The organism is Microcoleus sp. FACHB-SPT15 (assembly GCF_014849525.1).
Classification (GTDB): Bacteria; Cyanobacteriota; Cyanobacteriia; order Cyanobacteriales; family Coleofasciculaceae; genus Symplocastrum; species Symplocastrum torsivum.
Map to the genome: position 1 here is coordinate 1 of NZ_JACJNU010000028.1, position 230,686 is coordinate 230,686.

Consider the following 230,686-nt stretch of genomic DNA (forward strand, 5'->3'; position numbering starts at 1 on the left):
TCTGGCTTTCATCGACTACTTTAACCGAACGATGGCTAAACCATTTCAATGGAAGTTCAAGGGTTACCCAGTACCGGGCTGAAGTGGTTAGTTACTTCTGCCGGGATGCACTAGTGCAAGCGGAATGGCACTCTCCTGAAGCAACATTTATTAAGTCTCTTGCCAAAATGCTATGAGGGCAGCGCATTTGCCCCTGACGTTAATTGGTAGAAGCAGAGCCAGAACTTACGCACAGACGCGACGCATGGTAGGGGCGCAAAGCTTTCATTGGTGTCAACTTAAGACAAGAGCGACTCGAAGTCGCGGCTAAACAAACGAAGTCCGCCTGCGCGGACTAAGGAATGCAATGACGAGCAGAGTAAAATTCGTCAGCGGCATGCACAAGAGTATGAGTATGATTTGGCGCTTCGACGCAGCTTAGATGACGAGGAATATCAGCAGAACCAGAAGAGTTTATATAAGCAACTGGAAGATGCCAAACAACAGCAGGAACAACAGTGGACTGAGCGAGAAAAAGCGATCGCAGAACGAGAAAAACAGTTTGAAGAACTCAAAACCAAGGTAGAAGCCTTTGAGAAGGACAAGGAAACTGCGATCAAAAAGGCTAAAGAAGAGGGCAAAGGCATTGCCAACTCTCAGGTAAAAGTGAAGGCAAATTTGCAAAACAAGGATGTAGAAGGCAACAAGCGCTTCTACGAACTGAGGATTCAGTCGCTAGAACAGACAATCCAGGCTTCAGAAACACGAATTCAAAACCTCTCGAAACAATTAGATGCTGCCCTGAAACAAGTACAGGATTTAGCCGTCAAGGCAATCGAGGGTGCTTCAAATATCAGTTCCTATCAGGCATTTAAAGAAATTGCACTGGAGCAAGCGAAAGCGCAATTGAAGGGTAAGTAAGGTTTGTGGTAATTTAGGGGACGATCAAGTTGCCTTCCAGGGAGAGGCTGTACGTGTACTCTCCCGACAAACACCATCATCCCGTAACGATGCAAAGCCCTGAGGATAGGCTTTCTGCTTGTAGAAAGAAAAAGCTGAGTTTGAATAGAAACCCCAAATCAGCTAATCTAACTGTTCAAAGCACAATTCAATCTGGAGATATGAATAAGAAGCTTGTCCTAGCTCTGCTTTCGAGTCCTACTATTTTTGGCTCAATGCTGTCTATGCTAGTAACGGTTAACCCCGTCCATGCAGCAGAACCACTAACTTCTGCCACAGATAGTCCCTCCTGTATATCCAATTCTCCAGCCAGTCGTTTAACCTGTGCGCGTTTTTCGCAAACGACTCAAATTGCTAGCACAGGCTCTATCACTGAAGCACAGGTAGCTAGCTTTGATTCGTCATCTTCAGAGCCGCCAATGCTCAATTTTACAGAAGAAGAGAGTGATGCGGCTGTCCAACTCTTTGGCTGTGACTGTATTGTTTGTATCAATGCGATCCGTCAGATGCGTGGTCTAGCTCCAGTTTCGTAAGCTAGTAACTGGGGACGTGAAACCCTAGCTCAAAGAGGATTTGCACAAGTGTTTGGCTTAGAAATTGGGGGCAAAAACTTACTTGAAACGCAATGGCAAGGAACGCTGAATGATTATGTAACAGCGATCGCTTGGTCGCCTACGAGTGAGATTCTTGCCGCCAGTTCAGCGATTGGTGAAGTGAGGCTGTGGATGCCTGGTGCATTTACCGCCTTACAAACTAGCACCAGTGAATCCATAGATAGCCTTGGCTTCTCCCCAGATGGACAATTTCTCGCCGCAGGTGGACAGGATGGACAGGTAAGAATTTGGCATTTACCACCAGATTCTAATAATATCTCTGCCGAACTTCGCCCCACTACACTGTCCTCCCCTCACTCACTTTGGGTTGAAAAGCTGGATTGGAGTCCCATCGGGAACCAACTAGCGTTTAGTAGTGGGCGTTCTGTGCAGATTTGGGATGCTGATTTAGGTGAAGTTACAGCAACTCTAAATTTTGCGGCATCCTCAGTTCTCGGTATCCATTGGCGTCCGGATGGACAGTATTTAGCGGTTTGTGGTCATCGAGGGGTTAAGGTTTGGAATGCCCAAAACTGGGATGATGCTCCCTATAGTTTGGATATACGCGCTGCTAGTATTGCGATCGCCTGGTCAACGGATAATCAGTATCTCGCCTCTGGCAACATGGATCGCACCCTCACGGTTTTGGAATGGAATAACCCTGACCCGTGGGTGATGCGGGGGTTTGCTGGTAAGATTCGTAGTGCTACCTGGTCGGAACCCTTGACACCCGTCGGTGCCCCGTTGCTGGCCGCGTCCTGCGCTCAAAGTATCACAGTATGGGAAAAGCAACTCGATGAGTCAGCAGGGTGGGAAGCGAGGGTATTAGATCTGCATGAGGGAATTGTGCAGGCGATCGCATTTCAACCCGGTTCTTTCCTCTTAGCCTCAGCCGCTGACGATGGTTACCTCTGTCTGTGGCAAGACGCTGAGCAAGTTGCCCAAATCTTGGAAGGAGCAACGGCTGGATTCTCTTGTCTTGCTTGGCATCCCCAAGGACAAAGACGAACACAAGGATTGCCATTACTAGCGGCTGGTGGTCAGAATGGTGAATTGTTAATTTGGGAAAAAGCTGAGTAAGCTGATGTGCTTTTAAATTCTCTATTAGATTGAGTTACTTTTTCTTGACTATTGACCGCTTAATTAAACAAATTAATTATCTTTTGCTTAATTTATATTAATGTCCATGTGCGATCGCGCGTGAGCAAGACCAATTACTCGGTAGTGCAGAAGGCCATCCCATGCGTAGCGCCTCAGGACAAATGGTATGAATTGTCAACTGGCAGTCAATCAACTGGAAGCCGTCTTTTTCTACTTGCTTCATCCCTTGCTTCAAAATCGAATCATTTTCAAATTCAATCGTCCAGTTGCATTGAATACAAACTAGATGATGATGATGATGGGGGAAAGGCTGATTGAGTTCGTAATGCTTATGTCCTTCTGCCAATTCCAGTTCTCGTAAGATGCCCATCCGCGACATTAACTTGACGCTGCGGTAGATTGTAGACAAACTGATTAATTCACCACGTTGATGCAATAAATCGTGAAGTTCTTCAGCGCTCAGATGGTCACCTTTAGGAAGATTTTGAAAGACGTGTAGAATCGTTTCCCGTTGCGGAGTTAAACGCCAACCACGGGAATTTAGCTCGGATTTGAGTGAAGCCGCTGTGTAGGGAGCCATAATAACCCTCTCAAAAAAAACCCATTATTGACAATGATAGTTATCTCATGTCTTACTTGCAACAAAATCAGCTAATTGAGAATGAATCGCATTGCATTGTTGAGAACTGTTGAAAAGCTTGTCGCTACTCCAATCACCGTGTAATTGTTCTTAGAATGGTAGTGGTAATTGTTTTTCGGTATACCAGTCATCTGAGTACACATTTGGTAGGAAAAGGCACCCCGACTGCTAGGAGTAGTAGTTAATTCACAAAGCGCACAGCCAATACCATTCTCCTGGGTTTAGCTGATTATTCTATAAGCAACACTGGACTACAGGTCAGCATCCTGTCACCACCCCTCAAGCCAAGATTATTGATATGTCCAAGTACGACTCATATTTAAGATGTTCGTTTTGCGGTAAGTCTTCTGAGCAGGTACGCAAATTGATTGCCGGGCCTGGCGTCTACATTTGTGATGAATGTGTGGAACTGTGCAACGAAATCTTAGATGAGGAACTGCTCAACTCCTCCAATGACAATGACACAGCCATTCAACCGACGCTGAACTCTGAACAACCGCCAAAGCCACAAAAAAGCGCCAACCATCGTGCTTGGCATCTCCTTCACAAGCCAACCGAAATCAAGCAAGCGTTGGACACTCACGTTATTGGTCAACAGCAAGCGAAAAAAGTCCTTTCTGTTGCCGTTTATAACCATTACAAGCGTCTTAGCGTTGATCAGAATAATGGTGGCAAAACCGTCCCTGAGGACTCGATCAAACTGCAAAAGTCGAACATCCTTCTGATCGGTCCTACGGGGTGCGGCAAAACACTGTTAGCGCAAACGCTTGCCTCTCAACTGGATGTCCCCTTTGCTGTCGCTGATGCCACGACCCTAACGGAAGCCGGATATGTTGGGGACGATGTAGAAAATATTTTGTTACGACTGTTACAAGTTGCGGATTTTGATGTTGAGACAGCAGAGCAAGGCATTATCTATATTGACGAAATTGACAAAATTGCTCGTAAGAGTGAAAACCCGTCAATTACGCGGGATGTTTCAGGCGAGGGTGTCCAGCAAGCTTTACTAAAGATTTTGGAAGGGACGGTGGTGAACGTACCGCCTCAAGGTGGACGGAAGCATCCCTATCAGGAGTGCATTCAAATTGACACCAGTAATATTCTCTTCATTTGTGGTGGTGCCTTTGTTGGTTTAGACAAAGTAGTAGAGCAACGGACTGGGAAGAAATCAATTGGTTTTGTGCAACCAGGTGAGGCGCAAGCACCGCAAGAGCTATCAGCAGAACTATTCAAGCACTTGGAACCAGAGGATTTGGTGAAGTTTGGTCTAATTCCAGAACTGATTGGACGCTTACCTGTAATTACAGCCGTAGAAGCACTGGATGAAGAAGCTTTGATGGCAATCTTGACACAACCTCGCAATGCTTTGGTGAAGCAATATCAAAAATTACTCAAGATGGATAATGTCCGTTTAGAGTTTCAGTCCGATGCCCTAAAAGCGATCGCACAAGAAGCCTTTCGACGCAAAACTGGCGCAAGAGCCTTGCGCGGCATCTTGGAAGAACTCATGCTAGATGTCATGTATGAGTTACCCTCCCGTAAGGATATCAATCGCTGCACCATTACACGGGAGATGGTAGAAAAACGCTCCACGGCTGAACTACTAGTACATCCCTCCTGGTTACTGAAACCTGAATCGGCTTAAGTGGTTGTTGGTTGTTGGTTTTTAGTGGTTGGTTGTTGGTGGTCAGTAGAAACAATTAACTGACCACTGACAAAAAGACAAAGCGATCGCGTTGGACTTCATATTAGGCACCATGAGCTATCGTTCACTAACGTTGCAAGGAAAATCCCTTTCCCCTGCCACCTACAACCTAACCCCTTCTTTCCGATCAAATATTCCATTCAGCTAGCGCGATCGCAATTCCCTGTTTTAAGGCGGGTGTCAGTTGCTCATTATTGGCTAGCTGTTCTAATTGCTGATGGGCATGGGGAAAGTTTTTTAGGGCAGCGATCGCATGAAGCCTTACAGTATCAGTTGGATCTGCGAGTAGCTCAACTAATGCCTCCATTGCACAAACTTCTCCTAACTGGCCCCAAGCAAGGGCAAGCGCTTGTTTAACGATTGCAACCTGTCGTGCTGGGTTTTGTGAGTTGAGATCGAGGAGAATCTGGGCAGCTTTTGCCCTGAGAACTGGCTCCTCTACCTGTCCTAGCACTCTGATGATTTCCTGACTGCACTCTATGGAGGCTGTGTCAAGGGCTTGCTGCAAGTAGTCCAAGCTCTTAGGTGTTCCTACCCAACTCATTGCTCGGATGAGATCAATTTGAATGGGAGCAGGAGTAGCGGGTGACTGGAGTACCTTAAACAAAGCATCAGCCGCTTCATCCGTTCCCATGCGCCCTAATGCGATCGCAGCTTGCTGGCAAACATCCGGGTTGAAGTCATAAAGTAGCGGTTTTAGCTGGTTTAGTAAGTCTAATTCTTCCCGTAGATCAGAGCGCAAGCCTAAACCAATTACGGCTTCCTTTCTCACCACTGCGGCGTGATCTTTTAAAGCCTTGAGGAGAACTGGGGGAATTCTAGAGTCGTGGAAGCTACTCAGGGCTTCAATTGCCGTTGAACGTACTGCCACTTGAGGGTCGTCAACAACACCTAATAGAGGAGTAATAATTTCCGGACGACGGATTTGGGAAAGTGCTGTAGTCGCAAGCAACCGGGAATTTGGCTCTGACAATAAATTTGCTAGAGCCTCAATTGCTGAATCACCGAGGCTAGAAAGTGCGGTTGCTGCCATGTCCGTTAAGTCTTCATCCTCAGCCGTCTTCAGCAAATCGACTAATGTCGTAATCACCGTGGGATCATTAAATTCTCCAAGGATGCGAGCCGTAAACCAGCGCACTTCCAAGTCGGCTTCGTCGTCTTCTAGAATACCTATCAATGGTGCGATCGCAATTGACCCTAGCTTGGGAAATACCTTCGCAACCTCCCAGCGATCTTGAAAATCACCCGCTTCAAGAACCTCCAACGCTAACTTCAACACCTGCTCTAAATCAGATTCATTCAGTGGTGCTGAATCCGCATCGGCATCTTTGGCTTTCTTACCCAGTGGTAGTTGCTGCAAGAATTGATTGAGCGATGACCAATTACCCTGCTGTGCCGCAGCGGTTGCTTGTTCTAAAACATTTGTCATTATTCAAAGTTTTTGTTGTTTGCGGCGAGATAAATTTACTTTGACCGAGGTTCGAGTATCGCGCAAGTCCCATGTCACCTCCAGATGCCCAGTTTATAGAAAACGCCTGTATATCCCACGTCTTTCAATCGTCGGATATAAGGCGGCTCAGCGGAGGGACGGAGCTGACCCATAAATCTTGCAACGAAGCCACAAAACTTAATCAGCGACCTTATGTGAAGTTGGTTAATCTAAGAAGCGTGGAAGTTAGGTCGAAGCCATGATTGTTTACGAGTTTAAAGTTAAGGGAAAAGAGGCTCAATATCGCGCCATAGATGAGGCAATTCGTACCAGCCAATTCATTCAAAACAAGTGCTTGCGCTATTGGATGGATAACAAGGGTTTGCGCCAATATGACCTCAATAAATATTGCGCTGTACTAGCGTCTGAATTCCCCTTTGCTGAAGAACTCAATTCAATGGCAAGACAATCTGCGGCAGAACGAACTTGGAGCGCAATTGCTCGATTTTTCGACAATTGCAAAAAGAAAGTCAAGGGAAAGAAAGGTTTTCCAAAATACAAAAAGCATTGCCGCTCAGTTGAATATAAAACTAGCGGCTGGAAACTTTCGTCAAATCGGAAGGCTATTACTTTCCGGGATGGTAAGAGCATAGGGACTCTCAAGCTTAAGGGAACCTATGACCTTAATTACTATGACATTAAGCAGATTAAACGAGTTCGATTGCTCCGCAGGGCTGATGGATACTACGCCCAATTTGCCGTTGATGCCAGAGTTAGAGTAGAGACTGAACCTACAGGGCAAGTTATTGGCATTGACCTAGGGCTTAATTTCTTCATTGCCGATAACAAAGGTAATACCGAGAAGTCCCCCCAGTTCTACAGAAAGTCAGAGCGTCAGCTCAACCGAGCTAATCGTAAAAAGTCCAAGAAGTTCGTTAAAGGTGGCTTACCGCAGTCTAAAAACTACCACAGAGCTAGAAATCGATACGCTCGAAAACATTTAAGAGTAAGTAGGCAGCGAAAAGAGTATTGCAAGCGAGTTGCGTACTCCGTGATCCAATCTAACGATTTGGTAGCCTATGAAGACTTGAATGTGAAAGGGCTAGTAAAGAATCGACATCTAGCTAAATCTATCAGTGATGCAGGTTGGTCAACATTTCGTCAATGGTTAGAGTATTTCGGGCATAAGTATGGGAAAGTCACGATTGCTGTACCTCCCCATAACACAAGTCAGAATTGCTCTAGCTGTGGCTCTAAAGTGAAGAAGTCCCTATCAACAAGAACTCATGTTTGTCCAGACTGCGGGTTAATTGAAGATAGAGATACAAATGCCGCGAAGAACATCCTGAAATTAGCACTATGTACGGTAGGGCATACCGGAACTTACGCTTGGGGAGATTTGCCCTCTTGGGCGGTTGGAGCAATCCTGTCGTCTAACGGCGAGTTGTTGAACCAAGAATCCCACGCGCTTTAGCCGTGGGAGTGTCAAGATTGAGAATGAAGCGATCGCAAAATGAAATGGACAGTACTAAGCCAAAACTAAGGTTTTCTCTCATTGCAGGACTCTTTATCCTGTTTTGTTGCGCTTGTTTTTTCCTGACTCGCTTAGATCAAGCAGCAGCAAGCCCAATGTCTCTAGATGGTCTAACTCACTTAAGAGCAATGGCACAACAGTCTGTCCCTTATGACACCGCCCTGAGTAATGGTAAGCCAACTCTGGTTGAGTTTTATGCTGATTGGTGTACTAGTTGTCAGGCATTAGCTCCCAGCGTTACCAAGTTCCATGAGCAATATGGTTCGCAGGTTAACTTTGTCATGCTGAATGTTGACGAATCTCAATGGCGTCAAGCAGTCCAGCAGTATCATGTCAGAGGTGTACCCCAACTTTTCTTCATCACACCCGATCTTCAGGTACTCAAAACCTTAATTGGTAAAGTACCAGAACCAATCCTTGCCCAGTATTTAGAGCAACTGGTGAATCCGACGTTGTAGAGACAGCTAGAAAAATTTACTCTGTGTCATCGTCGGGAGGACAGCAATGCTGTCCCCCCGACAGTTCATTTTTTGGAAGTCCTTGCTATAAATACTTGTCCAAAGTAGCTGCTTCAGAGCCGCTTCGCTAACAGGAGAATTCTGAACTCCTGTCCTATATTCTTCTTGTTCACTGTATGGGTCTGCACCCCTGTATCTACCTTAAGAATGAATCATTCTTTCTCAAAATCAAAAAATGCATCAATACTATGCATTTTCTTCATGAATAGAAATATTTTGTAACTAAACATACAAAATATACTATCTAGCTTACATAACCTTATGTGCAATGAGCAACCGAATCAGCGCTCCAGACCAACTTCAGGCATTTGAGCGCTACGCACTAAGGATAAACCTATGACAAGCGCAGCCACGCCAGCAGCAAGCCTAAACAAATTTGAAAAATTTAAAGCCCAAAAAGATGGCCTTGCAGTAAAGGCACAACTCGATCAATTTGCCCAACTCGGCTGGGAAGCGGTTGATGAAACAGACCGAGATCATCGGTTGAAGTGGGTCGGAGTTTTCTTCCGCCCTGTTACCCCTGGTAAGTTTATGTTGCGGATGCGTTTACCCAATGGCATTCTTACCAGTGTTCAAATGCGGGTACTCGCCGAAGTGGTGCAGCGCTATGGCGAAGATGGCAATGCAGACATTACCACTCGGCAGAACCTTCAACTACGAGGTATCCGACTCGAAGATATTCCAGATATTTTCAATCGGTTTCACTCAGTAGGCTTAACCTCGGTGCAATCGGGGATGGATAATGTCCGCAATATCACCGGTTCTCCGGTTGCTGGGATTGATGCCGATGAGTTGTTTGACACACGGGAGTTGGTACAGCAGGTTCAAGACATGATCACCAATGGTGGTGAAGGGAACCCAGAATTTACCAACCTACCCCGAAAATTTAATATTGCGATCGCAGGCGGACGTGACAACTGCGTCCACGCGGAAATCAACGACCTCGCCTTTGTTCCAGCCTATAAATATGGCGTACTGGGCTTTAACGTTGTCGTTGGTGGCTTCTTCTCCGCCAAGCGCTGTGACGCAGCAATTCCCCTCAATGCCTGGGTTACACCAGATACGGTCGTAGCGCTAAGCCGTGCCGTCTTAGAAGTCTACCGCGACCACGGTTTAAGAGCGAATCGGCAAAAAGCACGGTTGATGTGGCTAATTGACGAATGGGGGATTGAAAAATTCCGGGCAGTTGTAGAAGAGCAACTCGGTCACGCTCTACAAACCGCTGCTGAAAAAGATGAGATTGACTGGGAAAAGCGCGACCACATTGGTGTTTTTCCGCAAAAGCAATCAGGTTTGAACTACGTCGGTTTGCACATCCCCGTTGGACGCCTCTATGCCGAGGATATGTTCGACCTAGCCCGTATGGCTGAAGTCTACGGTAATGGTGAAATTCGTCTCACCGTTGAACAAAACGTGATTATCCCCAATGTTCCAGATTCTCGCTTAGATGCCCTCCTCGCTGAACCCATACTGGAACGCTTCTCCATCAACCCAGACCCTCTAACCCAAGCCTTAGTGTCTTGCACGGGTTCACAATTTTGTAACTTTGCCTTGATTGAAACAAAAAATCGTGCCCTAGCAATGATCAAGGCACTGGAAGCCGAACTTTCCCTGCCACGTCCAGTTCGGATTCACTGGACAGGTTGCCCCAACTCTTGCGGCCAGCCACAAGTCGCCGACATTGGTCTGATGGGTACGAAGGTACGCAAAAACGGTCAAGCCGCCGAAGGCGTTGATCTCTACATGGGTGGCAAAGTTGGCAAAGATGCCCAACTCGGTACCTGTGTCCAAAAGGGCATTGCTTGCGAAGATTTGAAGCCCTTGTTGCGAGACTTACTCATTGAACAATTTGGAGCTAAACCACGGCAGGAAGCCGCTGTTTCGTCCTAAAGTCATCCCACTTGTCAAGGCAACGCTTAAGTCCATCCTTACGTTCCAACCGTAGCACCGCAACTGGGAAACGCTTCAACTACCGCCATAAAACCACTACAAGCCATCAATACACAATGACAAAGTTCACCAGACGGCAATTTATCATCACCGCAGGCGCAGCCACCGCAACCTCTCTCTTGGCTCACGGTTGTTCCTCTGGCCCGACCTCGAAATCAAGTGCTGGCAACACTCAAGCTGCCAACCTCAGCCCCGCTGATACTCCAGAAGTTACGACCGCCAAGCTGGGATTTATTGCCCTGACCGATGCTGCACCGTTGATTGTTGCGAAGGAAAACGGCTTGTTTGAGAAGTACGGCATGAAGGATGTCGAGGTCGTCAAGCAAGCCTCTTGGCCGGTTACTCGCGACAACATAGAGTTGGGTTCTGCTAGTGGTGGTATTGATGGAGCGCATATCTTGTCCCCCATGCCTTACCTGATGTCTTTGGGTAAGATTACCAAGCAGCCTGTGCCGATGTACATCCTGGCACGGTTGAATACCAACGGTCAGGCAATTTCTGTTGCGAATACTTACAAAGACTTGAAAGTTGGCTTAGATAGCAAGGCACTCAAGGAGGCTTTTTCCAAAGCTAAATCTTCTGGCAAAGAACTTAAGGCAGCGATAACCTTTCCGGGTGGCACCCATGACCTCTGGATGCGCTACTGGCTAGCCGCTGGTGGCATTAATCCAGACACCGATATTTCTACAATCCCCGTGCCACCGCCTCAGATGGTGGCGAATATGAAAGTCGGTGGGATGGAAGCTTTTTGTGTCGGTGAACCTTGGAACGCACAGCTAGTTAATCAAAAGGAAGGTTATACCGCTCTGATTACCGGGGAACTGTGGAAAGACCATCCTGAGAAAGCCTTATCCATGCGGGCGGATTGGGTGGATAAGAATCCCAAGGCAGCTAAGGCTATCCTCATGGCGGTGCAAGAAGCCCAACAGTGGTGTGATAAGCCGGAAAATAAAGCAGAGATGGTCAAAATCGTCTCGAAGCGCCAGTGGTTCAAGGTTCCAGAAAAAGACATTATTGAGCGCGCCAAAGGCAATATTGACTATGGTGATGGTCGCACTCAACAGAACAGCCCTCTATTAATGAAGTTCTGGGCAGATAATGCGTCCTATCCCTTCAAGAGTCATGATGCTTGGTTCCTCACAGAAGAAATTCGTTGGGGCTATCTTCCCGCTGATACAGATATCAAGGGAATCATTGATAAAGTAAACCGGGAAGATTTGTGGAAAGAAGCGGCAAAGGCGATTGGTGTTGCCGATGCTGATATCCCAACTAGTACGTCCCGTGGGGTTGAAACGTTCTTCGATGGAGTCAAATTTGATCCAGAAGATACAGCAGGATATTTGAAGAGCCTCAAGATTAAGAAAGCATAAGCTAGCGACAACTAGGGATTTTGCATTGGGCTAGCAACTAAACCTTTATTCAAAATCCCAACACATTTCGGTTCCACTCCACGACTTTTAAAAGGAAAATGACAGCAAATCTTGAAAGCCGCTCTCGGCGCACTGCTCGGCAAAATTCTCCGCTTTCTCTAATCCAGAAGCACTCTCAAAAGATTATCCGCCCGTTGGTTGCCCTAGCTATTTTTCTTGTAATCTGGCAACTCCTGTGCATGAGTCCTGATTCAAATTTACCCAGTCCGATTACGGTTTTTCAGGACACTTGGGACCCTCTGATTATCAATCCCTTCTTTGATAACGGTGGTACAGATAAAGGGTTAGGATTACAGATTGCCGCGAGCTTAGGACGAGTTGCGATCGGGTTTACTCTGTCTACGATTGTCGGGATTGGGCTAGGGATTTTAATTGGCAGCAATAAATTCATGTATGACGCGCTAGACCCGCTTTTTCAGGTCTTGCGGACAATCCCTCCTCTTGCTTGGTTACCTATTTCACTAGCCGCCTTTCGCGATAGCCAACCTTCTGCAATTTTTGTAATTTTCATTACAGCAATTTGGCCAATTATTATTAACACCACAGTGGGTGTGCAACAGATTCCTCAAGATTACCGAAACGTTGCCAAGGTGTTGCGTTTATCACGCCAAAAGTATTTCTTCAAAGTTCTCTTTCCAGCCGCCGTTCCCTACATTTTTACAGGCTTACGAATTGGAATTGGATTATCTTGGTTGGCGATTATCGCGGCAGAGATGTTAGTTGGTGGTGTGGGAATCGGGTTCTTTATTTGGGACGCTTACAACAGTTCCGCTATCAGTGAAATCATCCTGGCGCTTGTCTACGTGGGGGTTGTTGGTTTGCTCCTAGACAGACTTGTTGCTTTTGTCGCCAGTAAAGTTGTGCCAGAAGAACAGAAATAACGGTGCTAATAGCTGTTAGCTAAGAGATTGAACCAATAGCGATTAGCCAGTGAACACTCTCACAATAAGCAATTATCATGTCTGTATTTGTTGAAGTAGACCATGTAGACCGGATATTTCCCCTGCCTAATGGTGGCAGCTATGTTGCCCTCAGAAATATTGAACTGAAAATCAAACAAGGAGAGTTTATTTCCTTAATTGGACATTCAGGTTGTGGTAAATCCACGCTTTTGAATATCGTTGCAGGTTTGGATAAACCGACTCATGGCGGTGTCATTCTGGAAGGACGGCAAGTAACGCAACCCGGCCCCGATCGCATGGTGGTATTCCAGAACTACTCGCTACTCCCCTGGCTAAGCGTTCGTGAAAACATCGCCTTGGGTGTGGACGAAGTAATGGCAAATCGTCCAGCCAGCGAACGCAAAGAGATTATTGAACATCATATTGATTTAGTCGGGCTGCGACACGCCGCGAAGAAGCGACCCGGTGAGCTTTCAGGAGGGATGAAACAGCGAGTTGCGATCGCACGCGCCCTCGCCCTGCGCCCGAAGTTGTTGCTCTTGGATGAACCCTTTGGTGCATTAGATGCCCTAACCCGTGGTGGTTTGCAAGAGCAGTTGATGAAAATCTGCGAAGAAAGCCGCGTCACCTGCATCATGGTCACTCACGATGTTGATGAAGCGTTGTTGCTCTCTGACCGGATTGTGATGCTGACCAATGGGCCAGAATCTCACATTGGGCAAATTCTCGATGTAGACATTCCGCGCCCTCGCCAACGTATGGAAGTCGTAAATCATCCCAGCTACTACAGCTACCGGAATGAGATGATTTACTTCCTCAACCAGCAGAAGAAAGCCAAGCTGCGTCAATCGAAGAAGCCACAAGTTATTGCCCGTAATGGCTTGGAAAAAATCAATCTGGAAATTGGCTTTATTCCCCTCACCGATTGTGCGCCCTTAGTCGTTGCGAAAGAAAAAGGCTTCTTTGAGAAACACGGGTTAGAAGAAGTCACATTAAACCGCGAACCCAGTTGGAAAGCGATCGCAAAAGGGATGGTCACCGGACGACTCGATGCTGCCCAGATGGTCGCGGGGATGCCCATGTCCCTGACACTAGGGGCGGGTAATAACACGCCAGTGCCAATGGTAAGTGCTTTAGCACTGTCCCGTAACGGCAATGCCATTACCCTCAGTAAGCGGTTATACGACCAAGGCGTTCGTACCTTGGCTGACTTCAAAGCAGCCCTGCAAGCGACTCCTGATAAGGTTCACACCTTGGGTGTCGTCTATCCATCCTCAATGCAAAACTTGATGCTGCGCTACTGGCTAGCATCCGGTGGAATTGACCCCGATCGGGATGTCAGTTTGACAGTAATTCCGCCGCCGCAGATGATCTCGAATCTGAAAGCGGGAAACATTGATGGTTACTGTGTGGGTGAACCCTGGAACTCCCGTGCTGTCAATGAAGGGCATGGTTTTGTCATCAGGACAGATGCAGATATTTTTCCTGGACACATTGAAAAAGTTCTAGGAGTCCGGGAAGAGTGGGCGAATAAGTATCCAGAAACTCACCTTGCCCTCGTCAAAGCTTTATTGGAAGCGTGTGAATATTGCGATGACCTACGCAACCGAGAAGAGATTGTTGGTTTACTGGCTCAAGACCAATACGTTGGCGCTTTAGCCGAGGATATTCGTCCGGGATTCATCGACCCATACGATTGGGGAACCAACGCTGAACCCAAAACGATACAGCGCTACAACCAGTTCTTTGTTGAGCAAACCAACTATCCCGAACGAGTAGAAATCCTCTGGGTCATGACTCAGATGGCACGTTGGGGACTAACTCCCTTCCCGAAAAACTGGCTAAACATTATCGAGCGTGTTCGGCGGGCGGACATCTTTGGTGAAGCGGCACGGCAGTTGGAATTCGCAGATTTTGGACGCGATCGCGACCCAATCCAACTATTTGACGGCACGATCTTCGACCCCGATAACCCGATCGCCTACCTCAATAGTTTGGAAATCAAACGTGAGATTCGCGTCGAAGAAATCGACATTGATGCTGTCGCTGCCTCAGTTGCTTAAGTTTTGACTTTTGACTTGCTGACTACGTTCCCTATTGAACTCTTCATTCCCCCTACAATCATGACTGCTCTCAACACTAATACCCTTCTCAACTCAGAAACCCAAATCCAAAGTCCAAAGGCGAAAACTAGCGAACCGTTTCTGGTGATTGAGGATGTTGCCAAAGTTTATCCCACGCCGAATGGTCCCTATACAGTTCTCACTGGCGTTAACCTAACCGTTAAAGAAGGCGAGTTTGTTTGCCTGATTGGTCACTCTGGCTGTGGTAAGTCAACGCTGCTGAATATGGTGGCAGGTTTCTCGCAACCCAGTCATGGGAATGTGTTGTTGAAAAATCAGCGCGTGACTGAGCCTGGGCCAGACCGAATGATGGTGTTTCAAAATTACGCCCTACTGCCTTGGCTGAGTGCGTTTGAGAACGTCTACCTCGGAGTTGATTCAGTTTATCCCAACAAAACCCAAGCCGAGAAGCGAGCAATTGCGCGGGAGCATTTGGAGATGGTGGGACTGACTGAGGCAATGGATAAGAAGCCTTCGCAGTTATCGGGGGGGATGAAGCAACGAGTTGCGATCGCGCGTGCTTTATCAATTCGCCCGGAAATCTTGATTTTGGACGAACCCTTTGGTGCCTTGGATGCCATCACGAAAGAAGAACTACAGGAAGAACTGCTAAAAATTTGGCGTGACCATCAAGTTACCGTCCTGATGATTACTCACGATATTGATGAGGCTCTTTTCCTCGCTGACCGACTCGTGATGATGACCAACGGGCCTGCGGCTCATATTGGTGAAGTGATGGATATTCCCTTCAAGCGTCCTAGAAATCGCGCTCGGATTATGGAAGACCCAAAGTACTACGAACTGCGTAACTACGCCCTAGACTTCCTGTACCGTCGCTTTGCCCATGATGATGCAGCCGCATAGAGATTGAAAGTAAGGAGTTGAGGAGTCAGGAGTTGCAGGAGTTGAAAGGAGTTCAGGATGGAGGAGTTGAAAGGAGTTCAGAAAGCAATTCGGATGGGGATTCAGACCCCACCTGAAAGTAAGCCACTGAACAAAGTGAGCGTGGGGAATTATAACCCCTGCTGCCTATCGGTCGCTCCTATCTCCAGGCAAGTCCAGGATTCAGAAGAATTCTGAACTCCTTTGGCTTTAACTCATCAGGGATGACCAATCGGAGGAATTGTGGTGGATAGTATCAAAACCCTTTGCCCTTACTGTGGCGTTGGTTGCGGCTTGGAAGTAACACCCCCAGCGCAACAGGGAAAAGAAACCAATCGAGATAGTGAAGGGACACCAGCTTGGAAAGTGCGAGGCGATCGCACCCATCCCTCAAGTCTTGGTATGGTTTGTGTCAAAGGGGCAACTGTTACTGAGGCAACTCACAAAAGCCGATTGCGCTATCCGATGATGCGTGATTCCTTAGATGAGCCATTCGTGCGCGTCACTTGGGAAGAAGCTCTCCAGCGAGTGGTGAGCCGACTTCAGCGTGTTGTCACAACTGCCGGGGCTGATGCAATGTGTATGTATGGCTCCGGTCAGCTACAAACTGAAGACTACTACGTTGCCCAGAAGCTGCTCAAAGGCTGTCTGGGTACGAATAACTTTGATTCCAATTCCCGGCTGTGTATGTCCTCAGCCGTTACTGGTTATACCCAAAGCTTGGGTTCCGATGGCCCCCCCTGCTGCTATGAAGATTTGGAATTAACTGATTGTGCTTTTTTGATCGGTACCAATGCGGCTGAGTGTCACCCGATTGTTTTCAATCGTCTGGCAAAACATCACAAGAAAAATCGCCAGGTGAAGATGATTGTGGTAGACCCTCGCCGGACACCCACAGCGGAAGCGGCTGACTTGCATCTGGCAATTCGACCCGGTACAGATATTGATTTACTTAATGGAATTGCCTACTTAGTGCTGCGTTGGGGCAAGATTGACAACTTATTTATTGACGAATGTACCGCGAATTTCCATGCTTTTGCGGAGATAGTTCGCCACTATCCCCCGCACATCGTTGCTCAACGGTGTGGCATTGCAGAGAGTGAACTCGAAACGGCGGCTCGATACTGGAGCCAGTCTAATCGCGTCCTCTCGATGTGGTCGATGGGTGTCAATCAGTCTTCTGAAGGTACAGCGAAGGTGCGTACCCTAATTAACTTACACCTGATGACAGGTCAAATTGGTAAGCCAGGGTGTGGTCCGTTTTCCCTTACAGGTCAACCGAACGCGATGGGAGGACGGGAAACAGGGGGATTGTGCCATATCTTACCGGGCTATCGGTCAGTAAAAAATCCCCAACATCGAGCAGAACTTGAGGAGTTTTGGGGGCTAAAACCCGGACAAATTTCACCTTATCCCGGTCGCACGGCTTGGGAGATTATTCGGGGATTAGAAACTGGGGATGTGAAGTTTCTCTGGATTACGGCGACTAATCCGGTGGTGAGCTTGCCTGACTTGGAACGAGTAAAAGCGGCTTTGAGGCGAAGCACCTCCGGTGCCGCTTCGCTAACGCCTTTTACGGTTTACCAGGAAGCCTATTACCCAACAGAAACCACTGCCTACGCTCATGTCCTACTCCCAAGCGCACAGTGGGGCGAGAAAACTGGCACGATGACTAACTCTGAGCGAATGGTCACACTCTGCCAAGCCTTTTGCCACCCCCCTGGAGAAGCGAAAGCGGATTGGGAAATCTTTGCTGAAGTAGGACGGCGATTGGGTTTTGCCGACAAGTTTTCTTTCCAAACCTCGGCTGAAGTTTACGCAGAATATGTTCAGTTGACGAAAGGACGAGTCTGTGATGTATCGGGTATTAGTCACGAGCGTCTCAAGCAAGAAGGCCCCTTACAATGGCCGTGCCCTGAACAAGGGAGTGGGGAAGGGAATTCTCCCAAACGGCTCTATACTGATTTACGCTTCTCTACTCCTGACGGACGCGCTCAGTTCGCCGCTTATCATTCACGAGGACTGGCAGAACCACCTGATCCAAATTATCCCTTAGTCTTGACAACGGGACGGCTTTATGGTCATTGGCACACCCAAACCCGCACAGGGCGCATCCCGAAGATTCAGCAGATGCATCCTAATCCCTTTATTGAAATTCACCCTCGTGATGCTAAGGCGTTAGGAATTAAAGATCAAAGCTGGGTAGAAGTGCGATCGCGTCGTGGTAAAAGTCGTTTTCCTGCCAAAGTGACAAAAGCGATCGCACCTGGTACTGTCTTCGTACCGATTCACTGGGGCGCACTCTGGGCAGACAATGCCGAAGCCAACGCCCTCACTCATCCAGAATCCTGTCCTGAGTCTCACCAACCAGAACTGAAAGCCTGTGCTGTACAGCTTGTGCCAATCCAGAGCCACTCTAGTATTGCAAACGATTTACTTCAACCTTCGCAATCAAGTATCCTCACAGCATCCCCTTCAGTGTAAAGCCAGTAGAAGAGATGCGGTGGTTTCAAAAATTATCTAAACGAGTTGAGAGTGTTACCGGGGTTGAAAATTTTCTCTATTTTCTCGATAGAACAGAAAGCCTGGTTGCCAAGCTTCTTTCACTAGCAATGGTGCTAGTACTAATATTCACTGTCTTTGACCTCGGTGTATATTTAGTAATAGCACTATTCACACTTTCTCCAGAAGTTCGTTCTGAAAAGTCATTCATCCTTGAAGTTTTCGGACTATTTTTGAATGTGTTGATTGCCTTGGAACTAATGGAAAATATCACCGCTTACCTACGCAAGCACGTAGTTCAGGTTGAGCTGGTATTTATCACAGCTTTGATTGCTGGCGCTCGTAAAATTATCATTCTGGATTTTGAAAAAGTCTCCGGTGGGCAATTGCTTGGCTTAGCGGCAGCAGTTCTGTCCCTTTCAATTAGTTATTGGATTATGCGACAGGCTAATGTCAGAAATCATTGAGTAGTAAAGCGTTTATCTCATGACTAACTTCTTTCAATTTGAAGCAGATTTTGTTGATTCCCTGCGCTGTATTCCCATGCAAGTCCGGATGAAATTAGATACCTGTGGTACAAAACTCAAGCTAACGCATTGGCACCAGTTTACCCAGGAAGAACGTCAGGAACTTGTAGAGAAACCTTGTACAACAGTAGAAGAAATTCAAACCTATCGAGAAGATATACAAAATTTGGTGATAAACCATACTGGCACACCAGCATCTGACCTTCCTATTGAAGATAATCCGGCATGGATGGATGCAACAACAATTCCACCGACTGTTCAAGAGAAAGTCCAAGAATTGGGTGTATCTTTAACATTACAAAACTGGGCATCCCTAACATCCACTCAACGTTTTGCACTGATTAAACTTAGCCGTCCTAGCCATGAAAATAAAAACTTCCTCCCTGCCCTCAAGGAGTTTCAGTTAGTTTAATCAACAAGATTGCAAAACCCAACGACGGAAGAGTTCAACAATGATGCGCCAGGAACCATCGTACTCTTGAACTACATCGTGGCGCGTCAGAGTCTTGATGGCTTCTTGCAACGTTTCCTCCTGTAGGGGCGCACAGCTGTGCGCCCCTACAGTTTTATCTAATTTGATTTCCGACCATCTTGAAGAATCGGAAAAACTTTTCCGGATATTTCTAATAAATCGGAGCTGATTTTCTGGGACTTAACGAAGAGTAGATAATACGATGTTTTTAGTTGCAAGTTTGCCGCTTTAAACCTTGACAAAAACACTCTCAAAACCTATGCTTCAGTCACCAGAAAAGCAGCCTCAGGCACAGCAACCGCAAGCTAATCAGTTACAGTATAACCCAACAGCGATCGCTAATCCAGAACAAAGTATTGGCACAGCTTCAGTTGTAACTACTCCATCGCTTGGACAATTAGACACAGTAGCATTAGTTCAATACGGAGGTATCGCCGTCGCAATCATCTTAGCTTTTGCTATTTTCATGCTTGCCTTGGCTGAATATAACAAGGTCTTCATGCCTGTAATACTTCAGAAGCGAGACGGAAAGAATCAATAAAGTCCTTAAGGTATTTACCGTAGGGGTGCAATTAATTGCACTCCTGCAATACCGAACCTACAAAAATTGCCTCTTTAAAAAATAAATCTAACTATTAAAGAACTTTACCCATTGTGTTGCTCTCTCACCCAAGCTCGAAAAGCCCGTAAAGTTGCTGTTTCCCCATCTACTAAACTCTGGTGGATAAACCTGGGAATAGCATCTAAAGGCATCCAAGGAAAAGTTGGACTCTGACTAACAGATTGATACTCTTCCTTTGATTGTTGTAGAACAAAAACTTGTAATTTATTTCCGTTATAGTGCCAAAATTCTGGGACACCAATCGCTGCATAAATGGGTTGCTTATTTAGAGAACCACTGGTGATATCAATTTCTAACACTAAATCTGGAGGCGGGTCATTATCTAAGTCAATTTCTTGTTTACTTCTGACAAGGGGTTCATTTTGGAGATAGTAACAAGAGTCAGGTTCTGCTCCTTTTAGCTTTTTACTTCGCTTCAGGGTTAAAGAACCAAATCTCTTAAGATTTAGATTTAATTCATCAGCGATCGCACCAATTATACTTTCAATAAAGCGGTTATTATTCTCATGCCGTCCTAACGGTGTCATTATTTCTAACACTCCTTCATCGTAAGCCAAGCGAGAGGTGCGGTTATCTCCTAATTCTTTGAGTAATTGCTCAAATGTTTGCCAACTTATATTGGACAAGATTACTCGTTGTTCAGCCAGTTCAATAGTTAGTGTTTGCATGAGTTATTACCTTAAGAAGTTGACCTTAAAAAAATAAAAATTATTTTGATTGGTGAGGTGCGATCGCTACTAGTCCTACTTCTGTCTAATCGCACTCCGGAACTCAGTTACAGCATCATACTGGTAGACCGGAGTTCAAAGTCCCCCAGAATTGGGGGATTTAGGGGGCGAGAAAGACTTTTGTATACACCGTAGCTTTACAAGGGCGTAGGGGGGTGGATTTTGGATTAAAGGTTTGCTGGCGAACCATAACCTCCGCCTCCAGGTGTTTCAATTGTAAACATCTCTCCCGCCTCCATCTCCACAACAGCCGTGCTGCCTAATTCCTCTATGGTTCCATCGCTACGTTCAACATAATTCCGTCCCAAAGCACCTGCTTCACCACCTTGTAAACCATAAGGAGGAACAACGCGATGACTTGAGAGAATTGCCGCCGTCATCGGTTCGAGGAAACGTAGGCGACGGATAACACCATTCCCACCGTGATGTTCCCCTTTCCCGCCACTATTAGGGCGAATTCCGAAGCTTACTAAGAGAACAGGGAACCGCCATTCCAACACTTCGGGGTCAGTTAGGCGAGAATTAGTCATGTGAGTGTGGACTGCATCGGTGCCATCGAAATCCGCACCTGCACCGGAACCTCCACAAATGGTTTCATAGTATTGATAGCGTCCATTGCCGAAAGTGAAGTTATTCATCGTTCCCTGAGATGCTGCCAGCACTCCCAGCGCACCATACAATGCATCGGTAATTGCCTGAGAAGTCTCGACATTTCCTGCAACTACGGCGGCAGGATAACGGGGATTGAGCATACAGCCTTCGGGAATGATGATTTCCAGAGGTTTGAGACAACCTGCATTGAGAGGAATATCGTCATTTACCAAGGTGCGGAAGACATAGAGGACTGCTGCTTTGCAAACAGCAGATGGTGCATTGAAATTACTCTGTAGTTGAGGTGAAGTGCCAGTAAAATCAATCTTGGCGTTGCGGTTGTTGTGGTTGATGGTAATCGTCACCTGAATTTGGCTGCCATCGTCCAACTTAGCCGTGAAGCTACCATCTTTGAGTGATGCGATCGCACGTCGTACCGATACCTCTGCATTATCCTGCACATGACCCATGTAAGCTTGCACAGTTTCTAACGAGTATTGCTTCACCATCCGCCGCAACTCTTGCACACCGCGTTCATTTGCCGCAATTTGAGCTTGCAAGTCTGCAATGTTTTGCTCCAGATTTCGGACAGGATAAGTGCCAGATGAGAGTAATTGCCGTAGTTCCTCTTCCCGGAAATGACCTTGCTCAACTAACTTGAAGTTATCTAGTAATATCCCTTCTTGCTCAACCGTTGTACTAGTGGGAGGCATTGAACCAGGGGTAATGCCGCCGACGTCTGCATGGTGTCCTCGTGAGGCGACGTAGAAGAGAGGGAGATCGGGAGAGGAGGAGATGGAGTAAGTGGGGGAGTCTTCAACAAATACTGGGGTAATAACGGTGACATCGGGAAGGTGAGTGCCGCCGTTGTAGGGGTTGTTTAGCACATAAACATCTCCTGGTTTGAGAGTGTTGCCGTAGGCTTCAATTAAACTACCCACGCTTTCACTCATTGAGCCTAGATGTACAGGAATATGGGGTGCATTGGCAACTAACTGTCCTTGTTGGTCGAAGATGGCGCAGGAGAAATCTAAGCGTTCCTTGATGTTGACAGAGGAACTGGTATTTTGCAGGGTAATTCCCATTTGCTCGGCAATTGAGCGAAATAGGTTATTGAAAATTTCTAATAATACTGGATCGACGTTAGTGCCGACTTCTACACTCTCATCTAGGGGTTTGATTCGCTTCAGGACTAAATGATTGCGCTGCGTTAATTCAGCTTGCCAACCGGGTTCAATAACATTTGTACCCGTTGCTTCAATAATCAAAGCCGGACTAGAAATACAATCTCCCGGTTGTAAATCCTCTCGCTGAAACACAGGTGTTTCGTGCCACGCGCCTGCTGTATACATCTGAACAGTTGCAACGGATTCTGGGTTAGCCTCTGTCTTTCGCTCAATGACTGGTTCTTCTGTAGTAAACGTCTTTTGCACCACCTCAACCGAAACTGCCTCAACAATTAACCCCTTCTCCGGTGCAATGAAACCATACTGTTGCTGATGCGCCTCTTCAAATTGCTGCTTCATTGCCGCAACATTGCCGAAACTGACAATTAAGGCTGTATCTGTCCCCTCATATCGGAGGTGAACCCTCTGAAAGAGTTGAATCTCTTCCTCGTCCTTAGTGTTGTCGAGGTTTAATTCCTGCTTTGCCTCTGTTGCTAACTCTTCCAACAACTGCGGTAAGGGTGCAACGCCTTGCGCCCCTACGTTGACCAAATCCTCACTGAGTTTGGCTTCTACGGCTCGTTCCCGCAACACCCGCACATCTGCCAAACCCATTCCGTAAGCCGACAACACGCCAGCAAAGGGATGAATAAACACCTGCTTCATCCCCAAAGCATCAGCAATTAAGCAAGCGTGTTGTCCACCCGCACCACCAAAGCAGCAAAGGGTGTAGTCCGAAACGTCATAGCCACGCTGAAGGGAGATTTTCTTAATCGCATTTGCCATTTTCTCAACTGCGATCGCAAGAAATCCAGCCGCCACCTGTTCTGGTGTCCGGTTATCCCCAATTTCTGCTGTCAATTGCTGGAACTTCTGCCGTACCACCTCAGCATCCAACGGCAAATCGCCATTCAAACCAAACACTTTGGGGAAGAACTCCGGCTGCAACTTCCCCACCATCACATTGGCATCTGTCACGGTTAAAGGGCCACCCTTTGAGTAAGAGGCAGGGCCAGGATTTGCCCCAGCCGACTCTGGACCAACCCGATAACGTGCCCCATCATATTGCAGAATTGAACCGCCGCCTGCCGCTACCGTGTGAATTGACATCATTGGCGTTCGCAACCGCACACCTGCAATTTCTGTCTCAAACGTGCGCTCATATTCTCCGTTGTAGTGAGCGACATCGGTAGACGTACCGCCCATGTCAAAGCTGATGATTTTTTTGAAGCCTGCGATCGCACTTGTCTGCACTGCCCCCACAATGCCACCCGCAGGACCCGATAAAATACTGTCTTTCCCCTGAAACGCTGTAGCATCCGTCAGTCCACCATTAGATTGCATGAATTGCAAAGACACAGCATCCGGTGTTCCTACCCCACCTAACTGACCAGCAACCTGGTCTACATAGCGGCGCAAAATAGGTGATAAATAGGCATCAACAACAGTTGTGTCGCCTCTGCTCACTAGCTTCATTAAGGGGCTAATTTCGTGGGATACTGAAACTTGAGAAAAACCAATCTCTAATGCTATGGTGGCTACTTCCTTCTCATGAGCCGGATAGCGGTAGCCATGCATAAAAGCGATCGCACAACTGCGGATTCCAGCCTCGTAAGCTTCCTGCAAAGACTTCCTAACTTCCTCAAGATTGACAGGAATTAACTCTTCACCTTGATCGCTATAGCGTTCCTCTACCTCAATCACCCGCTCATACAGCATTTCTGGCAGGATAATCTGACGAGCAAAGATATCCGGGCGGTTTTGATAGCCAATACGCAGCGCATCTCGGAAACCTTTGGTGATTACAAGGACAACGGCATCCCCTTTTCGTTCCAGTAGCGCATTCGTCGCTACCGTTGTCCCCATCTTCACCACTTCAATCTGCTCAGCCGGAATCGGAGCATCAGCCGGAATCCCCAAGATTTCTCGAATCCCCTGCACTGGCGCATCGGTGTAGCGTTCCGGGTTCTCCGACAGCAGCTTGTGAATGATTAACTGCCCATCCGGACGCTGCGCCACGATATCAGTAAAGGTTCCTCCCCGATCAATCCAGAATTGCCAACGGTTATCTCCAGGTAAAGATGCATTCATGGAGTTCCTCAATTAAAGTTGATGCAATTTAGCTCATTATTACAATGATGAATCAGCATGGGTGTCCCTGATATTCTTTCGTCCGAGTACGCACACAACCCGTATCCCTACTACAAGCATATGCGGGACGACTATCCTGTTTTGTTCCATCCGGCAACCCAGAGTTACATAATCAGCCGCTATGCAGACATAGAGCAAGCGTTAAAAAATCCGATCTTTTCTAACCGCAGCTATGAGTGGCAAGTAGAGCCAATTCACGGTAGAACCATCATCCAAATGGAAGGTAGAGAACACGCTACCCATCGCAACTTGCTGAATCCAACTTTTCGAGGGCGCGACCTCCAGCAGAAGTTTCTGCCAATAATCGAAAAGAACGCACGGGAACTCATTGATGCTTTCAAAGAGCGAGGTGAGGTTGATTTATATAGCGAGTTCGCCACGCGCTTTTCTATGAACGTGATTGTGGATATGCTGGGTCTATCGAGAGCTGATCAGGAATACTACCGCAGGTGGTATGACTCTATAATTGCCTTGACTACAAATGTGACTCAGGATGCTGAAGTGACTGCGGCTGCCATGCGAGCCAAAGATGAGTTTCAAGACCACATCCTACCGATCATCCACGAACGCCGAACCAATCCGGGCGATGATTTGCTATCCACGCTTTGTCAAGCTCAAATTGATGGTGTGCAGATGACTGACGAAGAGATTCGAGCCTTTTGTAGCCTCCTATTGGACGCAGGCGGACTGACGACCGATAAGGCAATATCCAATCTCATCAAGAACTTGCTCGAACACCCCGACCAACTCGAACAGGTGCGCCAGGATCGTACCCTGATTGACCAAGCCTTCGCTGAAACGCTTCGGTATTCGCCCCCGGTACATATCATTATCCGGATGACAACTGAGGATGTCGAAGTGTCAGGGACGACGATTCCTGCGAACGCTAATGTGATGTGCTTAATTGGTGCCGCTAACCGGGACGATCGCAAATACAAAGAACCCGATACCTTCAGCATCTTCCGGGACGACCTTGATGTCAAACGCGCCTACGGTGGAGATGCAAATCACTTAGCTTTTGGGATAGGTCGCCATTTTTGTGTCGGCTCGATGCTGGCACGTGCGGAAGTAACCATCGCCACCAATCTGCTGTTGGATGAGATGCGCGACATTGCCTTCAAAGACGGCTTTACACCCCAGGAAGAAGGAATCTTTCTACGTGCTTGTGAGAAGCTAGAAGTCAGGTTTATGCCGTTTAAAGTTTCCGGAAACGCTACAAGCCGCCCTCAATGAACTGGCTAATGCCGCACCCGGCTAGGTACGCCAAGTTGCATTCCATAGGTAGGTCATCATAATGGAGCCGAATGATATAGCTACCCGATATGATCAAATTGCCCAATGGTGGCAGACTGAACATCAAGATTCGCCATACGGCATCGCACAATTGGAGAGGGCTATCAAATTTACTTCGTTAAGGCACTCAGCTCTTGATGTCGGGTGTGGAAGTAGCGGACGTTTTATCGACATCTTATCCCAGCATGGCTTTCAGGCTGAAGGACTTGATATTTCTAGAGAAATGATACATTTAGCCCGTAAGCTGCATCCAGAAATCGCATTCTACAGGGAAGACATCTGCTGTTGGATTCCTCCTAAACGCTACAGTTTGATTTCTGCTTGGGACAGCACATTTCATCTGCCGCTAAATGCACAAGAGCCTGTCGCGAGAAAACTATGCGATGCTCTTGAACCCGATGGGGTGTTCCTGTTTTCATGTGGTGGTGGACATACAAACAGTGAGATTTCGGGGGCATTTCAAGGTCAAGATTTTGAGTACAGCACTTTGGGAGTAGATGCTTTCCTGCGGATTCTGACTGAACATCATTGCACATGCCGCCATCTTGAATATGACCAATATCCCGAAAATCATGTTTATATCATTGCACAAAAAACCTAAGCAATCATTGCAGCTTTCGTCTCTTGAAAAATAGACAACTAAAATTATTTGTAGACTCTAATGCCTTATTTAACCAATTCAAAAGACATCCAAGATTTGATGGCTAGCTATGCTCAATCCCAAATCCTTTGGATTGATACAGAAGTTGCAGACCATCAAACTCGCAAACCGAAAGTATCTTTAATTCAGGTCTTAGATGACCCTACTGACTTAACAGGTGAACAAGTTTCTATTCTAGATGTTCTCGATCACCCAGAACTGATAGACTATTTTGTTGACAAAATCATTGTGAATCCTGCTGTTGAAAAGGTATTTCATAATGCCAGTTATGACTTAAAGCTACTGGGCAAAGCCAAAGCTCAAAATGTTACCTGCACATTAGAACTTGCAAAAAAAATTCCCTACTACCTGTTGCAAGTCCGCAATCTGCAACTCAAAACCTTAGCAGAAGAACTATGCTACTTTCCACCCGTGGATAAAACCGAGCAAACTAGCGACTGGGGGGTGCGTCCCCTAACAGCTAGTCAACTTCACTACGCTAAGATGGACGCAATTTATGTAGCGCATGTGCATCAACAACTACTGAAGCTGAATCGGCGCAGTGAACCCGATCCAGCTTCAGAAGATTTAACGGCACTTAGCGATCGCTATCAGCAGATTGCCTATCAATGGAAGCTGCTTGATACAGAAATGACACATCTCCAAGAACGTCTGAAAAAAGCAATGCAAGCGCAGAACGTTTCAGAAACAGAAGTTTTTGAGCTGTCGAGTTACCAGCGAACTAGTAAGAAAGTTCAGTTTGACCAACTAGCGAAACTCGCACAAGCGAAGGGAATTGAATTAGATTTCCCCGTTGCCCTCACACAAAAGCTTCAGAAAGAACTGGGGGTTATGATTGAACAACTGCAAGTAGAAGAGGATGTAACGACAAATTGGCGGCTCTCAGTCAAAGATCAGAATGATGAGGAACTACCGTTTTAGAACAAAGATTTAACATTTATTTCCGAAACAAAGTTCTGCTATCGCTTTAACATTCATAACGGACTACTCTAGTTCAGGAGATGGGTGGTATGCTTGCTGATTTGTTAAGTCGTAAACAGACTCACTTTGTTTTGTGGCGTCCTGGAGCATTAGAACCTGCTCCTACTTTGTACATTGGTAACTTTAAAACTGGGAATTTACAATCATTTGAGAACTTTCGAGAAATTCCCCTAACCCAATCTGAGCAATACCCTGAATTGTGGGAGATTCCAGCACAAAATTGTGGTTTAACGTCAGGACAGGTGTACTTCTATTGGTTTAAGGTACAAGATACTAATGCCTACAACAGTACACCCTGCATTCTTTACTGCTCAGACCCCCTAGCCTGGACTGTTGACCGCCGTATTACTGCCCCCGCCCCTGTACAGACTGATGGAACAACAAGTAATGACCCTGCTAGTGTTGTGCTGTATCACAATGGTCAGCTAATTGCGTGTGACCCAAAGGGGCAAACGGCAAACTGGGAAGGAGATGCTCCAGTAGATAGGCTGCCTAACAATAATCAGTTAGTAATTTACGAGTTACCCACTCGCTGGACTCGGATTGGGGCTGAGGGAGAAAAGGCAATTGGTACTGGTACGTTTCGCGATGTGCTGTCGTTGTTGAACACAGAAGAAATTGCTCCTGATTTTCCAAATATTTATACTTTAGACAAGGGTCATGCTCATCTCGTTGAGTTGGGCGTTAATGCTTTGGAATTGTTACCCCCGGCAGATAGTGATGACAATCTGCAATGGGGTTATGGGACAGCGAACTATTTTGCCGCAGATTTTAACTTAGGACACCCAGATTCCCAAGCTGCGCCTACGGCTTCGACTGATTTAGTAGAACTGATTAAGGCGTGTCATCAGCAGGGAGTGCGCTTTTTTTATGATGCGGTGATGGCATTCTCCCGAAATAATCCTTATAGCAATATTAATTTTTCAGATTTCTACATTCACTATGGTAGTGGCGACCCAGAACAAAGTGGTCGAGAAGGTTTTGGGGGAGATTTGTTTAAGTACAACTATTACGTGGAGGGCTATCACCCAATTACAGGAAAACGCGATCGCTTTGTGCCTGCCCGTGAATACATGAAACTCCACATCGCTCACTGGATTGATTACTATCGAGTTGATGGACTGCGCTTGGATAGCGTTAACAATGTTGGAAACTACGACTTTTTGCAGGAGTTCAAAGATTATTCGCGATCGCTTTGGGTAGAACGTGGAGGAAAAGGTGAAGACTTCCTCGTTGTTGGCGAAGAGTTAAGTGTACCTCTCGCCCTAGTTCAGCAAAATCGACTAGATGGGTTGTGGAACGAACGGTTTAAGCACATCTTGCGACAGGTAATTTTAGGTAAGAGTGCTGGTGACGAACCCAGCTTTGAATGGAGTGTTCGCAAACTCATTGACTGTCGCCTCTTAGGGTTCAGCGATGGTTCTCAGGCAGTGAACTACGTCACGTCTCATGATGTGGAGGGCTTTGGTAACGAACGCCTCTACAACTACCTGGAAAACAACGGAATTGTCCAAAAAGAAAAATACATCAAACTTGCCTTTGTCTGTCTGCTTACAGCCGTTGGGATTCCGATGATTTTGGCAGGTGAAGAATTTGCTGACGCACATGACCTTTCACCCGATGAAGTCAAAGACAAACAAGTTGACCCGGTTAACTACGCCCGCTTAGACGATGATTGGCGTAAAGACATCTTTGATTATGTAGCGAGACTGGTTCGTTTGCGGACAAGCGCCAAAGCGTTAGCAGTGAATGAAACCCAATTTATTCATGCTGATTTCAGTGAAGGGAAACGGGTTGTTGTTTGGCAGCGAGGTGAGGGGGAAGAGTTAGTGGTTGTTGTGGCAAATTTTTCGGACTACGGCACACCCAATGAAGCTGAGTATGTAATCCCCAACTGGCCTAGTAAACCCGCCCATAAGCAATGGCGAGAAGTCACGCAAGACCGAGTAGTTCCTGATGCCCAGGCGGGTAGAGAACCAATTTTTCCTTGGGAAGCAAAAGTTTACACATTCGTATAGGGAAACTGAATCAACTGGTTTTCCTGATGGAATGCTTCTTTAGCAGGAGGTACTTAAGTATCAAATCAACCAACCTGGTAGAAGCTGTTAGTAGAAACTCATAGAATATATAAATACCAATGACAGGTAGCTGACCTCATAGGTAAAAACAATGAAACTAGGAATGCTTGCAACTACTGCAATCACGACCACCTTCCTGATTCCTGCCTTCTCGGTAGGCTCAGCAAACGCGCAGGCGTGTGAGGAAATGCTTTCGATCAGGAATGTAGTGGTCTTTTGCAAAAAATCTGATCGAAGCGCAGAAATTAACAAAATCTATCGTGAAGTTTTGGGGCGCGATGCCGAACCCGAAGGCTTAAGGGCATGGTCTCAGGAACTAAGTAGAAGTACCCTCAAGAAAATTCGCCGTGAAATTGCTGAGAGTGATGAAGCTAGACGCGCACTGAACCACATTTATCAGGAAGTACTGGGTCGCGATGTTGATAGTAGCGGGTTGAAGACCTTTACCAAGAACTTGAAAAAGGATTGGTCACTCCATGATGTACGTTCATCTATTGAAGAGAGTGAAGAGGCAAGGCAGAGAGTAGGGTAATTGCACCAAGTTAATTTTGATGGACTACAAACAAATTCCTCAATCTATCTTAGATTGAATGCTAGTGACTTAAGCGAAAATTAGTCGTTTGCGATCAAACCCAGATTGGGGGACGTTGCCCCCCAAACCCCCTCCTCACCTTCGCTCCGTTGGGGGCAGAGTGCCGCCCCCAGTCCCCCTGCACAAGGTGTTATCGGTACTGATAAGGGTGCAGTTTATTAGTGTTATTGAATAAAGCACAACTTTAATCGAGAAATTTTTGGACTGCTGGACTCGCTCATTTCCCTTAAGTCAGTGCCATTCGTCTTAGATTTGAGGCAAAGGAGGATGCCTAGTTGCGTCCTTCTCGTTTTTATCGCAGAAAGCCTAGAAGAAGGTTCCAGGGCAGGAGGCAGACGGCACTTTGTTTAGGTTGGTTTCACGGGGCTAATTTTTCTTCAAAGAGAGCGAATTCCACGTTCTAAGCCGCGTGTAATGCCAGTAAGAAAGTCTAAGTCAAGAGTTGCGATCGCATCACTTGCTTTGTGATAGTGAGGATTTCGCATAAATGCTGTATCCGTTACCATCATTGCTCGATAACCCTTGTCCCAAAATGAGGCATGATCACTCAGTCGTGTCTGGCTAACCATTAAACCTCGATTTGGTACAGGTAACCACTCACTCGGTACTCCAACGTTACGGATATTACGACTGAGGTGAATTAAGTCAGGAATTGTTGGCAAATTGCCAATCAATGCAATGAAATCACCGCGATTTGGGTAGAACCGTTCCAATCCTGCCGGGTAACGTTGCGAGTGAGGGGCCTGATTACGATAACCCAGCATTTCTAGAGAAAGCATCAGGCGTAATGGCTGCTGTTGTTGCCGCAAGTCAGCGGCATATTGGGCACTTCCGAGTAAGCCGTATTCTTCCATATCAAATGCTACTAGCTGGATTGGGTAACTCGCTGGTTCCGTTGCGAAGGCTTTTGCCAACTCCAACAAGGCAGCAACACCTGTTGCATTATCATCGGCACCTGGGGTTCCAGGCACAGCGTCATAATGAGCACCAATTAATATTGGCGGTTTCTGTTTACGGCGACTAGTGGCGTTTGCAGGAAGATTGAGGATGAAATTCTGATGAGTTTGCCCGCGAATTGTAAATTCGTGGGTTTGTATTTCTCCCCATTGTTCTAACTCTTGGCGTATGTATTGCTGGACATAAGAATGCCCAGCTTTTGCAAGATAGGGATCGCGATCGCGTACTATCTGCGTCAGGTGTGTGTGCAGAGATTCTTTTAAGTCCAAGATTTTCTTCTCCTGTTGTTATGGGTAGTGTGAGTTAAGGAGTGTCAGCATCCAGCACAAGTGCGATCGCTTTTGCCACAATTAGAGTGAATTAAGCCCATAGACCTAGATACAGCAAGGAAAACAAAAAAGCTGATACGCGACAAGCTGACGGCGTTCTGCTATATAGGAAAGAAATCAGCTATATTCTCAGTAAACACTAACGCTGTGACCAGGTGGAGAGTAGCATAACTATTCCTGTATCAAATTTCAGATATAGTGGTAGCTCCTCTTGTAGTAAAGAAAGCGCTAGGTTAGTTGCAATAAATGATAAAGCTGATGGGCTTGCGCTAGATGGCAAATGAGGAACATCTTGCTTTGCTCAGGCAAGGGGTAGAGGCTTGGAATGAGTGGAAGGCAAATAACCCTGATATAAGACCTGATCTCAGCTTTGCGACAGGCAGTGGGATAATTATCAGGGAGGCAAAACTTAGTGGTGTAGACCTCAGTCGCGCTGATTTAAGTAGAGCTGATCTCAGTCGCGCTGACTTGATAGGGTCAAACTTAAGCGAGGCACACCTCAAAGAAGCATACCTGAGTGAGGCTGACTTGATTGGGGCAAACCTGTGTGAAGCATATCTTGGTGGAGCTGACCTGATTGGAAGTAATCTCATTGGAGCCAACTTAACTGAGGCGTATCTGAGTGGCGCTGACCTTAGTAAGGCAAATCTGAGTGGAGCCGACCTCGTTGGCGCAAAACTCATTGGAGCAAAGCTCAGTGGGACAAATTTGAGTGGAGCAAAACTCACTGGTGCTAACCTCAGCGGCGCATACCTTAAGGAGGCAAACCTCAAGGGAGCAAACCTCAAGGATGCCAACCTCACAGGAGCCAACCTCACAGGAGCCAACCTTCAAAGGACAAAAGCACTAGATACCAATTTCAACAAAGCTACCTTAACCGGAGCTTGCTTAGAAGATTGGCATACCAACAGTACGACCAATCTTGAGGATGTAATTTGTGATTATGTCTACCTAGGAGCTGAGCAACAGGAACGCACGCCAACTCAGGGAAAATTTGCACCAGGAGAATTTACAAAGTTATTTCAAAAAGCTTTAGAAACCATTGATTTGATATTCCAAAATGGCATTGACTGGAGAGCTTTTTTCGTTGCTTTTCAAAAGCTACAAATTGAGAGCAGTACTTTAGGACTATCTCTTCAATCACTTGAAAATAGGACTAATGGCGCTTTTATTATTCGGATAAATGTTAACCCTGAGGTGAATAAGGAAGATATCGAAAATCACCTAAGACAAGAGTATGAATCTGCACTGAAATCGATAAATAAGGAATATCGATATCAGTTACAAGCCAGTTATGAACAGATAGCTCTCTATCGCCAGCAATGTGCAGACTTGACGGAAATTGTTAGAGTATTGGCGATGAACCCGGTTAATGTTGAGATTAAAGCTTTAACAGAAGATAAAACAGTATCAGATGCTTCTATGAATGGTCAGTCGGGTAGTAATCTTGTCCGCTTTGCTAATCCCATCCAAATTAGCAACAGCCAGCTCTCTATTCAATACGATTACATATCTAGGCAAACTCAAAACCTAAGAGAAACAGCAGCGAGAATTCAGAAGTTACTACAACAACTAGAGCAAAATTATCCTACTAGTACGCCATTAGAAAAACAGATAGTAGTACTTGAAGTTGTTAAGAAAATTGAGAGCAATCCAGCTTTGAAACAATGGGTGGTGCGGATTGTAAACGAATTTGACACTCAAGACTTGAAAAAGCTAGTTGATCATCCTCTAGTTAATGTTTTAATGGCAGCTTTGGAAGGCTATCTGGAAGTAGACTAATACGGTTAGGAGCAAATATAGCGGTTTCCTGGAAAGATGAGGTACAGCGGGAGGTGTGTGAAACTTGCGTAGAAAGAGCCAGGAAACAAAAAAGCTGATAGCTTTATGCTATCAAGGGCTAAAGGGTAATAAGGAAGACTTACCTTGATATTGAAAGACTTCAAAAACTTAGCGCTTGGCAAGACTTTGCCGCGTTTGCTTGGTCACTTTACTTAAGCCCACTTGGTCGAGGAGAGTGAGGAAATCTTCGGATAGAGAAATCCTGGAATTCGGGCTTTGAGTAGCGATCAGAGCGAGGGCATCATACCAGAGTCCGGCTTGGGCATAAACGGCTGCGCGATCGCGGACTGCCAAAGATGACTCTGTTGCCCTCATCCCCATGGTTGCACGAGTGTTAGCCCCATTAGCTGACAATTGCTCCTCCAAAGCGGGTGGTATCGGTACGCGCTCAATCCAGCTATAAAAATAGGGATTTGCCGAAGGGCGCTTCGCGTTACAAACCACGGTAACAGACCAAGTGTAGATTTTTCCCGTTACAAGTTCTGGTCGGTCTTTGGGAAGTTCTAGCTGTACAATCCCAGCTTGGGGTGAGTCAATCTGTTTGACAAATACGGGTTGAGCAACTCCAGGTTCTACCAAGCTGAACTTCATCGGTACTGATACAGCTTGCGACAAGTGCCAGAAGAAGGTGGGATGACTTAACGTCGTCTGTGCTGTGTAATCCTTGGACGGAATCAACAGCGTTACTAAGTCTCCTGGTAAAGACTCATTACAACCGCGTGAACCCGATCCTTGGCTTCGTCGTGGGTTCCTCGCAACTGGCGGAACATAACGCATTCGTGAGCCTGTGGCTTGACTCAGCAACAGGGTTTTGTTGCCCTGCACAGCCGTTTCCTGGGATGGACTTGTCTTAGCGACCTGATTAGCAACGCTAGTTTGCACTAAGTCTAAATCCCTGAAGGGTTCACTAGCTATTGAAGGCACGTTGACAAAACCAAGTAGCTGCACGGAAGTGAGCAAGGCTGTGCCTGCCACGGTAATGGCGAATTGTTGGGAAGTTGCCATATCGGTTAAGTGCTACTTTCGAGTTTAGTTTCCTAACATAATTTTCAGTAACTGTAGTAGTTCACCCTCATTATCGAAATCTATCTTAACTGCTACTACAATCTAGTAGCGAAACTATCGTAAAACTTGATAAATTGCTGTAGGCTGCTCACGACCCTTGAGAATCATAGAACCAAGGACTTTTGTAGAAAAAAATTCTTTAATATATTGATAAGTTTCCTCGTTAATTAAGATTCGGCACACGCCACCATCTAGCGATTTATCGTAACTCTCCAACCGGGCTGCAATATTAACGGTATCTCCAAGGGTGGTGTAGTCTAGCCTCTGAGAACTGCCCAAGCTACCCGTCACCACATTGCCCGTCGCAATCCCAATTCGCATCGCTGTTTTCGGGCGCCCTTCCTGCTGCCATTGGTGATTGAGTATGTCGAGTCGGTCTGCCATCGCTAAAGCACAGGAGACAGCCGCGATCGCATCTGAAGCGATCTGATCAGTGGTAAGACGCTGAATCGGCACGCCAAATACAGCCATCACAGCATCCCCCATAAATTTATCAATAACGCCGTCATGGTTCAAAACCACCTGCGCCATCGCCTCCATATAGTCATTGAGCCAAGACATCAGGGTTTCTGGGTCAATCACTTCCGCAACAGAACTAAATCCCCGAAGGTCTGAAAACAGCACCGTAGCCGTCATTTGCCGACCTCGAATCCGTCCTTCTTTGAGTAGTTCCTGGCGATTGTGCCAAATCGCTTGGGCAATCTGTGGTGTGACATGACGCCCAAACAAATTCATCACGGTTTGCCGATTTTCCGACTCAACATTGGCGATGTAGCCTGTAATTGCTGTTGCAGACCCTAATAACGCTAAGAGTGGCGGCACTACTGGTATCCACCAACCACCGATTAAAAAGGCGAGGTAACTACCCCCGACTAAACCAACTCCAACCACTAACAAGCCGAGAATTGTCCAAACAGACAGTACCTTCCTCACACCAGCAGCATCTCGCAACATCCAACACACGACAGCACCCGTACAAGACCAAAGAAAAATCCACACCCCTTCCATTGGTTCAGACCAAGTTTTAATTGAAGGACGCCCTTCTAGGGCAGCACTGAGAATATGGCTAACAATATTGGCTTGAACTTCAACTCCAGGAGTGCGTGCAGCAGTCGTAATTTCATCACCACTGTAAGGGGTGTAAAAAAAATCATTGAGACTGCTTGCTGTGGAACCAATTAAAACAATGCGATTCTTCAGCAAATCTGGTGAAATCTGATCGTGTAACACCTCAGACATCGACACAGTACGGAATTGTCCAGCCGCGCCACGATAATTCAACAAAAATTGGTAGCCACCGTCATCGGCATTGATGTAGCCGCCATCATTGGCAATAAATGGTCGAAAAACCGCTTTTCCCCACTGAAAAACTCTGGGATCATTGGTTGTGGGTTGAGAATAAATCTTTTGAGCTTCTAAATAAAACCAAGCAAGGCGCAAGCCAAAGGAATCTACAGTTTGACCCTCTTTTTCTAAAAAGAGCATTCCCCGTCGCAACTTGCCATCAGCATCGACAACCAAGTTATTCGCCGCAACTTGATCTCGTTGTGCAAGGACTGGCGGTGGTGCGATCGCAGAATTTGGGTCTTCGTCGTTAAGCTTTTCAATGCCAACGAGGTTAGGGGTTGTCTCAAAAACCTTTTTTAATGCCGGATAACCGGGTTCAACGGGTAAGTCTCGGTAAAGGTCAAGACCAATCGCCGTTGGTTTTTGGGCTTTGATTTTCTCGATTAACTGGGCAAGTATGGCATCGGGGATCGGCCACTGCCTTGCCTGTTTTAAATCCGCTTCATTAATCCCGACAATGACAAGGCGCTCATCTGTCGGTTCTAGGGGACGCCAGCGAAAAAACTGATCCAGTGCTGCCCATTCCCAATGTTGCAAGCTGCCACTCAAGCGTAAGGCGATCGCAATTCCGGCAACGGTTGGTGCAATGATCCAGACACCGCGCCATTCCCAGATCTGAGTTGCGAGGTGTCTGGCTGTGCCATCTTGGTCGTCATTACCCTTATCAATTGGCTTTGTTACCGAACGTGCTGCTGCTTCGTCGCGACGAGCCGTCATCAACGGCGTTTTGACCTGGGCAAGAGGTAGCCGTGACACAACAGACCAAAGGCGACGGAGATTCATAGCAGGAGGAGATGATTAGTTTTCTGTAGCCTGAACACTGCTATTACAGATTAAGTCCTGAGGCTGGGCGGTTGCGACTAGTTGAGGCATCGTACCCACAATAATACGTCCATCTCTGGTCACTGTCATGCCCTGTGCTTCCTGAATTGGGTCGCCGAGTTTCCAGGAGGTAGGAGGTGGGGATGAAGGATTGGGGATTGGGGAAGAAGCTTGTTGTTGAGGAAGTGGTTGCAGCCCTTGAACTGTACTGAGTTGATATTGACCGCTAATTGCTTCGTAGGGATTTTGGGGTAAGCCTCCGGTGCCTGTAACGGTGAAGCTACCTTGTTCGACATTGCGACGGGCGAGACAACTAGATGCGATCGCTTGTTCGGTATCAATAAAATTAGCATTCAGTTGGTTGAGGTCGCCCTGGACGTTGACATCTGGGGTATTCAGTTCGACAATGCCACTTAATTCAGGAGTTTTCCCGAAGGCAGTAATGTCACTCTCTGAGGTTAAGGCTTCACGGAATTCTGTACCGAAGATGGCTTGGGCGTTGACGGTAATTCTCCCTCCGGAACCTTGAGGAGCATTGGCAGTGATGTCACTGTTTTCTAGAGCGACTAAGGTGTCTGTGTCGATGACAATATTGCCGCCCTGGCTACCAAGCTCTGCTGTTGCAGTGATCTGACTTTGGTTACGCAACTGCAAGTTCTGCGATTGTAGGGTAATATTGCCTCCCTCGTTCCCTTCAGCGGCGGCTGTTATGGTTCCGCGATCTAGAGAGATAGAGTTAGCCACAACATCAATTTTGCCAGCCATGCCGGATGCATCTCCCGAACTAGCTACCAATAATCCAGCTCCATCCTCAATCACCAGATTTCCAGTAGTAATTTCTAGGTTTCCCCCCTGACCGGATGAGATTGTTGAGACATCTAAAGAACTAGGGAAAGTACCATTTAAGGCACTACCTGTCAACCTTACAGACTCAGTGGCATTTACTACTAGGCTCCCACCCAGCCCACCACCAGCCGTTCCTGCTTGGATCACAGCTCCGTTCTGGAGCGTCAGCCGTTGAGTAGATATCAATGCATTTCCTGAGTTGCCATCACCAATGGTATTGGCAACTATTGCTGTTTGAAGAGACACACCATTGTCCAACGTGAGTGGTGTTGCACTAATCAAATCTATAGAGTCGGAAGCAAATATTCTAAGATTTCCTCCCTGACGTGATCCGAACGTGGTGGTGGATATGATCGCGTTATCTTCCATCACTAACTGAGCAGTGTCAATTGCTAGCAGATTCCCCTCCTCTCCAGTCGCTTCCTGCCCAGCCAGCGTGAAAATTCCTGTAGCACTGAGGTTTACAGCATCTGAGACGTTTAGCGTTAAGTCCCCAGCTCGCCCTGATTTGAATGTATAGCTTGCAACAAATGCACCATTAGTAGCCGTGAACTGTCGTGTGTTGATCGTAATATCTCCAGCCTTACCAGAGCCTTCGCTTAGGGTAAAGATGCCATTACGCAATTCAAAAGGATCGAAATCGCCGAATGCGAAGGGAATTGCATCAGCTACATAAGTTCCTAATCCCGTGATTTGGACTGATTCAATGGCATTGATCTGTATACCCTCTCCTGGCTGCGACCCCAATGTGTTCGACAAGAGACGCGACCCACCATCAAGCGTAACGTTGCGACCCTGTACCTGGATAGCGCCGCCGCCCTCCCCGCTAGTATTGACGGAAGTGCCTTGAGACAGTTGTATGTCTTGAAAATTTTGGACTCCTCTATAGTCCAAGTCCCAACCTTTAGGGATAGAAGTCAGGTTGACAAAATCTGAGCCAGCGATGCTGCCTAATTCAACTCGTCCTGCTGGTGCTATTAAATTTCCACCCTGTAAGGTGACGTTACCTCCAACCAGTGTGAGCGTTTTTCCGGGTGACATCCGGAGATTAGAACCTTGTACTAATATTTCTCCAGATGTAGTACCAAATCCCAGCCCAACCGGAACATTTACAGTTAATAGGGGCGAAGTTTGGGGACTGGACGCATTAAATTGAGTACCATCTGCAAAATCAACAGAGTTCGCTGTTGTCGCTAAAAATGAACCCTTTAAGTCAAGACTGGCAGTTTGCCCAAAGATAATGCCGTTCGGGTTCAGCAACAAGAGATTGGCATCGCCCAAAACTCCAAGGGTGCCAAAAATGTTGGAAGGGTGGTCTCCTGTGACACGACTGAAAATATTTTTAATCTCTGCTGGATTGGTAAAATACGCTCCCTGTCCTGTCGTAACGTTGAACTCTAGAAAGCTGTGGAACAAGTTTGTCCCTCGAATTGCCCCCCCATCAATCTGATCACTGGGAAGACCGTTGATTAAAACATTACGTTGAATAGTAGAGCTTTCATCTCCCAATGTTGCATCTGGCGTAATCTGAGCTAAGACTGCATTTCCAGAGGGAATAAGGCTCAGGAATAAAGCCGTAGTAACCTCTAACAACCGCCAACGTGTTCTCTCAAAAGTTGAATGTTTGGACAACACTTCACATTTAGCCTCGTTGTGGGCTGTATCGCTCAGGCTTTGAGTCAGCTTCATACCTTATACAACTTAATAGTTTCTATCTACTAAGTGATTAGTCTGGCATATAAGCTTTAAGGTCTAATAGTGGTTGCTTTTGGTTTGAGCGCTATTAGTGTAATACGCTAGTCGGGAGGCTAAATGTAAGGACAAACAAGACATTCCTTGATTAGAAGGCTATTCCAACTGACTGAAAGAGCATCTGAGTACCGAGCTTAGACAAAATTGATTTCAGAGAAGCTAGCTCTTCAGGAGTAAGGGTTTTTAGGATTTCTTTTTCTGTATCTGTCAAAGCTGCTCCGAACCTGGAGAGAGCATCTTCAATGCCAATATCTGCGGCATTATTGAGAACAGCTTCGAGAGCGACTGCCCTCGCTTGCTGCTCTTGCAATGCTTTCGCTACCTCGTTTAGATCAATATCAGTCATAAACCCTCTGGTAAATATTCTAAAGACTGAATGAGCTTAAATAAAAAAGCTTTTTCTGACAAGAAATTTTAACTTTTCGTAAGGAATATCTATTCCTAACAGGAGTTAAATAAGTATTAGTTATTTTTTTGCGCTAGCTTTGTATAAAATTTAGTCCAACCTAGTAATGTTGCGATCGCAGATTTGAGTATTGTTCTATACAAAAAATCGTTTGAGCCATAGCGATCAATCAACTCTATTATTGGCTTGCGGTGTTCTTGGTCTACTTCTACATGGTATAAAATTGTCCTCAACCCTTCATCTGGAATCGAAAATCTTTGCCCTAGCTCATAGATAGCGGCAGGTGAACTATTGTATCCCTCTAATACAAATACATATCCCAAGATTGAAACAGGGTGAGCTGTAGCCATCAGCGCAAATTGCACCCCCAGCATTTCAAGGATTACCTCATCAGCAATCAGGTTCTCAAGTTCAGATTGGCGAAAACCAATGGCTATCAGATCGTCTAAGAACCATTTATGATGATCTTTTTCTTCTGGAGCATGGGTTTTCGCCCAATCAATAAAAGGAGCAAGATTTTCATCATCCCGTAAGACAGCTTGTTCAGCCGCAAAATTGAGCAATGCCTCAGAAGCTTTGGTCGTCAAATAGCTCTGCACAAAGTATTGCAGACATCCATCCCGTTGCTTCTTAGTGAGCAAGTTTTCCCACTTTAAAGTTTGGAGAATTTGATAGGGTCTGATGGTGTCAGCAAGAGCATTGGCACTGTTCGTTGAGGTGCTAGTTTGGATATTTAACATAGGAATGAAACGGTAAACTAAACTACTTAGATGTTCAAGCTTCAGAGTCCCGACTTCTCTGAGCATTCGGGAATCTCGCCTTTACAAAGCAAAGCTTGAGCTTAAGGATTTTGTTCTTCCTTAAAAGGAACGGCTAAACTTAAAAGCGAATTATCTTCTCGAAGCATCAGTCCTCCTTCGATTAAAGGTTGAAGAATTTCCTCAATTTCTGGGATAGACAGCTCTTTATTAAGTTGTTCTTTAGCCACCTGCCGTAAGGAATTAATTGAACGAATGGCATCACAAGCCAGGTAAAGAGTTCGTTGAGGCTCTGTTAGATTGACTAAAAACTGCTTAGCAACGGGTCGTAGATCCCAAATCTGTAAGTTTGTCCCCTTATCTATAGAATAAAGAGCGCTAGTTTCAGAGGCTGCTTTCCAAACAGCTACCTGCTCTTTGATAACTTTGGTATAACTCTCTACATCTTGTGGGTGACAATATTTGAAGGTGAAATAATAAGCCAGGTTTGCTACCACCTCTGGTGAAAACGGATAGATATAATGGTAAGCTGGATAAGGGATAATCTCTGCAAAGCCAAACTGCTCAGGATGATCAAAATTCGGGCTAAAGCGATCAACACGAATAGTTGTAGCGGATTCGGGAGGTTTCAGATGAGTCAGCAAGGGAATAATTTCTGACATCTGTGCGTAATCCTCCGGCGTTTCTCCAGGAAATCCCCACAGCAAATTCCAGAATGGAGTCACGCCAAACTCCTTGCACCATTTAAGCAACTGAATGTTCTGTAAACCTTTTACGCCTTTACGCATAATCTCAAGAACATGATTGCTAAAGCTCTCAATTCCCGGCTGAATCATCGTAATTCCAGCATCTCGTAAAAGGCGAATTTGCTCCTTTCTCAGATTTGCCTTAACTTCGTAAAACAGTTCTAAGTTAAGCTGCCGTTCAGCCAGTTCTGGAATCAAGTCTTTAAAGTACTTCATGTCCAGAATATTATCGACCACTGAGACGGCATAACCCGGATATTTGTCAGCCAAATGAACCAGTTCATCCAAAGCACGAGTCGCTGACTTACTCCGGTATGCCATCTCGGTTCCATTGAGTCCGCAGAATGTACAATGCTGTCTTTCTCCCCACCAACATCCCCGCGATGTTTCAAAAAGCAATCGAGGTTGATAGCTGTCATTGAGGTGAGAACGAACCGTTTCCCACTCTAAGAAGTAATCATCATAATCAGGAAATGGTAGAGCATCGACATCATGTAGGGTAGGCGCATTAAGATTCAGGTGATTACTGGCATCGATGTTGTCGCGTGTATAAACTCCCTGTAAATCAGCTACAGGTTTCTTCTCCAAAATCCGACGCACAAATTCAGGAAATACTTGATCTCCTTCACCCGACATAATCGCATCAATAAAAGAAAATTGACGGATATTTTCAATTGCCATGATACCTTGACAATTCGCGCCACCAAATTCGATAAATACATCAGGAGCCTGAGCTTTAATACGCTTAGCCAGAGACAAAGCGGCAACGTGTTGATGGAAAGTACTAGTAAAAACAACCAGACGCGGTTTGTAGCTAAGAACTTCATTGAGGCATTGATTCAGAAAATCATTGACTAAACGACGCGCCTGAAGAATTTCCTGAATAAAGCTATCTGAAAGCGGCTTGATTTGAGGGTATGCCTCTTTGTGTGCTGGAGAACGTCCCCGCAGTACATCTTCAATAAAGTTTTCTACATTATCTGGAGTTGAGTCAAACAGCGCCTCAGCAAATATCCATTCTCCCACCAGATCGCAAATCGAAACGTTCCTACCATCTGTGATCTCAGTGTAGAAGGAACCCCCAACAAGTTGAGCAAATCTGAGTGTGAAATAGCAAACTTTTGTTGAGATATTGAGGGGAGCTAGCGACGCTTTTAATAAGCCCAGTCCAATCGAAGGAAGCAGAGGGCCGAATGGCATATTAATAAATACAACATCTGCTTTTGGGTATTGATGCACTGTCATGGTTTGCTATCCCTGAGAAGATTATCAAGACTGCTAGAGAAGAAGAACACTATCCTCTATAACCAATTACCAATAAGAACAAACGGTGACCAAACGGCTGGATGGTTGTAGTTTACATCCGTAATCATCTTGATTTGGGCAATTCTTAGAGCTTCTGCTTTACTGATATTGGGTTGACGCAACTGGCTGTAGAATTCCTCAATTAATGGAACAGTCGCTTCGTCGTTAATGTACCACAGCGTTGCTAAAGCACTTTCCACACCCGCACGAACAGCAACCCCAGCAATTCCTAAGGCTGAGCGGTTGTCACCTGTCGCGGTTTGACAGGCACTCAGCGTTAGCAATTCTACAGATTTTCTGCCGTTGCGAAAACGTAGAAGTTTGTCGATTTGCTCAATACTAATTCGTTGGTCAAATCCTACGAGAAATGTACTTTCTGCATCCACACCAAACTTGCCGTGAGTGGCGATGTGAACAATGGGGAAACTCTTTTTTTGTAATTGTGCTTGCAAGTTTGGCAGAGTAAAGGCTTCATCAAGTAGTTCTGTACCGCCTAAAATCTTATTCACCGCTGTTACCTCTGCCTCGACATTGGTGAGAGGAGCAAAAGGCGATCGCTCAACCGTTAGCCCTAGACTCAGTGCTTCTAAATTACTGTGATCTAGAGGCTTACGAGCAGTAAGAGTGAGACTCGGTGCGATCGCAATCGGGTATTTCTGTATCAAAAATTCTTTCCCATCATGCAGTGCTGCCATCGGCACTTTTCGCAAAGCCCCATCGTTGATGAATAGAAGAGTTGTCGGTTGGGTTGCCGCTAAGTCAGCTTCCATCGGGCGAATCAACAGATCGTAAATCTTCTGAACTTTTGGGATATATTCTTCAGTTGCCCGTGATTCTAGGAAGTAGCGCAACTGGTTAATTTCTGCCTCAATCTCCGGCTTGCTAATCGCCGCACGATAATTCGTGAGTGAACCATTAGGCGATCGCAAAATCATTTGAGTTTGCTTATTCAAAATCACCGAATACACCACAACTGTATTGATATCAGTTAAGCTGCTACTCCCCTCACTTTCCGCCAGAGCAACCTGCACACACTCATCTCCAAAGAAGTTCTGCAACTCGGCTAGTTTCAGGAGTTCCAGAGTATCAACGACTTTCTCGACGTTTGATTTAGGGCTTTGGTTCGCTCCTAACCTCTGCTGCGCGATTAGTCGCTCCTTACCCTCCTCACCAAGGGGGGAATATGATGAAAAATTTTTATTCTTACCAGGCTCAGGAGATTCAAGCAACAGTTCCATCAACTCTCGATAAACTGGCTCTACCTGTTCAGTGAAATCAAATTGCAATTCTCGATTAGCTGCAACAATGTCACCCCGAATACTTTGTAATGTTGCGATCGCTTGTTCATAAGCTGCGATCGCTTGTTCACGAGCATCCATGCTTTTGAGAAGCCGTCCAGCTTGCCACTGCCAGCGATACAGGCTATCTGGCGCATTGACTTGCTGAGCAGCAAACTGAGCCGTGCGAGTTAGTTCCATCGCCTTGGCATAGTCCCCTGCGTCTTCTTGCAGTTTCCCCAAGCTACCAACGGCAAAGGATTCTGCCCTAGAATCCCCAATCGCTCTAGCAACAGCCAGCGCTTGCTCTAAAACCTGGACAGACTCCTGACTTTCTACAGACTCGTGACGGCGAAAACTCTCTGCAAGGTTAATCAGAGCATAAGCTTTCTCTCGCGAATCTGGAGCCTTACTCAACAACTCCCTCAGCCGATTCCAATTACTCTCAATTAAATCCTGGTTAGGAGATTGGGGTAAATCTTTCCCATTCCCCACCTCTAACAGGTGAGTGAGATTTAGCAATGCCCTAACCTCTTCCAACACGGCTACACCTCTAGCCGTTTGCACACTTTGCTCAAAAAACGTTCTTGCCTCAGCTCGATCTTGAGTCGCCGCTTGGGTTAAGCGGATAACTTCTTTCTCATCACCTTCTGAATCTGCAACATTGGCTTGATAGCTAGAGCGAAGGGCTTTGCTCACGTAAACATTGCCCAGGTTATTTAACGCTGTGGCAACGTAACTGACATTATTCAATTCACGGGCGATTTTCAGTGTTGTCTCATGAGCAGCCAAGGCTTTCTCATAGTCACCTAAAGCCCAGTACGCATTCCCTAACGCTCCTTGCGCTGCCGATTCCGTTAAGCGCTCGCGGTTTTGCTGTGCTAGTTCAATTGCCGATTCTAAGAGAGTAATCGCTCGTCGATGTTGTCCCAAACTGCTGTAAGCTTGTGCTTGCTCGGTTAACAGTCCCGCTAAGGGTTGGCGAGTCGTTGCATCGGCTTGAGAGCGGTAAATTTTAATCGCTTCATCCCAATATGCGATCGCTCGATCTATTTGACCTGTTTGCCGATAAGCTAGCGCTAGGTTAGTGTAAATAATCGCCCTTTCTTTTACCTCAGAAATTTGAGGCAGTGCTTCTTCCCACAGGGCAATCGCTTCCATGAATTTTCCAGCCTGATAGCGTTCAATTCCTTGCTGAACGGTAGGACTATAGGGTTGTACACCCTTATTCAGCATGGATGACACAAGGGTTTGCCTTGCTAAAACAGTTGGTTGCTCGGCTTGCCCAGTTGAGCAAGTGTGGAAAACAAGGCAAAAAACGAGACTAGCTAGCCATAAAACACTAAACCGATGCCAATACCGCCAATTTTGGAACATTAGTCGAGTATCTGACGAAATATAATCGTATTTTATTCAGTAGATTGGACAGTGTCCGTAAAGATGCAGATATTTCTTAATTCGGATAGTCATCGTTAACAGCCCCATGAGACTTAACGTGATCGTGCTGGGTACAGGTTTGTTGTACCTGAGTTGGAGTTCTGTTGCACTTGCTCAATTAGGAAATGATGATTTTGTGAGGGCGGTGCCCCCCTGTCCACCCTCTAGGGAGTGTTTTCAAACTTCCCCATTAAATTCAGATCCCCCCCAGCCCCCCTTTTTAAGGGGGGAGAATTCAGTCCAAGATTCGGACGTGAAATTCCACGTTCCTCAAATAGCCCAGATTAATCCTGATATTCCTCCTGGAGTCTTAGAACCGACTCGTCCAACGCTATCTCCTCTACCTGCCCTACCGTCAGAAACTCCCACACCATCACCGTCACTGACTCCACCCGAACTCCCACTCACTCCATCACCAGAAATAGGAGTCACCGTCAAGGTAGAACGAATTGAGGTGTTGGGAAGTACAGTCTTTTCAGCAGATGAAGTGCAAGCTGCCGTTGCCTCATTTGTTGGGAAGGAGGCTACGTTTGAAGAACTCTTAGCGATTCGCACTGCCATTACAGATTTATATACAACCAAAGGCTACACCACATCTGGCGCATTTTTGCCAGCCCAGGATTTAACAGATGGTGTGGTGCGAATTCAGGTAATAGAAGGGGCGATAGAATCGATTGATGTTCAGGGATTGAAGCGTTTGCAAACTAGCTACATACGCGATCGCATTGCCTTAGCGACTGGCGCACCGATCAATCTCCGCCGCTTAGAAGAAGCGTTGCAACTGTTGCAAGACAATCCCCTCATTCGTAGCGTGCAAGCCGAACTTTCAACAGGAAGCGCACCCGGATTGAGCACTCTAACACTCAATGTCACAGAGGCGCAGCCAATCACAGCATCTGTTGTGGTGGAAAATCGTGATTCTCCGAGTGTTGGGGAATTGCGGGGAACGGTTGTGATCGCACATAATAATCTACTGGGTTTTGGCGATCGCTTTAGTGCTAGTTATGGCATTACTGAAGGCATCGACAGCTATAACCTCAGCTACGGGATTCCCGTAAATCCCCGTGAAGGCACCCTGAGTTTAAGTTATAGCAATGACGATAGTCGAATTGTTGAAGACCCGTTTTCCGATCTTGATATTAGGGCAGAGTCTTACACCCTTTCCCTTAATTTTCGGCAACCGCTTGTTCTTACTCCGACAAGTGAGTTTAGTCTCTCACTCGCACTTGACTTGCGCCAAAGTGAAACATTTTTACTAGACGATATTCCCTATTCATTTTCTGAGGGACCAGAAAATGGTAAGTCCAAAATAACAGCACTACGGTTTAGTCAGGACTGGACTAATCGCTCAACTACCCAGGTTTTAGCAGCGCGATCGCAATTTAGTTTTGGATTAGATGCCTTGGGAGCAACTGTTAATGACAGTGGTACAGATGCCCAGTTTATCAGTTGGTTAGGGCAGTTTCAGTGGGTTAAAGCATTAGGTGGAGATGTAATTTTAGTTGCCCGTACTGGCGCTCAACTCTCCTTTGACTCACTCTTACCCATTGAACAATTTAGTATCGGTGGTGTTGATACAGTACGAGGCTATCGCCAAAATCAACGAGTTGCTGACAATGGTGTTGTTGGTTCAGTGGAAGTGCGCTTTCCCATTATTCGTGACTCAAATGGAATTGGCACAATCCAACTCGCTCCTTTCTTTGATATTGGTACAGCTTGGAACAACAAGGGTCAAATTCTTAGCCCTAGTACCCTAGCTAGCATTGGTTTAGGCTTACGCTGGCAACTTAATCCTTCTTTTTCTGCAACTTTAGATTGGGGAATTCCTCTTATTTCTGTCAGCGATGAAGGTAATACGCTTCAAGACAATGGCATTACTTTCTCGCTACGCTTTCAACCTTTTTAGAATATGTAGTTAACTATTACGAAATTGTATTCAAGTCTTTAACTATTTATTTATGCAATTAAGCTACTCCACATCTAGTTTGCATTAGCGTTGTTGACAAAAATCTTGTGGGATGGGCATCTTGCCCCTCCCAATCATGCAAGTTAAATGTGGAATAGCTTATTCACTTTTGACAGTGACAAGCCAACAGCCAACAGTGAACAAAAACCGTAATATAGTACTTTTCAGTTGGATGAGGTACAGATCAGGTTATGAAACAAGGGAGACAAGAAAAAAAAAGCTGATAGCTGACTGCTTTCTGCTATAGTTTACGACATCGAAGCACCTGTAGAAGCCAGTAGTTCACCGAGTTGCATTAACTTACTCGAAACAGTTGGCTCAGCACTTGCAGCGGCACTTTTAGTTTGTGAACCGAGGGAGACTAAAACTTTACTAATAGCAGAATTGGTGGCAGTGCCGCTTGTTAATAGGTGCTTCAGTTCTTCTAGATCGCTAGCAATTTGCGTAGCGCCTAAGCTCCTCATCTGCTGTTCAAAGTCACCAATTAAACTTAGCGCTTCCATAGGAGGTATAGAGGTCAAACCGCCTTGAAAAGCTGTAATTGTTTGTTCGAGGTTAGTTGTTGATGATACTGCCATGGGATGTTCCCCCAATTACTTAGATCTACCATCAATAGTATTTATCTCCGTTGGTACGCTTGTACTTCCTTAGACATAAGATAGCTGAATAAATTTAGGTAGAAATTTGCCCATCAACCACCTCTTCAAATCCTCACAAAAGGGGATGAGGGCTACTAAAGTAATGTTTTAGTGCTTGGCGTGAAGAGTGCGATCGCTTTTTTTTTGCCCAGATGTTAAACTTTTGTATACTCTTCTTGATAGAAGTACAGCTATAACAGCCCTAAGTAAAAGTATAAAGTTTTTACTTAATATCTGATATAACACTTGTTAATTTTTGCAATAAAAACTAAAAATGTTCTTCGCACTGTATAAAATCTAGCTCATCAGTAGTTACCGTCAAAATTGGGCAGAGATTGAAACTATTTACCCAATTTTCATAAAGCTCATTTAGTTCTGCTAAGTAGGTCGGACTAATAGTGAGGTCATAGGTATAACCCCGTTGATTGATTCGTCGCATCAATGTAGGGACAGAAGCTCGAAGATAAACGACTAAATGAGGTAGTGGTAATAGACTAACTAAGCCATTGTATAAGTTACGGTACAACTGCCAATCCCGTTCACTTATATAACCCTTTTTATAGAGATTGAAGGCAAAGATGTCTCCATCTTCATAAATACTTCGGTCTTGTACTAATGAATTAGGACAGTCTAATAAAGCACGAGAGTTGCGTAATTTGCACGTCAAGAAAAACATTTGGGAATGGAAACTCCATTGAAAAGCATCCTGATAAAAGTCAGCAAGATAGGGATTGTCTTCTGCTTGTTCAAAGATAGGTTCCCAGCCTAACCGTTGAGCCAGCCGAGAGGTTAAGCTTGACTTGCCAGCTCCAATATTCCCGGCAAGAGCAACAAAATACTTCACCCGATCAGTCTCCCAGAATGGCATCATCAACAACTATAAGGGGATGGTGGACGAGTTCATCTGTCTGATGAAAATCGGCAGAGGAAGCAGGGGAAGCAAAAGAGACAAGGGAGCGAGTTGGGAAAAATCTGCAACAAGCTTATAGATTTGCTCAAGTTTCGGAGCAATAAGCGCTACAAGAGTAGACAAGAACAAATGAAGGGTGCGATTAACGATATAACTGAGTCGTGAAATATGCTTGGTGTTTCTTTATGAACATACGCACACTCCAGACTACGCCCTTCACCGACCAAAAGCCCGGTACATCCGGTCTACGCAAGCCCGTTACGGTCTTTCAGAAGCCCAATTACCTGGAAAACTTTGTCCAGTCAATCTTTGACGCTCTTGAGAGCTACAAGGGTCAGACGCTAGTTCTTGGCGGCGATGGTCGCTACTACAACCGTACAGCGATTCAGACCATCTTAAAAATGGCAGCCGCGAATGGGTTCGGGCGAGTCAAAGTGGGTCGTGGTGGAATCCTCTCTACCCCAGCCGCTTCCTGTGTTATCCGCCAGTCCCAAGCCTTCGGCGGCATTATCCTCTCAGCTAGTCACAATCCAGGTGGCCCAGAGGGAGATTTTGGCATCAAGTACAACACCAGCAATGGTGGGCCAGCACCAGAAAAAGTAACCGAGTCCATCTATGACCGCAGTAAAGTTATCGACACTTACCACATCCTGGAAGCCCCAGATGTTGATTTAGATAAGCTGGGTGAATTTCAACTAGGAAGCGCAGTCGTGGAGGTGATTGACCCAGTTGAGCCTTACACCCAATTGATGGAGTCTCTGTTTGATTTTGATCGAATCCGTGAACTCCTAACTTCTGGAAAATTCCGGTTGTGTGTTGATTCAATGCACGCGGTAACGGGGCCTTATGCCAAAGCGATCATTGAGGAACGGTTAGGCGCACCAGCAGGGACGGTACTCAATGGCATACCCCTAGAGGACTTCGGCGGTGGTCATCCTGATCCCAATCTGGTGTATGCCCATGACCTAGTAGAGGTTCTCTACGGAACTGATGCACCGGACTTTGGCGCGGCTTCGGATGGAGATGGCGATCGCAATATGATTTTGGGACAACGATTTTTCGTTACTCCTAGCGATAGCCTAGCGGTATTAACGGCTAATGCTCATCTGGTTCCCGGTTATCGCCAGGGTATCGCTGGAGTCGCCCGTTCTATGCCCACAAGTGCGGCTGTAGACAGAGTTGCGGCTCAAGCTGGAATCGACTGCTACGAAACCCCTACAGGCTGGAAATTTTTTGGCAATCTGCTTGATGCAGACAAAGTAACCTTATGCGGTGAAGAGAGTTTTGGCACTGGCTCAAACCATGTACGTGAGAAGGACGGGTTATGGGCAGTGCTGTTCTGGCTCAACATCCTAGCGGTGCGTTCTGAGTCCGTTGAGCAAATTGTCCGCAGTCACTGGCAAACCTATGGGCGAAATTACTACTCGCGCCATGACTACGAAGGCGTAGATGCTGATCGAGCGTCTGAACTGATGGCACGTCTTGGGCAGCTATCGCCAGAACTCAAAGGCAAGCAATATGGTCAGTATGAAGTCGATTACAGCGACAACTTTAGCTACACTGACCCCGTGGATGATAGTGTCAGCAAAAATCAGGGCATCCGGATTGGCTTTACTGATGGCTCTCGCATCGTTTTCCGACTTTCGGGTACGGGAACGCAAGGGGCAACACTCCGGCTTTATGTAGAAAGCTATGAACCGGATTCAAGCAAGCATGATCAGGATACACAAGAAGCACTGGCACCCCTGATTGCGATCGCCGAAGAGATTGCCCAAATTCGTAACTTTACGCAGCGGGAGGCTCCAACAGTAATTACATAAGCCATGTTTGTAGACGCTTGAAGAACCCCTCCCCAAGCTTCTCTGCGCGGGGAGGAATTTGAACACATCAATAACTTTTGGCGATCGCTTTTTTCGTCTGGATGCAATAGCCTATCTGCTAAACAGGTTTTGTAGTATAGAAGCAGCAGTCAGCTTTCAGCCAAATAGCTCTGGCTAAGGGTCATAGCCTCCGTTGATGTCTTAATCTGGTATAACAATAGAAATCTCTGGGTTGAATGTAGCTAAGCACCAACAAATAACCGAAAGCGATCGCAATAGGCTGAGTCAGCAATTTTACGACCGTAAGTAGTATGAGAATCCGAACTACCTATTTAGCCAGTCTTCACCCACTCGAATAGTTAGCTCAGAATCAATGTCGCCCGTAGAAGATGCCTCTACTTGACCGAGTGCTAACACTTTTTTGAGAGCTGCTGCTGCTTCTAAATCACCTTGCTGGACAATAATCTGAGTCTGGCGTAGCTGGTCAGGCCAATCCTGAACAATATAAACGTTATGAAAATCCTTTTCTGCTAGATATTGAGCAACACGTTGACCAAGTTGTGGGTCATTGGTTGCATTTTGAATCGCAATGCGTACCTGATTGGGTGAGCGACTGATAGCATCCAAGGAACTCCACGATGGAGTTTGCTGGAAATACTCTCGCATTACTCGGTCTCGTCCCGCCTCATCCATAATCCAATAACTAGCGACGTACTCATTGAGTTCGCTAAATCGACCCGGTAAGAGTACCATCTTGAAGGCATCTTGCTCTAGGTCAAGACCAAAACCTACAAGAGCAAGCATTTCTTCCAAACTGAGATTTGTATCAATATACTGCTGCATCACCCGAATGATCTGCGGTAATCGAGGTAATACAGTAGGGTTAACCACACGTTGACGCAGTGCTTTGAGGAGTGCTTGCTGCCGCTGTACCCGACCAATATCGCCATACTGATCTTTGCGGAACCGGGCAAACTGTTCGGCTTGGTCACCATTCAACGTTTGCCAGCCTTTGTCTAAATCAATTTTCAAATTTTGAGTGACATCTTCATACTCCATCTGGTAGGGGACAAAGACCTCAACGCCGCCTACAAGGTCTACCAGTTCACGAAAAGCATCTGTGGTAACGCGCACATATCTGTCAATTGGAACATCGTTTAAACTGCGACTCACAACTCGTGCTGTTAAGGCAGGCCCCCCCTCAACATTGGCATCGTTGATTTTCGCCATTCCGATGCCTGGGATTTCTACTTGAGTATCCCGTGGAATTGAGAGCATCCTCACCGTGTTATCTGCCGGATTCAGCCGCAAGAGCAACATCGTATCACTGCGACCGGAAAACACTTGCGGTGAACTCTTGGGGATACCTGGAACTCGATCGATTCCCATGACGAGGATGTTGACAGGTCGTGCCAAGTCGTACTGGAAGCCTCGACGCCACAGTTCTTTAGCACCTGTACCTTGAGTTAGAGGGGCAATTAGAGGTGACAACGGCGTAATCAATGCTAGTGTTGCCCCCAAGGTGGCAGAAATTGTGGCTGTAAATATAAAAGCAGCACTCCAGAGAAACCACCGAATGTAGCGACGACGAGGGAAGTCGTCTCTTTTAGAATCAGGATGAGAGTTTTTTTCCTCTGCATTGTTAGGTGGTGGCTGAGGTGGTTCAGCTTCACCACCATCAACACCATCGGCATGGAAATCGGTCTGACTATTGCTAGAACCTGTGGACGATTTGAGTCCCAAGCTCGTTGGAGACTGTTCTACACTGTCTTTCACCCTCACCTCACGTTTAACAACCGCAGCTGTGCGTACAGTTTATATGCTGAAATCTCATGCAGGATTATAACGTCAGCGCCTCAATCTCTGTCTAGTGACCCAAGTTGCTAGGAGAGGCTGAGTCAGCCAGAGGACATGAGAATAAAATCTCCATCCTAAAAGGTCTAGGCTAACATTTAAAATTTTTCAACCGTGGTTTCCCTAGAGTCCTGAGTCGAAGTCAGGTGATTTCCGTAAATTTTCTGTTTTTAGAGTTCCCAGAGCTGAGTTATTGTGTAGCCGATGATATGTTACCTGCTACATCAGATGCAATGGATGTTAAAAACATGAAAGTCATAAATCAGGTAGAGTTTAGCCAATTCATTCGTGAATTTCGGCAGTCAATGGGACTGACACAAGAGCAGTTTGCAGCTTTTTTGGGTGTGACATACCCAACAATTAACCGTTGGGAGAATGGACGCACGAGTCCTTCTCCGATGGCGCTGAAGCTAATTGAGCAGAAGCTTAATGAGATAAGCGATCGCACAAGCCAGTTATCTCAGCTATATATTAGGGAGTAGTGATGTCTCGTAGAAGTTTTGTCAGATCCCTGTTAGAGACCAGCAAAGTTATTCGTTTTCTGCATCGCTCCCTGAACCAAAGCTTTTTAAAGTTGCGTTACCTACATAGACATAGACAGAAAAAGAGAAACAACATACCGATAGCAAAAGCTTCACCAGCAGCTAACCCTAGTAATGAAGCCGCGCGGCTAGAGGCACTCCAGCGTTACGAGATTCTTGATACTCCCCCAGAAGATGCCTTTGATGATCTGACGGCTTTAGCTTCCTTTATTTGCGGTACCCCGATTGCCTTAGTTAGCCTAATTGATAGCAATCGTCAGTGGTTCAAATCAAAAGTCGGTTTAGAAGCCACAGAAACACCAAGGGAACTAGCCTTCTGCGCCCATGCGATTCTCTCTCCTAGTGAGCCGTTCATTGTGCCCAATGCATTAGATGATGAGCGGTTTGCCACCAATCCCTTGGTAGTATCTGACCCAGACATCCGGTTTTATGCAGGAGTTCCCTTGGTGACAGCTGATAACTATCCCCTTGGTACTTTATGTGTGATTGATCGGATTCCACGCCGTCTAAATCGTGAGCAAATTGACGCTCTGAGAGCTTTGGGGCGACAAGTTATTACCCAGATGGATCTGAGAATTAAGCTGGAAAAAGAAAAGGAACTCAATGAACTCAAATCTCGCTTTGTCAGCATGACCTCTCACGAATTCCGCACTCCCTTAACAACAATCATGGGTTCTGCTGACTTACTAGAATATTACAGTGATAAATGGTCTAAGGAAAAAAAACAGAGCCATCTCCAGCGCATTCAAAACGCTGTCCAACACATGACTCTGTTGCTAGATGATGTACTGCTAATTGGTAAAGCCGACGCTGGAAAGCTAAAATTTAATCCCTCTCCTCTTGATTTGAAACAATTCTGCCTCGATCTGATCGAAGAATTGCAACCGAATGTTAGCAACCACCATAGCCTGACTTTCGTCAATCACGCTCAAGACATTAAGGCAAACCTTGATCAAAAACTGCTAAGGCACATTCTTAGCAACTTACTGAGCAATGCTATTAAGTATTCACCGGATGGCGGCACAGTTAATTTTGAACTGTTTTGTCAAGAGGGTGGGTTGATTTTCCAGATTCAAGATTTTGGCATCGGTATCCCAGAAAAAGACCTACCTCACTTGTTTGAGTCATTTTATCGAGCCAATAATGTTGGTGATATTCCTGGGACAGGACTTGGGCTAGCGATTGTCAAAAGGTTTGTCGATTTCCAGGATGGCAAGATTGCCGTCGAAAGTGAAGTTGGCGTAGGGACAAGATTTACAGTACAGATTCCTTTTCATCCAGTCGCTAACTATAGCAGTTAGCCGTCAGCTATCAGCTTTTTTCTTTTCCTTCCTCCCTACGCAAGTTTTACACACCTACCGCTGTAGATGTTTGTTATGGCTTGACAAATACTTAAGGAACGAATAACCAAAAGTTACCTACTCCCGTTATCAACCTCGTTTGTACAAACGCTCAGAACGGATTTGACGACCATTCTGTAAAACCTTTACTTGAGTAGCGCTGACATAGTAGGAATAGTTGCCGTTATCAGCACGATACCAGCCGTCACGAGTACTACGAGCAGGGAGCCGAACCGTAACGGTAGGATTCTGCTTAGATTGCCCTAAGTAAAATAACCGACCATTCTCCAAACAGACATTTACAAGAAAGTTTGCCGTCTCCCCTTCAATAACAGCTTCATCACTACATATCCCTCCAGTCCATACAGACATAGACGTAGGAGGTGCAAAGTTAAGGGGTTCAGGAGCGTTGGCAACAGGTTGTGGTGCTGGAATCTTCCCTGATACTAAGGGTGGTAATCTAGGGAAAGGGTCAGCTGATTGAAAACCGTCAGGATAAATTTCAAAGTGGAGATGAGAACCTGTGCTATTACCTGTAGTACCCATCTCAGCAATAACTTGACCTTGCCTGACTTGTTGACCTTTTCTCACCAACAGGCGTTTGTTGTGACCATAGACAGTAACGCTCCCATCGCTATGCTGAAGTTCTATAGAATTACCTAATCCATCATCACCCCAACCTGCAAAGGTAACTTCACCTGATGCAGCGGCAACAATTGGAGTCCCAGAAGGGCCTGCAATGTCCAGCCCTTCGTGAGTAGCCTTAAAACCTTGAGTAATATCTCCTTGCGCCGGCCACATATAGACAGCAGAGTTTGAACGGTAGCGTGTGGCAACGGAATTAGTGGTTGGCTGAGTGAGAACCGAAGGACTTACCCATACCACTGCACTGCATGAGATTAACCCCATCAAACTGGTTGAAAGCAATCGAGAGATAGTGCCTTTTCTCATAAAATCAAACTATTGAGAAGAACAACCTAGAAAGAGCTTGCTAGTCTATATAGTTTCACTCTTAGATAGAGAAATCAGGATAATAAATTATTGAGTTAGTAGATTTATACAAAAGCGATCGCACAGCTTATCGTATTTACTTAGATATAAGCTCTCTAACATCCAAATCATCCTAAAATCGTTACTTTAGTTTTAATTGTTCTGGCTACTGGCTAGCTAGCGCTACCTGATTCAACAGTTTGTATAAAAAACTACAAAGAGGAATTTAGATTATAAACTTAGTCATGCTGAATCCTTGCGGAAAAACTGCTTCAAAATCTCACCAGGCTTACGATCCCAGGTATCGAGATGATTATAGATTAGAGCATCTTTAGTGAGTTTGTAGGTAGAGTCACCATTGAAGAAGATGCTAGCTTTCCAGGGAACGCGCAGAGTCCCACGAACTGTCCAGGTCGCTTTTATGATGTCTTCAGCTAGCTGCGAAACATCATGCAAATCGAAGTGAATTTCTGTAAAAAATAGCTGAGCGTGAAATCGTAGAGTCCAGAAGATGATGCGATAGTTAAATTTCCATTTGAATCGATTAACGGGGTCTTGAAAGTAGATGTCCTTCGTATAAATCTCGTAAGAGATGTCTTTCTCGAATAGTGTTGGCAGGTCATTATAAAGTGTTTCAATGACTCTTTCTACCTGCAACTCATACTGGCTTTTGCTCAAATTTTCAGAAGTCGTCACTGATTCCCTCCCTGCCACATCACTTTTAAATCATTGTGCCTTGTTCCAGGATTATCCTCAACAAGGGGCAGAAAGCCGTCAGCTATCAGCTATCAGCTTTTTTGTTTTCCTTGTTCTGTCTCTTGTTTTACACACCTGAGCTGTACCTCATCTCTCATCTTTTAGCAATCGACCGAGAATTGAAATTCCCTGTTCAATCGCATCGGGATTGAGGGAAAAACTCAAACGCATCGCATTGTAGCCCTGACGATTTGGGAAAAACCAGGTTCCGTCAGCAAAAAGAACATGATGCGCCAGCGCCGCCTGACAAATGGCTGGCATCGATATATCTGAAGGGATTTGTACCCACAGGAAAATCCCTCCATTAGGAACTGTCCAAGATGCCTCAGGTGGAAAGTAGCGCTCTAAAGCACTTAGCATGGCATTTCTACCTTGTCGGTGTTTATTCTGTAAGTGAGAGATGCGACGACGGTAATGCCCTGAAGCTAAATATTCACTAACAATAGATTGGGCTACTGTCGAGACATGATAGTCATGAAGCAGCTTGCATTCGACCAAAGGCTGATAATGCTTGCCTGTCACCACCATGTAGCCGACTCTGATACCGGGCATCAACGTTTTTGAGAAGGTGCCAATATAGGTCACGATGTCCTGTTGGTCTAACGCTTTGATTGGTGGTGGTGCGGGTTCAAAGTTTAAGCCTTCATAAGCGTTATCTTCGAGAATTGCACAGTTGTAGCGCTGGGCTAGTCGCAACAATAAGGAGCGATGAGCTTGAGAGGTGGTCACTCCTGTCGGGTTATGCAGAGTGCTGACAGTGTAGATTAGTTTGGGACGATGCGTGTGGAGGTACTGCTCTAGTAGCTCTAGATTCATCCCTTCTGCTGTCATGGGAATGCCAATAACTCTGGCTTTTAAACTTGAGAGAATCGCTAGTATCCCGTGATAAGTGGGACTCTCGACAATCACCCAATCTCCGGGTTGCACATAGTAATGGAGTGCTAGAGATAACGCTTGTTTAGAGCCATTCGTAATAATCAAATTCTCTGGTGTTACCTCTAGTCCTTGCTGCACCAGCATTCTGCTAATTTGTTGCCGTAGGGCTAACTGTCCGTGAGGCAGGTCGTAATTAAATAAGGTAGACCCTACCTGCTTCATGGCGCGTCTTGCAATGGTTTGCAAATCCTCTAACCCTGAGCTGGAGGGGAAACCAATACCCAGGTTAATCATTCCTGCCTGCTGCTGTGCAGAAACTGAGGTTACATAGAAATCAAAGAATGTTCCTCCTTGTTGCTCTGACAGAATCACCTCTTGGGGTGGGGCAAAGTGACTCGTAGATTGGGGACAAGCAATTGGTGGTGAACTGACAAAGTAGCCAGAGCCTTGACGAGCATGAATTAGCCCATCGGCTTCTAGGACACTATACGCTTCAATGACAGTTAGTTTGTTGACCTGTGCAGTTTCAGCGAGGGAGCGAATTGAGGGAAGTTGGTCTCCAGGCTGTAGTGCGCCTGATTCTATCAGACGACGAATGCGATCGCGTATCTGCAAATAAACGGCTTGGGCGGAGTTCCGGTCTAAAGGAATTTTCACGGTGCCAAGTCCCTCTTGAAAGTGAATGATGCTCTAGATGATTTTCTGAACTATATCCGATTTTCTATGTCTCTTGGCTGGTACAGTTTTGCTGAGTTTTACTAGAACACTTTAATAATACCAAAACTGTACTACTAAAACTTTTTGAATTTGTACCTTATCAACTCAATAGTTCTGAAAGAAAGTAGAGATAACAAACTCATCTTTTAGGAGGAGTAGCGGCAATGAAAACTTCTAACGCAGAATTTAATGTATTTGATAACTCCTTATACGGTCAGCCTAAAAAACTGCCACTAGGTTCTGTACTTAAAAATCTTTTGCAAGTATTTATCCAATTATTTGCTAATGGTGATGAGCTAAGAATTTGGATAACAACAGACCGCTATGGAAATAAATCTTGGCACGCTTACGATACAGTAAGCGATCGCTCAACGATTCAAAGTTCCGAAGCTGAGCTTCGGACATGGATTGAGCAACGGTACTACAACTAAGCTTTATTTCGGTCTGAGAACCTTGTTTTCAAGCTGCTTACTCTTGCTATAATTGCCCTGTATCAACAAGTGACGTTGCAGGGCAATCGACTAATTTGCTTACGAATAACTTAAGGCTTAAATAAATGAAACCCCACTTTCATGCTGAATCCTACAAATTATACAAACAAAATTATTCCAGCATTAAAGACACTCTTCTACCGTTTATAATGTGGTTCTGGCGTTTCAGTATTTTCTATGGAAAGTTTGTCAGCCGTTCAATAGATATTGACAAATAGTAAGTTTAAAAGAAACTTTATTTTGGTTTCTCTTTTCCACGTTTCTCTATTCATATACTTGAATATATAAGTATATTACTATTCATTAGACTGATAAATTGGTTCTTGTAAAAAAGAATACCTCTAACGACTCTACTCTTTTGTATCATTGATATTCATTTATTTAATTTCCCAGAATAATGCTACGCTTGTATGATTTTTTGCCTTCTGGAAACGGCTACAAAGTTCGTCTTTTACTTACACAGCTTGGTATTCCATTTGAGCGAATAGAACTCAATATCCTTAAGGGGGAAACCCGAACACCTGAGTTCTTAAGCAAAAACTCAAATGGTCGTATCCCCCTTTTGGAGACGGAAGCCGGAGAATTTCTCTCAGAATCCAATGCTATCCTCTTCTATCTAAGCGAAGGAACTGAGTTTTTTCCAAATGAGCGTTGGGAACGAGCAAAAGTGCTGCAATGGCTATTTTTTGAACAGTATAGTCATGAGCCTTATATCGCGACCTCCAGATTTTGGATTGCTGAACTGGGTAAAGCAGAAGAGTATCGGGAGGCACTTAACCAAAAGCGCGAACCGGGTTATGCTGCGCTCAAGGTTATGGAAAAACATCTAATGAATCACCAGTTCTTTGTTGGTGAGCGTTATACCATTGCAGACATCGCCTTGTTTGCTTATACTCATGTGGCGGATGAAGGTGGTTTCGATTTGACAGGATTTCCTTGCATATTGGCTTGGCTGGAACGAGTCAAAGCTCAGCCCAAGCATATTAGCATCACACAAACCTAGACACTACGTATAAGAGCTGCGAAGGCATCCAGAAATAACATAATCATTATTTAGGTACGGGGCGAACAGTGTTCACCCTGATTTTTGTTGTGTCATAAGATTTGCTGAAGTTCCGGGCAAGCTAATGCGTGAAGGTGATGTACTGAAGTTCTACTTTAAAGACGCAAACGTTAAAAAGATGCCATAAAAACCAGATTCCTTGCCCGGTTATGCAAAAATTGAGGGATTCTCTGAAGCAATTTACAGAATACTGCCGCACAGACTCTACAAGCGCGACATCTGCAACTGCTTATGATCACTATTCCTGGTTACCAAGTTCTCACCCAAATCTACGAAAGTTCTAATTCGCTTGTCTATCGAGGCATTCGAGAACTCGATAACCAAGCAGTTATCTTCAAGGTTCTGAAACAAGATTATCTTACCGTCAATGAACTTACTCGGTATAAGCAGGAATATGAAATCACCAGTAGCTTGAATCTAGAGGGTATAGTCAAGGCTTACAGCTTAGAACCCTATCAGAGGACTTTGATCATTATCTTTGAAGATTTTGGTGGAGTATCCTTAGCGCAGTTGCTTAATGAGCAACCGTTGACGCTTTTAGAATTCCTAAAAATTACCATTAAGATAACTGAGATTTTAAGTGCTATTCATAGGGCTAACATCATCCACAAAGATATTAACCCATCTAATATTGTCTTTAATCCAGCTACCGAACAACTTAAACTCATCGACTTTGGTATTTCCACTGTACTAAGCCGTGAAAATCCTACACTCAAAAATCCAAATGTTTTAGAAGGTACATTACCCTATATGTCGCCTGAGCAAACTGGTAGGATGAACCGCTCACTGGATTACCGAACTGATTTTTACTCGTTGGGTGTCACCTTTTATGATCTACTGACAAATAAATTGCCTTTCGATACTACAGATGCACTAGAGTTGGTTCATTGCCATATCGCTAAACAACCAATACCTCCTCATCAAATTAATCCAAATATTCCCCAAGTTGTTTCAGATATAGTAATGAAATTATTAGAGAAGACAGCTGAGGAGCGCTATCAGAGCGCTTGGGGACTAAAAGCTGATTTAGAAGAATGTTTGATACAAATGCAGTTTCTTGGCGAAGTCTTGGACTTTCCCCTTGCTCGTCAAGATATTTCTGACAAGTTTCAAATCCCGCAAAAACTTTACGGTAGGGAACGAGAGATTGAAACTCTTCTCACCTCTTTTAAGCGAGTTGCAATAGGGCAAAGAGAGAGAGAGGAAGATGAGGAGAATGAGGATATAGAAAGAGGGGGAGAAGAAAATCCTCAATTTCCAGCTTCCAATACCGAATCTAAAATCCAAAATTCGGCTCACATCCCCCACTCTAAAATTGAAATGATGCTAATTTCCGGTTATTCCGGGATTGGCAAATCAGCGTTAGTTGCAGAGATTTATAAACCCATTACTCAGAAACGAGGCTATTTCATATCTGGTAAATTTGACCAATATAAACGTAACATTCCTTATGCCGCAATAGTTGATGCTTTTCAAGGGTTAGTTAGGCAACTGTTAACTGAAAGCGAAGCACAGCTTCAGCAATGGCAGGAAAAACTCTTAGCCGCTTTGGAACCTAACGGACAAGTAATTATTGATGTTATTCCTGAAGTAGAACTGATTATCGGCAAGCAACCTGCGGTTCCAGAACTCACTCCAGCAGAAGCTCAAAATCGCTTTAATTTGGTATTTCAAAACTTTATTAAAGTTTTTACTAACCCTTTACATCCCTTAGTAATATTTTTGGATGATTTGCAGTGGGCAGATGGTGCATCGTTGAAGTTGATACACATGCTAATGACTTCCTCAGATAGCCAACATCTATTTCTAATAGGAGCTTATCGAGATAATGAAGTCAGTACGGCTCATCCTTTGATGATTACTCTTAAAAAGATTAAAGAAGCTGAGGTGGTTGTTAATGAAATTTTTCTAAAACCTTTGGAATTGTCTACTGTCAATCAGCTCATTTCAGATACTCTTAAACTTAGCACAGATATAACTCTATCATTATCAAAATTAGTACTAGAAAAAACTGGGGGTAATCCGTTTTTCCTAATTGAGTTCTTAAAATCTCTTTATACAGATGGACTATTAAATTTTATTCCCCCTCAGTCTCTCCTGAGCAAAAAGAGTAGCAAAGAAGGATGGGAGTGGAATTTAGACAAAATTCGCTTGGCTAGCATTACTGATAATGTTGTAGAACTGATGGCTCTTAAAATTCAAAAGTTGCCCAGTAGTACGCAACGGGTTTTAAAGTTGGCGGCTTGTATTGGTAATCAGTTTGAGCTTGAAACGTTAGCTCTTGTTGATGAACAGTCACTTAGGGAAACAGCCACTTCTTTACATGCAGCCGTTGCTGAAGGTTTAATCTTACCCTTGGGTGATGCCTACAAGTCTATTGAATTAGATGTACCTCAATCATCAAATAATCTAACTGTTGAGTATAAATTTGTTCATGACAGGATTCAGCAAGCAGCTTATTCTCTAATTCCTGATGAGTCTAAGCAATTAATGCATCGGCAAGTTGGGCAATTGCTCCTACAGAATACTCCACTAGACGAACGAGAGGAGAAAATCTTTGACATCGTTAACCAGTTAAACCTAGGATTAGCCTTCATTAATCATCAGTCAGAACGAAATGAACTTGCCCAACTTAATCTAATAGCCAGTAAAAAAGCAAAAACGGCAACGGCTTATGAACCTTCGTTCAAATACCTGCTAGTTGGCTTAGCACTATTGGAGGTACAGCATTGGCAAACTCAATATGAATTGGCTCTAGCACTATATATAAAAGCAGCAGAAGTAGCCTACCTCTACAGGAATTTCGAGGAAATGGAGCGATTAGCAGAGGTAGTGCTGCAACAAGCTAAAACAGTGCTAGACAAAGTGAAAGTCTATGAAGTGAGAATTCAAGCTTATATAGCGCAGGATAAACCCAAAGAAGCGGTGAGTACGGCTCTAACAGTGCTAAAGCTTTTGGAGATAAACCTTCCTAAAGAACCCAGGAGGTTTCAAATTGCGATCGCTTTGTGGCAAACAAAATTAGCTTTGGTAGGAAAACCAATTGAGGATTTAATCAACCTCCCTCAAATGACAGATCCAATCAAGCTAGCAGCAATGCGGATTCTCTGTAGTGTAATTTCTGCTGCTTCTTTTAGTAGCCCTAAATTGTTTCCCCTGATTGCCCTTAAAGCTCTCAACTTATCCCTGAAATATGGCAACACCTCTTTATCTACCTATGCCTATGCAACTTACGGACAAATTTTATCTGGAGTAGTAGGAAACATTGATGCTGGTTATCAATTTGGTCAACTCGCACTTGCTTTACTATCACAGCTTAACACGAGAGAACTTAAAGCTAAAGTCTTACTAGTCGTTAATGATTTTATAATTCATTGGCGAGAGCATGTAAGAGAAACGTTAGACCCTTTTGTAGAAGCTTACAAAGGAGGATTAGAAACAGGTGATTTGGAATTTACTGCACGTTCAGCAATGGTGTATTCTTACCATTCCTATTTTATAGGCAAAGAACTAACGAGCCTTGAGCAGGAGATAAAAAACTATAGTGATATTATCAAGCAACTCAAGCAAACTAAATTCATTTATATGAATGAGAGATATCGTCAAGTTGTCTTAAACTTGATGGGGAAAACTGAAAACCCCTGTCGTTTGGTTGGGGAAGCTTATGATGAAGAGATATTGCTACCTCTTCATATTCAGTCTAATGACAGAAATGCAATTTTCAATGTATATCTACACAAAGCTATTCTCTGCTATACATTTCAAGATTATTTAGAGGCATTTGAAAATATCCGTAAAGCCGAAAAATACTTGGATAATGCAACCGGGTTGCTACTTGTTCCTATCTATTATTTTTATAATTCTCTAATTAAATTATCGGTTTTAACTCATTCTCTTGCCTTCAAACCTAATGTTCTACTCAAAAAAGTACTAGCAAACCAGAAAAAACTCAAAAACTGGTCAAGTTATGCGCCAATGAATCACCTGCATAAGTTTTATTTGGTGGAAGCAGAGCGGTATCATTTTTTGGGTCAAGATACTCAAGCTATGGAGAATTATGATCGCGCTATCTCATTGGCTAAAGACAATGGCTATCTTAATGAAGAAGCACTTGCTCATGAACTCGCTGCCAGGTTTTATCTAGGCAAAGGTAAAGTGAAGATTGCTCAAGTCTATATGCAGGATGCTTATTATTGCTATCTAACTTGGGGTGCTACAGCTAAAACTAAGGATTTAGCTCAACGATATCCACAGTTAATTGCGTCTAGCAGTATCAGAGTTCAAGGTAAAACCACAGCACAACTAGGTACTCGTAATAGTTCCGGTGAAGTATCAGGTGAGGTACTCGATTTAGCCACTGTAATGAAAGCCTCACAAACAATTTACGAGGATATTGTGCTGGAAAAGCTACTGGTAAACTTGATGAAAATCCTCATTGAGAATGCTGGAGCGGAAAAAGGATTCTTAATTTTAGAAACCAAAGGTAAATTGCTGATTGAAGCAGAAGGTGTCGTGGGTTCTGATCAGGTTACTGTTTTACAGTCAATTCCTGTTGAGAACAATCAGTTTGTTTCCGCAACCATCATCAATTATGTGGCTCGAACAAGAGAAAGTGTTGTCTTAAATAACGCTACCCAGGAAGGTAAATTTACCAACGATTCTTACATCAAGGAACACCAACCAAAATCCATCCTTTGTAACCCATTGATTAATCAAGGAAAACTTAGCGGTATTGTCTATTTAGAAAATAATCTCATTTTAGGCGCGTTTACACCAGACAGAATTCAGGTGTTAAATATGCTATCTGTTCAAGCTGCCATTTCTATTAAAAATTCTCGTTTCTATAATCAACTAGCAGAACTAAACAAGGCTTATGAACGCTTTGTTCCCCGTCAGTTTCTCCAGTTTTTAGATAAAGAAAGCATTGTTGATGTTCAATTAGGCGACCAAGTCCAGCAGGAGATGTCTATTCTCTTTGCTGACATCCGTGCTTTCACGAGTTTGAGCGAAACTCTAACTCCCCAGGACAATTTCAAATTCATTAATGCCTATCTGTCTCGTATGGAATCGGTGATTATTGAAAACCAGGGATTTATTGATAAATATATAGGTGATGCGATTATGGCACTATTTAGCGGTGAGGCAGATAATGCTGTTAAAGCCGGGATTGCTATGCTACACCGTCTAACTGACTACAATCAACATCGCATTAATTCTGGCTATATACCGATAAAAATTGGGATTGGCATCAATACGGGTTCGTTAATGCTAGGGACAGTCGGCGGACAAAACCGGATGGACGGTACAGTGATTAGTGATGCAGTCAATTTAGCCTCACGTCTGGAAACCTTGACGAAAAATTATGGAGTTTCTTTATTAATCTCCCACCAGACTTTGGCGCGTTTGCAAAACCCAATGGAATATAATCTCCGTTTCATTGAGCAAGTGAAAGTTAAGGGAAAGTCCAAAGCTATAGCAGTCTTTGAAGTGTTTGATGGAGACGAACCTGAAATTAAAGAGAGTAAGTTAGCTACAAAAGCTTGTTTTGAAGAAGGTTTGTTTCTCTACCATCAGCACGCTTTCCCGGAAGCCGCACAATGTTTTGAAGCAGTCTTAAGCCTTAATCCAAGAGACACGGTTGCTCAAGTCTATCAATCACGCTGTAGGTTGGAAGCTGTCTAGGTTCCTCAGCATCTAGTTAGTATGTTGAACTAGGTTCTACTACATTTAACGAGACGCAAGAGTTAGTAATAAGTCTCAGTCTATAGCAATAAGAGACTCAGGAATCCAGCACACCCAGCCTAAAGAGCACTACCACAAACGACTAAATCTCTTTACTATATAAATAAGTGTAGATTTCAAAACTGGATATGCGAGATTTATTTCGTGGCTATTACAAGCCTACGCCAGAAGAGTTAGCCAAAATCTGGCAGCAGTGTATCTTTTCTTTCGATGCCAATGTTTTGTTGCATATCTATAGTTACACTCCCGAAACGCAAGAGAGATTTTTTGAGATTATTAATGGCTTAAATGAGCGAATCTGGATACCTCATCAAGTTGCTTATGAATACCAGAAAAACCGCTTGTATGTTATTTCTGACCAAATTAAAGCCTATGCAGACATCGAAAGTATCTTAAACAAGAATTTCTATAATTTAAGGACTGAGCTATTCAAAGACTATAAGCGCCATCCTTTCCTTAACACGCAGGAAATTTTAGAACATCTGGAAAATTCAATTGAAGAAATTAAAGCAAAAATAAAGCTAGCCCAATCCAATCATCCCAACTATCTCGAAAAAGATGACCTTCGAGAAATACTGACTGATTTATTAGAAGGGAAGGTTGGCAAACCCTATTGTGAGGATGAACTAGAAAATATTTATCAAAAAGCGGAGAAACGATTCAGTTATAAAAGACCCCCAGGATACAAGGATGCGAAGAAGCCTGTCCCTAAAAATTATGGTGATGTTGTTCTTTGGTTCCAGTTAATTGACTACGCGAGAGTTCAGCAAAAACCGATTATCTTTGTTACCGATGATGATAAAGAAGACTGGTGGCTAAAGTATGATGGGGAAACGGTTGAACCTAGACCGGATTTGATTCAAGAAATCATATCTGAGGTTGGGGTAGAAGATTTTAAATTTTATATGTATCACAGCGCTCAATTTATTGATTATGCAGAGAAGTTTCTCAATCTACCAGTGAAGCCAGAAGCTGTGAAAGAAGCAAGAGAAATAATGCTTCAGGATTCAGCGACTAAGCGCATCCCTATTGAGTCTAACTATCTCCGTAGTGTTGGCTATGATTCGTCAACTCAAGTGCTTGAAATTGAGTTTCGTAGGGGAGAAGTTTATCAGTATATTGACGTTCCTCCTACGGTTTATACAGAGTTAATGAATGCTCCATCGCATGGAAGATATTTTAATACTAATATTAAGGAAGTTTACTCGTGTCGCAAGCTGGGTTAAGAAACAAACTGCTGTGTAAACTTGACTTGACGCTTAAGTATTATCTGCTGCTTTGTAAGTCCGAGAGCCAGGGGCTTGCAGGATTCTTCCCCAACTAGCAGAGCAGGATTTCTGCTTATGGATGTTGGGACAAGTTAAAAGCGATCGCCTTTGCCTTTCCACAGTGCCTTCTAGTAATTACCCGTCTTGATGGCTGTGGCAGTAGACAGAGTACCTATTGCTTAAACAAGCTTCTTCATATTGAAGAATAGAGGCTTATGTCCCTTTAGTGCTGTGTGCCTATTTGCACAACCTCTTTGTCATTCCGCAAACCTCGAAGAACTCAAGCTTCTTACCCCTCAAACCTCAATATTTAGTGAGTATCCGAAAGATCAGTATTTACTCTGAGCCAATTAGCCTAAGAAAGTGTCATAGATAGTTATAGGTACTGATTTTTCGAGATTTACACTGAGATTGCTGTGTTCATTAATACTTTGTTGAAGGGAAATATTAGAAAAGCGGACTTATACCGAGTTGCATTCAAAGATGGTACACCCAGTCGATAGAGAGTTGGGGAAAAGAATGTACTACATTTGACCGCAACTTGGTATTAACAACGGAAGGCACAGACTATTTATTGAGCCAACGTTGAACTTTAGCCACGACTAGCAGCGAATTGTCAAGGGACAGATTTTGAACAGTGTATGCTGAACCATTTGAACGACTTCTTCTCCGGAAACTTCATGTCTCATGGACATTGCTATCTCTGGAAGCCAGAATTGGTGTGGTTGCACGCCGCGTCGGACTTTTTGATTGCACTGTCCTACTACTCAATTCCCCTACTGCTAGTCTATTTTGTGCGTCGGCGTCACGATGTTCCATTTCAGGGGATTTTCTTCTTATTTAGTACCTTCATTTTGTCCTGTGGCACTACCCACTTGCTAGAAATCTGGACGCTCTGGCACCCTTACTATTGGGTAACAGGTTTCATGAAAGCGGTTACTGCGATCGCATCTTTGTACACCGCTTCCGAATTAGTATCCCTGCTCCCACAAGCATTAGCCTTACCAAGTCCTGCCCAATTGGAAGCTGCCAACTATGCTCTAGAAAAGGAAATTGCTGAGCATCGGCAAACTGTAGCAGCACTCAAGCAATCACAACAACGCTTATCCCTCTTGGTGCAGCAAACACCGCTAGCTGTCATTGAATGGAATCTTGATTGCGAAGTGAGTGAGTGGAACCCTGCTGCCGAGACAATGTTTGGCTATAACAAGAGTGAAGCGAGAGGGCAACATGCCACCACATTGATGGTGCCTGGATGTGACAAAGAACAGTTCAACAAGATTTGGCAAGACCTCTTGAATTGTCAAAGCGGAAGCTGTAACAGTAACCAGCACTATACGCCAGATGGCAGAAGTCTATTTTGCGAATGGTACAACATTCCTTTAATTGAACCAAACGGCTCCTGCGTCGGAGTTGCGTCCTTGGTGCAGGACATCACTAAGCGTAAAGAGGCAGAGGATGTCTTACGTCGGGCGAATGAAGAATTAGAACAACGGGTAGAGAAACGAACCAACGAACTTTTCCAAGCCAATGAAGTTTTGCAAGCAGAAATGATTGAGCGTCAGTTGGCAGAGTCAGCACTCTGGGAAAGTGAGGCACGCTTGCATACGGTGGTCACCAAAGCACCGATTATTTTATATGCTACCGATAGTAACGGTAAGCTCAAACTTTTAGAAGGCAGGGGACTTGAGCGTTTAGGCCATCAGCCGGGTACATTCCTGAGAGAGTCAGACTTTGACCTGTACCGTGACCAACTAAAGATACGAGAAAATCTTCTCGATGTCCTTCAAAGTAGCGATCGCTCTTGGATTGTCAACGTCGGTGACTCGGTGTATGAAAACCGCGCAACCCCAGTACGAGACAAAAACGACCAAGTCACAGGCTTAATTGGTGTAGCCACTGATATCACCCAACGTCAGCAAGCCGAATCTACCTTAGCCGAACGCGAACGTTACCTAGCTGCCTTAGTGGAAGTTCAGCACCGCTTATTGTCACTCAAAGGGGAGGAAAACTACTATACACCAATCCTAGAACTGCTCGGTCAAGCGGCTAACGCTAGTCATGTTTATGTCTTTGAGAACTCCTACGACACCAACGGGCAACTGCTACTCAGCAAGCGCGGACAGTGGAAAGCAACCACACCCTTCTCCAACCCAGAGACATCCTCACCTCAGAATCTACCCTACAACGAATCTGTACCTCGTTGGGCAAAGGTATTGGCAAAGGGTAAAACGATAATGGGACGGGTGAGTGAATTTCCTGATCAAGAGCGTGTGGTTTTGGAGCGTATTGGGTTTTTATCTCTCTTAGTTTTACCCCTAATGGTGAATGAGCAGTTTTTTGGATTTATCGTCTTCGCCAACTGTGAAGAAGCACGAGTCTGGTCAGCCTCACAAGTCGATTTGTTAAGAGCCGCCGCCGCCGCACTCTCTCTACAGCACGAGCGTTCTAAAGCTGAGGTTGCTCTCCGACAATCAGAAGCCCAGCTTAGAGAGCAAGCGACTCAACTCGAACAAACCCTACACCAGCTCAAGAAAGCCCAAGCCCAACTCGTGCAAAGCGAAAAAATGTCAAGTTTGGGATTGATGGTTGCAGGAATTGCTCACGAGATTAATAATCCCGTCTGCTTTGTTTATGGCAATCTAACCCCGGCTGGCGAATATATTCAGGAACTACTCGATCTAGTAGACCTTTACCGAAAGCACTATCCGGTTCCAGTACCAGCTATTTGTGACTACACAGAAGAGATTGACTTAGACTTCCTGATGGAAGATTTGCCCGACCTTCTAGAATCGATGAAAGTGGGAGCCGAGCGTATCCGTGATATTGTCGCCTCTTTACGGACGTTCTCGCGGCTGGATGAGGCAAAAATGAAGCACGTCAATATCCACGAAGGTCTCGACAGCACCCTTCTAATTTTGCAGCACCGACTTAGAGAGAAACCAGGACACCCTAAGATTCAGGTGATTAAAAAGTACGCCACCCTACCATTAATCGAATGTTATGCAGGGCAACTCAACCAAGTGTTTACCAACATCCTGGCTAATGCCATTGATGCTCTGGAGTCCCACACCGTCAGCAGTGAGCAAGTAGAGAGTGAGATATTAAGTCCTCCTTCCTCACCTTGTATCCAGATTTGTACTGAAATCGTAGATAGTTTGGAATCACATCAAGACTCAAAAAGCGTAGTCATCCGTATTCGTGACAATGGGCCTGGGATGACGGAGTCAGTGCGGCTTCGGCTGTTTGACCCCTTCTTTACGACAAAACCTGTCGGTCAAGGTACAGGTCTTGGATTGTCGATTAGCTATCAAATTGTAGTAGCAGAACACCGTGGGGAATTACGCTGCGTATCGGCACCGGGGCAAGGAACTGAGTTTTGTATTCAAATTCCAATTCAGCAGCCTAGTGTGAAATCAACGGCTAACAGTAGTCTTATCCCAGAATTACAGACGTTTCTAACAAAAGAGCGCCAACTTTTCGAGTATCCAGTGCAGTCCATAGAATAAGGGGTTTATCACCTTAAAAGCTTGCTCTAGGAACAGCCTACTTAGTGCTGAACATCGGGTGATTCGCTAGAGGGGGGCAACGTTAGGCACGCAAGTTTAATGTCAACAGGGACGTGAGGCTTATTTGAACTGCGGGTTGGGGATTAGGCATTGGGACAGTTCAGATAGGGATTCAACGCCTGTTTTCATAGGAGGTCGATTTGTCTCCCTTAAGGAAGACGACAGTCTACTTCCTGATCACAACTATGTATAGATGATGACAAGACTTCTGGATAGTTGTTGGCATCCTTCACAAGTCAAAGTAGGAATTGGCAATGTATTTAGAAAGAAGCCGTGTTTTAGTGGTGGATGATTTTTTAGATAATTTGTTTATGTTACAAATTGTTTTAGAAGAAGAAGGTTATGACGTAGAACTAGCGGAGAGTGGTCGTAGTGCTTTAGAAAAAATCTTTGCTTCACCACCGAACTTAGTACTGCTTGATGTGATGATGCCTGAAATGAATGGTATTGATGTAACGCTATCAATTCGAGAGCATGAGCAGCTTGCAACACTTCCGATTGTGCTGGTTACAGCGTATGAGGAAGAATTTGTCAAACAGGGGTTGTTAGCGGGAGCCAATGACTGGATGCGTAAACCTGTTAATTTCCCCGAACTTCTAGAGAAAGTCCAAGGTTTCTGTAGAGTGTAACGGGGAGCAGATATTTTCCTGCCGAAGGAAAAAAGCGATCGCTATCCTTTGACAACACCAACTGTATAAGCTTCCCGAATCTGCTCAACCCAATTGCAGAGATTATCTGTATTCAGACGGTAACTCAACGGATGGGCAATCAGCCGTGCTGTACTCTCAAACAGCGTATCAATCTCAATCAAGCCATTCTCTTGCAACGTCCGACCTGTTGAAACCAAATCAACAATCGCCTCCGACATCCCTGTGATTGGGCCGAGTTCTACAGAACCGTAGAGTGGAATAATTTCTACTGGTAAATCCAGGTTATTAAAATACTCGCGAGCGCAGTGAACAAACTTGGAGGCAACGCGACCGTGAGGTGGTAGTTCCAAAGAACGTCGATAAGAGCTAGAAGCTCGTACTGCTACCGACATCCGGCATTTTCCAAACTGTAAATCTGCTAAATTAGCAACCTGAGACGCTTTCTCCCGCAGGACATCGTAACCAACAATTCCTAATTGGGCTTGACCATATTCCACATAAACCGGAACATCTTGCGCTCGTACTAGCAAGGCTTTAGCTGTGCCAGTAGGATCTTGAATCTGGAGTTGACGGCTTTTTGGGTCAAGAAAAGCACTAAAGTCTAAGCCAACCGATTGTAGGAGGCGGATGCTGTCAGAAAAAAGAGCGCCTTTTGGCAATGCGACAGTAATCATGAAAAAATTAGGTTCACGAGGAACAACTCGTATTAATAAATTAGTCAAGTTTTGTTATTTTATATGACCCAGCTCACTCTAGTTATTGGGAATAAGAATTATTCGTCATGGTCATTGCGTCCTTGGCTAGCCATGAAACAAGCTGGACTAAACTTTGCAGAGATACGCATTCCCTTAGATACACCAACATCACATCAGGAAATTCGACGTTATTCTCCATCAGGCAGAGTGCCAGTTTTGCTGCACAACGACCTGACTATCTGGGAATCTCTAGCAATTTGTGAATATCTTGCAGAGGGCTTTGCACCAAACCTATGGCCAGAGGATACAGCAGCACGGGCACTAGCTCGCTCAGTTAGCACTGAAATGCACTCTGGCTTTGTAAGTCTACGCCAAAATATGCCGATGGATTGCCGTTCTCGACACCCTGGTTTGGGGATGAATGCGAGTGTGCAAGCCGATGTCGATCGCATTACGGCGATTTGGCGTGAATGTCGTGAAAAGTTTGGGGATGGTGGAGATTTGCTCTTTGGACATTTCACGATCGCAGATGCAATGTTTGCCCCTGTAGTCTCGCGGTTCGTCACCTATGAGGTGCATTTAGATTCAGTTGCACAGGCTTATGCTGAGGCAGTTTGGGCACTTCCAGCGATGCAGGAATGGGTACTAGCTGCAAACAACGAGGTCGAAAGCATTGAGACTATTCAGCATTAAGGGAAGGATAATAAAAGCTAGATAGGTGAAAGCTGATAGCTAGCACAATGCGAATCCTTTTAGTTGATGACGAAGTTGAGCTGACTGACCCATTGAGTCGAGTATTGAGTCGTGAGGGTTATGGTGTTGATGTCGCTTACGATGGAGCATCGGGTAGGAGGTTAGCATCACAAGACATTTATGACTTGTTGATTTTGGATTGGATGCTGCCACAACTGTCGGGTTTGGCAATTTGTCAGCAATTGCGATCGCAAGGACGCACCACACCCGTTCTCTTTCTGACAGCGAAAGACACTCTAGATGATCGAGTACAGGGATTAGATGCGGGTGCTGATGACTATCTAGTTAAACCATTTGAACTGCGGGAGTTACTCGCAAGAGTTCGCGCCCTCTTACGGCGTTCTGCGGCTACAGACACCAGTACCAGTCAACGCCTACGAGTAGCAGGACTAGAACTCGACTTGGACAATCAGCTAGCTTATCGCAGTGAACGCTTGATTGAATTGTCAGAAAAAGAAAGTCAATTGCTGGAATACTTTATGCGCCACAGTGGGCAATTATTGACTCACGGGCAAATTTATCAACACTTGTGGGTAGAAGACGAACAGCCGAGTAGTAATGTTGTTGCGGCTTTAATTCGTTTGTTGCGTCGCAAAATTGAGGCAAAGGGTGAAACGCCGCTAATCCACACAGTCTACGGTAAAGGTTATCGCTTTGGAGATAGTGGTTAGAAGCTATCAACTATACGGTGCAAGCTTTTTATCAATCTCAACTTAATTAAAACAGGCGATTGAAACTGCGGAAGATTAACTCGACTGTGGCTGAGGAGTTTATCCGGCTGTATTTAGGTAGTGATTCAGTTGGGGATGAATTGAGTCCAAACAAACTCAGCCGATGCGATCGCATCGGCTGAGCCAGGGTAGAAACTTCGCTTAGTTTTGCAGGGCGACAGCTCTAACGGTTCTGTATCCGTTACTTGACAAACAGCATTTCTTGATAGGTCGGTAAAGGCCAGAAATCATCGGCTACTTCCTCTTCAAGCGCATCGGCATATTCTCGTACCTTGTCCATTAACGGACGAATTGTTTGGGCAGAATATTGCATGTGGTCTTCCAGCGATGCAAAATCGTGTTTGCCCATCGCCGCACTAAGTTTGCTGACGTTATCCATCATCAATTGAATCAGCGATGCCACTTTTTCGGCGCTTTCCTTGTCCAATTCGATGCCAATTGCCTTGGAGTTGGCGATCGCTGTGGACAGTTCAGATAGATAGCGAACCGCAGCCGGGTAGATGATGGTTTTTGCCATACTCACCACTAGTTTGGCTTCGACTTCAATCGCCAGCGTATACTGTTCGGCATAAACCTCAAATCGGCTTTCTAGCTCAATTGGCGTGAGTACACCGAGTCGGTTGAATAGTTCTTCGATATGATCGGCTTTTAAGACGGGTAACGCATCGGCTGTCGTCCGCAGGTCAGCTAAACCCCGTTCTTCAACCGCCATTTTGTGCCATTCTTCCGAATAGCCGTTGCCACCAAACACCACGGCGCTGTGCTTGTCCATCACCTCTTTGAGAACGGTTTTGGCAGCAGCATTGAGGTCAGTTCCCTTTGCCATCTCGCTCTCTAAGGTATCGGCAATCCAGGTCAAGGAATCTGCCATGATCGTGTTCATCGCCACGAGTGGACCCGAAACAGACTGACCCGAACCGACCGCCCGGAACTCAAATCGGTTGCCCGTAAAGGCAAAGGGCGAGGTGCGGTTGCGATCGCCAGGATCTTTGGGGAACACTGGCAACGTGTCTACGCCGAGTTCCATTACCCCAGCGTGGGCAGAACTGGTTGGCTGTCCCTGGCTAATTTGCTCAAACACCTGCTCTAGTTGCGTTCCCAGATAAACCGAGATGATTGCAGGGGGAGCCTCATTCGCACCCAAGCGATGATCATTACTAGCTGTGGCAACAACTGCCCGCATCAGTGTGCCATACTTATGCACACCCCGAATCACCGCCCCACAGAACAGCAAAAATTGCATATTCGCATCGGGAGTATCGCCTGGATCGAGCAAATTGCCCTGAGTGGCATTGCCAACCGACCAGTTGACGTGTTTCCCGGAACCATTAATTCCAGCAAACGGCTTCTCGTGCAAGAGGCAGACAAAGCCATGTTTCTTCGCCGTACTCTTGAGGATGGTCATTGTCAACTGCTGGTGATCGCTAGCCACATTCGCGGCTTCAAAAACTGGCGCAATCTCAAACTGACCCGGAGCCACTTCGTTGTGGCGAGTTTTAGCCGGAATGCCTAGCCGATACATTTTCTCTTCTACGTCCTGCATGAACACTTGGACGCGATCGGGAATGGCACCAAAGTAGTGATCATCAAATTGCTGACCTTTTGCCGGGGGTTTGCCAAATAGGGTTCTGCCTGTTAGCAGCAAATCGGGACGACTATGGGCAAAATGAGCATCAACCAAAAAGTATTCTTGCTCTGGACCACAACTGGAGTTGACTGGCGCAACTTCCGTGTGTCCCAACAGATGAAGCAGGCGGGTTGCGGCTTTGTTCATCGCTGCATTCGAGCGCAACAAGGGCGTTTTCTTATCTAGGGCAACACCTGTCCAAGAGATGAACACGGTGGGAATGCACAAGGTGACGCCATTGTCAGTTTCCATCACATAGGCAGGACTGGTGACATCCCACGCCGTATAGCCGCGCGCTTCAAAGGTAGAACGCAGTCCACCATTGGGAAAGGACGAGCCATCCGGTTCACCCTGCACTAGAACTTTCCCGGTAAATTCAGTAATGACGCTGCCATCCCCTTGCACCGAAATGAAACCGTCATGCTTTTCAGCCGTCGCATTCGTCATTGGGTAAAAGACGTGCGCGTAATACAATGCCCCTTTAGACGTTGCCCAATCTTTCATCGCAGCGGCAACGGTACCCGCGATCGATACATCCAGCTTTCCGCCTGTTTGGATCGTATTCTTAACAGATTTATAGACATCTTTGGGCAAGCTTGCCTGCATCTTGCTCAGCGTAAATACATCCGTTGCCCACAGCGCTTCTAGTCGCTGCGGCATCTTGGGCGGTAAGGGTTTGCGATCGGTGACTTGAGAGACAGCTTGAACGCGCAATTCATGGGTCATGATGATTGATTCCTAAAAATGTGGGGTTTATGTGAGCGTGCAACATCGACTCTCGCAACTGTGAGGACAACGTTGTTAATAACATTCACCGTGGGTGAATGCTTAATACACTTGTGGGACAAAGAACTGCTCGTTGCGGGGCGGACGCACATAGTCATGAGGGGCGCTCTTGCGAGGCGGCAGTTCCAGGGGTTCCGGAGTCATATCCACATAGGGAATTTTGCTCAAAAAATGGCTAATGCAGTTGAGGCGAGCGCGCTTTTTGTCGTCTGCTTCCACTGTGAACCAAGGGGCTTCGGGAATGTTGGTGTGGGCAAACATCGCGTCTTTTGCCTGAGAATATTGCACCCAGCGATCGCGTGACTCCAGATCCATTGGACTCAGTTTCCAGCGACGAGCCGGATCGGTCGTGCGAGACTGGAAGCGGCGCTCCTGCTCCTCATCACTCACCGAGAACCAATACTTCAACAAAACAATGCCAGATCTGACCAGCATCCGCTCGAATTCTGGACAGGTTTGCATGAATTCCTGGTACTGTTCATCGGTGCAGAAGCCCATAACGTGCTCAACTCCGGCACGGTTATACCAACTGCGATCAAAACAGACGATTTCACCCGCAGTAGGAAGATGCAGCACATAGCGCTGGAAGTACCATTCGGTCTTTTCGCGATCGCTGGGTGTCCCCAATGCTACGACTCGACAGCCACGTGGATTCAGCGGTTCGGTGATGCGCCTAATCGTGCCTCCCTTACCTGCGGCATCGCGCCCTTCAAAAAGGATGACAATGCGGGCACCTGTATGCTTTACCCAATATTGCATTTTTACCAGTTCTACCTGTAGGCGGGCAAGTTCTTTTTTGTACTCTTTCTTAGAGAGCTTAGAACCGCTTTCGCGCTCAGATGTATGGTAAATCCCTTTCAGTTCTGGGGTTTTGCTCAGCTTGGCTTTTTTCTTGCCCTTATGCTTTTTTTTCTTGTTCTTGGTTTCTTTCGGTTCTGCGGCTAGAGGCTCTAGCGTTGCGGTTGGCGAATGGCTACCGTTCAGATTTTCGGTTTCCATGATTGTCCCTACATGACATGAGAGGGGTACGGAGCAAGTAACAGCGAACTGATGGAAATTGGGGACGCAAAGTTCAAGAAAAACACAGCCTTTGAATCTGCACTGAATCTGGAAACCTGATAGTTGCTGAATTCTGAGGCAATGTATCACAAACTGAGGCTTACAACCTTACAACACCCTTAAAGTCCTGAAAAATTTCTTAGACAGATGTAACAGAAAATTTAATTAAACTCTCAACCAGTAATCGCTATGCCCCACTAAAGGTATCTCCTACTCGCCTATAGTAGGAACAGAAAAATAAGACTTTTGTATCGAAAGCAACTAAAGAAGCACACTCATCAAACCGTGGAAAACTTACTGTAGTTTCTGTAGTTTCGTCCAAAGTAGCTTGTGAAAACTATGAACAATGACAATCACTAATCGGTAACTGCAACTTCTTTTCCATTACCTATTATCAAAAAGGCGATCGCTTTTTCATGAAAATTGGGTCTAGCTTCTGCTTAGCAGACACCCGATTTTTTAAACCAGGCATCTTATAAGCGGAAACTAGACCCAGCTAGTTCTTAGGCTAAATTATCCCTTTAGCGTTTGCCCCGATAAGGCACTTTGCTCAGGTAATCAATGTTAGACGCTGAGACATTTTGTGCATAGTTGCCCTTGGAATTGACGTTTGCCGCCATATCGCGATACTTGCGAGGGTCGCCTTCCTGAAGTTGACGCTCCTGGTACTTACGGCTGTAGAACTTCTCCACCGTAAAGCGCCAGTCGGTTTTAACCGTACCAACAACTTCGCGGTAGTCTTCGCCGTAGCGGGGAGTCACCAAGTTAATCGGACGACCTTCCATGCGCTTGCGCTGGTAAGGCACAGTGTAATCACCAAACGCTTCGGTATACTCTTCGCTGTCAATCAGGGCATCCACAAAACCATAGAAGCCAAGAGTGCCAATCTTAATTGACCAAGCAATCTCTTCATCTTTGTTGTATGGCGCACGACCTAGGAAGCGCTTGAGGCAAACTTCAACAAGCCGATAGTTGTTATTGCTCTCAACCACCAAGCGATAAAATGCTTCAGACTTCGCGATACCACGAACAAAGTCGCGCACCGTGAGTGTCCGGTTCTTAAGCTGAGATTCCAAAGTTTTCTGACGATTCACTTGGAGAACAGCGTGTTCACTGTAAAGCTGGCGATAAACAGCGTTAATCAGCTCAAGTATTTCAGCCGCAGAATTGGTGTCTTCCAAACGATAAATGTACGGAGTATCTTCGTCTTCGTCAGCTACTCCAAAGCTACGAACCCTCACATTTTGGGTTGTGGGCTTGTATTGCAGTAATGGCAATGCCATGTAAAAATCCCCCTTTTAGACTATTACAAAAACTTATCAGATTTCAGCGTTTTTGTTGATGCCCATAATTCAATTTGAGCATGATTTGACCGCCTACAAAACTTTTGCTTGATTGCCCCAAGATTAACGCAGTGGGAAACTAGCAGAAGTGTCAACGGAAACAGGTACTCCCGATGGCGTATCCCGTGTCATATCAGGAATCTTGATATTATCTGTCTGTACCGTCACCGTATTAGTCATGGCTTTTGGCTTAATTGACCTTGCCATATCCAGGAAGTTACTAACAGCGCCCCACTTGTAACGCTCATCTTCCTGTTTGTCGCGCCAATATTCACCATAGCGAGGTGTTACTAGGTTAAAGGGACGACCTTTATAGCGACGGCGTTGATAAGGAACCGTGTTTTCACCAAAGTTTTCCAGGTACTCTGGGCTATCAACCAAGGCATCCACAAAACCGCCCCAACCTAAGGTTGCGATTTTGATTGACCAGGCAATCTCTTCATCTTTGTTGTAAGGTTCACGACCTAACAAGCGTTTGAGCGTCAGTTCAACGACTCGATAGTTAGAATTTGGCTCAACAACTAAGCGATAAAATGCATCAGATTTTGCCACACCTCGAACAAAATCACGCACAGTAATCGCACGATTTTTTAGCTGAGATTCCAAGCTAGTCTGACGATTAGATTTGAGGATTTCATGTTCACTCAAAACTTGTCGGTAAACTGCCCAGATTAATTCCAGAACATCATTCTGATCCAGGCAGTCTTCTGTACGATAAATCCGAGGGGTATCTTCACTGGGGACTTCATAACCTGAAACTCGCTGGTTCTGCGAGGAGGGTTTGTAGTTTAAGAGAGGTATTGACATTGGGATAGTTGTTAGTAGTGAGTTGTTAGTCAGTTGTCTTGTACTAATTGACCAATGACGTTGTTAAGTTGTGGGTCTTCTGTAAAGGTAGCGGTAGGGTAGAGCAACTTCATTACGACCGATAACAGGTTGTGGGGTCGCAACTTTGCGGGTCATGTCGGGAAGTGGTCTACTTGTCGCTTGAGAAATTGCCCGATCTCTTGTCCGTTGATAGTTGACTCCACCAGGGCTGATACTCCGCGCCATTGATAAAAAGGTGTCGGGAATGGCTTGGCGAACTCCCCGTTGTGCTGATTGACCAGAGACTTGAGCTTGATAGTAAGAACCCTCGAAACTAATCTGACGCGCCCGCCAGTAATCACTGTAGCGGGGGTTGACCAGGTTAAATGGGCGGTCTTTATAGCGACGACGCTGATAAGGCACAATCGTATCACCGAAGTTTTGGCGATATTCTTCGCTATCAACTACGGCATCAATAAAGCCAGATAAGCCTTTGGTTGCAATCACAATTGACCAAGCAATTTGCTCGTCTTTGTTATAGGTAGCGCGACCGAGAAAGCGCTTGAAGGTAATATCAACTAAGCGATAGTTAGAGTTAGTGTCTGCAACCAGTGTCCGATAAACATCGGTTTTACCTAGTCCTCGGATAAAATCGCGCACGGAGATAGCCCGATTTTTTAGCTGAGATTCTAGGTAGGGTTGCCGATATGTTTCGAGAATCAGATGTTCACTAAAAATTTGGCGGTAGCCTGCCCAAATCAACTCCTTAATCTCGAAGTCTTCACTAGTTGGAGTTAGGCGGTAATATTGGAAATCATCTTCGTCGGGAACTTCGTAGCCCTCGACGCGCTGATTCTGAGAACTTGGTGTAATTTCAAGGAGAGGAATCGACATAGTTATTAGTTATTGGTTGTTGGTTATTGGTTATTAGTTGTTGGTGATTAGCTGCTAATAATAAACAGCAAACAACTAACAACCATTCTTTTGTTGTGCCATCAACACTCGCGATCGCACAGCTAAATCTGCCTCGGATGAAAGCATTTGCTTAAACCGATTTCTGATTCGCTCAATCATGCCAGTTGCATTGGCTGCCAGCGCTTCTAAGCCGACAATGGCGGCGTAGCGATTTGCCCATTCGGCATCTTGAGAAACGTCTAGAAGTGTTTTTAATGCGAGATCTTGTGCCTCCTGTCCCTGCTCAGGTGACAGTTGGTGCCATTGCAAATTTCCCAGCCCTTTAGCGGCAGCACGGCGCACACTGGGGGCAAAGTCGCTGGCGGCGGCTGTAACCAAGACATCAAGGGCACGGGGGTCAGCAATTGTGGCTAATGCCCGAATCGAATAGGCTCTTGCTCCGTAGTTATACTCATCCAACTGGTTCAAAAGTGGCATCACTGCCGCTTCCCCCATCCCAATCAGTCCCTCAACTGCTATTACTGCTGCTTCTGGGTTGTTGTAACCCAACACGGTAATTAGCGTAGGAATTACCTCTTCTGAGTTGGTAGCGACCAATGCCCGCACAGACTCGACCAGCCCTTCGGCAGAATTTGCCTGTTCAACAGCCTGGATGAGTGCTTGGATACGGGTAGAGTCGATCATATCAGTGTGTCAGTGATCAGTAGTCAGTAGTCAGTGGTCAGTCGCTTAAAAAACAACTGACAAGTAACTGCTGACAAAACTACAAAAGCGAATCCATCAGCTTCATTACCCGGATGGTGTCATCAGAAAGCGTATTGGCTTCGGGTGTTAGCTGATGTTCCAGCAGTCCTTTAAGGGCAATGAGCTTGAAGCTGTTTTCGGCTGAGGCAGTTGCGATCGCTTCGGCAGCGGGTAGATACCCAATTGCACCGAGGTCTGATAAAGCGACTCGGCGCAATACAACATCTTGCCCCTGTAAGGCTTGGACTAGGGGTTTCCCATAAGCCTCGTCCCTAGTTAGCTGATACATCGCTCGCGTTGCGGCATACTGCAACCGCCGTGCCTGATGTTCTAGAAAGGGTTGAATCAATGGAATCGCTTCAGTTGCATTCAGTGTTCCTAGAGCTTCGATCACTGCCTCACAGGGCTGGGTAAAGTGGGGGCGTCCTGGTACTCGCTCAGCAGCAGCAAGTCCACTGCTGAGCAATTGCATTAATGGGGAGACAGCGGCTCGGTCACCTAACATTTCCAGAGATTGAGCCGCTGCTTCTCGCACGTAAAAGTCCGAGCAGTCTAAGCAACGGATTAACCCTGGCACAGCTCTTTGATCACCTAGCTTACCCAAGGCTCTTGCAGCATTACGCCGCAGCGGATACCCACCCAATTCTGTCCGATCAGCTTCGTCGTCTAGGGCTTCAATCAAGGCGTCTACCACGGCTGGTTCTGAGACTCGGAATTTGCCTAGCCACCAAGCGGCGTAATAGCGGAGACTCAAATCTGTGCCGCGCAAGTTGGCGATCGCTTCTTCCACTGTCAGCGCCGGAGCGGCGGTATCACTCGACGCCTCTGGATTGAAATCGGTCATTCGTTCGGTCTCAGCCTTCAGCTTTTGCTTTTTTTCTGTCGCTTTCGCTATCGGGTTTTAGGGCTGATTCAGCAGTCAACGGCTCAATGCTGACGATTTTCCCACCCAATCGGGCAATCCGCTGCATTTCTTCGTTCATCCGGGAATACGGTACCGTCATGAACACACTGCCGCTACGGCGAATCTCATAGTTATTTTTGTCGGTTTCTTCGTTTTGACGTAAGCCGACAACTTCATAGCGAAAGACACGGCTTCCTGCTGAGTTGAGACCACCGGTACCTACTGCTGTTTGACCAAACATCGCTTTAATAATCTCCTAATCTGGGTTGTTGGGGATTGGGGATTAGGGATTGGGGATATTTCCTAGTCCCTAGCCCCTAGTCCTCTCTTAAGCTGGTGTTATGCTGACGATTTTTCCGCCTTGGCGCTGAATTTGCTGCATTTTGTCTGATAGCCTTTCGTAAGGCACCAGGTAGGCAGTGCTGCTACGGCGTAGCTTGGGATAGCCGGGACCGCGTAGGCTAGTTACTTCAATGCGATAAACGCGATCGCCTGTTCCCACAGCATTACCGAGGGCTTTTTTCGGAGCAATATCGCTAGAGGCACGGAATGACCAGTTCTCGTTACTACCAGACGGTCCAATAATAGAGGAGGCCCCGTTAGCTGCTAGCTCACGCGCTAAGCGAGGGAACGAACCACCGACCTGAGAGCGATCGCTATTGGCATAGCCACGATACAGTTGGAACATCCGGTTAAAACCGACAGTTTTTTGCCCCGTTTGTGTGGCAAAACCGCGATAGTAAGGGACAACACTGTCGCCAAAATTGGTTTGATACTCTACCGAGTCGATATAAGAATCGATCTCTGTCTCATATCCCTTTTCGTGATAAAGGTCGAGGTGATAGACCACTTCTGACTCATCGTAAGGTGCGCGACCCAACAGATGCTTGTAATTCAGTTCAATAAATCGGGTTTGAAAATTGTTGTAGAAAAACTTGGATTTGTATAGCTCCGACTTAGCAACGGAACGCACGAATTCTCGCACGCTGATATCCCCATCACGTAGGAGCGATTCGGCACTTGTAAGCCGTTCAGACTTCATCAAATAGTCGTTGCCCAAAACCTGACGGTAGACGGCACGAATCACCGCTTCAATATCTTCTTTCGTGGCATGGGGGCGTAACTCAATCTTCGGCGCATCACTAAATGCTGAAGTGCCTAACCGTGAGGCTGCTGATGTAATTGCCATTTGTTTAACTCTCCCAACAAGCTAGCTTTTTAGTTGTTAGTTGTTAGTTGTTCGATATTAGTTGCTCGCTTTTCAGAACTAATAACCAATAACTAATAACTAACCCATAGATACAACAAAGCCCGGAGAGATAAGCAGTTGAAGCACGATTTGAAAGCGTTTCACCTGCATACCTTTCCGGGCACGCCTATGCAATTAGCTCAGGGCATTAATCGCATAGTCGATGTAGGTGTTAGCTTCGTTAGCGGCTTGACCACTCAAACCATGATTGGCTTTGATGTGCTTGAGGGCTTCAACGTACCAGCTAGGAGATAACTCGAATGCACGGTTGATTTCATCTAAACCAGCAACGAGGTACTCATCCATAGGGCCTGTGCCACCAGCAACACAGCAGTAGGTCACCATACGCAGGTAGTGACCGATGTCACGAGCGCACTTGGACTTACCACGGCTGTCAGACGCATACTGAGGCCCTTGCATCTGGGTGGTGTAAGGGAACTTCTGGTACACCGCTTGAGCAGCACCGTCAATCAGTTTTTGAGCATTTTGGGTCAACGCACGAGCAGCTTCCATGCTGGCAGCAGCGCGATCAAAGCGACCATTAACAGCTTGCAGTTCGGTGTTGCCCAAAAAACGACCTTGGGTATCAGCAGCAGCGATCGCTTCAGTAATTGGGGTTTTCATTCTTGACTTATCTCCCTCTTAGTTTCAATTTTTTAACAAACAGCAATTCTTAGGCAACAGCAGCAGCAGCGCGGTCGAAGTAGCTAGCGAGTTCAGACATCAACTGGCTGCAATCGCCTTTGGTGATGCCGTTGGGGTCATTAGCGATTGAAACCGCAGCATCCTTCATCTTCTGAACGCCGACTGATACGGAAGAGCCGGGGGTTCCCAAAGCTTGATAGGTTTCACGCAGACCATTGAGGCAGCGATCATCTAACACGCTGGAGTCACCAGCCATCATCGCGTAGGTGACGTAGCGCAGAATGATTTCCATGTCGCGTAGGCAAGCTGCCATCCGACGGTTGGTGTAGGCGTTACCACCAGGAGCAATCAGCTGAGGTTGCTCTTCAAACAGAGCGCGAGCCGCATCGGTCACGATGGTGGAAGCGTTGCTGGTGATGCGATTAACGGTATCCATGCGCTTGTTACCGTCTTTGACCATGTTGGTCAAGGCATCCAGTTGCTCTGTGCTCAAGAATTCACCTTTGGAATCGGCTTGAGAAACAACCTTGGCGAATGCATCTAACATGAACTCAATCTCCTACTGACTTGGTTAAGAGTGGTTGTGGTTACAAGGAAAGATCCTGTTTTAGGGAAATCAACCTCATTCAACGTTTTGTTTTGAATGCGATCTCTATTGGTCAAGAACAGACATCTGTAAAATCACTTGCTTTTTCAGGCTGCTCACTCATGCCGTTCGCTACCCATAGAAGAGTAACTAAACAAGTATTCATGCATGAATTATGAGAAAAATTGGTTCTTTTATGAGAAACGAGCGAGCTTGATAAATCAGTGTTTATTTAACTTTTGTCTGTCATTGATCCCCTACAGGTAACTTTTATACAACGCCATTGGGGCATTATTCGTTACAAATCATGAAGTTTTTTCTACCTAAGTCAAGAAGAGCTTGAATCCCTTACGAGACAAGGTTTATACCGCCCCCTCCCTAGGGAATTATTCAGATCTAGTTAAGTATTTTTACCTAGAAAAATATTGAAAAGTGTAATTTTATTTTTTCTTAAGATTCTGCTGAAACCAAGACGAATCAATCAATTGCAGATTTTGGATAAGTACCAGTCATCAAGCTTATTTGTAAAGATTATTTAAGTTATATTTGGGTTTAGGAGCCATCAACTCGTGATTTTCCCTGAACAGGACGGGAGAAAATGCCGGGGATGGGGATATGAGAAGCGTGTGCTGGCTGTAGAACTCCCAATTGCAAGTTGAGATTTTAGTTCGGAGGAACCCCTCGCTTCCGGAGAACGTCCAGCAGGGTGTTAAAGGTTTTGGGAATAGGAGCAGTCACCGAAATCCGCTCCTCCGACACAGGATGCTGTAATGTGAGTCGCCACGCATGTAGGGCTTGACCCGGAAGATTGACCCCGACAGAACGACCCGCGCTGTAAACCGGGTCACCGACAATAGGATGTCCAATATAGGCGCTATGAACCCGAATTTGGTGGGTACGTCCCGTTTCTAGTTGAAAGTACATCAGGGTGTAGTTGCCGAGTCGTTCTTGGACTTGCCAATGGGTAACAGCTAGCCGTCCTCCTTTCTCCACTGGCACCACAGCCATTTTTTTGCGGTCTACAGGATGACGCCCGATGGGTTGGTCAATCGTGCCGTTGTCAGATGATGTTGCCCCATAGACTACACCAAGATATTCTCGTCGGGCGGTTTTTGCTTTTAGCTGAGCTTGCAGGTGTTGATGAGCTTGGTCTGTTTTAGCGATCGCAATTGCCCCCGTTGTATCCTTGTCCAAACGGTGAACAATTCCAGGGCGTTGAACGCCACCAATTCCCGCAAGATTTTGGCAGTGAGCAAGAAGAGCATTAACAAGAGTACCGCTTTCGTGTCCTGCGGCAGGATGGACGACGAGGCCAGCAGGTTTGTTGACAATGATGAGGGAGTCATCCTCGTAAAGAATATCCAGGGGGATAGCTTCGGGTTGCAAATCCAGGGGGATAGCTTCAGGAATGGTGAGGGAAATGCGATCGCCTAATTGCACCATTGTCTTTTTGGAGGTGCAAGCTTTACCGTTAATCTGCAAGCTACCTTCTTCAATTAGCTGTTGGATACGCGATCGGGATAGGTCTGGTAATTCTTGAGAAAGATAGCGATCAATGCGTAAGCGTTCACCGCGAGTGTTTCCAAAGAGTAACCCACTATCAGCATCACCCTTTTCTTCAACTTGTAGATTAATTTCGGTCACAGATTGTCTAGATTAATTCCCGTTCTTGTAGTCGAATGCGATCGCATTCGGCTCATTCCAATATGGTAGTGAAAAATCAACTTGACTGCTCTTTCTTCGGTATTCTGAATCTGTCACCCTGAGTCGATTCAATTTTGCTGTTGCTAGCCTATGAGCCGTCTAAAAAGTAATTCGTTCCCTGCTAAAAAATTGAGTAAGAACTTTAGTAGTCTTTGGTTATTAGAATTAAAGGCAGAGTATTTTTATCTAGCAATTTGAGTAATCAATTAGTAGGAACACTTTTAGCTTGGGATCAGCGTGTATTTCGACAAACTAATGTTGAGTAGTATAGTCCTCAACTTGCAATCTTCCGTCTTTTTTATAACCTATTATCTGAATTTACACCTTGAAGCCATAGCAGCACTAGGAGAAGTGGTTCCTTATTTTTATCTGACATTACAGGAAAGTTGGATTGGGAATTGGAACAAATAATCTAAGAGCCAAACTCCCGAATCCAAAATCATGGCATTGGGACCGCACACCCAGTTTGTCTGACCCCAGATTGCCAGTATTGGGTATTTTGATACTGTATGTTGTGCTAGGTATTACAGTTTTGGGATTTAACCATTCTCCCCTATGCACAAATATTTGTGTTTCCAACGTCCACGAAAAGCGGCAAGCGGAAGGTAGTTTGCTGTGGATGAATACGGGAAATGTAGATAGAGCTAACTGTTTACGTCAGACAAACGTGATGTCAGGAATCGATCCATCCAGCTTTCTAAATAGACTCGATTTTTCTGTTGTTGCTCTGCGTCAGTCGTATTTAGGGGATACGGTGCCAACCCAAAAATTGTTGCTGTCGTAACACAAAACATTGATTTTTGGAAACTAATGCAGATCTGCACCCGTAAGTCATTCTCACCGCGACGCGATCGCTTATAAATTTTGTGGAGATAGTCAGGTAGATAATGACGCATGTCCTGCATCAAAAGGGTGGGGGGAATCCCTGCCCCACCAATCGGTAAGGGGTCAGCATACAATGCCCCGTAAGCAAATCTACTCTGATCTGGGGAAATCTGATTGGCTTGAGCATTATAGGAAACTGTTCCTCGGAATGGCGTTCCCCGGAAGAAGACTGCCTCAACATAAGGCACCGCTGTATCAGCGAGAAACGTCAATCCTAAGGATTTGGGAAGGATTTCATACGTCTTTCCACGAATCGTTGCAGCATAAGTAATTGGCAAGTTAGCATTTTCTACCAAACCCGTTTGAATATGCTCAACAACTTGGGGAATTGAGGTGATTTCTCCATTTTCATAGCGGTCAGCTAATTCAAGGAACATATCACTCATCACCCGCCAAAATTGCCCCAACCCACTGTAATAAGCCAACTGACGCACGAGTTCGGGTAAAAAGTCAGGAAATAGCCAGTTTAGCCCCTGTATCAAGGGACTAGCTTTAAATCGTGCCTGAATCGCTTGTTGCGATCGCTTTTCAAACTCTGGTGTATCCAGATACGCATCTAACCCGCCGCCTCCATGCCAGAACATCGCTTTCATGCAATATTCGGCATACTCAAAATTAATGCGATCGTGCCACCAGTGACGCAACAACTTTCCTAGCGAAACTTCCCCGTTCAAGTATTTAAAAAAGGGAAAAAACACTAAAAATTGGTGTTCTGCAATGTAATTAAGATTGCGGGAGTAGGCATCAAGAACAATGCCATAACTCTTGAGAATTCCAACAACCTCCATAACATTTTCAGGTGAATCTGGCAGTAGTGCCTCACCAGCAATCAGCTTTTGAATATAGTCTTCTAGAGGATGGTTACGGGGCTTTTTCTTGCTAAGTACCATTTACGTTCTCTTAAATCGTTTTATAAAGGTGCTTTCAACGTAGATTCCACACTTGCCTGTGAAGGCGCTTGCAGTGCAACTGTCGTTGCTGGCGGCGCAAAAGCCGCTACCGTTGTTTCGGAGATTCTTGTTAGCCATCCCGGCTGTACTCCCAGAACTACGATCAATATCGCTAAAACAATCGCTGGTAGGCACTCACTCCAGTACACTTTTGGTAAATCGATCACCCGTGTAGACAGACGCCCAAAGAAAGCACGGTCGAGCAAAATTAAAAGGTATACAGCCGTTAAGCCAGTACCAATCATACAAAGAAGAGTTTGTGCTGGAAATACAGGAAAACTGCCTCGGAACACCAGGAATTCAGAGATAAATCCCACCATTCCAGGGATACCTGCACTTGCCATTGCTCCTACTACCATCAGGCTGCCAATTAACGGTAAGCCTCGTTCAGGATTGAGCAGACCATTGAGGACATCTAAATCTCGTGAGCCAGTCTTTTTATAAACCACACCCACTAGCAAAAACAGTAGCGCTGATATCAGACCATGGCTGACCATTTGCAGGACGGAACCTGCTAGTGAGAGAGGGGTGGCAGCAGCAACAGCAAGGAGAATATAGCCCATATGCCCGACGGAACTATACGCCACCATTTTTTTCATATCTCGCTGTGCGATCGCATTTAGCGAACCGTACAGCACACTCACTACTGCCCAAGTCGCTAGGAAGGGTGCCACAGTTGCCCAAGCCTCAGGAAACAACCCTAACCCAAACCGCAACAAGCCATAGGTGCCTAACTTCAGCAGCACACCCGCTAACAGGACAGAAATGGGTGTAGATGCCTCAACGTGAGCATCCGGCAACCAAGTGTGGAACGGTACTAAAGGAATCTTGATCCCAAAGCCAATCAAAAGCGCTCCTAGTAGCAACAATTGACTAGTTTGAGATAGTGAAGATGCCAACGCCACAGCTTCGGTGTAAGCAAAGCTAGTTGCGCCGCTCAAAAACACTACACCCAAGAATGATGCCAGAATTAACGCTCCGGATACCGCTGTATAGAGGAGAAACTTCGTTGCCGCATAGCCCCGTCGTTGCCCTCCCCAAATTGCGATTAACAAATACAGTGGGATGAGTTCCAGCTCATAAAATAAGAAAAATAGTAGTAAGTCTTGAGCGAGAAAAGCACCTGAAACTCCAGCATTTAATAAAAATATCAAAGCGTAATAGAGTCGCGGTCGATCAAGATTCTCATCTGTACTATAAAGAGCAATTCCTGTCAGTAACCCATTCAATACCAGCAACGGCATCGATAAACCATCTACCCCCAAGCTGTAGGTTAGACCTAAAGCCTCAATCCAGGTTAGAGATTCTTGAAACTGCTGATGAACATCACCAGGGTTAAACTGCAACAGCAGTACGAGCGACCAAATAAATAGACCACCCGCAACTGCCAATGCTACTTGACGCACCCCCTTAGATGTAACGGTTCCGGGCCAAAACGCCATGAGAGTGGCACAGAGTATTGGTACCCAAATCAAGGCACTTAGCATAAGTTGACTAGTCTCCTTAGTAGTTGTTCGTTTTTGGTTGTTAGTTATTAGGGAAGAAATTCATCTAACAACTAACAACAACTTCACTGACCGCTAAACAAAGACAATTGCTCTAAAGACCACTGACTCAAAGACCATTGATTCAACGGCCAAATCATTAGAAGTACCAACAGGCTCACTCCTAGTAGGATAGTCAGTGCATAGAATTGTGCCTTACCTGAAGTGTTGTACTTCAAGCTCTGACCACTAAAAACTGTGGCAAAACCAACTAAGTTGACTAATCCATCGACAAGATAGCGATCAATCCAGGCTGTAATTTTAGAAGATATATCAACGAGAAAAACTACAGTTAGACGGTACAGTCGATCAATATAAAAGTCATAGGCAAGTAAGTCTTGGACAAATTTCAAGGGAATCCGAACAGACCTTGACCAAGTTCTGGGTAGGTAAACGATTGACCCCAGAGTGCAACCCAGCACGCTAGAGCTTGGTAAGAACAGTTGGGGAAGTTGAATGAGGTACTGATACTTAGCAGTAGGCAGTAGTGAGAGTCGCTGGAGTAACAGTGGTGTCATCAGGGTTAATACAGTTAATGTCACCATTGGTAGTGCCATAGGCCAATCGACTTCGGGGGTTCGACGAGTCTTGGGATGCGGAGTACCAAGGAAAACAAGACGAAAGACGCGGGTTAATCCAAAGGCGTTAATACCATTAACCAAGAGGGCGATTGCTACTAACCAGGGATGGTTAGTCCAAAAGGCGTTAATCCCTTTACTCAGCGCCCAATAACCGCCCAAGGGAAGTAATCCGATTAAGCCTGCTGCCCCGACGATATAAGCACTGGTTGTCGCGGGCATCCGTGACCACAAGCCTCCCATTTCAGTAAGGTCTTGGTTGTTGGTGACGAGAATGACTGAGCCAATACTCATAAACAGTAGGGCTTTGGCAACTGCATGGGCAAGGAGTAAGGAGGCAGCAACATCAGCGCGTTGCAAGCCAACAGCGATGAAGACTAAACCTAGGTAAGCGCTGGTGGTATGGGATAGCGATCGCTTAATATCAATTTGTGCGATCGCCACAAAGGATTCTCCAATCGCTGTTACTGTGCCAATTACAATCAAGACAGCTAATGTCACAGGAGATAGAGCTAGAATCGGTACCAACTGAATCAGCACAAAAGCGCCGCAACCTACCACCAAAGAATTTCGCAGCAATGAGGCTGGGTTGGGGCCTTCCATTGCCTCATCGAGCCACAAATGCAAGGGAAATTGGGCACATTTACCAATCGGCCCAGCAATCAACGCCAACCCTAAAAGTGTTGCTGTCAACGGGGGTAAGTTTGCCGTTTCTGCCCATTGATACAAATCAGGAAAATCTAAGCTTCCCGCCAGAGTCGCCAGTACCACGACACCCATCAACAGCAAGATGTCTCCCACCCGCTTAGTTAAAAAGGCATCTCGTGCTGCCGTGACGACCAAAGGCTGTGCGTACCAAAAGCCCACAATTAGATAGGTACTCAACGTCAGCATTTCCAAAAGCGCATAGCTCAGGAAAAGCGAGTCACTGATCGCAATCCCGCTCATTGCAGCCTCGAAAAATCCCATCAAAGCAAAGAAGCGAGCTAACGCCCAATCCTTCTCCATGTAACCCAAGGAATAGAGTTGTGCAAGCAGACTCAAGCTGGTCACAACCTCCATTGCTCCGACACTGACGGGTGAAATTTTTAACGCTAAGGATAAGTCTAAATCAGCCACATGGAGCCAGTGATACACTATCTCTTGCGCTGGCTGGTTCCAAACTGCCCCGAAGATCAACCAGCCATGAACACATGCCAAAAGTGTCATCAACAGGTTAAGGTAAGCTGCTGGTCGAGGTCCCGTGCGACGAATAACACCTGTTGCCCAAGGTACGCTTAAAACTGCACCAACTAAACCATAAAAAGGTACACACCAACTTGTCTGAGCAAGAAACTCAGTGTTCACGATTTCATACCTCACTATTGCTCCATAAACTTAGATTGGCTCAAATAAAATCCCTAATAAGTCGTAGGAAATTGATAACTTTTGTTTTTACAACGCAGATTTCTTTTGTCCTTTAATGTTAATTGAGTTGGGTTTATAACTTAGGTTGATTAATGGTTTCACAAAAACAATTGCACTTCAACTTAACCTTTTCCTGTCTAATTGTGACAAATTTAAGCCTTTGCCTATACAAGTAACTCTAATGAAACCTATAAACCCAACTTATAACATCAAAATCTGTTGTTCTTCAGTCTCTGGCTTATATAGACAAGTTCTCCAGAGTGCCTAGAGGTTCTCTGGAAGCTGTAACGGTCAAAAATTATGGACAGCAGTCGTCTTGCTTATAGAAAAGTTATAAAAAAATTATAAAACAAAAGTAACCATTCTCGAAAACGATGAATTTCCGTTAAATCATCTAGCTGATGAACTATGATTGTTAAGTTTTTTTAACCACATTCATTGAGAATTATTATGATAATTTATATTGATTAAGTACACCAAGGTTATCTATGCTTGGTTTAGCTCTTCAATGAAAGAGCTTTCTCAAGCTAAAAAATCGGCACTCTCGTCTGAATTTTTGCTAAAAACTGATTTACCCCTTGTCTTTAACTAATCCACTAGGAGAAAAGCGCAATGCCAATTGCTGTGGGAATGATAGAAACAAAAGGCTTTCCAGCCGTTGTAGAAGCAGCAGATGCGATGGTAAAAGCTGCCCGTGTCACCCTTGTGGGTTATGAAAAAATCGGTAGTGCTCGTGTGACTGTCATTATCCGGGGTGATGTCTCCGAGGTACAAGCCTCCATTGCGGCTGGTGTAGAGTCAGTGCAGCGGGTGAATGGCGGTGAAGTGGTATCGACTCACATTATTGCTCGTCCCCATGAGAACCTAGAGTATGTCCTGCCGATTCGTTATAGCGAAGCGGTCGAGCAGTTCCGTGCTTACTAACGAAAAGCCCGACTGAGACGGTTGACCGCTTTCGCCTCTGTCGTATCAACAAAACAATCTTTAACTTTTGGAGTAAAACTCATGTCAATCGCCGTCGGAATGGTAGAAACTCTAGGCTTTCCCGCTGTTGTAGAAGCAGCAGATGCAATGGTAAAAGCTGCCCGTGTCACCCTTGTTGGGTATGAAAAAATTGGTAGTGGTCGCGTAACCGTTATCGTGCGAGGTGATGTCTCCGAGGTACAAGCCTCAGTTGCGGCTGGAGTAGATAACGTCAAGCGAGTGAATGGTGGACAAGTCTTGTCAACTCATATTATTGCTCGCCCCCACGAGAACCTGGAGTACGTGCTGCCAATTCGTTATACCGAAGATGTTCAACAGTTTCGCGAAAGCACTAACGCCATCCGTCCAATGAACCGTCCGTAGGTTAGTTAACTGACTTTAGATTGCCGATAGCGCAGGGGGACGCGATGCCTTCAGCGGTTCGCATTAGCGAAGTAGGGCGAAGCCCAGCGTCTATCGCACCCAGGCTTGGATGATCTGATGGATAAAACCTCATTAAGACAAAGAGATAACTATCCTTGTATCCTTGCATCCTTGCATCCAACCGAAAGGTCGAGAGTTCATGCAAATTGCTAAAGTTCGCGGCACGGTTGTTAGTACTCATAAAGAACCAAGCTTGAGAGGTGTGAAATTCCTCTTATTGCAATTCCTAGATGAGGAGGGACAGCTACTGCCCAAATACGAAGTAGCAGCAGACACAGTCGGTGCGGGAATGGATGAATGGGTTCTTGTAAGCCTGGGCAGTGCAGCTCGCCAGGTTGCTGACAGTAATACACGTCCCATAGATGCCATGGTAGTAGGGATTATCGACACAGTTAGTGTCGATAATCACGTTCTCTACAGCAAGAAAGATCAATATCGTTAGTGAGTTGCGGTAGTGGTAACGTTGGAAGGTTAGACGCGATCGCTTGCACCTGCTAAGACTTACCCAACGACAGTGGCTTAATCCGGAAATCGCCTTTACTTGGTGAGCCTTTGACCTTTCATCCCCCTGCAACGCTCCAAGCTTGGAGCTTACGCTCGTGTATCGCTTTTTTAGATTAGGAGGAAGACATTTATGGCAGTCCGCACTTACGCGGCTCCCCCGACCCCTTGGTCGAAAAGTTTGGCGGAACCACAAATTGATGAAACTGCCTATGTGCATTCTTTTTCTAACATTATTGGGGATGTGTTTGTCGGTGCCAATGTAATGATTGCCCCTGGAACGTCAATTCGAGCCGATGAAGGTGGGCCATTTTACATTAGTGCTGGTACAACGATTCAAGATGGTGTTGTCATTCACGGTCTTGAAGGTGGTCAAGTCGTTGGGGATGATCAGAAAAATTACGCAGTTTGGATCGGAAAGAATACTTCCATTACCCACATGACCCTGATTCACGGGCCGGCTTACATCGGAGATGATTGCTTTATTGGCTTTCGCTCTACGGTGTTTAATGCCCGAATCGGCAATGGCTGTATCGTGATGATGCACGCTTTAGTTCAGGATGTGGAGATTCCCCCTGGCAAGTATGTGCCTTCAGGAGCACTGATTACCAGCCAGCATCTAGCGGACAGATTGCCAGATGTCCAGGATGAGGATAGGCAGTTTGCTCAGCATATTGTGGTATGCAATGATGCCTTGCGAACGGGTTATCAGTGTGCTGGTGATGAAGCTTGTATTGCGCCCATCCGCCAGGAAAATCGCCAGGAGTCTAACTCGAATGGCAATGCACAAGGCGACAGCGTTGTTGTACCCAATGATTCCCCTGCCATAGGAAGTCATCTTAGTAGTTCTCATAAATCATATAGTTCCATGTCTTTGAGTACAGGATTAACCCCAGACGTTAAAACACAAGTTCGTCAACTGTTAGCTCAGGGTTACCGGATTGGTGCCGAGTATGCTGATGAACGCCGTTTCCGCACGAGTTCTTGGAAGAGTGCTTCGGTTCACTCCGAGCGAGAAGCGGAAGTCCTTAGTGCCTTGGAAGCCACGCTAGCAGAACATGCTGGTGAATATGTGCGGTTGATTGGCATCGACCCTAAAGCGAAGCGGCGAGTCACTGAGGAAATTATCCAAAAACCCGGTGATAAGCCTGCAACCGTTGCAAGTACATCGACAGCTTCTCGTGCTAGCAACAGCACTCCACCATCTCGTGACTACAGCTCTACTTCTGGATCAAGCACAGGTAATGGTATAGACCTTAAACAAAAGGTGCGTCAACTGTTATCCCAAGGTTGCCGAATTGGTGCAGAGTACGCCGATGAGCGTCGCTTCCGCACGAGTTCCTGGAAGAGTGCTGCTTCAATACACTCAGAGCGGGATTCGGAAGTGGTTAAGGCGTTAGAAGCTTTGCTAGCAGAACATGCGGGTGAGTATGTCCGGTTGATTGGCATTGACCCTAAAGCAAAGCGGCGGGTTAGTGAGGAAATTATCCAAAAACCAGGTGACAAGGGGCAAGCTCAAGCTAGCAGACCATCCGCCGAATCAAATGGTAATGGAAGTGACTACTACCGCCCTAGCTACACATCAAAGACAGCAGAACCCTCAACACCTCAGAATGGCACATCCTTGAACCGCGACACGATTGAGCAGGTGCGTCAGTTGTTGTCTCAAGGCTACAAAATTGGCACAGAACATGCTGACAAACGCCGATTCCGCACCGGTTCTTGGCAAACCTGTAGCCCAATTGAATCAAATCAGGTGTCAGATGTGATCAACGGCTTAGAAGGGTGCATGGCAGAGCATAGTAATGAATATGTGCGGCTAATTGGTATTGATACCAAGGCAAAGCGGCGCGTCCTAGAGACGATTATTCAACAGCCTAGCTAGAGAGTTTTTAGGGTCGAGTTGTTAGATGAGTATCTTCCTCTAACCAGGTGTAAAGAGGCGATCGCTTTTTCTTAGCTCACCCTAGATTCTACAAAAATCAACAAGACGTAGTGTAATGGGGCGCGATAGTGTTTATTTATCGCGTCTCTACAACTCCTAACCGTTGGAAAATTCCCAGTTGCTATAATCGCGGTTCTAATTAGAATGCATTTGCCGACACTATCATTGATTAATAACTCTCATGTCTATGTGGAAGGCGATGTGTCTATTGATTCTAGTGCTGCGATCGCACCAGGGGTAATTTTACGAGCTGCCCCAGACAGCAAGATTATCATTGGCTCAGGAGTTTGCATTGGCATGGGTTCAATCCTACATGCTTACCAAGGTTCTCTGGAAATCAGCGCAGGTGTGAATTTGGGAGCAGGGGTTCTGGTTGTTGGCAACGGCAAAATTGGGGCAAATGCCTGTATTGGTGCTGCAACAACGATTTGGAACAGTTCCGTTGAACCGGGGCAAGTTGTGCCTGGTGGTTCTGTGCTCGGAAAGAATGGCCGTCAAGTCACAGATCTCTCCTCGGCAGCTACCAGTCCGGTTCCTGTTCATCCTCCAGAGACACCTGACGTGGCTCCACTTAACGGGCAAGTTCCGCCTACCAAAGCTGTTTCCTCTCCCAGTACCACCGACAAAGATTCCCCAACCGAGCCGCAGGCAGCACCCAACTCAGAAGCTGGCACATCCGTTTATGGACAAGATAACCTGAACCGTCTCCTAAAAACTCTCTTCCCCTACGATCAATCTCTCAACCGTCCGCCTGAGGACGGTTAGATAGATTAGTTGTTAGTTTTTAGTTGTGAGTTTCTAGACTTGATAACAACCAACAGCTAACAGCCAACAACTAAATGGAGATTCTATCTATGGAGTTCTATAAAAATGGTAGTAGTCCGCAAAACTCGATAATTCAACGTGATGTGTATGGCGATCGCTCTGGTGAACGTCGCCCCAACCAAACCTCTTTAGGCTTGGTTTCTACTTTGAGTTTTCCGATTATTGTCAGTACAGCGGATGCAATGCTCAAAGCATCCGGTGTTACACTCATTGGGTACGAAAAAATCGGCAGTGGTCAGTGTACCGCAATTGTTCGAGGCTCGATCGCTGAAGTCCGGATTGCCGTTGAAGCTGGTGTTCAGCACGCCCAACAAGAAGGTCAATTCCTTTCCTCAACCGTTATTCCTCGACCGTTCCCTAACCTTGAAGTTATCTTCCCCATCGGCTCTCATCTGATTGAGCAGGCTCGACAGAATGATGATACTCGCGTGAGTAACCAATCGATCGGTCTTTTGGAAACGCGCGGCTTTCCGGCTATGGTGGGAGCGGCTGATGCCATGCTCAAATCTGCCGATATCCAGCTAACTGCCTACGAAACAATTGGGGACGGTTTATGTACCGCCATTATTCGAGGTGCGGTTGCTGATGTTGCAATGGCTCTACAAGTAGGGATTAGCGAAGCGCAGAGGATTGGTGAGTTGGTAGCGGTTACCGTAATTTCTCGCCCACTAGAGGACTTAGAGAGAAGCCTGCCAGTAGCTAGTTGCCTAATTGAGGAGCAACCTCAGCCTCTAATGCTACCTGTTAATGTCAAAGAGACTGAAAAAGAGTTGGTAGAACTGCCACTGCCAGCGTTAGAAAAGCTACAAATGCCTTTAAAAAAAGAGCCATAAATAGTTAATGATATGACCTTCAAATGCTGGCAACCCAACTTACTATCATTACTGAAAATTTTCTTCCATTAATCTCTACCCTATAGGAAAGCATTGCACAGTAGGAAAGCAGATGAGGGTTTGTGTTTACCTGCAAATTACAGGAAGCCAGGATTTTATAATACCCAAATCTACAACCGGTAAACTGTGCAACGCTGGATGGAAGGAAGACTGTCACTTGTTCCAGTTCTCTGAAATGATAACCTGGAATTTTTATAGGAAAAAACATTGTTTCCAATGGAAATAATAGAATAGAGTCTATAAGAAGTTAAGGAGAAGTAGCGTTGAAGCAAGCTACGCTGCACCAACTGAAGGTATTTGAAGCGGTGGCTCGACATAATAGTTTTACACGAGCCGCAGAGGAACTATTTCTTACCCAACCCACGGTTTCTATGCAGGTCAAGCAACTGACGAAAGCCGTGGGTATGCCACTATTTGACCAGGTAGGTAAGCGTTTGTCCCTTACCCAAGCTGGAGAGGAACTTTTGAAGACGTGCCGAGAAGTCTTTGAGAATTTAGACCAGTTTGAGATGACTGTCGCCAATCTCAAAGGTCTAAAGCAGGGACGGTTACGTCTTGGCGTGATTACAACAGCCAAATATTTTGTTCCTCGTTTATTAGGCCCTTTTTGCAAGCGTTATCCGGGAATTGATATTTCCCTTCAGGTCACAAACCATGAACATATACTCAATCGCTTGAGTGAGAATTTGGACGACCTATATGTCATGAGTCAACTCCCGGAGAGTGTTGAAATTACCTGTCAGCCAATCTTAGAAAATCCCCTAGTTGTCGTGGCACCCGCTGATCATCCTTTGGTTCATGAGAAAAATATCTCACTCGAACGTTTGGCGGCTGAGCCATTTATTATGAGAGAACCTGGTTCAGGGACGCGCAAATCTGTACAAAACCTATTCGATGAGCATAAGATTTTGCTAAAAGTGCGTCTTGACTTGGGGAGTAATGAAGCGATTAAACAAGCGATCGCAGGTGGGTTAGGAATTTCCATATTATCAGCCCACACTTTAGCGCTTGAAGGGCAGGACAGTCAGCTAGCCGTTTTGGATGTCGAGAAATTCCCAATTGAACGCTACTGGTACGCTGTATACCCAAGTGGTAAACAACTATCTATCGTCGCTCGTACTTTTCTTGAGTATCTCTTGACGGAAGGAAGGCAAGTTACTGAGAGGACAGCCGCTCAAAACGCTTTGGGTTTAGCTGCGCTGCACTTCAACGCCACACCTAATGCTGAAAACAGCACAAACCGTCCGGCTAACTATCCTTCGATAAATTCGCTCCCAACCCCTTTAGAATAATTTCTAGACGGGGATTGGGTGAAGACTCGCGTTGGGTAATCTTAGGCTGAGAAGAAAATCAGTCAGGACTTATGCAGAACAGCTACCTGTAGGGTGGGCAGTGCTAACCTGCTCCACATCTAGGCAAGCGCAAGCGCAATATCCGGTAAGGGCGCCCAGCCGTGCGTCCCTAAAAATGGTGGTTCAAAGATGGATTGGCGTAAGTTCTAAATTCGTCCCAATCCCCAATCAACAACAGGTTTAATCTTGTGGGACGGGCATCTCGCCTGTCCTGCCAGGTGATGACTCACTAACATCAGAGTAATTACGCTGAAGGCTACGGGGGTCGAGCGCGTCACGCAGTCCATCTCCCAGCAAATTAAATGCCAACACCGTTAGGACAATCAACACTGCCGGTGGCCAAATTAACCAAGGCTGTAGCACCAAAATCGAAGCATTCGTTGCTAGCGACAGGAGATTCCCCCAAGAGGGGTCAGGTTGCTGAATTCCCAACCCAATCAAGCTTAGTACCGCTTCTGCACCGATGTAGCTAGGCACTGCGAGGGTGGCTGAGATAATCACGTAAGTTGCGGTCTGGGGCAGAACATGGCGAATAATGATGTACAAGGGTTTGCCACCCATCGCTCGTGAGGCTTGAACAAATTCGCGTTCTTTGATAGACAGCACTTGTCCGCGAATTACCCGTGCTAAACCTGCCCAACCAATCAACGAGGTAATCAAAACAATTAATAAAAACCGTTGGGCACTTGTTAGTCCCGGTGGTAGCACAGCAGCAAGGGCAACCAGTAGATAAATGCCAGGAATCGTCATTAAAACTTCTACCAGGCGCATCAAAATAGCGTCTATCCAGCCCCCGAAATAGCCAGCAATTCCGCCAATTAATAAACCCAATGGGAAAGAGATCGCAACGCCCACTAGACCAATACTGAGGCTAATGCGACCGCCATGCACGAGACGGGTAAACTGGTCGCGTCCCTGCTCATCGGTACCTAATAAATTAATTTTGCCTTCACCAACAGTTCCGAATAAATGAAGGTTTGAGGAAATGCCTGGAAATACATCGACTTCCTCAAATTTTTGTCCAATCGGTAGACGAATCTGGAACAGTTGATAGGCTGGTCCCTTGACAAAAAAGCGTAGTGGTGAGGGCTTAAAGCGATCAACAAACAATTTGCGATCGCCTGTTTCTAGATCTGTTGGTCCTTGAGTTGTGGGATAGACGTGTGGCCCAATAAATTGTCCCTCTTGGTTACGCCAATAAATTGGGGTAGGTGGCAGCAGCGAACCATTCGGCTGCGAGGCATAAGGGTCATAGGGGGCAACAAAATCAGCCGCAATGACAGCGATGTAAAAAATTAATAGCAACAATGCCCCAAGACGAGCAAGTGGGTTCTTTTTAAGTTTCTGCCACCAATTCATGCGTGTTAAGTCGTTATGAGTGAACCTTTTGTGCTAATTGCCTATGTTCCTCTTCTTGTTTCTCGTGTTCAATGACAAACACATTGGAGTAGAGGTTGGCAATAATTTGCTTGCCCTGTTGCGTTAATTCCAGGTATCGCAGTGCCCCTTGGATATAAGGATAGACTCCAGTCCAGTAGAACTTAGAATAGTTCCGTCGTACATCTCCAGGATGCCTGTATCCTAAAGCTTTATTAACGCCAGTTTCTTCAAATTCATAGTACAGCGCACTAATCTTTTTAAGATAGCGTGGGTCACTCAACTGACCAATCAAATCAGAAGCGCGAATCAAGCCAGGGAAGCCTGATGTATCTTGATGGTCTCCTTCTTTCGGCACCGGAAAGCGGGTTAGTTCAATACTGCGCTTAATGAATTCTGCGTCGATTAGTTTGTGACCACCAAACCGCTCATCAATAAACAATTTTGCTCGATCTACATGGTATGCCGTGAGGGCAGCATCCGAAGCTCCCAAGGGGAGATGAACCATTTCGCCATTTTGACCCGTGGCATAAAGTCGTTCCGTTTCGCGATCGCTACGACACACTCCCTTAACATAGCCAATGTCATGGCATACCAGGGAAATGATAAAGTGCAGCCAGTCATCCGGTGTCACCCCACCCTCACGGATCTGCTTGCCCCGTAAAATCTCTTGTCCCACCAAAGCAACGAGGATTGAGTGTTCGACATTGTGATACAGGGCATCGCTATTAGCAATATTTTCCATTGCCATGCTCCCTGCCCAAGCAATAATATCCTCATGGTCTGTCTTCAGTCCCCCGTAAGTCCGGCGGTAGCCTTCTCGAAGTTTTTGAACAAACACATTAATTAAAATCTCAGTTGCGTTAAACATCCTTAGTAATCGCTCGTACTGAGTGCAATGTATATAGGGCTTGGCTGAACTGTAGTAACCATTTGGGAGAAGCCTTTGGCTACGCAAGACCTCTTTCCCTCAATTGTTTTTTGGTGAATGCACCAAAGCATCAAGGGGATGAGCTTAACTTTAGACCTTATCGGCACTGAATGGTGACAACGTCTCTACACCTTACAGGATGCAATAAAATTTTGCTGATTGCTTGATGGGGCATCACGAGGCTTCGTGTTTTGCATCACAGACCCTAGCTTGAGTAGTCAACTAGGCTTTCAACGCTAGCAAACATACTAGTTTTGACAAAGCTTACAAAATAGTTAAATATTAATAATCCTTGTCAATTGTATCGTTGGCTAAAGACTTGGCGTATAGTCCTGCTCAGTATCATTCGGTATCTAGAGTTAAAAAAACTTATTACTTATCAGTCATCAATCCGCTTTGGTAAGTCAACGCTTAGCTTCTAAATCGTCATATAATAGTAGGCGGCTTCATATCGGGAATCACTTGCGGGTGTAGTTCAGTGGTAGAACGTCAGCTTCCCAAGCTGAATGTCGTCGGTTCGAGTCCGATCATCCGCTTGTCTATTTGTACAGTTGTCCATTAAAGAGCTATTTGTCGCGTTTCAATACTTGTTGTCTTGGTCGTAATCCTTGTAGGGCAAGAGTTTGAGCAATGACACTAAATGTTTAAACTGGACAAATAAATATTTAATGTACAACAGTGACTAATTATTTGACATCGGTGAGAGATTGTTGTCATCAAGGCTTTCAGCTATTATATTGCAACTAAAGTTTGGGTATGAATTTGGGTACGGTCTGGGTATTGATATTGAACTTTTATGGTGATCGCCTTTTTTTGACGGCGGTGCGATCGCTTTGTGTTGCCGGCAACGCCACTTAGTCTTCTTCTCTTGATATCACTAACTTCTTTTCGATTGCCTCCAGTCGTTGCTCATGATTTTCTAGCAAAGTACGAATCTCTCCCAAATCAGCATTGATACCAATAACAGTATTCTTTCCAGATATTGCACTAACGCCTCAAGCCTGATCTGGGTTTTAGTTTTGCCCGTTTGTTCGCAAAGAGCATTGATTTCCTCTAACCATTCTGAGGGGATTCTCACTAACCGTACAAAAGCAAGGTTGTTTAATTTGTTCTATAGGCTCTCGGTGCCATACCTGTAAATTGTCGAAACTGTTTGCTCAAATGGCTATGGCTGTTGAACCCACACTCTAAGGCAATGTCCATAATCGAGCGGTTTGTTTGTTTCAATAACTGCTTTGCCCGTTCTACCCGTTGTTGGAGCAGGTATTGGTAGGGAGCCTTGCCCATCGACTGCTTAAATAAATGGCTGAAATGAAATTGACTCATACCCACCAATTGGGCTAAATCTGCAAGCTTAATATCTTGATTCAGATGTTCGTTGATATACTCCAAGACTTGCAGAAGTTGAGGCTCAGATAAGCCACCCTCATAAATTGCAAGGCGAGGTTTGACAGCAGAGTATTGCCTGAGTAAATGCACTGCCAAGACATTTGCCAGTGATTCAACATAGAGCCTTCCGCCTAAATTTTCCTGTTTGAGTTCACAGAGCAGCATCATGCCGATCGACTCAATCTGTGGATCGCGAGTCCGAAATTCGGGGAGTAATTCAAGCTGATCTGGATTCATCGCAAGAGATTCTCTGGCAACGCTCTGGATGAAACGAGACGCAATCCGAATCTGCAAGCAGTGGTCATCTCCATCCCAACGGGCGAAAATTGGCATCTTTGCAGGTATTACAGAAATGTCACCTTTCGCGTACAGTCCTGAGTGAGTCTTACCTCCCTGGATTTGCAGCAAGCGAATTGGACGGGGGGCAAGAGACAGATAAATTGTATGTTCATCGCTGTAATGACACCGCGCCTCACCCGGAGGTTGTTGGAATTGCTCGACCAGAATGTTTTCCCAACCCTGAGATTGGCTAGCTAGGATTGGTAAGCCAGTCAGTTGAGTCGGGTGGTTGGCTGGAGACTTCATGATGCAAACTCCAATGCGAATCACATCTGATTGTATTCACTGTGAGAGGACTCTCAGCGATTAGCCTAAAAACTGGCAGCAAGATTTTGATAGTGACGCAGGAATTAGATAGCTGAGTATGGGTAGGTTTCCTACGCTGGAATGGTGATTCACCAAGAGACGCGATGGCAAACATTCTACACATTGATTCCAGTCCCAGAGGAGAGCGATCACACACTCGCCGACTCACAAGAGAACTCGTTGAAGCGAGGATGCAGGGTCATCCGGCGGATGTTGTCACCTATCGAGATGTCGGTCGCAATCCCGTTCCCCATGTGGATGAACCGTGGATTGCAGCAGCTTATACACCGCCAGAGCAACGAACTCCTCAACTCCAGGAAGCGATTCGTATTAGCGATCAACTGGTGGATGAATTCTTAGCGGCTCATGTCTACGTCATCGGCGTTCCCATGTACAATTTAAGCGTTCCCAGTGCGTTCAAAGCTTATATTGACCAAATTGTACGGATTGGGCGAACCTTTGCGTTTGAACCAGAGAATTCTGCAAACCCTTACAAACCGCTGGTACTGGGTAAGAAAATGTTTATCATTGCGGCACGAGGGGGTTCTGGTTTTGGAGTGGGTGGGCAATACGAGAAGTTGAATTATCAAACCCCTTACCTGGCAACAGTCTTCGGGTTTATAGGCATTACTGACATCACGTTTATTGATGTTGAAAATGATGAATCTGGTGGGCAAAAATTAGCAGATGCGATCGCGTTTGCTCGTACCCAAATCACTCAATTGGTGAGAAGGTAAGGTGATGCTGCAACATCTAATAACTCAGTCAAGCCGGAGAGCACTGACGGCGCTTGTGGCAGCGGCATCCCTCACTATTGCACTCTGCGATCGCGCCGCTCGATCATAGAATTCGTGAAGAATATGCCAAGTTGTTCAATTATGACTCCAGCGCTTCTCGCTCCATAACCTCTAGCCAAGCGCCAAAATACCTGAATTTAGCGTGGAAAAAATTTATCTCTCTCTTCCTCTAGATACACTGGCGACACATTGAGATACATTCTGGTATCGACTGCCGTGTTCCTTGGAGTTTTCCCATGTCTGTAGAATCTACAATCAGCGAAGCTGGAATTGAGCAGAATCTGGAGCAATTTCTGCTAGTGCTATCTATTTCGTTGAGTGTGGCAACGATATCACGGATTTTTGCCTGGTTCCGAAGAATTCCCTACACCTTACTACTGGTGATAGTCGGATTGGGTTTAGCGTTTGTGGATGTCCGACTGGTGAATTTGTCACCAGAATTAATTCTAGAAATTTTTCTGCCACCTCTCCTGTTTGAAGCCGCTTGGAATATCCGGTGGCGCGAGTTGAAGCAGGATTTAATATCGGTAAGTTTATTTGCCATTGTTGGGGTTGTGATTTCTGTTGTTGGTATTGCTTTCGCCATCAACCAGTTAACAGGGTTACCACTGACGACAGCTTTGTTAGTAGGAGCGAGTCTTTCTGCAACCGATCCTGTCTCGGTAGTTGCTTTATTTCGTGAACTGGGTGCCGATAAACGCCTGAAAATTTTGATGGAGGGGGAGAGCTTATTTAATGACGGCGTGGCGGTAGTAGCGTTTCTATTGCTCGTGGGAATACCGCTGGGAACTAGTGAATTTTCAGTTTCCACAACCTTTGCCCGGTTCTGCGTGTTTGTTGGGATTGGGATTGGAGTTGGCTGCTTGGTTGGTTTTGGGATTTCCTTGCTCACCCAACGCTTTGATTTACCTTTGGTAGAGCAATCGCTGACTTTGGTTTCGGCTTATGGCACTTATCTAATTACCGAGGAACTCGGTGGTTCTGGTGTGATTGGGGTTGTTACGGTTGGTCTAATTTTGGGGAATTTTGGCTCGCGGATTGGCATGAACCCGCGCACCCGGCTGATTGTTTCTGAGTTTTGGGACTTTCTAGCCTTCTTTGTAAACTCGATTGTTTTTCTGCTAATTGGTGACCAAATAAACTTTTCTAGCCTGGGACAGAATTTAAACTTAATTGCCGTTGCTATTGGAGCATTGTTGTTAACGCGAGCGATCGCAATTTACGGATTGGCAGCTATCAGCAATTGGTTTGCAAACGCCCAAATTGGTTGGCGAGAGCAGACAGTACTATGGTGGGGCGGTTTAAGGGGTTCTGTCTCGATTGCACTGGCGTTGAGTGTGCCAGTGGCATTAGATGGACGACAAGACATTATTGATACGGTGTTTGGCGTTGTGCTATTTACGCTTCTAGTGCAAGGGTTGACGACTCAATTTTTCCTAGAAAATCTGAATCTCATCGGTGACCAACCCCTACGTCAGCAATACTCCGAAATAATTGCTCGTCGTGTTGCTCTCAATCGGGTGAAAGACTATCTTTTAGAAGCCGCTAAGTCCAAGGATATTGACTCTGAGTTTGCGCGGTACCAAAGAGAACTTGTGCAATTTCAACTCGAAAGTATTCAAGGACAAATTGACGAGATGCTTAATAAAAATCCTCAGCTACAAGCCTTGGATATGGAGCAACTGCAAGAAAAGATGATAGATATCGAAGCCGATACCTATGCAGAGTTCATCCGTTCTGGGCGTTTAAATGAACGCCTCTCCCCCTTATTGCTAGGAACTCTAACTGCGGCTGATGAGAAACAACTTATGGAGTAAGTTGCCGTAATTTAATTAACACTAGTGTACATGGATGGAAGCGGATTAGGCGCTGAGTGGAACTTCTGAGCAATAAGCCTTTGCCTTTTTCTTGTTCTTGTGCATGATAATGAGGCACAAAACTCACCTACTGCGCGTCAAAGGCTCAATGAAATTTGGTCAGAATAATCTAGTTACACAGGGTTTAGGTATCTGGAAGTGGCAGACAAGCAAGGCTTGGGTGCTAGCAATCATTTGGCTAATGATGATTGGTTGGCTGGCGTTCTTCTGGAACTTAGGCAGCACTGGCTTGATTGATGAAACAGAACCACTGTTTGCAGAAGCGTCTCGACAGATGGTAGTGACGGGAGACTGGATTACTCCCTCCTTTAATGAAGCGCCTCGGTTTGACAAGCCTCCCTTAATTTACTGGTGTCAAGCGATCGCGTTTCAAATCTTCGGTATTAATGAGTTTGCTGTCCGGCTACCTTCGGCATTAGCTGGGTTGGCACTCACCAGTCTATGCTTCTACACCTTACGGTATTTTGGTGGTTGGAGTTGGAACTGGGGAATTGGGAATTGGGAATCGGGAATTGGGAATCGGGAATTGGGAATTGGGCAGAGTGATCGCGATCGCCAAGATGTTCCTAACGGTGACACTACCGTTCAGGGTACGCCAATCAGCAATTCTCCTTTGCTCCAATGGCAGTTATGGTTAGTGGCAAGTCTTGGTGCAGCCATGGTTGCATTACACCCTCTGACGTTGTTCTTTGGGCGTACAGGCTACTCGGATATGTTACTGAGTGTCTGTTTTGGGGGAGCATTACTGACTTTTTTTGTGGGCTACACTCAAGCTGGACAACGCACGGTGCAAACCCGTTGGTATCTGGCGTTTTACGTCTTGATTGCTTTAGCCGTGTTGACAAAGGGGCCAGTAGGGATTGTTCTACCTGGATTGATTATTGGTTCTTTTCTAATTTATCTGGGTAGGGTTAGGGAAGTTTTGCGAGAAATGCGTCTCGTGCGAGGTGCTTTGATTGTCCTGGCTTTAACCCTACCCTGGTTCATTCTGGTGACTTTGCAAAATGGCGAGGATTACATTGACTCGTTTTTTGGCTACCACAATTTTGAACGCTTTACGAGTGTGGTTAATGAGCATCAAGGGCCACCTTACTTTCATGTTTTAGTAATGTTGGTTGGCTTTGCGCCGTGGTCGATCGCTTTACCTGCTGCGATCGCACAAATCAAAGTTTTCCGACGAAGGAAGTGGCAACAAGCACCCCGTAACGCTCAGCTTGGACTGTTTGCGCTGTTTTGGTTCCTGATTGTCCTAAGCTTTTTCACGGTTGCGGCAACGAAATACTTTAGTTACACCCTACCGCTAATGCCTGCGGCAGCAATACTAGTGGCACTGTGGTGGAGTAAGCAGATTGTCAGTGCAAAAATTTCGCCTAAACGCCAAAGTGGCTTAACGATAACTAGCCTTCTGAGCATTCTGCTTTTTCTCGCCCTAGCAGTTGTGACATTCTACTCTCCCCAATGGTTAGGCGATGACCCTTCGATGCCTAATTTGGGATTGCGGGTTAGTGAGGCTGGTTTGTCTCGTGTTGGGGCAATCATTTGGGGTATAAGTGCGATCGCAGGTGTAATTCTCCTCCTACGCCGCCAAGCACATTGGTTGTGGGGAGTCAAGTTTCTCGGATTTGTTGCGTTCCTGATGTTCGTCATCATGCCTGCTTCAGCGATTATTGATACTGAACGCCAACTGCCTCTACGTCAAATTTCTCAGTCTGTCGTTCAGGTTGAAAATCGTGGAGAAGAAGTGGTGATGATTACTGAGGGATTTGAAAAGCCCAGCTTAGTTTTCTATACGCAACAACCTATAACCTTTTTACATGAACCCTCAAAAGCGATTTCCCATATCCAAAACGCTGCTAACGAATCGAGTTCTGAGTCGGTACTGATCATTGCAACTCCTGACTCTTTAGAAGAAACGGGATTGTCACCGAATCAGTATCAAGAGATTACGGCACAGGGTATTTATCAATTAGTTCGTGTACCAACGTCAGGGGTGCGTTAATGCAGACTGTACAGAAATGGTTGACGAATAAAGCGAATCAGCCTGTACTGTTTTGGCTAATTGGAGGATTGTTGTTTCGAGGGTTTATTGCCCTCTGGCTGCCTCCTGGCTTTGATGAAGCCTACTACTATGTCTACAGCCAGCATCTAGATTGGAGTTATTTCGACCATCCCGTTTTAGTCGCGCTGACAACAGGCTTTGGCACTTGGCTAACAGGCGATGTATCCCAGTTCACGATTCGACTGGGAACGCTGATTTTGCATACGGGTAGTTTGTTACTGCTGTATTTAACCAGTGTCAGACTGTTTTCAGTAGAAGCAGGTCGATTGACTTTAGCGATCGCTACTATAATCCCAATTTTTCAAGTTGGTTTTGGTGTCCTTACCCTACCTGACAACCCACTGATATTTTTCTGGACAGCAACGTTGTACTGTGCAGCTTATGAATTTTTCCCGCCCTCTCCAACTCAGGAATACCGCCCCAGCTATCGCTTAAGCTATTTTGGTGTCTTAGTTGGTTTAGCTTGCTTAGGGAAATATCATGGCTTTGTTTTGGGCTTAGGGCTAGTTGGTTTTTGTTTAACGAGTCCTCGCCATCGTTGCGCCCTACTATCCCCTTGGGCATGGCTGGCTTTAGGCTTATTTATCATCACCATCTTTCCCATTTGGTTCTGGAATATCCAGCATGATTGGGTGTCCTTTCGCTTTCAACTCGATCGGGGCGTACCTAGAGAGGACTACGATCTACTAGATGTAGTCGATGTCTTGTTAGCTGAAGTGGCTTACCTCTTCCCAACTCTAGGCTTACCGCTTTGGTGGGTGAGTTTGCAGTCTCTGAGGACTCAAATCACCTCAATCTCTCCTCACCTAACAACAGCCTTTTCTCATTTTCCCCCCTTTTTAAGGGGGGCTAGGGGGGATCGAAATCTAGCGCCTCAAAAGAATAGAAACCTTACCAGTCCACTCTCCCAACAATCCTCAACCGACGAGGGAGATTTCCAGCAAAAGCAATTGTTGATTCTATGGGTGTCTCTACCTCTAACAATTGGGTTCACACTCATGGGAGGATATCAGCAAATCTTGCCGACTTGGCCGGTGCCAGGATTTTGGGGACTTACCTTACTCTTGGGGCAACAAGCCGTCTTTTGGCAGCAACAATCTCGACGCTGGGTGCGACGCTGGTTGCAAGGTTCGGGATGGTTCATCGGCACTTGCTTACTGCTTGCCTTGTTGCACGTTACAACAGGAACTCTGCAAACTGGGAGTCGATATGCTATTTTGGGCGGGTTTTGGAATCCCAAGGATGACCCGTCTACAGAACTAATTGATATTGTGCAATTGCGACAGGGCTTTGCCCAATCCCCTCTTTTGAGTCAGGCTTTACAGAACTCTAGCTTTGTATTCACCAACGGCTATTACCTCGCCGGATTCATTAGCATGGCTTTGACGCCGCTAGCAGACACGCCAATTACTTGCTTTAGTACTGATTTACGTGGCTTCGCGTTCTGGTCACGGGCTGATCAATGGGTAGGAGAAGATGCTTTATTCGTTACCATCTCCCGCTTTCAGAAGAAAGAAGACATATTGACTGACTATCGAGGTTACTTCAAGAGTCTGGAGGAACTCGGAAGTGTGCCAATTCGACGAGGCGGGGGGGTTATCGAGCAAGTTTACGTTTATCAGGCAAAGTCACTGGTACAACCCTATCCTCGACTTTATGGAATTTAAGGGTTGTGAAGCAGAAAGCCGTCAGCTATCAGCTTTCAGGTATCAGCTTTTTTGTTTTCCTTGCTGCCTTGAAAGTTTCACACACCTTCTGCTGTACCTCATCTCTCCAAAAAACCGCTATATCTTTAATTCGCTGGTTAGCCTCAGCTTGTTCAATAATTGATAATGCGATCGCCTACTGTTTTATGATCGCCATCTAGAATCGATACCTCCTTGACTGTAATGACATTCGGTAAACCTCCGTCTCTCATCTCCTTAATTCCCGGCTTATCGCTCATGGATCGGTATCTTACCACCGAACTCATGCTGCCCTTTCTCTTTGGTGTCGGTGCCTTCTCCTCGGTTGGTGTTGCGGTTGGTACAGCCTTCGACTTGGTGCGTAAAGTGACGGATGCTGGATTGCCGTTGGAGATTGCGGTGCAAGTGATGCTACTCAAAATGCCAGAGTTTGTCTCCTTTGCCTTGCCCATGTCCATGCTGCTAGCGGCAATGATGACTTACTCTCGCCTTAGTGCTGACAGTGAGGTAATTGCTTTACGCAGTTGTGGGATTAGTATCTATCGACTGATTGCACCTGCTGTGGTTTTTAGCTTGATTGTTACGGGAATGACATTCGTGTTTAACGAATTAGTCGTTCCTGCTGCTAATTATCAGGCAGGGGTTACTTTGGAGAAAGCCCTTGTTGAGGAAAGACCGGATTTCAAAGAAAACAACATTTTCTATCCTGAATATGGAGAAATAACTCAGCCAGATGGCGAAAAAGTGCGGGGACTCAAGCGCTTGTTCTATGCCGATCAATTTGATGGGGAGCGCATGAGAGGTTTAACGATTCTTGATTGGTCTCAGCAAGATCTTAACCAGGTAGTTACCTCCGAATCAGCCGTTTGGAACCCGGTTCAAAGCACATGGGATTTCTTCAACGGCACTATTTACCTCATCTCTGCTGATGGTTCCTATCGGAATGTCCTACAATTTGAAAATCAACAGCTAAGACTTCCGAGAGCACCACTTGACTTAGTGGGTGACGAGCGTAAATCTGATGAAATGAATATCTCTCAACTTCTGCAACGTATAGAAACAGCAAAGGCTGGGGATGAAATCAAGAAACTCAATAGATTCAGATTGCGTATTCAACAAAAAATTGCTTTTCCCTTTGTTTGTTTGGTTTTTGGTGTGGTGGGTGCGGCATTGGGAACTCGCCCCCAACGGTCTGACAAAGCAACTAGCTTTGGTCTTAGTGTTGTCATTATTTTTGGCTACTACTTGTTGCGGTTTATTACCGAAGCCTTAGGACTATCAGGCATTCTCTCTCCCTTTATGGGCGCTTGGTTGCCGAATTTGTTTGGTTTGATGGCTGGGGGAGTAATGATTGTCCGGGCAGCACGGTAATTCGTACGCGACTGTGCATTTAGTCTTTTTGATAGAGCAATGAAATGAAAAATCCTTGTCTCAATTTCAAGGTAATCGTTACTTTGACTTTTGATTAGTCCCGTCAATTTATCATGGGTGCAGAACCCCTCTTGAGTCGTCCTATGTCCTTGACTATTGCAGACTTAGAGCAACTACAAGCTCAGCATCCCGACTGGCAGATGGAATTAGTAGATGGGAGCATCGTCGTTATGGGTCCGTCCGATTATGAGTCAGAAGAGATTGGTACTCGATTTAGTACCTTCTTGAATAACTGGGTGATGCCACGTCGGCTAGGTCGGGTGACTGGCTCCAGCGCGGGCTTTATCTTGCCCAACACTTCAGATGAGAGTGGCAACAACGGCGACAAGGAACCGAGAAACCTCCGCGCTCCCGATGTATCATTTGTGCGAGCTGACCGACTCAAGAAGACCAAGCGTGATTTTGTGGAGCTAGTGCCAGATTTAACAGTTGAGGTGAAGTCCAAGACTGATCGAATTAAGCCACTTGTTGAAAAGATTGAGCTATTTCTAAAACTCGGCTCGGTTGTTGGTATCCTAATTGACCCAGACAAGCGTGAAGTGGCTGTGTATCGCCTTGACCAAAATACCGTTACCCTCAAAGATGGAGATACCCTCACGGTGCCAGAACTGCTGCCGGGATGGGAGTTAGCCATATCAGAATTGTGGCCACCTGTGTTTGATTGAGAGTGAGTGCCTAACTTATGAACTATTAGGGCAGATGGGCAAAGTTTACCTTGTGGGTGCAGGGCCGGGACATACAGATTACCTGACACTGAAGGCGCAACGGCTACTCAGTCAAGCAGAGGTGTTAATCTATGATGCTTTGGTGGATGCCCAGTTATTAGAGTTGGTACCGCCTGATTGTCTCAAACTTGATGTCGGAAAACGAGGGGGACAACCTAGTACACTACAGGCAGAGATTAATCAGTTACTAGTGGAACACTGTCGCTTGGGGAAGCAGGTAGTGCGACTCAAGAGTGGTGACCCTTTTATTTTTGGTCGCAGTAGCTCAGAAATTCAAGCGTTAATTAAAGCGGGTTGTCCATTTGAAGTGGTGCCCGGTGTTTCTTCGGCTTTGGCGGCACCGTTGTTTGCAGGGATTCCTCTAACTGATTCTGTGTTGAGTCGGTGTTTTGCGGTTGTGAGTGCCCATGAACCAGGGGAGTTGGACTGGGAGGCGTTGGCGCGACTTGACACTCTGGCAATTCTGATGGGTGGGCGTTATTTGGATGAAATCGTTCAGCAGTTACAACGACATGGGCGATCGCATTCTTCCCCAATTGCAATTATCCGTTGGGCAGGCTGTCCTCAACAACAAATTTGGACTGGCACTTTAGCCAATATCGTTAAGCAAACGGCTGGTATTTCTCTCTCTCCCGTGGTAATTGTGGTGGGCGAGGTAGTAGGACTACGAGACTATCTGCAATCCCCGACTGATGACGCAGAAACGCTACAGGATATGGCTCCCCTCGATGGTAAAACAATCTTAGTGACTCGCGCTGCTGGACAGTCCAGTGAATTTAGTGAACTCCTCAAACAGCAAGGCGCACAGGTGGTTGAGATGCCGACTTTGGTTATTACTCCACCTTCGAGTTGGGACGCTTTGGATAATGCGATCGCACATTTATCTGAGTTCGATTGGTTAATTTTGACTTCCGGTAATGGCGTGGATTACTTTTTTGAACGACTACTCACCCAAGATAAAGATGCTCGTGCCTTATCCGGTGTCAAAATCGCTGTAGTTGGCAAGAAAACCGCTGCCAGTCTTAAACAACGAGCACTACATCCTGACTTAATTCCCCCAGATTTTGTCGCGGATTCCCTCGTTGAACACTTCCCAGAACCACTAGAAGGTAAAAAAATCTTATTTCCTAGAGTGGAAAGCGGTGGAAGAGAAGTTTTAGTTAAAGAATTTACTGCCAAGGGTGCAGTGGTAACGGAAGTCGCAACCTATCAGTCTGGATGTCCTGCACAAATTGCTCCTGCCGCCTTAGACGCTTTGCAAAAGCAAGCCGTGGATGTGATAACATTTGCCAGTTCTAAAACGGTCAAGCACTTTTGTCAGCTCCTAGATGCCTCTCTAGCTAAGAACTCTGGACAAGCCCTAACATCTAAAGAAGGAAAACCAAAAAGCGATTACTGCTACCCGCAACTGCAAAATGTTTGCATTGCCTCGATTGGTCCTCAAACGTCCGCAACCTGCTACCAGTTGCTAGGGAGAGTAGATGTTGAAGCTAAAGAATACACATTAGAAGGATTGACTCAAGCAATTGTGCAGTGGGCAACAGACAAGAGTTGTGCTATTTAGAGACAATAGTTTAGTAGGTGCGTCAACGCTGATGGAACAACCTCGTTTGTGGTAAATGCAACTAGAGCGTAAAAAACGGTCAAAGCCAGAGGAATTGCTAGCTCTTTACACCTGTTTCCTCAACACCTGAGAGTTGTTGTAACGCTCATCAACTAGTCACGCCTTAGCGAAGGTTGAAAGTGACCCGATGTTCTAACCCGATGCTTATTGGGTAAGTGGAATAACGCTTGTAACAACTAATGCCGTAAAAGGGTCATGGTAACTGCTCACCGCAACTTTGTTGCGGTATCGCAAACAGAGCCAAAAATGGAGAGCGCCAAAATACAGGCTGGATGAAAATAAGTAAATCACCAGCCGACTCTTAAGTTCAGTTGAAGTGTAAACCCGGAGGACTGCGACTAGCCAAACAAAGCAACTGATAAAGTTGAGCGATGGCTTCTTCTCCTTGCAACCGGACAGTTTCCAAAAAACTAAACATTTGAGCCACTAACTGAGCGCCCCAATCACTCCGAGCGCCGCCAGTTACCTTGCGATGTACCACCACTGGACGCAAAGCTCTTTCAGCATCATTATTATCTGGTTTCACTTCTGGATAGTCTAAAAAAGTGAACCACTCAGTCCAATGACGTTGAATCCGGTTGGCTAATCGTTGAGCATCGGCAGGCCATCCTGTAATTGGTAGATTGTACAAAACTGCTTGCAGTTGAGCTTCAATTACCGGACGATTTCCAGCGATTTCTTGATGACTCAATTTCCCAGCACGATAGTCCCGGTACAAGGTTCTGGCAGCGGTTAAAATCTCACCCACGGCTTGGGCAAAGAAACGATTACCTTCAAATCGACTCGCCTTGAGTGCTTCCAAGTCACGTTCTAAATGGGTTAAACACTTCTGTTTCGCTGCTGCGGACTGGGGATTGTAAGCACTAAAACAATCGCTACTGAGAATGCCTTCAAAGTCTTGTCCCAGTAACTGCTTAAGTTCGGCACTACTCCGGGTGGGGGCTAACAGAAGTACACATACTTGGTCGCTGGTGGCTACCCACAACCAATATTTGATGCCATCAATGCAGTAAGTCGTTTCATCAACGCAGCGCACTCCTGGTTGTTGCACGTAGCTGAGCCATTGCTGATAAATTGGCTGCAAGCTTCGCTGGAAGTATTGCTGCATCTTGGCTAGAGAGCCTTGAGAAATCGGTACTCCCAAGACGTGTTCCACGAAATATTCTTGTTTACGCCAAGGTAAATTACCACCATATCCCAGCCAACCAACCACGCTACACAATCGACCTCCGTAGCTAAATCCTTCTAATACTCCCGGTGGGAGTTGAGAGTATCCCGACCAGCCACAATCGGTACATTGGCATAAGGGTCGGCGGTATTCTCTGATTTCTACAGGTTTCTCTACCAACTCGGCTACTTGTTGTACTTTGGTCGGTGCTGCTGTGATTGACTCTACTGCTGCCTGACAAACTGGACAGCTATCAGGTTGTAACTCTATTACTCGATCAGGTTCACCAAATCCATTTCGGGTCTTGCCGGGATGGTCGTATTTGGGTCCGCGTTTTTTCCCTTTTTTCCGCTTGTTTTTGTCGCTGGGCTTTTTCAGTTGGTCGGCTGACGGCGGAATGGAACTATTTGATGAGGAGCGTTTTTTTAGCTTGTCTAACGCCTCTTTTAACTTTTCAATCTCCTGTTGCTGCTCCTCAATGAGCTGCTGTTTTTCCTCCAGCTTTCGTTGTTGCTGTTTGAGCTGCTGCTGTTGCTTTAGTAGCCATTCCCCAATCAACAGCACTGTCTGTGCCATCTTCTCTATTGCAATGGCTATCTCCATTGGTTGGCTTATCAGTGCGGCTGTTTTCAGCATCAGAGCTACTATACTGTATTTTCACACCTTTGACTCAAACCCTTACCCCTGTTGCTTCTTGTTTGCTCAAACTCCACCATTGGCGATACCGCAACGCAGTTGCGGTGAGCAGTTACGGGTCATGAAGTACGAACGACCTAACACCAGAGATCTGGCTGGCAACATTGTATTAATCTACACATTTTTTAGCGGCTTTTGGATTGTATGTTCCGATCGCCTGCTCGCGCTATTAATCCATGATTTAACATTGCTAACCAAGCTACAAACTGTTAAAGGGTGGGTTTTTGTCTTGCTAACGAGTGGACTACTCTATGGACTAGTTCGATGGAGAATACGATCGCTACAAGAGAGCAACAACCTCTTACAAGGCATTGTTGAAGGTACAGATGATGCGATCTTTGTCAAGGACTGTGCAGGGCGCTATGTTATGCTCAACAGTGCTACCGCTCAACACATAGACAAATTGCGATCGCAAATTCTTGGTCGGGATGATACAGCCCTCTTCTCGCCCGATACAGCACGGGAAATTATGGAGATAGACCGTAGTATCCTGGCGACAGGTGAGACTCGAAGCTTTGAGGAAAGTATCACGATTAACGGCAGCACACGCACCTATCATTCAACAAAAGGTGTCTATCGCGACTCAAAACATAACGTTATTGGTCTAATTGGTATAGCAAGAGATATCACAGAACGTAAACAGCTCGTTGAAGAACTCAAACGAGATAAAGAAGATCTTGCTGCCCTCAGTACCGTAACAGCCAATGGCATCAGTACTTTAAATCTTCAAGAACTGCTGGATGTCATGCTTGAGCGTATTGTGGAAGTCATGCAAGCTGATGCTGCCACCATTCGTTTAAAAAAAGATGATACTTTACAAGTCTGCGCCAGCATTGGAATTGAAGACGACGATTATCTGGGCTATCCAATACCAATTGGACAAGGCTTTGCAGGTACAATTGCCGCCACAAGGCAGCCACTTTACATTGAAGACGCTCAAATAGACTCGCGTATAATTAATCCTTTCATCAAGCAGAGTAAAATCCGCACAATGTTGGGTGTGCCACTGGAGCGTAATGGGAATTTAATCGGAGTTCTCCATGTCAAGTGGTTATCTATCCATTCAGTAAGCGATCGTAAACTTCATCTACTAGAAATTACTGCCGAACGCTGTACTATGGCAATTCTGAACGCCCAACTCTATGAACACGCTTTACAACTACAAGAGCGTCTTCAGCTACAAATTGACCATATGCCCCTTGCCTGTATTGTCAATAACCAGGAACTACAGTTAACAGATTGGAACCCTGCGGCTGAAAGAATATTTGGCTTTACCAAGGAAGAGGTACTCGGTGCCAACCCTTGTGACCTAATTACACCCCCAGCCGTTCGCTCCCTTGTCAAGAAAATCTTCCAGCAGTTGGAAGCTGGGCAAGCAACAGCACATAGTATTAATGAGAATCTCACCAAAGATGGTCGCACCATCATTTGTGAGTGGTACAACACACCGCTTAAGGCAGCAGATGGTAAGGTCATTGGTATGCTGTCGATGGCTCAGGATATAACTGAGCGTCGTGCTGCTGAGGTGGCATTGCGGGATTCTGAACAGCGTTATCGTACTCTTTTTGAGAGTAATCCCCACCCGATGTGGGTTTATGACACTGAAACACTTGCCTTCCTTGCTGTCAATGATGCGGCGATTCACCACTACGGTTATTCTCGTGAAGAATTTCTCTCAATGACGATTCGGGATATTCGTCCCCCCGAAGATGTTCCGGCATTACTGAAACATCTCTCTAAAACAAATCCTGGTCTTAATGTTGATGGTATTTGGAGACATTGCAAGCAAGATGGAACACTTATCGATGTTGAAGTCACCTCTCATCCTTTAGTTTTTTCAGGAAGGCAAGCTGAGGTGGTTTTAGCAAACGATATTACTCAGCGCAAACAAGCAGAAGAACAGTTACGGCGCTATGCGTTTTATGAACCCTTAACAGGATTACCCAACCAAGCCTTATTCTTGGAGCGTTTAGAACAAGAGCTTGAACAAGCAAGATGTGGTAAAGCAGGTTTATTTGCAGTTCTGTTTCTTGAGCTAGAGCGTTTTGAGCTGGTTAAGTATAGCCTGGGACACTTAGCGGCTGACCAACTGATCATCACTACAGCTCGACGGTTGGAGAAGTGCCTAAAACCAACGGATACAGTAGCACGGTTGGGAGCTGATGAGTTTGCCATCCTTCTGACGGATATCCAAGACAGCAATGAAGCTACCAACATGGCTGATTACATTTACCAACAGATTATTTTACCATTTACTCTGAATGGGCGTGAAATATTTTCCACCACGAGCATTGGCATTGCTTTCTGTGAGAGGGACAAGTTAGCCAGTAGCGCCTTAAAACCATCGAAAGAAGTCTCTAACATCTCACTCGCTGCTACCCCACTCACTTGCTCTAATCGACCAGAGGATTTCCTCCGTGCTGCTGACACAGCAAGGCATCATGCCAAGATGCAGTCTCATCTGCGTCATGCCGTATTTAATCCGGCAATGCATGAACAGGCTGTGGCACGTTTCCAGCTAGAAACTGATTTGCGACGGGCGATTGAACAAGAGCAGTTTCAGGTTCACTATCAGCCAATTGTGTCTATGGAGACAGGTGAAATTAGCGGGTTTGAGGCGCTAGTGCGTTGGACTCATCCTACACGCGGCATTGTTTCACCCGTTGAGTTTATTCCCTTGGCAGAAGAAACAGGGTTAATTGGGCTTATCGATTGGTGGGTATTGCGCCAAGCTTGCGCTCAGCTAGGTGTTTGGCAACAAGAGTTTGCGACTATTAAGCCTTTGACAATGAGCGTGAATTTATCTGGCGTGCAGCTAGGACAGTTAGGTTTATTAGAGCGGCTTGACCAAATTCTGCGGAAGACTGGTGTTAGTGGACATAGCTTAAAGTTGGAAATTACTGAGAGCAGCTTGCTAAAAAATGCTAGCTCTGGAACAGCAATGCTAGAGCATTTAAAAGCATTAGGAATTCAGCTATCGATTGATGACTTTGGCACGGGATACTCGTCCTTAGCGCGTTTGCACCAGTTACCAATTGACACGCTAAAGATTGACCGCTCTTTTGTCAATCGTATAGGAATTGAAGGGGACAGCCTAGAGATTGTTCGGACAATCATTACACTGGCTCATAGTTTGCAGATGGATGTCATTGCTGAGGGGATTGAAACGCCTCAACAATTGGCACAATTGCGATCGCTCGGCTGTGAGTACGGACAAGGTTATTTCTTCTCTAAACCCGTTGAACAAAACTCAGCTACGGCGTTACTTAGGTCACAAGTACAGTGGTGAGAGAGAAAGCGATCGCCTTCCTTCATCGGCGAGTCATAGCCATCACAGCATTAACCGTAAGTTCGGGCAAATCCCCCAAAGAAGGCAAAGTGTCCACTCCAGAACAAACTATTGGCAAGTCATCTCCCTGCCATACCCAAATTTGTTGACGAGTTGGATCGATTAACCAGGCTAATTGTGTTCCATTGCTGAGACAGTGGAGAATCTTGCTCTGTAAGTCTAAGGTGCTTTGGTCGGGCGAACGAATCTCAATTAACCAGTCCGGCGCTCCCTCTAGTGGTCTATCCTCATCAGAAAGACGTGCGATCGCAATGACGGAAATATCTGGCACTAGCGAGTAGGGAGGCACCAGACAGCGTAGCTCTTGCACAGCTTCAAAGCGATCAGTATGACCATTTATGTAGTTAACTAGATTGCGTTGTAGCCGTGAGTGAAAGAGGGTCGGCATTGGTTTTTGAATAGCACACCCATTAATTAACTCCCATGCTGGAGAAGCCTCTATATTAGGTTGGGAGAGAAACTCTGCTAGCGGAGTCGTTGCGGGTGACTTCATGATTACCTTCCTCCATTAGGCAACGCTAACATGCGAGACCGTCCATTGAGCTGTCAATTTGACTCTCTTCCTATAGCTGTCTGACGAAACTCTCTGACGGCTTCAACTCTGGAGGTTTGAGCAATTAAAACACACTTTGACAGCAGCTCGATATCGAGGTCTGTTAATCCAGGAAGCTCACTGCGGTAAATTCGCTCATAGCTCTGCTCTCGCAGGTGATAGAGCGCGAATAATCCATCTTCCCAGAACCAGACTTCGGGGACACCTAATGCTTTGTATCGCTCTAGTTTGTTAGCACTACCACTGGTAAACACCACTTCAATTGAGAGGTCAGGGACAAGCCTCTTGGAACCAAGCCAGTAAGACTCATCGGCTTGGGCAGATGCCGTTCCTTGTCGTTCCTGGGTCATTGACCCAGCAGGAATAAATTCGATGCCCTTCTCAACGAGAAACAGTTCAATCAAAAAGCCAATAATGGTCTTGAAAAATTCGTGGTCTTCTCCGGGCATCAGAATCTCAATTGTGCCGTTGTAATAGAAGATCCGCACACCGGAAGAGCCTTCAAAGCCTTTTTGGATCAGCTTAAACTGCTCCCAGGTGCGCTCGTGCAGAACGAGCCGTCGATCTGTGGTGTGGTTTAGTAGTTGTGCCATCGCGGAAAGCGCACCGTACTTGCGGCATTGCTTCATGCTCTACCGTCACTATTCTATTTGAGAAATGTCAAGGAACGTTCCTCTGTTCCTTTTTTGGTTGCATCCCAATGCCAGCAAAAATCTAGCCCTGTGCGTCCTCTTTCTAAGTGCGATCGCCTCTTCTTTTGTCAAGATTTTCTTGCCAACAAGAGAGTAGCATGGTATGTGCAGTCCGTGCTTCAACTTAACTGTATGGTTATCAGTCCTCTGACATTAAACTTAGATACCGTTTACCTGAGTGACGAACAGTTCTATCAGTTATGTCAAAATAACCGCGAGTTAAAGTTTGAACGAACGGCTTCGGGAGAATTAATTATCATGTCACCCGTTGGAGGAGAAAGCGGCTATCGGGAAGCAGAATTGATTATCGACGTGGGGATTTGGAATCGCCAAACCCAACTTGGTTATACGTTTAGTTCGTCTACCATCTTTAAGTTACCCAATGGGGCAGACCGCTCTCCAGATGCGGCTTGGATTCGACGGCAACGTTGGGAATCACTCACTCCTGAACAAAGACGCAAATTTCCCCCCATTGCACCGGATTTTGTCATCGAACTCAGGTCAGTAACAGACGAGTTAGAAACGCTACGCCAGAAAATGCGGGAATATCTGGATGCAGGGGTGCAATTGGGATGGATGATTAATCCCCAACAGCAGCAGGTAGAAATTTATCGGCAAGGACGGGATGTGGAAGTGGTTGCTCTTCGGTGCGAGTTATCCGGTGAAGACATCTTGCCTGGATTGACCCTAAGTTTACCGCTTTATTGAGCCGCATCTAAGGTCAAGCGACCCTTCCATCTGCAAACTGCGGTTGCCGTGTCACCCGTAGACCAATTTCGAGAACTCTTGCCCTGTCAAGCTTTCACCGTTTGCGCTTGCTTAGAGTGACACAAGAGCGATAACATCTATAACAACTTATTCCTCTTAACTCTTGAAGCGAATCATTGGTCTAACCGGGGGAATTGGCTGTGGTAAAACCACTGTTTCAGACTACTTAGCTAGTGCTTACCAGCTACCCGTTTTAGATGCAGATATTTACGCTAGGGAAGCTGTACAACTGGGTTCGCCTGTACTGAGTAAAATTACCGGACGCTACGGTTCAGGGATTCAACTGCCTGATGGTACACTCAACCGCAAGCGTTTAGGAGAAATTGTTTTTAGTAATCCCGCTGAGCGACAGTGGTTGGAGCAACAGATACACCCCTACGTGCGATCGCGTTTTCACTCAGAACTCGATCGTCTAGTTGCTCCTACAGTTGTCTTGGTTATACCTTTGTTGATCGAAGCCGGGATGACTGATTTAGTTACTGAAATTTGGGTAGTTAGCTGCTCACCAGAACAACAACTACAGCGTATAAGAGAACGCGATCACCTTTCTCTAGAACACGCTCAAGCTCGCCTCAACAGCCAACTACCCATTGAGCAAAAAGTTGCTCGTGCTGACGTTGTTTTGAATAACTCCTCTACACGAGAAGCCCTTCTCAAAGAAGTAGATTTAGCTCTATCCTAAGTTCAACGCGCCTTTAATTCTCTACCCGAAAATATTACCAATTAACGACACCTATCTACACATCTGCCAGCAAAGTTTAATAAAAAGAAATTTCCTTTCCCTTTCCCCCATACACAAGATGAAATAAAGCAACAGGCTAATTATCTGGTGTAAAGATAACTTCCTTTGCCTCACCAACCTCTCCTATTGGCTTAGGTTCTCCACCTTTAGTGGAAACCAACACCGCACCTGCATCAGCCGCCTTAATCTTCAGCTCTTTCTGTGCTGCCCAAGTTTTCCGGTATTCTTTTTTTACAGCACCGTCAAACTGAGTTTTTCCATCAACGATTACTGATAGCCATGAGTCATCGTTGAGACTTACCTTAACTTCAATAGGAGCACTAGACTGAGTTTTAGGTTGTGCGGAAGTTGCTACAGATGAGCTTTGTGTTTGTAGCGTCGGTTTAGCGCTTGGTAGCTTCGAGAGAAGAAAAAACAGCGCACCCAGAGCAGCGATCGCCAAAAGAGCGTAACCGACTTTAGGCTTTAGGATGTACTCAAGATAAGGCTCTATCGAGAACGACGGAGCCTCGAATGAAGAAGATGAAGCCGTAGGAACGTCTTCACTATCCGTCCGCTCCGTCTCAGAACGTACCGGTAATACACTGACAGGAAACGTTTGGGCAATAGCCGCACCGTCCACATTTAGGACATCCCCATAGCGACGGATTAGTCCTTGAATAAAAATTGGCTCAGGCAATTGGTCGGGTTGCCCTTCTTCTAAAGCTTTCACCAAACCCAATCGCAAAAATGTTCTGGCAGCAGCTTCTTCTATAGGGATAGACTGCTGTTGCCTGATCTGTCGTAGATGCGCTCCGATTTCCTTGAGTTGCTCCAATTGATCTGGATTTAACTGTTTCACCTGCCCAGCCTGCCAAGAAGACATATCTCTCTATTCCACCTAATTCCATGGAGAAATCAATAGCCCAAAGACTACCAAAGACTATTAGTTTTGTCTATTTCCTGGATCACATATTTTGGCTTTAAGTCGGGATTAATCTTGTTTAGGCTTCGCCACCGACAACAACATCGCGAATCCGTAAACTCGGACCACCACAACCAACAGGCAAGCCCCCTTGTCCAGCTTTGCCACAGCCACCGGATTCATCCCAGTAGAAATCATCCCCGATCGCTTCGATATCTGCCAAGGTTTTGAAGACGTTTCCAGAAAGGGTAACATCCCGCACTGGCTCAGCCAGCTTGCCATCGCGAATCATCCAAGCTTCACCAGCGCTGAAGGTGAACATTTCACCATTGGTCATCCCGCCTAGCCAGTTTCGAGCATAAACCCCTTCTTTGATGCCCTTGAATAAATCTTCAACAGGCGTTTTTCCTCGCTCAATCCAGGTATTGGTCATCCGGACAATCGGTGGGTAATGGTAGTTGAGGCAACGGGCATTTCCGGTCGGTGTCTCTTCCAGTTTCCCAGCCGTTTCACGAGAATGAAGGCGACCAACTAGAATACCGTCTTTAATTAGCTGAGTTTTCGTCGCTGGTGTGCCTTCGTCATCGTAGAAGTAGCTACCACGATGCCCTTCGGGTGCTGCGCCATCAAAGATTTGCAGTTCCTTAGGCCCAAATTGACGCCCCATGCTCATAACTTCCAATAAGTCGGGGTTTTCGTAAGCCATATCGGCTTCTGAAAGGTGTCCGAAGGCTTCATGAACGAATAAACCTGTGAGGACTGGGTCGATGACTACAGTGTAGGTACCTCCCTTCACAGGTGGTAAGGAGAGGGCATTTACAGCTCGTTGGGCAGCACTGCGGACTTGTTCATCTAGATTCGTCAGGTCTTCGTAAGCTTTGCGAGAGCCAGTGGTTTCCCTGCCAGTTTGTACAATATCCCCATGACGGGCAGTGGCAGAGAAGCGCATTTCCATATCCACCCACGATTGTTCAATCAGGGTTCCTTCTGAGGTGGCAATAATGACTCGTTGGGTGCTATCTCCATAACGTACAGAGGTTGTGGTAATGCGAGGGTCAACGCTTTTCAGAATGGCGTTGTAGCGATCGCACAATTCTTTCTTCTGAGCGAGAGGAATCTGGCGCGGGTCAGTACCTGTTAAAGGCAGTTGACAAACGGCTTGGACTGGCTTGATTGGAGCGAGTACTGTATCTTCATCACCCACAATTCTTGCGGCAGTGATCGCTTCCTCAACTTGCTCTGATAATGTCGCAAGCTGGTTGAAACTCGCAAAGCCCCAGCCTCCCTTGTAGCAAGCCCTTACCTGCCCACCAATGGAGAGACCTTCACTTAGGGTTTCCACCTTGTCGCCCTGCAACAGAATACTTGTTCCTTTTGAGTCTTCTAGACGAATCGCTAAGTAATCCACACGGGAGCGATACCGGGCAATTAGGTCAGAGAGTAAATTCTTGGCATCAGTTAGTACAGTCGGCATAGGAGGCAGCAAGATCAACGAACTCACCCTCTTATTGTGCAACGACTAAGCCAGGGAGTGCTACTGCTGACGGTGCTGTACCAAAGCTAATTGGTTAAAGTTGCGATCGCATTCTCGCCAAGGTACAGGAGTGAAGAAGAAGTAGTTGGAATGTTTTAGGCTTCTTAATTCTGCCTTCCCCCCTAATACATATTTATATTTGCTGAGAAAAAATTACCTGAAACAGTTATATATAGGGCACTTCGCTGGAAAATGTGAGCCAAATGACAAGATAACGTAGCAATAGACAATCTTTCTTTAGTCGGACGAGTAGAAAAATTAATAAGGTTAACTTTGACAGGGAGTTTCAACAATAATGCCGATAAATCTCGACAAGGCGATAGCTCATTCCTCGTTAAAAATCAAAAGAAACTTGCTCGAATTTAACGAAATGGCATAGAAGCTCAAACCCTCTAACATCAAATCAAGGAAATACAATGAGCGCACACAATAATAAACTGTCAATCAAAAACCTTGTAAGTTTCGCAGGAGTCGCTGTTGCTAGTGTTTTCCTTAGTCTCCCTGTATTAGCTCAGACCACACAAGGTGGCGGACAAATGAATAATGGTGGTACGACAGGTGTTCAGCAACCTGGTACGACGGGTGTTCAGCAACCTGGCACGACAGGTATTCAGCAACCTGGCACGACGGGTATTCAGCAACCTGGCACGACGGGTGTTCAGCAACCTGGCACGACGGGTGTTCAGCAACCTGGCACGACGGGTGTTCAGCAACCTGGCACGACAGGTACGACTGGCACAACTGGCACAACTGGCACTGGTCGTACTTTGACGGAGGAAACCCAAATACAGCGACGAACCACCACTGGCACTACCACTCAGACTCAGCCAATGAACACTGGTGGTTCTAGTACTGGTGGCGCTACCAGTGGTCAACAAATGAATAATGATACTTTCAACACAAATACTGGAGCAGATACTGACGGTGTTAGAGCGCTTTGGTAGTTTTTCAGGCAGTCTTACTACTTATATGATGACTGCCTGACTTGGTGATTTTGCTGTCTCCATTGGTTCAAATGTTGAATATCGCTTCCGTTTAGTCACTTTACTAATAATCCCTAGGTTAGTGCTTTCTACTTTTGAAAATAAGGTGGGTTAATAAGGGATCAAAGAAGTTTGAGCGGAAGTGATATTTGTTTTATAAGTTTAGAGTAGGTTGTGTTACTGCATAAAATGGATTGTCTTGGTGCATAAAATAAAGATGCTAAAACGATCAGTAACTTGGGTTGGTTTGGTATTGACAATTGGCTTAGCTTATAGCCCTCAAGTTTTATTAGCAGCAGAACAGCCTGAAACAACAACAAACATCTCTTCAGATGTCGTTATTCAACCTATACGCTTAGAGATCAGTCTCAGTCGGCGCAAAGTAACCCTCTATCACGAAAATACGTTAATTAAAACTTATCCGGTTGCAGTCGGTCGCGCAGGTTGGGAAACGCCAACAGGTAATTTCCAAGTAGCTCAGATGCTTGAAAATCCCAAGTGGATAAACCCTACTACAGGTGAGGCTATTGCAGGGGGCACTCCAGAAAACCCTCTAGGTCGCTACTGGATTGGGTTTTGGACAAATGGGAGAGAGTGGATTGGCTTTCATGGTACGCCTAACCCTAGTTCAGTAGGTACAGCAGCGTCTCATGGTTGCATTCGGATGTACAACAAGGATATTGAGGAACTGTATCCTCTGGTTAGTTTGGGAACATCTGTAACAGTGGTTCCGTAGTAACTCAGGTGTTTTGTGAAAAGGCTGGGCGATCGCATTTTCTCATCAACTGCACTTACGGCAACCCGTCGAAAGATGCGATCGCTCTATCCTAACTTATGTATAGGCTTCCATCGGCAAGCAGGAACAGACTAAATTGCGATCGCCAAACGCATTATCAATTCGCCCCACCACAGGCCAGAACTTGTGTTCACGAGTCCACGGTGCTGGATAGGCAGCCTGTTCACGAGAATAGGGATGTGTCCATTCTGAAGTCAGCAAAGCTTCTGCTGTATGAGGTGCATTCTTCAAAACATTATCGTGAGCATCTACCTTACCCACTTCGATTTCCTCGATTTCCTTGCGAATTGCAATCATTGCCTCACAAAAGCGATCGAGTTCTTCTTTTGATTCACTTTCTGTGGGTTCCACCATCATTGTCCCTGCTACAGGCCAAGAGACGGTTGGGGCGTGGAAACCATAGTCCATCAGGCGCTTGGCAATATCATCCACTTCAATGCCAGCAGATTTTTTGAGCGATCGCAAATCCAAAATACACTCATGCGCCACCAAACCCGTCTTCCCTTTGTACAAAATCGGGTAGTAAGGCGCTAATCGAGAAGCAATGTAATTGGCATTGAGAATTGCCACCTTAGTCGCTTCCGTCAAACCCGCGCCACCCATCAGCGCGATGTACATCCAAGAAATCGGTAGAATACTCGCACTACCCCAAGGCGCAGCCGACACAGCACCAATGCCTTGCTTACCACCAGTTGGGATAACTGAATGCCCTGGCAAGAATGGCATCAGATGCGGCATCACGCCAATTGGTCCCATCCCAGGGCCACCGCCCCCGTGGGGAATACAAAATGTCTTGTGTAGATTCAAGTGACAGACATCTGCCCCGAAGTCTCCTGGACGGCATAACCCAACTTGGGCATTCATATTTGCTCCATCCATATAAACCTGCCCACCATGAGTATGGACAATCTCACAGATTTCTCGAATCTGCTCCTCAAAAACACCGTGAGTAGAGGGATAGGTAACCATTAAAGCCGCGAGTTCATTACCATGCTTCTGGGCTTTCGCTTTTAAGTCCTCCACATCAACATTGCCCATCTCATCACAGGCAACTGCCACCACATTCATCCCACACATCACTGCACTAGCAGGATTTGTCCCATGTGCAGACTGGGGAATCAGACAGATATTCCGGTGCGCTTCACCTCGGCTTTCATGATACTGACGAATTGTGAGTAATCCCGTGTACTCGCCTTGAGAACCCGCATTCGGTTGAAGAGAAATTGCCGCAAAGCCAGTGATTTCAGCCAACCATTCTTCTAGCTGCTGAAACAGAACTTGATACCCTCGTGTTTGTGACAGAGGGGCAAAAGGATGAATCTTGCCAAATTCTGCCCAAGTTACTGGCATCATCTGGGCCGTTGCATTCAGCTTCATTGTGCAGGAACCTAAGGGAATCATTGATGTTGTGAGCGACAAATCTTTCGCTTGCAGGCGATTTAGATATCGCAATAGCTCAGTTTCTGAGTGGTAACGGTTAAAAACACGATGGCTTAGGTAGCTACTTGTACGAGCAAAGGGTTCGTCAAAATCAGTATTGACCTGACTTGCTAACTCCTCCAACGTGAACGGTAAAGGTGTAGCGCCTTGTTCGCCTACACCCGCAAAAATCTCAAATAGGTCGATTAAATCTGCGACAGTTGTTGTCTCGTCCAGAGTAATTGCGATCGCCGTTTCATCAAAGCTACGCAAGTTAATTTGTCGCGCTTGAGCAGCTTCTAGAATCTCTTGCAGAGGTTTTGAACCCAATTCCACCCGTAGCGTATCAAAAAATACTTCTGACCCGATACTATAGCCAAGACGCTTCAACCCTTCTGCTAGAATCCGAGCCAACGAATAGACATTCTGAGCAATGCGCTTGATTCCCTCTGACCCATGGTAGACGGCATACATACTACTCATAACCGCCAGCAACACTTGAGCTGTACAAATATTGCTAGTTGCCTTATCTCGACGGATATGTTGCTCACGAGTCTGGAGGGCGAGACGCAGTGCTGGCTTGCCCTGAGCATCTTTAGAGACACCAACAATACGCCCTGGAACATTCCGCTTGTAGGCTTCTCGCGTGGCAAAGTATGCCGCATGAGGCCCCCCATATCCCAAGGGAACTCCAAAGCGCTGGGTACTTCCAACAGCAATATCTGCCCCAAATTCTCCGGGGGGTGTCAAGAGGGCAAGACTCAAGGGATCTGCGGCAACGGTTACTAATGCACCCGCTTCATGAGCCTTTTCGATAAATTCACGATAGTCATAAATCGTGCCATCCGTCGCTGGATACTGTAGCAGTGCGCCAAAAACCTCTTGTTCAAACCCAAAGGCTTGATGGTCGCCTACAATCACATCAATCCCCAAGGGTTTTGCACGAGTTTGCACGACTTCAATCGTTTGGGGATGGCAAGCTTTTGAGACGAAGAAGGCATTACGCTTTGTTTTACACAAGCCATAGCTCATACTCATTGCTTCTGCCGCTGCTGTGCCTTCATCTAGCAAAGAAGCATTGGCAATTTCCAACCCGGTTAAGTCAATGATCATGGTTTGGAAATTGAGCAGTGCTTCTAGACGCCCTTGGGCAATCTCGGCTTGATAAGGCGTATAGGCAGTGTACCAGCCTGGATTTTCTAAAATATTGCGCTGAATCACAGGTGGAGTAATACAGTCGTGGTATCCCATGCCGATGAAGGAACGGAACACCTGATTTTTTGAGGCAATTTCTTTTAATTGCCGCAAAGCAGCATACTCACTCTGTTGTGCTGGCAATTGCAGAGGTCGAGTGAGCCGAATTGCTTGCGGAACTGTTTGATCGATCAAGTCCTCAAGGGTTGCAAGTCCCAAGACATCCAGCATCTGCTGCACTTCCTCAGCACTTGGCCCGATGTGCCGTTTTGTAAAAGAATCACTAAGAGCAGGTAGCTTGTCAGAAGATGGTTGAGAGTCAAGAATCAACGGATGAGCTTTCACCTCGTCATTAACTGTGACATCCAAATTACGCATATCAAACCGATTCGTTGAAGGGCTATGGTGCGTCACGAGTTTTTGACCGGCGCAACCACTTATTATTCTGTAACATACCCTCAAAAATAGCTTTCAGTGCCGCTTACTTGCTGTACAGGACAAGCGTCGGCGTAGAAAAGCCAAAACTGAAGTTATAGCAAAAGGCAGAAGGCAGAAGGTTTATTACTGGCACGTGGTCGTTTCAGCCGTTAGATGTCTTAACCTTATAGCGGTTTTCTGGAGAGATGAGGTACAGCGGAAGGTGTGTGAAACTTGCGTAGAGAGCAAGGAAAATAAAAAAGCTGATAGCTGATAGCTGACGGCTTTCTGCTATAACTTTCTACTCGCCTTCCACCTGTGCGCGATATTCTGTAGCGGATAAGGCATCATTTAAGTCATCCGCGTCGTTGATTCGCAGCTTCAAGAACCAACCTTCGCCGTAAGGGTCTTCTGATATCAGTTCGGGAGAGTTTATCATCGCCTCATTACGCTCAATGACAGTCCCCGAAAGGGGAGCATACATATCCTCAACGGCTTTGACTGATTCAATGCTGCCGAAGGTTTCACCTTTTTCTAAAGCATCACCCACCTCTGGCAGTTCCAGAAATACAATGTCCCCTAGTTGGTCAACAGCAAACTCGCTGATGCCAAGTGTCGCAATCTCACCATCAAGTCGTACATACTCGTGGGTATCTAGGTATTTCAAATCCTCTGGATACTCGAAGCCCATGTCACGTCCTCATTACACAGCAGAGCTAAGTTTACAACTTCCAAGAAGCCCCATATTTAAATTTAAGCTAACTGATTGTGACAAACCGTAGTGGTTAACTGAAATACGGTAGAGCTATCTTGACTTCACACTATGGATAAATCAACTCTCAGACAACTACTATTGGGTGAATTTACTATCAAACGGCTTGTGCGTTCTGTAATTTTTATCTACGCTTTCTTTTGCTTATACATCTTCTTCGTTGCAGATGGAAAGATTTTTTTGCCTCAACCCTCTAGCTATCAAGATACTCGTGAAATTCTCAAGCTGACGACGGCTGATCAGATCCAGCTTTCAGCGGTTTATCTACCCAATCCGGCATCTACTTACACAATTCTCTATATTCACGGTAATGCTGAGGATTTAGGCGACATTCAGCCAGTGCTGCAACAATTGCAAACAATTGGGTTTAGTGTGTTTGCTTACGATTATCGCGGCTATGGCACTAGCCAAGGTAAGCCCTCAGAACGCAATGCTTATCGAGATGTGGACACAGCGTATGAGTATTTAACTCAAAAATTGGGTGTGCTACCAGAGAGAATTGTTGTTTACGGACGCTCAGTTGGTGCAGGTTCGGCAGTGGATTTAGCCGCTCGAAAACCAGTTGCTGGTTTAATTATGGAAAGTGCATTTACTACGGCGTTTCGAGTGGTGGTGCCGATTCCGATTCTACCGTTTGATAAATTCCGCAATATCGATAAGATTAAAAGAGTAAATTGTCCAGTGTTGGTGATGCATGGCAGAGTTGATGAGGTTGTTCCCTTCCAACATGGACAACGACTATTTGCTGCGGCTTCTGAACCCAAGCTGGCGTTATGGATAGATGACGCGACTCACAATGATTTTATGTGGATGGCTGGGGAACGCTACGGGAAAACCTTGCAGGAATTTGTTGAGTTGATTGTGCGATCGCATCAGAGGAACGCATCCAAATGAGTATGAATCATGCGTGATGAGTGTTTTTTGCTCTGACTGAATCAACTAAATGAAATTTAACGCTGTGAGAGTGAGGAGTTGCAGCAAGGGTGTAAGCGACTCGCGATTTTCCATGATGTAAAAGTGTATGAACCAACTCCAAAAATAGAAAATCGGGGATTTTTCTGGTAGATCTTACTCTTCCTGTTATCTAGGTAGTTTGCGTGAGACTCTAGATAGTTCCAAGTTTTAGGAGCTAAATCTCTTATATCTTCAGTTGGTTCGCCAACAAATCTTTGAGTAACTAGCACATATCTGTCAGTAGTCTTAGTTCGATCTTGAGCAACATCAGAGCCTTTAATTAAAGGAAAAAGATAACTTTCTTCAATCTCAACACTCACATATCCCTCTTCTGTCACTCTCCGGTTTTTCCTATTATTAATATTTTCTACAAAGGAGGTGTATTAGGGAATACAGCGTTTGCCCATCTAATTTTGGCAATTTCCCTACTCGGATCAATTTCTATGAAGGAAAAAGTCTGCGATCGCCTACCATAGGTTAGTTCTAGACTTCAGCAATGGCAAAAGTTTTCGGAGAGTGACAGAAGAGGGATATAGCCTTTCTCGTAGTTATGAGGTACAATAACAACAATGAGCGAACTAGTTACGAATATTTTCCTGAGTCACCTTAAGCATGGCATTGGTGAGTCCATCAATTAAATCTTTGTAGGTTCTTGCTGCCGTCTTTCTCAAGATAGATTTAACTTTTGACCAGAAATTTTCAATGGGGGAAAATTCGGGAGAGTAAGGAGATAAATATAGGAGTTTTGCTCCCGCTTTTTCAATAACTTCTCTCACCATTTCTCCTTGATGTATTTTGGCATTATCCATAACAACACAAGCCTTATTCCAGAGTTTAGGAATTAATTTTTGTAGAATAAAAGCTTCAAATGTAACGCCATCCACCGCTCCATAAATATTGACTGATGCCAACACTTCTCGAACTGATAAAGCCGCAATCACAGAAATATTCCTTCCTCTTTTCTGGGGCTTTTTACCTCTAGCTCTTTTCCCTTTTAAAGCTCTGGCATAAAGCCTAACCATTGCTAGATTGATTCCTGACTCATCAAGGAAAATTAGGTCTTCCAGCCGGACATCTCGAATTTTTGACCAAAACTCGACTCGCTGTTCCTGTACTTTTTCTGCGGCGTAAAGAGTTTTTTTTTACACTGTAGTTTAATTTTTGTGTGATTCTTCCCATCGTGGCTCGACTGACTCTAACTTTGGTTTTCTCTTCGAGCAACTCACAGAGTTCTTCGAGCGTCGCATCATTATTAGTTTCGATGATTTCTACTAAATCGATTAATTGCTCTGGTTTGAGCTTAGGTTCAGGACTTCCTCCTTGAGGTTGGGGGCGAATATCTCCTGTTTCTTTATATTGTTTGAGTAATTTCTGAATAAAGCTTTTTGCAACGCAAAAACGTTGAGCGAGCTTCCTAATTGAGATACTTTCTTTTTCGTGGACTTCAATGATTTTCTGGCGAAATTCAATTGAATGAGGTTTCATGGCTGATTTCTATAATTGATAGGCTCGAATTATAATGTACCTCATAGACCTGAGAAAGGCTATAAATTGTGTGCAGAATATTGAGATTTGCAGAGCGAGTTTCACTGTTGTCTGTCTTGTTATAGACAAAAATAAGAAGTGAATGCCCAAGCCCCAAAATTTTTTGTCGTGCAGATTTGAAAGGGCAGGATGATTGAGGTTGCTTGATGCTTGTTACCTTGACATCAACAAGTAGTCCTGGAAAATCTATGCCACTTGCTGAATTACCCTCCACAAACTCGTATCGCCCCTTGAGATGAAGTCTGAACTTTTGTTCCAAATACGTCCCCACAGCTTTGCCGTCGGTGACACCGTACAGTAAGGGTTCTGGGTGCCGAGATTCGGCGGCTGAAAATAGTGCTGCTTCAGTACAAAGGGTTTCTACGGTCAAGGTTGACATGGTTACAGCAAAAGTCGCAAGTATCATATCGTAACCCTGAATTGTCGGTGTACCGCTACACACCTAGGGTGCGATCGCCTCAAAGCAGGTTTAGGCGAGTTATTTGGCTCGATAAGGAGAGCGATAAAACGGTTTCTTGACAACAACGGTTGGATAAGTTTTGCCTCGAATTTCCACGTCTAAAGACTGACCAATTTTAGAAAGAGCTGTGGGAACATAAGCAAGCGCGATCGCTTTTCCAAGTGTTGGTGATTGGGTTCCACTGGTCACTTCTCCAACCACTTGCCCTTCGGACAAGACGGGATAACCATGACGTGCAATGTGACGCCCTTGCATTTCTATCCCCACTAAGCGTTTTTCTACCCCAGTCGCTTTTTGCTGTTCTAACACTGAGCGTCCAATAAAGTCGCCTTTGCTGTCTAGGTGTACAACCCAACCCAAACCCGCTTCGAGAGGCGTTGTGGTTTCATCAATGTCTTGCCCATAAAGTGCCATTGCAGCTTCTAGCCGCAGCGTATCTCTAGCCCCCAAACCGCAGGGAGTAACACCAGCCTTATCGAGAGTTTGCCATAGTTCTATCCCAACATCAGGGTCTACCATCACCTCAAACCCATCCTCGCCAGTGTAGCCAGTCCTAGCGATAAACGCGGATTTACCCAGCAAGGTTGCCTCTAGGTGTTCAAAGGCTTTGACTGGGGTCAAATCTTCCTCAACCAAGCGCTGGAAATGTGAGTAGGCATGAGGCCCCTGAATCGCAACTAGCACTTTTTCCGCCGAGAGGTCGAGAAAATCAATTTCCGCTGATTCTATCTGAGCAAGTATCCAGGCTTTATCTCTCACTCTGGTAGAAGCATTCACAATCATCACACCCCGTTGCACACCAGCAGCATCCTCACCCTGGTAATAAAAGATGATGTCGTCGAGGATACCACCTTTGGGATTGAGCAAGACAGTGTATTGTGCTTGTCCGGGTTGCAACCGCCGCAAATCTGAAGGGACTAGGGGTTGGAGTTGTTCAACTAACTGTTTCCCCTGAAAGGCAAACTTTCCCATGTGAGAAATATCAAACATTCCGGCTGAAGTTCTCACCGACTCGTGTTCCTGTCCTATACCCAGGTATTGCACAGGCATCTCCCAACCTGAAAAAGCAGTTAGTCGCGCTTTTTGTTCTAGAGCAAGCGAGTAAAGGGGAGTACGAGCAAGAGCAATCGCAGTTTTCGGGTTTAATTCGTCTGACTTAGCCACAAGAAAGTTATTCAGTTGCAGTGAATCTTTCTATTCTACCGAGCAACGCTAACATCGCTGTTCCAAGATGCGATCGCACAAAGTCTCCCACAGCTTATTTAGCCAGCCTATATATTGACTATCTCTTGAGCTACCCAACTAATTCCAATTAAATAGACTAGAATCATTTACCTGCACTCTATAAGAACGACTTGCTAATTCCCGCCCTCATTTACATCACGGCTGTTTTAGCGGCTAACTATACAGCCACCTGGTTTCTTCCCCTGCCAATTTTTGGTCAAGTGGCAGTCGGGACATTTATCTTTGGCATTACCTTTACACAACGAGACCTTTTACACCAATTCGGTAGAAGGCGAGTGTACCAGGTCATTTTCCTGGCTGCTGTTCTTAGTGTTATTGAATCAGTGGTTCTGGGAGTACCCTACCGCATCATCATTGCCTCCTTCACTGCCATCCTAATTTCGGAAACAGCAGACACAGAGGTTTACCAACGACTCCTCAATCGCTCTTGGATGCTGAAAGTCGTTAGTTCTAACGCGGTAAGTATCCCCATAGACACGCTGATTTTTAACCTAATAGCCTTCTTGGGTGTATTTCTACCCCTGCAACTGCTAGGTATTATGTGGGGAGAGATTGTCGTAAAGACTCTCACAGGAGTTGTGGTGGGACTGATTACGGCAAGACAACGCCAAAACCCTCAACAAGGTTTGAGGTGAGAGGTTTGTTTTGTTGGGGATTGGAAAATTATGAGTCTTGCCAAATACTGAAACCAAGACCCGTCAATCATTTCCCGTCTGCCCTCTGCCTTTTGCTACAGCCAGGAAAAAATCCTTCAACCCCCTACCCAGCTTCATTACTGATAGCCGAAAGACAACTAATAATCTGTCGAGCAAAAAGCCTTGAGCCAATCCCTGTAGCAATTAAGAGAAAGCCAAAAATACTGCTGTAGCGAGAGTCTTCTAGCTGTAGGTGTAATTGTTGCTGCTCAGGATTTTGCAAAAATTGATTAATTTCATCAACCATTGCAACTTTCGCGTTTCGGTCAGTTGGCGAAGAATTCATTAAGGGAATTTCATCGGTTTGAGTGAGCAACACTACCTGATAGGCAACATGGTAACTTCGCGAGTGACGTTTCAATTCTGCGCTCAGCAGGTCTGCCAAGGCAATATCTTGTTGGTGGGGTGTAACAAAGCTTGAATTATCAAGCTTACAGGTGTTTTGTATCTTGAGTGTTGATGATGACGTTCCTTGACGCTGGCAACTCAAGGTTGAGACTCCCCCAAATCCCATAAAGGTTAGCCCAGTGATGTAAATAACGACACTAAAAACTAAAACACTGAGCGGTTGATTTTGTTGTTGGAGCTTAAGCTTTTTGAGGAAAATCATGAATCGGTTCCGGTGTCACCCAAGATACGGTGACAGACCACCAAAAATAAGGATAATGTCATTAGTTTTAATTACATCTACCTATATCCGTATTCCCTAATGGGGGCAGGTGGTCAGGAATTGTAAAGCAAGATTGTAAAGTAAGGCTGAAAAAGCGATCGCTTAATCAGAAAAACTTACCGCACAGTACAGTAGGCGTGGCATAGCGAGAGAAACACCCAACTGTGTTTCCCATCACTGCCGAGTCGTCAGTAAAACCTTGAAAATCAGCAACTAAACTCTTAAGCCCTCAAGCTTCCGCTCATGTGCAGCTACAATGAACGCCTCAAAAATACGCAAATGTAAAGGGTCAGCCGGGGAAAGTTCTGGATGCCACTGGAGAGCAAATCCCCACGGATGGTCTTCATGTTCCAGTGCTTCAATCACGCCATCAGGTGCTTTTGCAACGACACGCCAACCGAGTGGTGCAGTGCGTACCGCTTGATGATGCCAGGAAACCACAGATATCTCTGTTGTTCCAATCATGCTAGCGAGTTGACTGTCTGGCAGGATATGCACGCGATGTTCTGCTGGAATTAGCAATTCCTGTCGGTGCAGAATCGTTTCGCCAAACTCATCGGGGACGTGTTGCACCAAGTCACCACCACTTGCCACCATCAACACCTCTAAGCCTCGACAGATACCCAATACAGGTTTATCAGCCATGAGTGCAAGCTTAGCGAGTGCTAGTTCCGAAGCGTCTCGTTCTGAGTCTACGCCATAAACCTTCGGATGCGGCGCACCGTTGTAGGTTACTGGGTCTAGGTCACCTCCACCTGTGAAAACCAAACCATCGACAGCTTCCATAAGAACAGCCGGGTCAGGTTCGCCTGGTGGCAGGAGAATTGGCACACCCCCAGCACGTCGTACTGCATTGACATAACCTACTGGCGCATAGAAGTTCCCAGTTTCCTGCTGCTTGTAGGCTGTAATTCCAATTATTGGGCACACTAAAGGGGACTTCTGGGTTGCTAGGGCTGTTCCAGCCGTTGTTGTATTGAAGTTTCTAGACGAATTCAAGATTACGGACACCCTTTCAAGTTGTAGCTATCTATTGATAGTAATCATTCTTTAACCTGCTCAAGGAATCAGAGGTTACATTCCCACTACTTCTAGCGCTTGTGGCTTAGCGTAAGTTGCATTACCCGCCAAGGGTTCAAACCCCACAGCGAGTAGCAAAAGTCCATTAAAATGAACTGAATTTTTTGCACAGCAGTTGTCTAGTTCACTTAAGTGGAGTTTCGCTAAAAGCCTGTGGAATTAATTTCATTTTCTCGGCTTAAATCAACTCACACATTGAGCAAACGCAAGCGTAGTATCCAATTCTGAGTCCTTTTGCCATTCAATACTAAAGGCTCAAAGTTCACATTAAGCATATCGGCGTATCTACGCTAAGCTGAACAGCGTAATTATTTTTATTTTCTGGATTTTTATCCTGATACTGCTTTGGGAAGCCCGAATCAGAAATCAAACCTTCTGAAAAGGACATCCTCCAATGCGTATTTACTCTTCTTCCCTATTAGTCAGTCTGGCACTTACTGGGATAGCCATTAATTTACAAAGCGCTAACGCTTACTCAGCAAGTAGCTACCGCTCTGATTCTGGACAACAACAAACATTGACACAGGAATTGCAGGGAAAGGTTGACTGTAGCGATCGCACACAAAGTCCTCCACCTGGTTGTCCAAGAAGAGATACATAGTGGCTTCAGAAAATTGCAAGCCACTTTTTTTTTTGACTAGATACTACGAACTTGTTTCACCAACGATTATTTTTGAATCGCTACAACCTACCTCTTGATAAACTTTACAAGAGAGATATCGCTCTTTTGTCACTCTAGGTAGAGGAAAAGTGGAAATCGGTCTGCTTAATCCGTTGACAAGGAACAGTTTACAGTTAACTTTCACTCGTCAGTGCTTACACTTATTAAGGCGATCTATTGCCATGATTCTTGATGATTCTACCAGGACTGACAAAAGAAATCCCTTGGTTGGATGCAGCACTAATCATAACGGCTTCAACCACAGGTTTAGAAACGTCTTTTTCAGCTATCCACTCGACAATAAAGTTGGCTCCTGACCCACCACTAGTATCAGTTCTCTCTACAATAAAATCCATAGAAGCTAGAGGACTAAGTTCCACAGGACGTTCTAAATACTGCTTGATTAGTTTCCCTTCTGTATTGTAGTAACGCACGGAAGTAATAATGATGGGATTGCTCAAATCTGTATTACGAATACTAAGAGTAGCTGATAAATATAAAACTTCTTTCTGGTTCTCATAATAAATATGGGAATAGACAGGGACATAGATAGTTTGCCCCATTGCTATCTTGCTCTTGTCAGCCAACGTTACCACTTTAAGGTGGGGTTGAGTCAGCTGACCAGAATCAGATTGCGACTTCTGGGGAATCTCTCGTGAAGTGCAAGAGGCGAGAATAATAATCGCTAGGGTCGAATAGAAATATAAAGAAAGCTTCATCAGAGGTGATTTGTAGATTCCGGTAAACGGCTTCCCGTTGTTCCCTATTCATAGTCGTTGAGAAGAGTTTCTAGGCGGTTCCTGATGACTTGTATTTTAGACAAAACCAAAACCTTTTTCATCCGGCTTTAATTGTTCAAGCGCTGCGATAATATCATCACTGAGCGTTACCTTAAAGCTCACGAGGAGCATAGAGTCGTTAATCTATTAGCTGACTACAGGGTTTAAAGTTTATTTCAGGTGGTGCAAGAGATGCAGTGGTCTTTAGGGCAGTTGTTCATCGCAAATCTTAATAGCGCAAGCAACGATAGTCAGGGAGATGTTGCGGGATTAGTAACAATTCTGATTATTTTGTTGCTAGTTGCCACGGTGGTAGCCTTAGTGACGCAGCAGCTTCGTGTTCCCTACGTCACGGGTTTAGTGTTGGCAGGTTTGCCAATCACTGAGCTATTGTCTCGTCAAATTGGTTTAGATCCTTCCCTGGTTTTGAATCTTTTCCTACCAATTCTCATCTTTGAAGCTGGCATCAATACAGATGTTAGCCGTCTACGAAGCACATTTAAACCAATTGCCCTTCTGGCTGGTCCTGGGGCTGTACTCTCCTCTGCTATTATTGCCGTTCTATTGAAACTTGGGCTTGGACTGGATTGGATACCTGCTCTACTGGTAGGAGTAATCCTGGCAAACACTGATACGGTGTCAATGATTGCTGCCTTTAAGGAAATATCTGTACCCTCCCGGCTTTCTACAATCGTTGAAGGAGAAACCTTATTCAATGATGCCGCTGCCCTAGTGTCGTTCAACCTGATTTTGTCAGTGTATTCGACAGGTTCACTCACGATATTCGAGGGAATCCAACAACTGCTAATTGTTGCTGTAGGAGGCAGCCTCGTGGGGTTAATCTTGGGCTACTTGAGTATACCTATATTTATCCGTTTAAACGATCCCCTTAGTAGTCTCTTACTGACAGTTGCAGTTGCATTAGGAACGTTTCAGATTGGGCAATTTCTAGGTGTATCAGGTGCTGTGGCTGTAGTTGTGGCTGGATTAATTTTCGGCAACCTTGGGCTTTCTCGCAGCACGTCCGCTTCTAATCGGGTCACGTTGTTGAGCTTCTGGGAATATGCCGGTTTTGGTGTCAATACCTTTGTTTTTTTACTAATCGGCATAGAAATAGACCCGTTGACCCTTTGGAGGACTTTGCCTGCGGTACTGCTCGCCGTTTTGGCTTACCAGATTGGACGAGTAATCACCGTTTATCCCCTTTTAGCAGGGCTGCGTTGGGTTGACCGTCCGATTCCCCTGCGTTGGCAGCACGTTCTGTTCCTCGGTAATATCAAAGGCTCTCTGTCGATGGCTTTGGCGTTAAGTATCCCCCTCACGCTACCGGGTCGGGAAGGATTAATTGCCTTAGTGTATGGCTCTGTGTTGATCTCCTTAGTAGGACAGGGGCTGAGTTTACCTTGGCTGGTGAAACGCTTGAAGTTATCTCACTTTTCCGAGTCTCGCCAACAGATTGAGGAGTTGCAACTCCAACTAATTGCTTCCAAAGCTGCTCAGGATGAGTTAGATACACTCTTGAAATCAGGGGTTTTGCCAAAAGCTGTCTATGAAGAGATGCGGGCTTCCTACCAAGCGCGAGTCGCGACTTCTGAGAGAATCTTGCGCGACTTATTCAACCAGCGCTCAATCAAGTTACCAACGCTTGACGGAAAATTGAACCAACTGGATGCTATTCGTCGGCGACTCCTGTTGGCAGAAAAAGGGGCAGTGAATGATGCTCTACGCAAGCGCATCCTTTCAGAAGAGCGGGTGCAAGCGTATGTCAAAAACCTTAATGAACAACTTCTTGGGTTGGAAGATGACTAGTACAAAGCCCTAGAAAATCAATCATCTGATGCATCAACCCCGGCTTAGTGACGACCAGGATAGTTGAACCTGACTCAAGAACAGTACTGCCATTCGGAATCACTAGGTCAGCACATGAATGGCACTGATAGCCAATAATCAAAGAGCCAGTTGGAAATCGAGGGTCTTGACCCACTTGAGCCACTGTACGACCTGCCACATAGCAATTGCTTGGAACCGGAAGTTTTAAGACCTCTACCTGACCCTGCTCAAAGTGCATCATCGATTCAACTTCGGGATATTCAATCGCGTTCGCCATTGTGGAAACGGCTAAGTCAATCGTGCTGATGATGTGACTTGCCCCCGCAATGCGATAAGGTTCGGCAAAATCGCGTTCCCTCATGCGAACTACGATATGAGGGACACCATAGTGTTTAGCCAACATGACTAAGGATAAGTTCAAAGCATCATCTCTGAGGGTAGCCGCCACGGCATCAGCTTTTGGGATTCCGGCTTCAACCAGAACCGTTGTACTGACAGCACTGCCTTCAAATGCCATGACCCCCACTTTCTCGCGGGCATAATGGCAGGCGAGGGGGTCTGTATCAATGATGGCGACGGTATGCCCCATCTCCATTAACTGCTGTGCTAAACGTAGCCCCATCATTCCGGCACCACCGATTAATACATACATAGCTGACCTCTAATACCGTTATTTTGGATTGCACATCATATCATTACAAAAACAAAAATTTCAGGGTCACGGTACGTAGCCGTGGGAATTAGGGTGCATTTCCTAAAAGCCTTTAATGCTCTGTCTCTTGACTCGATGTATTATAAACTCGCCACTTCCGAACACCCCAACGGTCAAGAATCGGTTCGGCACGATGAATTTCATTCTTTGTGCCTTTTACCGTCACTAAATAAGCGCCTTTGGATACATCCTCGTTATATGATATGGCGGCTTCTTCGGGAAGGAACCAACCCCGTAGTGCGCCAACGAAACCGCCAGCGGCGGCACAGGCTCCACCCGCCAGAAAGACGGTGATAAGTGACTCGACTGCCAGCGCTAGTCCAAATCCAGGAACTAACAAGGCACCCATACCTGCAATTAAGGCAAGTAAACCTCCTGTCGTAGCACCGACGGCTGCACCGGCTGCCGCACCTCCAGCGGGAGTGAGCGGAAGTTTACTTATATCTGCATTGCTAAATGGCTCATCAGGAGCAGGACTTTTGGCGAGTACACAAATCTGATTCATTGGAAAGCCAGTATTTCTCAACTCGTCGAACGCCTGTATCGCCCTTTCACCACTGCGAAATACACCTATACCGTATTTAAGTTGATTGGAAACCATTTTGCTCTCAAAAAGTACTGATGAACTAGCAAGGCACTATGCACTATGTCCAGTGTTGAAAACAAAAGTGACGAGAAAGTGACAGCGACGAGCTTGCAGCGCTACTTGAGAGGCAACTCGATTTGAAAGGTTGAACCCTGCTCGACAGCGCTGGTAACGCTAATCTGACCACCATGAGCTTCAACAAGTTGTTTTGCGATCGCTAACCCTAAACCAAAACCCCCCGCTTGCCGCGATTGCTTTGTATCCACCCGATAGAACCGCTCAAAAATATGGGACAAATCGGCTTGAGGAATCCCAACACCACTGTCTGAAACTTGAATCACTGCCCAACGGGACTGGGTAAACAGACGCAACTGCACAGTACCCCCAGTTGATGTATATTTACAGGCATTACTAAGCAAATTCCCGACTGCCTGACGCAAAAGGTCTGGTTCTGCTTCCAATTCCACTGACTGCTGAGGTAAATCGCTCTTCAAACTCAGTTGTTTTTCGGCAGCTTGGGTGGTGTAAAAGTCTGCTAGCTGATGAAGCAAGCTAGTTAGGTTAACCTCTTTTAAGGATTCAGGGGCTAATCGTCCTGAATGACGAGCAAGAAGTAGTAGATTACTGACTAAGGTACTCATTGATTTGGCTGCCTCCACGATTTGCTCCAAGTGATTGCGTTGCTGCTCTTGCTCCAGAGGAACCAGCAACCCAACCTGAGCATTACTGAGAACTGCCGCTAAGGGAGTACGCAACTCATGAGAGGCATTAGACGTGAAGCGCTGGAGTTGATCGTAGCTGTTGCGAATTGGCTGCATCGCCAATCCTCCTAAAATCTGACCTGTAAGCCCAATCGTGCCTAAAGCCACAGGCACCAAGAGCGCTAATAATAGTAGGAAATCTCTTAGAGATTCTTGGATAGGAGTCATCAAGGTTGCAACCTGAAGATAACCAATTACTGACCCCGCTTGCTCGACAGGTAGCGTGACTTGACGCAGCCAAACTTCTGAAGGTATTGTCCCCATTGGCTCATTGGTGGTCTTGATGGTCTGAAATTCATCGACCGCTGTTAACTGCTCTGGGGGAGTTGTACCAAAAAATTGCACTAATTTCCTTTCGGTATCGTACCAACGCGCATACACTATGTCAGTAGTTAGTATCGGTGGATTACTCCCCAAAATTGGCACACTTTCCAGATTCACCTGCCACTGACCCTGGCGAACTTCAGACTCTACGCCCGCCGCCATCACGCGAGTTTTCGTGTAGAGCGATCGATCTAGTGCCTCTAGCTCGTCGGCAACTTCCTGGTAATAGACTATCCCGGCAAAGACAACCAGGATACTTCCCATCGAAAGAGTAAACCAACGAGCAAGATTGCGACGGCTCTGATTGAACATGGCTTTTAGCGTTAAGCGTTAAGCTCATCCCATAACTGAAGTACACGATATGCTCTTTGTCAGTTGTTAGTTGTCAATTGTTAATCGCTTTCCGCCGACACCTGACACCTACAGCTACTCAGGCGGACTGATGCAATATCCCCTGCCGTAGACCGTTTCAATCCAATCCGCCGCACCTACTACCTGTAAGCGCTGCCGCAGGCGACGTACTAGGGCAGTTATCGCGTTACTTTCAGGTTCTGTACCCCACTCCCATACAGCTTGTTCGATCTGGTCGCGAGTTAAGATTTGGCGGGGGTGACGCATGAGGTACTCTAGCAACTGAAATTCCTGGTTGGATAATTGGACAGTTGCCTGTCCTCGCTCAACCATAAGTTTGGTTAGGTGCAGTTGTAGATCGGCGAGGCAGAGAGTATCTCCTTGCCATACAGGAGAACGCCGTCCCAGCGCTCGTACCCGCGCCAAAAGTTCTACCATGTCTGTGGGTTTGACCAAATAATCATCCGCTCCAGCATCCAAGCCGGTTACTCTATCCGGAATGGCGTCTTTGGCAGTCAAAATTAGCACGGGTGAGGTTTTGCCAGCTTGCCGATACTGGCGACAGAGGCTTAATCCGCTAATTTCAGGCAACATCCAGTCCAGAATCAACAGGTCATACTCTTTTTGGGACAGGAGCCATTGAGCAGTTTCTCCATCTTCAACGCCATCGACAACGTATCCAGCTTGGGACAAAACCGTGTGGAGTGGTTTCAATTGTGCTGGGTCGTCTTCTACCAGTAATATCCGCATAAATTGCGTTTGTGAAACGTCTGTGCGGGACATTCGGCTTCCCTGTCTAGGATAGAGAGCTAGACTTAGCAGAACGTCTGTCTCCAGTAGGATTTTAGAGCGGCGATCGCTTTGTACTATACCTGTAGTCGCGATTGCCTACGGCACCAGCGAAGCTGATCGCAGTCACACAGCACAGTTTCTCGTGCAGGAGAAGGCTTTAGTTGAGTCGCCCTAAACCTGCTCAAATCGAGTCTCGCAGACAATCCAAAATCTAAAATTGATAATACTCGCGCATTGCATTAGGAAAGCTTATTGCTTTATGTCCTTACCTCGCTGGTTGAAATTCCTGCGTCCTCTGTGGCTAGAATTCTGGCTACCCTTACCCCTATTGGGAATTATCTTCTGGTTTGGAGGTAATGCTGTAACCAGTCAAGTATTAAGCCGTCCCTACAGCACAGTAAGCAAGCTGCAAGCGGATACACAACAAGAGGTGCAACTGTCACTCACTGTGCTAGTAATCAAAGCTGAAATTGAAAAGAATGAGGGAATTACTTCAGTCGAAGTTAAAACGGCAGACCCCGAACTCACAAGGTTGAAATTTGAGTTTCCGGTTACAGAAGTCAGCCAAGTGGAAGCAATGATTGCTCAAAAACTAGGATTGTCTCGTGAAGATGTCAATAAGTTAGTGCGATATCAGATGAAAAATTGATTCTGCACACCGCGAGGCAAAAACTCAATCAACCATCGACACTAACTTCACGAATCACTGCAAGTGTTTAAAACTTAGCTAGGAGTGTACTTCTTTAACGTCTCAATTACTCTCACTTTCTGGTCACATTTATTTCTCATGCTGGAAGTAGATGGAACTTTGAATAGCTAGATTAAAAGTTAATGCTTTTCATATGAGCGTTGCAGCGAAATATAACATGAGTTTTTATGTAATAGGGAAGATATAAATTCAAATTAGTTGTGAGATTCTAGAAGAATTGCAGTGTGTTTGTGATTAAAATTATGAGAAGTTTATTTCAGCCTGAAACATTGAATGAGCTTCCTTCACGTTCTCAAGAAAAAAGTAGGAGCTGTGAAGATATTTTAATTGTTGGTCAGCCGCTGCAAATCCCCTTAAAAAATTTAGCCCCTTCCGAGAATGTCATTGTCAGCCTCAAATCACAGGGAGAAATCGAACTTTACTCTGAGTCAAATCAACCCCTTGGTACACAAACGTTGATTCCTCTCAATGACGTTCCAACAATTACCCTTTTAGCAAGAACCTTTAGCGATCGCCAAAATGACCGCTCTTTAGAGATAACGTTTCAAGATGAGGCGGGTTATCAGCTAAGCCAAGTTCAACTTAAGCTAACTTGTCTTCGGATTTGTTTAGATGTGGATGCAGATCGAGATGGGATTGTTGACGACAATAATCCTCAAAAAGGAGATTGGCAATGGGGGATTAATGGTCATGGTGCAATCCTAATCGTCAACACCGATCGCGACCAGGTTCATTCTGATAATCAATATGATAGGAAGATTAAAGGACTGCTGGATCTAAAAGATTCGAGTTTTATGATTGTTCGTAGAGCTGGCTTAAGAAATCTACCCTCTGGATGCGAGATTCACTTGTCAGTTAGCGAAAACACTGCCAAACGAATTTGCATTTATGACGAACTGGATAAAAGTGGCTATGAATTAATTAGTCCGAAGAGAACAAAAGCACAAATTAGAGGTACAGATCAGGATATTCTCCTGGCTATAAGGGGATTAAGCTATCCCGACATTGATTTTGATGGACGGGTTGAGATTACTTTAAATCTTGTGAAAGATGGAGAAACCCTCTACAGCGATCGCGTCGTTTTTCGAGTCGCTCCCTGGATGATGACTCCGAATACCTTATCTCCAATCACTGTGTTTGTTTCTCGCTTATCGAAGGGAAAGAACGAAGACTTCATTGAGGATCTGAGGAAAGTTGTTGCTAAAGCCAACGCGCAACTCGATCCGGTTCCTTATGAGTATCATAAAGACGATCCTTGGATGCGAGATGAAATTGAAATTGGATATACTCAAGCGCCTGGAAAATTCATTCACGTCGTCCTGGATTCGCCTCGCGATCGCGGACTAGATCACCTGACCAACCGCCAACTCATAGGCAGTGACTTTGGGTATGTGATTCGCAAAAGCCGCCATTCAGTCACCAAATTAGACTCTTTTGGAAATTTAGAAGTTTCTCCGCCAGTAACCGTAAAAGGGGTAAATTATCCCTTCGGTCGTCTGCTATTTGGAGGAACTCGCCCAGAAATTATTCCAGAACCGCGCCGAAAGTTAAAAGTCTTGCGAGATTTTTTCTTTGCTCAAAAAATCCAAGCCCCTTTTGAAATCTTTTCAGATTGGCTGAGTGTCGGGCATATTGACGAATTTATGAACTTCGTCTCTGCTCCTAATCCTAAAGGATTCAAACTAATTCTCGCCAGCCCTAATAAGTGTTACGACCTTCTTACAGCGTTACGAAGCGAAGGACATTCTCAGGCATTGTTGCGGCAGGGCAAACAAATTGACGATAAACCTGCTGATATTAGCGTGGCAGACGTGCTTGAAAATGAAACCTTAGCTCGCCAAAACCAACGCTTTCAGGAACACATTAGTTGGAACCGAGAGGTTTTGAAACAGGAATTAGATTTAGGTGAAGAAGATATTATCGACTTGCCTGCTTTGTTTGAAGCGGATGACGATGGACGAGCAAAAAGTTTTTTCCCAAACATGGTCAATATGCTCGTTCTCAAGCAGCATCTTGCAATTCCCAAACCCTTTGGCCCCCAGGTTGATGCTCAATGCCAATTTGAAGCTTATGTCAAAGGGGTTTTAGAACCTTTGGGTTTAGTCTGTCACTTTATCGATGATTGGGATACTTATTTTCGAGATGGTGGGGAAATTCATTGTGGCACTAACACGAGCCGACAACCTTTTACTCAAAAATGGTGGGAAATTGAACCGATGTTCCTCGAATAATAGCTTTTGCAGATGAGTCATGGCGATTATTGATCCAGAGTACTCAACGCCAGCCGCCTAACAACTTGCTTGGAGCATTAGAATCCCCCGTACTTTTAGCCGGGGGAGAAGTCAAGCCTGATACAGATTTCGATGGAGTTGATCAACTTCTTCCAAGGCTCTTTCAATTCCTCCTTCCGCAATACCCCTAACGTAGTTAATTTTTATTTCTTCTAACATATCTACAAGTAAGGATTCAAATTCCTGACGGTTATGCTTCTTTTGCAACTCCGTCTCCAGCGCATCTCTGAAATTGCCCATTAAACGAGCAGTAAGTTCTGCTCCGACTGGGTCTTCAAGCGCCTTGACTAGGTTGCTGTAGACTGTATGAGATAGATTGTGAGCTAAAGTCTCCGTTAACTGGCTGGGTAAGTGATTCAAACCCGGTATATTCTGGATTTGTTGGTAAACAGTAGCTTGGCTGAGAGTACTTTCCAGGCTGTGATGTACTAAAGCTTCTATATCTGGCTGGACTTGGGGGAGAACCTCATACACACTGACGTTAACTAGGCGAGTGGCGATCGCTTTTACCTCATTCGTATTATTAACCTGAACATAGGGTTTGCGAGACTCCGGATGAAACAACCAGCGTGTCACTTCACCCTTTTGAACCGACTCTTGCATTTGGTCAATCACCTGAACGCCTATAATTTCAGCGATTTCTTCAGCAAAACTGATCGCAAAGTCATAATTAAGTTGCTTCCGGAACGGTTCCAAATCTAACAACTTAGTTTGATAGAGACGAAGTGTTACTGGGAGAACTCGCAACCATCGTCCAAAGGGAAGCACTAAGAAAAGGTCATACCACCGCCGTAGTATCGCTTCTAACCAATTTAACTCTGGTTTGCGGCGACTGCTATAGTAGGTTCGCGCTAAAATTTCCAGGGTGAATAGGATAATAAAGGGTAAGTCAATTAACCAGAAATAATCGACAAAGCCGCCAAATCTTCCAATATCTCGATAGTAATTCCTCCCAATTAGAGGTCTAATTTCTGTGTTAAAAAATTCGATGTTTTGCTGCCAACCCGTATTAGATAGATACGGTTGGCTCCAAAAGGTAGTAAAGGCATCACGACCATAGTTTTCACCGACACGAGTCCGCATTTCGTGTTGAATTTTTTCTAGGGTGCTGCTTTTATCCGCTCCTTGAAATGGATTGTCTTCAACTAATCGATTACTCAGTCCTCGTAATTCCTCTAGTAATTCTTCTGACTGAGGCGACTGCAATCCTGCTTGCAAAACTTGTTCTTCCAGTGCGTTTACGCTGTTGAGATAGTTTTGCGTTTCTGGGTGGGGTTCAATCCCTTTAACTGGGTCGTAAAGTTGGGTTAGGCTGGGGACAACATCTAGATAGAAGTCACGTAAGGTTACATAGCTCATGTCAAAAAAGACTAGAACTAAGTTCACTACGGCAAGGATGGCAATTAGGCGTTCAAACCACGACGTTCTGAGTTCAGAGTTAGAGGTTTTTCTTATTGCCAGTTTTGATGACATATCTGTAAAAATTGAGCTATTTTTACTCGAAAATTAAGTAGTTTTAAATGAATGGAGGAGAAAGCTTTTCTAGCTGACTCCCTACTTCCCACTCACCACTCATTATTTTTCCTTCAAGTAGGGTTAGCAGGGGGTAAGATGACTGTAGGAGAGCTAACCTAGGTGAGTAAGACACAAGCCAGTATTGCCAAAATAAATAGTGCAATGCGGCGTGAAAGAGTCACGGCTCATGGTACTTGGAGAAATTTAACATTATCCTCTGTTATTTTTTGAGGAGTTGGGCGGCTTTGCACCCAGGCAAAAAGAGCGGCGGTACCGACTAGGATTAGGGTAATAATTCCGACCAATTGAAGCATAATACTGTAACGCATAAACCTCCTAGTTTGAGATAAATTTATTTAAGGTTTTTCCTGTTCAGCTTGCGCCTTCAAAGCCTGGTTCATCTCTGCAAAGCCGCGCGTTGTCTCGCTATCCAATTTGTCGGCAAATAGTGGAACCAGCGAACCTTGGAAAATTTCCCTTTGTACAAAACGCACGCAATTTTCGCCTAAGGGTTCGATGATGAAGATATGTTCACCATCAAAGAGTCCCGGCATGAGAAAATGCCCCAGCCAACGCAACTCACGGTTTGGTTCGGCTTTGAGAATCGTCGGTCGAAATGTCATAGCCTCTGCACCCGAAGGCTGTATATAAACTTTGAGCCGTTCCCCTTCTTTAACCTGTCCAGTGACTCGACGGATAAACGGATTCCACTTTGGAAAGCTGGTAAAGTCGGTGAGTAGTTTCCAGACTCGTTCAGCCGATGCTTGAATTTCAATTTCAGAGTGAAGTTCTTTCATTACTGTTTGAGCGTTTTCAACGAACTGCATTGAGTTAAACAAGGTTGAAGTGTTCCATGTGAACGTTGGTAACGGGTACTCCCAAGTCATGCAAAGTAGCTTCTACCTGATCCATCATTTTTGGGGCGGCACAGATGAAGTAATTACGGGTGGCTCGATGGATGGGGATGTAGCGTTCTAGGAGTTCCTTGTCAACGTAACCTGTTTCCCCTGACCAATCTTCCGGTGGTTTTCTCAAAACGTGGATAATGGTGAGGTCTATTTGGTCTTTGAGGGTATCAAGTTCTTCGCGAAAGGTTACGTCTTCCCAAGATTTACTAGCGTAGATGAGAAGGAACGGACGGTCATCTTTGCGATCGCAAGCAGTAACGAGCATACTCATCATAGGGGTGATGCCGATACCGCCAGCAATCAGGACAAATCCCGCCGAATCCCAATAGCGATCTGTGGTAAACACGCCATAAGGGCCATCGAGGAAGGCTTTAGTGCCGGGTTTTACGTCCTTGATACTGTTGGTGAAATCCCCCAAAGCCTTGATACTAAACTCCAAGCGTTCCGGAGAATCGCCACTTGATGACATGGAAAAGGGGTGTTCTCGCATCCGAAACGGGGAGATGTCGAGGGTAATCCAGGCAAATTGACCGGGTTGAAACCGCATTCCCTCATATACAATCGGTCGCAATGCCAATGTCCATACGTTGCCTCGTTGGGGAATTACCTCTTCTACGAGGTAGGGCTTTTTGAGCATAAACCAAGGCTTGACAAGGCGGACGTAAATGAGAAGCCAGAGTGCGGTAAGCGCGATCGCACTCCAGAGAACCCCCTTCCAAAACAGTCCCAGATAGTTGCTAACCCCCAAAGCGTGTGCCAAACCCAAGGCAACTGCAGACACGGCAAAAATGCCATGAGCGGTACGCCAAGGTTCATAGGGAATATTAAGCTGCTTGCGCCAGATGGAGGTGACGACGAGCAATATCAGCGCTAACGTCCCCAAGACTGCAAATCTAGCCCTCCAAGGCGCTTCCAAGAAATTCAACAGTTGCAGCGTCTCAGGCTCAGTGACGAACAAAATCAAGGGATGAATCAGGATGAGACTGAAAGCTACTAGAGAGATGTAGCGGTGAAACTGGAGAATGATATCAACTCCATAGGAGGCTTCGATGCGATTGATGCGAGCAGTCAAGGCAAATTGAAGCGCCATCATTGCCAAACCAATGAAACCGAGAGCAACAGAGAACTCAGTCCAGAAACTCCTACCTTCAGGTACGTGGTGCAAGAGCAGAACAAGCAGGGGTAAAAGCGTAATGAAAAGATACGTCCCGATCCAAAATGCTGCTACTGCTACTGGGCTTCTCACCAATAGACTTTGCATAAGAAACCCCCTTCTAAGTACCCTGATTCAATGAAAGTTGCGATCGCCTGTTGACTTCGTTCCAATTTACAACATTCCACCAGTTAGTCAAATACTCGGCGCGACGATTTTGGTATTTCAGGTAGTAAGCATGTTCCCATACGTCATTGCCCATAATCGGATAAAACTCTTCCATAATTGGGTTATCCTGATTCGGTGTAGTTGTAATTTGAAGTTGACCTTGCTTGTTACGGACTAACCAAACCCAACCACTGCCAAAACGATCACCACATGCTTCGTTAAATTGCTGTTTAAATTGCTCGAAACTGCCGAATGTTTTGTTGATTTCCTCAGCGAGAGAATCCGTTGGCTGACCGCCCCCCTGAGAACTCATAATTTGCCAGAACATAGTATGGTTGAGGTGACCGCCAGCATTGTTGCGTACTGTTGTGCGAATCTCTTCAGGTACACTGTTCAAATCTTGTAGGAGCGATTCAACACTTCTGTTTTGCAAATTGGGAGACTTTTGCAACGCTTCGTTCAAATTTTTGACGTAAGCTGCATGGTGGTTATCGTGATGCAATCTCATCGTTTGAGCATCAATATGTGGCTCTAGCGCCGCATAGTCGTAGGGTAATGGCGGTAGCTGAGCAGGTGTTGCAGTACCCTGAGCTACAAGTGTAGTAGCAGTAGGCGTAACAGCGGTGGGTGATGACTGTACTTGCGGCGTTGCTTGACAAGAGATTAGCAAAAATAAAAAAGCCATCCCCAAGAAAAGGAAACGTATTTGTCGCTGTAATTTTTTTTTCATATACGTTGACCTCAAGAGCAACATTTAAACCTCTAAATGAAGTGCGACGGTGTACAGAACTGCTATTAGAGTTCAAGCAAATTTATCGGTCACCTCATCAGAGTTTTCATCTGTTTTCAGCATGATAAATAAATGTGACTAGAATGTGATAGGCAAGTCAAGGGTCGAAAATTTAAACGCCATCGATAAGTTTAATAACTTCTTGATATCGCTTTACAAGTGGTATCAATAACCCTCAATTACTCTCTTTATCATCAGCAGTTAGACATTTGTAGTCTGCGGCGGCATCGATGACCAGCCACGCCGACAAACTGGCTCCTACAGTTGACACAAAAAACTTGCCGTTAACTCCCTAGGAAAAATGGTGTACGTCCGAAAAAATTGCCCTAACTCTTGGGGACTCAAACTAACTTCGTGCAAAAACACTAGGAGGTTGATAGCAATCAGCGCCTAGGTGATGTATGAGATGATTGTGGTCGGATTATTGTCATGCAGGGGAACCACAATCACCTTTCCTTTTGATCTAAAAGTCGGAAAAGATTGCTTAAGAGAGCGATCGCTGCTGGTACACTCACCTCAAATTGTCTGGAACATTCTCAGGAACAACCCAGTGATAAATCGTGTGCTGACGAGTCGGTCCTTGCACCTGTTCTACGCGAGCGGGTTCCCATTCCCCCATGTCGAAGTCATGCGATACGATGCGAGTACCAGGTTTAAGTTCTTGGAGCAGCTTGGGTCGGAGCTTTAAGTTCACATCAGGTAGCAAGTAAAGCGTTACCACTGTTGCATCACTTAAATCAGTTTGGAAAAGGTCTTGTTGTACAAACTCCACACGGTCAGCAACGTTTGCTGCTTGAGCGTTTGCTTGACTTTGCTGGACAAGCTCAGGATTAATGTCGATACCAGTGCCACGAGTGCCATGTTTTTGTGCGGCTGTAATAACAATTCGTCCATCACCACTGCCGAGGTCGTAGAGAATATCATCACCCGTTACGTTAGCAAGTTCGAGCATTCGGGCAACAACTTCATTCGGCGTTGGCACATAAGGCACATCAGGCTTACTTTCTTGCGCTTGCACAGTGGGTGTGGGTTGCTGAGTTTGAGGAGTAGTTTGACTGGTTTGAACTTCATCGAATTTGCGTTGTTGAACACACCCGGCAAACACAACGCTACTAACACTCATACTTGCAATCAGCAATCTCATAATTCGTTTTAACTGCATGATACATTTCTCCTATTGATACGTTTGATTCAAGATTTCCGATGACGAGACAAGAACAACAGTGGTAAGCCAGCAGCAACCACTGCCACCCCCACAAGTGATCCAACGCCTGTATAGGCAAGGCTGGAGTAAAGTAGATAACCACAGATGAAGCAAAAGAGGATTGGTGTTAGGGGATAGAAAGGAACTCGGAACGGTCGAGGCACTTCTGGTTCCCGCATCCGCAACACAAACAGCGACACACCTGTTAGCAGGAAAAATAACCAGAAGATGGGGGCGGTGTAGTCCACCATCGTCTCAAAGCCTCGGCGCGTCAGAGTTCCCATTAATATCAGTGCTAAAGCTATTGCACCCTGTACGAGCAAGGCATAGGTTGGCGTCTTGGTGCGATGATGCCAGCGTCCCAGGAAGGAAAACAGTGAAAAGTCCTTGCCTAGTGCGTAGTTGGTGCGTGCTCCCGTGAAAATGGTGGCATTGATTGCGCCCAAGGTGGAAACAGCCACAAGGAAACTGATAAACCAGGCACCCGGTTCGCCAACTGCACGACGCATCAAATCGGCAGCAACGGCTTCTGAAGCTGCCATCTGGGCTAACCCTAACCCCTTGATATAGGCGAGGTTTATGCCTAAGTAAATTACGGTGATAATGCCAAGACTCCAAAGAAGCGATCGCACCATGTTACGTTCTAGATGGCGTAACTCAGCCGAAATATAAGCCGCTTCATTCCAGCCACCATAAGACAGCAGCACGAAAATCATTGCCATCCCCAACGTCCCTTGAGATGTCGGTTCAGCAGGCACTTCCGGCACGGAAGGTGAAGCAAAAGCTAAACCAACGATGACAACCAACACCAAGCCAAGGACTTTCGCCACTGTCAACCAATTCTGCGTCTGTTTCCCTTGCTGAACACCGATAATGTTTAACGCGGTCAAAATGACAAGAGCAAGTGCCGCGTAAAGGGATGCAGAATAGTTACCAAGGCGCAATAACTGCGAGGCATAATCCCCAAACACGAACGCCAAAAGTGCGATTGAGCCAGTTTGAATAACCGCCATTCGCGCCCAAGCAAATAGAAAGGCAACGGAATTGCCAAAGGCACGCTTCAGGTAATAGTAATTGCCCCCGGTATGGGGATACGCCGTCGCCAATTCTGCGTAGCACAAAGCGCCAACCAATGACATCCCGCCGCCCAACAACCAAATCAGCAGTGCGGCTCCTGCACTCCCGACATTGGCAGCAACAAGGGCTGGTGTCTCGAAAATGCCTGCCCCGATAACAATTCCGACAATTAGGGCAATGGCATCTTTAAATGCCAGGGTTGGCTTTGGTGCTGCCGTCCGATTTGCCACTAAAGTTGGCTTTGATAAGTAGTTTCCATGTTTGCTCACGTTAGATTATCTCAGTTGAGTTTGCTAAACGGACAGCGTGAAGCGAAGCTATCCCGTTCCCCATTGGACGTAGCCCTTCTCGAAGAGTAGGGGTTCCCAAAGGGTAGGGAATCGCCTGACCAATTCCAGAAGTTACGCCAGCAATCAGGGCGTTTTTGCCTTTCAAACCATTCATCACACTAAACCCTGATTTTCAGCAATTAAAAGCGTTGCTTGTAGTGTTTCCACTTCTAAGCGGATGGCATAAAGACAAGATTTTGCTGCTATTCACTTGAAATAACAATCACAAAGCTCCTAGCAACCTAAAGATTAAAGAGTTAATGATAGTTAGGGCAATTGAGCCAATCAAAGCGCTCCAGAATCCCCAACGCAAACGAAACCCTGGCACCAACCAAGCCGCTAGCCCAAAAATAATTGCGTTTAGGACAAAGAGAAATAAACCAAAGGTCAAAAGAATGAACGGAAACGTAAAAAAGCCCAGTATTGGTCTTAAGAGGGCATTTAAAATCCCAAAAACTGCGGCTGAAATTGCGGCTTTGCCAAAACTGTCAATTTCAACTCCGATTGGCAATCGGGAAATAATTAAAAAGCTGATAGTCGTGATTAACCAAGTAATAAGAATTCCAGTCATCAGAAAGCTCCTCCTCTCCAATCGTTTTGGTTCAGGGTTAGTCAGTCATGAAAGCACAGATGAAGTGTAGCTCGTGCTGGAACCGTCACCTGTAAAGTTCGATGGGTATGAGTGTTGAGCTACACCCAAGTGCGCTGTGAGCCATACCCACAACTTGGTGCTTAAGCGAAGCAGCTCACCAATTTATCGGTCACCTCAAAAGTACTTTCCATCTATTTCCAGCATCAGGAACAAATGTGACGAGAAAGTGATAGCGATGCCATCCATAACAGGGAGAAGGGAGACTTTAAAGTTTCTTTGGCTCGTTGGATGTGCCGAGGCACACTGCATCATCCTTTCCGAGTTTTGAATTTGTTGGTTCAAGTTAAAGCCTAGAGGGACTCGCATCTTCCTAATGGAAGAGGGAGTGGTTTCGATCTGACTCAATAACTCTATCAATAGTCAAATTTAGAACTAGTAAATCTGTATAACTCCTCGATATCACTTTCTCGTCACATTTGCTTTCGATACTGAAAAAATAAGGGGCGCAAATAGCCAACAGAATAGCAATAGAGATAGAACTCTCTCAGTTCTTTAGAGACCATTGCCCTTGAATTTTTCGCGATTCTTTAAGTTTTGATACACAGTTCACTAAGGATTAACTATGAATACACTTCTTTTCAAACAGACTTCATTTTTACTAAGCCTCGCTGCTGTAACCGTTGTTTCGAGTGGGCTTAAAGCTCAAGCTCAGAACACCGACTTCACTGCTACTGATGTAAACGCAGAGCAAACTTTAGACACTACAGCTCGAATGTCTTCTTCTGCTCGGATACCTGAGTCTTCAGCTTCTCCAATTCCGGAGACCAGCTCTAAAACCACAGATGCTGTGGTAGCTCAAGCTGGGGGTACTACTCCGCCCTTGAGAGCTACTCGCTCTGGACCAAGCTATGTCGGAGTTGGCGGTAACATTGGATTTCGTGGCGATACTCGATTAAGCGAAGGTAGTACTAATGTGTTTGGCAAAGTCGGGCTGACAAACACATTATCTGCCAGACCCTCTGCTTTGGTTGGTAGCAATCCAGCTTTTCTGCTGCCAGTAACTTTAGACTTTGCACCGAGGCAAACTCTTGGATTGAGGGCAGCTCCTTATGTTGGAGGCGGCGTGGCGATTTCAACAGCCAGAGATAGCACTATCGGTCCACTGCTGACTGGTGGTGTAGATGTGCCTGTATCACGTCGAGTTACGGCAACTGCTGGCATGAATGTCGGTTTTATCGATCGCACTGATGTAGGGTTGTTACTAGGAGTTGGCTACAACTACTAAGGTGTCTCAAACTGGGCTATTTCAACCTCAGTGGAGTGAGAGTGTTTGAAAAGTCCAAGCAAACAACATATATCCAGAGGCAAAGCATTCGAGTAACCGTTTTTCGGCAGGAGTTGATTTATCGAATGCTTCGCCCTTGTCGGATAGCAACACTACTTTTTAAACACGCTTTGAAGGAAAGCTTGGTACTTGATGGGTGAGGAGCAACTAATAGCTCAAGTTGCATAGCGGGATGCATTCGTTGGAGCGATTATCACAGCCGTTCTATGGCTCACCCAAAATTGATTAATTGAGGAGGACTCATACTCAATGAACCCGAACAAAAAAGAAGTGGTAACTTTACAAGAAGCTAAGCTAGCTGAAGGAAAATCTAATGAGATTAACTCCGCTACTGAAGGAATAGTCACGGAAGGAATACTATTAGTTCCTTTTGTTGCCCTTCTATGTTGGTTAATTCTTTCCATTAGGGCGTTAAAAGCGTTGAAGGCTGTGCAAAATAAAACGGCTATTCCTCTAAATTGCAACAATAATTTTCCCTGCAAAAAATGCTATTTTTTTTTAAATAACCATTATCTTAAGTGTGCCATTCACCCTTCTGTCGTTCTAACCGAACAAGCGAGTAACTGCCCAGACTACTGTTCTCAAAAGGACAAGATTTCCTGAGAAAGAACGCAAAAATAAACTATCTGAAGCGATCGCTTTCCACAGGCATTGAATTTTGCAAACAAGCAGGAATTACATTCAAAAATGGTCAAGCGATCCTTTCTTCAGCTCGTTCTAGCTAGACCAATTAATCGCCGATGACATCAGCCATACTACTGAGCAAGATATTCTCAGCTTGGCGCGAGTCGAGACAGATAGGCTGCACAACAATTGGCACGTCCGATTTAATCGTAATAATGTAGTCAGTATCGCGAGCAAAAGGCTCGGTGTCAGTCATCTCCTTGAAGCGCACATTCAAAGTGCCTTGTGCCGGAACAACCACTCTACAAGGACCGACGGTTTCCTCTTTGCTAAAGACAATCTTGATTTCAACTTGTGCCTCGCATTCTGAGGTGTTGATAAGACAGGCGGTTTCATGGCTGGTACACTGTGGTTCTAAGTCGTTATTTTCAGCGAGGATGTAGCCTCCCGCCTGAAGGTAGCAACTCCGTTCCCTGTAGGGATTAAAGCTTAGGCGCTTCGCCCAGTATATTTGTCCAATTGAATGATTCATAAAACATTTCCTTTTATCTGTTAGCGAGTTGTTGACCGGAGTGTTTCACAATAGTGCTTCTCCTGAGCCTACTATCTCCAGTGTTGACAACAAATGTGATAGGAAAGTGACACCATTCTCAATGATTTATCTCAATGCAATTTTCCGCAGACTCGTAGGTTTAGTGATGAAAAAATAGCGCTTTCTATCTTTTGGTAGATGTATCAATCAAGGGAAATCAGGGTACATGAAAGTAAAGGTAGGCTAGTTTTCTCAACCGTAACCCAGAATTTAGACAACTAAAGCTGACTCAATTTTGCTGAGTTACTGATATGTACCTTGAGCGAGGAAGGTTATAAAAAAAACAGCTCTGGGTCGCTAATCACTTGGGTTTGAATGCCTAACTTGTTGAACTATTTGACCACCCTAATAATTCAGGAAGAAACGATTATGAACATTATTGCTTGGATCGTTTTAGGACTGCTCGCGGGAGCGATCGCCAAATTAATTTATCCAGGTCGTCAAGGCGGCGGTATTCTCTTGACAATGGCGTTAGGTGTTGTTGGAGCCTTTATGGGCGGCACTTTGATGACATTAATAGACACAGGAACTTTACAAATAACAGCGACAGCCCTAAGTATTCCGGGTGTCTTCGTCGCCATTTTCGGGTCGCTTATTGCGATTTGGCTTTGGTACACCTTAGCTGGTCGGGCAGCTTAGAGAAATGTCTTACTTTTTACAACGATCACAGTGTTTTATCGTAGGTTTATTCACACTCTTGGGTGTGTTTTACGGTAGCCCTCGTGCGGATGCTGCTGACTCGGTAGTGTTGAAGTATCGTTTTCTGCGGGAGACAGTTTCGGTACCTGAACTAACAACGTTTGCCGAAACAGGTGAACTTTCAAGTTCGCTGCGAGCTTATCTAAGAATGGCTGGCAGAGAACCGGAGGAGTTGCGGCGCACGCTCACACAAGAGGTGCAAGTCGATCCTATTTTGCTATACCGGGTACTCAATAGCGCCCCAGGAGAATTACTGCTAGATCGAGTCAGTCAGGTAATTCATACTCCTACTAATCGAGCTAACCGACAGTCTTTACGAGCCGCTTTAGTGAGTTCTGCTTTGCCTGATGGGAACATTACCTTGATTGAAACGCTGCAAAACTACCCAACCCCAGAAGTTCATGTTGAGGGCGAGCGCCTTGTTGAAGTTGTTCGGAACATTAACCGAGTGCTTGGCCGTCTGCCAGATATCCGACTTTGACCAAGTTCAAACTGCCGCTTAAAAGACATACTGACTTATCGCTGTCATTTTCTAGTCACATTGGTTGCTAATATTGAAGGAAGCTTCAAAGGGCTGACTGTGACAGCGACAATTTCTGCATTAAAACTGTGAATTTAGGTCGATATATAGGCTTACTAGCCTTAATCCTTTCTTTGTATATTCTCTGGCAGATTCGCCAGATACTTTTGCTTTTCTTTACAGCAGTAGTCTTGGCAACGGCATTGAATCAGCTCGTTCAACAACTTCAACGCTTGGGTGTTCGGCGTGGCTGGTCTGTCTTTCTGAGTCTGAACATCTTATTCGGTATTTTTATTATATTTTTCTGGCTGATTGTGCCACCTTTTGTTGAGCAGTTTCAAGAACTCGTTAAGTTACTCCCAAAAGGATTGCAAGCCATCCAAAATACCGTGAATTGGTTAGAAGATCGCTTCCTCGGTACTGATTTTCCTAATTTTGATGCGCTAGACAACCTCATCCAACAGATTCAGCCACTTGCCACTCAAGTAATGGAACATTCTATCGGATTATTTTCTACTTCTATTACAGCTATTATTCAGCTTGTACTGGTATTAGTTCTAAGCCTCATGCTGTTGGTCAATCCCCAGCCATACCGCCAGTCATTTATTCGATTATTTCCCTCATTTTATCGACAACGAGTTAGCGAAATTTTAGAGCGTTGTAAAGTGGCTCTAGGTAGTTGGACTGTTGGGGTTTTAATTGAAATGGTTTTTATCGCGGCATTGAGCGGTATTGGCTTATGGATTTTGCAAGTTCCCTTGGCACTAGCCCATGCTATTTTAGCCGGATTACTCAACGTTATTCCGAATATTGGTCCAACATTAAGCGTGGTTTTACCAATGGCGATCGCTGTAATAGACGCTCCTTGGAAAGCCGTTGCTGTTTTAATTTTATATATTGTGATTCAGCAAATTGAGAGCTATTGGTTAACACCTACCATCATGGCAAAACAGGTGTCGCTGTTACCTGCTATGACTCTGACTTCTCAAATTTTCTTTGCCAGCTTTTTTGGAGCCTTAGGATTATTAATGGCACTCCCACTGACTGTGGTGGCTAAGACTTGGCTAGAGGAAGTTTTAGTTAAAGATGTTTTAGACAAGTGGAATTACCCTAAGCCCCAACCTGAAAATCAGTAGCATGAATAGGTAGGGTATCTGGAGAAGGTTGTGCTAGGAAATATTAGAAACCGCTTCAAGGATTTCAGAAGGAGAAAGGCTCAACCAACCCAGCTAGAGCAGCTATAAACTGAGTTGTTTGCAGAATCAACTCCAGACTTAGCCTATCTGATTTAAATTTTGGTAGGTGGCTCACTCATCTTCATACTTAAAATAACGATGAAACCCATTCTTTTCTTCGGGAGGCTTAAGGAAAGCCTCCTGTCAAGATTAAAGGGCAATGTGATTATCACTTTTTAATCACATTTGTTTCCGACAGTGGATAAATGTAGAAACTTCCATAATGGTATAACTCCCCATTTAATAAGCATTGGTTTTTAATTCACCTGTTAGGAATAAGTCTTGGAGCCAACAACATGACAGCAACAGCACAAGAAAAATTGCAGGGACAACAATGGCATTATCTACCTGCACCGGAAGTCTTTGGGCAGTTAGACAGCAATTTAGAAACAGGATTGACATCGGCTGAGGCGGCAAAACGGCAGGAACGTTTCGGCCTTAACGAACTCAAGGGCAAACCAGGAAAAAGTCCTTTGGTGCGGTTTCTCCTGCAATTTAACCAACCCCTCCTGTATATCTTGCTGATTGCAGGTGTAATCAAAGCATTCCTGGGAGAATGGGTGAATGCCTGGGTGATTTGGGGCGTGACGCTGATTAACGCCATCATCGGGTTTGTTCAAGAGTCTAAAGCCGAAAGTGCGATCGCAGCTTTAGCTTCCTCCGTCCAAACCGACGCTACCCTCCTGCGCGATGGTCAAAAGGTCAAAATTCCTTCGACTGAATTAGTACCGGGCGATTTGGTACTTCTTACCTCTGGGGATAAAGTGCCAGCAGATTTGCGACTGGTGAAGGCGCGTAACTTGCAAGTCAATGAATCAGCGCTTACAGGAGAGTCGCTTGCTGTAGAAAAAGACACTCAACCGCTCGATTCAGACGCCCCCCTAGCCGAGCGAACTAACATGGCTTATGCTGGCAGCTTTGTCACGTTTGGACAGGGAAGAGGCATTGTAGTTGCGATTGGGGAAACTACCGAAACGGGGCGGATTTCCCAGTTAATGGAGCAACACACAAATTTAACAACCCCGTTAACCCGCAAATTCGATAAATTCAGTCGCACGTTGCTGTACATCATCCTTGGGGTAGCTGCATTAACGTTCGCTGTTGGTTTGGGGCGTGGCAACTCTTGGGCAACGATGTTCGAGGCGGCTGTTGCTTTGGCAGTAAGTGCGATTCCCGAAGGATTACCTGCTGTTGTGACAATAACGCTAGCCATTGGTGTTTCACGCATGGCACGCCGTCACGCGATTGTTCGCAAGTTGCCAGCGGTTGAAACTCTGGGCGGTGCTACTGTCATCTGTTCTGATAAAACGGGCACGCTGACGGAAAACCAGATGACGGTGCAAGCCATCTATGCAGGAGATCGGCACTATGGAGTCACTGGTGGAGGCTACGCCCCAGAAGGGCAAATCCTGGTAGATGACAAGCCAGTCAATTTAAATAAATCCCCCGTTCTTGTGGAATGTTTAAAAGCCGGACTGTTATGCAATGACTCCCATCTGGAAGAAACGGATGCTCAATGGAAGGTAGTTGGCGATCCAACTGAAGGAGCGTTAATTGCTGTTGGCAACAAAGCAAGATTGTATCAGCCTGACTTAGAACGGGAGATGCCTAGAATTGATGTTATTCCCTTTGAGTCCGAATTTCAGTACATGGCAACGTTACATGAAGGAGGGGCTAGGGAACAGTCTTCACCCAGGACTCAGAACTCAGGACTCAGGACTATTTATGTCAAGGGTTCGGTAGAGACAATTCTCCCTCGCTGTCAGAAGATGCTAGATACTCAGGGAAATCTTATCCCGGTGGATCGAGGTACTGTGCATTGGGAAGTTGATGAAATGGCACAGCAGGGTTTACGGGTACTAGCTTTGGCAAAGAAACCTGTACCATCTGCTCTAGACTCGCTAGATCATGCAGATATCAAAGAGGGTCTGATTTTCATCGGGTTGCAAGGTATGATCGACCCGCCCCGAACCGAAGCGATAAAAGCTGTGCAAGCCTGTCAGGAAGCGGGTATCCAGGTGAAGATGATTACGGGCGATCATGCGGTTACGGCAAGAGCGATCGCCTCTCGCATGGGATTGAATAGACATGGGGAAGTTCTGGCATTTACCGGACAAGAACTCACCCAAATGGATAAACAAGAACTCGCTACAGCGGTAGAAGATGGAGTTGTGTTTGCCCGTGTCGCACCGGAACAGAAGCTTCGTCTCGTTGAAGCGCTTCAGTCCAAAGGTGAAATCGTCGCGATGACGGGGGATGGAGTCAACGACGCACCTGCACTCAAGCAAGCCGATATTGGCATTGCGATGGGGCAAGCTGGCACGGAGGTGGCAAAAGAAGCCGCTGACATGATTTTGACGGATGATAACTTTGCATCAATCGAAGCAGCGGTTGAGGAAGGGCGTACTGTCTATCGTAATTTGCAAAAGGCGATCGCGTTTATTCTGCCAGTCAACGGCGGGGAATCGATGACAATTTTGATTAGCGTCCTGTTAGCTAGAGCGTTGCCGATCTTATCGTTACAAGTTCTCTGGCTGAATATGGTGAATTCCATCACCATGACGGTTCCCCTAGCCTTTGAGCCGAAGTCAGAACGGGTGATGCAACAATCCCCACGCAACCCCAATGAACCATTACTCAACCGCAACCTGCTCAAGCGGATTTTGGTCATTTCTATTTTTAACTGGATTTTGATTTTCGGTGTATTTGAATGGATAAAGGCAACTACAGGAAATATCAATTTAGCCCGCACAATGGCAATTCAAGCATTAGTGGCAGGGCGAATTTTTTACCTTTTAAGCATTAGTCAATTAGGCAGCGCAATTGTTAATAAACTTCGAGGCAGAATCGAACAGATTAGGGATGCCAGAGCCATTGGGATTGGTATTGCCTGCACTGTAGCTTTGCAGATCATCTTCAGTCAATGGAGCTTGATGAATAACTTGTTTTACACTACACCACTGAACGTTAATCAATGGTTGCTCTGCCTGCTCATTGGGTTACCAATGGTTGCCGTATCCGCCTTGGTCAATCGCTTCGACCCTCCTAACTAACCCTGCATTGTCTTCTCCACCTGACGCACAAGCAAACAGGCATACTGTTAACCCCGTTAGAAATATATCCGGGTGGTGGGGGGGTTCCGGTTTAGCAGTACTATTTAGACTGAAGTCAGGTGGTACAATTAGAACTCTAAGTTATATGGGCAAAGCCATCCAGACCAAAGCTGCTCACAAATTGACATCTGATGGGTTGCCAGTACACAGTTTTCAGTCTCTGTTAGCGGGACTTAGACAAAAATTAAGCCCAAATAAACCCTAAACTGGCTTTGTAAGCAGCAAACACGTCACGATTTAGGTTCAACCAATCAAAAAATTGAAAAGACATAGCTGTTCTAAAGGCAACTAGAGCTTCAGCAAAGGTGTTCAAAGGTTTGTTAGCCCAGCGCCTTCTCAATCCTCCCGTTAAGGTGTGCCAAAGAATAAAAGTATGGCTCTTCAGTACTTAGTATGCTAAATCAAGAACTATCCCTCTTCTGTCACTCCGAAAACTTTTGCCATTGCTGAATTCTAGAACTAACGTATGGTAGGCGATCGCAGACTTTTTCCTTCATAGAAATTGATCCGAGTAGGGAAATTGCCAAAATTAAATGAGCAAACGCTGTATTCCCTAATCTACCTCTTTTGTAGAAAATATTAATAATAGGAAAAACCGGAGAGTGACAGAAGAGGAATAAAGATCATTGGGAAATTAGGCTGGTTTCCACTTGCCATGAAAACTATGGGGAATCACATTAGGTAATCCCAATCGGCAGACTGGCTCCTCATCCAAAGCATTGCTATCAAACACCATCACCTCACTGGTGTCAGAATTACCGTCGTACACAACTGTTAGTATCCAACCCTGCTCAGGATTGATGGCATCAGCAGCATAAAGGGGTTCTGAAGGATAGCGACTCTCACCTAAATCAGCCATAACTAAGCTGTCGGTTTCGTTGTCGAAGCGTGCGATCGCACCGAAGACTTCTTGAGTAATATCAACCCCATCACGATGTACCGTTAAGTAGGTGTAGGGGGAAGCTTGCCCCACTAAGGACTCTGGTACAACAGGAAACTCACAACCTCTATCTAACAATTCCTGCAACTGCGTTACTTTACCCGTTTGTGGATTCAAACGCGATCGCCACAGTGTTCCTTTCCCCTCAGTGTGGGTTTTCCCTGTTGCGACTTCTTTCAAACGCTGGTTCGTTTGAAAGTCTGGGTAACGCACAAAATCAATAACGACTGAACCATCATTGTCTACATAGCCGTTACTAAAGTGCCACTGGAACCAACTCTCCGCTTCACTGCGACTTACTAAGGATAAGGTTTCACGGTCAAAGATAATAACTTGAGTCGCTTTGTGTGGTTGCCACTTTAGCGCATCACTATAGTTACTCAACCCAACTCCTACTGGTAGGAGATTTACCCGCACTGGCGGCACAAAAAACACTAGATACTGCCCTGCCATGACAAAATCATGCACCAAAGGCAAACCATCGAGCGGGATTGAGTTTTGTTGGATAATTTTGCCTGTATAGTCGCTTTTGTAAACTTTCAGAGTTGCATTCAGTCCAGGAGCAACACCAAAGTTAAAAATCTCGCCTGTTTTGGGGTCAATTTTTGGATGAGCAGAAAAAGGCGCTCCCTCCTCCAACTGTCCTAAATCATCAGTTCCCCTTGTTTCCAGCGTCTGAAGGTCAAGAGCATGAGGATTTCCACCTTCCCACAGTGCTAACAATTGATCTGGTAGTACCAGTACTGACGTATTCGCAGCATTCTTGATGGGTTTGAGCCATTGATTCCAAATCGGTCCCGGTGCCGTCATGCCATAGTTGCCGTAGAGGAAGTTATCCGCAGCCGCTTCTTCTTGGTAGCCAGACGTTTGCACGTAGCGATAGAGTCCAGTAGCACCTCCCTCAATGAAATGCACACCCAAGATTGCGCCATCGCCATCAAACCAGTGTCCCACTCGCACGCCGCCACGTTCCAAGCGCCCAGGCCCATTGCGATAAAGGGAACCCCGTAAGCCTTCTGGAATCTTGCCGGAAAGGATAGGTAAGGGAGTGGGTAAAAATTCTTTTGCTGGTTGGGCGATCGCACTTGCCCAAGCTCTACGGGTTACCGGCTTGCTGGTTGTAATCATGCTTAAAGAGAACGAACTAGGGCGCAGCAGGTTTCTGATTAAAGTCCTGCTACTCCTGCATATGTAAACTTTTATTTCTTACCTACATTAGAGCCAGCTATAGGCTGCCAGACCACTGTCAAAAGATGGACTTTGGTTCTTTACTCGATTAATACTTAGGTTCAACAAAAAGACGTGTTATGGCACGTCTCTAGTCATTTCTACTCAAATGCACTTTTGAGTGAACTATTTTTCTAAATAGGGGGTGACACCCTTCATCCCATTACTGCTATACTGTGCTCAGTAGATGCACCCTGATAATTGAGAGAGTCACCTCGTGGCTCTTTTTTTCTTTAGATAGTGTAGCAGGAACCGCGAATAAGCACTGTTGCACTAACAATTGAGAATGGTTGTACCTAATCCCCAATTCCTAGTCCCCAGTTCCCAACTCCTAGAAAGGTACTAACTGCTTGCTGCACCAGCAGCTTCTTGCTGTTTGGCAGAACCTTGAGTTCCTAGCTGGATTAGCTCAATCTTGTAGCCATTTGGGTCTTCGACAAAAGCAATTACCGTTGAACCATGCTTCATTGGCCCCGGCTCACGAACTACTTTTCCACCCTTTAATCGAATTTGGGCACAGGTGCCGTAAATATCATCAACACCAAGGGCAATGTGACCATAGGCATTACCTAGATCGTACTTATCCGTGCCCCAGTTGTAGGTTAGTTCGAGGACAGTGTGGTCAGACTCATCCCCATAACCAACAAATGCTAAGGTAAACTCGCCGCCTGGATAGTCTTTTTTGCGGAGCAGCTTCATCCCCAAGACATCACAGTAAAACTTGAGGGATTCATCGAGATTGCCGACTCGCAGCATTGTATGTAGCATTCGCATGAGCTGTTCTCAACTCCTTATTAGATTTCTCACTCTACTGCCCATTGTAAAGAGAGCTACCATCCGGGAGCGTTATCAGGGGAAATCCCTACTAATTGGTAGGGAATGCAACAGTTGCGATCGCTAAACATCATTAAAGATGGTTCGGGGTTGCCAATTCACGGTATATCCTAAACGCGGCAATAATGTTTTTTTCAGGTGTTTTGGGCAAAGCTATTTGACAAAATACCGTACCGGGATAATCTATTCTCGATTGTCGCTAGTTAGTTAAGCACTGTTGCCATCAGCGCTAAGTACAGGAGGATATATGTTAGACAAGCCAGAAACTGCCATTGAGGCGATTGATGCCAGAGAGATTTTAGACTCACGGGGACGCCCCACTGTTGAAGCAGAAGTGCGCTTGGCGACAGGTGCAGTAGGATTAGCTCAAGTTCCTAGTGGAGCCTCGACGGGTACCTTTGAAGCTCACGAATTGCGGGATGATGACTCACGGCGCTACGGCGGTAAAGGGGTACTGATTGCAGTACGGAATATTAAGGAGAAAATTATTCCTGAATTATTGGGGATGGATGCACTTGACCAAGCCTCGGTTGACCTGAAAATGATTCATCGAGATGGTTCCCCAAACAAAAAGAACTTGGGCGCAAATGCAATACTCGCTGTGTCGCTAGCAACAGCTAAGGCGGCGGCTGATGACTTAGCGCTTCCCCTCTATCGCTATTTGGGTGGGCCACTTTCTAATGTATTACCCGTCCCATTAATGAACGTCATCAATGGTGGTGCCCATGCGGATAATAACGTGGATTTTCAGGAGTTCATGATTGTACCTGTGGGGGCAGAGACATTTCGGGAGGCATTACGTTGGGGTGCTGAGGTGTTTGCAGCACTAGCCAAGGTTTTGAAGGATAAAAAGTTGCTGACAGGTGTTGGTGATGAAGGTGGCTTTGCTCCTAATTTGGAATCGAACAAAGCAGCGTTGGAATTGCTGATTGCGGCGATTGAAACGGCTGGGTACAAGCCAGGGGAAGAAATTGCCTTAGCAATGGATGTAGCGGCGAGTGAGTTCTATAAAGAAGGTCAGTATGTCTACGATGGCGCATCTCACTCACCACAGGAATTTATTGATTACATGGATGGACTGGTAGGGCAGTTCCCGATTATTTCGATTGAAGACGGGTTGCATGAAGAGGATTGGGAGAATTGGCAGCTATTGACTCAGAAGTTAGGTTCACGTATTCAGTTAGTTGGTGATGACCTTTTTGTTACGAACCCAACAAGGTTGCAAAAAGGAATTGAGTTAAGTGCGGGTAACTCGATCTTGATTAAACTCAATCAAATCGGTTCTTTGACGGAAACCCTAGAAACGATTGATCTAGCAACCCGCAACGGGTTCCGTTCTGTGATTAGCCACCGTTCTGGAGAAACGGAAGATACAACGATCGCAGATTTAGCAGTAGCTACCCGTGCCGGTCAAATTAAGACAGGTTCATTGTGCCGTAGCGAACGAGTTGCCAAGTATAACCGCTTGTTGCGGATTGAAGATGAATTAGGCGATCGCGCTGTCTATGCCGGGAAAATCGGCATGGGACCGAAGTAGAATTCAGTCCAAGACTTCTCAGTTAGAAGAGATTGTAGGTTGGGAGAGCGTCAGCCTTGCCTAAAAAAGGCTTACTCAGCGATAGTTTGTTCTACACTCAACCCAACCTACATAATTGTGGTGCTACTGCCTCCGGTGACAGGTTCCTAACTCTGTCTTTAGTAGACTCCCCTAAATAGTATTGTTTGATAAATTGCTAGCCAAACCGCCAATATGAGGACAAATCCATGACACTGCCATCTGAAAAAGCCTCAAAAAGCTCTATGGATATCCGTCTACCTGCAACCTCAATAATTTGGGGATTCGCTACTGGGATGTTGGCGATTTGTCTTCCGCTTTCAAATGACACTAACCGTGGAACTGTTATTTCTCTCGCTATAGTTTCTGCGGCGGCTGTGAGTACAGTAGCAGTTTGGCAATCCTCTGACAAAAAATCTCAGAGTCGCAATGAGGCATCCGATCGGGTTAAGGAGTTCAAAGAGCGCATTGCTAACTTAGAGATGATTGCTTGCTCAGATAACGCTAAATGGCAAGGGAAAATTCAGCCAGTCATTAAAAGCGATGGCAAGTAGTCGAGTTAGAGGTAATTCATCAAGTAAATAATAAAAGCTTGCCTGGTTGCCTTATGTGGCGATCCCCCTAATCCCCCTTAGTGACTGTACTCAACGTAGAGGCTTGGCGATCGCGTTCTTGGGAAAGCTTCAGGTTCAAAATCGACAAGCCCAAAATCACCAAAAACAAAACTAATCCAATCGTGCAAGCATAACTCATCTCTAAATCGGAGAACGCTTGCTCATATAGATAGTAAACAACCGTCTTAGAACTATTACGTGGCCCCCCCTGAGTCATGATGTAGACTTCTTCAAACACCTTTGTCGCAGAAATTGCAGAAATTACTGCCACCAATACCAAATAAGGTCGCATCAATGGCACCGTGATGTCCCAGTGCTTCAAGTAGCCATCGGAACCATCAATCGCAGCCGCTTCATACAGTTCAGCCGGAATTGATTGCAAGCCAGCCAGGTAAATCACCATGTAGTAGCCCAATCCCTTCCACACGGTTACTGCCATCACACTAAAAATCGCCCAATCGGGACTCGTTAACCAAGGAATACCTGCCCCAAAACCCAGTTGTTTGAGTAGTTGATTAAAAAGCCCTGTTTCTGCATAAAGCCACTTCCAGGCAATCCCCGCCACAACCATGGAAATCACTACAGGTGTATAAAAAGAAGCCCGAAACCAGCTAATTCCTCGTAGCTTCTGGTTTACCAAAACGGCTAAAAATAGGGGAACGACTACTAAGATTGGCACAACACCTAGCAGATAAAGCAATGTGTTTCCCAAGGTTCGCCAAAAAACGGCATCTGCCCAGAGGCGTTGGAAGTTGGCTAAACCTATCCACTTCGGTGCCTGGGTGAGATCGTATTCATATTGCGTAAAACTCAGATAAAAAGCTTGTAGAGCTGGCCAGAAGACACTTAGCCCCAGCACCAACAGGGCAGGCAATAAAAATAGGTAAGGAGTCAGGTGTCGTTTGTTAAGAATTAAATCTTTTTGCATTCAACCAAATAACTTGTTAAAAAAATTATTAAATCACATAGAACAGCCGTGAGTTAAAGCTTACTTGCATCTTCTAGTAATGCCTAGGTCTAATTTGAAGTGCAGCTCATCAGTGTTGGCAAGAACTGTAATCTACTTAACTGTTTACCAAGGGTTGACATAGTGTAATTATTGTTTGATCAGTTATATCAAGTTGCACTCAAAGGTAGTACTCGACGCTCCAGATGGAGAAATGCGGCGATGCACGAGAGCATAGCACCCTATTCTCCGTTTCCCCATGTCAGATACTACGACTGAATGCAACTACGTCTAATAACTGGGTGCGCGTTAATAAACACGGGTTGAGTCAGGGAGTTAGAATACAGGATTCTGCATCCAAACGGGAGAAGTGAAACGTAGCCAGGGAAGGAATTGACCGTTTTAGCTTCTGAATCAATGAATTCAGAGTCAAGCCGATGTCTAGTCCGTACCAACTCCTAACCGTCAACAATCAAGCGAAACCTCTTGAGGCTAGCTCAGCATACACAGATTTTGCAGGATTGTTCCCTAAGCGTTAGAGACACCTTGCCTCCTACGGTTTACGTCAAAAACTTCATTACTTCACTGTGCTATCTATCGTTAGCAATGCTGTCAAATTTATCAAGATTGGCGATTTGAGACTGCAGCAAAATCTCAGTAATTGGAAGATGGCATTAATCCACAACACATTGAAAAGCGAAAAGCCGTGGAGCGTTTAAAGAGAAGGCACAATAGCTTACTTGAGCAAATGATAGTAGTGGAACCAGCGACGACTAGACTGGAACTTTTTTCAGCTACACCCAAGACATCAACTATAGGGGGTGAGATTCCAGCCCTATTTAAGCTAATACCAGCGCCCTTAGTTGTTTCCCGGTTAGCAGACGGTGTTATTTTGTACGCCAACAAGGATTATTGCACTACTTTTGGTCTGGCTGTCGAACTGATGAGTGAAGGTGCTGAGGCTTATATTTGGCGATCGCAAAATTCTCAGCAAACCTTAGATTTCTACCACAACCCAGCAGACCGACAGAGAATACTAGAAATTCTCGCTACTCAAGGGAACCTTCGCAATTACGAACTCAGAATGCAGCATACAGATGGTACATCCTTATGGTGTTCTGCCTCACTACAATTGCTAGACTTTGACGGCGAACCCGCACTCTTGGGCATCTTTCATAAGATTACTGAATACAAGCAAACAACCAAGGTACTCCAGCAGCGACTAGTGAACCTCGTCACTGCCTTTGATCCCACAAACAACAGCGAACCACAGCAGCAAAGCGAAGAACGTGCAGAGGAAGAACTACGGGCAAGTGAATTGAAATACCGCACCCTCATCGAACGGATGAATGAGGGAGTGGTAATTGTCGATAACAACAACCGGATTCAGTTTGTAAATGACCGTTATTGCGAAATCTTGGGCTACACCAAGGACGAGTTGATTGGGAGATACGAACAGGACCTTGCCGCTACTGAAGCGGATCATAACCTCTTGCAAACAAAAAGTGAACAATGCAAGCAAGGGCTTTACGACAAATACGAAATCCAGATGCGGCGAAAGTCAGGAGCAGTCCTATCAATCTTGATCAGTGGTACTCCAATTTTTGATGCCGAAGGAAAGCCTGTTGGCTCGATGGGTATCTTGACCAACATTACCGAACTCGAAGCACAAGAGGCGCTGTGGACATCAGAAGCCAAGTATCGCGAGCTAGTAGAGCGAATTCCAGCCGTTACCTATATTGCGGCGCTTGATGAAACGAGTTCCACACTCTACATCAGCCCCCAAATCGAAGCCCTACTGGGATATTCCCAGATGGAGTGGTGGGCAAATTCTGACTTATGGTATCAACGAATTCACCCTAGCGATCGCAAAAGTGAAGCCGCTATCAGGCACCACGTATTAGCGCAGTTGGCTCATAGCCATACCCCAGGTGAATCCTTTGTCCGGGAATATCGTCTCCTAACTCATACAGGCGCAGTCGTATGGCTCCGAGATGAGGCTGTCGTGATAACTGACGATGCGGGTCAACCTCTTTTCCTTCAAGGGGTTATGTTAGATATCACAGAGCGCAAGCGGGCAGAAGAAGAAATTCAACTGTTGCAAACTATGACCCAAGCGATTAGTGAAGCCCCTGATTTTCAATCGGCGCTCTCTGTTGCTCTGAATAAGGTTTGTGAAGCAACTCGCTGGGATTTTGGGGAAGCTTGGGTAAAAAGTGCTAACGGCACAGTTTTAGAATTCTCAACAGCTTGGTGCAGTAGGCAAGGGAATGGAGATCAGAGCTTTTTGGAGGTAACCTCTGAGAATCAGCCTCACCCAATTCCCAATCCCTTAAGTGATTTTCAGGACTACAGTGAAGACTTTACGTTTGCACCGAATGCAGGATTGCCAGGACAAGTTTGGTCATTGCAGCAACCTGTGTGGATTCAAGATGTTTCTCTTGAGCCAGATACCTTTTTTGTTCGCTCCCGTGTGGCAAAAGGCTATGGACTGAAAGCAGGATTTGGTGTGCCGATTCTGGCGGATGACCAAGTGTTGGCAGTGCTGACCTTTTTCATGTTTGAATCCCGTCAAGAAGACCGACGATTAGTAGAGCTAATTACAGCCGTAGCCGCTCAGTTGGGCGCTGTGCTTCAGCGTAAGCAAATCGAGGTAGCCCTGCGGGAGAGCCAACGGCGCCTTGCAAGTTTGATTGATGCTCTGCCGGGAATAGTTTTCTCCTGTACGAGTGACCCTGATGGGGCGATGACCTACCTGAGCGAAGGCTGCCTGACGCTTACGGGTTACAAAAGTGAAGAATTAATGGGAAATCGGGCAGTTTCCTTCAATAGCATTACTCACAAGGAAGACTTACCAAACGTCTTAGCAGCGATTAAGACAGGTGTGGCTCAAAAACAACCGTATGTGGTGGAGTATCGCATTCGCACAAAATCCGGTCACGAGAAGTGGGTGTGGGAAAAAGGGCATGGAGTATTTGATAGTACGGGTAAGGCTCTAGGTATTGAAGGCTTTATCACCGACATCACGGAGCGCAAACGCTTTGAAGAAGCCTTACAACAAGCTGAAGCGAAATATCGTAGTATTTTTGAGAATGCCTTGGAAGGAATTTTCCAATCGACGGTTGACGGATACTACCTCTGTGCCAATCCGGCATTAGCACGGTTGTATGGCTATTCATCTCCTGCTGAGCTGATGGCACATTTGACGAATATTGGGCATCAGCTTTATGTCGAGCCGTACCGACGTGCTGAGTTTACTCGTCTACTGCAAGAAAACGATGCTGTCTCAGGTTTTGAAGCTCAGGTTTATCGCAAAGATGGTAGTGTAATTTGGATTGCGGAAAATGCCCGTGCGGTTCGCGACCCTCACAGTGGTGAACTGCTGTACTACGAAGGCACGGTTGAAGACATCACAGAGCGAAAGCTGGCGAAAGAACAGCTACATGAACGGGCATTTCATGACATCTTGACAGGATTACCAAATCGTGCATTATTTATGGATCGCTTAAGCCATGCTGTAGAGCGAGCTAAACGACACCCTGAGTATCGATTTGCTGTTTTATTTTTAGATCTAGACCGCTTCAAAAGTGTTAACGACAGCTTGGGGCATTTGGTGGGAGATCAGTTGTTAATTGCGATCGCACGTCGCTTAGAAGCCTGTCTGCGTACCGAAGATACTGTAGCCCGCTTAGGGGGAGATGAGTTCACCATCCTGCTTGAAAGTATTGAAGATATTAACCCCGCAATCTGTGTTGCTCAACGGATTCATCAGGAGTTGAGCGCACCATTTTATTTGGATGGACACGAAGTTTTCACGGCAGCGAGTATTGGCATCGTCCTCAGTCAAGAAGTGCCTAAAGGTGCCTGTACAACTGATTACGAAAAACCAGAAGACTTTCTGCGTTATGCAGACACAGCGTTGTATCGTGCAAAGGCATTAGGAAAGGGACGTTACGAGGTGTTTGATACAACCCGGCACGAAGAGCGTTATAGCAGTTTCCTGGAGAGATGAGGTACAGCAGGAGGTGTGTGAAACCAGAGACATAGCAGGGAAAACAAAAAAGCTGGTAGCTGACGGCTTTCTGCTAGGCGCTACATTCCACTCCCCATGAGAATGAAGGGCGACCAATAGTAAGGATGACGAAAGGGACTCCTGTTAGAGGTGTTAGAAGTGGGTGGGAGATTTTCTTCCTCTTGCTCAGCAGATTGCGATCGCTGAGGGGCATTCACCCTTGGTGCTTGACCCAATCGAGATAAACCTGGATCGGTTGGATTGCCGCCATTGAGTAGTCGCAGTTGGGCTTGACGGAGGGCTTTGGCTTTCATTACAGGTGAGTCTGGCGTTCCTTTGGATAAGTTTTCATAAAATTGCTCCATCAAAATGCGCGTACTTTGATCATCCACGTTCCATAACGAGGCAACTACATTGCTTGCTCCGCTTTTGAGAAAGTAGTAGCCAATGGCAGCAATCTCTCTACCATCCAATCCGGGGCCGCCCAATGCGGTTTCACAAGCCGATAGCACCACGGTATTGATATTACGCAAATCGAGCCAAGTTTTAATAGTAGGAATTGCCAGCTTCTCACCTGTACCCAGTAGTAGATAGGACTGATTCGCTCGTCCAGGTACAAATTCGCTATGAGTCGCGATATGTAGCAACTCGTGATTCAGTAAGTTGTCTCGTAAAGTAAAAAAGTTAAAGTCCTGATTGAGGAATTCTTGACCTGGATAAATTCCCTTGGGATCAAGACTATCTCGCCGCACGATCACATCTAACTCGTCTATCACACTGGGCAGGGCTTGAAATCCTCCCACCGCTTCCGATACTCCCATTGCAAGCAGCCGCATCTCTTGCTGATCTGGAATCGCTGGAATGCGTTCTCCTGCGCTAGCATTAACACGCTGAAAGTTGAAGGGACGTCCCGCTAGCTTTTGCTCTTGTATGGGCAATTGTGTCTTGGTCAAATTGGCTGATACCAGGGTTGAAATGCTGTAGGTTTCAATTAGGTACTTTTCCCCGTCAAACAGCGTTGCCATTGGTATATAACGAGCTGAGCGATCTAGCGAGAACACAAGATTTTTAATATTATTCGCTTGTAGTTCCTGTTCCAACGGTTTGACCAGCCAGTCATACAATTGCTTTCCTGTCGCTTGCACCTCTTCAAGATTGGAAAGACGATTTTGCAATAACTGGCGAAACCTTAAAGCTGTAACTTCCAACTCTGCTTGACTGACACCCGAAACTTCCACACTTTTGAGAATACCGCCTTTGGATGCCCACAAAAGCCAGAGTTTATCTTCCATTACCAAAGGATAAATCAGTACCGTATTCGGTTGAGCTTCAACAATGCTTTGGGCTTTGAGAGCAAACTGGCTAGGGTCAACGAAGGCTTCATCCGTTTCTTTGTTATCCTGAATAACTGTTTCTAGCCGCCCAATTGCTTGATAATATTGCTTTGTTAAACTCTCCCGTTGTTCCAGCAGTTCCTCCAATTGGGGGCAACGATTTTGCTGACATTCATTGAGCTGATACCCAAAGCTGATTAAGCTACCATATCCCCTAATAATCTGCTCTTCAGTGGGTGTGATGGTCAACGTTGCAGGTTCACCGCTTTCTGTAAAGTTGACTTCGGGGTCACCTGTATATTCGCGTAACTCCTGCCCTTTGAGGAGTTCTAAGACTTGCTGAGCTTCTAGCCTGCGGTTTTCTAGCAGCAGTAAGCTGGTTAAGGAGCGATAGACTTCGGTACTTTGCAATCCATTGATATTTTGAATTCCTTGCCCAAACGATTCTTCTAGCCAGCTGGGTAATCCAGGAATCACCCGACGTTCTTGTGCTTCATTCTTGTTAACGGCTTGCTTGTAATAAGTAATAGCGGTTGCTAACAGGTTGGATTCCTGGTAAAGGCGAGCGATACCTGCTAAAGCACTAAAGCTATCTGTAATTGAAAGGGCTTCTTGATAAGATGCGATCGCCGATTCTTTTTGTTGTGCATTTCTGTAGATTTCGGCGCGAACTTCCAGTGTTAATGCTTCTAACTCAGGGTTATCTTTTTCTTTGGCAATATTGCGACTTTCATTAATCAGCTCAAGCGCTTTTTCTAAATCTCTGCCTTCGGAGTAATTTAAGCTCAAAACAATCAAAGCTAAGGCTTCAACTAATGGACTTTCAACGTCTTGTGCGATCGCGAGTCCACGTTCTGCCAAGTCAAGAGACTGTTGATAGTTTTCTGTTGCGAAATAAGCCAAACTCTGCATTACTGAAGCGGCACCTTCTGTCTCAGGCTGTTGCAGATCTTGTAAAGAAATAATTCCTTTCTCGGTTGATGCAATGACGTTTTTGTAGTTTTGTTCCTTGAGGTAAACACCAGCAAGTGTTAATAACGGAGGTGCAAGCGGATTAGAGATATTGTTTACTTTGGCAACCTTCAAAGCTTGTTTGGCAAAAATAATAGCGTTCTGCTCCTCACTGATTGAGCTATAAACACTACTAAGAATTGCTAGTGCTTTCATTTCTGAAAAGTGGTCTTTAATTTTCCACGCTGTTGTCAAGCCTGAGATTGCTGCCTTTGTTGCTTTTTGATACTCACTCTTACTTGAAGCGAGGGACTCATAAGCGCTGGCTAACGTAATGAAAGCGGATGCCTTAGCTTGAAGATTTTGCAGTTCTTGGGCAAGAGTCACGCTAGCTCTGGCAGACTCTACAGCTTGCTCATATTCGCCTAAAGAAATGTAAGCATCCCCTAGCGTGATTAAAGCTTCTAATTCTTTATCACGGTCTTTTTGTTCCCGTGCTAACGCTAGAGTTGTTTTGGAAAATTCAACAGTGTCGTTTGCGTCTTTGAGGGGAGTATAAATTGCTACCCAGCTTCGGAGTTCTTCAATAGCCTGTATCCTACCAGCCTCATCCTCGATTTCGGGTTCACCCAATTTCCGCTCTATGTCCAGAGCTTGCTCGAAACTCTGTCTTGCTTCTAGCCTTTGCTCTCTATCTAACTGCTCAACACCTTCTCGAAATAGTCGCTCTGCCTCCAAGTCAGACGCTTGTACGGGCAACCTAGAATTAGTTTGCTCGGATAGTGCGAGTGAGCGATAAGCAACGTTGTTAACAGTCGCGCCAATGAGCGATCGCTCAGAAATGAAGGTCAAAATCAAGGTAGCTACTGCAAAGCTAAGATACTTTAGAGGGGAAGGCATATAATGAGTCCTATTACAAGCCAACATGGAAGTATGGCGGGCTTGAGTAGTATATAGGCTCCATAAAACATTCTTGAATCTACCTAGAGCAAGAATTATCTATTGTCAGCTTCTACGCTGTTGTCTAAAGGCTACAACTTGGGGGGTAGACATACGTAGATTTAGCCTAGCTACTTAAAAAATATACATAAAAAAGTTTAGTATTGTGACTCTTTAGGAAACGATAGATGCCAGTAGATTGCCTAATTTTTAGCCAATTTTGGCATTTCAGTTGAAATTAATCCCTTGATATTAATTTTCTTCCTAGTCATTGAAGATTAAGCTTTATAAATTAAGAAAAGTGTTAATTTTCAATAACCCTATAGAGAGGATAATTTAAAGTTGTGTGACTTAAATTACATACAAACTTTGTCATTAGGCTTTTGTTCTGCCATCTTAATAAAAAGACCCTGCTTTCTAGAGAACGCATAGCTTATGGCTTGGTTTAAACGCTCATCACGGTTCATAATTCTAACGACACTGCTAGCGGTGAGTTTAGCAATAGGGATTGCAGTCAATACTCCTGCACAAATACAACCTCAATTGAGAACTGACTCAATCAGTGGCAAGTTGCCAACTGAGTGGGAAAATACTTTCACCCCACCAACGAGTGGTCCGCCTCCTGTGAATAGGCTGGGTGGAGCAACACGGAGTCCTAAGCCGTGTATCACAGATACGGGTTCACTCATCGCTTTAGTTCCAGAGTCTGGCTTTGGAGAAACCATGGCTGAGTATCCAACCGTCTTCTGGTATATGCCCAAAACAGTAGCAAGCCAGCTAGACTTTGTGCTGAGAGATGCCAATCAAGAGGAGATTTACTCGACCACATATACATTGGCGAAGTCTGCGGATAACACAGTGGTCGGTAGTCCCGGCATCATGAGTCTTAGTCTTCCTGCTTTTGCTAACTTACCTCCATTGAAGCTAAATCAGGAGTACTTCTGGACGTTAGCTTTGGTTTGTAGTCCGACAAACCGCGATATAGATATTTTTGCTGGTGGTGGAATTAAGCGAGTTCAACCTGACCCAACTTTCGCACGTCGAGTCCAACAAGCAACACCCCAAGAGCGTATCGCTCTGTATGCCAACAAGCGGCTATGGTATGAGACACTAGCTACTTTAGTTGAATTACAACGCGATCGCCCAAATAGCTATGATCTGACAAATGCTTTTAATAAACTACTGACTTCAGTCGGATTGCAAGGACTTCCTTCTCAACAAGTCAATTAAAGGAACGAATAGGCTAGCTTCGTCACTCATTCGGCACTCAAAACGTTGAAAATTTGGAGGTCGATAGTTTTACGGCAACGGCAAAGTGACTATAAACGTAGTGCCGTCTCCAACTTCACTCCTAACCTGAATCGTTCCCTTGTGTAGATCTACTGCCTTTTTGACGATTGCCAGTCCTAATCCCGTACCAGGGATTTGACCGACATTGCTTGCTCGATGAAACGATTCAAACAATCGTGCTTGGTCTTCTGGGGGAATACCAATACCCTGATCTTGAATCTGGAAGATTGCCTCTGTATCGGTTAGATTCAGTTCCCACCGTACAGTACCGCCACTTGGTGAGTATTTGATGGCGTTTGAGAGCAAATTGCTAAAGATGTGCCGCAGCAATTTTTCATCCATACAAGTGGATACTGGCTTACTAAGCAACGCTAGCTCTCCTGAAGCACCGCTATTGAGGTTTTGCCCAGACACAAAGACAACAGAAGCTCTCGTGGTGGCATCTTGGGTGCTGGCTTTTCCCAATTGGAACTCTTCCACCAAATTCAGACAAAACTGTTCCAAATCAAGGGGAGTTGGATTAAACTCCAATTTACCTGCTTCGGCTTTGCCAATGAGTAAGACATCGTTCAACAATTGAGTCATGTGTTGAACCATATTTTGAATGCGCTGGAGATGGCTGCGTTTTTTGTCCTCACTCCATTTCTGGCTATAGTGTTCCAGCAATTCGGCTGAACTTAAAATTGTTGTGAGTGGAGTGCGGAACTCGTGGGATGTGGTAGAGACGAAGCAAGATTTGAGTTCATTCAGTTCCTTTTCTTTTTGAAGCGCGTTACGGATTTCTGCTTCTGCCTGTTTACGCTCAGTGATGTCATAAAGGATACCGGATGTGCCAAGAAGGGTACTGTCAGGATTGAAGGTTAACCGCGCCTCAACTTCGAGCCAGCGAAAACCACCGTCTACTGTTAGATAACGAACTTCATAGCGACAGAAGTTTTTTTGACCTGAAACTAAGGAGTAGAATTGCTCTCGACTAAGTTGACAATCATCTGGGTGAACGTAGTCTATAAATGCTTTACCTAAGCTTTGTTCAAGCGAAAATCCGGTAATTTCACCCCAAGCTGGATTGAGAAACGTCCATCTACCCTTGATATCGGTTTGGAAAATTACCTCTTTGATGCCATCAACGACAGAGCGATACTTCCTCTCACTCTGGCGCAAGGCTTCTTCATTCCGCTTGCGTTCTGCGATTGTCGCCATTCGTTCTGCCCAAGTTTGGCGTTCACGCTTGACTGTCTCGGTGTAGTTATCAAAGAAGTCAATTAAAGTAGGTTCGTCTGCCAGTAGTACTCCTAAATGCTCCTGTACTCGCTTGTCAGCTTCGTATTGATAGGCAATTTCCGGGTGGGCCTCCATCCACGCATGACAAGTCCTCACATAAGCGATAAACGAAACTAAGTGCTGGTAATTGACTTGTCCCAAAATGCGGCGAAGCTCACTCCGGCAGTACTCAGCCTCCTCTCGTTCCATAGCAATAAAGATTGAACAGTAGAGGAGACTTTCTTCCAGTGCCGAGTTTGCTTTTGGTAAAGTCGTCAAGCCATCCGGATAGGCAGCTAGCCGACTGAGGTGTTCATCAATTTCAGCTTCCGTTGGTGGTGGTGATTCCAACAGTTGCAGTACCTCCCGTGCCCTGACTCCTAGAGGGCGTAAAGAACAACTATGGCAAATCATGCAGTAAGGAACAGGACAATAACGTGAGAGGTACGCAGAGATCTTTTCCTTGAAAAGAGGCGATAGAGGATTACCAACGTAAGCCGAAAGTGTTTGTTGCCATAAGTTTTCCAGCACCTGTGGAGTTTCTAGTGCTGGTGTAAAGAACGGAGGGAAGAAACCAAATTTTTCCTCGATTTCTGCCTTAATTTGATCACTGGTTCGCACGGATTTCTATCTCCATTCCGTAAGCCATAATCGTAGTCTTCCCATATCCCCCGTAGGGGCGCACAGCTATCATTGTGGCAATTTAAGGTTAGCTTGGGGGTTGTAGATACTATATTGGCTGTATGGGCAACTCGATCGCAAATTCTGTTCCTTGCCCTGGTGTTGAAATACAAGTTAGCTGACCACCGTGTTTTTCAACAATAATTGAGTGAGCGATCGATAGTCCCAAACCCGTGCCGACACCGACAGGTTTAGTAGTGAAGAAGGGATCAAAAATACGTTGTTTCACATCTTCTGGGATACCAGAACCATTGTCAGAAATCCTAATCACCACATGGGAAGGATGAATGACTCCGCCTTCATGCTTGACTTCGGTACGGATTGCGATCATTGGCGAACAAGGCTGCGTTTCTAGGGCATCAATAGCATTATTCAGGATATTCATAAACACTTGATTGAGTTGGCTAGGGTAACACTCAACCATCGGTAATTGACTATACTCTTGAATCACCTGAATTTCAGGCGATGAAGGGTGTTTTTTCAGTCGATGCTGCAAGATTAGCAGGGTACTACTGATGCCTTCATGAATATCAACCTTCTTCATGTCTGCTTCATCCAGACGGGAGAAGTTGCGTAGAGAAAGGACAATTGAACGGATGCGCTTTGCGCCCTGTCTCATTGACTCAAGCAGTTTCGGGAAGTCTGCTTTTAAGAACTCAAAGTCAAGTGCAGCAATCTGTTGCTGGATTTCTGGCACAGCTTCCGGATAGTGCTTGGCATAAAGTTGTACTAGATGCAGCAAGTCAGAGGCATATTCACGGGCGTAGGCGATATTCCCGTAGATGAAGCTGATCGGATTGTTGATTTCGTGGGCAATACCCGCAACCATTTGACCAAGACCGATCATTTTTTCATTTTGAATTAGCTGGGCTTGGGTTTGTTTGAGTTGGTGTAAGGTTTGCTGAAGCTGTTGGTTTTTGGTTCTCAACTCGCTCTCAGATCGCCGCAAGGCTTCCTCTGCTTGTTTCTTATTGCTAATATCCTGCACCACTGCAATAAAATACTTTGGGATGCCCAGTGAACTACGCCGCAGCGAGACAGTGAGGTTAACCCAAATAAACGAACCACTTCGAGCGATGTAGCGTTTCTCCATTGAGTACATCTGAATATTCCCGGCTAATAGCTCAGAAATTTGCGAGACATCGGCATCTGCGTCGTCTGGGTGGGTAATATCCTGGAAAGTTTGTGTCAACATTTCCTCCTGGGTGTACCCTAAGAGGTCACAATACTTTTGGTTAATGCGGAGAAATTCACCCTTTAAATTTGCATGAGCAATGCCAACAGCCGCTTGATTGAAGGTAGCGCGGAATCGCTGTTCGCTGTCTTGGAGTGCTTTCTCTGCTTGTTTACGATCGCTAATGTCACGCCAGAAAACGGAAAGTCCTTCTGCACAGGGATAGACACGCACTTCAAACCAGCTATTCCACTGCGAGCAGAACACTTCAAAAATGACAGGAATTTGCTCTAGCTTGGCTTTATGGTACTGCTGTTCAACGATCGTACCTACCGTTTCCGGCAATGCTTGCCAAATATTTACCCCTCGCAGTTCTTCCCGATTTCGGTCAAAAATCCGTTCGGCTTCTCCATTGACATACGTGAACTGCCACTGATGATCGAGGGCAAAAAAGGCATCGGTGATTCGTTCTAGGATGTGGACTAATTGCTGGTGCGAGGCTTGCAGTGCATTCTCGACTTGTTTGCGATCGCTAATGTCCGTAATCATCCTCAAGACACCGATAAACTCACCCGCCGCGTCTAAAATTGGCGTAGCCGAGACAATTGCCCACAAATCAGAGCCATCCTTGCGGCGAAATTTGAAGTCATGTCGTTCATGAATACCTCGACGGCGACGTTCTACATAAGCTTGCGCTAGAATCCGACTGTCTTCATCCATGAAGTCAAAAAGCGATCGCCCCACCATTTCCTCGACAGAATAGCCCAGCATCTCGGCAATACGACTGTTAGCAAAGGTCGTCTTGCTGTCCACATCGAACATCCAGATGCCTTCTGATGCCGTTTCCAAGATGCGGCGGTAATGACTTTCTGATTCCCGCAGCCCCTCCTCAGCTTTCTTACTCTCGGTGATGTCTTCGCAAATCCCTAACAGATACCGGGGAGTACCACTTTCATCCAACAACGGTATTTTCTTGGTATGTATGCGCCGTTCTCCATGATGCGGTGTCATCAGGGGGGTATCTCGGCTTTCTACCAGCTTGCCTCCGGTTAGTATTTGTCGGTCTTTAGCACGTAGGTATCGCGCTTGCTCGTGTGGTAAAAAATCATAGTCGTTCTTGCCCAATACGTCTTCTCTGGAATAGCCAAATACGTCCTCACTGGCTTTGTTCCAGTACATGAATCGCAAGTCAACGGCATCTTTAATAAATACTCCGACAGGTAGGTTTTCAACGACAGAGTTCAAAAACACTTGGGTACGCTGCAAATCGGCTTCAGCTTGTTTGCGATCGCTGATGTCCAAAATTACCCCATTGATTTGTAGAGGCAACTCTTGTGGTTCTCCCTCCCCCTTCTCACTGAAAATGCCTTGTCCTTTGTCATAGACCCAAGCTAAACTGCCATCAGCTCGAACAATCCGGTACTCAATAACGTAAGGCTGTTTAGCCTGCATACCCTGTCGAACAGCCTGCTCAACTCGCGCCCGATCTTGGGGGTGGATAATACTGGTAAAAGATCGCACACGATTATTGATAAAGTCACTCGGCGGATAGCCAGAAATCTCTTCAATCGCTTCGCTAAAGAAAGCCATCGTTCGTAAAGGCGATCGCCCTAAACCTTCGTCGTAAGCACAGTGGTACACAGCCCCCGGAATATTAGCGATTAAAGCGCTAAAGCGTTCTTCGCTGTGTTTCAGCAATGCCTGTACCTCTTGACCAGTCGGGGAGTGAGTCACTTGTGGAAAATTTGATTAGATATACATGGTTTTATAAACACCCTGCGGTGGGGCAAGCTAATCTGCCTTTCTGTCAAGCCCACTACTGCCAAAAACATTAAATTATTATTTAATTTTATGTTTAATTATTTAAAATAATAAGTTTATTGAATATAGAAATACCTTATGGTTTTTATAAAAATATTCCTCAAAAGGAATACCGCTATGATTAGCAAGCTACAAAAAGAGAAATAAATACATTCTTTATTCGTTAGGTGAGCAAGGTGAAGTAGTATTTAGCATCAAGTGAGCCATCCATGTCAGAGCTTTTACATGAAACCTTGAACCTCTTCTTCCCACAGTGGCAGGGTTCAGGAAAGTTTGATCTGTATCAAGGTGCCAAGCTTCTTTACGAATCTCTGCACGATAGAATTTCCTTTACTGAGATTTCTACGTCTCTAACTTATTCACTAACCATTGATGAGAGCATTCTTGGATACAGCCAAATTTTTTCCCAACTTTTAGAGGCTTGTAGAGTTATACAAGCTCATAATCCAGAACGTATCCTAACAGTTGGAGGAGATTGCGGTGTTGAAATTGCCCCCGTTTCTTTCCTCAACAAGAGATACGACGAAGCCTTAGCTGTCCTATGGTTAGATGCTCACGGAGATTTAAACACGCCAAGTTCATCCCCTAGTTCTCATTTTCATGGAATGCCATTGCGCGTTTTACTAGGGGAAGGTAACACGGATATTGTGGAGCAAGCTTTTTCAACATTACGTTCAAATCAAGTATTTCTTATTGGATCGAGAGATTTTGATTCACCTGAAAGAAGTTTTATTCAGCAAAGCGATTTATCTGTATTTTCAGCCAAGGTAATTAATGATGGGGAGCATGAGCCGCTATTCTCAACGTTGGAAAAAGCGGGTTTTAATAAACTGTACATCCATCTTGACTTAGATGTTATCGAGCCTGAAGAGTTTCCTGATGTGGCTTGCCCGACACCAGGTGGAATACATATAGACAGGCTTAAGAACCTGTTAGTTTGTTTAAGAGAGAGTTTTGATATAGTTGGCTTTAGTGTGCTGGAATTTTTGCCTACTAATCTTAAAAAATCAGCCGCTTTAGAAGTTGTCAAGCTCCTTGAAAGCGTTAATTTGATGTCTCTGTCAGTTACATAACAGTTACAATGCCGCCACTCATCTTAGTCGTTAAACCGTGACAGCTAGCTTAATTTCACTAGCTTTGAATAGGAAAATTGCTTAATTATACTGATTCGGTAAAGGGGAAAGGATTAATCTCTCTTTTCCCCTTGCCCTTGTACCCATTAAGCAACTGTTTGAGGAAGGCTTTTGGTAGTTTCTGATTGCTCACTACTTACAGCTAAAGGGCGACTAGCAATTGGCATCCGCCAGCCAGTACCAAAGGCACGGTCAGTAACCTTCAACCCTGGAGGGGCTTGTCTACGCTTAAATTCAGCCCCAGCAACTAACCGCAGCACTTTGTTCACAATACTAGGGTCGTGACCTGCCTCAATGATTTGAGCAGGTGTTTGATGCTTGTGAAGCAGCCGATCTAGGATATCATCCAGAACGTCATAGGACGGTAGAGAGTCTTGGTCAACTTGCCCAGGCTTGAGTTCTGCACTCGGAGGTTTGGTGAGGATGTTGCTTGGGATAATTTCTTGTTGCTGATTTGGATGGATTTTTCCCACTCCGCTAGTATTGAGCCATTTGCACAGGGAGTAAACGCGAGTTTTGGGAACATCGGCAATTACAGCTAAGCCGCCATTCATATCGCCGTAGAGGGTGCAGTAACCCACTGCCATTTCTGACTTGTTACCTGTGGAGAGGAGGAGGTAGCCAAACTTGTTTGCGATCGCCATTAACAAGTTACCTCGAATCCGCGACTGTATATTCTCCTCTGCAATACCAAACTCAGTCCCCGCAAATAGCGATTCTAAGGTACGGTCATATCCCTGCATCAACTCCCCAATCGGCAAAGTGTGCGTCTTGATGCCCAAATTAGCGGCGAGGGCAAGGGCATCTTTAACTGAATGGTCGGAACTGTAAGGAGAAGGCATGAGAACACCCAATACATTCTCTCGTCCCAATGCAACAGATGCGATCGCAGCAACCAATGCCGAATCTATCCCACCACTTAGACCAATCACAACCTTACTAAAGCGGCACTTACGAGTATAGTCACGCACACCCAGTACCAACGCTGACCAAATTTCCTCGTCAAGACTGGTGGGTGCGGGTGCTATTGTTGTCGGTAGCAAGTCTCGCTCTTGCTCATCAAATTCCAAAACTACTAAGTCTGTCTCAAAGGCACGGGCGTGACAGACTATTTCCCCAGTACGGTTAAAGGCAACGCTATTGCCATCAAACAGCAAGTCATCATTACCCCCTACCTGATTGGCGTAAACGATAGGTTGCTGGTAGCGGACAGCACCATGCCGCAACATCGACTCTCGAAGTTGCTGCTTACCAGCACTATAAGGTGAACCTGAGAGATTGACGATAATATCTACACCCTCGTGGGCTAAGTCTGCAATCGGATTGACGGCATAATTCCGCTTGCCCCAAAACTCCTCATCGTTCCACAAATCTTCGCAGATGGTGACACCAATACGGACACCATCAAGGGTAAAAGAATTAGCCTGAAGCCCTGGTTCAAAGTAGCGATTGTCATCAAAGACATCGTAGGTAGGCAACAGTCGTTTGTGAAAAATCTGCTGCACTACGCCCTGTTCTACCAAGGCGATGCTGTTAAAGAGTGGCTTGCCACCAGCGATATGGGCCTTGGGATTTGGTGTCACTGTCCCTACTAAAACAGCAAGAGAGGGTGGAAGCTGTTTTGCCAGTTGTTGCAGGGTAGTTGCCATTGCTTCCACTAAAGCCGGATTTAGCAGTAAGTCTCGTGGTGGATAGCCACACAAGGATATTTCTGGTGTGAGTAAGAGGCGTACCCCCTGATTGGCAGCAAGGTTTGCCGCCTCCAGAATCTGTTGGGCGTTGCCAGAAAGGTCACCAATTGTCGGATTGAGTTGTGCGATCGCAAGTTTCATATGGGTTGAGTTGCTAGGGTTCTTTTGTAGCCTCAAATCGAAATCACAGGAAATTCCGGTAATTTAGAAATTACATTAAGCCTATTGCTGCCAGTGTAATTAAAGAGCCAAGAACCTAATTGCTAGCTGCCTTGAGTGCGATCACTCAGCCTGATCGCGCTAATTGATTGCCAGACAGTTGAGCTACCATTTCAGCACGAGAGGAAACCTGCAACTTCCGAAACATTCGCTTCAACGCTTGCTTCACCGTATTCTCTGTAATCCAAAGCGCCGCACCAATCTCTGCACTGGTTAACCCTTGCGCTACGAGTTCTGCAATTTGAGCTTCGCGGGGTGTTAACCGCTTGCAATTCAATGAAGTCATGGCAACGGGTTGAGATCTCAAATCTGCTAATCGAGACGAGAGATGCAGACAGAGGGCGCTTAAATCTGCCAGATTCTGAGCATCAAATGCGGGATAGTCTCGATGGCGGGTGAAGGCAATGCCGCCCACAAGTTGACCACTGTGGACAATTGGCCCAATCATCACATGCCCATGATCCGCACGGGGACAAATCGTTTTCCAGATTCCGGGCGGCAGAATCACTTCTTCATGTACTGGGGCGTGACGTTCCACTAGATAACGCAAGACAGGGTTGTAGTCGAGCGATAACGCCAATTTAATCATGCCTGGAGTATTGGCATCGATCGCAGGAAATTCATCCAGGAAGCTGAGTCCCCAACGGGTCGCGGTGAAATACTCACCAACCGTTGCCATCACAGACTGACGCAGTTCTCGCTCATCCTGTGCCTGAGCGATCGCTTGAAACAGAAATTGCAACGAATTTGCCATGATGGTTTGCTCAATCCTAATCAATAGAATGGCGTTGAACAGAGGATTTTGTCAAAAGACAGGTTCAGGACTTTCGCAGAACTACCTGTAGGGTGGGCACTGCCCACCTTACTACTACGCTGGGGTGTTTAAACGAGTAATACCAAATCCGGGTTGATTACCCCCTTTATCAAGAAGGATACGTCCAAAAAGGCGATCGCTAAAATGTGATTGGCTCAAATCCGGCAGCTTCTGCTTTGGTAATGACTGGGGGTAGCGCTCTCTCGCGCTCGGTATTGAAAATACCCTGCTCAATTTTGTCCAGCCGCTGCAAGAGGTTTGATTCATTCGGCTTGCTGTTGCCAACGCCCAAGGCAGTCTCAATCATGCCTAAGGCTTGGAAACCTCCGATTAATCGGAGTTGCACCCATTTGTAGGGAGAAACTAAATCAAGCGCAATCATACTGATTTTGTGGTTCTAGCTAAAGAGAAGATTGTGAAGACTATACCCGTGAGATTTACTTGCAGGTATGCAAGAGCCTAGGATGAAGGTGCAGATGTTTCAAATCGCAGCATCAGTGTTGTGATTCAGGCACTGTTATAGGAGGTAGGTCGGTGATTAGCGAACTAGCAAAAGTAGTTAAGAGAGAGAACAAGGATAACACTAGGCTTAACGCTATTCAGCGCTATCTAGAGACGTGTTACGAACGCCCGTCTCTTAGCATAGGTTTAGAAAAAACTTCTGTCTTGTCTGAATTAAGTCAGCAAACCAAGCTTTATCTTGCCGAAGCAGGGTCTCATATGGATCGCGCTAGACGGATTCTTAGCTCAGAAACCATTCCTAACGAAAGTATTGCGTTGGCTCAAGCTCTTAGTGAAGTTCAGGGATGTATTCTGAACGTTCGGCGTTACCGAGAAGCTAAAACTCAAAAATTTGAAGTATTAAAGAATTTCGTTGACGAATTTTGGGTTGATCTACCAAATGCTTTTCAAGAAAGTTTTGACGTTTGGGTAAAAGAGCTAATTATAGGCGTTGCCCAAGAAGATCCTGAAAAGCAGTTTGATTTCCTAGTACAGGATGTTCTACAGAACATCCTCAAAAAAGCTGAAATGGATGTAGCAATAGGAAAAGAGCTTGTCTACGAGCTAGCTGAGAGCTATGAGATCCTCAGGAAAGCAAGCTTAAACTTTATAGCTTCGGTTTTTAATCAAGAAGTTACGGAAGAAGATACTCTTGAGTTGTCAGTCGATGAAAATGTTTCAGGACTGCCTGAACTATATGAAGTTGACTTTTACATGTGGACACAACAGCAAACCGAGTTCCTTCGGCAAGAGAACTGGAGTTGCTTAGATGTCCCAAATTTGATTGAGGAGATTGAATCTTTGGGCAGGCAGGAGCGGCAACAATTAGAAAACCGCTTAGGAGTTTTGTTAGGGCATCTACTTAAATGGGAATTTCAGGCTAATGAGCGCTCAAAAAGCTGGTTTAGTACAATCCGAGAACAGCGCTTTTGGATTCTAAAACTTCTTAAGGAAAATCCGAGCTTGAAGCCGTTTCTACTAGAAGCTATGGAAGATGCTTATCAGATTGCTTTAAGTTTAGCCGTCCGCGAAACCTCCTTGACCTACAAGGCTTTTCCTAAAGAATGTCCTTATTCTTCAGAGCAAGCACTGAACTCTAAGTTTTTTCCTGGTCAAGAATTTGGTGAGGACTGGGAGTAACGCAAAAGCTCGCATCACTCCTCTGCGATGTCCATGTTGGAGAGAGGTTGCTTGGAGCTAGCGCGGAAGCGATTACCCATTCCGGTTAAACATTGGTAGAGACGTTCCGCCGGTTCGGCGAAGCCGTTCCCGAAGGGTACGTCTCTACGACTAGAACCGAAAAAGGGGCTATAGAATCAGATTTAGTATCATTTGCGTAAGTCCTAAGGTTGTCAAAGTAGGTCAAGACGGCGCGATCGCCCTCGCGGGAATCAGATAATGCGGCAAAGTGTACCCGATCGAGGTCTATCTGCATTTGAGGAAGGGGGACTATCTTAGCGTTAGTCAACGGCTTGTGAAAGAAGCCAAACGGAGAAGTAAAAATGAGTACTCAAGCAGTAGAGACATTACATATCGGTATTTTCATTAGTCCAAACTGCTACATCCCAGACATCATTGGGGTCTATACCGTATTCAGCGTTGTTCCCAACTGTGAGATTCATTTCATTTGGCAGAACAAAGATCTCATTGTTGGCTATCCCTATTTCCCAATGCACGCGACAACAACCTTTGCAGAGTGCCCAATGAACCTTGATGTTCTTTGCATTGGAGCCTCTGTGGGAATGTTGTCGGATGAGGCGTTAACATTTCTGGCAGAGCGAGGCAATCAAGCAAGATACCTGATTGGTATTTGTGGGGGAAGCCTCATATTAGGTGCAGTAGGATTGCTCAACGGGTACCTTGCTACGGCAAGTTTCTCACTGATCGATGAACTTCCTAGCTTTGGTGCAATTCCAGTGAAGGGAGGCGAGGTCGTTGTTGATCGAAATCGAATTACAGCCAGTCCGGTTTCAGGTTCTTTTGATGCGGGCTTAATTGTACTTGGAAAGCTGCGTGGTGAAGATGCGGCTAAAGAAGTTGAATTGACCCTGGAGTATGCCCCTCATCCTCCCTATGGTACGGGTAGTCCTGAGTTAGCGGGGGTTGAACTGACACAAAAAGTGATGCAGAAATACGAGACAGTATTTAATGAATTTCGCAAGGCTGCACAACGAACATCTGAGCAATTCTTGGCTCTAAAGGCTTAATTCTTAACAGGGCAGTCTATTTAGGTGAGTGCATCTTTTGCCTGTGCTGCGGTAGCGCCGATTGTACTCGATCGCGGTCTATACGAGACTCGTTAGCTGCTCCTAATCTAACCGTGTTCCAATTAGATATTAATTAACCAATATGTCACGCTCTTTAGAACCAGCTAAACCCATTTTCGACCCTCAGCCTCAAACCTCACTACATTGGTCACTGATGGGATTTTTTCTTCTCGTCCTGGCTTTTAATCTCTGTCTGAATGCTCAAGTATTGACAGTGGGACTGGCTTATTTTTACAACCCCCAATGGTGGAAGGCTCATGTGTGGCTGGTGCGTAGCTACAGCGGCTTGTCCCTGATTCTGTTGGTATGGGCATATCGAATTACCCTTCCTCGCCGAGTGCAAAGCCTCACCGCCAGTCTACCAGTCCTGTTGGGATTGCAATTTCTGACGATTCATCTCAAAACTCCGATTCCACTAGCGATCGCACATCCGCTGATTGGTTTCACGCTGTTTTCGGTATCCACCACGTTGGTACATCGCGTCAGTCGTTTCCTGTTTCCTAAAGAAGAGGAAGCCTTTTGACATTAACTCCTGCGTTCTGAACTCCTTCGGGAATCGGTTATCAGAGTTACAGAACGTTAGCGCTTTGTCCGGATGATGCATCATAGTTAAAGAAGCTATTTGCATTTCTTTGCATTGCAACTGATGCCACTCAGGTCAGAACGTGGAGGGAGCGCTATGACCAACAAATCTTCAGAAGATACACCAGCCGATCAACTTGATGAAACGTGGGACGATGAGCTAGATGAGTCCTTTGCACCTCGCCGGAAGAGGGGAAAGCTCACAGCATGGCAAGGTGTGGCAATTGGCATCGGTGTCGGCATTGCGCTTACGGCTGGCGCGGGAACACTGCTGTCTCGCCAACCCTCAACGGGTAAGACGGAAAATAATACACAACAAGCAGCACAACCCAGTTCAACTGTCACTGTTGCCCAAGCACAAACGAGTCCTATTGCCCGTACCTTAGCAACTACGGGTACAGTTGCCGCTCGTAACTTGATTCCTGTTCTCCCCCAGGCAACAGGCTTACAAGTTAAGCTAATTTTGGTGGAAGAGGGACAAACTGTCAAAGCTGGACAAGTGATGGCAGTTCTTGATGATTCGGTGTTGCGGGCGCAACTGGCTGGCGCACAAGCGAATGTTGCCTCAAATCAAGCCGTTGTAAAGCAAAGACAAGCGGCATTGCAGCAAGCCCGTGCAACACTCGCAGAAGCACAAAGCAATCTCCAACGGTATCAAACTTTAGCAAGAAACGGTGCAATTAGTCGTCAGGAACTGGAAACCCGTGCTACAACGGCGGCGACTGCCAGAGAAGCCGTTGCGAGTGCCGAAGCCCAGATTGGTAGCGCCGAAGCTGATGTCCGTAGCAGTGTAGCAACCGTTCAACAACTGCAAACACAGCTAGGACAAACGGTTGTTCGCGCCCCTGCTAGTGGTGTGGTTGCTGAAAAAACGGCTCAGATTGGGGATGTCAGTAACGGAACGCAAAAACTATTTTCTATTATCGGCAACGGTGCTTTGGAACTTGAGGCGTTGGTTCCCGCTACGCAACTACCGCAAGTTCGGATTGGTGCGCCTGCCACAATTACCTCCGATACTGATAACCGTGTTCGCCTGTCGGGACAAGTTAGAGAAATTGCGCCTTTAGTCAATGCCGAAAGCCGTGAAGCAACAGTCAGAATTGACATACCGCAAACGAACTTACTGCGTCCTGGGATGTTTGCCGATGTTGAAATTACAACGACAACGGCAACTGGAGTAACCGTGCCAAACAAGGCAGTTCTCCCCCAACCGGACGACAGTGCCATAGTATTCCTACTATCGGGTGAAGGCAAAGTGCAAGCGAGAAAGGTAGAAGTAGGGGAAGTTGTCAATGATGGAAATGTCGAGATTAGAAGCGGTTTGCAACCAGGCGATCGCGTGGTGGTAGCCGGAGCAGGTTTTCTCAAAGATGGCGATACAGTCAGGGTAGCGAATCAATAAGGGTAAGGGTAGTTGCCCTGTAACGACCGAGAGGTAAGAGAACAAACTCAAGATTAGCCAGTTCAAGCAACGTAAAAGTTTCATTGCCCAAGCGATGAAACGAGAGAGGGTCTTAACGAAGGCACTCTCACTCTGGCTGGCAAGAAATGTCAGGATTTGATGGAAAGCTTCAAGAAATTTACGGAAATTTTATCAGGATCAAGGCTAGCTTCCTTTTTAACAATTATTTTAGAAGTAGAAGCAACAATTTATGCATCTTTTCCCGCTGAGGTCACATCTAAAGGTTAAAATCCAAATTTTTTATGTCGTTCAACATCTCCGCGTGGTCAATTCGTAAGCCAGTTCCAACACTGGTGCTGTTCTTAGTCTTGACCGTAGTAGGGTGGTTTTCCTTTACTCGGTTGGGAATTGATTCCAATCCAAATATTGATATTCCTACGGTTTCAGTGACCGTAACCCAACCTGGTGCAGGACCCTCGGAACTCGAATCTCAGGTAACGAAGAAAGTTGAAGACGCTGTCGCTGGCTTGGGTAATATCGATAACATTATTTCCACAGTTAATGACGGGGTTTCTAGCACTGTTATTAATTTTGTCTTAGGTACCGATAGCGATCGCGCCACCAACGACGTGCGGAATGCCGTTGCCCAAATCCGGCAAGACTTACCGCAAGACATTAACGAACCGATTGTCCAGCGACTGGAATTTGCGGGGGGTCCGATTATGACCTACGCAGTTGTCTCGGAAAGTCGCTCAGTTGAAGACTTGAGCTACTTGGTTGACCAGACCATTAGCCGCGCCTTACTAGCAGTCAAGGGCGTTTCTCAGATCAAGCGGGTTGGTGGTGTTGATCGTGAGATTCGAGTCAACCTCGACCCAAGCCGATTACAGGCTCTTGGAATTACTGCTACTCAAGTCAATGACCAAATTCGCGCCTTCAACGTCAACCTACCAGGGGGACGAGGGGAGATTGGAGGAAGCGAACAAAGCATCCGGACATTAGGTAGTGCAGCCAATGTGGATGTCTTGAAAACTTATGAAATTGTGCTGCCGAATGGTAGTTCAACCCCTTTATCCAACTTAGGAGAAGTAATTAATGGCTATGCCGAGGTACGGCAGCAAGCACTGCTAGATGGTAAACCTGTGGTGGCATTCCAGGTGTTGCGTAGCACAGGCAGTACTCTCGTAACAGTAGAAGAAGGGGTTAGAAAAGAAGTCGAGAAACTAGAAAAGACTCTTCCCCGTGATGTCAAGCTGGAACTGATTTTTACACGAGCTGACTTCATTCGCGAATCCTATCAAGGCACTATTGATGACCTGATTCAAGCAGGTTCCTTGGCAGTGGTGACGATTCTGCTCTTTTTACGAGACTGGCGAGCAACCTTAATTACCGCCGTCGCCTTGCCACTATCCATCCTTCCCACATTTGGTGTTCAGTATTTACTGGGCTACACCCTCAACAGCATGACCTTGCTAGCCTTGGCGTTAGCGGTGGGAAACTTGGTTGATGATGCTGTCGTGGAAATTGAAAACATGGAACGGCACATGGCGATGGGGAAAACGTCGCGGCAAGCGGCTTTTGATTCTTCAGCAGAAGTTGGTTTAGCTGTACTTGCTAGTGCCGCGACGATTATTGCGGTGTTTCTGCCTGTTGCCTTTATGGGTGGCGTTCCGGGTCAGTTTTTCCAACCATTTGGGGTAACCGTTGCCGTTTCTACTCTCTTTTCTACCTTAGTGGCGCGTACTGTAACCCCAATGATGGGGGCTTATTTACTCAAGGAGAAGAAACCGAGTAAGAAGAAAGACTCTTTTCCCTTCTACGGTTTTCCTTCTACCTTCCGTAGACGATTCCAACCGTATCGCAGCTTGTTGAAATGGGCATTGCGGCATCGAATGACAACTATGGCAATTGCGATCGCGTTTTTCATCGGCAGCTTGATGCTCGTCCCCTTAATTCCCAAAGGATTCATTGATAATGGTGACTTGGGTATTTCCACGCTTACCGTTGAACTGCCTCCCGGTTCTACCTTGGAAGATACCAACAAAGTTGTGCAGCAAGCAAGTGGGTTAATCCGACGTTCACCCGCCGTTAGCAGTGTGCTGGGAACTATCGGCTCAAGTGGTGGCGGTAATGATGGGGGAGGTGTGAATAATGCGACAATTTTTGTTCAGCTCAAAGAGAAAGAGGAGCGTGACCTCTCCCAGGTAGAGTTTGAGCAGCAATTGCGTCCACAATTGTCCCAAATTCCAGGAGCAAGAATCAGCTTCCAGAGTCAAGGTGCAGCAGGAAGTAGCAAGGATGTATCCCTTCTCCTCAAGAGTGAAAACCCTGAAGCTTTATCAACTGCGGCTAATGCCTTAGAACAGCAGATGAGAACGGTGCCTGGATTAGTGGAAGTAAGTTCCACTGCAAGTTTAGTAAAGCCAGAGATTTTGGTAATTCCTGACCCAGCGCGTGCTGCTGACTTGGGCGTGACGGTACAAGCGATCGCACGAACAGCTTCGCTTGCGACTATCGGTGACAACGAAGCAAACTTGGCTAAGTTTAATCTCCCCGATCGCCAAATTCCGATTCGAGTGCAAATTAACCCAGAGGCACGAGACGACCTTGATACACTCAGAAATCTCCGGGTGCCAGGTTCAAATAATACACTGGTTCCCTTAGTCTCAGTCGCTGATATCCGTTTCGGTAGTGGCCCTGCAACCATTGATCGCTATGATCGCTCTCGTCAGGTTTCAGTGGAAGCAAACTTACAAGGAATTGCCTTGGGAGATGCGGTTGCAGCAGTGAATAAGCTACCAGCACTGAATCCGCTACCTCCAGAAGTCGTGCAACAATCGGCTGGGGATGCGGAGATTATGCAAGAGATTTTTGGTCGCTTCGGCGGTGCGATCGCGTTAGCCATCATGTGCATCTACGCCATCCTCGTTCTGCTGTACAACAACTTCCTCCATCCTGTGACAATCATGGTGGCGTTACCCCTCTCCTTGGGAGGCGCACTACTCGGCTTAATGATTGCTCAAAAGGCGTTAGGACTATATGCGCTGATTGGAATTGTCCTCTTGATGGGAATTGTGACCAAGAACTCAATCCTACTGGTGGACTATACGTTAATCAACCAGGAAGAAGGCAAGTCTCAATATCAGGCATTAATCAACGCTGGAACCGATCGCTTGCGACCGATTTTGATGACCTCTCTCGCTACGATTGCGGGGACAATTCCCTTAGCGTTGGGACTTGGTGCAGGCGCTGAAGTACGCAGTCCAATGGGCCTTGCTTTGATGGGAGGCTTCACTACCTCAACACTACTAACATTGCTGGTAGTACCTGTGTTGTTCACCTATGTGGATAACTTACAGCGATCGATTACCAACTTGGGTAAGAAAGGTGGGAAAAAGAAAGGTGGAGAAAAGCGATCGCCAAACATCCTTGAAGAATCGCAACCGACTAGCAATGGTGGAAAACCTAAATCCCCTGTCGGGAAGTAAGTTATTGCTCATCTAATTAACAGCATTAATTCATTGGAAGTATTCAGGGGTAAGGGTAGAAAGCATTTTACCTTTACCCTTTTTGTATCAAGAGTAATTACAGGTGATGTGTTTTAAGTAATGTTAATTGACAAACCAGTTCTCTATTTGAATATCCTGAAAGTCAGCATAATCTGCCTCGTTGTTTGTCACCAAAACCAGATTATTGACCACAGCGATCGCGGCAATTTGTGTGTCAACATAAGATGGAGTTTTGCCTAACCCAACTAATCTTGCTCTCTCATAAGCGTGCCATTTAGCGGCTTCTGTACTATATGGTAAAAGTAGCAACTTTGCTCCAACTTCTTCCCTAAGATAAGCTTCTATTGCTTGGCGTTTTCGAGAATTGGGCAGACGGTAGCAGCCATAGAGCATCTCATGAAATACAACTGTAGCTGTAGCAGTCAAGCCGCTATACCTAACCAACAATTCCATCAGGCTAGGATTCGGAACTGGACGCAGAGGCTCGGACAAGATGTTGGTATCCAACAAAAATTGAGGATTGCTCAAAAGCTGACCTCTCGACCTGAAGAGTGATCACGAACATCGTTGAATACCTCATCCTGCTCAATATCCAACGACTGGATGTGGTACTTCTGACGGAATTTCGCTAAATCTACACCAAATCCTACCTGGTCTGAGGTTAGGCGTTGATATTCTTCCAGCGATAACACAACAGCTACAGGTTTACCATGCCGCACAATCTGTACAGGCTTACCATTTTCTGCATCGTGAATGATTTGAGCAAAGCGATCGCGGACTTGGGCAATTGAGTACTGGTTAAGTGTCATTCGGTTGCAAAACTATATGGCTATACTTATGGCTATATTTTAGTATTGGAGACTAGATTAGGATTTAAGGGGAAAAGGTTTTTCCCTACAGCTAAACGCGAAATCTCTAGTTGCAGTAGGTTGAAAGTAGAGCAACTCTACAGCAATCTTTCCCCATGACACCATCCCTACCGACAACTGCCAGCAATCTTCCCACTCTCTATGAACAGGACTATTATCTCTGGTTGGAGACAACCGCTAACCTCTTGCGAGAAGGACAACTTTCTGCACTCGATGTCGCTAATTTGCTAGAAGAAATTGAAGACATGGGCAGGAGTGAGAAACGCGCAGTTTACAGCAACCTCAAGATTTTATTGATGCATCTCCTCAAATATAGGTATCAATCAGGGAAACGATCGAACAGTTGGTTAACGACTATTGTTGAGCATCGGCAGAGACTCAAAAAAGCACTCAAAGAAAGCCCAAGCTTACAGTCGTACTTTAATGAAATATTGGATGAGTGTTACCAAGATGCTAGGGAATTAGCGGCGGCTGAAACGGGACTAGCAATTGATGTATTTCCAGTTGAACCTCCTTTCTGTGCTGATCAAACACTCAACTCTGACTACTTACCTGATGAAGGCGATCGCATAGTCTAATGAGATGCAAGAATACCCAGGCTTTTCCTCTAGAGATATTTCCTCAGCAGTGTCTGTTTTTTGTAATTAAGCCGCGTTGGATTGTTATTGATACCCAAAGCGTCAATCTAATTTTGTTCTACAAGAGAATAGAGGATGTTGAGCAATTTAGAACAACTGTCCTGATTCAACCCAATCAAAGCCCTTAGCTCTTTTTCTAAGAGTCTCTCAGCTAATCCTGACTCAGGTAAAAATCCGAGGAAGAACTATATAGACACCCACTCCTGCAACGCTTTTGTCTTCTTGCGCCAGCACAAAAGTGTTACGCACTTGCGCCTGATGAGTTACCAGCATGACAGCAACGGATACTGCCTCACATAAAGTTTCAAATTGGAATCGGCAAACCTATCAACGGTTGAAACTTGCCTTGAGTCTGGGATTGCGCCGCCAACTTTTTGTGGCGGTGTGTGATGACCTAAGTTTGCGTAATCGATTGGCAGGGAAGTTGCACGCTGAGATGGGTGCAACCTCAGCAAAAGAGCTATTGAATGCTCAAAATCACCCAAAATTAGTGAGCTTGAACTTAAGCTTGAGCGCCCCCAATCCTCTAGGGCAGATGGCGCAATGGTTAGCGAAAAATCGACCATCCCGAAGTCCTGCACCAATGCCTGGATTTCAGATTTTGGGCATTGAGCGTTTAACACGGCAATCGCCAACAGTGCAACGATTGTTCCTTCGGCGTTTACAAACGATTGAACACAATCTCTCACGCCTGGAATCGACACTGTTAATTTGGTTACCAAGACCTTGGTTTCATACCATTCAGCAATCTGTCCCAGAATTTTGGCAGTTGCATACGGCTATCTTTGAATTTGAAGGAGAACCAACACCACTACCCCCAGTTGGCGCTTCCAAACCAGAAGCATCTAAGCCTTCACCACCATCTGAGGAAGCAACGGGTTCGTTCAAGGAAGACTTGCGAACGCTGCTGACTCAAGATTTGGTCAAGCTAGCTGACATTGGTCAGGAAAAACAGCACGACGGCGATTTCAAATATCCTCAATCCGGTTCAGAAGTAGCATTCAACGCCTTGGGTGGGGGGTTTCCTCCTGTAACAAATTACCCAACATTTCCTTACTCTACTCCTAGTTCCCCCTTATCCGTTCCAAAGGAGCCAACAGAAAATCGGGTAGCACCGCTTCAGCCTGATTTGAGGCTAGGTGATAGTGTTCAGAATGAGCCTACTCAATCTGATGAGCAAGCTAATGATGATCAGTACCAAATTCCAGATATCAAGTTAGGCGAATCAGCGGCACCCTCTCAGCCAAACGTCCAACAGCCCTCAGCTAACCCAACAGCGTTGCAAGCTGACTCTTATCTGCAACTGGGTAACTACTATCGCCAAGTGATTGAACAGGGAGATGCGTCTGAGGAGAATTTAGCGATCGCAATTCAGGCGTATGAGCAAGCGCTGCAATACTTGGGAGAGGACTCGCCTCACTTATCCGATATCCTCAATGACGTTGGCAATCTCTACTGGATACTCTCTCGTTCTCCTAGCAGCGTTGATCATAGCCTGTCCTACCTAGAGCAAGCGATTCAATCTTACCAACTGGCATTAACAAGGCTGGTTGCCGAAGAGGTTCCCCAAACCTATGCAATGATTCAGAATAATTTGGGAGCCGCCTACGGAGACTTAGCTCGTCATCAAGACTCAGCAGAGAACTTAGAGCAGTCGATTCGCGCTTATGAAGAAGCCTTGCGCTATCGCCGTGCGGAAAGCGAACCACTCAAGTATGCTTCCACACAGAACAATTTAGGGACAGCTTACTGGAATCTCGCTCAACATCAATCACCCGTTGCCAATTTACGAGCTGCGATCGCATCTTATGCCGAAGCCCTGTCGTATTACAACACGAAAACCGAGCCGTTGAGTTGGGCAATGATTCAAAATAACCTGGGTACTGCCTACTGGAATCTTGCCCAATACGAAAAACCAGAACACTGGTTAGAGTTGGCAACCTCAGCGTATCAAGATGCTTTGATGTACCGTAAACCAGACGTTACTCCTGCGGCTTGTGCTGCTACACAAAATAACCTAGGCACAGCTTACTGGCACCTAGCCGATCGATTTCAAGATGAACCAGACGCACAGGAACGATACTTAAAGTCTTGTATTGCCACTTATGAAAGTGCGATCGCGCTTGTCCAGCAACTTTCGCGCAACACCCCACCAATCCCGATAAACTTCGATGTCCTTTCAACTTATAACAATCTAGGACTCGCATATTACCAACTAGCCACAGAAGCACATTTTTCCTTAGATAAAGCGTCTAAATCCGTTCATCTTGAAGCGGCTCTACACCAACACATACAAGCTTGTACAGGTGTATCTCCGCAATCGGATTCTTATCAAACTACCCTCAGCTACATTGTCAAAACCATTCGTGCTTTCTACCGTGAAGGTGGCATTGCTGGACAAAACCTTGCTCTATCGAAAGTTCCAGGGCAGTTGTTACCAGAAATTTTGCCACGGTTGTAAATGAAGGGCTAGGGCGTGTTTTCAAACTTAATTGGCTTCGTTTATGTAGTGCAGATCCCCTTAAATCTCCCTTAAAAAGGGGGACTTTGAGAAGATTCTCCCCCCTTTTTAAGGGGAGCTGGGGGGATCTGAATTTAATTAAGTCAGTGACATTCAAGTTAAAACAGTGATCGCTTCTAGAACAATCCCTAACGGGTGATTCGCCAAATTTTGATTGTTTTGTCCCAACTCCCACTGGCAAGTATCTGTCCATTCGGGCTAAAAGCAACAGAATCAACGACATCTGAATGCCCCTCTAGAGTAACAATCTCCTGTTTAGTAGAAACATCCCATACTTTGATAGTCCGATCCCCACTGCCACTGGCTAAAGTTTTGCCATCTGCGCTAAAAGCGACAGACGTAATAAATGCTGAATGCCCCTTGATGGTGCTAATTTCCTGTCCGGTGCGAACGTCCCACATTTTGATAGTGCTGTCTCCACCTCCAGTGGCTAAAGTTTTACCATCAGGGCTAAATGCGACAGAACTAACCCCGTATGAATGCTCTCTGAGTGTCATAATCTCTCGTCCGGTACTGACGTTCCACAGCTTAGTAGTTTTGTCCTTACTGCCACTGGCTAAAATCTTGCCATCGGGACTAAAAGCTACAGAATTAATATATTTGCGATGCCCCTTGATGGTGCTAATTTCTCGTCCCGTGCTAACCTCCCACAATTTAATAGTGCAGTCTTTACTGCCACTGGCTAAAATCTTGCCATCGGGACTGAAAGCAAGGGAAAAAATTAACTCAATATATAAACTCTGCGTTGAATGCCCTTTGAGGTGGCTAATCTCCTGTCCGGTGCTAACGTTCCATAGTTTGATAGTGTCGCTCTTACCAAAAGCTAAAGTCCTGCCATCGGGGCTAAAAGCAATGGAATTAACCCCACCAGAATGTTCCTTAATAGTGCAAATCTCCTGTCTGACATCAACATCCCATAGTTTGAGGCAGTTGTTTTTGTCCTTGTATCCACTGCCACTAGCTAGAGTTTTGCCATCGGGACTAAAAGCTACAGAAAGAACTTGGGCTGAATGCCCTTGGAGAGTAGCAACTAAGGAAATGTTTTGATCTGCAATTTTAGGGGGTGTCTGTACAGTAGGTGAGAGTGCTACAACATCGACGCTTGTTGCTTCCGAAATCTCCAAGTCTTGCATTACTTCTGATGCTGATTGATACCGTTGCTTAACCATGCTGTGAGTCATTTTGTCCAGAATGCGACCCAGTTTATCGCTCACCGGATTGTTGGGTAGGTAATTGCGCCACACAAAGGCATTCTCTATCGCGTCATACAGCTCAGGCGACTCAATGTCAGTCAACAGATGAATGCAGGTGACACCCAAACTGTAGATATCGCTGGCAAACACCGCTTTCCCAAATAGCTGTTCCGGGGCTGCATAACCTGCTGCGCCGATATATGTCCCAGCTTTGCCTAAAGCCGTTCCAGTCGCATACTTAGCCGCCCCAAAATCCACCAGCACCAGTCTGCCATCCGAGCGACGACGGATGATATTCTCTGGCTTGATATCCCGATGAATCACCTGCCCTTCATGGATAAATTGCAGCACAGGCAGTAAGTCACCTAAGAGGCTGCAAATCTGTTTTTCTCGGAAAACACCCGTTTCTGCCAACTCCTCGGCTAAGTTTTGTCCGTCGATGAACTCCTGCACGATGTACTGGCGACTATCTTGCTCCAAATGCGCGAACAGTTCTGGAATTTGGGGATGTTTGCCCAACTGTTCCAAGCGCACTGCTTCCTGCTGAAATAACTCGGCGGCTTTGCCAGAATTATTTTGCCCTTGAGGATAAAACTGCTTAATCACACACTGGGGTTTTGATGGCTTGTACTCATCCTCTGCTAAAAGCGTTCTGCCAAAGCCCCCTTGAGCAAGAGGTTTGATAGCACGATATCGCTGTGCCAGTAAAAGTTTTGTACCGCACTTTTGGCAAAAGTTTGACCCATCAGGGTTCTGGGGCTTCTGACAATCCGGGTTCAGGCAGTAGCTCATAACAGGTTAGTAATCGGCAAAAGAGTCTATTGTGAGTGTTCCCAGAACTGTCCTGTTCAAAACGCGATCGCACTATCCGTCTCGCCAACTAAGACATAAACCCGATCGCATCACGCGGCTAAACCTTATGATCATCTTCAACTAACCTTCAGAGAGATGCGATCGCATTAATTGCAACGCTAAAGTTAACACCTGAGCGCATCTTGGAACTCCCATCATGGCACCCGAATCAGACGATTTCACTATCGGTGTCGAAGAGGAATATCAGATTATCGACCCTGTAACCCGTGAGCTGAATTCGCGTGTTAAGCAGATACTACCAATTGCACGGAAAGCACTTGGTGAAGAGGTACAGCCGGAAGCTCAACTTTCCCAAATCGAGATTGGAACACCAATCTGTCGAACACTTGCAGATGTGCGTCGAGAGCTCGTACACAGTCGCCGTGAAGTCATTGCCGCCGCCGCAAAAGATGGTAATCGCATCGCTGCTGCTGGAACACACCCCTTCTCTCACTGGGAAGATCAGCAAATTACACCCAAAGATCGCTACAAAAGCCTGGAACGAGATTATCAACAACTCACACGCGAGCTACTGATCTGCGGTTGCCACGTCCATATCGGGATTAGCGATCGCGAGATGGCAATTCAAGTCATGAATCGCGTCAGGGTATGGCTTGCACCCTTACTCGCTCTATCCGCCAATTCACCGTTCTGGTTGGGTACAGATACAGGATATGCAAGTTATCGCACCGAGATTTGGAGTAGGTGGCCCCTATCAGGCGTTCCCTCTATTTTCCAATCCCATGGCGAATACAAAACACTTGTAGAAGCCTTAGTTGCTACTAAAAGTGTGGAGGAAGCAACGAAGATTTACTGGGATGTCCGCCTCTCCGAACGATATCCAACCGTCGAGTTTCGCGTTACGGATGTGTGCTTGACGATAGACGAAGCGGTGATGGTGGCAGGACTTGTGAGTGCTTTAGCGCGGACTTGTTACGAAAAAGCGTACCGTGATGAACCCTTTGTCACCGCACGCCCTGAACTCCTACGGGCTGCTCATTGGCGTGCCGCACGTTATGGTTTGGAAGGAGACTTGATGGACGTTAGCAATCTTACTGCCGTCCCAGCGCGTGAACTGGTAGAGAAATTTCTGACATTCCTGCGCCCATCACTTGAAGATGCTGGAGAGTGGGATGAAATTTCATCAATCGTACATGAAACCATGCAACGCGGCACAGGCGCCAGCCGACAGCGCAAAGCTTACAAACGTGCGGGGTGCATAGAGGATGTCGTTGATTTAATCATCGAGGAGACGGAGAAAGGAACCGCATGAGGGTAATTCTATTTTTGTATAGGACTTACGCAATTTACTCTTGGAAGCGCCATTAGTAGGGGCGCACAGCTGTGCGCCCCTACTATATATGGAGGTAGTGCGTAAGTCCTGTTTGAATTTCGCAGCAGATATAGCAAAAGGCAGAAGGCAGAGGGCAGAAGGCTTTTATGTTTATTAGTAGTATGTGGTTGTTTGGGTCGTTAAATCTGTCCTAACCTTTAGGGCGACAGCTATAAAAAGCAGAAGCGCTAGGGGAAGCCAGGGTGAATAGGTGTAAGTTCCAATTCCCAATTCCCAATCCCCAATCCCCAATTCAGCAAATTACTTGATCGGAGATTACCCTTGTAAGGGTATGTTAAGGAACAGCATGAAAGAAGATTATGGCCTCTGTTCCCAATCCTTCGCTTGATACTGGTCTAGCTGCTCTGAAGCAGGGAAACTACCCAATTGCGATCGCACATTTTGAGGGTGTCTGTGAGACGGAGATAGACGATTCTCTGATTGTACGGGCTTCAAAAGGGCTAGTAATGGCATATTACCGTAGCGGTGACCCTGAAAAAGCGATCGCCCGTTGCCAATCCCTCGCTAAACATATTGATCCCAAGGTTAGGGAGTGGGCAACCAGTACCCTATCCAACTTGACAGGGGAAAACCTCCCCTCCCCTAGAGCTAAAAACTTTGGCTTGAGTAATGCCCCTCAAGATCTAGAGACGTTTGAGCCAGAAGGGCAAGCCAACAATCCAAATTCAGCATCAACAGGGTTTGTCGCTTTTAATCCAACTCCCTCCACTCCGAAAACACCACCACGGAGAACACCTTCTAAAATCAAGCAGCCGTTAACAGGTTCTACGAAGAATTTGCCTCCTAACTCCACAACTCAGGACAGGCAAAGCAACATTACTCCCACAGAAGCACCGATACCAGAACGTTCTGAATCTGTAGCAGAATACCCTACCCAACTTCCCACTCCTGACTCACCACGCGCCACGCCTCAACCTGCACTCTTCACACAATGGCGCAACAGCGGACGTGCTAAGGACTGGCGACCGCTCAAACCCCTGAAGTTTATACGCCTGTGGGCTGTGGAAATTCTCAGTGCGATCGCCTTTTTTTGGGTGCTGCGTTTTGTTGTTGAATTTGCAATGAGGCAAACGAACATTATTCTGGTCAAGTTGCCCATTTTCAGTCCGATTCAACTCTTCTACCGCAACCCAACCCCAGCACTCCTCATCATTCTGGGAATCCTACTAATTGCATCTCCCTGGTTAATTGATCTGCTATTGAAACGTTTTTATGGTCTTGAACCCCTACGCCTGTCGCAACTTTCCTCCCGTAGCCCAGAGGCGGGGAAGGTAATACAAAGTCTTTGCCGCAAACGCCGCATCCCGTTACCCAAGTTGGGAATTTTACCCACTAATGCCCCAGTAGCGCTAACCTATGGCAATCTCCCTCGCACTGCTCGAATTGTTGTCAGCGAGGGCTTATTGGCACAGTTAGCAGATGATGAGATTGCTACTATTTACACGACCCAGTTGGGACATATCGTCCATAGAGATTTTATCTTGATGTCTCTGGGCGTACTTTTCATCCAGCTACCCTACATGGTTTATTGGCTGCTCACCCAGTCAGGAGAGCGGTTAGCCAATTTGGCGAGAAATAAGTTTCCCTCAGCCCAGCAGATTCTTGTGCCAATTATCTTGGGCATCACGGGCGTGATTGCCTCTGTAAGTTATGGGATTTACTGGCTACTCCAGTTACCGTTGCTGTGGTTTTCTAGAGCCAGGGTTTACTATAGCGATCGCCTTGCTGTAGAAACAACAGGCAACCCCAATGGCATGACCCGTGCTTTACTAAAAATTGCCCTTGGGATTACCCAAGACATCCAAACCACTCGCCTAACTAGCGGCTTATTAGAAAGCTTTAATTTAATGCAGCCTGTAGGCTATCGGCAGGCAATTATCCTCAGCAGTTGTTCTCCCCTAACACCCTTTGAAGATGTTTTAACCTGGGACTGCACGAACCGTTACCGTGACTGGTTAATCCTCAGTACGTCTCACCCACTCCTCGGTGAGCGTTTAGCGATGCTTGCCCGCTACGCCCAACTCTGGAAGTTGGAGACTGAGTTAGATTTACCTGCGATCGCTCCTGCAACTCCTAATAATGCAGCACTGGTGTCCAAACTTACCAACATCTTTAAAGCCTTACCTCTGCTGCAAAGCACCCTCTTGGCTGGGTTAGTCTTGGGCAGTCTTCTCAGAGCTATCCTCTGGGTAATTGGGAAAATTAGCGATCAGCTCAATGTTTGGCAACTCATCTGGCTACACAACGCTGGCCCGTTTCTCAACGCTTGTATCATGATCGTGTTCAGCCTCTGCCTGTTTACCTGGATTAATCGCTACTTTCCCGATATCAAACCTGCGGCTGTCCGAAATGAACCCGATTTGGGAGAGTCTTTTGCCAATCCAGCTACTGTACCCGCCGATAGCCAGCCGCTTCAACTCACGGGTAACCTCTTAGGGCGTCGTGGCTTACTTAACTGGCTAGGACAGGATTTAATCTTGCAAACCTCCACAGGTTTAGTGAGACTCCACTACTCGTCTTATCTTGGTCCTTTTGGTAATCTTTTCCCTCAACGCACTCGTCCTAGCGACTTGGTCGATCAGCAAGTTACAGTGACTGGATGGTTGCGTCGGGGTGCAACGCCTTGGCTTGACGTTGAAACCCTACGTGCTTCTGGCAAAGTAGTGCAAGCCCAGTATCCAATCTGGCTAACACTGCTGGCGTTTGTTGCAGCAATCTGGGGAGCTTATTCAATCTGGGAAGCTTAGTCTCTACAAGTAGGCTGGGGATTGCTAAGAGGTCATTTATAAAGAAAACCTGAACGCTCAGCAATTGCTATTGATGTGCTTTGTTGAGAATAAATTGGGGTCGAACGGATGTGTTTTTGATGCTGTTTGGGTCGGTAACTGCCACCTCTAGACCCCAGCTATGCAAATCTTCAAAAAGTCCACTGGGAGTCATATCCATCTCATGGCAATCACTATTACCAGGTTCACCTCCCCACTCCCACGCCATCCAGCCAATTTCTAGCCGCTGGCTTTCTTTCAGAATATGCTGATATGCGATCGCTCCTCGACAACCTACTTCTTTATTCGCAAATTCTCCAACAATTAAGGGAATATTTAAAGCGACAGCTTTCTCCAAGGCAGCGGTAATTCTTTCCTTGTTATTATCGCTGTGCCACCAATGAACAGAAAACATTAAATTCTGGTCAGGATCTTGCTGTTGTAGCCAGGGTGCTGTGTTGTGGAGTTGTTCTACATTTCTCCCCCAACCTGATGCATCAATAACTAGAGGAACATGTATTCCCGCCTCTCGCATCCGGGTAACAGCAGTTTTGTAACCTGCTTTAAAATCCTCATCTGAAACATCCGCTCCTGCTTCATTAGCGATGTTTACTAACAAATATTCTTCATGACGCTTGATGACAGCAACTGTTGCTGGATTAACCCAATAGTCTACTACTGAGGGAAGTTTACTCCAATCTCCAGTCGCGTCATGAATTTCAATCATCGGAATCATCCCTAATTTAACGGTATTTCTGATGATTGCATCAAATTCTTCGGCTGGTTTTCCCATCATCCACATAATTCGGACAACATTAGCACCTGTTTTTTCAATTTCAGGCAAGCTAAACTCACCTGTTGGTTCTGCCCAAACTGCCATCCTGTTCACACCACGCAGAATAACTTTGTCTCCATCTTTTGCATAAAGATGTCGCCCTTGGACATAGAAACTAGGATCTGATGCCTGTACAGCAAAAGGAATAAATAAACCGAGTAACAAAAAGAAAAAAAACCCTAACATTGTTTGCCTGAATTTATTTTTCATTACACAAGTCCTTGTCTCACTACCGAATTACACTGTTTTTAGGTCTAAACGCTTTGCTATAGACAAACGAACCCTCTTGTGTCACTTTGGGAAATTCGACGAATTTACGTTGTTTCAGCCCACGATAAATCAAGGTTTTACCCCAATTTGGCAGAAGAGGGCTAAGCTGATGTGCCGTTAAATTTCATGGTTGGAAAAGAGCCAACTAGTCTAGGTTTATGTTTAAAGTGTATTCCTGAATTTAAACTCTTAGTAAAGTTTATAAAAGAGGGTGACAGCTTGACAGGCTGGGGTTTAAAGTCGATGGTTAAATTGACGAATCTGCGAGAATTTCTCCCAAAAAAAAATAGACATGTTATCTACTCTCCTCAAGAAACTAAGGATTGCTACCGATGGGGCTGAGTTAAAGTCTTGGAAAATCGATGAAAAGTTAAATCTGGAAACGTGTTTCAACTATACGTTCTTCGGAGAAGATAGTTTGATGCAAGGTAGTGTAGTTTTGCTTTCCGAAAGCAAGATCTACTCCAATTTATCGTTGACAACTTTTGGTTTAGCTCCTGCTACTTCACCTGAAGGTGTGTTTTGGCAGGAAGCTTCTGGGGAAATATTAATTCACTTCAATGTCAATTTTGCTGAAGGTGAGGCAGTTGAGTCATTGAAGGGTACGTTAACGTTATTCGATTGGTTGCTGCCAGAAAATCAGGGGAGTTGGGAAGCTAGCGTTCGCAGTCCAGATTGCGAGGTAGCAAAAGTAAAAGGGGCTTGGTTACGCAGCAAACTAGAGTAATTAAGGTATCGTGATCAACTTTGGAGTTTCTCCTTAATAATGCAAGCTTTGCCCAATAGAGAAAGACTTACGCATTTGCCTTCCAATTTATCTTGTGAAGGTGTTAAATTCGTAAGCCTGAAAGGGTTGTCTTATATTCTCAATTTTCTTGATGCTTGCTAGCTGCTGCCTCAGCCATATCTCTCAAATGTTTCAGCAATTTTGCTGACTTAGAGAAAAAAATAGATTTTTACAACCCATTTTACTTTAGTTAAGCGCAGCTCGTTGTATATAAAGTCAATGTACTGTAATCAAGGAGGATTTGAAATGGGTAAACCTATTACACTCTCAATTTCATGAACCTTGAGGTGTTTAACATTGCAAAACAAGTCAAGTTTGCAACACTAAATATGCTTTGCTACAACAATCAAGTTTCCTAAATTCCCCTGTTTTATTAACTCTAGTAAAAACTTATTTTATCACAACTTTATATATTCAAAATAATATTGATTGGCTTAGGCTTTCGCTTAAACATTACGTGAGCAAGCTTTGAGCTAATTCTCTATTGAGAGTTATTTAAATTCCAAATGTATTGCAAATTTAAACTTTTAATGAACCTTTACAAAAATAATGGCAACCATAGGAGAGAAAAATGAAGATACTTCATGAGAATTAAATCAAAACTCTAAGTTTTTGGCAGAGATAATTCTCAGTTAACCAACACTTTTAGGAGAGGCTTGCAGTTTCTATTGAGAGTCACTAATGAGCGGCATTTTTGTTAATGAAAAAGAAATATTGTCGCTAATTCAATCGTTGTGTACACCTTAGAACTGACCCTAAATGAATACTGTTCAATTCTCGGTAACAAATGACTGGGGTAGTGGCTTCACTGCCAATATGTCCATTGCTAACAATGGCACCAGCAACTTGAGTAACTGGACGCTTGAGTTTGATGCCCCTTTCGAGATTACAAACATCTGGAACGCGGAAATTGTTAGCCGCCAAGGCAATCATTACGTCATCCGCAACGCTAGCTGGAATGGTACTGTCGCTGCGGGTGCTACTACCGCCTTCGGTTTCCAAGCCGGTCCCGGCAACATAACCACTACCACCGATCCCAGTGATTACGTTCTCAACGGACAGCCGCTTGGTACACCAGGACTACTACCTACCCTCTCGATTAACGATGTAACTGTTACTGAAGGCGACAGTGGTACCACTAACGCAGTTTTCACCGTCAACCTCTCGGCAGCTAGCACTCAGACGGTAAGCGTCAACTACGCAACTGCTAATGGCACCGCAACAGCGGGTTCAGACTACACTGCCACCTCAAACACGCTCAGTTTTACCCCTGGTCAAACCTCACAAACCATTAGCGTGCCTATCGTTGGTAATACTCTTGCTGAGGGTAGCGAAAGTTTCACGCTCAACCTGTCTAACCCTACCAACGCCACTATCAGTGATGCTCAAGCCGTAGGCACGATTATTGATAATGATCTTGCCCCAGTACTCCCGCAGTTATCCATTAATGATGTCACCCTCACTGAAGGGGACAATGGGACTACTAATGCAGTTTTCACGGTTAACCTCTCGGCAGCTAACACTCAGACGATAAGTGTCAACTACGCAACTGCTAATGGCACCGCAACAGCAGGTTCAGACTACACTACTACCTCAAATACGCTCAGTTTTGCCCCTGGTCAAACCTCGCAAACTATCACCGTGCAAGTCAAGGGTGACACTCTTGATGAGGTGAATGAAACCTTTACCCTCAACCTATCTAGCCCGACCAACGCCACAATTGCTGATGCTCAGGGTATAGCCACCCTTCAAGACAACGATTCCCCATCGTCACCACAGCCAGGGGCTTTCAACTACGGCGAAGCGCTTGAGAAATCCATCTTATTTTATGAAGCTCAGCGCTCTGGCGACCTGCCTGCAACCAATCGTGTTGAATGGCGCGGTGATTCTGCCCTCAAAGATGGTGCCGATGTCGGCGTTGATCTCACTGGTGGTTACTACGATGCTGGTGACCATGTTAAGTTCGGCTTGCCAATGGCTTCCTCGATGACCATGCTCGGTTGGGGTGTTGTTGAATACCGTGACGCTTACGAACAAAGCGGTCAACTGCCATACATCCTTGACACTATCAAGTGGGGCACTGATTACATCATCAAAGCTCACACAGCACCCAATGAGTTCTGGGGACAAGTCGGACTGGGTGGACCCGACCATGCTTTCTGGGGACCAGCCGAAAATATGACTATGGCACGCCCAGCATTCAAGATCGATGCTCAGCATCCAGGCTCAGATCTGGCTGGTGAAGCGGCTGCCGCCCTTGCTGCTGCCTCGATTGTCTTCCGACCAACTGATACTGCCTACGCTGATCTTCTCCTCGATCACGCCGTTGAACTCTACAATTTTGCCGACACCTATCGTGGCAAATATTCTGATTCCATCCCTGATGCCGCCAACTTCTACAATTCCTACAGCGGCTACAACGACGAACTTGTCTGGGGGGCAACTTGGCTTCACAATGCGATCGAGGCTACTGGGGCAACCGACACCACCTACCTCAACAAAGCTGAAAGTTATTACCAGGGTGTGTATAAAGGATGGACTCAATCCTGGGATGACAAATCTTATGGTGCAGCTATCCTCCTTGCCCAAGAGACTGGTAAGCCCCAATACCGTAATGATGTTGAAGGCTGGCTAAACCACTGGACAGACAAGAGTGGTGGGGGTGCCACTTATACTCCCGGTGGCTTGGCTTGGCTTAGTCAGTGGGGTTCACTCCGATATAGTGCCAACACTGCTTTCCTTGCAGGCATCTACAGCGACACTGTAAATGACCCTAACAATCGCTACTCCGACTTTGCTGAGGGGCAGATTGACTACATTCTCGGCGACAACCCCAACAACCGCAGCTACATGGTTGGTTTCGGTGAAAACTCGCCGCAGAATCCCCATCATCGCGGGGCCCACGGCTCCACCACGAATAATATTAACGACCCTGTTGATAATCGCAACGTCCTTGTTGGTGCTCTTGTCGGTGGCCCCTCGGCACCTAACGATAATGCCTACACCGATGATCGCACTAACTACATCACCAATGAGGTCGCCCTCGACTACAACGCTGGTTTCACGGGTGCGTTGGCTCGGATGTATGGGGAATTAGAGGGAGATGCGATCGCTAGTTCTCAAGCAACGGTCAGTGGACTGACACCTTGGGACACACCAGAGCAAATTGCCAAGACCAATGCAGAGATTACGGGTGCGGAAATTGCCCTTGGTAGCAACACTACTTACGGAGAGGATAGCCAAGTTAATCTTGGGATGAACGATTATTACTTACCAGACTCTACGATTAGCTTGTCCGATCAAGCTCTAAGTTCCGGTATCCCTCCAGCTACGAATGTCGTGGGGGCTGAATTTGAAAGCCATTCTCTGATCTAGTAGATTACTGACCTCAGGAACAATTCCTGCAAAGTTGCTTGAGACAAAAGTAAGCCTACTAGGTTAAGACGTTAAGGGTTAGAGGCTTTTTCCAAACCTCTAATCCTCGCTTACAGATTTTCCAACACTTTTTTAACTAAAAGCTTCAGCCAAGTGGCGCAGTTTAATTGCGCTATTTGGCTGAAGTTAGCTATTATCCTCGCTAGGATACAATAACGATGATTGATAGTTCTCCCACTGGCGAATTCACGTGAGTGGGTTTTATTTTTTCTAGGATATATCCTGATACTTAACAATATTATATGTATGAGTATCTTAATTATGATCAGACCCTTGCCCTCTCTATAAAGATAGATTGGCTAGCCAGTTTGGAAATTGTCCATCTTTAAGCGCCAAACAGACCTGAGAATAGAGCGAATTTGCTCAGTTTGACAGTCAGTTAAACGAGTTGCACATGGCGGCGACGGGAACCCGTGTGAATTTTCTACTGTCAAAGAGTAAGCAGTTGAGGGCAAGAAAATGGAATTAATTCAAAGCTTTATCGCCATACCAGAAAAGGCAGCTAAACAACAGCTTCTGCAACTCAGCACTACCTCGAAGACGGAGGTTCAACAACAGGTAGAGAAAGTGTTGAAAGGCTTTCGAGCGCCAAAGCCCTCCTAAGACATACCATTTCACTCTTGGTGGATATAGCAGTTCTCAGTTAAATGAGGTAAGGCTAAAGGCTGTGAAACAAGCGCGACTAGTCAGGAAAACAAAAAAGCTGATGGCTGATAGTTGAGTGCTAACTGCTATAGTACAGGTCAAGGCTTTGGTGACTCTCGCTTTCAATACATTCTTTTTCTCTATTCCCGGTGCCTGCAATAACTCATGTGTAGCGATAAACCTTGAGATGGTATGAGTATACTCACCCAATTGGGTGAAGCTGCTTGATGAACAAGAGCAGTATTTCTTAGAAAGACATATCCTACTTTCCCCGCTACCTCTCCATCAGCAGCGGGGTTTTATTTTTTCCAGAATTCTCAAATAACCAACCACTAATAACGCTTGAGTGGCTTGAGTTAACCATTTCTAAGTTTCAACGCCGATATTCATCACCACAGTCACCAATTAGCTGATATAAATCTCGTGACCTTCCCAGTACAGCATCAAGCTGGTCGTAATCAGACTGGTCTAGCGCCACATCAAATACCCTGGCGTTGTCCTCGACATGCGCTGACACACTGAGGCGAGTACCGACAATTACACCCGCTACAGTTGGCTTATCTAGAATGTAGCGTGCGGCAATGTTAGGAATGGTTACGTTGTGTTTGGCAGCGATTGGCTTCAAGACAGAAAGCAGTTCTTGAAACAAACTCCAACCGCCCCAGGCATCAATCATGTTCTTGTATTTCCTCAAGCTAGCGGTAGAAAGTTCTCCGCCTCGTGGTTCTGGTTGTCCCAAATACTTTTCTGACAATAAGCCGCCGCAGAGGGTTCCGTAGGTGAAAAGCTTTATGTCATGTTCGGTACAAAATGGCACCATATTAACTTCAGGACGACGGTCAATCAGGGAAAACTGCACCTGATTGGAGACAATTTTGATACCTGCTTCAGTGATGATTTTCAGATGTTCGGTATCAAAGTTCGTTAATGCCAGGTGTTTAATCTTGCCTTCATCCTGGAGTTCGGCCATGTACTTGAGGGCATCTAAGTAGTTGTTATCCCGATAGTCCCACCAGTGGAATTGCAGCAGGTCGAGGCTTTCAACACCCATCCTCTGAAGCGAGATGTCAATGTTTTTCTCGACCAACGCCTTGGTCATTTGGGTTGGTCTGGGTACCCATTTGGTAAAGGCTTGGAGGTTAGACAAGGCTTCTTTTCCACGGGTGGCGACCAGTTGCCGCCTAAACTCTCCAATAAAGTCTTCTGCTGGGCCATAATGGTCTGCCAAGTCCCAGGTTGTGAAGCCAGCATCCAAATAATCAAACATACTTTGGATGGCGCGTTTTGGGTCAATGCGTCCATGGGCACCAGAGACTTGCCACATTCCGTTTAGGATGCGGCAGATGTTCAAGTTTGGAGTGAACTGTAGTCGGCTTGATGTTGGTAGGCTCATTGGGTGCTGAAGTTGAATGCTGCGTGGCGATATTACGGGATTACGCCATGTTTACTCAGATTTTAGGTCAATAGATAACGACCGCGATCGCATTATCCATTGACCTAAGTACACCATTGAACTTAGCTTCCCAGCCAGGAGACTACGCTAACGACCATCACTTGACCAGTGAGGAGGGTCGTTTAATAGTTTAATAACGCCATAGGAACTACCCACGGCATGAAGCGCTGTATTGTTGGTTCCATTTGGAGGACTGCCCACACTAACAATAGCTCCATCCGGCTTCTTAATTTTGAGCGTCCCTTCCCAGGTAATATTCCAGTCAATCGCGAGTTTTTGTGTGTGACGAGATTCCAATGCTACAGGATTTCCACCAACACCATAAGCCTCAACCATCTGTTCAGCCGCTTGCACTGACCCAGCATTGGTGTAGTGTACCCATTCAATATCAACTCCCGCCATCGCTGGCACATCTTTAGCCGCAATCTGTCCTCGGTCAATTTTGGCAGCATAGTGCATCAAGTAAGCACGTTCTCTCGGTCGATAGGTTGCCGCAATAATGGTCTGTGCGCCTGCATCGACTAATGCTTTCTGAAAAGATTGCACTCTTTCACGAAAAGGTGAGGCTAAATCAGAAATAGACCTGCTAGTGGGAAAGTACTCAATCCAATGAGGACCACTCAAGCGAAATCTAATTATTTTGGCATACCCGTTCAGAATATCCATGCCTAGGCTAAAATCTTGCCCCAGTTTTTGCTTAGTTGTCGCGGAAAGCTTGTTTTCAAAGTCACCCCGTAACCGTATATCTCTTTGCTTGTAAGCTTGCGCTAATCCCTCAGTACTTCTGGGTCCAAAGTCTCCATCTACTACTAAATCGGGAGATATTATTGTATTTAAGCTCTTCTGTAAATCTTTGGCTTCTGCAACACCGAAGTTCAGGTAAGTTAATAATAACTTTGCCGTGAGATTTGGAACTTTGTAGATAAAGCCATCGACTAAGGCTTTGGTATAAGTTGTATTATTGACAATTCCATTAACTGCCAAGCCATTTCTTTGCTGATAGCTGCGGGTTGCTGTTTCAGTTATGTCACCAAAGTCACCATCAACTGTACCAATTGGATACTCGGCTTCTTTTAAAAAGCTCTGCCAAGCCTTAACAATAGAGCCAGTAGAGCCATTTTTAATTGTGGGTAATTTAAGGACACTGAGATTAAATGCCATAGTCTTAATTAGAGTTAAATGAAACTATCTTGAACTTAGTAGTAAAAGCCAGGTTGAATGACCTGGCTGTACGCCTAGAGATTTGGTTAGAGTGATGCCTACTTTTTAGTTCATCTGAAGGAAGCTAAATCAGCATTTTTGTGTGGTGATGATTATTTCTAACCAATTAGTTTTCCCCAAGTTTGTGGTCCAACATTGCCATCAACAGAGATACCTTGTTGTTTTTGGTACTTTTCGACAGCAGCCGCTGTGCCTGAGCCATATATGCCATCTGTCTGAGCGCCTACACGGTATTGGACATATTTTACAACTGTTCCTGCTGCGTGATTTGCTCGGAGAACAGGTTTAGCGAGTATTTGATTAATCGCTAGCCAGGTAGTTGCTCCAGCAATTCCTGTTTCAGTGATATCAACGATTTGCTGAAAGTTGATGGTGGCAGCTTTCGTTTGATTACCAATTATGCCATCTTCTACTAAAGGCTTGCCGTTATCATCTCTAATTTTTAATCGGTTTAAAGCTTGCTGAAGTTCCAGTGTACTGGTTCTATCATCAGTATCAGGAGGCAGTGGACTTTGACCTGTCAATCCTTTTACGATCGCATTGGCAATATTTTCTGCATTGTAGCGATCCATATCGACTTTAGCATCGCAGAAGCAGGATTCTACCAGGATAGCTGGCGCATTTGTATTTTTAACAACATACAAATGTGAGCCATCTTTGACCCCTCTGTTGAAGAATCCCAGTTTAACGATGTTGTCTAGGATTCGCTTGGCGATGCTTCTTCCTGTATCACTAGTTGCAAAAACTTCGGTTCCGTTAGCTTGTTTGTTGAAAGAATTAAAATGGAGGGAGACAAAAACATCCACATTATTAGCATTGGCGATGCTACATCTTTGTTGGAGTGAATTACCGACGCTACTAGCACTGCTAGGTCTGCATCCTATCACTTGATGTCCAAGTGATTTTAACTTTAAAACCACTTTATTGCCTACCTCCATTGTTAGATCATCTTCCTGCCTGATGCCTTTTGCTCCAATGTCGGGAGGGCAATTATGACCGATATCGATTCCGTATTTCATGGAAAGTACCTATTAGCGATTAGAGGATTTGACTGGTTTTTGTAAGCTAAGTTTCCAGTCAAAACAGACTTTTCTATTACAACCTCTGCATAATTTAGTGTCCAGTCTTTCCTAAAAAAGTTTCAAATATTGTTACGGAGAGTTAATTAAATCAGCTAAAAGGTAGAAGGTAAGGGGTATACTCCTTCCTAATACCAAAATTATGCTAATCAAGTGGTCAATCAACTACTCAATTTTAGATTTGCGATCGCATAACGGGATGTGACAGTGTACAGTTTAAAGTTCTTGCCAGGAAATTGGTTGGGTGCAAGATTTTCAGTTAAAACCGACAAAATCACAGATATCCTTAGACTGGAGTTCAGTAGGCGATGACAAAGAAAAGGAAGAACTGTGAGTGAATGCCTAGTTATTTTTACCCGTTATCCAGAACCAGGAAAGACAAAAACACGACTAATACCTGTGCTGGGTGCAGAAGGCGCGGCAAATCTTCAACGCCAGATGACGGAACAAACGATAGCTAAGGCAAAGGCACTTCAGTGTGAACGTCAGATTTCCCTCGCTGTCTACTTCTCTGATGGTAGTCAACCGCTAATGGAAAACTGGTTAGGTACTAGCGTTGTTTACCGACGACAGAGTGATGGCGACTTGGGAACCCGAATAGCAGTTGCCTTTCAAACCGAGTTAGAAGCGGGTGTACAAGGCGTTGTGATTATTGGCACCGATTGCCCTGATTTGAATACTGAGATACTGACACAAGCGTTTGAAGCACTGAAACAGCATGACTTAGTACTGGGACCCGCCGCCGATGGGGGGTATTATTTGATAGGACTGCGTCGATTACTTCCAGAACTGTTTGTCGGAGTGAGTTGGGGAACGTCTCAAGTGCGGCAACAAACGGTAGAGATTGCCCAGAATCTTGATTTAGCGATCGCTTTTCTTCCCCTCCTTAATGATATTGACCGTCCAGAAGATTTGGTAGGACGAAGTTTTTGACTCTTTAGTCATCATTCATCAGTTTTTTATGCCTATACCTCTTCCCTAAATGGAAGCAGAAAAAATTTCGATAATTATTCCAGTTTTGAACGAAGCAAACACAATTAATGCGGTGTTGGCAAGAATTTTAGGTGCCTCGAATCTGGAAGTAATTGTTGTCGATGGAGGAAGTCAAGATGAAACCGTTGCACTTGCACAATCCGTTGGTGTTAAAGTAGTCGCGGCGACAGGTGGGCGTGCCAGTCAAATGAATGCAGGGGCAGCCGTTGCAACAGGTAGTATTCTACTGTTTCTTCATGCTGACACCCATTTACCACCTGCGTTTGATACCTTCGTTCGCCAAGTGCTGCTAGATACGGGAACAATTGCTGGTGCATTTGAATTGAGAATTGATGCTGAATTATGGGGAATACGTCTGATTGAAAAGATGGTAAATTTGCGATCTCATTTTCTCTCCCTGCCTTATGGTGACCAGGCAATCTTTTTACAAGCCTCTATTTTTAAAAAAATTGGTGGTTTTCCTAACCTACCAATCATGGAAGATTTTGAATTGATGCGACGTTTGAAGCGCTATGGAAAAATTGCGATCGCACCTGCACCTGTACTCACCTCTGGACGACGCTGGCAGAAACTTGGGGTAGTGAGAACAACGCTAATCAATCAATTAATCATCATTTGTTATTTCCTAGGGGTTCCCCCAGCAAAGCTTGCTCGTTGGTATCGGCAAAGACGTAACTAGTTAGGCACATCAGTTCACTTTATTACGAGTGCATCCCAATAAAAGCCAAAATACCGGAATGCGATCGACCTAGCTAAGGTGATAACAGAGTTGATAAAATATCGATAAAGTAGTTGGTGAGGAGTGGCAGATGTCAACGATTAAAGTTGAAGTTCAACTATATGGATACTCTGATTCCAGGCTGTTATGCTTGGTTCGGCTCACTTCATATCCGCATCGGTGACAGTGAGGCTGAAGAAACCTATGCAGGCACAATACATGGTTTCGTTAGTAGGGCGATAGGGCTACCGGGTTATTGGATATTTAGCACCTATCAGGGGAACTATGACCCTTGATAATCACACTCTTCAAAGTGTTCCCAACATTACGTCCGCCACATTACGAAAGCTAATTTTGAACAACTACTAAAGAGTTAATACTAAATGTTAGATGAGAATATTATTTGTAATTTTTTAAGCAAATCTATTGAGCAGCTCAAAGGTATTTTACCATCTAACTTACATCAGTGGAGTATGGTCGTACTTCAAAGAATAGATAACGGTTATCAGCTAGGGCACTCTGACAAACCTGATTTTTTAAGCATTCTTAGGTACGAGCAAGTTCGTAAACATTTATCTTCTTGGGATGAGTTTTCAAGAATTATAGACATAGATATTCGATATCAAAAAATCAAACAAGAGCATACTGAACGATTCAATGGTGGGGTAAGTTACTGGCTTGAGACTAACTATGTTGTTGAATCAATTTTTAGGGAATATATAGGGCAGCTTAATCAGCTAAAGTATGAAGAAAAATGGGCACATCAAATTGCTAGAAACTTACTGCGTTCCTTAAATGAAGAGATTTTGGAGAGTGTTTGTTATAGTGTAGTGCGCGGTCTTGAATGTGATTTTGAATGTCAAACTCTTTCAAAAGACATTCAACTCAGAAAATTGACTGACGATGAAATCTGTAGACTTATAGATCTTCAAGGAGCCTTGCTTCAAGATGATGCATTACCTATAAATCCTTGTGTACTTGAGCAGCGATTTATGATTCCTGTTTACCAGATGCAAGAACCAGATATAAACACTGCCGCTAAAAACTTTAACGAGATAATAACAGCATTACGACTGCTTAAGGAAGGGTGTGTAGAGATTCAAAATACTTATATGCGCTCAGAACGTCCAGGTCAATTAAGAGCAATCGGTGGTTCTATAGGCTCAATCAATAAACACTATCCTATTTCTCAAACTTACACCCTCTTTGAATCTGATATTCCAGCTTTAAAAGAAATCTTGACAGCTATAAAATTTGGAAGAATCCCTGTGCCGCTACAAACAGCAGTAGATCGGGTAAACTTCGCAGCGGAACGAAACAGACCTGATGACCAGCTTCTTGATCTATTAATCGCAATGGAAGCTATTTTCGGAGATTCGCAAGGCGCGATCGGTTACAAAATCAGATTGCGCTGTGCTGTTTTTGTCGAGAATGACTACGAGGAACGAAGTCGTATTAGCAAATTGATAAACGACGCATACAGTAGGCGTAGTGCGCTTGTTCACGGTGGTAAGAGTAAAAGTATGGGAACTTTGAAATTGACAACAGATGAAATCGTTAAGAAATTGCTAGTTCTTATCCGAAGAAGTATCAATCTTATTATCAAACGATTACTTTCTGGAGAAAATGTACCTAATGGTCAGGAGTTTGATAAGATGTTGCTTCAACAAGCGTGAAACTAGAGGCAGCAAAAACATAACATAGAAAGCCTAAAGCCTAAAGTGAGGCTTATCTAACAACACCTCAATGTGGTAATTCTCTCCGTCAGTTGCAATAAGAGCAATTTCAAAGAGTAGCTCCCCAATTTCCAACAACCAACAACCAACAACTAACAACCAATTAACTACTTCCCTGCATTCCGAAAATCAATCATTGTCTGCCGATAAAACTCTGGCATTCCCATGTCAAAATACTGACCTTTGACAAGGTATCCTGTGATGCCTTCCTCCTGTCGCAATCGATCAAGACAAGATGTTAGCTGAAATTCACCTCTCTCGCGGAAGTTTTGACTAATGTGTTCTTCTAGAAAGTCAAAAATCTTAGGCTTTAGTGCATAGATACCGAATAGACCCAGGAATAAATCATCTGCCATTCCTTCCACATGAAGATGCGATCGCGCATATTCAATATCCGGCTTTTCATAAATTTGTGTCACAGAAAGAATTGAGTCTGACTCTTGCCAAAACCCTGTAACGCAACCAACTTTATGAAGTATTGCCTCTGGCATCACACTCAAGCCAACAACACTTTGACCTACTTGTTCATAAACATCTAGCACTTGACGCGCACAAGAGGTTTCAGTATCAGACGCATAAAGGTGATCGCCAAGCATCAGCAGAAATGGCTCATCCTTCACCCATTCTTTGGCACAGTACACAGCATGACCGTAGCCTTCCTGCTCCTCCTGCGTTAAGATTGTAATTCGATTTCCCAAGTCTTGTAAATATTGGCTGTATTCCTGATTTTCTGGGGATAGCTTTTTGAAGAGTTCTTCACTTGGTGGAGTCTTAAAAAAGTCCTCAAATAGAATGCGATCGCCTTTTTGGGCAACAATCCCAATTTCTTCAATTCCTGCGCTCATCGCTTCTTCAACAATTACCATAATCACAGGCTTGGCACGACCATCACGGTCAATAATTGGGAATAACTCTTTTTTAACCCCTTTAGTTGCTGGAAACAGGCGAGTGCCGAAACCTGCGGCTGGAATTACCGCTTTACGAACTTTTTTTTCTGCGTTGACAGTTAGTTTTAAACCTTGCATCTGAGGAAAATCTCGCTCAATAATTTCAATAACTTTTTGTTGATTATCTTCATCTTTTACGATAAATTGCGCTGTACCATCGCCCTGTGAACCAACGCCTTTACCACCCAGGATATACGGTTGAATCGGTTCGTAATTGAGAAGTTCGTGCAGAATAGGCGCACTTAATTGCGATGGGCAAGCAGGAATTAAATACTTGTCAAATTCAGCCTGTGCCTGTTTCATCAAAACACCAATTTGTTCAGCATCTCCCCGTTGCAGGGCTTTAGCTGCTTCCTGAGTCAGTTGAGAACTGACTGAACCGAGATAGTATTGGACATTTTGTTGTACTTCGTTGACGGCAAAAGGATAACACTCATTGAGTTGATTCAGGATTTCCTGCGTATCTTTCCCAGCACCAAGATCGACAATTACAAAAAATAGATTCTTTGGCACACTGAGTTCAGTAACATCAATGCCTTCACCATCAAAACTCATTAGAATGGGTCGATTACCATAAGCACAAGCCTGATCCATCCGACCACAACGGGAAGGCGTAGTAATTTCCCCTAGGTAAGCCAACTCCATTTCGTCCCGGATGGTCATCTTGAGGTCATACAAGCGATTAAAAGCACGGGCAACGAGAACACAAAGCGCCGCACTGGATGCCAACCCCTTCTTTACAGGTAAGTCAGTTCGGTAATTATCAATTTCAATCCCACCTACGGCATAGTGAATCAGCACTTGATAAGCTACCCCTGCGGCATAACTAAAAAAACCGCCCGTTTCTGCTTGTGCAAGTAAAGCTTCCCTGTCCATCGGTAGCGTGGAGTCTTGATAGGTTCCGTCACTCAGTGAGGCACGAAGAATCAACTGGGAGGGATGAGGCTTCACCTCAGCATAAAGTCCCTGATTCGTACTAGTAATCAGTGCAAAGCCTTTTTCTAATTCAGGATTGACACAGCGATATCCCCCCGCCCAATCGCTGTGTTCACCAAATAGACAAAGACGACCTGGGACAAAAATTTTCATGAACTTCCCCGACAACTTTTGCACCCTTGGGTACTAGACTAGACTTTTCGCAAAAGTAAAAAATGTATTGCCTATTGACTGTTAACAATGAACCGTCAGCAGTCAACTGTCAACAACTTGAAATTAGCCAAATTTTTATAATGAGCGATTCTCAAACCTGGTACATTGTCAAGCGTCCTGAGGGTCAATGTGAGATTGTACCCAGCGAAGAAACGACAGACAAAGAAGCCCCAGACGTGACGGAACGTTGGGGCCCTTTCAATTCTCAACAAGATGCGATCGCACGTCGAGTCGGATTAATTCGCTCTGGAAAGTGTCAACCCGTCTAAGATTAAGGGTTTCATCTTTAACCCCTACTCGCTACCCAAACTCTTACTGAGTTGGAGAGGCAGCCCGCGTATCTTGCCGCTTCGCGATTTCTTGCTTGAGGACATCAAACGCTTTCGCGAATTGAGGGTCTTCCGGGGTACCAACCTTGTCGCGGTTCTGCTGCAATTCCTTACGCTGGGCTTCCGTCAGTTCTAATACGACATCTGGGGAAATTCCCAACTTATTGATATCACGACCACTCGGTGTGAGGTATTTAGCAATTGTTACGGCAATCCCTGAACCATCTCCCAGTCCACGTACAGATTGCACCAATCCTTTACCAAACGTCTGGGTTCCTACTAATGTCGCTCGTTTATTGTCTTGTAACGCCCCAGAAAGAATCTCACTAGCACTAGCTGAACCACCATCTACCAATACAACCATTGGTTTATCGGTCAAGGCACGATTGTTGGCTTCCTGACGGTCATCTACTCCTTGGCGGTTCACCGTCGAGACAATCGAGCCATCGTTGATGAACATCCGTGCAATTTCAATGCTGGAATAAAGTAAGCCACCTGGATTGAGGCGCAAGTCCAAAATGTAGCCAGTCACATTCTTGGCTTCTAAATCTTTAATTGCATCTCGCATTTCCTCTGCTGCATTCGCGCTAAATTGCGTCAAGCGGATGTAGCCAACGTCGCCACTAGGAGTATTCTGAACGTTGTAGCGTACCGGATGAATTTCAATCCGTGCGCGTGTCAGCGGATAGTCAATTTCCTGGTTACCTCGCTGAATCGTTAATGTTACTGAGGTTCCTTCTTTCCCTCGGATTAACTTAACAGCATCGTTGACATCCATGCCTTCTGTGCTTTTGCCATCAATCTTGGTGATGATATCCTTAGCCAAGATACCAGCCGCAAACGCTGGTGTATCTTCCATAGGAGAAATCACCATCAGCTTTTTCGTTTCTTCATCTTGAGCAATCTGAATGCCCACACCCGTTAGTTCCCCAGAGGTTTCCACCTGCATATTCTTGAACTCTTCTGGGTCCATGAACCGGGTATAGGGGTCCTCCAGCGTCTTAAGCATTTCCCGGACTGCCGTATAGGCTTCTTCCTTGTTGGCGTAAGAGCGATTGAGATACTCTTCACGAGTTGCCCGCCAATCTACCTGGTTGAAAGTGGCATCTACATACTGACGGTCAATAATTTGCCAAACTTCATCAACTAGCTCCTTAGGACTTTCGCTAAGGAAAGCTTGACTTTGAGATAAATGAAGGCCAGCGCCCGTAACCGCAACAGTTGTTAGTACTAGTGCTGTCGCACCAAGAACGAGGCCACGTTTTGTAATTACCATAATCCTTTCTGAGCTGGAGGAGAACTGCAAAGGAGTTACGCTCACTCTAACACAGGCAATGCCAGGAAGCGCTAAGCCTAGATCTCTTTCCAGCTAAACTTTTTACAGTCCGGAAAGTGTGTTGTGTTCAGCGACTAGCGCGTTGGGTTTATAGCAGTTCTCAGTTAAATCGCTATTGCTCTTCAAGGGGTCTAGTCAGGAAAACAAAAGAGCTGATCGCTGATCGCTGACAGCTTTGGTGCTATAGCTGTTTTTAGTTCTTGTCATTTTCCGTGGGTTTGGGGTCTAGAGGTGGCTCACAAAGATAGCGATCGCTTTCCCTCAGATTTGGGTTGTTTTCGAGATAGTCCCGTAACCAACTACAGCTTTTGTCTAACAGATCGTCTAGCTCCAAATTCCACACAATCACTGTATCATCCTGACTCGCTGAGGCAAGAAATTTTCCATCGTTGCTCCAGCTAATGCTAGTCACACGCTCCTTATGCCCTTCTAAAGTTTTGATTAACGTGTTATCCAGCCGCCAGAGCTGTATTTCATTGTCCCAACTCGTGGTTGCTAAAATTTGACCTCTAGGACTAAAGCGAACTTTCGCCACGCTATCCGTATGCCCTTTCAGGGTTTTAAGTAGCTTTCCATCACGGCTCCAAAGTTTTACCGTGTTGTCATAACTTGCTGAGGCGAGCCTTTGCGAATCCGGTGAAAAATTAACGTCTAAAACCCAGCTACTATGACCATGCAGAGTTTTTAGCAATGTGCCATCAGCGAGCCACAACTTCACGCTGTTGTCATCACTAGCGGAGGCAATTCTCTGACCATCAGCACTAAAACTCACCGAGTTAATCGGCTTGGAAACTACCAGCTTTGCACCATATCTAGACCAACGTAGAAACGGTTTGCGAGAACTGTTGAGTCTTAGGGCAGTTGCTTCCTCTTCGGCACCACGATGGCTCTCTAACGTCTTAATCAACGTTCCATCACGATTCCACAGTTTCACGGTTCCATCCCGGCTAGTAGAGACAAGCTGCTCTCCATCAGGACTAAAGCTGACATCCAACACCCAGTCAGTGTGCCCAGTTAACGTTTTAATTAATCCTCCACGACGGTTCCACAGCTTGACCGTTTTATCCCGACTTGCCGAGACAATGAGTTGACCATCCGGGCTAAAAGCGACGCTATCGACGCTATCTGTATGTCCCTTCAACGTGTTGAGCAACTTACCCGTGCGAGTCCAGATTTTCACGGTTTTGTCCTTGCTGGCCGTGGCAATTAACTCACTATTCGGTGAAAACGTCACCTCTTCAACATCATCTTGATGTCCTCGTAAAATTAAGCGAGAGGGGTGGCGACGACCCCAAAGCTTGATCGTTTTGTCTAAGCTAGCTGAAGCCAGTAGAGGTTGAGGCGGTGAGGTGGTGAAAAGCCTACCTCCCTGTCCCTCTTGCCGACTCAGGACAGTGGGATTGAAGCTAACCGCCGTGACGCTATCACTATGTCCCAAAAACGTTTTGAGTAAAGTGCCATCCTGACTCCAGAGATTCAAGGTATTGTCAGCACTCGCTGAAGCCAGGAGTTGACCATCGGCACTAAACGCTACTCCCAACACCCATTTCTGATGCTTGGAAAATGTTTTGAGTAGCTTCCCACTACGGCTCCAGATCTTAACCGTTTTATCATCACTGGCGGAGGCAATTCTCTGACCGTCAGGACTAAACACCACACCGTTAACTTTGCCCTCGTGTCCTTTCAACGTTTGCAGCAACGTCCCCTTTAGTGTCCACAATCGGATTGTCCGGTCAGCGCTGCCAGACGCAATAATTTCACCATCAGGGCTAAAGCTGACTGACTGCACGGCATCTGTGTGTCCCTGAAAGGTTCTAATTAACTTGCCGCCAACAGTCCAAAGTCGAATTGTGCGATCAATCCCGACAGAAGCAATCTGTTCTCCATCGGGACTGAAGCTAACGCTGTACACATTACCAAGATGACCTCGAAGCGTTTTTACGACTTTGCCATTGCGCCGCCAAAGCTTTACCGTGCCATCCCAGCTAGCCGAAGCAATTAGCTTACTGTCAGGGCTAAACGCTACATGAGTGACGCTACCTTGATGACCCCTTAGGGTAGTAACCAAGCTCCCATTCGGGTTCCATAGTTTCACGGTTTGGTCGTCACTAGCCGAGGCAATCAACTGTCCATTTGGGGAAAAGCTAATGTGTGAGATAACATCACTATGCCCTTCCAACCGATTACGCTCAGCCGTCGAATAAACCGCTTGAGAAAGCGCTGTCACTACCTGTAGTTGGGTATCGGGTTCTACTTGTGGAGACGAGAGATTTTCGGTTTCTAGTGTCTTGAGTCGTCTGGCGGCTCTTAAAGCCTCAATCAGTGCATCAAACGGCTTATTTGCTAAAAATAGGGCTTCTGATGAGGCAACAAGTGCATTTAGCTGAGCATTAATTAAAAGCGTTCCTGCTAGTCTTCTTTGTACCTCAGCACGCCATCCCAATCCCCCGGCACTAACAGCAAGGACTGTCATTGTCGCACCAATCGCGATCGCTCGCTGTCGCTGCTTACGAACTCGCAACAGTTCAATCTCATTACTTCTTAGTTGTGCCAAAAAGCGAGATTGATTACGCTGGTAATAGTTATACCGAATCGGTTCAACGAGATAATCGTGAACCAATTGATAACGGTCTTGTAGCGCTTCCGGGATGCGGAACACCAAGCCAGAACCGACTAAAATCTTTAAAATCAAGTCGAGTGTGTCTGTTTTCCATTGGGCTGAAACGTTACTGACTGTTGACCACTGACTATTAACTAACTCAGGTAGCGTTTTCAACGGTCGAATCCCTCGTTCATTAGTCAAAGCAAATAAGACTTGCCACACAATATCTTCGTTTTCTGAGCCACAATCGCTGATGACGTTTAAAAGCGATCGCTCTACCAAAACGGCTTTTGGGTCAGCCCCAAGAGCATAGTATTGGGCAGTGGTTGTAATTTTTTCCGCTTGTAACTGAGCGCCCACGACTTGCAATTCAATCAGACGAACTCCTCCGGAACGTTCTGCTAAATCTTGAACCAGTGCTTCAATCAGTGAGTCTTCTAACTTAAATTGAGACACTGTTGCCAGTGTGCGAATCACGTTTTTCGTATCTTCCGGGGAAATATCTCCCAAGGGATAACGAAGCTGTCGCTCCAGAATGTTGTTGTTGATGGCGTTGAGATTACAGTACTGTTCACACTCCAACAAATAATGCAGATAATCTTCTCGTAGCGACAAAATGACTTTCACAAACGGAAGATTCAGACATTGCGCCAAAAAATCATAAAACTGACGCCGCTGGGCTAAATCAGTACACGCAAAGAAAAATTCTTCAAACTGGTCAAAAATTAGAACGGTTAATAAGTTGCGTTCATAAGATAGCTGCAACTGCTCAAGAATCGTGGGAATGTCTGAAGGGGTAAAGGTTGGTACGTCGTAAACGTTGGCTTTGCCAAAGGGATAGGGAAGGCTTGAGGCTTGGGAGGATTCGTTTGAACTTTCTACTCGGCTAACTTGCCAACTGTTTAATTTTTGCGTAAGTAGTCGTCCTAACTCCCCTACCCAATCTCTATACACTTTTTGCACAACTGGCATGGTTGCTCTAGTACCGATGATTCGTGCTTCTAGAGCAGGTACCAAACCTGCATTGAGCAGCGAGCTTTTACCAACGCCGGAGGAACCGTGAATGATCGTTAGCTTGTGGTCATTACGACTGAGACGTTCAATTAGGCGATTGACATCGATCTGCCGCCCTGCTGCTGCGATTTCTGGGGGGGAGAGTCTTCTCCCTTGCCGTCCCGGCTGCAAGGAGGTAGCACCGAGGAAGGGACAAAGACCATATTGTTGTTCAATCAAGCGCTGCTCTTGCTTGAGTTCAAACGCTCGTAGATATTGCTGTTGCTCAAGATAAAGCGATCGCAATTCCTGCAAGATATCAATGTAGAGCTGTAGTTGTCGCTGTTGAGAGTGGGGTGGTGACTTAATCGCTTGTTCCAGGGACGTAACAGCCGCAATTGGCTCACCCAACTGCCGCTGCGCTTTTGCCACAATCAACAGAAAAAAGGCTCGATAGTGATCGACACCTTGCAACACCACTTCACTACTACTTTGCGATCGCCCTTTAGACGGTACCGGAAGCAATCGCTTCTCTAAGCTTTGCCCTGTTAAAACAACGGAAGCCCAGGCTTGTGCGTCAACCGAGAGTTGCTGAGGTTCTGACGATTGAGAGGGGTCAAGAATATCAATAGCACTAGTGGCTAAGGCTTGTGCATCCTCCCACATTGACTCGACTAACGCCACAAGTGCCAAAAAACCATACGATTGAGCCAGTCGCACAGGATTGTTTTGAATTTGAGGCTGCGCTAGAGCCTGTAGCGCCAGAGCTTGTAGATCTGTCCAGTTTTGTAGATATCGGAACACCTCACCCAGTTGAATGGTTAACTGAGCGACTATATCTAACCGCCCAGCTACGGCAAACACGTCTATTGCTGACTGAATCGACTCCCTAGCCTGCTCCCAGTTTCTACAACTTTCGGCTGGTTGCAACTCGGCTTGGCGGCAATAACACAAGCTGATGTGATGGAGTAGTACTCCGATACGCTCTAGTATTTTTTGGTTTTGAATGTTGGATTTTGAATTGGGCTGAGTTTGCCGACAATCGATTTGTTCAGTCGAGAAATTCTTTCCTCTTTTCAGTTCTTGCTGCCAAAAGCCTAGACTCTGCTGATACTGTTCTAATGCCAGAGCAATTTGATCATGGTCAAAAGCCTCTCGTCCCAAAATAAATTGCCAGGTAGCGCGTAATTCTGGTTCTAGGCTGATATCACGGACGTACAAATCCCGCAGTGCTGACTCCAGTTCCTGGCGTCGGCGGCAGCTTGGTGCCAAATCAAGAGCATTGTTGGGTAGAAACTCCCCGAAATCGCTGCCTAAAATCGCGGCAAAGAGATCATCGGCGGCTTGATGCCACAACGCAAACAACTGGTTTGTCGGGAGTTCAAACTTGATCGAGGTAGCAGCCCAACTCTTAAAATCCGGGGCAAACCGTGTGAGCTTTTGCAGTACCTCATCGGTTATCCATAGCACCAAGGGAAATGTCAGATGTTTACGAAACTCATCCCGCTCTTGGTTTGTCGAAACCAGTACGTGATCAATCTCTGTTACCGACTCTAGGTCGAATAGGACTAAGGCGGATGGCTGTTCATCGTTAAGGACGGCGAGGATATTAATCAACAGGGTTTTGATCGACTTTGGTAGAACTAACTCACGCATCGGTGCAGTTGTCAGTTCTTGTAGTCTCTGCCACATCTGCGTTGAGCAGACTTGGTAGTTACAGCGCACCAAAATCAGAGCAAAATGCCCCTGTGAGAGACTAATCGCACGAGATAGGGTTCCTAGCGATCGCTCATTTGATGCGACTATCTCTTCTGGTCGAGCTTGCTCCCTCATTCAACAAATGCTTTGACTGGTACTGGTACACAATTGCCAATTCGTCTAGGTGTATTTCTCTGGTCAGAGTAAAATCGAAAACTTTTGTTGAGCAGATATTGGACGTTTCCAGCAAAAATGTGGGCACTTAGCGATTGCTCAAAATTGACTTTTTCTACACTGGCTCAGCTTTGAGTTGGGTATTTTGAGCTTTTAGCACCCATTAGTCATTTAGCTTTTTGATCAAACAGCTTCTGAATACACTTACCTCCTAAGTGTAGTAATTGTTCACTGACGATTTTTACCTAACGTCCTCAGTTTCTTGGCTAGACTACTCAAAAAATCCCCAAAAACACCAGAAATCGTATTCCTTTGATGAGTAACACGAGCCTAGATGAAATGTAACAGCCAAATGTAACCATTTGGCATCCGTGATTTTGCGGAGATTTGAGTTTGCCTACAAGTTAAAAATCACAATAATTACACTATCAGTGATTTGCCGGACAGTGTCAGTGACTAAAAATTAAGAAATCTAGTGATCATACAAGAAGATGAATGTGACAAAATATTCACTAACCAGTGATACTCGTCACTGCCTAAAGGTGGCTGGCAAGAGGGCAACGCTGATAAATCGTTGGTTTTGCTACAACTTGCAGTAGGGTAGACACGGCTAGCCCTGTGTCTTGTTTAAGGCGTGTAGGTGGTAGGTTTTAAGGGAAAATCTAGAGCAAGACTTGGAAACCTTGGGACTTCGGGAAAATTCTAACTCCAAGACTCGTCGCTCACCCTACACAAGCGCCACCTAAAACCTGCCACTTTGACAGGGGTAGGTAGACACTACCTACCCGACTGAATCCTTGCTGTTGGCACGACAGTTGAGTGCTGGACTTCTACGAAACGGAACTTTTATTAGTTACTGCACTCAAAGAACGAAACCGTTCTGTTTCTACCAAAGCCGGGTTGATCCCAAACCAGCGACCCAAATCATCCCGGTATTCATAGACAAACCCACTGCGTAGCAGAACTTGGTACTCCCTTTCACCTTTGACAACCTGCTGATGCACCACTTGGGACAGCAACTCCCATTCTTCATCGTCCACGCCCAGTGTGAGGTCATCACGGTTGCTTTTGATGACACTCTCCAGACATCGGCGTGATAGGGGAGGATCTTCCTGTTGTAGGCAGCTATAGAGCAGCCCCAACAAGTTGCGGACATGACCCCCGCTAATACGACATAGACGGTTAAGGGTTGCCAGACTGTCAAAAACCTTGGGAATCAAACTCAGCCGCGCCTGAGCGTCAACATCGGGAAAGGCTCGTGCCAGTACCAGTTGTTGCAACAGAGTTATTCCTTTGGGAGAGTCTCGACCATCTCGGAGCTGTATTGGCACCATCGGCAAAACTTTCGGTGCCACCCCACCCCCTAAGCGATTTTTTAGGGTTTCGTATTCATTGGAGAACATCAAATCCAAGGGTAAGGTGTAAACAACGTGGCAGTTCAAGCGCCGCAACTGAGAACCACGGTCGATGAAGAGGTACTCTGGTTGCGATCGCCCAGAGGGCATCGGGCGATTATCAACTCGGTCAAGATTATCAATAATCACCACCAAGCCTTTCTTGCCGCGTCCCTTGAGTTCCTCAATCCCTCGCCCTAGAATTTCTTCATTGATCGCACTCAAAATACCTTGAGTTCGGGGTTCTAGGTGCTGCCTGAGTTGTTCGCGCAGTTGAGGGCTGTCTTTGGTTTTAGCTGTAATTTTGCCAATACCGAGCGAGAGTTCGGCTTCAGCAGACAAATCAATCGGGGTTTGGAAAAAGTCTTTGATGTCGTTGAATAATCTTGCAAAATACTGGGGTCGAAGGTGGATACCAATCGCTTCCAAGCTTTCGCTCACTGACTTGGCGATGCTGAGCAAAATATCGCTAATATCAACATCCGCCATGTCCAAGTCTTGAGAAGACTCAAAATAAACGACATGAAATTGCTGCTGCTCCAACTGAGCTTTGAGTCGAAACAGCTCGGTAGACTTTCCACAACCAATGTGTCCAGTAAATAGCTGACAGGTCGGCTCATCTGGAGAAAGACGAGTGATGGTTCGTCCTAGGGCTTCGATAATCCTACCGCCCCGCACGGAGGAAAAATCGATATAGTACTGACGATCATCAGGATTCCCTACAATTAAAGTCTTTGCAGGGTTACACGCTTTGAAAAATGTTAGTAGATGCAAGTCCATTCTTACTACTTTACAGGTGTCTTTCCTGATCACCTGTCGCATTTGGATGTAAGACTTTATAGTGTCTCTACCCTCCCTAACGCAAGGGAAAGACAGCCCTCACCCAGGTCGGATTGACCAAGCCCCTCTAGGCTAAGGAGTAGGGAGTCGGGAAAAGACACCCCCTTGCGGAAGACTTTTGTCGTTGAACCTTGACGGGTTTCCTGTCAATAAACAACCGCGAACAGTTAACCACAGGCATTTGGGAAATTTCTGAAGGTTCAGAAAAGCTCTAGTGAATTAGAGCCGATAGCGGCAATAATTGGCATACTTATAGCGTCGGGAAAAGGAGTGGTTCAATGAAAAAGTATCGTGAGCTAAGTGGATACGGGAGTACGGCTAAAGGGGTTCTACCCAGCAGCCCGTTACTCTTCCTTCGTTAAGCAGTTCAACAAACACATTACATTCACTTATGTTCTTTCTTGATTGAGCGGTAGTAGATGGCAAACATCGCATCAGTCTCTCAAACCCAATTAACCACCCGACGCAAAAAGCTACGACGTGAGCGCCGGGTTAAATCATTTCAAGCACTTTGGCGATCGCTGTTTGTTGGCGGCATGGCAACCAGTTTGGTTTGGGCGATTACTTTACCCGAATGGGTGATTCGTCAACCGGAACAAATTGTGATCGAGGGCAATCATTTTCTTTCCGCCCAAACGATTCGTTCGCTATTGCCCTTGTCGTATCCCCAGTCTTTACTAAAAGTCCAACCCCAAGCGATCGCCAACTCATTGGAGTCTCAAGCCCCCATTGCGGAAGCCACAGTCAGTCGGCAACTGGTACCACCTGGACTAACAATTCAAGTGAAAGAGCGTAAGCCAGTGGCGATTGCCCAAGCCGCCGCGTCAAAAAACGCCAAAAGTTCCCACTCCAATCAGCCAGGAGGATTACTGGATGAACAGGGTGTCTTGATGCCCGAAAGTAGCTATCGGTCAAACTCATCCAACATAGAGTTGCCTACGCTGAAGGTTATTGGCTCTAGCGATCAGTATCGTCCCTATTGGTCAGAAGTTTACCAAGCCGTAAGCCACTCACCCGTCAAAGTTTTCGAGATAGATTGGCAAGATCCAGCTAATTTAATCCTGAAAACCGAATTGGGAAACGTTCACTTTGGTCCTTACAGTTCCAGATTTAGTGAGCAACTGGGTATTTTGGATCGGATGCGAGAATTACCAACTCGTGTAAGCCCTAGCAAAATTGCCTACATTAACCTCAAAAATCCAGACTTTCCTGCAATTCAAATGACAAAAGAAAATGTCTCTGTTCAATCGGACGCTGATTAAGATTAAAAAAAGAGTGTTATAAAGGTGCATTCAAGTCTATTGTTAAATTCTTACCAGCGATGTTTGACAACTAGCCTCTGGAACCCCATTCGGCAGTTCAACAAGCATTCGTTGGTTTTTCAATCGACTTACCCTATAGTTGACTCAGATTGCTACCTATAACTGATAAAGTTGTATATCGACCCTAACCTATTGCAATGACGCTTAATAGTAAACTAGGGCTTGACCATCAAAGCTCTCTTATCACATCCGCCGCTGATCTTTCAATTGAAGTGGACAATAGCCATCCCTTCAGCAATTCCGGACTACAGTTCGGCCACAAGCATGATTCCAAGGGAATCCCCAGGGAAGAAATGAGGAGTGACAATATCGTGCCAGGTAGTGTTGCCAAAATTAAAGTTATTGGTGTTGGCGGCGGTGGGGGCAATGCAGTCAACCGCATGATTGAGAGTGAGGTGGCTGGGGTAGAGTTCTGGTCGATCAATACAGATGCTCAGGCACTGGCTCAAGCGTCTGCTCCCAAGCGGTTACAAATGGGGCAGAAATTGACACGAGGGCTTGGTGCAGGTGGTAATCCAGCGATTGGTCAGAAAGCCGCCGAAGAATCCCGCGATGAAATTGCTCATGCTCTAGAAAATACTGACCTCGTTTTCATTACGGCTGGCATGGGAGGCGGTACAGGTACAGGTGCTGCCCCAATTGTTGCTGAAGTGGCAAAGGAAATGGGTTCCCTAACGGTTGGTGTTGTCACCCGCCCGTTTACCTTTGAGGGACGTCGCCGGACTTCTCAAGCCGAGGAAGGCATTGCCGCTTTGCAAAGCCGGGTGGATACTCTGATCGTGATTCCTAACAACAAATTGCTGTCGGTAATTTCAGAACAGACACCCGTTCAGGAAGCTTTTCGGGTTGCCGATGATATCTTACGCCAAGGGGTGCAAGGAATCTCCGATATTATTACGATTCCGGGTCTAGTTAACGTTGATTTTGCCGATGTCCGTGCCGTAATGGCAGATGCGGGTTCAGCGTTAATGGGGATCGGTGTTGGTTCTGGGAAGTCACGAGCAAGAGAAGCCGCGATGGCAGCAATTTCCTCTCCTCTACTTGAGTCCTCAATTGAAGGAGCAAGAGGTGTTGTTTTTAATATCACAGGTGGCAGCGATCTCACGCTCCACGAAGTCAATGCAGCGGCAGAAACTGTTTATGAGGTTGTTGATCCCAACGCCAACATTATTTTTGGTGCTGTGATTGATGAGAAACTTCAGGGTGAGATCAGAATCACTGTGATTGCCACTGGATTTAGTGGAGAAAGTCCGACTGTACCAGTGGCAAGAGAAATTCCTTATCAGCAACGGCGACCGATTACACCAATCCCAAATCCACCTTCACCGCAAAAGATGGACCCCGGCAGTAGACCTGGATTGGATATTCCGGAATTCCTGCAACGGCGTCGTTTCCCTAAGCCGTAGAGGGAGTCAAGAGAAGGAAAGCTTGGAGTGAAAGCGTCTTGAGGCGTTTTGCTTGTTCAAGACATTCTTCTAGATCGGGGATTTGTCTGGGTAGTAGGTTTGAAGATTACTCCTGCCACCAAATTCTGTTCGCCAGAGGCAAATACTAACGCAGCTGATAGTCTAGATATTTCCTCTATGGGAAGAGGCGATCGCGATAATAATCAGTGTTGAGGAAAAGCAATTTTTGTAGTTCTATGATTACCAATTCAACATCAGAGTATTGTTAAGAATCTGCGGCATTAATACTCGCTAGAGCCAATAGACTGAGCGCTCTTAGATCTAGCTATTCTGCAAAGCACAAAGCACTCAAAACTGCCTACACTAGCCGAGCAAAATGCGATCGTAACCTGACAATGCCGTAGGCTGATACCAGAGCAAATAGAGAACATCACTCGTTTCCTTGTTCCTCATTTGCTTCAACACTAATTTAAAATCTTTATTTTTTCTTAAGATGATAGCGGATACCAAGTTGCAATCAGAGATATCACTTACTCCTCAAAAGACAGGAGAAGCACTTGGAACAGTGCAGCAGGAAAACTCCTCCAATACTCCAGTGACTTCAACCCATCTACAACAACGGGACATAACTTGGTATACGACTCGCTCCCGCGTCCCTGTTGCTTTAACGATTGCGGGTTCAGATAGTGGTGGCGGCGCAGGGATTCAGGCAGATTTAAAGACATTCGCAATTCACTGTATTCATGGCACAAGCGCCCTAACCTGTGTGACAGCCCAAAATACTCAAGGTGTAACACGGGTTGATGCTTTACCCGTAGCATCGGTAGTTGCCCAAATTGCAGCGGTAGTTGGTGATATTGGTGTCCAAGCCACAAAAACTGGGATGTTACTCAACCAAGAAATTATTGAGGCTGTTGCCTTAGAAGTAAAGGCGCAAGGGCTTGATAACTTAGTGGTAGACCCAGTGATGGTATCCCGTACTGGTGCCCAACTTATTGATGACGAGGCTGTTGAGTCATTACGGGATGCTTTAATACCATTGGCGACAATTGTGACGCCTAACCGTTACGAAGCCCAAATTCTAAGTGGTTTGGAACTTCATACCCTAGATGATATGCAATCTTCGGCTCAACGCATTTATCAATTGGGGGCAAAAGCCGTTTTGGTAAAAGGAGGAGCAATGACGGGCAATCTACGTGGTGTGGATGTCTGGTTTGATGGTCAAACTCTATTAACTCTTTCTACGGAGTCAGTAGAGACATCGAATACTCATGGAACGGGTTGTACCTTGAGTAGTGCGATCGCAGCAAATTTAGCACTTGGCAAAGACCCGTTATCTGCCGTGCGGTTGGCGAAGGATTATGTAACAACCGCATTAAAGTACGCTCTTGACATCGGTCAGGGGACAGGTCCTGTTGGACACTTTTTTCCACTATTACCTGCCGATACCCTAAATTTGAATGTCGGTGCGAGTAAGGTTGAATAGGCAAGCAAATTTCACTAAAAAATTGCTGCATTTGAAGTCAAACTTCAACTATCCTTGCCTTACAAACGTTTTGCTGTACTCATAACCT

Annotated in this window: 175 protein-coding genes, 1 tRNA gene and 1 pseudogene; 91 read left to right on the forward strand and 86 right to left on the reverse strand. The window is 45.6% G+C overall.

The features are described 5' to 3' along the window. Nucleotides 1–399 precede the first annotated feature (399 nt). The 3 genes from H6F98_RS08275 (at nucleotide 400) to H6F98_RS08285 (ending at nucleotide 2,612) form a co-directional block, all read left to right on the forward strand. Complete coding sequence (locus tag H6F98_RS08275; RefSeq protein ID WP_396811072.1) at nucleotides 400–900, forward strand: hypothetical protein; 501 nt, start codon at nucleotides 400–402, stop codon at nucleotides 898–900. 200 nt (nucleotides 901–1,100) lie between these two features. Continuing rightward, nucleotides 1,101–1,472, forward strand: coding sequence for a hypothetical protein (locus H6F98_RS08280; RefSeq protein ID WP_192218197.1), 372 nt, complete (start codon nucleotides 1,101–1,103; stop codon nucleotides 1,470–1,472). Nucleotides 1,473–1,520: 48 nt separating this feature from the next. Next, nucleotides 1,521–2,612 carry a WD40 repeat domain-containing protein gene (locus H6F98_RS08285; protein ID WP_192218198.1) on the forward strand — a complete coding sequence of 364 codons (1,092 nt, stop codon included), beginning with the start codon at nucleotides 1,521–1,523 and terminating at the stop codon, nucleotides 2,610–2,612. A 97-nt stretch (nucleotides 2,613–2,709) separates the two neighbouring features. Here H6F98_RS08285 and H6F98_RS08290 read toward each other — a convergent pair whose 3' ends face one another. Further along, a complete protein-coding gene (locus H6F98_RS08290) occupies nucleotides 2,710–3,213 on the reverse strand; it encodes a transcriptional repressor (RefSeq protein ID WP_192218199.1) in 504 nt (167 codons plus the stop codon). A 358-nt stretch (nucleotides 3,214–3,571) separates the two neighbouring features. Between H6F98_RS08290 and clpX the strand changes: the two genes are divergently transcribed. Then, nucleotides 3,572–4,918, forward strand: a complete 1,347-nt coding sequence (clpX, locus tag H6F98_RS08295) for an ATP-dependent protease ATP-binding subunit ClpX (RefSeq protein WP_192218200.1) — start codon at nucleotides 3,572–3,574, stop codon at nucleotides 4,916–4,918. Between the two features lie 187 nt (nucleotides 4,919–5,105). On the opposite strand, the gene H6F98_RS08300 is transcribed toward clpX, so the two are convergent. Then, nucleotides 5,106–6,407 carry a HEAT repeat domain-containing protein gene (locus H6F98_RS08300; RefSeq protein WP_192218201.1) on the reverse strand — a complete coding sequence of 434 codons (1,302 nt, stop codon included), beginning with the start codon at nucleotides 6,405–6,407 and terminating at the stop codon, nucleotides 5,106–5,108. A gap of 259 nt (nucleotides 6,408–6,666) precedes the next feature. On the opposite strand from H6F98_RS08300, the gene H6F98_RS08305 reads away from it, so the two are divergent. The 11 genes from H6F98_RS08305 to H6F98_RS08355 all read left to right on the forward strand — a co-directional run bounded on the left by H6F98_RS08305 (nucleotide 6,667) and on the right by H6F98_RS08355 (nucleotide 19,788). Beyond that, entirely contained in the window at nucleotides 6,667–7,881 is a 1,215-nt protein-coding gene (locus H6F98_RS08305) for an RNA-guided endonuclease TnpB family protein (RefSeq protein WP_192218202.1), read from the forward strand. A 23-nt stretch (nucleotides 7,882–7,904) separates the two neighbouring features. After that, nucleotides 7,905–8,399, forward strand: a complete 495-nt coding sequence (locus H6F98_RS08310; RefSeq protein ID WP_199348369.1) for a thioredoxin domain-containing protein — start codon at nucleotides 7,905–7,907, stop codon at nucleotides 8,397–8,399. Nucleotides 8,400–8,795: 396 nt separating this feature from the next. Then, nucleotides 8,796–10,349: a ferredoxin--nitrite reductase gene (locus tag H6F98_RS08315; RefSeq protein WP_192218204.1), complete on the forward strand. Its 1,554-nt coding sequence runs from the start codon at nucleotides 8,796–8,798 to the stop codon at nucleotides 10,347–10,349. A gap of 116 nt (nucleotides 10,350–10,465) precedes the next feature. Beyond that, nucleotides 10,466–11,779, forward strand: coding sequence for a CmpA/NrtA family ABC transporter substrate-binding protein (locus tag H6F98_RS08320; RefSeq protein ID WP_192218205.1), 1,314 nt, complete (start codon nucleotides 10,466–10,468; stop codon nucleotides 11,777–11,779). A gap of 98 nt (nucleotides 11,780–11,877) precedes the next feature. Beyond that, nucleotides 11,878–12,720 carry a nitrate ABC transporter permease gene (gene ntrB, locus H6F98_RS08325; protein ID WP_192218206.1) on the forward strand — a complete coding sequence of 281 codons (843 nt, stop codon included), beginning with the start codon at nucleotides 11,878–11,880 and terminating at the stop codon, nucleotides 12,718–12,720. A gap of 77 nt (nucleotides 12,721–12,797) precedes the next feature. Next, nucleotides 12,798–14,804 (forward strand): nitrate ABC transporter ATP-binding protein, encoded by a 2,007-nt coding sequence (locus tag H6F98_RS08330; RefSeq protein ID WP_192218207.1) that lies wholly within the window; start codon nucleotides 12,798–12,800, stop codon nucleotides 14,802–14,804. A gap of 60 nt (nucleotides 14,805–14,864) precedes the next feature. Beyond that, entirely contained in the window at nucleotides 14,865–15,728 is an 864-nt protein-coding gene (locus tag H6F98_RS08335) for a nitrate ABC transporter ATP-binding protein (protein WP_192218208.1), read from the forward strand. Nucleotides 15,729–15,989: 261 nt separating this feature from the next. Further along, nucleotides 15,990–18,230 (forward strand): molybdopterin oxidoreductase family protein, encoded by a 2,241-nt coding sequence (locus tag H6F98_RS08340; protein WP_192218209.1) that lies wholly within the window; start codon nucleotides 15,990–15,992, stop codon nucleotides 18,228–18,230. A gap of 14 nt (nucleotides 18,231–18,244) precedes the next feature. Then, complete coding sequence (locus H6F98_RS08345) at nucleotides 18,245–18,715, forward strand: phosphate-starvation-inducible PsiE family protein (protein ID WP_192218210.1); 471 nt, start codon at nucleotides 18,245–18,247, stop codon at nucleotides 18,713–18,715. Nucleotides 18,716–18,734: 19 nt separating this feature from the next. Beyond that, a complete protein-coding gene (locus tag H6F98_RS08350; protein ID WP_192218211.1) occupies nucleotides 18,735–19,187 on the forward strand; it encodes a nitrate reductase associated protein in 453 nt (150 codons plus the stop codon). A gap of 319 nt (nucleotides 19,188–19,506) precedes the next feature. Further along, on the forward strand, nucleotides 19,507–19,788 hold the full coding sequence (locus H6F98_RS08355) for a hypothetical protein (RefSeq protein WP_192218212.1): 282 nt from the start codon (nucleotides 19,507–19,509) through the stop codon (nucleotides 19,786–19,788). Between the two features lie 104 nt (nucleotides 19,789–19,892). On the opposite strand, the gene H6F98_RS08360 is transcribed toward H6F98_RS08355, so the two are convergent. Both H6F98_RS08360 and H6F98_RS08365 read right to left on the reverse strand, forming a co-directional pair. Then, nucleotides 19,893–20,537, reverse strand: a complete 645-nt coding sequence (locus H6F98_RS08360; protein WP_192218213.1) for a Uma2 family endonuclease — start codon at nucleotides 20,535–20,537, stop codon at nucleotides 19,893–19,895. Nucleotides 20,538–20,764: 227 nt separating this feature from the next. Then, nucleotides 20,765–24,445, reverse strand: coding sequence for a hydantoinase B/oxoprolinase family protein (locus H6F98_RS08365; protein ID WP_192218214.1), 3,681 nt, complete (start codon nucleotides 24,443–24,445; stop codon nucleotides 20,765–20,767). A gap of 57 nt (nucleotides 24,446–24,502) precedes the next feature. On the opposite strand from H6F98_RS08365, the gene H6F98_RS08370 reads away from it, so the two are divergent. The 5 genes from H6F98_RS08370 to H6F98_RS08390 all read left to right on the forward strand — a co-directional run bounded on the left by H6F98_RS08370 (nucleotide 24,503) and on the right by H6F98_RS08390 (nucleotide 30,050). After that, complete coding sequence (locus H6F98_RS08370; RefSeq protein WP_192218215.1) at nucleotides 24,503–25,738, forward strand: cytochrome P450; 1,236 nt, start codon at nucleotides 24,503–24,505, stop codon at nucleotides 25,736–25,738. A gap of 61 nt (nucleotides 25,739–25,799) precedes the next feature. Continuing rightward, on the forward strand, nucleotides 25,800–26,399 hold the full coding sequence (locus H6F98_RS08375; protein ID WP_192218216.1) for a trans-aconitate 2-methyltransferase: 600 nt from the start codon (nucleotides 25,800–25,802) through the stop codon (nucleotides 26,397–26,399). A 60-nt stretch (nucleotides 26,400–26,459) separates the two neighbouring features. Continuing rightward, a complete protein-coding gene (locus tag H6F98_RS08380; RefSeq protein WP_192218217.1) occupies nucleotides 26,460–27,380 on the forward strand; it encodes a ribonuclease D in 921 nt (306 codons plus the stop codon). Nucleotides 27,381–27,469: 89 nt separating this feature from the next. After that, a complete protein-coding gene (locus tag H6F98_RS08385) occupies nucleotides 27,470–29,458 on the forward strand; it encodes an alpha-amylase family glycosyl hydrolase (RefSeq protein ID WP_192218218.1) in 1,989 nt (662 codons plus the stop codon). 151 nt (nucleotides 29,459–29,609) lie between these two features. After that, entirely contained in the window at nucleotides 29,610–30,050 is a 441-nt protein-coding gene (locus tag H6F98_RS08390) for a DUF4214 domain-containing protein (RefSeq protein WP_192218219.1), read from the forward strand. A 437-nt stretch (nucleotides 30,051–30,487) separates the two neighbouring features. Here the strand turns inward: H6F98_RS08390 and H6F98_RS08395 are convergent, their stop codons facing one another. Beyond that, nucleotides 30,488–31,336, reverse strand: coding sequence for a M28 family peptidase (locus H6F98_RS08395; RefSeq protein ID WP_192218220.1), 849 nt, complete (start codon nucleotides 31,334–31,336; stop codon nucleotides 30,488–30,490). A 333-nt stretch (nucleotides 31,337–31,669) separates the two neighbouring features. Here H6F98_RS08395 and H6F98_RS08400 point away from each other — a divergent pair, with 333 nt between their 5' ends. Continuing rightward, the gene (locus H6F98_RS08400) at nucleotides 31,670–33,178 is read left to right on the forward strand and encodes a pentapeptide repeat-containing protein (RefSeq protein WP_192218221.1); all 1,509 of its coding nucleotides are present in this window, start codon (nucleotides 31,670–31,672) and stop codon (nucleotides 33,176–33,178) included. A gap of 168 nt (nucleotides 33,179–33,346) precedes the next feature. Here H6F98_RS08400 and H6F98_RS08405 read toward each other — a convergent pair whose 3' ends face one another. From H6F98_RS08405 to H6F98_RS08435, 7 genes are all read right to left on the reverse strand, one after another. Then, on the reverse strand, nucleotides 33,347–34,243 hold the full coding sequence (locus H6F98_RS08405; RefSeq protein ID WP_192218222.1) for a DUF928 domain-containing protein: 897 nt from the start codon (nucleotides 34,241–34,243) through the stop codon (nucleotides 33,347–33,349). 114 nt (nucleotides 34,244–34,357) lie between these two features. After that, nucleotides 34,358–36,433, reverse strand: a complete 2,076-nt coding sequence (locus tag H6F98_RS08410; RefSeq protein ID WP_242058441.1) for a CHASE2 domain-containing protein — start codon at nucleotides 36,431–36,433, stop codon at nucleotides 34,358–34,360. A 15-nt stretch (nucleotides 36,434–36,448) separates the two neighbouring features. Beyond that, nucleotides 36,449–39,007: a filamentous hemagglutinin N-terminal domain-containing protein gene (locus tag H6F98_RS08415; RefSeq protein ID WP_192218223.1), complete on the reverse strand. Its 2,559-nt coding sequence runs from the start codon at nucleotides 39,005–39,007 to the stop codon at nucleotides 36,449–36,451. Nucleotides 39,008–39,158: 151 nt separating this feature from the next. Further along, entirely contained in the window at nucleotides 39,159–39,416 is a 258-nt protein-coding gene (locus H6F98_RS08420; RefSeq protein WP_192218224.1) for a hypothetical protein, read from the reverse strand. 116 nt (nucleotides 39,417–39,532) lie between these two features. Further along, the gene (locus tag H6F98_RS08425; protein ID WP_206759645.1) at nucleotides 39,533–40,216 is read right to left on the reverse strand and encodes an iron-containing redox enzyme family protein; all 684 of its coding nucleotides are present in this window, start codon (nucleotides 40,214–40,216) and stop codon (nucleotides 39,533–39,535) included. Between the two features lie 101 nt (nucleotides 40,217–40,317). Continuing rightward, a complete protein-coding gene (locus tag H6F98_RS08430; protein ID WP_192218226.1) occupies nucleotides 40,318–42,225 on the reverse strand; it encodes a RiPP maturation radical SAM C-methyltransferase in 1,908 nt (635 codons plus the stop codon). 56 nt (nucleotides 42,226–42,281) lie between these two features. Further along, nucleotides 42,282–44,939: a CHAT domain-containing protein gene (locus H6F98_RS08435; RefSeq protein ID WP_192218227.1), complete on the reverse strand. Its 2,658-nt coding sequence runs from the start codon at nucleotides 44,937–44,939 to the stop codon at nucleotides 42,282–42,284. A gap of 106 nt (nucleotides 44,940–45,045) precedes the next feature. Between H6F98_RS08435 and H6F98_RS08440 the strand changes: the two genes are divergently transcribed. Continuing rightward, entirely contained in the window at nucleotides 45,046–46,905 is a 1,860-nt protein-coding gene (locus tag H6F98_RS08440; RefSeq protein ID WP_192218228.1) for a ShlB/FhaC/HecB family hemolysin secretion/activation protein, read from the forward strand. 308 nt (nucleotides 46,906–47,213) lie between these two features. Here H6F98_RS08440 and H6F98_RS08445 read toward each other — a convergent pair whose 3' ends face one another. Next, nucleotides 47,214–47,543: a hypothetical protein gene (locus H6F98_RS08445; RefSeq protein ID WP_192218229.1), complete on the reverse strand. Its 330-nt coding sequence runs from the start codon at nucleotides 47,541–47,543 to the stop codon at nucleotides 47,214–47,216. A gap of 328 nt (nucleotides 47,544–47,871) precedes the next feature. Continuing rightward, nucleotides 47,872–48,474 carry a deoxynucleoside kinase gene (locus tag H6F98_RS08450; RefSeq protein WP_192218230.1) on the reverse strand — a complete coding sequence of 201 codons (603 nt, stop codon included), beginning with the start codon at nucleotides 48,472–48,474 and terminating at the stop codon, nucleotides 47,872–47,874. 224 nt (nucleotides 48,475–48,698) lie between these two features. Between H6F98_RS08450 and H6F98_RS08455 the strand changes: the two genes are divergently transcribed. Continuing rightward, a complete protein-coding gene (locus H6F98_RS08455; RefSeq protein WP_192218231.1) occupies nucleotides 48,699–50,333 on the forward strand; it encodes an alpha-D-glucose phosphate-specific phosphoglucomutase in 1,635 nt (544 codons plus the stop codon). Nucleotides 50,334–50,657: 324 nt separating this feature from the next. Here the strand turns inward: H6F98_RS08455 and H6F98_RS08460 are convergent, their stop codons facing one another. After that, nucleotides 50,658–52,109: an LCP family protein gene (locus tag H6F98_RS08460; protein ID WP_192218232.1), complete on the reverse strand. Its 1,452-nt coding sequence runs from the start codon at nucleotides 52,107–52,109 to the stop codon at nucleotides 50,658–50,660. 326 nt (nucleotides 52,110–52,435) lie between these two features. On the opposite strand from H6F98_RS08460, the gene H6F98_RS08465 reads away from it, so the two are divergent. Together H6F98_RS08465 and H6F98_RS08470 are read left to right on the forward strand one after the other, a co-directional pair. Continuing rightward, nucleotides 52,436–52,669, forward strand: coding sequence for a DNA-binding transcriptional regulator (locus H6F98_RS08465; RefSeq protein WP_242058442.1), 234 nt, complete (start codon nucleotides 52,436–52,438; stop codon nucleotides 52,667–52,669). 2 nt (nucleotides 52,670–52,671) lie between these two features. Continuing rightward, nucleotides 52,672–54,030 carry a GAF domain-containing sensor histidine kinase gene (locus H6F98_RS08470; RefSeq protein WP_192218233.1) on the forward strand — a complete coding sequence of 453 codons (1,359 nt, stop codon included), beginning with the start codon at nucleotides 52,672–52,674 and terminating at the stop codon, nucleotides 54,028–54,030. A 129-nt stretch (nucleotides 54,031–54,159) separates the two neighbouring features. Here H6F98_RS08470 and H6F98_RS08475 read toward each other — a convergent pair whose 3' ends face one another. The 3 genes from H6F98_RS08475 to H6F98_RS08485 form a co-directional block, all read right to left on the reverse strand. Further along, nucleotides 54,160–55,020, reverse strand: a complete 861-nt coding sequence (locus H6F98_RS08475) for a M23 family metallopeptidase (RefSeq protein WP_192218234.1) — start codon at nucleotides 55,018–55,020, stop codon at nucleotides 54,160–54,162. Between the two features lie 282 nt (nucleotides 55,021–55,302). Next, the gene (locus H6F98_RS08480) at nucleotides 55,303–55,755 is read right to left on the reverse strand and encodes a DUF2358 domain-containing protein (RefSeq protein WP_313929817.1); all 453 of its coding nucleotides are present in this window, start codon (nucleotides 55,753–55,755) and stop codon (nucleotides 55,303–55,305) included. 147 nt (nucleotides 55,756–55,902) lie between these two features. Next, the gene (locus H6F98_RS08485; protein ID WP_192218235.1) at nucleotides 55,903–57,348 is read right to left on the reverse strand and encodes an aminotransferase class I/II-fold pyridoxal phosphate-dependent enzyme; all 1,446 of its coding nucleotides are present in this window, start codon (nucleotides 57,346–57,348) and stop codon (nucleotides 55,903–55,905) included. 224 nt (nucleotides 57,349–57,572) lie between these two features. On the opposite strand from H6F98_RS08485, the gene H6F98_RS08490 reads away from it, so the two are divergent. The 6 genes from H6F98_RS08490 (at nucleotide 57,573) to H6F98_RS08515 (ending at nucleotide 70,170) form a co-directional block, all read left to right on the forward strand. Next, nucleotides 57,573–57,839: a hypothetical protein gene (locus tag H6F98_RS08490; protein ID WP_192218236.1), complete on the forward strand. Its 267-nt coding sequence runs from the start codon at nucleotides 57,573–57,575 to the stop codon at nucleotides 57,837–57,839. A gap of 457 nt (nucleotides 57,840–58,296) precedes the next feature. Beyond that, nucleotides 58,297–58,902 (forward strand): glutathione S-transferase family protein, encoded by a 606-nt coding sequence (locus H6F98_RS08495; protein ID WP_192218237.1) that lies wholly within the window; start codon nucleotides 58,297–58,299, stop codon nucleotides 58,900–58,902. A 291-nt stretch (nucleotides 58,903–59,193) separates the two neighbouring features. Beyond that, nucleotides 59,194–64,644 carry an AAA family ATPase gene (locus H6F98_RS08500; protein ID WP_192218238.1) on the forward strand — a complete coding sequence of 1,817 codons (5,451 nt, stop codon included), beginning with the start codon at nucleotides 59,194–59,196 and terminating at the stop codon, nucleotides 64,642–64,644. Nucleotides 64,645–64,832: 188 nt separating this feature from the next. Next, nucleotides 64,833–65,930 (forward strand): PIN-like domain-containing protein, encoded by a 1,098-nt coding sequence (locus tag H6F98_RS08505; RefSeq protein WP_192218239.1) that lies wholly within the window; start codon nucleotides 64,833–64,835, stop codon nucleotides 65,928–65,930. 683 nt (nucleotides 65,931–66,613) lie between these two features. Continuing rightward, nucleotides 66,614–69,481: a PAS domain S-box protein gene (locus H6F98_RS08510; RefSeq protein WP_192218240.1), complete on the forward strand. Its 2,868-nt coding sequence runs from the start codon at nucleotides 66,614–66,616 to the stop codon at nucleotides 69,479–69,481. Nucleotides 69,482–69,795: 314 nt separating this feature from the next. Beyond that, entirely contained in the window at nucleotides 69,796–70,170 is a 375-nt protein-coding gene (locus H6F98_RS08515; protein ID WP_192218241.1) for a response regulator, read from the forward strand. Between the two features lie 41 nt (nucleotides 70,171–70,211). Here the strand turns inward: H6F98_RS08515 and hisG are convergent, their stop codons facing one another. Continuing rightward, on the reverse strand, nucleotides 70,212–70,865 hold the full coding sequence (gene hisG, locus H6F98_RS08520) for an ATP phosphoribosyltransferase (RefSeq protein WP_192218242.1): 654 nt from the start codon (nucleotides 70,863–70,865) through the stop codon (nucleotides 70,212–70,214). 63 nt (nucleotides 70,866–70,928) lie between these two features. On the opposite strand from hisG, the gene H6F98_RS08525 reads away from it, so the two are divergent. The 3 genes from H6F98_RS08525 to H6F98_RS33980 are packed head-to-tail and all read left to right on the forward strand — an operon-like array spanning nucleotide 70,929 to nucleotide 72,492. After that, nucleotides 70,929–71,579 (forward strand): glutathione S-transferase family protein, encoded by a 651-nt coding sequence (locus tag H6F98_RS08525; protein WP_192218243.1) that lies wholly within the window; start codon nucleotides 70,929–70,931, stop codon nucleotides 71,577–71,579. A gap of 47 nt (nucleotides 71,580–71,626) precedes the next feature. Next, nucleotides 71,627–72,310 carry a two-component system response regulator RppA gene (rppA, locus tag H6F98_RS08530; RefSeq protein ID WP_192218244.1) on the forward strand — a complete coding sequence of 228 codons (684 nt, stop codon included), beginning with the start codon at nucleotides 71,627–71,629 and terminating at the stop codon, nucleotides 72,308–72,310. 59 nt (nucleotides 72,311–72,369) lie between these two features. Continuing rightward, the gene (locus tag H6F98_RS33980) at nucleotides 72,370–72,492 is read left to right on the forward strand and encodes a hypothetical protein (RefSeq protein ID WP_277927545.1); all 123 of its coding nucleotides are present in this window, start codon (nucleotides 72,370–72,372) and stop codon (nucleotides 72,490–72,492) included. Between the two features lie 59 nt (nucleotides 72,493–72,551). On the opposite strand, the gene H6F98_RS08535 is transcribed toward H6F98_RS33980, so the two are convergent. The 15 genes from H6F98_RS08535 to H6F98_RS08605 form a co-directional block, all read right to left on the reverse strand. Next, nucleotides 72,552–74,723 carry a glutamine synthetase III gene (locus H6F98_RS08535; RefSeq protein ID WP_192218245.1) on the reverse strand — a complete coding sequence of 724 codons (2,172 nt, stop codon included), beginning with the start codon at nucleotides 74,721–74,723 and terminating at the stop codon, nucleotides 72,552–72,554. A 102-nt stretch (nucleotides 74,724–74,825) separates the two neighbouring features. Then, entirely contained in the window at nucleotides 74,826–75,782 is a 957-nt protein-coding gene (gene ppk2 / locus H6F98_RS08540; RefSeq protein WP_192218246.1) for a polyphosphate kinase 2, read from the reverse strand. A 581-nt stretch (nucleotides 75,783–76,363) separates the two neighbouring features. Next, complete coding sequence (locus H6F98_RS08545; RefSeq protein ID WP_192218247.1) at nucleotides 76,364–77,125, reverse strand: phycobilisome rod-core linker polypeptide; 762 nt, start codon at nucleotides 77,123–77,125, stop codon at nucleotides 76,364–76,366. 123 nt (nucleotides 77,126–77,248) lie between these two features. Beyond that, entirely contained in the window at nucleotides 77,249–77,992 is a 744-nt protein-coding gene (locus H6F98_RS08550; protein WP_192218248.1) for a phycobilisome rod-core linker polypeptide, read from the reverse strand. Between the two features lie 63 nt (nucleotides 77,993–78,055). Beyond that, the gene (locus H6F98_RS08555) at nucleotides 78,056–78,886 is read right to left on the reverse strand and encodes a phycobilisome rod-core linker polypeptide (RefSeq protein WP_192218249.1); all 831 of its coding nucleotides are present in this window, start codon (nucleotides 78,884–78,886) and stop codon (nucleotides 78,056–78,058) included. Nucleotides 78,887–78,961: 75 nt separating this feature from the next. Beyond that, nucleotides 78,962–79,591, reverse strand: a complete 630-nt coding sequence (locus H6F98_RS08560) for a HEAT repeat domain-containing protein (RefSeq protein ID WP_192218250.1) — start codon at nucleotides 79,589–79,591, stop codon at nucleotides 78,962–78,964. A gap of 79 nt (nucleotides 79,592–79,670) precedes the next feature. Beyond that, complete coding sequence (locus H6F98_RS08565; RefSeq protein WP_192218251.1) at nucleotides 79,671–80,495, reverse strand: HEAT repeat domain-containing protein; 825 nt, start codon at nucleotides 80,493–80,495, stop codon at nucleotides 79,671–79,673. A 10-nt stretch (nucleotides 80,496–80,505) separates the two neighbouring features. Further along, nucleotides 80,506–80,796, reverse strand: coding sequence for a phycobilisome linker polypeptide (locus tag H6F98_RS08570; RefSeq protein ID WP_192218252.1), 291 nt, complete (start codon nucleotides 80,794–80,796; stop codon nucleotides 80,506–80,508). A gap of 87 nt (nucleotides 80,797–80,883) precedes the next feature. Then, nucleotides 80,884–81,744, reverse strand: a complete 861-nt coding sequence (locus H6F98_RS08575) for a phycobilisome linker polypeptide (protein ID WP_192218253.1) — start codon at nucleotides 81,742–81,744, stop codon at nucleotides 80,884–80,886. 195 nt (nucleotides 81,745–81,939) lie between these two features. Further along, nucleotides 81,940–82,428, reverse strand: a complete 489-nt coding sequence (cpcA, locus tag H6F98_RS08580) for a phycocyanin subunit alpha (protein ID WP_192218254.1) — start codon at nucleotides 82,426–82,428, stop codon at nucleotides 81,940–81,942. Between the two features lie 49 nt (nucleotides 82,429–82,477). Then, on the reverse strand, nucleotides 82,478–82,996 hold the full coding sequence (locus H6F98_RS08585; protein ID WP_192218255.1) for a phycocyanin subunit beta: 519 nt from the start codon (nucleotides 82,994–82,996) through the stop codon (nucleotides 82,478–82,480). 702 nt (nucleotides 82,997–83,698) lie between these two features. Then, nucleotides 83,699–84,592, reverse strand: coding sequence for an RluA family pseudouridine synthase (locus tag H6F98_RS08590; RefSeq protein ID WP_313929821.1), 894 nt, complete (start codon nucleotides 84,590–84,592; stop codon nucleotides 83,699–83,701). Between the two features lie 791 nt (nucleotides 84,593–85,383). After that, nucleotides 85,384–86,514 carry a CO2 hydration protein gene (locus tag H6F98_RS08595; RefSeq protein ID WP_192218256.1) on the reverse strand — a complete coding sequence of 377 codons (1,131 nt, stop codon included), beginning with the start codon at nucleotides 86,512–86,514 and terminating at the stop codon, nucleotides 85,384–85,386. A gap of 20 nt (nucleotides 86,515–86,534) precedes the next feature. Next, a complete protein-coding gene (locus H6F98_RS08600; RefSeq protein WP_192218257.1) occupies nucleotides 86,535–88,061 on the reverse strand; it encodes an NADH-quinone oxidoreductase subunit M in 1,527 nt (508 codons plus the stop codon). A gap of 83 nt (nucleotides 88,062–88,144) precedes the next feature. Beyond that, nucleotides 88,145–90,043, reverse strand: coding sequence for an NAD(P)H-quinone oxidoreductase subunit F (locus tag H6F98_RS08605; protein WP_192218258.1), 1,899 nt, complete (start codon nucleotides 90,041–90,043; stop codon nucleotides 88,145–88,147). Between the two features lie 672 nt (nucleotides 90,044–90,715). On the opposite strand from H6F98_RS08605, the gene H6F98_RS08610 reads away from it, so the two are divergent. The 7 genes from H6F98_RS08610 to H6F98_RS08640 all read left to right on the forward strand — a co-directional run bounded on the left by H6F98_RS08610 (nucleotide 90,716) and on the right by H6F98_RS08640 (nucleotide 96,966). Further along, nucleotides 90,716–91,027: a carbon dioxide-concentrating mechanism protein CcmK gene (locus H6F98_RS08610; RefSeq protein WP_192218259.1), complete on the forward strand. Its 312-nt coding sequence runs from the start codon at nucleotides 90,716–90,718 to the stop codon at nucleotides 91,025–91,027. 81 nt (nucleotides 91,028–91,108) lie between these two features. Continuing rightward, nucleotides 91,109–91,450 (forward strand): carbon dioxide-concentrating mechanism protein CcmK, encoded by a 342-nt coding sequence (locus H6F98_RS08615; RefSeq protein WP_192218260.1) that lies wholly within the window; start codon nucleotides 91,109–91,111, stop codon nucleotides 91,448–91,450. Between the two features lie 199 nt (nucleotides 91,451–91,649). Then, nucleotides 91,650–91,952 (forward strand): EutN/CcmL family microcompartment protein, encoded by a 303-nt coding sequence (locus H6F98_RS08620; protein ID WP_192218261.1) that lies wholly within the window; start codon nucleotides 91,650–91,652, stop codon nucleotides 91,950–91,952. A 192-nt stretch (nucleotides 91,953–92,144) separates the two neighbouring features. Continuing rightward, complete coding sequence (locus H6F98_RS08625; protein ID WP_192218262.1) at nucleotides 92,145–93,896, forward strand: ribulose bisphosphate carboxylase small subunit; 1,752 nt, start codon at nucleotides 92,145–92,147, stop codon at nucleotides 93,894–93,896. 261 nt (nucleotides 93,897–94,157) lie between these two features. Next, the gene (locus H6F98_RS08630; RefSeq protein WP_313929818.1) at nucleotides 94,158–94,721 is read left to right on the forward strand and encodes a carbon dioxide concentrating mechanism protein; all 564 of its coding nucleotides are present in this window, start codon (nucleotides 94,158–94,160) and stop codon (nucleotides 94,719–94,721) included. An 89-nt stretch (nucleotides 94,722–94,810) separates the two neighbouring features. Next, on the forward strand, nucleotides 94,811–95,614 hold the full coding sequence (locus H6F98_RS08635) for a BMC domain-containing protein (protein ID WP_192218368.1): 804 nt from the start codon (nucleotides 94,811–94,813) through the stop codon (nucleotides 95,612–95,614). Between the two features lie 323 nt (nucleotides 95,615–95,937). Next, entirely contained in the window at nucleotides 95,938–96,966 is a 1,029-nt protein-coding gene (locus tag H6F98_RS08640; RefSeq protein WP_192218264.1) for a LysR family transcriptional regulator, read from the forward strand. Between the two features lie 240 nt (nucleotides 96,967–97,206). On the opposite strand, the gene H6F98_RS08645 is transcribed toward H6F98_RS08640, so the two are convergent. After that, nucleotides 97,207–98,385: an ABC transporter permease gene (locus H6F98_RS08645; protein WP_192218265.1), complete on the reverse strand. Its 1,179-nt coding sequence runs from the start codon at nucleotides 98,383–98,385 to the stop codon at nucleotides 97,207–97,209. 13 nt (nucleotides 98,386–98,398) lie between these two features. Further along, nucleotides 98,399–99,274, reverse strand: coding sequence for an Npun_R2479 family HD domain-containing metalloprotein (locus H6F98_RS08650; RefSeq protein WP_192218266.1), 876 nt, complete (start codon nucleotides 99,272–99,274; stop codon nucleotides 98,399–98,401). A gap of 524 nt (nucleotides 99,275–99,798) precedes the next feature. Between H6F98_RS08650 and H6F98_RS08655 the strand changes: the two genes are divergently transcribed. Then, a tRNA-Gly gene (locus tag H6F98_RS08655) sits at nucleotides 99,799–99,870 on the forward strand. 565 nt (nucleotides 99,871–100,435) lie between these two features. Here H6F98_RS08655 and H6F98_RS08660 read toward each other — a convergent pair. Then, nucleotides 100,436–101,308, reverse strand: coding sequence for a helix-turn-helix domain-containing protein (locus H6F98_RS08660; protein ID WP_192218267.1), 873 nt, complete (start codon nucleotides 101,306–101,308; stop codon nucleotides 100,436–100,438). A gap of 164 nt (nucleotides 101,309–101,472) precedes the next feature. Here H6F98_RS08660 and H6F98_RS08665 point away from each other — a divergent pair, with 164 nt between their 5' ends. The 4 genes from H6F98_RS08665 (at nucleotide 101,473) to H6F98_RS08680 (ending at nucleotide 107,768) form a co-directional block, all read left to right on the forward strand. Next, nucleotides 101,473–102,105 (forward strand): FMN-dependent NADH-azoreductase, encoded by a 633-nt coding sequence (locus H6F98_RS08665; RefSeq protein ID WP_192218268.1) that lies wholly within the window; start codon nucleotides 101,473–101,475, stop codon nucleotides 102,103–102,105. A 296-nt stretch (nucleotides 102,106–102,401) separates the two neighbouring features. After that, a complete protein-coding gene (locus tag H6F98_RS08670; RefSeq protein ID WP_192218269.1) occupies nucleotides 102,402–103,982 on the forward strand; it encodes a Na+/H+ antiporter in 1,581 nt (526 codons plus the stop codon). Nucleotides 103,983–104,091: 109 nt separating this feature from the next. Continuing rightward, a complete protein-coding gene (locus H6F98_RS08675) occupies nucleotides 104,092–106,041 on the forward strand; it encodes a glycosyltransferase family 39 protein (RefSeq protein ID WP_242058443.1) in 1,950 nt (649 codons plus the stop codon). After that, on the forward strand, nucleotides 106,041–107,768 hold the full coding sequence (locus H6F98_RS08680) for a glycosyltransferase family 39 protein (protein ID WP_192218270.1): 1,728 nt from the start codon (nucleotides 106,041–106,043) through the stop codon (nucleotides 107,766–107,768). Before H6F98_RS08675 ends, H6F98_RS08680 begins: the two co-directional genes overlap by 1 nt. Nucleotides 107,769–107,920: 152 nt before the next feature. Here H6F98_RS08680 and H6F98_RS33985 read toward each other — a convergent pair whose 3' ends face one another. Next, a complete protein-coding gene (locus H6F98_RS33985; RefSeq protein WP_277927546.1) occupies nucleotides 107,921–108,046 on the reverse strand; it encodes a hypothetical protein in 126 nt (41 codons plus the stop codon). Between H6F98_RS33985 and H6F98_RS08685 the strand changes: the two genes are divergently transcribed. The 3 genes from H6F98_RS08685 (at nucleotide 108,045) to cobA (ending at nucleotide 111,506) form a co-directional block, all read left to right on the forward strand. Further along, a complete protein-coding gene (locus H6F98_RS08685; RefSeq protein WP_192218271.1) occupies nucleotides 108,045–109,157 on the forward strand; it encodes an LptF/LptG family permease in 1,113 nt (370 codons plus the stop codon). The two genes, H6F98_RS33985 and H6F98_RS08685, sit on opposite strands and share 2 nt — an antisense overlap. 143 nt (nucleotides 109,158–109,300) lie before the next feature. Beyond that, nucleotides 109,301–109,882: a Uma2 family endonuclease gene (locus H6F98_RS08690; RefSeq protein WP_192218272.1), complete on the forward strand. Its 582-nt coding sequence runs from the start codon at nucleotides 109,301–109,303 to the stop codon at nucleotides 109,880–109,882. A gap of 34 nt (nucleotides 109,883–109,916) precedes the next feature. Further along, nucleotides 109,917–111,506 (forward strand): uroporphyrinogen-III C-methyltransferase, encoded by a 1,590-nt coding sequence (gene cobA / locus H6F98_RS08695; RefSeq protein WP_192218273.1) that lies wholly within the window; start codon nucleotides 109,917–109,919, stop codon nucleotides 111,504–111,506. Nucleotides 111,507–111,873: 367 nt separating this feature from the next. On the opposite strand, the gene tnpC is transcribed toward cobA, so the two are convergent. Then, the gene (tnpC, locus tag H6F98_RS08700; protein WP_192218274.1) at nucleotides 111,874–113,370 is read right to left on the reverse strand and encodes an IS66 family transposase; all 1,497 of its coding nucleotides are present in this window, start codon (nucleotides 113,368–113,370) and stop codon (nucleotides 111,874–111,876) included. 58 nt (nucleotides 113,371–113,428) lie between these two features. Here tnpC and H6F98_RS08705 point away from each other — a divergent pair, with 58 nt between their 5' ends. Next, nucleotides 113,429–116,719 carry an EAL domain-containing protein gene (locus tag H6F98_RS08705; protein WP_192218275.1) on the forward strand — a complete coding sequence of 1,097 codons (3,291 nt, stop codon included), beginning with the start codon at nucleotides 113,429–113,431 and terminating at the stop codon, nucleotides 116,717–116,719. A 22-nt stretch (nucleotides 116,720–116,741) separates the two neighbouring features. Here H6F98_RS08705 and H6F98_RS08710 read toward each other — a convergent pair whose 3' ends face one another. Then, nucleotides 116,742–117,272 (reverse strand): Uma2 family endonuclease, encoded by a 531-nt coding sequence (locus tag H6F98_RS08710; protein ID WP_192218276.1) that lies wholly within the window; start codon nucleotides 117,270–117,272, stop codon nucleotides 116,742–116,744. Between the two features lie 53 nt (nucleotides 117,273–117,325). Further along, a complete protein-coding gene (locus tag H6F98_RS08715; protein ID WP_396811129.1) occupies nucleotides 117,326–117,961 on the reverse strand; it encodes a Uma2 family endonuclease in 636 nt (211 codons plus the stop codon). 195 nt (nucleotides 117,962–118,156) lie between these two features. Here H6F98_RS08715 and H6F98_RS08720 point away from each other — a divergent pair, with 195 nt between their 5' ends. Then, the gene (locus H6F98_RS08720; RefSeq protein ID WP_192218371.1) at nucleotides 118,157–118,732 is read left to right on the forward strand and encodes a Uma2 family endonuclease; all 576 of its coding nucleotides are present in this window, start codon (nucleotides 118,157–118,159) and stop codon (nucleotides 118,730–118,732) included. Nucleotides 118,733–118,895: 163 nt separating this feature from the next. Further along, nucleotides 118,896–119,474: a dephospho-CoA kinase gene (coaE, locus tag H6F98_RS08725; RefSeq protein WP_192218277.1), complete on the forward strand. Its 579-nt coding sequence runs from the start codon at nucleotides 118,896–118,898 to the stop codon at nucleotides 119,472–119,474. A 136-nt stretch (nucleotides 119,475–119,610) separates the two neighbouring features. On the opposite strand, the gene H6F98_RS08730 is transcribed toward coaE, so the two are convergent. Both H6F98_RS08730 and H6F98_RS08735 read right to left on the reverse strand, forming a co-directional pair. Then, nucleotides 119,611–120,399 (reverse strand): helix-turn-helix domain-containing protein, encoded by a 789-nt coding sequence (locus H6F98_RS08730; RefSeq protein ID WP_192218278.1) that lies wholly within the window; start codon nucleotides 120,397–120,399, stop codon nucleotides 119,611–119,613. 118 nt (nucleotides 120,400–120,517) lie between these two features. Continuing rightward, a complete protein-coding gene (locus H6F98_RS08735; RefSeq protein WP_192218372.1) occupies nucleotides 120,518–121,912 on the reverse strand; it encodes a TldD/PmbA family protein in 1,395 nt (464 codons plus the stop codon). A 476-nt stretch (nucleotides 121,913–122,388) separates the two neighbouring features. On the opposite strand from H6F98_RS08735, the gene H6F98_RS08740 reads away from it, so the two are divergent. Together H6F98_RS08740 and H6F98_RS08745 are read left to right on the forward strand one after the other, a co-directional pair. Beyond that, entirely contained in the window at nucleotides 122,389–122,916 is a 528-nt protein-coding gene (locus tag H6F98_RS08740; protein ID WP_192218279.1) for a hypothetical protein, read from the forward strand. Between the two features lie 256 nt (nucleotides 122,917–123,172). After that, nucleotides 123,173–123,691, forward strand: a complete 519-nt coding sequence (locus H6F98_RS08745; RefSeq protein WP_192218280.1) for a L,D-transpeptidase — start codon at nucleotides 123,173–123,175, stop codon at nucleotides 123,689–123,691. Nucleotides 123,692–123,787: 96 nt separating this feature from the next. Here the strand turns inward: H6F98_RS08745 and gcvP are convergent, their stop codons facing one another. Together gcvP and gcvH are read right to left on the reverse strand one after the other, a co-directional pair. Next, entirely contained in the window at nucleotides 123,788–126,742 is a 2,955-nt protein-coding gene (gene gcvP, locus H6F98_RS08750; RefSeq protein ID WP_192218373.1) for an aminomethyl-transferring glycine dehydrogenase, read from the reverse strand. A gap of 340 nt (nucleotides 126,743–127,082) precedes the next feature. Next, nucleotides 127,083–127,472: a glycine cleavage system protein GcvH gene (gene gcvH / locus H6F98_RS08755; protein WP_192218281.1), complete on the reverse strand. Its 390-nt coding sequence runs from the start codon at nucleotides 127,470–127,472 to the stop codon at nucleotides 127,083–127,085. 132 nt (nucleotides 127,473–127,604) lie between these two features. Here gcvH and H6F98_RS08760 point away from each other — a divergent pair, with 132 nt between their 5' ends. Beyond that, the gene (locus tag H6F98_RS08760; protein WP_192218282.1) at nucleotides 127,605–128,447 is read left to right on the forward strand and encodes an alpha/beta hydrolase; all 843 of its coding nucleotides are present in this window, start codon (nucleotides 127,605–127,607) and stop codon (nucleotides 128,445–128,447) included. Between the two features lie 638 nt (nucleotides 128,448–129,085). Here H6F98_RS08760 and H6F98_RS08770 read toward each other — a convergent pair. The 3 genes from H6F98_RS08770 to gcvT all read right to left on the reverse strand — a co-directional run bounded on the left by H6F98_RS08770 (nucleotide 129,086) and on the right by gcvT (nucleotide 131,676). Next, a protein-coding gene (locus H6F98_RS08770) for an IS630 family transposase (RefSeq protein WP_192218283.1) occupies nucleotides 129,086–129,992 on the reverse strand; the annotation gives its coding sequence in 2 pieces (ribosomal slippage) (nucleotides 129,086–129,650 and nucleotides 129,649–129,992; 909 coding nt in all). Beyond that, nucleotides 129,973–130,431, reverse strand: coding sequence for a hypothetical protein (locus H6F98_RS08775; RefSeq protein ID WP_242058444.1), 459 nt, complete (start codon nucleotides 130,429–130,431; stop codon nucleotides 129,973–129,975). Before H6F98_RS08775 ends, H6F98_RS08770 begins: the two co-directional genes overlap by 20 nt. Before the next feature lie 99 nt (nucleotides 130,432–130,530). Beyond that, complete coding sequence (gene gcvT / locus H6F98_RS08780) at nucleotides 130,531–131,676, reverse strand: glycine cleavage system aminomethyltransferase GcvT (protein WP_192218284.1); 1,146 nt, start codon at nucleotides 131,674–131,676, stop codon at nucleotides 130,531–130,533. A gap of 191 nt (nucleotides 131,677–131,867) precedes the next feature. Here gcvT and H6F98_RS08785 point away from each other — a divergent pair, with 191 nt between their 5' ends. Continuing rightward, nucleotides 131,868–132,392, forward strand: coding sequence for a VUT family protein (locus H6F98_RS08785; protein WP_192218285.1), 525 nt, complete (start codon nucleotides 131,868–131,870; stop codon nucleotides 132,390–132,392). 124 nt (nucleotides 132,393–132,516) lie between these two features. Here H6F98_RS08785 and H6F98_RS08790 read toward each other — a convergent pair whose 3' ends face one another. Further along, nucleotides 132,517–133,062: a hypothetical protein gene (locus H6F98_RS08790; RefSeq protein ID WP_192218286.1), complete on the reverse strand. Its 546-nt coding sequence runs from the start codon at nucleotides 133,060–133,062 to the stop codon at nucleotides 132,517–132,519. A 273-nt stretch (nucleotides 133,063–133,335) separates the two neighbouring features. Then, nucleotides 133,336–134,121: a gamma-glutamyl-gamma-aminobutyrate hydrolase family protein gene (locus tag H6F98_RS08795; RefSeq protein ID WP_199348372.1), complete on the reverse strand. Its 786-nt coding sequence runs from the start codon at nucleotides 134,119–134,121 to the stop codon at nucleotides 133,336–133,338. A gap of 475 nt (nucleotides 134,122–134,596) precedes the next feature. Between H6F98_RS08795 and H6F98_RS08800 the strand changes: the two genes are divergently transcribed. Continuing rightward, a complete protein-coding gene (locus tag H6F98_RS08800; RefSeq protein WP_192218287.1) occupies nucleotides 134,597–134,803 on the forward strand; it encodes a hypothetical protein in 207 nt (68 codons plus the stop codon). A 224-nt stretch (nucleotides 134,804–135,027) separates the two neighbouring features. On the opposite strand, the gene H6F98_RS08805 is transcribed toward H6F98_RS08800, so the two are convergent. Beyond that, the gene (locus H6F98_RS08805) at nucleotides 135,028–135,582 is read right to left on the reverse strand and encodes a DUF3124 domain-containing protein (protein WP_192218288.1); all 555 of its coding nucleotides are present in this window, start codon (nucleotides 135,580–135,582) and stop codon (nucleotides 135,028–135,030) included. A 252-nt stretch (nucleotides 135,583–135,834) separates the two neighbouring features. On the opposite strand from H6F98_RS08805, the gene H6F98_RS08810 reads away from it, so the two are divergent. After that, on the forward strand, nucleotides 135,835–137,451 hold the full coding sequence (locus H6F98_RS08810) for a sodium:proton antiporter (RefSeq protein ID WP_192218289.1): 1,617 nt from the start codon (nucleotides 135,835–135,837) through the stop codon (nucleotides 137,449–137,451). Here the strand turns inward: H6F98_RS08810 and H6F98_RS08815 are convergent. From H6F98_RS08815 to rppA (H6F98_RS08830), 4 genes are all read right to left on the reverse strand, one after another. Continuing rightward, the gene (locus tag H6F98_RS08815; RefSeq protein ID WP_192218290.1) at nucleotides 137,417–138,124 is read right to left on the reverse strand and encodes a TrkA family potassium uptake protein; all 708 of its coding nucleotides are present in this window, start codon (nucleotides 138,122–138,124) and stop codon (nucleotides 137,417–137,419) included. The two genes, H6F98_RS08810 and H6F98_RS08815, sit on opposite strands and share 35 nt — an antisense overlap. A gap of 112 nt (nucleotides 138,125–138,236) precedes the next feature. Next, complete coding sequence (locus H6F98_RS08820; RefSeq protein WP_192218291.1) at nucleotides 138,237–138,785, reverse strand: hypothetical protein; 549 nt, start codon at nucleotides 138,783–138,785, stop codon at nucleotides 138,237–138,239. 101 nt (nucleotides 138,786–138,886) lie between these two features. Beyond that, nucleotides 138,887–140,167 carry a cell wall metabolism sensor histidine kinase WalK gene (locus tag H6F98_RS08825; RefSeq protein WP_192218292.1) on the reverse strand — a complete coding sequence of 427 codons (1,281 nt, stop codon included), beginning with the start codon at nucleotides 140,165–140,167 and terminating at the stop codon, nucleotides 138,887–138,889. A gap of 114 nt (nucleotides 140,168–140,281) precedes the next feature. Then, nucleotides 140,282–140,956: a two-component system response regulator RppA gene (gene rppA / locus H6F98_RS08830; protein WP_192218375.1), complete on the reverse strand. Its 675-nt coding sequence runs from the start codon at nucleotides 140,954–140,956 to the stop codon at nucleotides 140,282–140,284. 301 nt (nucleotides 140,957–141,257) lie between these two features. Between rppA (H6F98_RS08830) and H6F98_RS08835 the strand changes: the two genes are divergently transcribed. Beyond that, nucleotides 141,258–141,647: a hypothetical protein gene (locus H6F98_RS08835; protein WP_192218293.1), complete on the forward strand. Its 390-nt coding sequence runs from the start codon at nucleotides 141,258–141,260 to the stop codon at nucleotides 141,645–141,647. Between the two features lie 302 nt (nucleotides 141,648–141,949). Continuing rightward, complete coding sequence (locus H6F98_RS08840; protein WP_192218294.1) at nucleotides 141,950–143,938, forward strand: protein-arginine deiminase family protein; 1,989 nt, start codon at nucleotides 141,950–141,952, stop codon at nucleotides 143,936–143,938. Nucleotides 143,939–144,049: 111 nt separating this feature from the next. Here H6F98_RS08840 and H6F98_RS08845 read toward each other — a convergent pair whose 3' ends face one another. The 9 genes from H6F98_RS08845 to H6F98_RS08885 form a co-directional block, all read right to left on the reverse strand. Next, nucleotides 144,050–145,471, reverse strand: coding sequence for a hypothetical protein (locus H6F98_RS08845; protein ID WP_192218295.1), 1,422 nt, complete (start codon nucleotides 145,469–145,471; stop codon nucleotides 144,050–144,052). Nucleotides 145,472–145,698: 227 nt separating this feature from the next. Further along, nucleotides 145,699–145,842: a hypothetical protein gene (locus tag H6F98_RS08850; RefSeq protein ID WP_192218296.1), complete on the reverse strand. Its 144-nt coding sequence runs from the start codon at nucleotides 145,840–145,842 to the stop codon at nucleotides 145,699–145,701. 27 nt (nucleotides 145,843–145,869) lie between these two features. Continuing rightward, nucleotides 145,870–146,340 (reverse strand): SRPBCC domain-containing protein, encoded by a 471-nt coding sequence (locus H6F98_RS08855; RefSeq protein WP_199348373.1) that lies wholly within the window; start codon nucleotides 146,338–146,340, stop codon nucleotides 145,870–145,872. A 4-nt stretch (nucleotides 146,341–146,344) separates the two neighbouring features. Then, a complete protein-coding gene (locus tag H6F98_RS08860) occupies nucleotides 146,345–147,682 on the reverse strand; it encodes a ferric reductase-like transmembrane domain-containing protein (RefSeq protein ID WP_192218297.1) in 1,338 nt (445 codons plus the stop codon). Nucleotides 147,683–147,695: 13 nt separating this feature from the next. Further along, nucleotides 147,696–148,472 carry a superoxide dismutase gene (locus H6F98_RS08865; RefSeq protein WP_192218298.1) on the reverse strand — a complete coding sequence of 259 codons (777 nt, stop codon included), beginning with the start codon at nucleotides 148,470–148,472 and terminating at the stop codon, nucleotides 147,696–147,698. A 571-nt stretch (nucleotides 148,473–149,043) separates the two neighbouring features. Beyond that, nucleotides 149,044–149,676 (reverse strand): class I SAM-dependent methyltransferase, encoded by a 633-nt coding sequence (locus tag H6F98_RS08870; protein ID WP_242058445.1) that lies wholly within the window; start codon nucleotides 149,674–149,676, stop codon nucleotides 149,044–149,046. A 47-nt stretch (nucleotides 149,677–149,723) separates the two neighbouring features. Further along, nucleotides 149,724–151,082, reverse strand: coding sequence for an amino acid permease (locus H6F98_RS08875; RefSeq protein WP_192218300.1), 1,359 nt, complete (start codon nucleotides 151,080–151,082; stop codon nucleotides 149,724–149,726). A 1-nt stretch (nucleotide 151,083) separates the two neighbouring features. Continuing rightward, nucleotides 151,084–151,257 (reverse strand): hypothetical protein, encoded by a 174-nt coding sequence (locus H6F98_RS08880; RefSeq protein ID WP_192218301.1) that lies wholly within the window; start codon nucleotides 151,255–151,257, stop codon nucleotides 151,084–151,086. Between the two features lie 108 nt (nucleotides 151,258–151,365). Then, on the reverse strand, nucleotides 151,366–151,713 hold the full coding sequence (locus tag H6F98_RS08885) for a phage holin family protein (protein ID WP_192218302.1): 348 nt from the start codon (nucleotides 151,711–151,713) through the stop codon (nucleotides 151,366–151,368). 643 nt (nucleotides 151,714–152,356) lie between these two features. Between H6F98_RS08885 and H6F98_RS08890 the strand changes: the two genes are divergently transcribed. Beyond that, nucleotides 152,357–153,019, forward strand: coding sequence for a hypothetical protein (locus tag H6F98_RS08890; RefSeq protein WP_192218303.1), 663 nt, complete (start codon nucleotides 152,357–152,359; stop codon nucleotides 153,017–153,019). A 309-nt stretch (nucleotides 153,020–153,328) separates the two neighbouring features. Next, nucleotides 153,329–153,682, forward strand: a complete 354-nt coding sequence (locus H6F98_RS08895) for a hypothetical protein (RefSeq protein WP_192218304.1) — start codon at nucleotides 153,329–153,331, stop codon at nucleotides 153,680–153,682. Between the two features lie 127 nt (nucleotides 153,683–153,809). Here H6F98_RS08895 and H6F98_RS08900 read toward each other — a convergent pair whose 3' ends face one another. Further along, nucleotides 153,810–154,235, reverse strand: coding sequence for a sensory rhodopsin transducer (locus H6F98_RS08900; RefSeq protein WP_192218305.1), 426 nt, complete (start codon nucleotides 154,233–154,235; stop codon nucleotides 153,810–153,812). Between the two features lie 429 nt (nucleotides 154,236–154,664). Between H6F98_RS08900 and H6F98_RS08905 the strand changes: the two genes are divergently transcribed. The 4 genes from H6F98_RS08905 to H6F98_RS08920 all read left to right on the forward strand — a co-directional run bounded on the left by H6F98_RS08905 (nucleotide 154,665) and on the right by H6F98_RS08920 (nucleotide 159,802). After that, a complete protein-coding gene (locus H6F98_RS08905; RefSeq protein WP_192218306.1) occupies nucleotides 154,665–154,934 on the forward strand; it encodes a GlsB/YeaQ/YmgE family stress response membrane protein in 270 nt (89 codons plus the stop codon). Between the two features lie 4 nt (nucleotides 154,935–154,938). Then, the gene (locus H6F98_RS08910; RefSeq protein ID WP_192218307.1) at nucleotides 154,939–155,475 is read left to right on the forward strand and encodes an alpha/beta hydrolase; all 537 of its coding nucleotides are present in this window, start codon (nucleotides 154,939–154,941) and stop codon (nucleotides 155,473–155,475) included. A 128-nt stretch (nucleotides 155,476–155,603) separates the two neighbouring features. After that, nucleotides 155,604–156,650 carry an AI-2E family transporter gene (locus H6F98_RS08915; protein ID WP_192218308.1) on the forward strand — a complete coding sequence of 349 codons (1,047 nt, stop codon included), beginning with the start codon at nucleotides 155,604–155,606 and terminating at the stop codon, nucleotides 156,648–156,650. Nucleotides 156,651–157,045: 395 nt separating this feature from the next. Then, nucleotides 157,046–159,802, forward strand: a complete 2,757-nt coding sequence (locus H6F98_RS08920; RefSeq protein ID WP_192218309.1) for a cation-transporting P-type ATPase — start codon at nucleotides 157,046–157,048, stop codon at nucleotides 159,800–159,802. Nucleotides 159,803–160,046: 244 nt separating this feature from the next. Here H6F98_RS08920 and H6F98_RS08925 read toward each other — a convergent pair. From H6F98_RS08925 to gloA, 3 genes and pseudogenes are all read right to left on the reverse strand, one after another. Then, nucleotides 160,047–160,250, reverse strand: a pseudogene (locus tag H6F98_RS08925) (IS701 family transposase); the annotation flags it as partial. 246 nt (nucleotides 160,251–160,496) lie between these two features. Continuing rightward, nucleotides 160,497–161,930, reverse strand: a complete 1,434-nt coding sequence (locus H6F98_RS08930) for a carotenoid oxygenase family protein (RefSeq protein ID WP_192218310.1) — start codon at nucleotides 161,928–161,930, stop codon at nucleotides 160,497–160,499. A gap of 441 nt (nucleotides 161,931–162,371) precedes the next feature. Beyond that, nucleotides 162,372–162,803 (reverse strand): lactoylglutathione lyase, encoded by a 432-nt coding sequence (gloA, locus tag H6F98_RS08935; RefSeq protein ID WP_192218311.1) that lies wholly within the window; start codon nucleotides 162,801–162,803, stop codon nucleotides 162,372–162,374. 307 nt (nucleotides 162,804–163,110) lie between these two features. On the opposite strand from gloA, the gene eno reads away from it, so the two are divergent. Together eno and H6F98_RS08945 are read left to right on the forward strand one after the other, a co-directional pair. Further along, entirely contained in the window at nucleotides 163,111–164,400 is a 1,290-nt protein-coding gene (eno, locus tag H6F98_RS08940; protein WP_192218312.1) for a phosphopyruvate hydratase, read from the forward strand. A gap of 227 nt (nucleotides 164,401–164,627) precedes the next feature. After that, a complete protein-coding gene (locus H6F98_RS08945) occupies nucleotides 164,628–164,972 on the forward strand; it encodes a hypothetical protein (protein WP_192218313.1) in 345 nt (114 codons plus the stop codon). A gap of 67 nt (nucleotides 164,973–165,039) precedes the next feature. Here H6F98_RS08945 and H6F98_RS08950 read toward each other — a convergent pair whose 3' ends face one another. Continuing rightward, nucleotides 165,040–165,960, reverse strand: coding sequence for a carbohydrate ABC transporter permease (locus H6F98_RS08950; RefSeq protein WP_192218314.1), 921 nt, complete (start codon nucleotides 165,958–165,960; stop codon nucleotides 165,040–165,042). A gap of 766 nt (nucleotides 165,961–166,726) precedes the next feature. On the opposite strand from H6F98_RS08950, the gene H6F98_RS08955 reads away from it, so the two are divergent. Further along, entirely contained in the window at nucleotides 166,727–169,990 is a 3,264-nt protein-coding gene (locus H6F98_RS08955; RefSeq protein ID WP_206759646.1) for a PAS domain S-box protein, read from the forward strand. Nucleotides 169,991–170,070: 80 nt separating this feature from the next. Here H6F98_RS08955 and H6F98_RS08960 read toward each other — a convergent pair whose 3' ends face one another. Next, entirely contained in the window at nucleotides 170,071–173,175 is a 3,105-nt protein-coding gene (locus tag H6F98_RS08960; RefSeq protein ID WP_192218316.1) for a CHAT domain-containing protein, read from the reverse strand. A 474-nt stretch (nucleotides 173,176–173,649) separates the two neighbouring features. Here H6F98_RS08960 and H6F98_RS08965 point away from each other — a divergent pair, with 474 nt between their 5' ends. Continuing rightward, nucleotides 173,650–174,444, forward strand: coding sequence for a DUF928 domain-containing protein (locus H6F98_RS08965; protein WP_192218317.1), 795 nt, complete (start codon nucleotides 173,650–173,652; stop codon nucleotides 174,442–174,444). 69 nt (nucleotides 174,445–174,513) lie between these two features. On the opposite strand, the gene H6F98_RS34410 is transcribed toward H6F98_RS08965, so the two are convergent. Both H6F98_RS34410 and H6F98_RS08975 read right to left on the reverse strand, forming a co-directional pair. Continuing rightward, nucleotides 174,514–176,385 carry a PAS domain-containing sensor histidine kinase gene (locus H6F98_RS34410; protein ID WP_192218318.1) on the reverse strand — a complete coding sequence of 624 codons (1,872 nt, stop codon included), beginning with the start codon at nucleotides 176,383–176,385 and terminating at the stop codon, nucleotides 174,514–174,516. A 109-nt stretch (nucleotides 176,386–176,494) separates the two neighbouring features. Continuing rightward, a complete protein-coding gene (locus tag H6F98_RS08975) occupies nucleotides 176,495–179,353 on the reverse strand; it encodes a PAS domain S-box protein (protein ID WP_192218319.1) in 2,859 nt (952 codons plus the stop codon). A gap of 296 nt (nucleotides 179,354–179,649) precedes the next feature. On the opposite strand from H6F98_RS08975, the gene H6F98_RS08980 reads away from it, so the two are divergent. Next, the gene (locus tag H6F98_RS08980) at nucleotides 179,650–180,513 is read left to right on the forward strand and encodes an arginase family protein (RefSeq protein ID WP_192218320.1); all 864 of its coding nucleotides are present in this window, start codon (nucleotides 179,650–179,652) and stop codon (nucleotides 180,511–180,513) included. Between the two features lie 146 nt (nucleotides 180,514–180,659). Here H6F98_RS08980 and H6F98_RS08985 read toward each other — a convergent pair whose 3' ends face one another. The 3 genes from H6F98_RS08985 to H6F98_RS08995 form a co-directional block, all read right to left on the reverse strand. Next, a complete protein-coding gene (locus H6F98_RS08985; protein ID WP_192218321.1) occupies nucleotides 180,660–182,405 on the reverse strand; it encodes an NAD+ synthase in 1,746 nt (581 codons plus the stop codon). Nucleotides 182,406–182,550: 145 nt separating this feature from the next. Further along, nucleotides 182,551–183,237, reverse strand: coding sequence for a LuxR C-terminal-related transcriptional regulator (locus tag H6F98_RS08990; protein ID WP_192218322.1), 687 nt, complete (start codon nucleotides 183,235–183,237; stop codon nucleotides 182,551–182,553). Between the two features lie 199 nt (nucleotides 183,238–183,436). Beyond that, complete coding sequence (locus tag H6F98_RS08995; protein ID WP_192218323.1) at nucleotides 183,437–183,679, reverse strand: hypothetical protein; 243 nt, start codon at nucleotides 183,677–183,679, stop codon at nucleotides 183,437–183,439. A 152-nt stretch (nucleotides 183,680–183,831) separates the two neighbouring features. Here H6F98_RS08995 and H6F98_RS34415 point away from each other — a divergent pair, with 152 nt between their 5' ends. The 5 genes from H6F98_RS34415 (at nucleotide 183,832) to H6F98_RS09020 (ending at nucleotide 191,537) form a co-directional block, all read left to right on the forward strand. Beyond that, the gene (locus H6F98_RS34415; RefSeq protein ID WP_313929819.1) at nucleotides 183,832–184,938 is read left to right on the forward strand and encodes a DUF29 domain-containing protein; all 1,107 of its coding nucleotides are present in this window, start codon (nucleotides 183,832–183,834) and stop codon (nucleotides 184,936–184,938) included. A 362-nt stretch (nucleotides 184,939–185,300) separates the two neighbouring features. Further along, a complete protein-coding gene (locus tag H6F98_RS09005) occupies nucleotides 185,301–186,005 on the forward strand; it encodes a DJ-1/PfpI family protein (RefSeq protein ID WP_192218324.1) in 705 nt (234 codons plus the stop codon). Nucleotides 186,006–186,147: 142 nt separating this feature from the next. Next, on the forward strand, nucleotides 186,148–186,588 hold the full coding sequence (locus H6F98_RS09010; protein WP_242058446.1) for a DUF6220 domain-containing protein: 441 nt from the start codon (nucleotides 186,148–186,150) through the stop codon (nucleotides 186,586–186,588). A 156-nt stretch (nucleotides 186,589–186,744) separates the two neighbouring features. Further along, a complete protein-coding gene (locus H6F98_RS09015) occupies nucleotides 186,745–188,049 on the forward strand; it encodes an efflux RND transporter periplasmic adaptor subunit (RefSeq protein WP_192218325.1) in 1,305 nt (434 codons plus the stop codon). Between the two features lie 302 nt (nucleotides 188,050–188,351). Further along, complete coding sequence (locus tag H6F98_RS09020; RefSeq protein ID WP_192218326.1) at nucleotides 188,352–191,537, forward strand: efflux RND transporter permease subunit; 3,186 nt, start codon at nucleotides 188,352–188,354, stop codon at nucleotides 191,535–191,537. Nucleotides 191,538–191,660: 123 nt separating this feature from the next. On the opposite strand, the gene H6F98_RS09025 is transcribed toward H6F98_RS09020, so the two are convergent. After that, nucleotides 191,661–192,086: a type II toxin-antitoxin system VapC family toxin gene (locus H6F98_RS09025; protein WP_192218327.1), complete on the reverse strand. Its 426-nt coding sequence runs from the start codon at nucleotides 192,084–192,086 to the stop codon at nucleotides 191,661–191,663. Further along, nucleotides 192,083–192,367, reverse strand: coding sequence for a type II toxin-antitoxin system Phd/YefM family antitoxin (locus H6F98_RS09030; RefSeq protein ID WP_192218328.1), 285 nt, complete (start codon nucleotides 192,365–192,367; stop codon nucleotides 192,083–192,085). Before H6F98_RS09030 ends, H6F98_RS09025 begins: the two co-directional genes overlap by 4 nt. 155 nt (nucleotides 192,368–192,522) lie before the next feature. Here H6F98_RS09030 and H6F98_RS09035 point away from each other — a divergent pair, with 155 nt between their 5' ends. Beyond that, nucleotides 192,523–193,005, forward strand: coding sequence for a DUF29 domain-containing protein (locus H6F98_RS09035; protein ID WP_192218329.1), 483 nt, complete (start codon nucleotides 192,523–192,525; stop codon nucleotides 193,003–193,005). A 331-nt stretch (nucleotides 193,006–193,336) separates the two neighbouring features. After that, complete coding sequence (locus tag H6F98_RS09040; RefSeq protein WP_192218330.1) at nucleotides 193,337–195,526, forward strand: tetratricopeptide repeat protein; 2,190 nt, start codon at nucleotides 193,337–193,339, stop codon at nucleotides 195,524–195,526. Nucleotides 195,527–195,714: 188 nt separating this feature from the next. On the opposite strand, the gene H6F98_RS09045 is transcribed toward H6F98_RS09040, so the two are convergent. Beyond that, nucleotides 195,715–197,571 carry a WD40 repeat domain-containing serine/threonine-protein kinase gene (locus H6F98_RS09045; protein WP_192218331.1) on the reverse strand — a complete coding sequence of 619 codons (1,857 nt, stop codon included), beginning with the start codon at nucleotides 197,569–197,571 and terminating at the stop codon, nucleotides 195,715–195,717. A gap of 217 nt (nucleotides 197,572–197,788) precedes the next feature. Here H6F98_RS09045 and H6F98_RS09050 point away from each other — a divergent pair, with 217 nt between their 5' ends. Further along, nucleotides 197,789–198,904, forward strand: a complete 1,116-nt coding sequence (locus H6F98_RS09050; RefSeq protein ID WP_192218332.1) for a carboxylate-amine ligase — start codon at nucleotides 197,789–197,791, stop codon at nucleotides 198,902–198,904. Nucleotides 198,905–199,284: 380 nt separating this feature from the next. Continuing rightward, nucleotides 199,285–201,732 carry a zinc metalloprotease HtpX gene (locus H6F98_RS09055; protein ID WP_192218333.1) on the forward strand — a complete coding sequence of 816 codons (2,448 nt, stop codon included), beginning with the start codon at nucleotides 199,285–199,287 and terminating at the stop codon, nucleotides 201,730–201,732. 67 nt (nucleotides 201,733–201,799) lie between these two features. Here the strand turns inward: H6F98_RS09055 and H6F98_RS09060 are convergent, their stop codons facing one another. After that, a complete protein-coding gene (locus H6F98_RS09060; protein ID WP_192218334.1) occupies nucleotides 201,800–202,795 on the reverse strand; it encodes a cellulase family glycosylhydrolase in 996 nt (331 codons plus the stop codon). 352 nt (nucleotides 202,796–203,147) lie between these two features. Between H6F98_RS09060 and H6F98_RS09065 the strand changes: the two genes are divergently transcribed. The 3 genes from H6F98_RS09065 (at nucleotide 203,148) to H6F98_RS09075 (ending at nucleotide 207,680) form a co-directional block, all read left to right on the forward strand. Continuing rightward, entirely contained in the window at nucleotides 203,148–203,582 is a 435-nt protein-coding gene (locus H6F98_RS09065; protein ID WP_192218335.1) for a hypothetical protein, read from the forward strand. An 819-nt stretch (nucleotides 203,583–204,401) separates the two neighbouring features. Then, nucleotides 204,402–207,017 (forward strand): glycoside hydrolase family 9 protein, encoded by a 2,616-nt coding sequence (locus H6F98_RS09070; RefSeq protein WP_192218336.1) that lies wholly within the window; start codon nucleotides 204,402–204,404, stop codon nucleotides 207,015–207,017. Between the two features lie 519 nt (nucleotides 207,018–207,536). Continuing rightward, nucleotides 207,537–207,680, forward strand: coding sequence for a hypothetical protein (locus H6F98_RS09075; protein ID WP_192218337.1), 144 nt, complete (start codon nucleotides 207,537–207,539; stop codon nucleotides 207,678–207,680). Nucleotides 207,681–208,095: 415 nt separating this feature from the next. On the opposite strand, the gene H6F98_RS09080 is transcribed toward H6F98_RS09075, so the two are convergent. The 3 genes from H6F98_RS09080 to H6F98_RS09090 all read right to left on the reverse strand — a co-directional run bounded on the left by H6F98_RS09080 (nucleotide 208,096) and on the right by H6F98_RS09090 (nucleotide 211,415). Next, complete coding sequence (locus H6F98_RS09080) at nucleotides 208,096–209,115, reverse strand: aldo/keto reductase (RefSeq protein WP_192218338.1); 1,020 nt, start codon at nucleotides 209,113–209,115, stop codon at nucleotides 208,096–208,098. A gap of 147 nt (nucleotides 209,116–209,262) precedes the next feature. Next, nucleotides 209,263–210,336: a peptidoglycan-binding protein gene (locus H6F98_RS09085; protein ID WP_192218339.1), complete on the reverse strand. Its 1,074-nt coding sequence runs from the start codon at nucleotides 210,334–210,336 to the stop codon at nucleotides 209,263–209,265. Between the two features lie 158 nt (nucleotides 210,337–210,494). Next, nucleotides 210,495–211,415, reverse strand: coding sequence for an N-acetylmuramoyl-L-alanine amidase (locus H6F98_RS09090; protein ID WP_192218340.1), 921 nt, complete (start codon nucleotides 211,413–211,415; stop codon nucleotides 210,495–210,497). A 390-nt stretch (nucleotides 211,416–211,805) separates the two neighbouring features. Between H6F98_RS09090 and H6F98_RS09095 the strand changes: the two genes are divergently transcribed. From H6F98_RS09095 to H6F98_RS09110, 4 genes are all read left to right on the forward strand, one after another. Continuing rightward, the gene (locus H6F98_RS09095) at nucleotides 211,806–212,408 is read left to right on the forward strand and encodes a TIGR04282 family arsenosugar biosynthesis glycosyltransferase (protein ID WP_192218341.1); all 603 of its coding nucleotides are present in this window, start codon (nucleotides 211,806–211,808) and stop codon (nucleotides 212,406–212,408) included. Nucleotides 212,409–212,457: 49 nt separating this feature from the next. After that, on the forward strand, nucleotides 212,458–213,147 hold the full coding sequence (locus tag H6F98_RS09100) for a TIGR04283 family arsenosugar biosynthesis glycosyltransferase (protein WP_192218342.1): 690 nt from the start codon (nucleotides 212,458–212,460) through the stop codon (nucleotides 213,145–213,147). 161 nt (nucleotides 213,148–213,308) lie between these two features. Beyond that, nucleotides 213,309–213,482, forward strand: a complete 174-nt coding sequence (locus tag H6F98_RS09105; protein WP_192218343.1) for a hypothetical protein — start codon at nucleotides 213,309–213,311, stop codon at nucleotides 213,480–213,482. 87 nt (nucleotides 213,483–213,569) lie between these two features. Further along, on the forward strand, nucleotides 213,570–214,862 hold the full coding sequence (locus H6F98_RS09110) for a HEPN domain-containing protein (RefSeq protein WP_192218344.1): 1,293 nt from the start codon (nucleotides 213,570–213,572) through the stop codon (nucleotides 214,860–214,862). Between the two features lie 167 nt (nucleotides 214,863–215,029). On the opposite strand, the gene H6F98_RS34585 is transcribed toward H6F98_RS09110, so the two are convergent. Continuing rightward, complete coding sequence (locus tag H6F98_RS34585) at nucleotides 215,030–216,958, reverse strand: sugar phosphate nucleotidyltransferase (protein ID WP_192218345.1); 1,929 nt, start codon at nucleotides 216,956–216,958, stop codon at nucleotides 215,030–215,032. Nucleotides 216,959–217,098: 140 nt separating this feature from the next. Here H6F98_RS34585 and H6F98_RS09120 point away from each other — a divergent pair, with 140 nt between their 5' ends. After that, nucleotides 217,099–217,287 carry a DDE transposase family protein gene (locus tag H6F98_RS09120; protein ID WP_192218346.1) on the forward strand — a complete coding sequence of 63 codons (189 nt, stop codon included), beginning with the start codon at nucleotides 217,099–217,101 and terminating at the stop codon, nucleotides 217,285–217,287. 43 nt (nucleotides 217,288–217,330) lie between these two features. On the opposite strand, the gene ctpC is transcribed toward H6F98_RS09120, so the two are convergent. The 3 genes from ctpC to H6F98_RS09135 form a co-directional block, all read right to left on the reverse strand. Beyond that, the gene (ctpC, locus tag H6F98_RS09125; RefSeq protein ID WP_192218347.1) at nucleotides 217,331–218,623 is read right to left on the reverse strand and encodes a carboxyl-terminal processing protease CtpC; all 1,293 of its coding nucleotides are present in this window, start codon (nucleotides 218,621–218,623) and stop codon (nucleotides 217,331–217,333) included. 253 nt (nucleotides 218,624–218,876) lie between these two features. Beyond that, a complete protein-coding gene (locus H6F98_RS09130) occupies nucleotides 218,877–224,111 on the reverse strand; it encodes a WD40 repeat domain-containing protein (protein ID WP_192218348.1) in 5,235 nt (1,744 codons plus the stop codon). 869 nt (nucleotides 224,112–224,980) lie between these two features. Further along, the gene (locus H6F98_RS09135) at nucleotides 224,981–226,324 is read right to left on the reverse strand and encodes a P-loop NTPase fold protein (RefSeq protein WP_192218349.1); all 1,344 of its coding nucleotides are present in this window, start codon (nucleotides 226,322–226,324) and stop codon (nucleotides 224,981–224,983) included. 479 nt (nucleotides 226,325–226,803) lie between these two features. On the opposite strand from H6F98_RS09135, the gene H6F98_RS09140 reads away from it, so the two are divergent. The 3 genes from H6F98_RS09140 (at nucleotide 226,804) to thiD (ending at nucleotide 230,598) form a co-directional block, all read left to right on the forward strand. Continuing rightward, nucleotides 226,804–227,646: a cell division protein FtsQ/DivIB gene (locus tag H6F98_RS09140; protein WP_192218350.1), complete on the forward strand. Its 843-nt coding sequence runs from the start codon at nucleotides 226,804–226,806 to the stop codon at nucleotides 227,644–227,646. Nucleotides 227,647–227,843: 197 nt separating this feature from the next. Continuing rightward, entirely contained in the window at nucleotides 227,844–229,112 is a 1,269-nt protein-coding gene (ftsZ, locus tag H6F98_RS09145; RefSeq protein ID WP_192218351.1) for a cell division protein FtsZ, read from the forward strand. A 493-nt stretch (nucleotides 229,113–229,605) separates the two neighbouring features. After that, nucleotides 229,606–230,598, forward strand: coding sequence for a bifunctional hydroxymethylpyrimidine kinase/phosphomethylpyrimidine kinase (gene thiD / locus H6F98_RS09150; RefSeq protein ID WP_192218352.1), 993 nt, complete (start codon nucleotides 229,606–229,608; stop codon nucleotides 230,596–230,598). Nucleotides 230,599–230,686: the final 88 nt, after the last annotated feature.

Bases quoted from the DNA above. Each gene is read 5' to 3' on its own strand.
- H6F98_RS08280 (WP_192218197.1), top strand. From the start codon at position 1,101: ATGAATAAGAAGCTTGTCCTAGCTCTGCTTTCGAGTCCTACTATTTTT.
- H6F98_RS08290 (WP_192218199.1), bottom strand. From the start codon at position 3,213: ATGGCTCCCTACACAGCGGCTTCACTCAAATCCGAGCTAAATTCCCGT.
- clpX (WP_192218200.1), top strand. From the start codon at position 3,572: ATGTCCAAGTACGACTCATATTTAAGATGTTCGTTTTGCGGTAAGTCT.
- H6F98_RS08300 (WP_192218201.1), bottom strand. From the start codon at position 6,407: ATGACAAATGTTTTAGAACAAGCAACCGCTGCGGCACAGCAGGGTAAT.
- H6F98_RS08305 (WP_192218202.1), top strand. From the start codon at position 6,667: ATGATTGTTTACGAGTTTAAAGTTAAGGGAAAAGAGGCTCAATATCGC.
- H6F98_RS08310 (WP_199348369.1), top strand. From the start codon at position 7,905: ATGAAGCGATCGCAAAATGAAATGGACAGTACTAAGCCAAAACTAAGG.
- H6F98_RS08315 (WP_192218204.1), top strand. From the start codon at position 8,796: ATGACAAGCGCAGCCACGCCAGCAGCAAGCCTAAACAAATTTGAAAAA.
- H6F98_RS08320 (WP_192218205.1), top strand. From the start codon at position 10,466: ATGACAAAGTTCACCAGACGGCAATTTATCATCACCGCAGGCGCAGCC.
- ntrB (WP_192218206.1), top strand. From the start codon at position 11,878: ATGACAGCAAATCTTGAAAGCCGCTCTCGGCGCACTGCTCGGCAAAAT.
- H6F98_RS08330 (WP_192218207.1), top strand. From the start codon at position 12,798: ATGTCTGTATTTGTTGAAGTAGACCATGTAGACCGGATATTTCCCCTG.
- H6F98_RS08335 (WP_192218208.1), top strand. From the start codon at position 14,865: ATGACTGCTCTCAACACTAATACCCTTCTCAACTCAGAAACCCAAATC.
- H6F98_RS08345 (WP_192218210.1), top strand. From the start codon at position 18,245: ATGCGGTGGTTTCAAAAATTATCTAAACGAGTTGAGAGTGTTACCGGG.
- H6F98_RS08350 (WP_192218211.1), top strand. From the start codon at position 18,735: ATGACTAACTTCTTTCAATTTGAAGCAGATTTTGTTGATTCCCTGCGC.
- H6F98_RS08355 (WP_192218212.1), top strand. From the start codon at position 19,507: ATGCTTCAGTCACCAGAAAAGCAGCCTCAGGCACAGCAACCGCAAGCT.
- H6F98_RS08360 (WP_192218213.1), bottom strand. From the start codon at position 20,537: ATGCAAACACTAACTATTGAACTGGCTGAACAACGAGTAATCTTGTCC.
- H6F98_RS08365 (WP_192218214.1), bottom strand. From the start codon at position 24,445: ATGAATGCATCTTTACCTGGAGATAACCGTTGGCAATTCTGGATTGAT.
- H6F98_RS08370 (WP_192218215.1), top strand. From the start codon at position 24,503: ATGGGTGTCCCTGATATTCTTTCGTCCGAGTACGCACACAACCCGTAT.
- H6F98_RS08375 (WP_192218216.1), top strand. From the start codon at position 25,800: ATGGAGCCGAATGATATAGCTACCCGATATGATCAAATTGCCCAATGG.
- H6F98_RS08380 (WP_192218217.1), top strand. From the start codon at position 26,460: ATGCCTTATTTAACCAATTCAAAAGACATCCAAGATTTGATGGCTAGC.
- H6F98_RS08385 (WP_192218218.1), top strand. From the start codon at position 27,470: ATGCTTGCTGATTTGTTAAGTCGTAAACAGACTCACTTTGTTTTGTGG.
- H6F98_RS08390 (WP_192218219.1), top strand. From the start codon at position 29,610: ATGAAACTAGGAATGCTTGCAACTACTGCAATCACGACCACCTTCCTG.
- H6F98_RS08400 (WP_192218221.1), top strand. From the start codon at position 31,670: ATGGCAAATGAGGAACATCTTGCTTTGCTCAGGCAAGGGGTAGAGGCT.
- H6F98_RS08405 (WP_192218222.1), bottom strand. From the start codon at position 34,243: ATGGCAACTTCCCAACAATTCGCCATTACCGTGGCAGGCACAGCCTTG.
- H6F98_RS08410 (WP_242058441.1), bottom strand. From the start codon at position 36,433: ATGAATCTCCGTCGCCTTTGGTCTGTTGTGTCACGGCTACCTCTTGCC.
- H6F98_RS08415 (WP_192218223.1), bottom strand. From the start codon at position 39,007: ATGAAGCTGACTCAAAGCCTGAGCGATACAGCCCACAACGAGGCTAAA.
- H6F98_RS08420 (WP_192218224.1), bottom strand. From the start codon at position 39,416: ATGACTGATATTGATCTAAACGAGGTAGCGAAAGCATTGCAAGAGCAG.
- H6F98_RS08425 (WP_206759645.1), bottom strand. From the start codon at position 40,216: ATGTTAAATATCCAAACTAGCACCTCAACGAACAGTGCCAATGCTCTT.
- H6F98_RS08430 (WP_192218226.1), bottom strand. From the start codon at position 42,225: ATGACAGTGCATCAATACCCAAAAGCAGATGTTGTATTTATTAATATG.
- H6F98_RS08435 (WP_192218227.1), bottom strand. From the start codon at position 44,939: ATGTTCCAAAATTGGCGGTATTGGCATCGGTTTAGTGTTTTATGGCTA.
- H6F98_RS08440 (WP_192218228.1), top strand. From the start codon at position 45,046: ATGAGACTTAACGTGATCGTGCTGGGTACAGGTTTGTTGTACCTGAGT.
- H6F98_RS08445 (WP_192218229.1), bottom strand. From the start codon at position 47,543: ATGGCAGTATCATCAACAACTAACCTCGAACAAACAATTACAGCTTTT.
- H6F98_RS08450 (WP_192218230.1), bottom strand. From the start codon at position 48,474: ATGATGCCATTCTGGGAGACTGATCGGGTGAAGTATTTTGTTGCTCTT.
- H6F98_RS08455 (WP_192218231.1), top strand. From the start codon at position 48,699: ATGAACATACGCACACTCCAGACTACGCCCTTCACCGACCAAAAGCCC.
- H6F98_RS08465 (WP_242058442.1), top strand. From the start codon at position 52,436: ATGAAAGTCATAAATCAGGTAGAGTTTAGCCAATTCATTCGTGAATTT.
- H6F98_RS08470 (WP_192218233.1), top strand. From the start codon at position 52,672: ATGTCTCGTAGAAGTTTTGTCAGATCCCTGTTAGAGACCAGCAAAGTT.
- H6F98_RS08475 (WP_192218234.1), bottom strand. From the start codon at position 55,020: ATGAGAAAAGGCACTATCTCTCGATTGCTTTCAACCAGTTTGATGGGG.
- H6F98_RS08490 (WP_192218236.1), top strand. From the start codon at position 57,573: ATGAAAACTTCTAACGCAGAATTTAATGTATTTGATAACTCCTTATAC.
- H6F98_RS08495 (WP_192218237.1), top strand. From the start codon at position 58,297: ATGCTACGCTTGTATGATTTTTTGCCTTCTGGAAACGGCTACAAAGTT.
- H6F98_RS08500 (WP_192218238.1), top strand. From the start codon at position 59,194: ATGATCACTATTCCTGGTTACCAAGTTCTCACCCAAATCTACGAAAGT.
- H6F98_RS08505 (WP_192218239.1), top strand. From the start codon at position 64,833: ATGCGAGATTTATTTCGTGGCTATTACAAGCCTACGCCAGAAGAGTTA.
- H6F98_RS08510 (WP_192218240.1), top strand. From the start codon at position 66,614: ATGCTGAACCATTTGAACGACTTCTTCTCCGGAAACTTCATGTCTCAT.
- H6F98_RS08515 (WP_192218241.1), top strand. From the start codon at position 69,796: ATGTATTTAGAAAGAAGCCGTGTTTTAGTGGTGGATGATTTTTTAGAT.
- hisG (WP_192218242.1), bottom strand. From the start codon at position 70,865: ATGATTACTGTCGCATTGCCAAAAGGCGCTCTTTTTTCTGACAGCATC.
- H6F98_RS08525 (WP_192218243.1), top strand. From the start codon at position 70,929: ATGACCCAGCTCACTCTAGTTATTGGGAATAAGAATTATTCGTCATGG.
- rppA (WP_192218244.1), top strand. From the start codon at position 71,627: ATGCGAATCCTTTTAGTTGATGACGAAGTTGAGCTGACTGACCCATTG.
- H6F98_RS08535 (WP_192218245.1), bottom strand. From the start codon at position 74,723: ATGACCCATGAATTGCGCGTTCAAGCTGTCTCTCAAGTCACCGATCGC.
- ppk2 (WP_192218246.1), bottom strand. From the start codon at position 75,782: ATGGAAACCGAAAATCTGAACGGTAGCCATTCGCCAACCGCAACGCTA.
- H6F98_RS08545 (WP_192218247.1), bottom strand. From the start codon at position 77,125: ATGGCATTGCCATTACTGCAATACAAGCCCACAACCCAAAATGTGAGG.
- H6F98_RS08550 (WP_192218248.1), bottom strand. From the start codon at position 77,992: ATGTCAATACCTCTCTTAAACTACAAACCCTCCTCGCAGAACCAGCGA.
- H6F98_RS08555 (WP_192218249.1), bottom strand. From the start codon at position 78,886: ATGTCGATTCCTCTCCTTGAAATTACACCAAGTTCTCAGAATCAGCGC.
- H6F98_RS08560 (WP_192218250.1), bottom strand. From the start codon at position 79,591: ATGATCGACTCTACCCGTATCCAAGCACTCATCCAGGCTGTTGAACAG.
- H6F98_RS08565 (WP_192218251.1), bottom strand. From the start codon at position 80,495: ATGACCGATTTCAATCCAGAGGCGTCGAGTGATACCGCCGCTCCGGCG.
- H6F98_RS08570 (WP_192218252.1), bottom strand. From the start codon at position 80,796: ATGTTTGGTCAAACAGCAGTAGGTACCGGTGGTCTCAACTCAGCAGGA.
- H6F98_RS08575 (WP_192218253.1), bottom strand. From the start codon at position 81,744: ATGGCAATTACATCAGCAGCCTCACGGTTAGGCACTTCAGCATTTAGT.
- cpcA (WP_192218254.1), bottom strand. From the start codon at position 82,428: ATGAAAACCCCAATTACTGAAGCGATCGCTGCTGCTGATACCCAAGGT.
- H6F98_RS08585 (WP_192218255.1), bottom strand. From the start codon at position 82,996: ATGTTAGATGCATTCGCCAAGGTTGTTTCTCAAGCCGATTCCAAAGGT.
- H6F98_RS08595 (WP_192218256.1), bottom strand. From the start codon at position 86,514: ATGGTACTTAGCAAGAAAAAGCCCCGTAACCATCCTCTAGAAGACTAT.
- H6F98_RS08600 (WP_192218257.1), bottom strand. From the start codon at position 88,061: ATGCTAAGTGCCTTGATTTGGGTACCAATACTCTGTGCCACTCTCATG.
- H6F98_RS08610 (WP_192218259.1), top strand. From the start codon at position 90,716: ATGCCAATTGCTGTGGGAATGATAGAAACAAAAGGCTTTCCAGCCGTT.
- H6F98_RS08615 (WP_192218260.1), top strand. From the start codon at position 91,109: ATGTCAATCGCCGTCGGAATGGTAGAAACTCTAGGCTTTCCCGCTGTT.
- H6F98_RS08620 (WP_192218261.1), top strand. From the start codon at position 91,650: ATGCAAATTGCTAAAGTTCGCGGCACGGTTGTTAGTACTCATAAAGAA.
- H6F98_RS08625 (WP_192218262.1), top strand. From the start codon at position 92,145: ATGGCAGTCCGCACTTACGCGGCTCCCCCGACCCCTTGGTCGAAAAGT.
- H6F98_RS08635 (WP_192218368.1), top strand. From the start codon at position 94,811: ATGGAGTTCTATAAAAATGGTAGTAGTCCGCAAAACTCGATAATTCAA.
- H6F98_RS08645 (WP_192218265.1), bottom strand. From the start codon at position 98,385: ATGAATTGGTGGCAGAAACTTAAAAAGAACCCACTTGCTCGTCTTGGG.
- H6F98_RS08650 (WP_192218266.1), bottom strand. From the start codon at position 99,274: ATGTTTAACGCAACTGAGATTTTAATTAATGTGTTTGTTCAAAAACTT.
- H6F98_RS08660 (WP_192218267.1), bottom strand. From the start codon at position 101,308: ATGAAGTCTCCAGCCAACCACCCGACTCAACTGACTGGCTTACCAATC.
- H6F98_RS08665 (WP_192218268.1), top strand. From the start codon at position 101,473: ATGGCAAACATTCTACACATTGATTCCAGTCCCAGAGGAGAGCGATCA.
- H6F98_RS08670 (WP_192218269.1), top strand. From the start codon at position 102,402: ATGTCTGTAGAATCTACAATCAGCGAAGCTGGAATTGAGCAGAATCTG.
- H6F98_RS08675 (WP_242058443.1), top strand. From the start codon at position 104,092: ATGAGGCACAAAACTCACCTACTGCGCGTCAAAGGCTCAATGAAATTT.
- H6F98_RS08680 (WP_192218270.1), top strand. From the start codon at position 106,041: ATGCAGACTGTACAGAAATGGTTGACGAATAAAGCGAATCAGCCTGTA.
- H6F98_RS08685 (WP_192218271.1), top strand. From the start codon at position 108,045: ATGGATCGGTATCTTACCACCGAACTCATGCTGCCCTTTCTCTTTGGT.
- H6F98_RS33985 (WP_277927546.1), bottom strand. From the start codon at position 108,046: ATGAGCGATAAGCCGGGAATTAAGGAGATGAGAGACGGAGGTTTACCG.
- H6F98_RS08690 (WP_192218272.1), top strand. From the start codon at position 109,301: ATGTCCTTGACTATTGCAGACTTAGAGCAACTACAAGCTCAGCATCCC.
- cobA (WP_192218273.1), top strand. From the start codon at position 109,917: ATGGGCAAAGTTTACCTTGTGGGTGCAGGGCCGGGACATACAGATTAC.
- tnpC (WP_192218274.1), bottom strand. From the start codon at position 113,370: ATGCTGAAAACAGCCGCACTGATAAGCCAACCAATGGAGATAGCCATT.
- H6F98_RS08710 (WP_192218276.1), bottom strand. From the start codon at position 117,272: ATGAAGTCACCCGCAACGACTCCGCTAGCAGAGTTTCTCTCCCAACCT.
- H6F98_RS08715 (WP_396811129.1), bottom strand. From the start codon at position 117,961: ATGAAGCAATGCCGCAAGTACGGTGCGCTTTCCGCGATGGCACAACTA.
- H6F98_RS08720 (WP_192218371.1), top strand. From the start codon at position 118,157: ATGGTTATCAGTCCTCTGACATTAAACTTAGATACCGTTTACCTGAGT.
- H6F98_RS08730 (WP_192218278.1), bottom strand. From the start codon at position 120,399: ATGTCTTCTTGGCAGGCTGGGCAGGTGAAACAGTTAAATCCAGATCAA.
- H6F98_RS08735 (WP_192218372.1), bottom strand. From the start codon at position 121,912: ATGCCGACTGTACTAACTGATGCCAAGAATTTACTCTCTGACCTAATT.
- H6F98_RS08740 (WP_192218279.1), top strand. From the start codon at position 122,389: ATGAGCGCACACAATAATAAACTGTCAATCAAAAACCTTGTAAGTTTC.
- H6F98_RS08745 (WP_192218280.1), top strand. From the start codon at position 123,173: ATGCTAAAACGATCAGTAACTTGGGTTGGTTTGGTATTGACAATTGGC.
- gcvP (WP_192218373.1), bottom strand. From the start codon at position 126,742: ATGCGTAATTTGGATGTCACAGTTAATGACGAGGTGAAAGCTCATCCG.
- gcvH (WP_192218281.1), bottom strand. From the start codon at position 127,472: ATGGGCTTCGAGTATCCAGAGGATTTGAAATACCTAGATACCCACGAG.
- H6F98_RS08760 (WP_192218282.1), top strand. From the start codon at position 127,605: ATGGATAAATCAACTCTCAGACAACTACTATTGGGTGAATTTACTATC.
- H6F98_RS08775 (WP_242058444.1), bottom strand. From the start codon at position 130,431: ATGTCAACCTTGACCGTAGAAACCCTTTGTACTGAAGCAGCACTATTT.
- H6F98_RS08790 (WP_192218286.1), bottom strand. From the start codon at position 133,062: ATGATTTTCCTCAAAAAGCTTAAGCTCCAACAACAAAATCAACCGCTC.
- H6F98_RS08800 (WP_192218287.1), top strand. From the start codon at position 134,597: ATGCGTATTTACTCTTCTTCCCTATTAGTCAGTCTGGCACTTACTGGG.
- H6F98_RS08805 (WP_192218288.1), bottom strand. From the start codon at position 135,582: ATGAAGCTTTCTTTATATTTCTATTCGACCCTAGCGATTATTATTCTC.
- H6F98_RS08810 (WP_192218289.1), top strand. From the start codon at position 135,835: ATGCAGTGGTCTTTAGGGCAGTTGTTCATCGCAAATCTTAATAGCGCA.
- H6F98_RS08815 (WP_192218290.1), bottom strand. From the start codon at position 138,124: ATGTATGTATTAATCGGTGGTGCCGGAATGATGGGGCTACGTTTAGCA.
- H6F98_RS08820 (WP_192218291.1), bottom strand. From the start codon at position 138,785: ATGGTTTCCAATCAACTTAAATACGGTATAGGTGTATTTCGCAGTGGT.
- H6F98_RS08825 (WP_192218292.1), bottom strand. From the start codon at position 140,167: ATGTTCAATCAGAGCCGTCGCAATCTTGCTCGTTGGTTTACTCTTTCG.
- rppA (WP_192218375.1), bottom strand. From the start codon at position 140,956: ATGCGGATATTACTGGTAGAAGACGACCCAGCACAATTGAAACCACTC.
- H6F98_RS08835 (WP_192218293.1), top strand. From the start codon at position 141,258: ATGTCCTTACCTCGCTGGTTGAAATTCCTGCGTCCTCTGTGGCTAGAA.
- H6F98_RS08840 (WP_192218294.1), top strand. From the start codon at position 141,950: ATGAGAAGTTTATTTCAGCCTGAAACATTGAATGAGCTTCCTTCACGT.
- H6F98_RS08845 (WP_192218295.1), bottom strand. From the start codon at position 145,471: ATGTCATCAAAACTGGCAATAAGAAAAACCTCTAACTCTGAACTCAGA.
- H6F98_RS08850 (WP_192218296.1), bottom strand. From the start codon at position 145,842: ATGCGTTACAGTATTATGCTTCAATTGGTCGGAATTATTACCCTAATC.
- H6F98_RS08855 (WP_199348373.1), bottom strand. From the start codon at position 146,340: ATGCAGTTCGTTGAAAACGCTCAAACAGTAATGAAAGAACTTCACTCT.
- H6F98_RS08860 (WP_192218297.1), bottom strand. From the start codon at position 147,682: ATGCAAAGTCTATTGGTGAGAAGCCCAGTAGCAGTAGCAGCATTTTGG.
- H6F98_RS08865 (WP_192218298.1), bottom strand. From the start codon at position 148,472: ATGAAAAAAAAATTACAGCGACAAATACGTTTCCTTTTCTTGGGGATG.
- H6F98_RS08870 (WP_242058445.1), bottom strand. From the start codon at position 149,676: ATGAGATTGCTGATTGCAAGTATGAGTGTTAGTAGCGTTGTGTTTGCC.
- H6F98_RS08880 (WP_192218301.1), bottom strand. From the start codon at position 151,257: ATGAATGGTTTGAAAGGCAAAAACGCCCTGATTGCTGGCGTAACTTCT.
- H6F98_RS08885 (WP_192218302.1), bottom strand. From the start codon at position 151,713: ATGACTGGAATTCTTATTACTTGGTTAATCACGACTATCAGCTTTTTA.
- H6F98_RS08890 (WP_192218303.1), top strand. From the start codon at position 152,357: ATGAATACACTTCTTTTCAAACAGACTTCATTTTTACTAAGCCTCGCT.
- H6F98_RS08895 (WP_192218304.1), top strand. From the start codon at position 153,329: ATGAACCCGAACAAAAAAGAAGTGGTAACTTTACAAGAAGCTAAGCTA.
- H6F98_RS08900 (WP_192218305.1), bottom strand. From the start codon at position 154,235: ATGAATCATTCAATTGGACAAATATACTGGGCGAAGCGCCTAAGCTTT.
- H6F98_RS08905 (WP_192218306.1), top strand. From the start codon at position 154,665: ATGAACATTATTGCTTGGATCGTTTTAGGACTGCTCGCGGGAGCGATC.
- H6F98_RS08910 (WP_192218307.1), top strand. From the start codon at position 154,939: ATGTCTTACTTTTTACAACGATCACAGTGTTTTATCGTAGGTTTATTC.
- H6F98_RS08920 (WP_192218309.1), top strand. From the start codon at position 157,046: ATGACAGCAACAGCACAAGAAAAATTGCAGGGACAACAATGGCATTAT.
- H6F98_RS08930 (WP_192218310.1), bottom strand. From the start codon at position 161,930: ATGATTACAACCAGCAAGCCGGTAACCCGTAGAGCTTGGGCAAGTGCG.
- gloA (WP_192218311.1), bottom strand. From the start codon at position 162,803: ATGCGAATGCTACATACAATGCTGCGAGTCGGCAATCTCGATGAATCC.
- eno (WP_192218312.1), top strand. From the start codon at position 163,111: ATGTTAGACAAGCCAGAAACTGCCATTGAGGCGATTGATGCCAGAGAG.
- H6F98_RS08945 (WP_192218313.1), top strand. From the start codon at position 164,628: ATGACACTGCCATCTGAAAAAGCCTCAAAAAGCTCTATGGATATCCGT.
- H6F98_RS08950 (WP_192218314.1), bottom strand. From the start codon at position 165,960: ATGCAAAAAGATTTAATTCTTAACAAACGACACCTGACTCCTTACCTA.
- H6F98_RS08955 (WP_206759646.1), top strand. From the start codon at position 166,727: ATGATAGTAGTGGAACCAGCGACGACTAGACTGGAACTTTTTTCAGCT.
- H6F98_RS08960 (WP_192218316.1), bottom strand. From the start codon at position 173,175: ATGCCTTCCCCTCTAAAGTATCTTAGCTTTGCAGTAGCTACCTTGATT.
- H6F98_RS08965 (WP_192218317.1), top strand. From the start codon at position 173,650: ATGGCTTGGTTTAAACGCTCATCACGGTTCATAATTCTAACGACACTG.
- H6F98_RS08980 (WP_192218320.1), top strand. From the start codon at position 179,650: ATGTCAGAGCTTTTACATGAAACCTTGAACCTCTTCTTCCCACAGTGG.
- H6F98_RS08985 (WP_192218321.1), bottom strand. From the start codon at position 182,405: ATGAAACTTGCGATCGCACAACTCAATCCGACAATTGGTGACCTTTCT.
- H6F98_RS08990 (WP_192218322.1), bottom strand. From the start codon at position 183,237: ATGGCAAATTCGTTGCAATTTCTGTTTCAAGCGATCGCTCAGGCACAG.
- H6F98_RS08995 (WP_192218323.1), bottom strand. From the start codon at position 183,679: ATGATTGCGCTTGATTTAGTTTCTCCCTACAAATGGGTGCAACTCCGA.
- H6F98_RS09005 (WP_192218324.1), top strand. From the start codon at position 185,301: ATGAGTACTCAAGCAGTAGAGACATTACATATCGGTATTTTCATTAGT.
- H6F98_RS09010 (WP_242058446.1), top strand. From the start codon at position 186,148: ATGTCACGCTCTTTAGAACCAGCTAAACCCATTTTCGACCCTCAGCCT.
- H6F98_RS09015 (WP_192218325.1), top strand. From the start codon at position 186,745: ATGACCAACAAATCTTCAGAAGATACACCAGCCGATCAACTTGATGAA.
- H6F98_RS09020 (WP_192218326.1), top strand. From the start codon at position 188,352: ATGTCGTTCAACATCTCCGCGTGGTCAATTCGTAAGCCAGTTCCAACA.
- H6F98_RS09030 (WP_192218328.1), bottom strand. From the start codon at position 192,367: ATGACACTTAACCAGTACTCAATTGCCCAAGTCCGCGATCGCTTTGCT.
- H6F98_RS09035 (WP_192218329.1), top strand. From the start codon at position 192,523: ATGACACCATCCCTACCGACAACTGCCAGCAATCTTCCCACTCTCTAT.
- H6F98_RS09040 (WP_192218330.1), top strand. From the start codon at position 193,337: ATGACAGCAACGGATACTGCCTCACATAAAGTTTCAAATTGGAATCGG.
- H6F98_RS09045 (WP_192218331.1), bottom strand. From the start codon at position 197,571: ATGAGCTACTGCCTGAACCCGGATTGTCAGAAGCCCCAGAACCCTGAT.
- H6F98_RS09050 (WP_192218332.1), top strand. From the start codon at position 197,789: ATGGCACCCGAATCAGACGATTTCACTATCGGTGTCGAAGAGGAATAT.
- H6F98_RS09055 (WP_192218333.1), top strand. From the start codon at position 199,285: ATGGCCTCTGTTCCCAATCCTTCGCTTGATACTGGTCTAGCTGCTCTG.
- H6F98_RS09060 (WP_192218334.1), bottom strand. From the start codon at position 202,795: ATGAAAAATAAATTCAGGCAAACAATGTTAGGGTTTTTTTTCTTTTTG.
- H6F98_RS09065 (WP_192218335.1), top strand. From the start codon at position 203,148: ATGTTATCTACTCTCCTCAAGAAACTAAGGATTGCTACCGATGGGGCT.
- H6F98_RS09070 (WP_192218336.1), top strand. From the start codon at position 204,402: ATGAATACTGTTCAATTCTCGGTAACAAATGACTGGGGTAGTGGCTTC.
- H6F98_RS09075 (WP_192218337.1), top strand. From the start codon at position 207,537: ATGGAATTAATTCAAAGCTTTATCGCCATACCAGAAAAGGCAGCTAAA.
- H6F98_RS09080 (WP_192218338.1), bottom strand. From the start codon at position 209,115: ATGAGCCTACCAACATCAAGCCGACTACAGTTCACTCCAAACTTGAAC.
- H6F98_RS09085 (WP_192218339.1), bottom strand. From the start codon at position 210,336: ATGGCATTTAATCTCAGTGTCCTTAAATTACCCACAATTAAAAATGGC.
- H6F98_RS09090 (WP_192218340.1), bottom strand. From the start codon at position 211,415: ATGAAATACGGAATCGATATCGGTCATAATTGCCCTCCCGACATTGGA.
- H6F98_RS09100 (WP_192218342.1), top strand. From the start codon at position 212,458: ATGGAAGCAGAAAAAATTTCGATAATTATTCCAGTTTTGAACGAAGCA.
- H6F98_RS09105 (WP_192218343.1), top strand. From the start codon at position 213,309: ATGGATACTCTGATTCCAGGCTGTTATGCTTGGTTCGGCTCACTTCAT.
- H6F98_RS09110 (WP_192218344.1), top strand. From the start codon at position 213,570: ATGTTAGATGAGAATATTATTTGTAATTTTTTAAGCAAATCTATTGAG.
- H6F98_RS34585 (WP_192218345.1), bottom strand. From the start codon at position 216,958: ATGAAAATTTTTGTCCCAGGTCGTCTTTGTCTATTTGGTGAACACAGC.
- H6F98_RS09120 (WP_192218346.1), top strand. From the start codon at position 217,099: ATGAGCGATTCTCAAACCTGGTACATTGTCAAGCGTCCTGAGGGTCAA.
- ctpC (WP_192218347.1), bottom strand. From the start codon at position 218,623: ATGGTAATTACAAAACGTGGCCTCGTTCTTGGTGCGACAGCACTAGTA.
- H6F98_RS09130 (WP_192218348.1), bottom strand. From the start codon at position 224,111: ATGAGGGAGCAAGCTCGACCAGAAGAGATAGTCGCATCAAATGAGCGA.
- H6F98_RS09135 (WP_192218349.1), bottom strand. From the start codon at position 226,324: ATGGACTTGCATCTACTAACATTTTTCAAAGCGTGTAACCCTGCAAAG.
- H6F98_RS09140 (WP_192218350.1), top strand. From the start codon at position 226,804: ATGGCAAACATCGCATCAGTCTCTCAAACCCAATTAACCACCCGACGC.
- ftsZ (WP_192218351.1), top strand. From the start codon at position 227,844: ATGACGCTTAATAGTAAACTAGGGCTTGACCATCAAAGCTCTCTTATC.
- thiD (WP_192218352.1), top strand. From the start codon at position 229,606: ATGATAGCGGATACCAAGTTGCAATCAGAGATATCACTTACTCCTCAA.